The organism is Micromonospora sp. NPDC047527, from assembly GCF_040643015.1.
GTDB lineage: Bacteria > Actinomycetota > Actinomycetes > Mycobacteriales > Micromonosporaceae > Micromonospora.
In genome coordinates, this window is record NZ_JBEYTK010000001.1 from 1290913 (window position 1) to 1517813 (window position 226901).

General features: G+C 71.3%; 219 protein-coding genes and 6 pseudogenes (1 of these 225 running past the window's edge). 93 read left to right on the top strand and 132 right to left on the bottom strand.

All coding sequences use genetic code 11. From position 1 onward, the window contains the following. The 4 genes from ABZ808_RS05630 to ABZ808_RS05645 form a co-directional block, all read right to left on the bottom strand. Window positions 1-980: the 5' portion of a LutB/LldF family L-lactate oxidation iron-sulfur protein gene (locus ABZ808_RS05630; RefSeq protein ID WP_357001349.1), read on the bottom strand. 466 nt of this gene lie to the left of the window's left edge; only the first 980 of its 1446 coding nucleotides appear in the window; its start codon is at window positions 978-980; its stop codon lies beyond the left edge, outside the window. Beyond that, window positions 977-1750, bottom strand: a complete 774-nt coding sequence (locus ABZ808_RS05635) for a (Fe-S)-binding protein (RefSeq protein WP_357001351.1) — start codon at window positions 1748-1750, stop codon at window positions 977-979. Before ABZ808_RS05635 ends, ABZ808_RS05630 begins: the two co-directional genes overlap by 4 nt. A 67-nt stretch (window positions 1751-1817) precedes the next feature. Next, window positions 1818-2567 carry an SDR family oxidoreductase gene (locus ABZ808_RS05640; RefSeq protein WP_357001354.1) on the bottom strand — a complete coding sequence of 250 codons (750 nt, stop codon included), beginning with the start codon at window positions 2565-2567 and terminating at the stop codon, window positions 1818-1820. Next, window positions 2564-3415, bottom strand: coding sequence for a fumarylacetoacetate hydrolase family protein (locus ABZ808_RS05645; protein WP_357001357.1), 852 nt, complete (start codon window positions 3413-3415; stop codon window positions 2564-2566). Before ABZ808_RS05645 ends, ABZ808_RS05640 begins: the two co-directional genes overlap by 4 nt. 191 nt (window positions 3416-3606) lie before the next feature. On the opposite strand from ABZ808_RS05645, the gene ABZ808_RS05650 reads away from it, so the two are divergent. The 4 genes from ABZ808_RS05650 (at window position 3607) to ABZ808_RS05665 (ending at window position 7669) form a co-directional block, all read left to right on the top strand. Next, complete coding sequence (locus ABZ808_RS05650) at window positions 3607-4839, top strand: serine protease (RefSeq protein ID WP_357001359.1); 1233 nt, start codon at window positions 3607-3609, stop codon at window positions 4837-4839. A 186-nt stretch (window positions 4840-5025) separates the two neighbouring features. Next, window positions 5026-5862, top strand: coding sequence for a CPBP family intramembrane glutamic endopeptidase (locus tag ABZ808_RS05655; RefSeq protein WP_357001361.1), 837 nt, complete (start codon window positions 5026-5028; stop codon window positions 5860-5862). Then, complete coding sequence (locus ABZ808_RS05660) at window positions 5859-7013, top strand: histidine kinase (RefSeq protein WP_357001364.1); 1155 nt, start codon at window positions 5859-5861, stop codon at window positions 7011-7013. The genes ABZ808_RS05655 and ABZ808_RS05660 overlap by 4 nt, the downstream gene beginning before the upstream one ends. Beyond that, window positions 7010-7669: a response regulator transcription factor gene (locus tag ABZ808_RS05665; protein ID WP_357001366.1), complete on the top strand. Its 660-nt coding sequence runs from the start codon at window positions 7010-7012 to the stop codon at window positions 7667-7669. Before ABZ808_RS05660 ends, ABZ808_RS05665 begins: the two co-directional genes overlap by 4 nt. An 8-nt stretch (window positions 7670-7677) precedes the next feature. Here ABZ808_RS05665 and ABZ808_RS05670 read toward each other — a convergent pair whose 3' ends face one another. Then, the gene (locus ABZ808_RS05670) at window positions 7678-8559 is read right to left on the bottom strand and encodes an MHYT domain-containing protein (protein WP_357002772.1); all 882 of its coding nucleotides are present in this window, start codon (window positions 8557-8559) and stop codon (window positions 7678-7680) included. Between the two features lie 165 nt (window positions 8560-8724). Further along, window positions 8725-11526 (bottom strand): DEAD/DEAH box helicase, encoded by a 2802-nt coding sequence (locus ABZ808_RS05675; RefSeq protein ID WP_357001369.1) that lies wholly within the window; start codon window positions 11524-11526, stop codon window positions 8725-8727. A gap of 77 nt (window positions 11527-11603) precedes the next feature. Between ABZ808_RS05675 and ABZ808_RS05680 the strand changes: the two genes are divergently transcribed. Beyond that, window positions 11604-12383: an HAD-IA family hydrolase gene (locus ABZ808_RS05680; RefSeq protein ID WP_357002774.1), complete on the top strand. Its 780-nt coding sequence runs from the start codon at window positions 11604-11606 to the stop codon at window positions 12381-12383. Window positions 12384-12402: 19 nt separating this feature from the next. On the opposite strand, the gene ABZ808_RS05685 is transcribed toward ABZ808_RS05680, so the two are convergent. Then, window positions 12403-12801, bottom strand: coding sequence for a hypothetical protein (locus ABZ808_RS05685; protein WP_357001372.1), 399 nt, complete (start codon window positions 12799-12801; stop codon window positions 12403-12405). Then, window positions 12798-13094: a hypothetical protein gene (locus ABZ808_RS05690; RefSeq protein ID WP_357001374.1), complete on the bottom strand. Its 297-nt coding sequence runs from the start codon at window positions 13092-13094 to the stop codon at window positions 12798-12800. Before ABZ808_RS05690 ends, ABZ808_RS05685 begins: the two co-directional genes overlap by 4 nt. A gap of 118 nt (window positions 13095-13212) precedes the next feature. On the opposite strand from ABZ808_RS05690, the gene ABZ808_RS05695 reads away from it, so the two are divergent. Then, window positions 13213-14124 (top strand): EamA family transporter, encoded by a 912-nt coding sequence (locus ABZ808_RS05695; RefSeq protein WP_357001376.1) that lies wholly within the window; start codon window positions 13213-13215, stop codon window positions 14122-14124. On the opposite strand, the gene ABZ808_RS05700 is transcribed toward ABZ808_RS05695, so the two are convergent. The 6 genes from ABZ808_RS05700 to ABZ808_RS05725 all read right to left on the bottom strand — a co-directional run bounded on the left by ABZ808_RS05700 (window position 14087) and on the right by ABZ808_RS05725 (window position 19025). After that, a complete protein-coding gene (locus tag ABZ808_RS05700) occupies window positions 14087-15025 on the bottom strand; it encodes a diacylglycerol kinase family protein (RefSeq protein ID WP_357001379.1) in 939 nt (312 codons plus the stop codon). The genes ABZ808_RS05695 and ABZ808_RS05700 overlap by 38 nt on opposite strands. 186 nt (window positions 15026-15211) lie before the next feature. Further along, the gene (tatC, locus tag ABZ808_RS05705; protein WP_357001381.1) at window positions 15212-16165 is read right to left on the bottom strand and encodes a twin-arginine translocase subunit TatC; all 954 of its coding nucleotides are present in this window, start codon (window positions 16163-16165) and stop codon (window positions 15212-15214) included. Between the two features lie 18 nt (window positions 16166-16183). Further along, the gene (gene tatA / locus ABZ808_RS05710; protein ID WP_357001384.1) at window positions 16184-16495 is read right to left on the bottom strand and encodes a Sec-independent protein translocase subunit TatA; all 312 of its coding nucleotides are present in this window, start codon (window positions 16493-16495) and stop codon (window positions 16184-16186) included. A gap of 169 nt (window positions 16496-16664) precedes the next feature. Next, the gene (locus ABZ808_RS05715) at window positions 16665-16910 is read right to left on the bottom strand and encodes a hypothetical protein (RefSeq protein ID WP_357001387.1); all 246 of its coding nucleotides are present in this window, start codon (window positions 16908-16910) and stop codon (window positions 16665-16667) included. A 10-nt stretch (window positions 16911-16920) separates the two neighbouring features. After that, entirely contained in the window at window positions 16921-18030 is a 1110-nt protein-coding gene (locus ABZ808_RS05720; RefSeq protein ID WP_357001390.1) for a YafY family protein, read from the bottom strand. Then, a complete protein-coding gene (locus ABZ808_RS05725) occupies window positions 18027-19025 on the bottom strand; it encodes a WYL domain-containing protein (RefSeq protein ID WP_357001393.1) in 999 nt (332 codons plus the stop codon). The genes ABZ808_RS05720 and ABZ808_RS05725 overlap by 4 nt, the downstream gene beginning before the upstream one ends. A 129-nt stretch (window positions 19026-19154) precedes the next feature. On the opposite strand from ABZ808_RS05725, the gene ABZ808_RS05730 reads away from it, so the two are divergent. Next, a complete protein-coding gene (locus ABZ808_RS05730; RefSeq protein ID WP_357001396.1) occupies window positions 19155-20162 on the top strand; it encodes a cation diffusion facilitator family transporter in 1008 nt (335 codons plus the stop codon). 67 nt (window positions 20163-20229) lie between these two features. Beyond that, on the top strand, window positions 20230-21321 hold the full coding sequence (locus ABZ808_RS05735; RefSeq protein ID WP_357001398.1) for a DUF3866 family protein: 1092 nt from the start codon (window positions 20230-20232) through the stop codon (window positions 21319-21321). Window positions 21322-21482: 161 nt separating this feature from the next. On the opposite strand, the gene ABZ808_RS05740 is transcribed toward ABZ808_RS05735, so the two are convergent. The 4 genes from ABZ808_RS05740 to rfbA form a co-directional block, all read right to left on the bottom strand. Next, complete coding sequence (locus ABZ808_RS05740; RefSeq protein ID WP_357001400.1) at window positions 21483-21674, bottom strand: hypothetical protein; 192 nt, start codon at window positions 21672-21674, stop codon at window positions 21483-21485. Window positions 21675-21741: 67 nt separating this feature from the next. Next, entirely contained in the window at window positions 21742-23100 is a 1359-nt protein-coding gene (pafA, locus tag ABZ808_RS05745) for a Pup--protein ligase (RefSeq protein WP_357001402.1), read from the bottom strand. A gap of 68 nt (window positions 23101-23168) precedes the next feature. Beyond that, window positions 23169-23792, bottom strand: a complete 624-nt coding sequence (gene rfbC, locus ABZ808_RS05750) for a dTDP-4-dehydrorhamnose 3,5-epimerase (RefSeq protein WP_357001405.1) — start codon at window positions 23790-23792, stop codon at window positions 23169-23171. Continuing rightward, window positions 23789-24676 (bottom strand): glucose-1-phosphate thymidylyltransferase RfbA, encoded by an 888-nt coding sequence (rfbA, locus tag ABZ808_RS05755; RefSeq protein ID WP_357001407.1) that lies wholly within the window; start codon window positions 24674-24676, stop codon window positions 23789-23791. Before rfbA ends, rfbC begins: the two co-directional genes overlap by 4 nt. 87 nt (window positions 24677-24763) lie before the next feature. Between rfbA and rfbB the strand changes: the two genes are divergently transcribed. The 8 genes from rfbB to ABZ808_RS05795 all read left to right on the top strand — a co-directional run bounded on the left by rfbB (window position 24764) and on the right by ABZ808_RS05795 (window position 32179). Next, complete coding sequence (rfbB, locus tag ABZ808_RS05760; RefSeq protein ID WP_357001410.1) at window positions 24764-25765, top strand: dTDP-glucose 4,6-dehydratase; 1002 nt, start codon at window positions 24764-24766, stop codon at window positions 25763-25765. A gap of 259 nt (window positions 25766-26024) precedes the next feature. Next, entirely contained in the window at window positions 26025-26396 is a 372-nt protein-coding gene (locus ABZ808_RS05765; protein ID WP_357001412.1) for a DUF2304 domain-containing protein, read from the top strand. Continuing rightward, complete coding sequence (locus tag ABZ808_RS05770) at window positions 26389-27090, top strand: glycosyltransferase family 2 protein (protein WP_357001414.1); 702 nt, start codon at window positions 26389-26391, stop codon at window positions 27088-27090. Before ABZ808_RS05765 ends, ABZ808_RS05770 begins: the two co-directional genes overlap by 8 nt. Further along, window positions 27087-28394 (top strand): polysaccharide biosynthesis protein, encoded by a 1308-nt coding sequence (locus ABZ808_RS05775; protein WP_357001417.1) that lies wholly within the window; start codon window positions 27087-27089, stop codon window positions 28392-28394. The genes ABZ808_RS05770 and ABZ808_RS05775 overlap by 4 nt, the downstream gene beginning before the upstream one ends. 340 nt (window positions 28395-28734) lie before the next feature. Beyond that, a complete protein-coding gene (locus ABZ808_RS05780) occupies window positions 28735-29004 on the top strand; it encodes a metal-sensitive transcriptional regulator (protein WP_053661334.1) in 270 nt (89 codons plus the stop codon). 326 nt (window positions 29005-29330) lie between these two features. Beyond that, window positions 29331-30725, top strand: a complete 1395-nt coding sequence (locus ABZ808_RS05785; protein ID WP_357001419.1) for an MBL fold metallo-hydrolase — start codon at window positions 29331-29333, stop codon at window positions 30723-30725. A 20-nt stretch (window positions 30726-30745) separates the two neighbouring features. Beyond that, window positions 30746-31333: a rhodanese-like domain-containing protein gene (locus ABZ808_RS05790; RefSeq protein WP_357001422.1), complete on the top strand. Its 588-nt coding sequence runs from the start codon at window positions 30746-30748 to the stop codon at window positions 31331-31333. Between the two features lie 69 nt (window positions 31334-31402). Next, window positions 31403-32179, top strand: a complete 777-nt coding sequence (locus ABZ808_RS05795) for a sulfite exporter TauE/SafE family protein (protein ID WP_357001425.1) — start codon at window positions 31403-31405, stop codon at window positions 32177-32179. Between the two features lie 53 nt (window positions 32180-32232). Here ABZ808_RS05795 and prcA read toward each other — a convergent pair whose 3' ends face one another. The 7 genes from prcA to arc form a co-directional block, all read right to left on the bottom strand. After that, window positions 32233-33063: a proteasome subunit alpha gene (gene prcA, locus ABZ808_RS05800; RefSeq protein WP_357001428.1), complete on the bottom strand. Its 831-nt coding sequence runs from the start codon at window positions 33061-33063 to the stop codon at window positions 32233-32235. A gap of 61 nt (window positions 33064-33124) precedes the next feature. After that, a complete protein-coding gene (prcB, locus tag ABZ808_RS05805; protein WP_357001431.1) occupies window positions 33125-33964 on the bottom strand; it encodes a proteasome subunit beta in 840 nt (279 codons plus the stop codon). Continuing rightward, window positions 33883-34362: an endonuclease VII domain-containing protein gene (locus tag ABZ808_RS05810; RefSeq protein WP_357001433.1), complete on the bottom strand. Its 480-nt coding sequence runs from the start codon at window positions 34360-34362 to the stop codon at window positions 33883-33885. Before ABZ808_RS05810 ends, prcB begins: the two co-directional genes overlap by 82 nt. A 228-nt stretch (window positions 34363-34590) precedes the next feature. Next, window positions 34591-34806, bottom strand: coding sequence for a ubiquitin-like protein Pup (locus ABZ808_RS05815; RefSeq protein ID WP_088948111.1), 216 nt, complete (start codon window positions 34804-34806; stop codon window positions 34591-34593). A gap of 104 nt (window positions 34807-34910) precedes the next feature. Then, window positions 34911-36428 (bottom strand): depupylase/deamidase Dop, encoded by a 1518-nt coding sequence (dop, locus tag ABZ808_RS05820; RefSeq protein WP_357001435.1) that lies wholly within the window; start codon window positions 36426-36428, stop codon window positions 34911-34913. 108 nt (window positions 36429-36536) lie between these two features. After that, window positions 36537-38501, bottom strand: coding sequence for a hypothetical protein (locus ABZ808_RS05825; protein ID WP_357001438.1), 1965 nt, complete (start codon window positions 38499-38501; stop codon window positions 36537-36539). Between the two features lie 140 nt (window positions 38502-38641). Further along, window positions 38642-40426, bottom strand: coding sequence for a proteasome ATPase (gene arc, locus ABZ808_RS05830; protein WP_357001441.1), 1785 nt, complete (start codon window positions 40424-40426; stop codon window positions 38642-38644). Window positions 40427-40605: 179 nt separating this feature from the next. Here arc and ABZ808_RS05835 point away from each other — a divergent pair, with 179 nt between their 5' ends. Beyond that, entirely contained in the window at window positions 40606-40899 is a 294-nt protein-coding gene (locus ABZ808_RS05835) for a ferredoxin (RefSeq protein ID WP_053661350.1), read from the top strand. A 50-nt stretch (window positions 40900-40949) separates the two neighbouring features. Here ABZ808_RS05835 and ABZ808_RS05840 read toward each other — a convergent pair whose 3' ends face one another. From ABZ808_RS05840 to ABZ808_RS05850, 3 genes are read right to left on the bottom strand one after another with little or no spacing between them, the layout of a single operon-like run. Continuing rightward, window positions 40950-41522 (bottom strand): hypothetical protein, encoded by a 573-nt coding sequence (locus ABZ808_RS05840; protein WP_357001443.1) that lies wholly within the window; start codon window positions 41520-41522, stop codon window positions 40950-40952. A 40-nt stretch (window positions 41523-41562) separates the two neighbouring features. Continuing rightward, window positions 41563-42516, bottom strand: a complete 954-nt coding sequence (locus tag ABZ808_RS05845; protein WP_357002776.1) for a tRNA (adenine-N1)-methyltransferase — start codon at window positions 42514-42516, stop codon at window positions 41563-41565. 44 nt (window positions 42517-42560) lie between these two features. Further along, window positions 42561-43715 carry a site-2 protease family protein gene (locus tag ABZ808_RS05850; RefSeq protein ID WP_357001445.1) on the bottom strand — a complete coding sequence of 385 codons (1155 nt, stop codon included), beginning with the start codon at window positions 43713-43715 and terminating at the stop codon, window positions 42561-42563. Window positions 43716-43792: 77 nt separating this feature from the next. Between ABZ808_RS05850 and ABZ808_RS05855 the strand changes: the two genes are divergently transcribed. The 4 genes from ABZ808_RS05855 (at window position 43793) to ABZ808_RS05870 (ending at window position 49354) form a co-directional block, all read left to right on the top strand. Then, the gene (locus tag ABZ808_RS05855; RefSeq protein WP_357001447.1) at window positions 43793-44707 is read left to right on the top strand and encodes a RecB family exonuclease; all 915 of its coding nucleotides are present in this window, start codon (window positions 43793-43795) and stop codon (window positions 44705-44707) included. Window positions 44708-45001: 294 nt separating this feature from the next. Next, a complete protein-coding gene (locus tag ABZ808_RS05860) occupies window positions 45002-45688 on the top strand; it encodes a response regulator transcription factor (RefSeq protein WP_357001450.1) in 687 nt (228 codons plus the stop codon). A 343-nt stretch (window positions 45689-46031) separates the two neighbouring features. Beyond that, a complete protein-coding gene (locus ABZ808_RS05865; protein ID WP_357001454.1) occupies window positions 46032-46799 on the top strand; it encodes an ABC transporter ATP-binding protein in 768 nt (255 codons plus the stop codon). After that, complete coding sequence (locus ABZ808_RS05870; protein WP_357001457.1) at window positions 46799-49354, top strand: ABC transporter permease; 2556 nt, start codon at window positions 46799-46801, stop codon at window positions 49352-49354. The genes ABZ808_RS05865 and ABZ808_RS05870 overlap by 1 nt, the downstream gene beginning before the upstream one ends. Before the next feature lie 248 nt (window positions 49355-49602). Here ABZ808_RS05870 and ABZ808_RS05875 read toward each other — a convergent pair whose 3' ends face one another. The 3 genes and pseudogenes from ABZ808_RS05875 to ABZ808_RS05885 form a co-directional block, all read right to left on the bottom strand. Next, window positions 49603-50388 carry a hypothetical protein gene (locus tag ABZ808_RS05875; protein ID WP_357001460.1) on the bottom strand — a complete coding sequence of 262 codons (786 nt, stop codon included), beginning with the start codon at window positions 50386-50388 and terminating at the stop codon, window positions 49603-49605. A 545-nt stretch (window positions 50389-50933) separates the two neighbouring features. After that, window positions 50934-51596, bottom strand: a complete 663-nt coding sequence (locus tag ABZ808_RS05880) for an HAD family phosphatase (protein WP_357002778.1) — start codon at window positions 51594-51596, stop codon at window positions 50934-50936. 121 nt (window positions 51597-51717) lie between these two features. Then, window positions 51718-52482 (bottom strand): annotated as a pseudogene (locus tag ABZ808_RS05885) (neutral zinc metallopeptidase); the annotation flags it as partial. A 455-nt stretch (window positions 52483-52937) separates the two neighbouring features. Here ABZ808_RS05885 and ABZ808_RS05890 point away from each other — a divergent pair. Then, window positions 52938-53870 (top strand): annotated as a pseudogene (locus tag ABZ808_RS05890) (DUF6596 domain-containing protein); the annotation flags it as partial. Window positions 53871-53907: 37 nt separating this feature from the next. On the opposite strand, the gene ABZ808_RS05895 reads toward ABZ808_RS05890, so the two are convergent. After that, window positions 53908-55008: an ionic transporter y4hA gene (locus tag ABZ808_RS05895; RefSeq protein ID WP_357001463.1), complete on the bottom strand. Its 1101-nt coding sequence runs from the start codon at window positions 55006-55008 to the stop codon at window positions 53908-53910. Between the two features lie 114 nt (window positions 55009-55122). Here ABZ808_RS05895 and ABZ808_RS05900 point away from each other — a divergent pair, with 114 nt between their 5' ends. Both ABZ808_RS05900 and ABZ808_RS05905 read left to right on the top strand, forming a co-directional pair. Continuing rightward, window positions 55123-55485 carry a metalloregulator ArsR/SmtB family transcription factor gene (locus ABZ808_RS05900; RefSeq protein WP_357001466.1) on the top strand — a complete coding sequence of 121 codons (363 nt, stop codon included), beginning with the start codon at window positions 55123-55125 and terminating at the stop codon, window positions 55483-55485. Then, the gene (locus tag ABZ808_RS05905; RefSeq protein WP_357001468.1) at window positions 55482-55997 is read left to right on the top strand and encodes an SRPBCC family protein; all 516 of its coding nucleotides are present in this window, start codon (window positions 55482-55484) and stop codon (window positions 55995-55997) included. Before ABZ808_RS05900 ends, ABZ808_RS05905 begins: the two co-directional genes overlap by 4 nt. On the opposite strand, the gene mug is transcribed toward ABZ808_RS05905, so the two are convergent. Next, window positions 55994-56563 carry a G/U mismatch-specific DNA glycosylase gene (gene mug, locus ABZ808_RS05910; protein ID WP_357002780.1) on the bottom strand — a complete coding sequence of 190 codons (570 nt, stop codon included), beginning with the start codon at window positions 56561-56563 and terminating at the stop codon, window positions 55994-55996. The genes ABZ808_RS05905 and mug overlap by 4 nt on opposite strands. 107 nt (window positions 56564-56670) lie before the next feature. Between mug and ABZ808_RS05915 the strand changes: the two genes are divergently transcribed. The 4 genes from ABZ808_RS05915 (at window position 56671) to ABZ808_RS05930 (ending at window position 62650) form a co-directional block, all read left to right on the top strand. Then, window positions 56671-57414, top strand: coding sequence for a methyltransferase domain-containing protein (locus ABZ808_RS05915; RefSeq protein ID WP_357001470.1), 744 nt, complete (start codon window positions 56671-56673; stop codon window positions 57412-57414). A 37-nt stretch (window positions 57415-57451) separates the two neighbouring features. Beyond that, window positions 57452-58267, top strand: coding sequence for a type II CAAX endopeptidase family protein (locus ABZ808_RS05920; protein WP_357001472.1), 816 nt, complete (start codon window positions 57452-57454; stop codon window positions 58265-58267). 333 nt (window positions 58268-58600) lie between these two features. After that, complete coding sequence (locus tag ABZ808_RS05925) at window positions 58601-59731, top strand: ThuA domain-containing protein (protein WP_357002782.1); 1131 nt, start codon at window positions 58601-58603, stop codon at window positions 59729-59731. Window positions 59732-59818: 87 nt separating this feature from the next. After that, window positions 59819-62650 carry a PQQ-dependent sugar dehydrogenase gene (locus ABZ808_RS05930; protein WP_357001475.1) on the top strand — a complete coding sequence of 944 codons (2832 nt, stop codon included), beginning with the start codon at window positions 59819-59821 and terminating at the stop codon, window positions 62648-62650. Window positions 62651-62730: 80 nt separating this feature from the next. Here ABZ808_RS05930 and ABZ808_RS05935 read toward each other — a convergent pair whose 3' ends face one another. After that, window positions 62731-63675: an acyltransferase domain-containing protein gene (locus ABZ808_RS05935; protein ID WP_357001478.1), complete on the bottom strand. Its 945-nt coding sequence runs from the start codon at window positions 63673-63675 to the stop codon at window positions 62731-62733. Between the two features lie 180 nt (window positions 63676-63855). Here ABZ808_RS05935 and ABZ808_RS05940 point away from each other — a divergent pair, with 180 nt between their 5' ends. Continuing rightward, complete coding sequence (locus ABZ808_RS05940) at window positions 63856-64770, top strand: NAD-dependent epimerase/dehydratase family protein (RefSeq protein ID WP_357002784.1); 915 nt, start codon at window positions 63856-63858, stop codon at window positions 64768-64770. Between the two features lie 167 nt (window positions 64771-64937). Here ABZ808_RS05940 and ABZ808_RS05945 read toward each other — a convergent pair. Beyond that, window positions 64938-65141, bottom strand: a pseudogene (locus tag ABZ808_RS05945) (VOC family protein); the annotation flags it as partial. A 23-nt stretch (window positions 65142-65164) separates the two neighbouring features. Between ABZ808_RS05945 and ABZ808_RS05950 the strand changes: the two are divergent. Further along, window positions 65165-65773: a hypothetical protein gene (locus ABZ808_RS05950; RefSeq protein WP_357001481.1), complete on the top strand. Its 609-nt coding sequence runs from the start codon at window positions 65165-65167 to the stop codon at window positions 65771-65773. Between the two features lie 9 nt (window positions 65774-65782). Here the strand turns inward: ABZ808_RS05950 and ABZ808_RS05955 are convergent, their stop codons facing one another. Together ABZ808_RS05955 and ABZ808_RS05960 are read right to left on the bottom strand one after the other, a co-directional pair. Continuing rightward, window positions 65783-66184 (bottom strand): hypothetical protein, encoded by a 402-nt coding sequence (locus ABZ808_RS05955; protein ID WP_357001484.1) that lies wholly within the window; start codon window positions 66182-66184, stop codon window positions 65783-65785. An 82-nt stretch (window positions 66185-66266) separates the two neighbouring features. Then, the gene (locus ABZ808_RS05960; protein WP_357001487.1) at window positions 66267-66449 is read right to left on the bottom strand and encodes a hypothetical protein; all 183 of its coding nucleotides are present in this window, start codon (window positions 66447-66449) and stop codon (window positions 66267-66269) included. A 111-nt stretch (window positions 66450-66560) separates the two neighbouring features. Between ABZ808_RS05960 and ABZ808_RS05965 the strand changes: the two genes are divergently transcribed. Continuing rightward, window positions 66561-67484, top strand: a complete 924-nt coding sequence (locus ABZ808_RS05965; protein WP_357001490.1) for an NADP-dependent oxidoreductase — start codon at window positions 66561-66563, stop codon at window positions 67482-67484. A gap of 86 nt (window positions 67485-67570) precedes the next feature. On the opposite strand, the gene ABZ808_RS05970 is transcribed toward ABZ808_RS05965, so the two are convergent. After that, window positions 67571-68011: a VOC family protein gene (locus ABZ808_RS05970; RefSeq protein ID WP_357001493.1), complete on the bottom strand. Its 441-nt coding sequence runs from the start codon at window positions 68009-68011 to the stop codon at window positions 67571-67573. 24 nt (window positions 68012-68035) lie between these two features. On the opposite strand from ABZ808_RS05970, the gene ABZ808_RS05975 reads away from it, so the two are divergent. The 3 genes from ABZ808_RS05975 (at window position 68036) to ABZ808_RS05985 (ending at window position 70157) form a co-directional block, all read left to right on the top strand. Further along, complete coding sequence (locus tag ABZ808_RS05975; protein ID WP_357001497.1) at window positions 68036-68638, top strand: hypothetical protein; 603 nt, start codon at window positions 68036-68038, stop codon at window positions 68636-68638. Between the two features lie 280 nt (window positions 68639-68918). Next, on the top strand, window positions 68919-69374 hold the full coding sequence (locus tag ABZ808_RS05980) for a DUF4878 domain-containing protein (protein ID WP_357001500.1): 456 nt from the start codon (window positions 68919-68921) through the stop codon (window positions 69372-69374). A 177-nt stretch (window positions 69375-69551) separates the two neighbouring features. Further along, on the top strand, window positions 69552-70157 hold the full coding sequence (locus tag ABZ808_RS05985; protein ID WP_357001503.1) for a hypothetical protein: 606 nt from the start codon (window positions 69552-69554) through the stop codon (window positions 70155-70157). Window positions 70158-70310: 153 nt separating this feature from the next. On the opposite strand, the gene metH is transcribed toward ABZ808_RS05985, so the two are convergent. Beyond that, the gene (gene metH / locus ABZ808_RS05990) at window positions 70311-73826 is read right to left on the bottom strand and encodes a methionine synthase (protein WP_357001506.1); all 3516 of its coding nucleotides are present in this window, start codon (window positions 73824-73826) and stop codon (window positions 70311-70313) included. A 262-nt stretch (window positions 73827-74088) separates the two neighbouring features. Between metH and ABZ808_RS05995 the strand changes: the two genes are divergently transcribed. Both ABZ808_RS05995 and ABZ808_RS06000 read left to right on the top strand, forming a co-directional pair. Continuing rightward, complete coding sequence (locus ABZ808_RS05995) at window positions 74089-74958, top strand: PAC2 family protein (protein ID WP_053655841.1); 870 nt, start codon at window positions 74089-74091, stop codon at window positions 74956-74958. 184 nt (window positions 74959-75142) lie between these two features. Continuing rightward, window positions 75143-75934, top strand: a complete 792-nt coding sequence (locus ABZ808_RS06000) for a GntR family transcriptional regulator (protein WP_357002786.1) — start codon at window positions 75143-75145, stop codon at window positions 75932-75934. Between the two features lie 778 nt (window positions 75935-76712). On the opposite strand, the gene mshC is transcribed toward ABZ808_RS06000, so the two are convergent. The 16 genes and pseudogenes from mshC to ABZ808_RS06080 all read right to left on the bottom strand — a co-directional run bounded on the left by mshC (window position 76713) and on the right by ABZ808_RS06080 (window position 92382). Then, window positions 76713-77951: a cysteine--1-D-myo-inosityl 2-amino-2-deoxy-alpha-D-glucopyranoside ligase gene (gene mshC / locus ABZ808_RS06005; RefSeq protein ID WP_357001509.1), complete on the bottom strand. Its 1239-nt coding sequence runs from the start codon at window positions 77949-77951 to the stop codon at window positions 76713-76715. Window positions 77952-78017: 66 nt separating this feature from the next. Next, window positions 78018-78836 (bottom strand): SCO1664 family protein, encoded by an 819-nt coding sequence (locus ABZ808_RS06010; RefSeq protein ID WP_357001511.1) that lies wholly within the window; start codon window positions 78834-78836, stop codon window positions 78018-78020. Next, window positions 78833-79414 (bottom strand): DUF3090 domain-containing protein, encoded by a 582-nt coding sequence (locus tag ABZ808_RS06015; protein WP_357001514.1) that lies wholly within the window; start codon window positions 79412-79414, stop codon window positions 78833-78835. Before ABZ808_RS06015 ends, ABZ808_RS06010 begins: the two co-directional genes overlap by 4 nt. Window positions 79415-79672: 258 nt before the next feature. Beyond that, complete coding sequence (locus tag ABZ808_RS06020) at window positions 79673-80377, bottom strand: MSMEG_4193 family putative phosphomutase (protein ID WP_357001517.1); 705 nt, start codon at window positions 80375-80377, stop codon at window positions 79673-79675. Window positions 80378-80414: 37 nt separating this feature from the next. Next, complete coding sequence (locus ABZ808_RS06025) at window positions 80415-82091, bottom strand: ammonium transporter (protein WP_357001519.1); 1677 nt, start codon at window positions 82089-82091, stop codon at window positions 80415-80417. Window positions 82092-82117: 26 nt separating this feature from the next. Further along, the gene (yut, locus tag ABZ808_RS06030) at window positions 82118-83143 is read right to left on the bottom strand and encodes an urea transporter (RefSeq protein WP_357001522.1); all 1026 of its coding nucleotides are present in this window, start codon (window positions 83141-83143) and stop codon (window positions 82118-82120) included. 18 nt (window positions 83144-83161) lie between these two features. After that, complete coding sequence (locus ABZ808_RS06035; protein WP_357001525.1) at window positions 83162-84079, bottom strand: urease accessory protein UreD; 918 nt, start codon at window positions 84077-84079, stop codon at window positions 83162-83164. Then, window positions 84076-84705 carry an urease accessory protein UreG gene (ureG, locus tag ABZ808_RS06040; protein WP_357001528.1) on the bottom strand — a complete coding sequence of 210 codons (630 nt, stop codon included), beginning with the start codon at window positions 84703-84705 and terminating at the stop codon, window positions 84076-84078. The genes ABZ808_RS06035 and ureG overlap by 4 nt, the downstream gene beginning before the upstream one ends. A gap of 58 nt (window positions 84706-84763) precedes the next feature. After that, complete coding sequence (locus tag ABZ808_RS06045; RefSeq protein WP_357001531.1) at window positions 84764-85441, bottom strand: urease accessory protein UreF; 678 nt, start codon at window positions 85439-85441, stop codon at window positions 84764-84766. Between the two features lie 21 nt (window positions 85442-85462). Continuing rightward, window positions 85463-86026, bottom strand: a complete 564-nt coding sequence (gene ureE / locus ABZ808_RS06050; RefSeq protein ID WP_357001534.1) for an urease accessory protein UreE — start codon at window positions 86024-86026, stop codon at window positions 85463-85465. Window positions 86027-86089: 63 nt separating this feature from the next. Further along, the gene (locus ABZ808_RS06055) at window positions 86090-87808 is read right to left on the bottom strand and encodes an urease subunit alpha (protein WP_357001537.1); all 1719 of its coding nucleotides are present in this window, start codon (window positions 87806-87808) and stop codon (window positions 86090-86092) included. Window positions 87809-87983: 175 nt separating this feature from the next. Beyond that, a pseudogene (locus ABZ808_RS06060) lies at window positions 87984-88319 on the bottom strand (urease subunit beta); the annotation flags it as partial. Window positions 88320-88361: 42 nt separating this feature from the next. Beyond that, the gene (locus tag ABZ808_RS06065; protein ID WP_357001540.1) at window positions 88362-88664 is read right to left on the bottom strand and encodes an urease subunit gamma; all 303 of its coding nucleotides are present in this window, start codon (window positions 88662-88664) and stop codon (window positions 88362-88364) included. 206 nt (window positions 88665-88870) lie between these two features. After that, window positions 88871-90316 carry a sugar porter family MFS transporter gene (locus tag ABZ808_RS06070; protein WP_357001543.1) on the bottom strand — a complete coding sequence of 482 codons (1446 nt, stop codon included), beginning with the start codon at window positions 90314-90316 and terminating at the stop codon, window positions 88871-88873. 180 nt (window positions 90317-90496) lie between these two features. Beyond that, window positions 90497-91333 carry an undecaprenyl-diphosphate phosphatase gene (locus ABZ808_RS06075; RefSeq protein ID WP_357001545.1) on the bottom strand — a complete coding sequence of 279 codons (837 nt, stop codon included), beginning with the start codon at window positions 91331-91333 and terminating at the stop codon, window positions 90497-90499. Continuing rightward, window positions 91330-92382, bottom strand: a complete 1053-nt coding sequence (locus ABZ808_RS06080; RefSeq protein WP_357001548.1) for an LLM class F420-dependent oxidoreductase — start codon at window positions 92380-92382, stop codon at window positions 91330-91332. The genes ABZ808_RS06075 and ABZ808_RS06080 overlap by 4 nt, the downstream gene beginning before the upstream one ends. A 188-nt stretch (window positions 92383-92570) precedes the next feature. Here ABZ808_RS06080 and ABZ808_RS06085 point away from each other — a divergent pair, with 188 nt between their 5' ends. Continuing rightward, complete coding sequence (locus ABZ808_RS06085) at window positions 92571-93542, top strand: aldo/keto reductase (protein ID WP_357001550.1); 972 nt, start codon at window positions 92571-92573, stop codon at window positions 93540-93542. Window positions 93543-93630: 88 nt separating this feature from the next. Further along, entirely contained in the window at window positions 93631-93822 is a 192-nt protein-coding gene (locus ABZ808_RS06090; protein WP_053655860.1) for a DUF5703 family protein, read from the top strand. Window positions 93823-93890: 68 nt separating this feature from the next. On the opposite strand, the gene ABZ808_RS06095 is transcribed toward ABZ808_RS06090, so the two are convergent. After that, window positions 93891-94553: a hypothetical protein gene (locus ABZ808_RS06095; protein ID WP_357001552.1), complete on the bottom strand. Its 663-nt coding sequence runs from the start codon at window positions 94551-94553 to the stop codon at window positions 93891-93893. 58 nt (window positions 94554-94611) lie between these two features. Beyond that, window positions 94612-95940, bottom strand: a complete 1329-nt coding sequence (locus tag ABZ808_RS06100) for a M20/M25/M40 family metallo-hydrolase (RefSeq protein WP_357001555.1) — start codon at window positions 95938-95940, stop codon at window positions 94612-94614. A gap of 209 nt (window positions 95941-96149) precedes the next feature. Between ABZ808_RS06100 and ABZ808_RS06105 the strand changes: the two genes are divergently transcribed. The 3 genes from ABZ808_RS06105 (at window position 96150) to ABZ808_RS06115 (ending at window position 98119) form a co-directional block, all read left to right on the top strand. Continuing rightward, entirely contained in the window at window positions 96150-96758 is a 609-nt protein-coding gene (locus ABZ808_RS06105; protein WP_357001558.1) for a hemerythrin domain-containing protein, read from the top strand. Window positions 96759-96833: 75 nt separating this feature from the next. Continuing rightward, entirely contained in the window at window positions 96834-97805 is a 972-nt protein-coding gene (locus ABZ808_RS06110) for a LysR family transcriptional regulator (RefSeq protein WP_357001561.1), read from the top strand. A gap of 68 nt (window positions 97806-97873) precedes the next feature. Beyond that, complete coding sequence (locus ABZ808_RS06115; protein ID WP_357001564.1) at window positions 97874-98119, top strand: hypothetical protein; 246 nt, start codon at window positions 97874-97876, stop codon at window positions 98117-98119. Between the two features lie 55 nt (window positions 98120-98174). Here ABZ808_RS06115 and ABZ808_RS06120 read toward each other — a convergent pair whose 3' ends face one another. Genes ABZ808_RS06120 through ABZ808_RS06130 form a run of 3 tightly spaced genes read right to left on the bottom strand, consistent with a single transcriptional unit; the run spans window position 98175 to window position 101280 of the window. Continuing rightward, the gene (locus tag ABZ808_RS06120) at window positions 98175-98525 is read right to left on the bottom strand and encodes a DUF3140 domain-containing protein (protein ID WP_357001567.1); all 351 of its coding nucleotides are present in this window, start codon (window positions 98523-98525) and stop codon (window positions 98175-98177) included. After that, window positions 98525-98728, bottom strand: coding sequence for a hypothetical protein (locus ABZ808_RS06125; protein ID WP_357001569.1), 204 nt, complete (start codon window positions 98726-98728; stop codon window positions 98525-98527). The genes ABZ808_RS06120 and ABZ808_RS06125 overlap by 1 nt, the downstream gene beginning before the upstream one ends. Further along, complete coding sequence (locus ABZ808_RS06130) at window positions 98725-101280, bottom strand: ATP-dependent Clp protease ATP-binding subunit (RefSeq protein ID WP_357001571.1); 2556 nt, start codon at window positions 101278-101280, stop codon at window positions 98725-98727. Before ABZ808_RS06130 ends, ABZ808_RS06125 begins: the two co-directional genes overlap by 4 nt. 140 nt (window positions 101281-101420) lie before the next feature. Here ABZ808_RS06130 and ABZ808_RS06135 point away from each other — a divergent pair, with 140 nt between their 5' ends. From ABZ808_RS06135 to ABZ808_RS06165, 7 genes are all read left to right on the top strand, one after another. Next, on the top strand, window positions 101421-101813 hold the full coding sequence (locus ABZ808_RS06135; RefSeq protein WP_357001573.1) for a hypothetical protein: 393 nt from the start codon (window positions 101421-101423) through the stop codon (window positions 101811-101813). Window positions 101814-101965: 152 nt separating this feature from the next. Beyond that, window positions 101966-102226, top strand: coding sequence for a hypothetical protein (locus ABZ808_RS06140; RefSeq protein ID WP_130400840.1), 261 nt, complete (start codon window positions 101966-101968; stop codon window positions 102224-102226). 6 nt (window positions 102227-102232) lie between these two features. Continuing rightward, window positions 102233-103321 (top strand): hypothetical protein, encoded by a 1089-nt coding sequence (locus tag ABZ808_RS06145; RefSeq protein ID WP_357001575.1) that lies wholly within the window; start codon window positions 102233-102235, stop codon window positions 103319-103321. Beyond that, the gene (locus tag ABZ808_RS06150) at window positions 103314-105989 is read left to right on the top strand and encodes an FtsK/SpoIIIE domain-containing protein (protein WP_357001577.1); all 2676 of its coding nucleotides are present in this window, start codon (window positions 103314-103316) and stop codon (window positions 105987-105989) included. The genes ABZ808_RS06145 and ABZ808_RS06150 overlap by 8 nt, the downstream gene beginning before the upstream one ends. Beyond that, window positions 105986-106648 (top strand): hypothetical protein, encoded by a 663-nt coding sequence (locus tag ABZ808_RS06155; protein WP_357001579.1) that lies wholly within the window; start codon window positions 105986-105988, stop codon window positions 106646-106648. Before ABZ808_RS06150 ends, ABZ808_RS06155 begins: the two co-directional genes overlap by 4 nt. A 94-nt stretch (window positions 106649-106742) precedes the next feature. Further along, window positions 106743-109265 carry a CHAT domain-containing protein gene (locus ABZ808_RS06160; protein ID WP_357001581.1) on the top strand — a complete coding sequence of 841 codons (2523 nt, stop codon included), beginning with the start codon at window positions 106743-106745 and terminating at the stop codon, window positions 109263-109265. Window positions 109266-109305: 40 nt separating this feature from the next. Beyond that, window positions 109306-109815 (top strand): trypco2 family protein, encoded by a 510-nt coding sequence (locus tag ABZ808_RS06165; RefSeq protein ID WP_357001583.1) that lies wholly within the window; start codon window positions 109306-109308, stop codon window positions 109813-109815. Between the two features lie 19 nt (window positions 109816-109834). Here ABZ808_RS06165 and ABZ808_RS06170 read toward each other — a convergent pair whose 3' ends face one another. From ABZ808_RS06170 to ABZ808_RS06220, 11 genes are all read right to left on the bottom strand, one after another. Continuing rightward, window positions 109835-111109 carry a cupin domain-containing protein gene (locus ABZ808_RS06170; RefSeq protein ID WP_357001586.1) on the bottom strand — a complete coding sequence of 425 codons (1275 nt, stop codon included), beginning with the start codon at window positions 111107-111109 and terminating at the stop codon, window positions 109835-109837. A 10-nt stretch (window positions 111110-111119) separates the two neighbouring features. Further along, window positions 111120-111425, bottom strand: a complete 306-nt coding sequence (locus tag ABZ808_RS06175) for a hypothetical protein (RefSeq protein ID WP_357001589.1) — start codon at window positions 111423-111425, stop codon at window positions 111120-111122. Window positions 111426-111612: 187 nt separating this feature from the next. Then, complete coding sequence (locus ABZ808_RS06180) at window positions 111613-112041, bottom strand: DUF2267 domain-containing protein (RefSeq protein ID WP_357001592.1); 429 nt, start codon at window positions 112039-112041, stop codon at window positions 111613-111615. Between the two features lie 291 nt (window positions 112042-112332). Beyond that, window positions 112333-113205 carry a DUF72 domain-containing protein gene (locus ABZ808_RS06185; RefSeq protein ID WP_357001595.1) on the bottom strand — a complete coding sequence of 291 codons (873 nt, stop codon included), beginning with the start codon at window positions 113203-113205 and terminating at the stop codon, window positions 112333-112335. A 48-nt stretch (window positions 113206-113253) separates the two neighbouring features. After that, window positions 113254-113652 (bottom strand): TraR/DksA C4-type zinc finger protein, encoded by a 399-nt coding sequence (locus ABZ808_RS06190; RefSeq protein WP_357001598.1) that lies wholly within the window; start codon window positions 113650-113652, stop codon window positions 113254-113256. Between the two features lie 164 nt (window positions 113653-113816). Then, window positions 113817-114464, bottom strand: coding sequence for a uridine kinase (locus tag ABZ808_RS06195; protein ID WP_357001601.1), 648 nt, complete (start codon window positions 114462-114464; stop codon window positions 113817-113819). A 41-nt stretch (window positions 114465-114505) separates the two neighbouring features. Continuing rightward, window positions 114506-115111 carry a winged helix-turn-helix domain-containing protein gene (locus ABZ808_RS06200; RefSeq protein WP_357001603.1) on the bottom strand — a complete coding sequence of 202 codons (606 nt, stop codon included), beginning with the start codon at window positions 115109-115111 and terminating at the stop codon, window positions 114506-114508. Between the two features lie 260 nt (window positions 115112-115371). Further along, window positions 115372-115860: a winged helix-turn-helix domain-containing protein gene (locus ABZ808_RS06205; RefSeq protein WP_357002788.1), complete on the bottom strand. Its 489-nt coding sequence runs from the start codon at window positions 115858-115860 to the stop codon at window positions 115372-115374. A 123-nt stretch (window positions 115861-115983) separates the two neighbouring features. After that, window positions 115984-116472, bottom strand: coding sequence for a rhodanese-like domain-containing protein (locus ABZ808_RS06210; RefSeq protein ID WP_357001606.1), 489 nt, complete (start codon window positions 116470-116472; stop codon window positions 115984-115986). Between the two features lie 47 nt (window positions 116473-116519). Then, window positions 116520-116975: a cysteine dioxygenase family protein gene (locus ABZ808_RS06215; RefSeq protein ID WP_357001609.1), complete on the bottom strand. Its 456-nt coding sequence runs from the start codon at window positions 116973-116975 to the stop codon at window positions 116520-116522. Between the two features lie 113 nt (window positions 116976-117088). Beyond that, the gene (locus ABZ808_RS06220; protein ID WP_357001611.1) at window positions 117089-117466 is read right to left on the bottom strand and encodes a signal peptidase I; all 378 of its coding nucleotides are present in this window, start codon (window positions 117464-117466) and stop codon (window positions 117089-117091) included. A 62-nt stretch (window positions 117467-117528) separates the two neighbouring features. On the opposite strand from ABZ808_RS06220, the gene ABZ808_RS06225 reads away from it, so the two are divergent. Both ABZ808_RS06225 and ABZ808_RS06230 read left to right on the top strand, forming a co-directional pair. Continuing rightward, window positions 117529-117921 (top strand): ankyrin repeat domain-containing protein, encoded by a 393-nt coding sequence (locus tag ABZ808_RS06225; protein ID WP_357001614.1) that lies wholly within the window; start codon window positions 117529-117531, stop codon window positions 117919-117921. Between the two features lie 32 nt (window positions 117922-117953). Then, a complete protein-coding gene (locus tag ABZ808_RS06230; protein WP_357001616.1) occupies window positions 117954-118904 on the top strand; it encodes a DUF3500 domain-containing protein in 951 nt (316 codons plus the stop codon). A gap of 421 nt (window positions 118905-119325) precedes the next feature. Here ABZ808_RS06230 and ABZ808_RS06235 read toward each other — a convergent pair whose 3' ends face one another. The 7 genes from ABZ808_RS06235 to ABZ808_RS06265 form a co-directional block, all read right to left on the bottom strand. Then, a complete protein-coding gene (locus ABZ808_RS06235; protein ID WP_357001619.1) occupies window positions 119326-120084 on the bottom strand; it encodes a class I SAM-dependent methyltransferase in 759 nt (252 codons plus the stop codon). A 269-nt stretch (window positions 120085-120353) separates the two neighbouring features. Next, entirely contained in the window at window positions 120354-120845 is a 492-nt protein-coding gene (locus ABZ808_RS06240; protein WP_357001622.1) for a DUF2231 domain-containing protein, read from the bottom strand. A gap of 212 nt (window positions 120846-121057) precedes the next feature. Further along, entirely contained in the window at window positions 121058-121798 is a 741-nt protein-coding gene (locus ABZ808_RS06245; protein ID WP_357001624.1) for a GAF and ANTAR domain-containing protein, read from the bottom strand. Between the two features lie 208 nt (window positions 121799-122006). Next, window positions 122007-124298: an accessory Sec system translocase SecA2 gene (secA2, locus tag ABZ808_RS06250; protein WP_357001627.1), complete on the bottom strand. Its 2292-nt coding sequence runs from the start codon at window positions 124296-124298 to the stop codon at window positions 122007-122009. An 86-nt stretch (window positions 124299-124384) separates the two neighbouring features. After that, window positions 124385-126136, bottom strand: a complete 1752-nt coding sequence (locus ABZ808_RS06255) for an ABC transporter ATP-binding protein (RefSeq protein WP_357001630.1) — start codon at window positions 126134-126136, stop codon at window positions 124385-124387. A gap of 52 nt (window positions 126137-126188) precedes the next feature. Next, window positions 126189-127277: a zinc-binding alcohol dehydrogenase gene (locus ABZ808_RS06260; RefSeq protein ID WP_357001633.1), complete on the bottom strand. Its 1089-nt coding sequence runs from the start codon at window positions 127275-127277 to the stop codon at window positions 126189-126191. Beyond that, the gene (locus ABZ808_RS06265; protein ID WP_357001635.1) at window positions 127270-128280 is read right to left on the bottom strand and encodes a Gfo/Idh/MocA family oxidoreductase; all 1011 of its coding nucleotides are present in this window, start codon (window positions 128278-128280) and stop codon (window positions 127270-127272) included. The genes ABZ808_RS06260 and ABZ808_RS06265 overlap by 8 nt, the downstream gene beginning before the upstream one ends. 224 nt (window positions 128281-128504) lie before the next feature. Here ABZ808_RS06265 and ABZ808_RS06270 point away from each other — a divergent pair, with 224 nt between their 5' ends. The 5 genes from ABZ808_RS06270 to ctaD all read left to right on the top strand — a co-directional run bounded on the left by ABZ808_RS06270 (window position 128505) and on the right by ctaD (window position 134206). Then, window positions 128505-129488, top strand: coding sequence for a glucosyl-3-phosphoglycerate synthase (locus ABZ808_RS06270; protein WP_357002790.1), 984 nt, complete (start codon window positions 128505-128507; stop codon window positions 129486-129488). A 49-nt stretch (window positions 129489-129537) separates the two neighbouring features. Continuing rightward, a complete protein-coding gene (locus ABZ808_RS06275; RefSeq protein ID WP_357001638.1) occupies window positions 129538-130695 on the top strand; it encodes a glycosyltransferase in 1158 nt (385 codons plus the stop codon). A gap of 95 nt (window positions 130696-130790) precedes the next feature. Continuing rightward, the gene (locus ABZ808_RS06280) at window positions 130791-131237 is read left to right on the top strand and encodes a DUF4383 domain-containing protein (protein WP_357002792.1); all 447 of its coding nucleotides are present in this window, start codon (window positions 130791-130793) and stop codon (window positions 131235-131237) included. 122 nt (window positions 131238-131359) lie between these two features. Next, window positions 131360-132088, top strand: coding sequence for an ATP-binding protein (locus tag ABZ808_RS06285; RefSeq protein ID WP_357001641.1), 729 nt, complete (start codon window positions 131360-131362; stop codon window positions 132086-132088). A 126-nt stretch (window positions 132089-132214) separates the two neighbouring features. Then, window positions 132215-134206: a cytochrome c oxidase subunit I gene (gene ctaD, locus ABZ808_RS06290; protein ID WP_357001644.1), complete on the top strand. Its 1992-nt coding sequence runs from the start codon at window positions 132215-132217 to the stop codon at window positions 134204-134206. 140 nt (window positions 134207-134346) lie between these two features. Here ctaD and ABZ808_RS06295 read toward each other — a convergent pair whose 3' ends face one another. Both ABZ808_RS06295 and ABZ808_RS06300 read right to left on the bottom strand, forming a co-directional pair. Continuing rightward, entirely contained in the window at window positions 134347-135489 is a 1143-nt protein-coding gene (locus ABZ808_RS06295; RefSeq protein ID WP_357001646.1) for a SigB/SigF/SigG family RNA polymerase sigma factor, read from the bottom strand. A gap of 221 nt (window positions 135490-135710) precedes the next feature. Further along, window positions 135711-137114 carry a hypothetical protein gene (locus ABZ808_RS06300; protein ID WP_357002794.1) on the bottom strand — a complete coding sequence of 468 codons (1404 nt, stop codon included), beginning with the start codon at window positions 137112-137114 and terminating at the stop codon, window positions 135711-135713. Window positions 137115-137368: 254 nt separating this feature from the next. On the opposite strand from ABZ808_RS06300, the gene ABZ808_RS06305 reads away from it, so the two are divergent. Next, entirely contained in the window at window positions 137369-137599 is a 231-nt protein-coding gene (locus tag ABZ808_RS06305) for a CDGSH iron-sulfur domain-containing protein (protein WP_357001649.1), read from the top strand. A gap of 301 nt (window positions 137600-137900) precedes the next feature. Here the strand turns inward: ABZ808_RS06305 and ABZ808_RS06310 are convergent, their stop codons facing one another. The 3 genes from ABZ808_RS06310 to ABZ808_RS06320 are packed head-to-tail and all read right to left on the bottom strand — an operon-like array spanning window position 137901 to window position 142068. Then, the gene (locus ABZ808_RS06310) at window positions 137901-139145 is read right to left on the bottom strand and encodes an iron-containing redox enzyme family protein (RefSeq protein ID WP_357001652.1); all 1245 of its coding nucleotides are present in this window, start codon (window positions 139143-139145) and stop codon (window positions 137901-137903) included. 51 nt (window positions 139146-139196) lie between these two features. Then, entirely contained in the window at window positions 139197-140951 is a 1755-nt protein-coding gene (locus ABZ808_RS06315) for a thiamine pyrophosphate-binding protein (RefSeq protein WP_357001655.1), read from the bottom strand. Beyond that, on the bottom strand, window positions 140944-142068 hold the full coding sequence (locus tag ABZ808_RS06320; RefSeq protein ID WP_357001658.1) for a Vms1/Ankzf1 family peptidyl-tRNA hydrolase: 1125 nt from the start codon (window positions 142066-142068) through the stop codon (window positions 140944-140946). The genes ABZ808_RS06315 and ABZ808_RS06320 overlap by 8 nt, the downstream gene beginning before the upstream one ends. Before the next feature lie 142 nt (window positions 142069-142210). Between ABZ808_RS06320 and ABZ808_RS06325 the strand changes: the two genes are divergently transcribed. Next, complete coding sequence (locus ABZ808_RS06325; RefSeq protein WP_357002796.1) at window positions 142211-142759, top strand: hypothetical protein; 549 nt, start codon at window positions 142211-142213, stop codon at window positions 142757-142759. 52 nt (window positions 142760-142811) lie between these two features. Next, a complete protein-coding gene (locus ABZ808_RS06330) occupies window positions 142812-143672 on the top strand; it encodes an alpha/beta hydrolase (protein WP_357001660.1) in 861 nt (286 codons plus the stop codon). A 22-nt stretch (window positions 143673-143694) separates the two neighbouring features. Here the strand turns inward: ABZ808_RS06330 and ABZ808_RS06335 are convergent, their stop codons facing one another. After that, window positions 143695-144033: a DUF3817 domain-containing protein gene (locus ABZ808_RS06335; protein WP_357002798.1), complete on the bottom strand. Its 339-nt coding sequence runs from the start codon at window positions 144031-144033 to the stop codon at window positions 143695-143697. Window positions 144034-144215: 182 nt separating this feature from the next. On the opposite strand from ABZ808_RS06335, the gene ABZ808_RS06340 reads away from it, so the two are divergent. Continuing rightward, on the top strand, window positions 144216-145694 hold the full coding sequence (locus tag ABZ808_RS06340; protein ID WP_357001662.1) for a glutamate--cysteine ligase: 1479 nt from the start codon (window positions 144216-144218) through the stop codon (window positions 145692-145694). Window positions 145695-146601: 907 nt separating this feature from the next. Here ABZ808_RS06340 and ABZ808_RS06345 read toward each other — a convergent pair. Together ABZ808_RS06345 and ABZ808_RS06350 are read right to left on the bottom strand one after the other, a co-directional pair. Further along, window positions 146602-147774: a zinc-dependent alcohol dehydrogenase gene (locus tag ABZ808_RS06345; RefSeq protein ID WP_357001665.1), complete on the bottom strand. Its 1173-nt coding sequence runs from the start codon at window positions 147772-147774 to the stop codon at window positions 146602-146604. A 26-nt stretch (window positions 147775-147800) separates the two neighbouring features. Next, window positions 147801-148754, bottom strand: a complete 954-nt coding sequence (locus ABZ808_RS06350; RefSeq protein WP_357001668.1) for an SRPBCC family protein — start codon at window positions 148752-148754, stop codon at window positions 147801-147803. A gap of 266 nt (window positions 148755-149020) precedes the next feature. On the opposite strand from ABZ808_RS06350, the gene ABZ808_RS06355 reads away from it, so the two are divergent. The 5 genes from ABZ808_RS06355 to ABZ808_RS06375 all read left to right on the top strand — a co-directional run bounded on the left by ABZ808_RS06355 (window position 149021) and on the right by ABZ808_RS06375 (window position 153783). After that, on the top strand, window positions 149021-149200 hold the full coding sequence (locus tag ABZ808_RS06355; RefSeq protein WP_357001671.1) for a hypothetical protein: 180 nt from the start codon (window positions 149021-149023) through the stop codon (window positions 149198-149200). A gap of 285 nt (window positions 149201-149485) precedes the next feature. After that, window positions 149486-150031 carry a sigma-70 family RNA polymerase sigma factor gene (locus ABZ808_RS06360; protein ID WP_357001674.1) on the top strand — a complete coding sequence of 182 codons (546 nt, stop codon included), beginning with the start codon at window positions 149486-149488 and terminating at the stop codon, window positions 150029-150031. After that, on the top strand, window positions 150018-151226 hold the full coding sequence (locus ABZ808_RS06365; protein ID WP_357001676.1) for a hypothetical protein: 1209 nt from the start codon (window positions 150018-150020) through the stop codon (window positions 151224-151226). The genes ABZ808_RS06360 and ABZ808_RS06365 overlap by 14 nt, the downstream gene beginning before the upstream one ends. 137 nt (window positions 151227-151363) lie before the next feature. Continuing rightward, entirely contained in the window at window positions 151364-151726 is a 363-nt protein-coding gene (locus tag ABZ808_RS06370) for an SCP2 sterol-binding domain-containing protein (protein ID WP_357001678.1), read from the top strand. Continuing rightward, complete coding sequence (locus ABZ808_RS06375) at window positions 151723-153783, top strand: glycogen debranching N-terminal domain-containing protein (protein WP_357001680.1); 2061 nt, start codon at window positions 151723-151725, stop codon at window positions 153781-153783. Before ABZ808_RS06370 ends, ABZ808_RS06375 begins: the two co-directional genes overlap by 4 nt. Here ABZ808_RS06375 and ABZ808_RS06380 read toward each other — a convergent pair. Continuing rightward, window positions 153775-154725 (bottom strand): helix-turn-helix domain-containing protein, encoded by a 951-nt coding sequence (locus ABZ808_RS06380; RefSeq protein ID WP_357001682.1) that lies wholly within the window; start codon window positions 154723-154725, stop codon window positions 153775-153777. The genes ABZ808_RS06375 and ABZ808_RS06380 overlap by 9 nt on opposite strands. 95 nt (window positions 154726-154820) lie before the next feature. Here ABZ808_RS06380 and ABZ808_RS06385 point away from each other — a divergent pair, with 95 nt between their 5' ends. After that, window positions 154821-155873: a saccharopine dehydrogenase NADP-binding domain-containing protein gene (locus tag ABZ808_RS06385; RefSeq protein WP_357001684.1), complete on the top strand. Its 1053-nt coding sequence runs from the start codon at window positions 154821-154823 to the stop codon at window positions 155871-155873. 133 nt (window positions 155874-156006) lie between these two features. On the opposite strand, the gene ABZ808_RS06390 is transcribed toward ABZ808_RS06385, so the two are convergent. Further along, a complete protein-coding gene (locus ABZ808_RS06390; protein ID WP_357001687.1) occupies window positions 156007-156567 on the bottom strand; it encodes a TetR/AcrR family transcriptional regulator in 561 nt (186 codons plus the stop codon). 103 nt (window positions 156568-156670) lie between these two features. On the opposite strand from ABZ808_RS06390, the gene ABZ808_RS06395 reads away from it, so the two are divergent. After that, on the top strand, window positions 156671-157603 hold the full coding sequence (locus ABZ808_RS06395) for an NmrA family NAD(P)-binding protein (protein ID WP_357001689.1): 933 nt from the start codon (window positions 156671-156673) through the stop codon (window positions 157601-157603). Window positions 157604-158012: 409 nt separating this feature from the next. Here ABZ808_RS06395 and ABZ808_RS06400 read toward each other — a convergent pair whose 3' ends face one another. The 4 genes from ABZ808_RS06400 to ABZ808_RS06415 form a co-directional block, all read right to left on the bottom strand. Beyond that, complete coding sequence (locus tag ABZ808_RS06400) at window positions 158013-158336, bottom strand: hypothetical protein (RefSeq protein ID WP_357001691.1); 324 nt, start codon at window positions 158334-158336, stop codon at window positions 158013-158015. A gap of 384 nt (window positions 158337-158720) precedes the next feature. Continuing rightward, the gene (locus ABZ808_RS06405) at window positions 158721-159344 is read right to left on the bottom strand and encodes a DUF6518 family protein (protein WP_357001693.1); all 624 of its coding nucleotides are present in this window, start codon (window positions 159342-159344) and stop codon (window positions 158721-158723) included. A 77-nt stretch (window positions 159345-159421) separates the two neighbouring features. After that, entirely contained in the window at window positions 159422-160912 is a 1491-nt protein-coding gene (locus tag ABZ808_RS06410; protein WP_357001695.1) for a hypothetical protein, read from the bottom strand. A gap of 219 nt (window positions 160913-161131) precedes the next feature. Beyond that, window positions 161132-162130 carry an RNA polymerase subunit sigma-70 gene (locus tag ABZ808_RS06415; protein ID WP_357001697.1) on the bottom strand — a complete coding sequence of 333 codons (999 nt, stop codon included), beginning with the start codon at window positions 162128-162130 and terminating at the stop codon, window positions 161132-161134. 201 nt (window positions 162131-162331) lie between these two features. Between ABZ808_RS06415 and ABZ808_RS06420 the strand changes: the two genes are divergently transcribed. Beyond that, window positions 162332-163003 carry a hypothetical protein gene (locus tag ABZ808_RS06420; protein WP_357001699.1) on the top strand — a complete coding sequence of 224 codons (672 nt, stop codon included), beginning with the start codon at window positions 162332-162334 and terminating at the stop codon, window positions 163001-163003. A 106-nt stretch (window positions 163004-163109) separates the two neighbouring features. Beyond that, window positions 163110-164024, top strand: a complete 915-nt coding sequence (gene bla / locus ABZ808_RS06425) for a class A beta-lactamase (protein ID WP_357001702.1) — start codon at window positions 163110-163112, stop codon at window positions 164022-164024. 23 nt (window positions 164025-164047) lie between these two features. Here the strand turns inward: bla and ABZ808_RS06430 are convergent, their stop codons facing one another. Next, window positions 164048-164473 (bottom strand): helix-turn-helix domain-containing protein, encoded by a 426-nt coding sequence (locus ABZ808_RS06430; protein ID WP_357001704.1) that lies wholly within the window; start codon window positions 164471-164473, stop codon window positions 164048-164050. A 115-nt stretch (window positions 164474-164588) separates the two neighbouring features. Here ABZ808_RS06430 and ABZ808_RS06435 point away from each other — a divergent pair, with 115 nt between their 5' ends. Beyond that, window positions 164589-165308 carry a DsbA family oxidoreductase gene (locus ABZ808_RS06435; RefSeq protein WP_357001707.1) on the top strand — a complete coding sequence of 240 codons (720 nt, stop codon included), beginning with the start codon at window positions 164589-164591 and terminating at the stop codon, window positions 165306-165308. A 146-nt stretch (window positions 165309-165454) separates the two neighbouring features. On the opposite strand, the gene ABZ808_RS06440 is transcribed toward ABZ808_RS06435, so the two are convergent. Further along, window positions 165455-165712: a DUF6518 family protein gene (locus ABZ808_RS06440; RefSeq protein ID WP_357001709.1), complete on the bottom strand. Its 258-nt coding sequence runs from the start codon at window positions 165710-165712 to the stop codon at window positions 165455-165457. A 175-nt stretch (window positions 165713-165887) separates the two neighbouring features. Continuing rightward, window positions 165888-166541: a hypothetical protein gene (locus ABZ808_RS06445; protein ID WP_357001711.1), complete on the bottom strand. Its 654-nt coding sequence runs from the start codon at window positions 166539-166541 to the stop codon at window positions 165888-165890. A 524-nt stretch (window positions 166542-167065) separates the two neighbouring features. Here ABZ808_RS06445 and ABZ808_RS06450 point away from each other — a divergent pair. Further along, window positions 167066-167227 (top strand): annotated as a pseudogene (locus ABZ808_RS06450) (NADP-dependent oxidoreductase); the annotation flags it as partial. 165 nt (window positions 167228-167392) lie between these two features. On the opposite strand, the gene ABZ808_RS06455 reads toward ABZ808_RS06450, so the two are convergent. Further along, window positions 167393-167746 carry a hypothetical protein gene (locus tag ABZ808_RS06455; protein WP_357001713.1) on the bottom strand — a complete coding sequence of 118 codons (354 nt, stop codon included), beginning with the start codon at window positions 167744-167746 and terminating at the stop codon, window positions 167393-167395. 79 nt (window positions 167747-167825) lie between these two features. Between ABZ808_RS06455 and ABZ808_RS06460 the strand changes: the two genes are divergently transcribed. Further along, window positions 167826-168287, top strand: coding sequence for an aldo/keto reductase (locus tag ABZ808_RS06460; protein WP_357001715.1), 462 nt, complete (start codon window positions 167826-167828; stop codon window positions 168285-168287). Between the two features lie 72 nt (window positions 168288-168359). Here the strand turns inward: ABZ808_RS06460 and ABZ808_RS06465 are convergent, their stop codons facing one another. From ABZ808_RS06465 to ABZ808_RS06475, 3 genes are all read right to left on the bottom strand, one after another. Continuing rightward, window positions 168360-168497 (bottom strand): hypothetical protein, encoded by a 138-nt coding sequence (locus tag ABZ808_RS06465; RefSeq protein ID WP_357001718.1) that lies wholly within the window; start codon window positions 168495-168497, stop codon window positions 168360-168362. Window positions 168498-168512: 15 nt separating this feature from the next. Beyond that, the gene (locus tag ABZ808_RS06470) at window positions 168513-169250 is read right to left on the bottom strand and encodes an SMI1/KNR4 family protein (protein ID WP_357001721.1); all 738 of its coding nucleotides are present in this window, start codon (window positions 169248-169250) and stop codon (window positions 168513-168515) included. Between the two features lie 137 nt (window positions 169251-169387). Beyond that, window positions 169388-170026, bottom strand: a complete 639-nt coding sequence (locus ABZ808_RS06475; protein ID WP_357001724.1) for a hypothetical protein — start codon at window positions 170024-170026, stop codon at window positions 169388-169390. A gap of 504 nt (window positions 170027-170530) precedes the next feature. Here ABZ808_RS06475 and ABZ808_RS06480 point away from each other — a divergent pair. Continuing rightward, window positions 170531-171238, top strand: coding sequence for a DUF4386 domain-containing protein (locus tag ABZ808_RS06480; protein ID WP_357001727.1), 708 nt, complete (start codon window positions 170531-170533; stop codon window positions 171236-171238). Window positions 171239-171276: 38 nt separating this feature from the next. Beyond that, the gene (locus tag ABZ808_RS06485) at window positions 171277-171903 is read left to right on the top strand and encodes a VOC family protein (protein ID WP_357001729.1); all 627 of its coding nucleotides are present in this window, start codon (window positions 171277-171279) and stop codon (window positions 171901-171903) included. An 88-nt stretch (window positions 171904-171991) separates the two neighbouring features. Here the strand turns inward: ABZ808_RS06485 and ABZ808_RS06490 are convergent, their stop codons facing one another. From ABZ808_RS06490 to ABZ808_RS06500, 3 genes are all read right to left on the bottom strand, one after another. After that, window positions 171992-173254, bottom strand: a complete 1263-nt coding sequence (locus ABZ808_RS06490; protein ID WP_357001732.1) for a helix-turn-helix transcriptional regulator — start codon at window positions 173252-173254, stop codon at window positions 171992-171994. Beyond that, window positions 173241-173402 (bottom strand): hypothetical protein, encoded by a 162-nt coding sequence (locus ABZ808_RS06495; RefSeq protein WP_357001735.1) that lies wholly within the window; start codon window positions 173400-173402, stop codon window positions 173241-173243. The genes ABZ808_RS06490 and ABZ808_RS06495 overlap by 14 nt, the downstream gene beginning before the upstream one ends. Before the next feature lie 120 nt (window positions 173403-173522). Then, window positions 173523-174713 carry a helix-turn-helix transcriptional regulator gene (locus tag ABZ808_RS06500; RefSeq protein ID WP_357001738.1) on the bottom strand — a complete coding sequence of 397 codons (1191 nt, stop codon included), beginning with the start codon at window positions 174711-174713 and terminating at the stop codon, window positions 173523-173525. 563 nt (window positions 174714-175276) lie between these two features. Between ABZ808_RS06500 and ABZ808_RS06505 the strand changes: the two genes are divergently transcribed. Then, complete coding sequence (locus ABZ808_RS06505; RefSeq protein ID WP_357001741.1) at window positions 175277-177427, top strand: ATP-dependent endonuclease; 2151 nt, start codon at window positions 175277-175279, stop codon at window positions 177425-177427. Window positions 177428-177466: 39 nt separating this feature from the next. Beyond that, complete coding sequence (locus tag ABZ808_RS06510; RefSeq protein WP_357001743.1) at window positions 177467-179341, top strand: UvrD-helicase domain-containing protein; 1875 nt, start codon at window positions 177467-177469, stop codon at window positions 179339-179341. Window positions 179342-179537: 196 nt separating this feature from the next. On the opposite strand, the gene treZ is transcribed toward ABZ808_RS06510, so the two are convergent. Genes treZ through glgX form a run of 3 tightly spaced genes read right to left on the bottom strand, consistent with a single transcriptional unit; the run spans window position 179538 to window position 185675 of the window. After that, the gene (treZ, locus tag ABZ808_RS06515) at window positions 179538-181262 is read right to left on the bottom strand and encodes a malto-oligosyltrehalose trehalohydrolase (RefSeq protein WP_357001745.1); all 1725 of its coding nucleotides are present in this window, start codon (window positions 181260-181262) and stop codon (window positions 179538-179540) included. Further along, a complete protein-coding gene (gene treY / locus ABZ808_RS06520) occupies window positions 181259-183556 on the bottom strand; it encodes a malto-oligosyltrehalose synthase (RefSeq protein WP_357001748.1) in 2298 nt (765 codons plus the stop codon). Before treY ends, treZ begins: the two co-directional genes overlap by 4 nt. A gap of 1 nt (window position 183557) precedes the next feature. Continuing rightward, a complete protein-coding gene (gene glgX, locus ABZ808_RS06525; protein WP_357001752.1) occupies window positions 183558-185675 on the bottom strand; it encodes a glycogen debranching protein GlgX in 2118 nt (705 codons plus the stop codon). Window positions 185676-186012: 337 nt separating this feature from the next. Here glgX and ABZ808_RS06530 point away from each other — a divergent pair, with 337 nt between their 5' ends. The 4 genes from ABZ808_RS06530 (at window position 186013) to ABZ808_RS06545 (ending at window position 189416) form a co-directional block, all read left to right on the top strand. Continuing rightward, complete coding sequence (locus ABZ808_RS06530; protein WP_357001755.1) at window positions 186013-187494, top strand: glycosyltransferase family 4 protein; 1482 nt, start codon at window positions 186013-186015, stop codon at window positions 187492-187494. 635 nt (window positions 187495-188129) lie between these two features. After that, on the top strand, window positions 188130-188477 hold the full coding sequence (locus tag ABZ808_RS06535; RefSeq protein WP_357001758.1) for a metalloregulator ArsR/SmtB family transcription factor: 348 nt from the start codon (window positions 188130-188132) through the stop codon (window positions 188475-188477). Window positions 188478-188595: 118 nt separating this feature from the next. Next, window positions 188596-189063 (top strand): SRPBCC domain-containing protein, encoded by a 468-nt coding sequence (locus ABZ808_RS06540; protein WP_357001761.1) that lies wholly within the window; start codon window positions 188596-188598, stop codon window positions 189061-189063. Further along, window positions 189060-189416: a nuclear transport factor 2 family protein gene (locus tag ABZ808_RS06545; RefSeq protein ID WP_357001763.1), complete on the top strand. Its 357-nt coding sequence runs from the start codon at window positions 189060-189062 to the stop codon at window positions 189414-189416. The genes ABZ808_RS06540 and ABZ808_RS06545 overlap by 4 nt, the downstream gene beginning before the upstream one ends. Before the next feature lie 619 nt (window positions 189417-190035). On the opposite strand, the gene ABZ808_RS06550 is transcribed toward ABZ808_RS06545, so the two are convergent. From ABZ808_RS06550 to ABZ808_RS06590, 9 genes are all read right to left on the bottom strand, one after another. Then, window positions 190036-191319, bottom strand: coding sequence for a citrate synthase (locus ABZ808_RS06550; protein ID WP_357001766.1), 1284 nt, complete (start codon window positions 191317-191319; stop codon window positions 190036-190038). Between the two features lie 194 nt (window positions 191320-191513). Then, window positions 191514-193532, bottom strand: a complete 2019-nt coding sequence (locus ABZ808_RS06555; RefSeq protein WP_357002800.1) for a sulfatase-like hydrolase/transferase — start codon at window positions 193530-193532, stop codon at window positions 191514-191516. A gap of 139 nt (window positions 193533-193671) precedes the next feature. Beyond that, window positions 193672-195099 (bottom strand): methyltransferase, encoded by a 1428-nt coding sequence (locus tag ABZ808_RS06560; protein ID WP_357001769.1) that lies wholly within the window; start codon window positions 195097-195099, stop codon window positions 193672-193674. Between the two features lie 16 nt (window positions 195100-195115). Beyond that, window positions 195116-195265, bottom strand: coding sequence for a hypothetical protein (locus tag ABZ808_RS06565; protein ID WP_306271253.1), 150 nt, complete (start codon window positions 195263-195265; stop codon window positions 195116-195118). Window positions 195266-195431: 166 nt separating this feature from the next. Then, a complete protein-coding gene (locus tag ABZ808_RS06570) occupies window positions 195432-196661 on the bottom strand; it encodes a glycosyltransferase (protein ID WP_357001771.1) in 1230 nt (409 codons plus the stop codon). Beyond that, entirely contained in the window at window positions 196658-198946 is a 2289-nt protein-coding gene (locus ABZ808_RS06575; RefSeq protein WP_357001774.1) for a glycosyltransferase family 39 protein, read from the bottom strand. Before ABZ808_RS06575 ends, ABZ808_RS06570 begins: the two co-directional genes overlap by 4 nt. 45 nt (window positions 198947-198991) lie before the next feature. Continuing rightward, window positions 198992-200497, bottom strand: a complete 1506-nt coding sequence (locus ABZ808_RS06580) for a HAMP domain-containing sensor histidine kinase (protein WP_357001776.1) — start codon at window positions 200495-200497, stop codon at window positions 198992-198994. Then, window positions 200475-201221 (bottom strand): response regulator transcription factor, encoded by a 747-nt coding sequence (locus ABZ808_RS06585; RefSeq protein WP_357001778.1) that lies wholly within the window; start codon window positions 201219-201221, stop codon window positions 200475-200477. Before ABZ808_RS06585 ends, ABZ808_RS06580 begins: the two co-directional genes overlap by 23 nt. Window positions 201222-201324: 103 nt before the next feature. After that, entirely contained in the window at window positions 201325-201555 is a 231-nt protein-coding gene (locus tag ABZ808_RS06590; protein WP_357001780.1) for a hypothetical protein, read from the bottom strand. 191 nt (window positions 201556-201746) lie between these two features. Between ABZ808_RS06590 and ABZ808_RS06595 the strand changes: the two genes are divergently transcribed. From ABZ808_RS06595 to ABZ808_RS06605, 3 genes are all read left to right on the top strand, one after another. Beyond that, entirely contained in the window at window positions 201747-202685 is a 939-nt protein-coding gene (locus ABZ808_RS06595) for a serine/threonine-protein kinase (RefSeq protein ID WP_357001782.1), read from the top strand. Between the two features lie 70 nt (window positions 202686-202755). Next, a complete protein-coding gene (locus ABZ808_RS06600; RefSeq protein ID WP_357001784.1) occupies window positions 202756-203181 on the top strand; it encodes an OsmC family protein in 426 nt (141 codons plus the stop codon). 297 nt (window positions 203182-203478) lie between these two features. Beyond that, the gene (locus ABZ808_RS06605; RefSeq protein ID WP_357001787.1) at window positions 203479-204327 is read left to right on the top strand and encodes a hypothetical protein; all 849 of its coding nucleotides are present in this window, start codon (window positions 203479-203481) and stop codon (window positions 204325-204327) included. Between the two features lie 22 nt (window positions 204328-204349). Here the strand turns inward: ABZ808_RS06605 and ABZ808_RS06610 are convergent, their stop codons facing one another. The 6 genes and pseudogenes from ABZ808_RS06610 to ABZ808_RS06635 all read right to left on the bottom strand — a co-directional run bounded on the left by ABZ808_RS06610 (window position 204350) and on the right by ABZ808_RS06635 (window position 208989). Next, on the bottom strand, window positions 204350-204877 hold the full coding sequence (locus ABZ808_RS06610) for an ATPase (protein WP_357001789.1): 528 nt from the start codon (window positions 204875-204877) through the stop codon (window positions 204350-204352). A 265-nt stretch (window positions 204878-205142) separates the two neighbouring features. Beyond that, window positions 205143-205586 carry a response regulator gene (locus ABZ808_RS06615; protein WP_357001791.1) on the bottom strand — a complete coding sequence of 148 codons (444 nt, stop codon included), beginning with the start codon at window positions 205584-205586 and terminating at the stop codon, window positions 205143-205145. A gap of 69 nt (window positions 205587-205655) precedes the next feature. After that, a complete protein-coding gene (locus ABZ808_RS06620) occupies window positions 205656-206003 on the bottom strand; it encodes an STAS domain-containing protein (protein WP_357001793.1) in 348 nt (115 codons plus the stop codon). A 115-nt stretch (window positions 206004-206118) separates the two neighbouring features. Next, window positions 206119-206859, bottom strand: coding sequence for a cobalamin B12-binding domain-containing protein (locus ABZ808_RS06625; RefSeq protein ID WP_357001795.1), 741 nt, complete (start codon window positions 206857-206859; stop codon window positions 206119-206121). Window positions 206860-206977: 118 nt separating this feature from the next. Continuing rightward, a pseudogene (locus ABZ808_RS06630) lies at window positions 206978-207172 on the bottom strand (B12-binding domain-containing protein); the annotation flags it as partial. Further along, window positions 207169-208989, bottom strand: a complete 1821-nt coding sequence (locus ABZ808_RS06635) for a PP2C family protein-serine/threonine phosphatase (RefSeq protein WP_357001797.1) — start codon at window positions 208987-208989, stop codon at window positions 207169-207171. The pseudogene ABZ808_RS06630 and the gene ABZ808_RS06635, both read right to left, overlap by 4 nt. A gap of 253 nt (window positions 208990-209242) precedes the next feature. On the opposite strand from ABZ808_RS06635, the gene ABZ808_RS06640 reads away from it, so the two are divergent. Beyond that, window positions 209243-209605, top strand: coding sequence for an STAS domain-containing protein (locus ABZ808_RS06640; protein ID WP_357001800.1), 363 nt, complete (start codon window positions 209243-209245; stop codon window positions 209603-209605). 115 nt (window positions 209606-209720) lie between these two features. Next, the gene (locus ABZ808_RS06645; protein WP_357001802.1) at window positions 209721-210065 is read left to right on the top strand and encodes an STAS domain-containing protein; all 345 of its coding nucleotides are present in this window, start codon (window positions 209721-209723) and stop codon (window positions 210063-210065) included. 204 nt (window positions 210066-210269) lie between these two features. On the opposite strand, the gene ABZ808_RS06650 is transcribed toward ABZ808_RS06645, so the two are convergent. Continuing rightward, a complete protein-coding gene (locus ABZ808_RS06650; protein ID WP_357001805.1) occupies window positions 210270-210584 on the bottom strand; it encodes a hypothetical protein in 315 nt (104 codons plus the stop codon). A 199-nt stretch (window positions 210585-210783) separates the two neighbouring features. On the opposite strand from ABZ808_RS06650, the gene ABZ808_RS06655 reads away from it, so the two are divergent. The 3 genes from ABZ808_RS06655 (at window position 210784) to ABZ808_RS06665 (ending at window position 213955) form a co-directional block, all read left to right on the top strand. After that, a complete protein-coding gene (locus ABZ808_RS06655) occupies window positions 210784-211761 on the top strand; it encodes a DUF2267 domain-containing protein (protein WP_357001808.1) in 978 nt (325 codons plus the stop codon). A 99-nt stretch (window positions 211762-211860) separates the two neighbouring features. Next, window positions 211861-212646 carry a fused MFS/spermidine synthase gene (locus ABZ808_RS06660; RefSeq protein WP_357001811.1) on the top strand — a complete coding sequence of 262 codons (786 nt, stop codon included), beginning with the start codon at window positions 211861-211863 and terminating at the stop codon, window positions 212644-212646. Between the two features lie 169 nt (window positions 212647-212815). Beyond that, window positions 212816-213955, top strand: coding sequence for an AI-2E family transporter (locus ABZ808_RS06665; protein WP_357001814.1), 1140 nt, complete (start codon window positions 212816-212818; stop codon window positions 213953-213955). Window positions 213956-213980: 25 nt separating this feature from the next. Here the strand turns inward: ABZ808_RS06665 and ABZ808_RS06670 are convergent, their stop codons facing one another. Next, window positions 213981-215282: an NAD(P)/FAD-dependent oxidoreductase gene (locus tag ABZ808_RS06670; RefSeq protein WP_357001817.1), complete on the bottom strand. Its 1302-nt coding sequence runs from the start codon at window positions 215280-215282 to the stop codon at window positions 213981-213983. Between the two features lie 98 nt (window positions 215283-215380). Continuing rightward, a complete protein-coding gene (locus ABZ808_RS06675; RefSeq protein WP_357001820.1) occupies window positions 215381-215521 on the bottom strand; it encodes a hypothetical protein in 141 nt (46 codons plus the stop codon). A gap of 35 nt (window positions 215522-215556) precedes the next feature. Here ABZ808_RS06675 and ABZ808_RS06680 point away from each other — a divergent pair, with 35 nt between their 5' ends. Beyond that, window positions 215557-216714, top strand: coding sequence for a M1 family metallopeptidase (locus tag ABZ808_RS06680; protein WP_357001823.1), 1158 nt, complete (start codon window positions 215557-215559; stop codon window positions 216712-216714). 139 nt (window positions 216715-216853) lie between these two features. Here ABZ808_RS06680 and ABZ808_RS06685 read toward each other — a convergent pair whose 3' ends face one another. The 3 genes from ABZ808_RS06685 to ABZ808_RS06695 form a co-directional block, all read right to left on the bottom strand. Further along, window positions 216854-217381 carry a GNAT family protein gene (locus ABZ808_RS06685; protein WP_357001825.1) on the bottom strand — a complete coding sequence of 176 codons (528 nt, stop codon included), beginning with the start codon at window positions 217379-217381 and terminating at the stop codon, window positions 216854-216856. A 339-nt stretch (window positions 217382-217720) separates the two neighbouring features. After that, complete coding sequence (locus ABZ808_RS06690) at window positions 217721-218437, bottom strand: VOC family protein (protein ID WP_357001827.1); 717 nt, start codon at window positions 218435-218437, stop codon at window positions 217721-217723. Between the two features lie 216 nt (window positions 218438-218653). After that, window positions 218654-218980 (bottom strand): hypothetical protein, encoded by a 327-nt coding sequence (locus ABZ808_RS06695; protein WP_357001830.1) that lies wholly within the window; start codon window positions 218978-218980, stop codon window positions 218654-218656. A gap of 94 nt (window positions 218981-219074) precedes the next feature. Here ABZ808_RS06695 and ABZ808_RS06700 point away from each other — a divergent pair, with 94 nt between their 5' ends. The 3 genes from ABZ808_RS06700 (at window position 219075) to ABZ808_RS06710 (ending at window position 221303) form a co-directional block, all read left to right on the top strand. Beyond that, on the top strand, window positions 219075-219818 hold the full coding sequence (locus ABZ808_RS06700; protein ID WP_357001833.1) for a DinB family protein: 744 nt from the start codon (window positions 219075-219077) through the stop codon (window positions 219816-219818). Window positions 219819-219918: 100 nt separating this feature from the next. Further along, window positions 219919-220638, top strand: coding sequence for a VOC family protein (locus ABZ808_RS06705; RefSeq protein ID WP_357001836.1), 720 nt, complete (start codon window positions 219919-219921; stop codon window positions 220636-220638). A gap of 74 nt (window positions 220639-220712) precedes the next feature. Further along, complete coding sequence (locus ABZ808_RS06710) at window positions 220713-221303, top strand: carboxymuconolactone decarboxylase family protein (RefSeq protein WP_357001838.1); 591 nt, start codon at window positions 220713-220715, stop codon at window positions 221301-221303. Window positions 221304-221335: 32 nt separating this feature from the next. On the opposite strand, the gene ABZ808_RS06715 is transcribed toward ABZ808_RS06710, so the two are convergent. The 5 genes from ABZ808_RS06715 to ABZ808_RS06735 all read right to left on the bottom strand — a co-directional run bounded on the left by ABZ808_RS06715 (window position 221336) and on the right by ABZ808_RS06735 (window position 224765). Next, window positions 221336-221623 carry a DUF6510 family protein gene (locus tag ABZ808_RS06715; protein WP_357001840.1) on the bottom strand — a complete coding sequence of 96 codons (288 nt, stop codon included), beginning with the start codon at window positions 221621-221623 and terminating at the stop codon, window positions 221336-221338. Between the two features lie 41 nt (window positions 221624-221664). Beyond that, entirely contained in the window at window positions 221665-222444 is a 780-nt protein-coding gene (locus ABZ808_RS06720) for a ferredoxin reductase (protein ID WP_357001843.1), read from the bottom strand. Then, the gene (locus ABZ808_RS06725; RefSeq protein ID WP_357001845.1) at window positions 222437-223036 is read right to left on the bottom strand and encodes a sulfite oxidase-like oxidoreductase; all 600 of its coding nucleotides are present in this window, start codon (window positions 223034-223036) and stop codon (window positions 222437-222439) included. Before ABZ808_RS06725 ends, ABZ808_RS06720 begins: the two co-directional genes overlap by 8 nt. 76 nt (window positions 223037-223112) lie before the next feature. Next, on the bottom strand, window positions 223113-224135 hold the full coding sequence (locus ABZ808_RS06730; RefSeq protein ID WP_357001848.1) for a TerC/Alx family metal homeostasis membrane protein: 1023 nt from the start codon (window positions 224133-224135) through the stop codon (window positions 223113-223115). 219 nt (window positions 224136-224354) lie between these two features. Further along, window positions 224355-224765 (bottom strand): DUF2267 domain-containing protein, encoded by a 411-nt coding sequence (locus tag ABZ808_RS06735; protein ID WP_357001851.1) that lies wholly within the window; start codon window positions 224763-224765, stop codon window positions 224355-224357. A gap of 160 nt (window positions 224766-224925) precedes the next feature. Here ABZ808_RS06735 and ABZ808_RS06740 point away from each other — a divergent pair, with 160 nt between their 5' ends. Beyond that, a complete protein-coding gene (locus ABZ808_RS06740; RefSeq protein WP_357001853.1) occupies window positions 224926-225201 on the top strand; it encodes a DUF2795 domain-containing protein in 276 nt (91 codons plus the stop codon). A gap of 33 nt (window positions 225202-225234) precedes the next feature. Continuing rightward, entirely contained in the window at window positions 225235-225903 is a 669-nt protein-coding gene (locus ABZ808_RS06745) for a DUF1345 domain-containing protein (RefSeq protein WP_357001856.1), read from the top strand. A 254-nt stretch (window positions 225904-226157) separates the two neighbouring features. On the opposite strand, the gene ABZ808_RS06750 is transcribed toward ABZ808_RS06745, so the two are convergent. Next, window positions 226158-226826, bottom strand: coding sequence for a hypothetical protein (locus ABZ808_RS06750; RefSeq protein WP_357001859.1), 669 nt, complete (start codon window positions 226824-226826; stop codon window positions 226158-226160). Window positions 226827-226901 lie beyond the last annotated feature (75 nt).

Below are 226901 nucleotides of genomic sequence, written 5' to 3' on the forward strand. Positions count from 1 at the left end.
AGCGCCTGCCGGCCGACCTCGTCGGCGAGCACCGCGCTGCGCCCGTTGTCCAGCAACACGAGGTGGAACGCCTGCGGGCCGTCGCCGGGGGTGACTCCGGTCCACATCGACGTGTACGGGTTCATCCGCTCCCCGGTCGACGCCCGCGGCAGCAGTTGGAGGAACACCTCCAGGTCCCGCCAGGTCGGCACCACCTTCTCGACGCCCATCACGGTGATCAGCGTCTGCGGCAGGGTGAGGCACATCCGGCCGTTGCCCTCGGATTCGACCACGGCCAGCGCGCCGGTCTCGGCGACGGCGAAGTTCGCGCCGGACACCGCCACCGGCGTACTCAGGAAGGTCTGTCGCAAGAAGCGGCGGGCGGCGGCGGCGAGAGCCGTGGGGTCGTCGGTCAGCGTCGGGTCGACGCCGGGCATCTCGCGCAGGAAGATCTCCCGGATCTCCGCCCGGTTGCGGTGGATCGCGGGGACCAGGATGTGGCTGGGCCGGTCGTCGCCGAGCTGCACGATCAGCTCCGCGAGGTCGGTCTCGACGGGCGTGATCCCGGCGGCTTCGAGGGCCTCGTTGAGGCCGATCTCCTGGGTCGCCATCGACTTGACCTTGATGACCCGGTCGGCGCCGGCCGCCCGCACGAGGTCGGTGACGATGCGGTTGGCCTCCACCGCGTCCGCCGCCCAGTGCACGACGCCGCCGGCCTCGGTGACCCGCGCTTCGAGCTGTTCGAGCAGCTCGGGCAGGCGGGCCAGGGTGTCGGCCTTGATCGCCGCGCCGGCCGCCCGCAACTGCTCCCAGTCGGGCAGTTCGGCGATGACCGCGCCGGACTTCGCTCGGATCGTCGTCGTCGCGTGCCGGAGGTTGCGCCGCAGCTGTGGGTCGGCCAGGCTGCGCCGCGCGGCGGCCGGGAACGACTCCGTGCCGCGCAGGTGGCCCACCCCAGGTGGCGCGGTGGCCGGCATCCCGAGGAACGTCCTGCGCGTCATGGTCGCGCCGCCGACCGGCGGGGCGCGCCGGGTGTCGCGGTCCGCTCGGTCGAGGCCAGGATCTCGGCGAGGTGCACCGTGCCCACCCCGGCGCGCAGTCGCGACAACCCACCGCCGATGTGCAGGAGGCAGGAGGCGTCGCTGGCGGCGCACACGTCGGCGCCGGTGGCGAGCACGTGGCGCATCTTGTCGGCCAGCATCGCCGTGGAGGTCTCCGCGTTCTTCACCGCGAAGGTGCCGCCGAACCCGCAGCACTGGTCGGCGGCCGGCAACTCGACCAGGTCGAGGCCACGCACCTCGCGCAGCAGTCGTCGCGGACGGTCCCCCACCCGCAGCATCCGCGACGAGTGGCAGGTCGGGTGGTAGGTGACCCGGTGCGGGTAGTACGCGCCCACGTCGGTGACCCCGAGCACGTCGACCAGCAACTCCGACAGCTCGTACGTCCGCCCCGCCACCGACTCGGCCCGGCCGGCGAGCCGTTCGTCGCCCGCCCGCCGGGCCACCATGGCGTGCTGGTGTCGCACCGACCCGACGCAGGAGCCCGACGGCGCGACGATCACGTCGTACCTGTCGAAGACCTCCACGTGCCGGCGCACCAGCGGCACCGCGTCGCGCTGGTAGCCGGTGTTGACGTGCATCTGCCCGCAGCAGGTCTGGCCCGGCGGGAAGACGACCTCGTGCCCGAGCCGCTCCAACAACCGCACGGTCGCCGTGGCCGCCTGCGGGAACATGGTGTCGGCCAGGCAGGTCACGAACAGCGCGATCCGCACGGCCCACCTCCACCTGTCGGCCCATTCTGCGACACCGCCGCCGACGGCAGGGGGCAGGGTGCGCCAGTCATGGCCGGACGCGCAGGTGGGTGACACCGCCGTCGACGTCCAGCACGGTGCCGGTGGTGGATCCCGATCGGGGCGACGCCAGGTAGAGGATCGCGTTCGCGACCTCCTCGGGTGTCACCAGCCGTCCGATGGGTTGGCGTGCCCGCAGCGCCACCCGCTCGGCGGCCGGGTCGTCGGCCTCCTCCAACAGGCGCCCGACCCACGGTGTGTCGGCCGTGCCGGGGCACACGCAGTTGACCCGGATGCCCTCGCGGACGTGGTCGGTGGCCATGGCGAGGGTCAGTGACAGCACGGCGCCCTTGCTGGCCGAGTAGAGCGCCCGGTTCGGCAGGCCGTTGAGCGCGGCGATGGACGAGGTGTTGACGACCGACGCGTGGTCGGACCGGCGCAGCCACGGCAGGGCGGCGCTGACCACCCGGGCCATGCCGACCACGTTGACGTCGAGGACCCGGTGCCACTCGTCGTCGGTGTTGTCGGCGACGGTCCCGGTCGCCCCGACCCCGGCGTTGTTGACGACCACGTCGATGCTGCCGAGGGCGTCGGCAGCCGCGGACACCGCCTCGTGGACCGACGGGCGGCTGGCGACGTCGGCGGTGTAGCCGGCGATACCCTCGTCGAGGCCGCTCGGGTCGAGGTCCAGGACCGCCACGCGGGCACCCCTGGCCCACAGTTGCCGGGCGGTGGCGAGACCGATGCCGGACGCGCCACCGGTGACGATCGCGGTCAGCCCGGCGAACTCGGCGGTCATGCCGCCACCATCGTCTGCCGGGCACGGCCCAGGCCGGCGATCTCCAGCTCCACGACGTCACCGGGGCGCAGGTAGGGGTGGTCCGGAAGCCCGAGCGCCACCCCGGCCGGAGTCCCCGTGTTGATCACATCGCCGGGGTACAGGACCATGAACTGGCTGAGGTACCAGACGACGTGCGCGACCGGGAAGATCATGTCGCTGGTCGACCCGTCCTGGCGCAGGACCCCGTTGACCCACAGCCGCAGCGTGAGCGCCTGCGGGTCGTCGATCTCGTCGGCCGGGACGAGGCTCGGCCCCAGCGGGTTGAACGTCTCGCAGCTCTTGCCCTTGTCCCACTGGCCTCCCCGGTCGAGCTGGAACTCGCGCTCGGAGACGTCGTGTGACAGCGCGTACCCGGCGACGTGCCGCATGGCCTGCTCCGGCGAGTCGGCGTACCGGATGGTCGTGCCGACGACGACGGCGAGTTCGACCTCCCAGTCGGTGCGGGTGGAGCCCCGTGGGACGTACACGTCGTCGAACGGCCCGACCATGGTCATCGGGTCCTTCATGAAGACCACCGGCTCGGCGGGGAGCGCCGCACCGGTCTCCGCCGCGTGGTCGCGGTAGTTGAGCCCGATGCAGACGATCTTGTTGGGCCGGGCGAGGGGCGCGCCCACGCGCAACGCGGCGGCGTCAGGCAGCTCGGCCAGATCGCCGCGACCGAGCGCGGCACGGGTACGCGCGATCCCCTCCGACGCCCAGAACGCACCGTCCAGGTCGGCCGTGAGCGGCCGCAGGTCGAAGGTCCTGCCGTCGTGCTGGAGCACCGGGATCTCCCGGCCGGTCGGGCCGAGACGCTGGAAGTTCATCGCCATCTCCTCTGTGTCCGGGCTGCCGCGCGCTGGTCGCCCGAGGACCGTTCGCGATCATTCAACACCGATCGCCCGCGCGTCGCGCACCGATCACTACCCTTAAATATCGATGCTCTTGCATGTCTTGCGCCGCCTCGTGTAGGAAGACTGCAGCACCACCGGGTGCTGTTTCCTGGGGAGGAGCAACGATGAAACACGCTCTACGCCGCCTGCGAGCGGTCGCCGTCACAGTCGGCGCCTGCGCGCTCGGGTTCACCCTGCTGCCGCTACCCGCCGCCGCAGAGACGCCCGTCCGACCTCTCGCGCCACAATCCGAGCGGGCACCCGAGTCGAGCCAGTTCTCGGCCGAGGGTGTCACCACCGTCGGCGAACTCCGCATCGTCTCCGGCGCCCTCTCCGACGCACGCGACGACCGGACACAGGTCATCCGGCACCCCGGCGCGACGTACATCAAGGTGCACTTCAGCGCGCTGCGTCTGGGCCCCGGCGACTACGTCACCGTGTCCAGCCCGGACGGACGGGAGAGCTACCGGTACGACCGGAACCTGAGCACGTCGAGCGGGTCGCCCTACACCACTGACGGGCAGCCGGGATTCTGGGCGATGTCGGTGGACGGCGACACCGCGGTCGTGACGCTGCACCGCAACGGCCCCTCGCGCGGCACCGCGGCGACGATCGACCGGTTCTGGCGCGGCTACGACCCCACGGAGATCAGCCAGCACAACTTCTCCACCCAGTCGGTGTGCAGCACCGACGCCCGGCGCGACGCGGTCTGTTACCAGAGCAGCCACCCCACCGAGTTCGCCCGTGGCCGGGCGGTGGCACGCCTGCTGATCAGCGGCGGCGGGATGTGCACCACCTGGCGGGTCGGCAACACCAACCGGATGTTGACCAACAAGCACTGCTTCTCGACCCAGGCCGCCGTGAGCGGCAGCGAGATGCAGTTCAACTACCAGTGCGCCACCTGCGGCGGCGCGAACCCGGGCGCCGGCACCAAGGTCAGCGGCGCCACCCTCTACAAGGTGAGCAGCGGCGGCTCGAACCAGTTGGACTACGCCCTGTACTCGGTGAACAACTTCGCCAGCATCCAGACCTTCGGCACGCTCTACCTGGCGACGAGCGCCACCACCACCGGCACCCGGATGTACGTCCCCGGCCACGGCGACGGCAGCCCGAAACGACTGTCGATCTACGAGGACACCCAGGGCGGCGCGACGTGCACCGTCAAGAACGCCAACTACAACACCTGGAACATCAGCTACAGCTGTGACACCTCCGGCGGCAACTCGGGCTCGCCGGTGCTCAACGCCAGCCACCGGGTGATCGCCCTGCACCACCTCGGCGGCTGCCCGTCCAACCAGGGCGCGAAGGCACACCTCATCTACAACGAGATCGCCAGCCTGATCGACAACAACGGCTGACGACCGACGAGAACCGACGGGCCGTGGGGGTGCGCGCACGCGCCCCGGCGGCCCGCTCGGCACCTGGCTTGTCCCCCGTGCGAGCTACCGCAGGTGCGCTCCGAGCGGTGACGATTTCCGGCAGGCGAAAAAATAGCGTTCGACCCAAGCCGCTGCGCCCGTGCAACGGCCTTGGGAAGGACTCCAATGCGTTTCGTAAAGCAACTCGTGGCCGTCGCGGCGGTCGCCTTCGCCGGCGGCCAGGCCATCGTCGCCGTGCAGGGCAACGACTGGCTCACCCTGCCACTCGGTGTGTTGACGTCCGTGCTCTCCATCCTCGTCTACATCTGGGTCGTACGGCGTACCGAACGTCGCGCGGTCACCGAACTGGCGAGGGCCGGAGCCGTCTCGCAGACCGGCCTGGGAACGGTGCTCGGGGTCGGGATGTTCGTGGCCGTACTCGTCAACATCGCGCTCTTCGCCGAGTACCACATCAACGGCTTCGGTTCGGCGACGGGCGCGATGGGGCTGGTCGGGTTCATGGCCGCCGCCGCCGTGACCGAGGAGGTGCTCTTCCGCGGCGTCCTGTTCCGCATCATCGAGGAACGCGCCGGCACCTGGATCGCCCTGCTCCTCACCGGCGTGGCGTTCGGCATGATGCACCTGACCAACCCGGATGCCAGCCTGTGGGGCGCGACCGCGATCACGATCGAGGCCGGGTTCATGTTCGCCGCCGCCTACGCCGCCACCCGCAACCTGTGGCTGCCGATCGGCCTGCACTTCGGCTGGAACATCGCCGCGGGCGGCATTTTCAGCTCCGTGGTTTCGGGCAACGAGCAGTCGAAGGGCTTGCTGGAGACTGCGATGTCGGGCCCGGCGCTGCTCACCGGGGGTAACTTCGGCCCCGAGGCAAGCGTGTTCGCGGTCACGGCGGGCGTGCTGATGACCGCGGGGTTCATGTGGATGGCTCACCGCCGCGGCACCATCGTCCCGCGTCGCCGCCGCGCGGCCGTCGCCCCGGCGACGGTTACAGTCAGCGCATGATCGACCGTCGGACGTTCCTGGACCGGTGGCGGCAGTACGCCGTCACGGTCCGGGATCTCCCGGTGGCACTGCTGCTCGCCGCCGCGTCGGTGGTGCCGGCGTTGCAGGACCGCGGGACGCAGCTCGGCGACCTGCCGGCGCGTCCCTTCGACGCGCTGACCGCCGTGGCGATCCTCCTCCAGTGCCTGCCGCTCGCCGTCCGTCGACGCTGGCCGGCGCTCTGCCTCACCCTGGTGGCCCTCGGTTTCGCGCTCGACCAGCTCCGGGCCTACCACACGGTGGCGGGTGCCGGGCTGGCCATCGCGCTGGTGAGCGCGGCGGCCCACCTCGACCACCACAGGCGCACCGCCGTGGTCCTGGCCTCCGCCGCGTACCTGTCGCTGGCCGTCGCCCTGCACCGGCAGGGGGCGACCGAGGGCCTGCTCGGGTTCGGCACGTTCTACCTGATGCTGGCCTTCGCGTGGGGCGTCGGGGCGTGGCTGCGGCAGTCCCGGGCGGCCGAGGCCGAACGCCGTCACCACGTAGCCGTTTCCGCCCGCAACGCCGAACGCACCCTCATCGCCCGTGAACTGCACGACGTCGTGACCCACCACGTGACGGCGATGGTCGTGCAGGCGGAGGCGGCGCGCTACCTGACCGCCGCCCCCGAGCGCCTCGACACGACCCTGACCGCCATCACCGACACCGGCCGGCGGGCCATCACCGACCTGCGGCATCTGCTCGACCTGCTCAACCCCGACCACGGCACCGACCCTCGTACGCCGGCCGTCGGCGACCTGCGCGCCCTCGTGGAGCAGACCCGCCGGGCCGGGCAGCCGGTGGAGTTCACCGAGGAGGGCAGCCCCGCGGGGGTGACCGGCGGCGCCGAGGTCGTCGCCTACCGGGTCGTGCAGGAGGCGCTGACGAACGCCCTCAAACACGCCCAGGGCAGCCGCACCATCGTCCACGTACGGCACGGCGAAAGGGACACCTCGGTGAACGTCAGCACTGACGGATCGGGCTCGCCCGCCGCGACACCCGGTGGGAGCGGGCGCGGCCTCGCGGGGCTACGCGAACGGGTCGACGTGCTCGGTGGCGAGTTCAGCGCGGAACGGCAGGCGGGCGGCGGTTTCGTCGTGCGGGCCCGCATCCCCACCGGGAGCCCGTCGTGACCGCGTCTATCCGGGTGCTTGTCTGCGACGACCAGGAGCTGATCCGCACCGGCTTCGCCACGATCATCGACGCCCAGCCCGACATCGACGTGGTGGGCGAGTGCGGCAACGGGCGCGACGCTGTCGACCTCGCCCGCCGGCTGCGCCCGGACGTGGTCGTCATGGACGTACGGATGCCGATCCTCGACGGCATCGGGGCGACCCGGCTGCTGGCCGGCCCCGGGGTTGCCGATCCCGTCAAGGTGCTCGTGGTGACGACGTTCAACCTGGACGAGTACGTGTACGAGGCGCTGCGCGCCGGAGCGAGCGGCTTCCTGCTCAAGGACGCCCCTCCGGCGCAACTGCTGCACGGCATCCGCACCGTCGCGTCCGGCGCCTCGCTGCTGGCGCCCGAGGTGACCCGGCAACTCGTGGGCAGGTACGCGGAGCGGATCCGGCCGGCCGGGGGCGCCGTGGACGACGTCGGCCTGACCCCGCGTGAGCTGGAGGTGCTGCGCCTGGTCGCCACCGGCCTGTCCAACGGCGAGATCGCCGCCCGACTGGTGATCAGCCAGGAGACCGTGAAGACCCACGTGTCGCGCATCCTCACCAAGCTCGACCTGCGCGACCGGGTGCAGGCGGTCGTCTACGCCTACCGGACGGGCCTGGTGAGCTGACTGTCGAGTCAGCGGGGCGGGTTGTCCCGGCGCGACGGGAACGGGGTGCCGGGCTGGCCGAGGGTGGTGCGGGCGCGCAGCCCGACCGGGTCCGGCGCGGCCACCGGCGTCGCCAGCTGCTCCGGAATCCGGCGTGCCTCCAGGTACGCCGTTGCGGCCCGGTCGTCGTCGGTGGGCGCGGCCAGCAGGGCGTAGAGCAGACCGACCACTCCGAAGACCACCGCCAGGATGATCGGCACCAGCAGCGCGCTCACCCCGGTGCCGGCCACGCCGCCCTGGCGCTCGTGCAGGTGCACCGAGAGGGCACTCATGCCGGTGAAGTGCATCCCGTTCACGGCGATGCCCATGACCAGGGCGGAGGCGAAGATCACCAGGCCGCGCCGGACGGTCATGGCGAGCCAGAGCGCGACAGTGGCCGCGACGATCGCGATGACCACCGAGAGCACGACCCGGATGGCGTCGTAGCGCAGGCTGCCGTTGAGGTGCATGGCCGCCATGCCCATGTAGTGCATGGCCGCGACACCGGCGCCGGTGAAGACACCGCCGGCGATCAGCCGTGCCGGGTTCAGCCGGCCGGTGCCCACGATGGCCAGGCCGATGCCGACCGCCACCACGGCGACCGCGGTGCTGGCGGCGGTGAGGGGCACGTCGTACCGGATGCGGGTGCCTGCGACGGCGAAGCCGAGCATGGCCATGAAGTGCATCGCCCAGATCGCGGTGCCGCCGAGTGCCCAGGCGGCCAGAAGGCCCCACCAGGCGCGCTGCCCGCTGGTGCGGGCCGTACGGATGCGGCCGGCGCACACGAGTCCGAGGATCGACCCGAGGACGGACAGCGCGTAACTCAACGCGGGTGTGATCCACCCGTACTCAAAATGATTGATCTCCGCCATGGCGGTCTGCTCCCCACTCGTTACCAGCGCGTACGCACGGCGCTCGGGCAATGATCAGGTGTGCTGTGAGCAGGCGCAACAGCAGCCCCCGGGCGATCCGGGGGGTGCTGTTGTGGTGACCCTCCGCTGCGTCGATTCAGTAGCAGTGTTGACCGAAAGTGATCGTCAGGCTGAGGTGTGGTACGCCAGAACGCCCCGGTTGATGGCCGCTATCGCCTGCCGGGCGGTGGAGCGCAGCTCCGGCGCCGCGCCGCCAGAGTCGGCAAGTTGACCGAGCAGGTCGACGACCTGCCGCGCCCACCGGACGAAGTCGCCGGCCGGCATCTCACCGTCGATCTCGTGCCCGCTGCCGAGCACCTTGGCCAGCGCCTCGCCCCGCGCCCACCGGTAGACCGGCCAGGCGAAGCCGAGATCCGGCTCCCGGGTCGCGGTCAGACCGCGCGCCGCCTCGTCGGCCTCGATCTCGCCCCACAGCTTCAGCGTCTCGTCCACCGCGTCGGCCACCGGGCCGCGCGGCAGCGACGCCCGCTCGTCGACGTCGCGGCGCGCCTCGAAGACCACCACGGACACCGCGGCGGCCAACTCGGCCGGCGACAGCCCGTTCCACACGCCTCGGCGCAGGCACTCGGCGACCAGCAGGTCCGCCTCGGTCCAGATCCGGCCGAGCATCCGACCCGCGTCGGTGACCGCGCCGTCGCGGGCGAGGTAACCGCGCTCGGTCAGCAGCGCCACGATCCGGTCGAACGTCCGCGCGAGCGACCCGGTACGCCCGGACACCCGCTCGCGCAGCTCCTCGGTGTCGCGCTCCAGCCGTCGGCGGCGCTCCGCCCAGCGGGCGTGCTCCTCCCGCTCGGGGCAGGCGTGGCAGGGGTGGTTACGCAGCTCGGTGCGGAGCTGGCTGATCCGGTGGTCCTCGCCGGCCGCCTGCCGGGAGCGACCACCGCGTCGGCCGCCATGCCGGTCCAGCCCGGTGCCGCTGACCTCGGCGGCGAGGTCGCGTCGGGCTGCCGGTGACCGGTGGTTGAAGTGCTTGGGCACCCGGATGCGGGCCAGCACCTCGGCCGGGGTGGTGAAGTCGCCGGGGCTCACGCGCCCCGCCCAGCGATCCTGGGTGAGCACCAGCGGGCGCGGCTCGCCGAAACCGCCGGTCGCCGGGTCCAGCACCACGGCCAGGCCGGCCCGCCGGCCCGACGGCACCCGGATCACGTCGCCGACCCGCAGCCGCTCCAGCGAGGCCACGGCGGCGGCCTTGCGCTGGGTCTGCCCCTGCCGGGCGATGGCCTTCTCCCGGTCGGCGATCGCCACCCGCAATGCGAAGTACTCGTCGAAGTCGCCGTGGTGGCAGGCGGCCTCCGCGCCGTACGCCTCGATGCTCTCGGTGTTGCGCTGCACCTGCCGGGCCAGGCCGACCACCGACCGGTCCGCCTGGAACTGGGCGAACGACGACTCCAGCAGCGCCCGGGCCGGCTCCGCGCCGACGGTGCCGACCAGGTTCACCGCCATGTTGTACGAGGGCCGGAAGCTGGACCGCAGCGGATAGGTGCGGGTGGAGGCGAGCCCGGCCACGTGCCGCGGATCGGTCTCCGGGGACCACACCACGACGGCGTGCCCCTCGACGTCGATGCCACGCCGGCCGGCACGCCCGGTGAGCTGCGTGTACTCCCCCGGGGTCAGGTCGACGTGCGCCTCACCGTTGTACTTGACCAGCCGTTCCAGGACCACACAGCGGGCCGGCATGTTGATGCCCAGCGCGAGGGTCTCGGTGGCGAAGACCGCCTTGACCAGGCCACGGACGAACAGCTCCTCGACGATCTCCTTGAACACCGGCAGCATGCCGGCGTGGTGGGCCGCAAGGCCGCGCTCCAACCCGTCGAGCCACTCCCAGTAGCCCAGCACCGTCAGGTCCTCGCCGGGGATGGCGGTGACCCGGGACTCGACCACCCGGCGGATCTCCGCCCGCTCGTCGGGCGAGGTGAGCCGCAGCCCGGCGGCGAGGCACTGCTGCACCGCCGCCGCACAGCCGGCCCGGCTGAAGATGAACAGGATCGCCGGCAGCAGACCCTCGCGGTCCAGCCGGTCGACGATGTCCGGGCGCATCGGGCCGCGCCAACGCGGGCCACGCCGACCGGCGCCCGGCCCGGCGCTGCGCCCCTCCCCCAACTCCAGACGGCGCGTCTGGTCGCGGGTGTAGCGCAGCAACTCCGGGTGCACGTCGTGCTTGCGGGCCGCGTCGGCGTCGTGGAACAGGTCGAACATCCGCTTGCCGACCAGCATGTGCTGCCACAGCGGCACCGGCCGGTGCTCGCTGACCACCACGGCGGTCTCGCCACGCACGGTGACCAACCAGTCGGCGAACTCCTCGGCGTTGGACACCGTCGCCGACAGCGACACCAGGGTCACCGAGGCGGGCAGGTGGATGATCACCTCTTCCCACACGCCACCGCGGAACCGGTCGGCGAGGTAGTGCACCTCGTCCATCACCACGTAGGCCAGCCCCTGCAGGGTGCTGGAGCCCGCGTAGAGCATGTTGCGCAGCACCTCGGTGGTCATCACCACCACCGGCGCGTCGCCGTTGATCGCGTTGTCACCGGTGAGCAGGCCGACCTGTTCGGCGCCGTACCGGGCGACCAGGTCGTGGTACTTCTGGTTGGACAGCGCCTTGATCGGCGTCGTGTAGAAGCACTTGCGCCGCGTCGGTGGCGTCTCCGCGCCGTCGGCCGCCGCCGGGTCGTCGGGCCGCCCGCGCAACGCCAGGTGTACGGCGAACTCCCCGACCACCGTCTTGCCGGCGCCGGTGGGAGCGCAGACCAGCACTCCGCTGCCCCGCTCCAACGACTGACACGCCTCCCGCTGGAAGTCGTCGAGGTCGAACCCCAGGTCAAGGGCGAACTCGTCCAGCGCCGGGAACTGTGAGGCCTGCGCGGCCCGGTGGCGCGTCGCTGCGTAGCGCTCGGCGGGGCTCGACATGGCACCAAGATTAGTGCGTGCCGGGACACGACACCCGACAAGGCCGTCCGGAGGGGCCGTCGGCGGCGGTCGGTAGGGTGCACGGCGTGCCGGACCACGCCGAATCGCCCCAGACCAGTCCGCCGGGCAGTGTCGAGGACGCCGCCGCCCCCCGGGCGTCCCGACGGCCCGTCAAGGCGGTGCTCTTCGACTTCCACGGCACTCTCGCCCAGGTGGAGGAGCCCCGGCAGTGGGTGCTGGAGGCCGCGGCCGCGTGCGGGGTCACCCTGGACCGGGTTCGCGCCACCTCGCTGGCCGACCGGCTCCTGACCGCCGGGCGGGCCGGCGGGCCACTGCCGGCACGGGTGCCACCCCGGCTGGCCGAGTTGTGGGCCGACCGGGACCTCTACGCGCACGCCCACCGGGCCGCGTACACCGGGCTGGCCGAGACCGTCGACGCGGGCATCGACGGCTTCGCCGACGCGCTCTACGAGCGGCTGCTGATCGCCGAGGGCTGGCTGCCCTACCCGGACACCGCCCCCACGCTGGCCGCGCTGCGCGACGCCGGCGTGCGGGTGGCGGTGGTCAGCAACATCGGGTTCGACCTGCGGCCACACTTCGACGCCTGGGGGCTGACCGATCTCGTCGACGCGTTCGTGCTGTCGTACGAGGTGGGGCGCTGCAAGCCCGACCCGGCGATCTTCTGGCGGGCCTGCGGGATGCTCGGCGTCGACCCGGAGCAGACCCTGATGGTCGGCGACACACCGGCGGACGCGGGCGCGGTGGCCGCCGGCTGCGCGGTGCTGGTCCTGCCGGCCGCCGACCCGGGGCGGGAGAACGGGCTCGGCGCGGTGCTGGACCTGGCCCTGCCGGCCTGACCCGCGGGTTTCTGTGCCGTCAGCCGGGAATGTGGATCACTGGTAGCTCGCCGTCGCCGTACCGATCCTCGCCGGTCAGGATCGAGGCGTCGTGTTCGAGTACGGCCAGCGCGGTGGTCGCCAGATCGACGCGGCCGGTCACCGTGCGCCAGTAGCTGAGCTCGTGCCAGGAGTGCCCCTCGGTGGAGAGCACCGCGCAGGCGTCAAGGGTCAGCAGTCGGTGCAGGGTCGCCCGGTCTTTCGGGTCGCTGACGAGCGTCAGGGTCTCCGCCGCGGTCACGGCGGTGACGCCGAACCTGTTGCGGTCCTGGATGACCTCATGCAGCGGCTCCCCGACGTGCACCGACCCGGTCAGGTAGGCCAGCAACGCCGACCGGTCCAGCACCAGCCGGACGGGCCGGTCGTCCTCGTGGGTCACGCGGCGGGCTGCTCGGCGGTGTCCAGCAGGTGCTGGCGTGCCCGCTCCCGCAGAGCACTCCGGCGCTCCGGCGACCACTCGGCCTCCACGGCGGCACGACGGGCACGCGCCTCGGCCACGCCCTGCTCGGTGATCTGGATGCCCTGATGGGCCAGCTCCGCGTCCAGGGCGTCCAGACGCATCCGGTCCCGGACGGCCTGCGTGATGTAGGCGCTCGCGTTGGCCTCGCGCTCCAGGCGCTCGGCCACGTCGGGTGGCACGGAGATCGACAGTTTCCGCATCGCGCTGGTCATACCCGCGACGGTACGCCGGTAGCACCTGGTTGGCGACCACGTACGGCCCTGTTGGCGCGAGCGGCCAGCCTCGGGAGCCGCCCGAGAACGGCCGCCGCCGATCGCCTAGCGTCGTGCCGTGACGGACACCCTGCTGCCTGCGCCGAGCCCGGCCGCCGCGCCCCCCGAACGCCGCGGTGGCGTCGCTGCCGTGGGCCTGGTGCTCGGCGGGGCGTTGTCGGTGCAGTTCGGCTCCGCCGTGGCCGCGCTGCTCTTCCCCCGGACCGGGGTGGCCGGCGCGGTGACCCTGCGGCTGGCGATCTCGGCCGTGCTGCTGCTCATCGTGTGCCGGCCCCGACTGCGCGGGTACGACCGGTCGGCTTGGCTCGCGGTGGGTGGCTTCGGGCTGGCGCTGGCCGGCATGAACTCGCTGTTCTACCAGGCCATCGAACGGATCCCGCTCGGCCCGGCGGTGACCCTGGAGGTGCTCGGCCCGCTGGCGCTGTCGGTGTTCACCGCCCGCCGGCTGGCCAGTTGGTGCTGGGCGGGGCTGGCGCTGGCCGGGGTGGCACTGCTCGGGCAGGGCGGCTTCGACCGTCTCAACCCGGCCGGCGTGGCCTTCGCGTTCGGCTCGGGCGTCATGTGGGCCGCGTACATCGTGCTCAGCGCCCGGGTCGGCGGCCGGTTCCCGGGCGCGCAGGGCCTGGCGCTGGCGCTCACCCTCGCCGCGCTGGTCACCCTCCCCCTGGGGATCGTCGACGGCGGGGCCGCCCTGATCGACCCGACCGTGCTGGCGTTCGGCACGGCGCTGGCGGTGCTCGCCTCCGGGCTGCCCTACACGCTGGAACTGCTGGCGCTGCGCCGGATGCCCACCGCCACCTTCGCGGTGCTGATGAGCCTCGGCCCGGCCATCGCCACGCTCGCCGGCTGGCTGGTGCTGCGCCAGGAGCTGACCCTGCTGGAGTGCGCCGCCATCGTGCTGGTCATCGCGGCCAGCATCGGCGCGGTACGGGTCAGAGCAGCAGCCGCACGGCCCCCGGCACCGCTCTGATCGTCACCGGCAGGGCCAGCGACCGCTCCCCGTCGGCGTACCCGACGATGCCGTCGGCCGCCACCTCCACCGTGCGGGCCCGGTAGCTGGTCACCAGCGGGTGGTGGACGTGGGTGCCCTGGTAGATGCGCGGCTTGACCCGGACCAGGGTTCGCCGGTCGGCCCGGCCGGCCACCACCACGTCGAGCAGCCCGTCGGTCGGGTCGGCGTCCGGGCAGATCCGCATCCCACCGCCGTACGTCGGGCAGTTGCCGACCGCCACCAGCACCGCGTCCAGCTCGTGCGGCACCCCGTCGAGGCGCAGCGTGTAGCGGCGGGGTCGCAGCCGGGCCAACTCGACCAGGATCGCCAGGTCGTACCGGCGAGGGCCGCGCGGCCACCGCATCCGGTTGGCCCGCTCGTTGACGATCGCGTCGAACCCCGCCGCGAGGACCGCCCCGTACCAGCGCTCGGTGCCCTCGCCGTCGATCATCCGGGCCAGGTCGACGGCGTGGGTCCGCCCGGCGCGCAGCGCCTCGACCATCACCGCCACCGCCGCGAGGGGGTCGGCCGGGAACCCGGTGTCGACCGCGAAGTCGTTACCGGTGCCCGCCGGCACCGGGCCGAACGGCACACCGGTGCCGGCGACCGCCTGAAGCGCCTGGTGCACTGTGCCGTCCCCACCGATCGCGACCAGCGCGCCGGCCCCCTCCGCGATCGCGGCACGACACGCCGCCTCCGCCTCGCCCGGATCGGACGCCGACAGCAGCCGCACCGGCCGGCCGGCGGCGGCCAACCCGTCCAGCAGCCGGGGCAGCAGCGCGCGGTGCCGCCCCCGACCGGCCGTCGGGTTGGCGAGCACGGCGACGGGACCATCGGCGAGCGCGCCGGGCAGGTGATCGTCTGCGGTCACGGGCAGCACCGTACCGCCCGGACACCCGCCGGTCACCCCTGCGACGTCACGATCAATTCCGCCGCCAGCGCCGCGGTAGGCCCCGCGAGGGCCGGCCGGGCCGACCCCGTGGCCGGCGGTGGTGGGCGGCTGACGCGGCGACGCCGCCCCCGGCAGGCGGGGACGGCGTCGGCGAGACCAATCGGCGCGGGGCCGTCAGGTCATGTCGTCGTAGCGGCGCTCGATCGGCGCCGGCTTGGCGATCGGCTCGGGGACGCCGATCGGCGCGGTCGCGTCGACCCGCTGCCCGGCCACGACCGGATCCGCGTCGTGCTCCAACGGCGACACCTCGTCGTCGTCGAGGCCGGCGTAGACCTCCTTGCCACGCCCACGCCGCTTGTCGTTGATGAACGCCACCCCGACCGCCACGAAGTAGAGCAGTGACAGGGAGAGCGCCAGCAGGGTCATGCCGAACGGACCCGGATCCGGGGTCGCGATGGCGGCGAAAGCGAAGGAGATGAAGATGACCGCGCGCCACCAGCTCAGCAACCGACGGGCGCTGGCCACGCCGGTGAAGTTGAGCATCAGCAGGATGAGCGGGAACTCAAACGCCACCCCGAACAACAGGATCATGTTCGTGACGAACGAAATGTACCGAGTGACTTCCAGCTGGGTGGAGAGACCCGTGACGCCCGCCTCCAACAGGAAGGCGAGGCCCTTGTCGACCACGAGGTAGGCCAGGACGGCACCACCGGCGAACAGTGGCGCCGCGATCGAGACGAAGACGTACGCCCATTTACGCTCGTTTCGGTGCAGCCCGGGTGCGATGAACGCCCAGAGCTGGTACAGCCAGACGGGCGCCCCTGCGATCAGACCGATCCACAGCGCCAGCTTCAGCTTCAGGATGAAACCGTCCGCCGGTGACAGCTGAAGGAACTGATGACAGTTGCCGAGCGCATCCCGCGCGCCCGGCAGGCTGCAGTAGGGCTCCTTCAACAGGTCGAAGGCCGGCTGGGCCAGGAAGAAGCCAAGAATCAGGCCGGCGACGATCGCCAGCGAGGCGCGGAACAACCGATCGCGCAGCTCGCGGACGTGCTCGATGAGCGTCATCGAGCCGTCGGCGGCCCGCTCGAACGCCTTTGGGCCGCGCTTACGCAGTGCGAAGGCCACGGTGGTGGGGCCTCTCGGTCAGTTGTCGCGGACGCGGTGCACCGGGTCGGCGACCGGCTGCTGCGGCGCCTGCTGGTACGGCGCCTGCTGCGGCTGACCGGCGTACGGTGCCTGCTGACCGGCGTGCGGCGGCAGCGGCTGGTAGCTGGCCTGCGCGTCGGCCTTCTCGGCGAGGTCGCGGTCGTCGTCCTGCAGGCTCTTGGTCTCGGCCTTGATGATCCGCAGCGAGCGGCCCAGCGAGCGGGCCGCGTCGGGGAGCCGCTTCGCACCGAAGAGCAGGATCAGCACAACCACGAGAACCGCGATGTGCCACGGCTTGAGGGCACCCATGAGAAGCTCCAGTCGCTCTGTGTCCGGGGGTGGTACGCAGCCCATCGTACGTGCGGACGAGCCAATTGCCACCTGCCGGGCGGTGGTGGTCCTGGCCCGGTCGGTGAAGTCTTGACCAACCGGGATGATCCGTCAACCGTCGCCCCGACCTGGTGCTGACGCCCGTCGATCAGCCGCGCTTGGCCTTGATCAGGGCGAGGCGTTGCTGAGCGGTGTCGAGCTGCTGCTGGACCCCCTCGGCGCGCTGCTGCAACGCCTCGGCGGTCTCCCGCAGCATCTCGGCCTCGCCGGCCCGACGCTGCAGCGCCACCGAGGCGCGACGCAGCTGGGGCAGTCGGGTCAGCACCGGTCGTACGGCCAGCGCGAGCACCACGAGCGGGAGCAGCACCACCGCGAGCACGATCCACGTCAACACGCCGGTCAGCCTACTGGGTGCGGCCGGCCGTCGCCGGATCGGCCGACGGCACGCCGAGCGGGCCGGACGTCGCGGCGTCGGGGATCGCCGTACCGGCCTCGGGCGTGGCCAGGTCGGCCTCCGGCCGCCGTGGCGTGGTGGTGGTCACGGGCACGGCGTACGCGTCGAGCGCGGCGGCGGTGGTCGCCCGGACCTGCTCGGCCAGCTCGACCGGGGCGACCACCGTGGCGTCCGGGCCGAGACCGAGCACGAACCGGCGGGCCCAGCCCAGGTCGGTCACCCGCAGTGAGACGAGCCACTGGTCGCCGTCACCGGCCTCCACCTGTTCACACGGGTAGTACTCGGTGATCCACCGCTCGCCCCGCCCGATGCGCAGGGTGATCAGCGGCAGGTCGGGCGAGGGGTGGAAGACGCCCCCGCTGAGGTCGTGCGGGACAGCCTGCGGCGGGACGGCGGCCGGCTCGTCCAGCTCGACGATCGCGTCGATCCGGTCGGCGCGGAACAACCGGACCGCCTCGGCACGCCGGCACCACGCCTCCACGTACGCCCGGCCGCCGACCATCAGCATCCGCAACGGGTCGATGACGCGGTCGGTGGTCTCGTCCCGTGCGGCCGTGTAGTAGGTGATCCGCAGCGCGCGGCCGCCCTCCACGGCGGCACGCAGAGCCTCGACGCGCCGGGCGTCGCCGGGCAGCCGCACCGCCACCGGCGCGCCCACCAGGTCGCCCGCGGCGTCCTCGATCTTGGCGAGGGCCCGTTCGATGGCGTCCCGGTTGGCCACCCCGGGCGTCTCGGCGAGCATCCGCAGCGCCACCACGAGCGCGAGGGCCTCGTCGGGGGTGAGCCGCAGCGGCCGGTCGATGCCGGCGTCGTAGGTGATGGTCACCCGGTCACCGTCGAAGGCCATGTCGATCAGGTCACCGGGGCCGTAACCGGGCAGCCCGCACACCCAGAGCAGCTCCAGGTCCTCACGGAGCTGGCGTTCGGTGACACCCAGGTCACCGGCCGCCTCGGCGATCTCGATGCCGGGCCGGGCCAGCAGGTAGGGCACCAGGTTGAGCAGCCGGGCCAACCGGTCGGCGGAGGCCCGGGAGCCGCCACGGGCAGCCGGCCGGGTCACCGGGCACCCCCCGCGACAGCCAGCTCGTCGTGTCGGGCGGCGATCTCCTTGAGCCGCTGGATGACCGCCTCGCGGACCTCCGGCGGGTCGAGGACCCGCACGTCCGGGCCGTACCCGACGAGTTGGCCGGCCAGCCCGTCCGGGTCGGCGTACGGCAGGACCAGCCGGTCGCCGTCCGGACCGGCGGTCACCTCCACCGCCCAGCGACGCAGGCCGGCGGCCCGGCCCGGCGCGGCCAGCACTGTGGCACGGCCGGTGCGCTCCACCGGGCCCGACCAGCGCGCCACGTGGCTGATCAGGTCGACACCGGCCGGCGGCTCGTAGGCGCCGGGCGCGCCGGTCACCCGGACCGCGCCGACGACGCGGGACAGGCGGAAGCAGCGGGTGGCCTCGCGGTCCAGGTCGTGGCCGACCACATACCACCGGCCACGCCAGCAGACCACGCCCCAGGGCTGCAAGCGCCGACGGCTGGGCGCGTCCCGATCGGGTACGCGGTAGTCGAACCCGACCTCGCGGCGGTCCCGCGCGGCGGTGGTCAGCGGCGCGAAGGACGGGTCGACGGTGACCATCGGCTCCAGACCCAGGGTGGCCTGCGGATCGACGTCCACCCCGGCGGCGCGCAGCTTGGCCAGCCCGGACGACGCGGCGGCCGCCAGCCCGGCGTGCTGCCACAGGCGGGCGGCGATGCCCACGGCGGCGGCCTCGTCCGGCTCGAGGGGGATGTCGGGCAGCGCGTACTCGCGGTGGGCGATCCGGTAGCCGGGCTCGGCGTCGAAGACGCTGGCCGTGCCGGTCTCCAGCGGGACACCCAGCTCACGCAGCTCGGCCTTGTCCCGTTCGAATTTGCGCTGGAAGGCCTCGTGGTCACGCGCGTCGTCCGGATCGTGCTCGTAACCGGGCACGGTCGCGGCGATCTGCGCGGCGGTCAGGAACCGTCGTGTGGACAGCAGGCAGATCACCAGGTTGACCAGGCGTTCGGTGCGGGTCCGCGACACGGGTAGACGCTAGCAGCCGACACCACGCGGGCGTGCACCCGCGCGGGGCGTGCCGCACACTTGTTCGGATCGGTGGTGTCCCCTGCGTCTATCCGACGCGTCGCCGACGCCGGCCATAGTGTGGCCCTCATGGCGCAAGCGGAGATGAAGACCGAGAGCGAGAGCGTCGGCACGGTGGTCGTCGCCGGTGCCGCCAACCTCGCCATCGCCATCGCGAAGCTGGTCGCCGGGCTGATCTCCGGCTCGGCGGCGATGCTCTCCGAGGCGGCGCACTCGGTCGCCGACACCACCACGGAGGTGCTGCTCTTCCAGGCGCTGCGCCGGGGCGCCCGGCCGGCGGACCCCCGCCACCCCTTCGGGTACGGCAAGGAAAGTTACGTCTGGGCGTTCTTCGCCGCGATGTTCACCTTCGTGGCCGGCGCCGGTTTCGCCGTCACCCACGGCGTCACCACCATCCTCGTGCACGAGCACAGCGGCGACTACATGATCTCGTACGTCGTGCTGGCGGTATCGTTCGTCATCGAGTCGATCTCGCTGGCGCGGGCCGTGCGGCAGGTTCGCCGCGAGTCCCGGCGCTGGCGGACCACACCCCGGCGATTCCTGCGGCTGACCGCCGACACCACCGTCAAGGCGGTCTTCCTGGAGGACAGCGCGGCCCTGATCGGGCTGCTGCTGGCCGCGCTCGGGGTCGGCCTGTCCGAGGCCACCGGCGACGAGGTGTGGGACGGCATCGCCTCGATCCTGATCGGGGTGCTGCTGCTGGCCGTCGCCGGCATCCTGGCCAGCAACAACCTGTCGCTGCTTGTCGGCCGGGCGGTGCCGGAACGCCTGCGTCGCGAGATCGAGCACGACCTGGCCGGCCTGCCCGAGGTGGAGCGGATCGACACCCTGCTGACCATGCAGCTCGGCCCGGACGACGTCCTGGTCGCCGCGAAGGTCGACTTCCGCGACGATGCCACCGGCGCAGCCATCGAGGCCACCGCCGACGAGGCCGAGCGGCGGCTCACCGAGCGGTACCGGGAGATCCGCTACGTCTTCCTCGATCCCACCCGCTCGCTGCCCGGGGCCGCCGGGAAGGCCCGCCACACCCAGACCAGGCCGAGCGACGACGCCGGCGACGAACCCGACCCGACCTGAGCGACGCACCCAGCGGCGGGACCACCCGGACGCGGGGCGGCGGGCACGCGCCGCTAGCGTGCCCGTCATGGTGCGATGGCGGGCGGGGACGGTGGCGGGGCTGCGACGGCAGTGGACCGGGGCGGTGGAGCTCGACGTCGACCTGCCCGACGGCACCCGGATGCGGGCGCTGGCCTATCCCGAGCTGGTCGGCACGCCCGAGCCCGGCGACCGGGTGCTGCTCAACGCCGGTGCGCTGTTGATGGGGTTGGGCACCGGCGGGTACGCCCTGGTGGTGGCCCTGCCGGACCGGCTGCCGCCCGACCCGCCGCAGGCCCTCGACACCCGCGACGCCGGGCACCTCGTCAAGGCCCGCTACACGCCGCTGCAGCCGATCCTGCTCGGCGTCGACGAGGAGGCGTCGCCGCACCGCGACGTACTGGCCGACGCCGACGACCTGGCCGGGATGCCGGTCGTCACCGCCGATCTGCACTCGGCGTTGCCGGCGATCCTGGCCGGCATCCGGGCCGATGCCCCGCACGCCCGGGTGGCGTACCTGCTGACCGACGGCGGGGCGTTGCCGGCCTGGTTCTCCCGCACCCTGGCCGGGCTGCGCGCCGAACTGGCCGGCACGATCACCGTCGGGCAGTCGTTCGGCGGCGACCTGGAGGCCACCACCCTGCACGGCGGTCTGCTCGCCGCCCGCCACGTGCTCGACGCCGACGTGGCAATCGTGGCGCAGGGACCGGGCAACCTGGGCACCGGCACCCGGTGGGGTTTCTCCGGAGTGGCCGTTGGTGAGGCCGTCAACGCGATCGTCACGCTCGGCGGTCGGGCGGTCGGCTCACTACGGATCTCCGACGCCGACGCCCGCCCCCGGCACCGGGGCGTGTCGCACCACAGCCTCACCGCGTACGGCCGGGTGGCGCTCGCTCCTGCGGAGCTGGTCGTGCCCGAGGGACTGGCCCCGGCGCTGGCCGCCGAGGTCGACACGGCGCTGGCGCCGCTGGCGGCCCGGCACCGGATCGTGCGGGTGCCCACCGCCGGTCTCGACGCCGCGCTGCGGGCCAGCACCGTGCCGCTGTCCACGATGGGCCGTGGCCTCGACGCCGACCACGCCTACTTCCTCACAGCAGCAGCAGCCGGCCGCCACGCGACAACCCTGCTAACCCACCCCTGACACTCCCCGCGCTGCCCCGCCCCACCCCCGATCCGGTGGATCATGGAGTTATGGTGCCCGATTCCTGGCGCAATGCGGCTTTTCTCCCCCACCACAACTCCATGATCGACACGGGAGGGTGGGGCTGGAGAGGGGCAGGGGCGGGAGCGGAAGGGTGCGGGTCAGGCTAGGAAGATCAGGGCTAGCCAGCCGCCCACGATGAGGGCCAGGGCCAGGGCCAGCACCCACGTCGGCACGGTGTAGTCGCCGCGCCGGTTGCGGTCGATCTCGGCGCGGATCTTTTCGCGCCGGCGTTCGACCCAGTTCTGCCGCTCGGGGCGCCCAGTGGGGTCGGAAGGTCCAGAAGTCGTCATGGCGCGCCCAGCCTACCGGGCTGGCCGGCCCCGCCGGCGGTCACCACCGCCGGGGCCGGCACACCCGTCACATGCTGGCGATCAGCCGTTCCACCCGCTCGTCGTACGCGCGGAACGGGTCCTTGCAGAGCACGGTGCGCTGCGCCTGGTCGTTGAGCTTCAGGTGCACCCAGTCGACGGTGAAGTCCCGCCGCTTCTCCTGCGCGTGCCGGATGAACTCGCCGCGCAGCCGCGCCCGGGTCGTCTGCGGCGGGGTCTCCTTGGCCTCGAAGATCTCCGGGTCGGTGGCCACCCGGTCGACCTCGCCCCGGCGCTCCAGCAGCCCGTAGAGGCCGCGTCCGCGGCGTACGTCGTGGTAGGCCAGATCCAACTGCGCCACCCGGGGGTGCGACAGCGGCAGGTCGTGCTTGCGCTGGTAGCGCTCGATCAGCCGCAGCTTGCTGACCCAGTCGATCTCCCGGGAGACGGGCTCCAGGTCGCCGGTCTCCACCGCGTTCAGGACTCGACCCCACAGCTCGACGACCCGCTTGGCGGCCTGGTCGCCGCCCCTGCGCTCGACGAACTCGGTGGCCTTGGCCAGGTATTCCTGCTGGATGTCGAGCGCGCTGACCTCCTTGCCGGAGGCCAACCGCACCTTGCGCCGGCCGGTGATGTCGTGCGACACCTCGCGGATCGCCCGGATCGGGTTCTCCAGCGACAGGTCGCGCATCACCACCCCGGCCTCGATCATCCGCAGGACGATGTCGGCGGTGCCGACCTTGAGCAGCGTGGTGACCTCGTTCATGTTCGAGTCGCCGACGATGACGTGCAGCCGTCGGTACCGCTCGGCGTCGGCGTGCGGCTCGTCGCGGGTGTTGATGATCGGGCGGCTGCGGGTGGTGGCCGAGGAGACGCCCTCCCAGATGTGCTCGGCCCGCTGCGACAGGCAGTAGACCGCGCCGCGCGGGGTCTGCAGGACCTTGCCGGCCCCGCAGATCAACTGCCGGGTCACCAGGAACGGGATGAGCACGTCGGCGAGCCGACCGAACTCGCCGTGCCGGGAGACCAGGTAGTTCTCGTGGCAGCCGTACGAGTTGCCGGCCGAGTCGGTGTTGTTCTTGAACAGGTAGATCTCACCTGCGATGCCCTCGTCGTGCAGCCGCTTCTCCGCGTCGACGAGGAGCCCCTCCAGGATCCGCTCGCCGGCCCGGTCGTGGGCGACCAGGTCGGTCACCGAGTCGCACTCCGGTGTCGCGTACTCCGGGTGCGACCCGACGTCCAGGTAGAGACGGGCCCCGTTGCGCAGGAAGACGTTGCTCGACCGGCCCCAGGACACGACGCGTCGGAACAGATACCGCGCGACCTCGTCCGGGGACAGCCGCCGCTGCCCGCGATAGGTGCAGGTGACGCCGTACTCGGTCTCGAGGCCGAAGATTCGCCGCTCCATGGTGTGACATTAGCCGCCCGGAGGCCCCGTTCGTCACTGTCACACCACAGGTGGTACGTCGGGCGTGGTCACATACCGGTTGAGTGCGACATTCCGTCCGGCCCGAGGCTCGCCACGAACTGCCGGCAGTTGTCGTACTCCGGCAGCATGCCGCGCTCCCGGGCCTGGGCGAGGGTCGGCGCCGCGTCGTCGCGGGCGGACAGCAGCGGGACGTCCGCCGGCCAGTCGATGCCCAACTCCTCGTCCAGCGGGTGCACCCCGTGCTCGCCGGTCGGGTTGTACGTGGCCGAGCAGAGGTAGCTCAGCGTCGCGTCGTCGGTCAGCGCGCAGAAGCCGTGCCCGAGGCCCTCGCTGAGGTAGACCGCCCGCCGGTCGGTGTCGTCCAGCCGGACGCCCTCCCACTGGCCGAAGGTCGGCGAGCCCACCCGCAGGTCCACGATCACGTCGAGGACGGCGCCGCGCACGCAGGTGACGTACTTGGCCTGGCCGGGCGGCACGTCGGCGAAGTGGATGCCGCGCACCACGCCGCGCGCCGAGACCGACAGGTTGGCCTGGGCCAGGCGCAGCGGGTGGCCGACCGCCTCGGCGAGCTTGTCGAAGCGGTACCACTCCATGAACATGCCGCGCTGGTCGCCGTGCTGTTGGGGCGTGATCTCCCAGGCGCCCTCGATGCCCAGCTCACGGATCTTCATCGGCCCACCTGCCGGTCGTGCTTCTCGGCCAGCAGACCGATCAGGTAGTCGCCGTAGCCGCTCTTGGTCAGCGGCTCGGCCAGAGCACGCAGCTGGTCGTCGTCGATGAGGCCGGCCCGCCAGGCCACCTCCTCGATACAGCCGATCTTCAGGCCCTGCCGCTCCTCGATGACCCGGACGAACTCGCCGGCCTGCATCATCGAGTTGAACGTGCCGGTGTCCAGCCAGGCGGTGCCCCGGTCGAGCACGGTGACGGTCAGCTCGCCGTTCTCCCGGTACGTCTCGTTGATCGCGGTGATCTCCAGCTCGCCCCGGGCGCTGGGGGTGAGCTTGCTGGCGATCTCGACCACCCGGTTGTCGTAGAAGTACAGGCCGGGCACCGCGTAGCGGGACTTCGGCCGGGCCGGCTTCTCCTCGATCGAGAGCACCCGGCCGTCGGCGTCGAAGTCCACCACGCCGTACGCCTCGGGGTTGGCCACCGGGTACGCGAACACCCGACCGCCGACCAGGTCGCCGTGGGCGGCCAGCTGCCGGCCCAGGCCGACGCCGTGGAAGATGTTGTCGCCGAGGATCAGCGCGACCGAGTCGTCGCCGATGAAGTCGGCCCCCAGCACGAACGCCTGTGCGATGCCCTCCGGGCGGGCCTGCGTGACGTACTCCAGCCGCAGCCCGAACTGGCTGCCGTCGCCGAGCAGCCGGCGGAACTGGTCCTGGTCCTCCGGTGTGGTGATCACCAGGATCTCCCGAACCCCGGACATCACCAGGGTGGAGAGGGGATAGTAGATCATCGGCTTGTCGAAGACCGGCATCAGCTGCTTGGACACTGCCCGGGTGATCGGCCAGAGCCGGGAGCCGGTGCCGCCGGCGAGTAGGATTCCGCGCACCGGGGGAGCTTAGCCGCAATCGGCCGCCGGCATGTCGGTGGTCGCCGCCCCCGGCCGGCTCGCCGTTTCGCGTACACTCCTGGACCCGTGAGGATCCTCGTCACCGGCGGTGCCGGCTTCATCGGTTCGGAGTACGTCCGCATGCTGCTGGGCGTGCCTGGTGGCAGCGCCTCGGGCGTGCCCGCGGTCGATCCCGCCGCCGTGACAGTGCTCGACAAGCTGACCTACTCGGGCAACCTGGCGAACCTCGACCCGGTGCGCGACGACCCTCGGCTGCGCTTCGTGCAGGGCGACATCTGCGACCCGGCCACGGTCGACGAGGTGGTCGCGGGGCACGACGTGATCGTGCACTTCGCCGCCGAATCGCACGTCGACCGCTCGATCGCCGGCGCCGCGCCGTTCGTCACCACCAACGTGCTGGGCACCCAGACGCTGCTGGACGCCGCCCTGCGGCACGGCACCGCCCGTTTCGTGCACGTCTCCACCGACGAGGTGTACGGCTCGATCGACGAGGGCTCGTGGACCGAGACGTGGCCGCTCGCCCCGAACTCCCCGTACTCGGCCTCGAAGGCCGGCTCGGACCTGCTCGCCCTGGCCTACCACCGCACCCACGGCATGGACGTGGTGGTCACCCGCTGCTCCAACAACTACGGGCCGTACCAGTTCCCGGAGAAGGTCATCCCGCTGTTCGTCACCAACCTGCTCGACGGCGGCACCGTTCCGCTCTACGGCGACGGTGGCAACATCCGCGACTGGCTGCACGTGCACGACCACTGCCGGGGCATCGCGCTGGTCCAGCAGAAGGGCCGCGCCGGCGAGGTCTACAACATCGGCGGCGGCACCGAGCTGACCAACAAGGAGCTCACCGGTCTGCTCCTGGACGCCTGCGGCGCCGGCTGGGACCGGGTCGTCCCGGTCGCGGACCGCAAGGGCCACGACCGGCGCTACTCGCTGGCCATCACCAAGATCAATCAAGAGTTGGGGTACGCCCCGAGCATCGATCTCGCCGACGGCCTGGCGCAGACCGTGCAGTGGTACCGCGACAACCGCGCCTGGTGGGAGCCGTTGAAGGCGGCACCGACCGCATGACCCGACCGCTCGTCCCCGGCGTCGGCCGTACCATCTGGTCCGGCCCGGGCCGTTCGGTGTTCGCGCTGCGTGGCGGGGATTCCGACCGGTTCCGGCCAATCAGCGACGACCTGTCCCCCCGTTCCGCCCCCCGACGGGCGTACAGTCTGCTAGGGCACGGCCGTTGGGCCGCCGCGAGTGTGTCACCCCTCGAGGGCTGGCGCACCACCCTGGTCGCCGCGTTCGCCTCCGCCGCTCCACCCTCCTCGTGGAAGGTCGCATGAAGCTCACCCTCGTCACCGGCTTGACCGGCCTGATATTGCTGGCCACGATCGTCGAGCTGCTGCGCCGCCGGCAGCTCCGCGAGAAGTACGGCATGCTCTGGCTCGGCGTCCTGGTGATCATCATCCCGCTGTCGCTCTTCCCCCGACTGCTGGACAACGTCGCCGAGTTGCTCGGCGTCGCTTCCGGCGTGAGCCTGGTGCTCTTCCTCGGCATCGTCTTCCTGCTGCTGGTCTGCGTGCACCTCAGCTGGGAGGTCAGCGCCCTGGAGGAAGAGACCCGCACCCTGGCCGAAGACTTCGCTCTGCTCCGCGCCGAGATCGACGCGGACCGGGCGGCCCGAGACGAACTGGTGTCGCACGATGGTTAACGGCAAGCGGGTCCTGATCATCATCCCGGCGCTCAACGAGTCCGGCTCGATCGCCGACGTGGTCGGCGAGGTCCGTGGCGAGTTGCCGGGCGTCGACGTGCTCGTCGTCGATGACGGCTCCACCGACCGCACCGCCGACGTCGCCGCAGCGGCAGGCGCCCGGGTCGCCAAGCTCCCCTACAACCTGGGTGTCGGCGGCGCCATGCGGCTGGGCTACCGGTACGCCCGGGACCACGACTACGACGTGGCCATCCAGATCGACGCGGACGGCCAGCACGATCCCCGGTACGTGCCGAAGCTCGTCGACCTGCTCGACGAGACGGATCTGGTGATCGGCGCCCGGTTCGCCGGTGAGGGCGACTACAGCGTCCGCGGCCCCCGCCGCTGGGCCATGGTCATGCTCTCCGGCGTGCTGTCCCGCGTCGCCCGCACCAAGCTCACCGACACCACCTCCGGGTTCCGGGCCGCCAACCGTCGGGTGATCGACATGTTCGCCACCTGGTACCCGGTGGAGTACCTGGGCGACACCGTCGAGACGCTCGTGCACACCGCCCGGCGCGGCTACACCATCCGCCAGGTGCCGGTGGCCATGCGCAAGCGGATGGCCGGCACCCCCAGCCACTCCCCGGCCAAGGCGATGATCTACCTCGGCCGCGCGTTCGCCGTGCTCACGTTGGCGCTCATCCGCAGGTGATCCGGCGGCTCCTGAGTCTGGTCCCACCGGGCACCGTCGCCGTCGGCGCGGGCCTGGCCCTGCTGGGGCTCGCCTCCTACGTTCACCTGGCTGTCGCCGGGCACAGCCTCACCGTGGCGGACTACTCGTCGCTGTCGGTGCTCTGGACGATCGTCTTCACCCTCGGCATCGGCCTGTTCATGCCCGTCGAGCAGGAGGTCGCCCGGCTCGTGGCCGGGCGGCACAGCCAGGGCCTGCCGCCCGGGCCGGTTCTGGCCCGGGGTGCCGCCCTGGCCCTCGGCCTGCTCGTCGTCGTCGTCGCGCTGATCATCGCGGCCCGTGCGCCGCTCACCGACCGGCTCTTCGCCGGCGACAGCCGCATGGTCACCGTGCTGATCGGGTCGCTCGCCGCGCTCGCCGTCGCGCACACCACCCGGGGCGTGCTCTCCGGCCTGCAACTGTTCCCCTGGTACGGCACCCAACTCGGCGTCGACGGCGGTCTGCGCATCGTTCTCGTCGCCGTGCTCGGCCTGACCGGGGTCACCTCCCCCATCTGGTACGGCGCGGTGCTGATCGTCGCGCCACTGATCGGGGTGGCGCTCACCGCCCCGCCGGTGCTGCGGGCCCTCGGCGGTGGCGTCCCGGTGGCCTGGGCGCCGTTGCTGCGCGGCCTCGGCCTGCTCATCGTGTCCAGCCTGCTCTCCCAGGTCGTGGTCAACATCGGCGTGATCAACGTCCGGGTGCTGGACCCGTCCGACGTGGCCACCGCCGGCGCGCTGCTCTCCGCGCTGGTGCTGGTCCGGATCCCGCTGTTCGTCTTCGCCTCGTTGCAGGCCTCCCTGCTACCCGGCCTCGCCACCAGCGCCACCACCGGCGACCTCACCGGTTTCCACAGCCTTCTACGCCGGGCACTGGGGGTGGTCACCGCGCTCGGCCTCACCGGCGCCGTGGTCGCCGTGCTGCTCGGCCCGTGGCTGGTGCAGACCCTCTTCGACGCGCCGGACGTCCTCGGCCACGGCGACTTCGCCTGGCTCGCCGCGGCCACCCTCGCCTACCTGTGGGCGATGGTGCTCGGCCAGGGGTTGCTCGCCCTCGACCGGCACCGGGCGCAGGCAGCAGCGTGGGCCGTCGGCGTGGCGGCGCTGGTCGTCGCCACGCTCGCCCCGGTCTCCACCGCGCTGCGGGTCGAGCTCGGCTACACCATCGGCTCCGTCGTGGTCGCCGCCACCATGATCGTCCTGCTGCGCGCCCGCACCGCCGGCCCGGCCCCCACTCCGGCCCCTCCCCTGGAGGCTGTCACGCCGGGAGTGCCCGGAGGGGCATGACCCCGGTGCCATCCCGGCCTCAGACCGGGTGATCGACTCGCTTTCCTGGAAATCGGGGTGTCCCAGCGCGTCGGATGGCCCGATTTCCAGGAAAGCGAGTCGATCGTGGCCGGGCTGCGCCGAGTGTCGGCGCAGCGTGGGCGTTTTGTCTGGCTTTGGCGCGGGCTGAGCCTGCGCTTGAGGCCGCCGGAAGGTGGATCTGGGTGCGCCCGGGGACGGGGACCGGTGACGCAGCACCGCAGCGGCGGAAACAGATACCCCCTGGGGTATGTTGGATGGAGACAGTAGCGGGGCTTGTACATACCCCCCGGGGTATCATGGCGACGGAGGTGGGTGCGGCATGGAGATGGGTCCGATCATGCTGAAGGACGCGCTGACCCGACTGAAGCGGGCACAGGGGCAACTCGGCGCCGTGATCGCGATGATCGAGAACGGTGACGACTGCAAGCGGGTCCTCACCCAACTGGCGGCCGTGTCCAGCGCTGTCGACCGAGCGGGTTTCAAGATCATCGCCACCGGCATGCGAGAGTGCCAGGCTGCCCGCGGGCGCGGCGAGGAGCCGCCGATGAGCGAGGAAGAACTCGAGAAGCTGTTCCTGGCCCTCTCCTGACCTACGGAGACGGGGGGACGACCGGTGCATTCCAGGTCCCCCGGGGTATCCGCTGGCGAATGCCGCCCGCGCGACAGGGGTTGAAGGAGCCGCACCGGCACGGCGCGATGGGGGCACAACGCCCAACCGGCTCGCCGCTGGATCAAACGTGCCGGTCGACGCAGCCGCCGCCCCCGTGGGGACGCCCGCCCTGGCGACGGTGTGCCACTGCGGTGGGCTGGTCGCCGTACACCCGCTGGCTGACGACGGACACCAGCGCTGGCTGACCGATCGCCCCGAGACCGGCCGCTTACCTAATTACCGCAACCGAACGAGGAGGCAGCGCAGTGACTGACCTGAGCGTGGAGGTCGTGACGACCTCGTCCCTGGGCGACCGCAGCTACCTCGCCCACGACGGCCAGGTGGCGATCGTGGTCGATCCGCAGCGGGACATCGACCGCATCCTGACCCTGGCCGGCAGTCTCGGCGTACGCGTCACCCACGTCGCCGAGACGCACCTGCACAACGACTACGTCTCCGGAGGGCTCGCCCTCGCCCGGTTGACCGGCGCGACCTACCTGGTCGCGGCCGATGACCAGGTCGACTTCGAGCGGCGGCCCGTCACCGACGGCGACACGATCCAGGTCTCGGCGCGGATGAACCTGCGTGTCGTGGCCACCCCCGGGCACACCTTCCACCATCTGTCCTACGTCCTCGACGACGACAACGGGCCTGTCGGTGTGTTCACCGGCGGATCCCTGCTGTTCGGCACCACCGGGCGCACCGACCTGCTCGGCGAGCAGCACGCCCACACCCTCGCCGAACACCAGCACGCCTCCGCGCGCCGGCTGGCCGATCTGCTGCCCGACGGCGCCCACGTGTGGCCCACCCACGGCTTCGGCAGCTTCTGCTCCGCCACCCAGGCCGACGCCCCCGAGTCGACCATCGGCCGGGAACGCACCGCCAACCCGGCGCTGCGCCTGGAGACCGACGACTTCGTCCAGCAGACCCTCGCCGGGCTCGACGCGTACCCGGCCTACTACGCGCACATGGGTGCCCGCAACACCGCCGGCGCCGACCTGATCGACCTCACCCCGGTCGCCGTCGCCGACCCGGCCGCGCTGGCCCAGCGGATCGCCGACGGGGAGTGGGTGGTCGACCTGCGCTCGCGCAAGGCGTTCGCGCAGCGGCACCTCACCGGCACCCTGAGCTTCGGCCTCGACGGCCCGATGTCGACCTGGCTGGGCTGGATGGCCCCGTGGGGTGCGCCGATCACGCTGCTCGGCGACAGCGAACAGCAGGTCGCCGACGCGCAGCGGGAACTGGCCCGCATCGGCATCGACCGGCCCGCCGCCGCGGCCACAGGCAGCCCCGAGCAGTGGGCCGCGGGCGACGACACCCGGCTGACCGTTCTCACCACGGCGACCTTCGCCGATCTCGCCGCCGCCCGCGCCGAGACCCCGCCACACGGCCTGCCCGCCGTCGACGTGCTGCTCGACGTACGGATGACAAACGAATGGCGCACCGGGCACATCGACGGCGCGGTCCACATCCCGCTGCCCGACCTGCCGCACCGCCTCACCGACGTGCCAACCGGCACGGTGTGGGTGCACTGCGGCTCCGGCTACCGCGCCGCGGCCGCCACCAGCCTGCTACAACGCGCCGGCCGCCAGGTCGTGCACATCGATGACGCCTACACCGCCGCCGCCGACGCCGGCCTGCCCACCGTCCCCGGAAACTGAATCAGGAGCACCCGCACCACATGACCACGCCCACCCGCACCCCAGCCAGCCTCGACGTCCCCGCCCTGCAACACCTGATCGCCACCGGCAACGCGCCCCGACTGATCGACGTGCGCACCCCGGCCGAGTTCGAGAGCGCGCACATCCCCGGCTCCTACAACGTGCCCCTGGACCTGCTGCGCGAACACCGCGACGAACTCCGCGCCCACCTCGACGAGCAGGTCGTGCTCGTCTGCCGCTCCGGGCAGCGCGCCGCCCAGGCCGAACAGGCCCTCACCAGCGCGGGCCTGCCGCACCTGCGGGTGCTCACCGGCGGCATCACCGCCTGGCAGGCCGCTCGCGCTCCGGTCACCACCGGCACCCCTCGTTGGGACCTGGAGCGGCAGGTACGCCTCGTCGCCGGCAGCATCGTCCTGGCCGCCGTACTCGTCAGCACCCTGGTCGAGCCGGCCAAGTGGATCGCCGCGTTCGTCGGCGCCGGCCTCACCGTCGCCGCGCTCACCAACACCTGCGCCATGGGCATGCTGCTGGCGAAACTGCCGTACAACCGGGGCCCCCGCACCAACCTCGACCAGGTCGCCAGCACCCTCGCCGCGGACCAGCGGTAACTCGATGCGCTGCCGGTATGGCACACGCTTCCGGCCGGCCGGTACCGTCCGGCCGGAAGCAGGCGCCGCATGATCGCCGCGATCGGGTTCGGCGTCCTCATCGGCCTGCTGCTCGGCCTGCTCGGCGGCGGTGGCTCGATCCTGGCCGTCCCCGCCCTCGTCTACGGCGCCGGCCTCACCCTTGCCGCCGCCGTACCCACCTCACTGCTCGTGGTCGGCATCTCGTCCGCGACCGCCCTGCTCCCCCGGCTGCGCGCTGGCCTGGTGCGGTGGCGGCTGGCCGCCATCATCGGCGGCACCGGCGCCGCCGCCACCTTCGCTGGCGCCGCCGTCAACCGGCTCCTGGACCCCGGCGTCGTCCTCGCCGGCTTCGCCGTCCTCATGGTCATCGCCGGCGTACGGATGCTGCGCGACACCGTCGACTCCGGCGGCGACTGCGCGCTGCCCAACGGCGGCGTCAACTGGCGCGGCTGCCTCCCCAAAGCGGTCGGGGCCGGGCTCACCGTCGGCTTCCTGACCGGCCTGTTCGGTGTCGGCGGCGGCTTCCTCATCATCCCCGCCCTCGTCCTCATGCTGGGGCTGAGCATGCCGGCCGCCGTCGCCACCTCACTGGCCATCATCGTCGTCAACTCCGCCGCCGGGTTCGCCGCCCACGCCGGCGATGCCACCATCGACTACGGCATCACCACGGCCTTCACCGCCGCCGCCATCACCGGCTCACTGGCCGCTGGCCGGATCGCCACCCGGCTGCCCACCCACCGGCTGCAACGCGCCTTCGCCTGGCTCGTCTTCGCCGTCGCGGCGTTCGTCGCCACCCAGGCGATCGTCAACCCCGCTGCGGCCTGATCCACGGTTCGCCGGAGGTTCGGCGGCGGCGGTGTGTGCCGCACCGCCGGCCGCTACTTGCCGTCGGCCGGCTTGTCCTCCAGGTCAGCGGAGCCCGCCGACGTCGTCGGCTTGTGCGACTCCGTCGCCGGCACCGTCGGCGTGTCCGGGCCGCCCGCCTCGCCGGGCTGCTCGGCGGCGGCGACATCGCCATCCAGCAGCGCCGTCAGGGCCGCGCCGGTGATCCGCCGGAACGTACGGCCCACCCGCTGGCGGTCCAGCACCGCCACCTCGAGCTGGTTGGCGGCGATCGTCCGGGCCGCGCCACCCTCTCCGCCGACGGCGCTCAACGCCTGCACCGCCACGCGGGCCGCCTCGGCGAGGGACATGTCGGGGCGGTGCTGCGACTTCAGCACACCGGTGATGGCCTCGGCCTGGCCACCCATGGCCATCCGCCCCGGCTCGTCGTTGACCGAGCCGTCGTAGGTGAGCCGGTACAGCTCGTCCTCCTCGGCGGTGGCCCCGACCTCCGCCACGCAGATCTCCACCTCGAACGGCTTCGACTGCTCGGTGAAGATCGCACCGAGGGTCTGCGCGAAGGCGTTCGCCAGCGCGCGGCCGGTGACGTCACGCCGGTCGTAGCTGAGCCCGTTGAGGTCGGCCATCCGCACACCGGCCCGGCGCAGATTCTCGAACTCGTTGTAGCGGCCGACCGCGGCGAAGCCGATCCGGTCGTAGATCTCGCTGACCTTGTGCAGGGCACTGGAGAGGTTCTCCGCGACGAAGAGCACGCCGCCGGAGTAGCTGAGGACCACCGCGCTGCGGCCCCGAGCGATGCCCTTGCGGGCCAACTCGGAACGGTCGCGCATGATCTGTTCGGGCGAGGCGTAGAACTGCATGGCCACGGCGGCGGTTCTCCTTACGGCGCTGTGCTGACGACTGCTGACGGGTGGGGGTGGACGGGGCTCAACCGCCCGGGTTCTCCATCCGGCCACTGACCACACCTTCGGCGATCGCCGCCGTCTCGGGGTCGGTCAGCCGGCGGGTGCCCTCGGCGGTGGCGGTCATCACCACCGGATAGATCCGGCGGGTCAGGTCAGGTCCGCCGGTCGCGGTGTCGTCGTCGGCCGCGTCGTAGAGCGCCTCGACCGCGAGCCGGGTCGCGTCCTCGACGGACAGGCCAGCCCGGAAACGCTTCTTCAGGGCCGACTTCGCGAAGAGCGAACCGGAGCCGATCGCGTCGTAGCCGGTCTCCTCGTACGGGCCGCCGGTGACGTCGAAGCTGAAGATCCGCCCGGCCTTCGCCGGGTCGGCGGCGGCCAGGTCGAAGCCGGCGAACAGCGGCACCACCGCGAGGCCCTGCATGGCCGCGCCCAGGTTGCCCCGGATCATCGAGGCCAGCCGGTTGGCCTTGCCGTCGAGCGAGAGCATCGCGCCCTCGATCTTCTCGTAGTGCTCCAGCTCCACCTGGAACAGTCGCATCAGCTCGATGCCGATGCCCGCGGTGCCCGCGATGCCGACCAGCGAGTACGCGTCGGCGGGGTGCACCTTCTCGATGTCGCGCTGGGCGATCAGGTTGCCCATGGTGGCCCGACGGTCGCCGGCCATCACCACACCATCGGCGGCCGCGATGGCCACGATGGTTGTCGCGTGCGGCGCCAGGTCGGCGGCCATGCCCGGCGGCAGCGGTCGCCGACCGGGCAGCATCTCGGGGGCCACCCGGCTCAGAAACGTGGTGAAGGAGGACGTCCCCGCGTTGGTGAACACATCTGGTAGACGCCCGGATGGATCAAAGCCCGCTGCCACGTGGTTCCTCTCAGGTACGTGATCGCCCTGGCCAGCCTCATGGGACTGTCACGGAACTGGCCAAGACCACCGTTGCAGTTGAAGCAGAGTATCCCGCGCACCCATCCGGTGCGATGATCGTGGTCCAGATGTTCCGGATCGGGGTGCTGACAGATGGCGCAGACGCCGCCCTGCTCGGCCAGGAGCTCCTGAAACTCCTTCTCCCCCACGCCGTACCGCCGCCGCAGGTGGTACTCGCGATTGCCGCCGTACAGCCGCTCTTTGGTTTCCCTGGTCTTGGTGTTGTGGCAAGGCTTGCAGTAGGTGGCATAACCGGAGGCATCCGCCCGGTTGTGCGGGAAGGAATCGAACGGCTTGACCGCGTTGCAGGCCGGACAGAACTTGTGCCCCTCCGGCACGACACGACCTTCGCGCACTTCACGGTCGAACTTCGCCCTTACCCGACGCGCGTAGCTTGCCTTGGACCGCTCGTTGAAGCAGGGCTTGCAGTAGCTACCCCGCCCACCCGGTCTCTTGGAACTCGCACAGAACTCATCGAGCGCCTTCCACTCACTGCAATCTCGGCAGCGACGAAGCCCGTCTCGATCATCGCTCGCTTGACCCATGTCCGAATTGACCCTATATGCTCACTCACCTCCCTTTTGTACGTAACCTCGCACGAACTCCTCGGCGTTCTCTTCGAGGACAGAGTCGATCTCGTCCAGGAGGTCGTCGACATCCTCGGTGATCTCGGCGTGCCGCTCGGCCACCTCGGGGTTGGCCTCGGTGGTGACGTCCTCGATCTCCTCGCCCTGGCGGGACTTGCCGGACTGCGACTGGCCGCCGCTGTCATGAGTGGCCATTGCTGCCTCCTCCACGATCGTCTGCGATGAACTTACCTCGCTGGGGGGACGAAAAGCCCGCCGCGCGCCGGGTTACGGCACACGACGGGCATCCGGACGCGGGTTCAGCCCCCGGTCAGCGTCTCCAGCAGGTCCTTGGCGCTGGCGCACCTGTCGAACAGCGCCCCGACGTGCGCGCGGGTGCCCCGCTCCGGCTCCATCATCGGCACCCGGACCAGCGACTCCCGGCCCACGTCGAAGATCACTGAATCCCAGCTGGCGGCGACCACCTCGGAGGCGTACTGGGCGAGGCAGCGGCCACGGAAGTAGGCCCGGGTGTCCTCCGGAGGCTCGGTCATCGCGCTGCGGGTCTCGTCGTCGGTGAGCAGCGTCTTCATCGCCCCCCGCGAGACCAGCCGGTGGTAGAGGCCCTTCTCCGGCCGTACGTCGGAGTACTGCAGGTCGACGAGCTGGAGCTTGTGCGAGCCCCAGCCGAGCTTCTCCCGCTCGCGGTAACCCTCCAGCAGCCGCAGCTTGGCCACCCAGTCCAGCTCGTCGGCGCAGAGCATCGGGTCCCGGCCGAGCCGGTCCAGGACGCCCTCCCAGCGGTCGAGCACGTCGGCGGTCTGCTCGTCGACGTCGGTGCCGTAGCGGTCGTCGACAAAGGACCGCACCCGCTCCAGGTACGCCCACTGCAGGTCGAGGGCGGTGAGCCGGCGACCGTCGCGCAGTCGCATCCGGTGCGTCAGGGAGGGATCGTGGCTGACCGCGCGCAGCTCGCTGACCGGGTCGGCGATGCCGAGGTCGGCGGGGAGCGCCTTCTCCTCGATCATGGTGAGGATCAGCGCGGTGGTGCCGACCTTGAGGTACGTGGAGATCTCGGAGAGGTTGGCGTCGCCGATGATGACGTGCAGCCGACGGTACTTGTCGGCGTCGGCGTGCGGCTCGTCGCGGGTGTTGATGATCGGCCGCTTGAGCGTGGTCTCCAGACCCACCTCGACCTCGAAGAAGTCGGCGCGCTGGGAGATCTGGAAGCCGCTCTGCCCGCCGTCCTGCCCGATGCCGACGCGGCCGGCGCCGCAGACGATCTGCCGGGTGACGAAGAACGGCGTCAGGTACGCCACGATGTCGGCGAACGGCGTCTGCCGGCGCATCAGGTAGTTCTCGTGGGCGCCGTAGCTGGCGCCCTTGTTGTCGGTGTTGTTCTTATAGAGGTGGATCGGCTGGGTACCGGGGATGGTGGCGGCCCGGCGGGACGCCTCGGCCATCACTCGCTCGCCGGCCTTGTCCCAGCGCACGATGTCCCGGGGGGTGGTGACCTCGGGGGTGGAGTATTCGGGGTGGGCGTGGTCCACGTAGAGCCGGGCGCCGTTGGTGAGTATCACGTTGGCCAGGCCGAGGTCCTCGTCCGCGAGGGCCTCGGCGGGGTCGTAGGCGGCCCCGGAGTAGGTGAAGCCGCGGGCGTCGCGCAGCGGCGACTCCTCCTCGTAGTCCCAGCGGGCGCGCCCGCCCCGGTTGAGCTCGGGCCGGGCCCCGTAGGCGTTGACCACCTGGGACGAGGTGACCATCGGGTTGGCTCCGGCCTGGCCGGGCACGGAGATGCCGTACTCGACCTCGGTGCCCATGATCCGTCTTACGCTCATCGACCTACCCGCTTCGCTCGCCCGACCAGTCCCCCGTCACGTCGAGCGTAGTCCGACAGTTCGGGGACGGGGGCGCGCCGGTGCAGCGGGTTTCCCGGTGTCGCCGCGTCAGTGCTTGATGATCATGGGTACGGTGCTGACCCGGGCGCGGAGTTCGGGGTGTGTGGTCAGCAGTTGGTCGACGCGTCGCTGCGCGGCCGGATCGCTGATCAGCAGCCGGATCGGGCCCCTCGTCCCGCGCAGGATCTCGCTTGTGCGCTCGGGTTCCTCGAACATCGGCAGGTAGACAGCCGGTTCGGTCTGCGCGGTCGTGTCCTGCAGGGCGGAGAGGCAGATCGTCTCGGCGTAGCCGCGGTAGCCGGTGCGATCCAGGATCACGGTCACGGTGCCCGGTTCGGCCGGGTGGCGGCGGTACGCGGCGGCGCAGACCTTGCCCACTCTCGACGGTTTGTCGACGCCGTACCCGACCCAGAGTTGGGTCCAGCTCTGCTTGTCGACCACGAGCAGGCTGGCGCTCCAGCCGGTGAGCCCGCAGAGGGTCACGACGGTGAGCACGGCCAGGGCTGCGGCGAGCGCCGGAATCGCGGCGGCCCGGACCGGTGCCGACCGGACGGCACCGGACGGGACGGGCAGCAGTCGGACCAGGGCGGCGCTGCCGACGATCAGCAGCACGGTGGCGAGGTGGACGCCCTTCATGAAGTAGTACGCGGGCTCGACGCCGGTGAGGACGTTGACCAGGGCGATGGAGAGCGCGAACCCGACGGCCACCAGCACGGCGGCGAGGTGCCGGCGCCAGGCCCGGTCGGCGCGGCGGGCCTGGATCGCCAGGGCGATCAGCACGATCGGGGTGAGGCCGAGCAGAGCCCGCCACGCCTCGGCGAGCTCCCGGCCGGCCTTCGCGTCGAGCGCCTCGGTCTGACCCGCGCCGAGCACTCCGACCAGCAGGGGCAGGGGCGCGAGCAGGGCGGTCACCAGGCCAACGGTGAGCAGCGTCCGGCGGACCCGGGGCAACTCCCGGCGGTGCCCGATCAACCAGCCGAGCACCAGCAGCCCGGCCGGCGGAAGGTACAGGTAGTAGGTGAAGCCGATCCCGGTGAGCAGGGCGCCGAGCAGGACGAGTTGTTCACGGTTGCCGGCCAGCGGGCGTACGACCAGGGCGGCCAGCGCCACCGCGAGGGCGAGCCCGAGCACCTCACTGGGGTAGCCGGCGATCAGCAGCCGGGGCATCTGGCTGCCGAGGAACAGCGCGGCGACCACAACCGTCAGAACGACCCGGTGCAGGGGGTGCGACGGGCCGGGCAGCCGTTGGGCGGCCCAGAGCAGGGTGAACACGAGCAGGCCGACGGTGGCCAGGCACCACCACCCGTAGTGGGTGAGGCTGCTGACCCCGCTGGGCGTGCCGGCGGCCGAGCGCAGGTTCGCGTCGAGCAGCGCGGTGGTCAGGTGCCAGCCCTGCGGGTAGCGGGTGAGCAGGGAGACGATGTCCTCGCGGGCGGCGGCCGGGTCGAGGAAGACGTACCCGCCGAGCCGGCCGACGGCGTCGACGAGGGCCGCGTGGCGGAAGTTGTCCTCGCCGAGGCCGAGCAGGCTGAGGTGCCCGGCGAGGGTGCGGGCACGCAGCCAGGGCAGGGCGAGGTAGCCGACGACGGCGATGGAACCGACGATCGGCAGCAGGTCGGTCCAGCCGGGGCGGGGCAGGGTGGGGCGTCGGCCGGTGGCCGCCGCGGTGAGGGTGAGGACGGTGAGCGCCGTGCCGCCGACCGCGACCGGGTGCAGCCCCCAGGGCCAGACCGTGAAGAGCAGGCCGGCGGCGGTGCTGGCGCCGACGAGCAGCAGCACGGCGAGCATCAGCCGGTCGAGCAGGGTGCGGCCGCCGCGCAGCAGACTGGCCGTGGCCAGCAGCACCAGCGGGGGCAGCAGCCAGGCCAGGTGCAGGGGGTACGTCGCCGCAGGCACCAACCAGGCCGCCGCCAGTGCGACGAGGAGCCGGCGGTACGGGCGGGCGGGCGACGGGTTGCCCGGGTCGACCGCCGGACGTGCGGACGGGTCGGTGACGGTGAGCTCGGACGGCACGCGGATCCTCGACGATTCGGAGAGTGGGAACACCACAGCGTATCGGTCATATGGGTACGCGTGGGGGCCGGCGCGTCGAGGGGCGACCGGTGAGGCCCGGGACGCGTCGCGTCCCGGGCCTCGGTGGTGTTACCGCTGGCTCAGAGGTACTGGCCGGTGTTGCTGGCGGTCTCGATCGACCGGCCGGCCTCGGCGCCCTTGCCGCCGGAGACGAGCGTGCGGATGTAGACGATCCGCTCGCCCTTCTTGCCGGAGATGCGGGCCCAGTCGTCGGGGTTGGTGGTGTTGGGCAGGTCCTCGTTCTCGCGGAACTCGTCGACGCAGGCGTCGAGCAGGTGCTGCAGGCGCAGCCCCTTGCGACCGGAGGTGAGGAACTCCTTGATGGCCATCTTCTTGCTCCGGTCGACGATGTTCTGGATCATCGCGCCGGAGTTGAAGTCCTTGAAGTAGAGGACTTCCTTGTCACCGTTGGCGTAGGTGACCTCGAGGAAGCGGTTCTCCTCGGTTTCGGAGTACATCCGCAGCACCACGGCGTCGATCATCGCCGCGACGGTGGCCTGGGGGTCGGCTCCGTGCTCGGCGAGGTCGTCCGGGTGCAGCGGCAGCCCGGAGAGGATGTACTTGGAGAAGATGTCCTTCGCCGCCTCGGCGTCCGGCCGCTCGATCTTGATCTTCACGTCGAGCCGACCGGGGCGCAGGATCGCCGGGTCGATCATGTCTTCCCGGTTGGAGGCGCCGATGACGATGACGTTCTCCAGCCCCTCCACGCCGTCGATCTCGCTGAGCAACTGAGGGACGATGGTGTTCTCCACGTCGGAGGAGACACCGGAGCCACGGGTCCGGAAGATCGAGTCCATCTCGTCGAAGAACACGATCACCGGGGTGCCCTCGCCGGCCTTCTCCCGAGCCCGCTGGAAGATCAGCCGGATGTGCCGCTCGGTCTCGCCGACGTACTTGTTGAGCAGCTCCGGGCCCTTGATGTTGAGGAAGAAGCTGGTGTGCTTCTCCTTGCCCTGCCGCTCGGCGATCTTCTTGGCCAACGAGTTGGCCACCGCCTTGGCGATCAGCGTCTTGCCGCAGCCGGGCGGGCCGTAGAGCAGGATGCCCTTGGGCGGACGGAGCTGGTGCTCGCGGAACAGGTCCGCATGCAGGAAGGGCAGCTCCACCGCGTCGCGGATCTGCTCGATCTGCGACTGGAGGCCACCGATGTCGCCGTAGTCGACGTCGGGCACCTCCTCCAGGACCAGCTCCTCGACCTCGCTCTTCGGGATCCGCTCGTACGCGTACGCCGAGCGGGGCTCGATCATGAGCGAGTCGCCGGCCCGGATCGCCGAGCCGATGAGCGTCTCGGCGAGGTGCACGATGCGCTCCTCGTCCGAGTGGGAGACCACCAGCGCCCGGTCACCCGGCCCGCCGTTCGGTCCCTCCAGGATCTCCTTGAGCATCACCACCTCGCCGACCCGCTCGTACCCGAACGCGTCGACGATGTTGAGCGCGTCGTTGAGCAGGACCTCCTGGCCACGACGCAGCTCGGCCACGTCCAACGAGGGCGAGACGGCGACCCGCAGCTTGCGGCCGCCGGTGAAGACGTCCACCGTCCCGTCGTCGTGCTTGGCCAGGAAGACGCCGTAGCCACTCGGCGGTTGCGCGAGGCGGTCGATCTCCTCCTTGAGCGTAACGATCTGCGTGCGAGCCTCCTTGAGGGTGCTCACCAGCCGGTCGTTGTTCTCGGTCAGCCGCGCCAACTGTGCCTGGGTGGCCGCCAGCCGCTCTTCGAGCTGCCGGACGTGTCGGGGGCTTTCGGTCAACTTACGCCGCACCAGAGCGAGTTCCTCCTGAAGGAACGCGACCTGCGTGGAGAGATCGTGGGCTTCCTTCTCCCACCGTGCGGCGCGCGAGTCCGCGTCGTCGCTGCGTGCTGCCACGTCCCACCTCCCCGGGGGGCTTGAACGTTCTGAGCTAACACTAGCCGCTATGAGCCCGATTCGGTCCCACGCAACACCCTCGTCACTGAACCTTGATCGCCAAGGGGTGGTCTGCGGGGTCGGTACCGGCGTTCGGGTACCGTCGGGTGGTGGCACGGGAGAACATGGGGGGTGCACCAATGGCCGAGGTCGCGACCGATCAGTTGCAGGTCTGGGTGGACCAGGATCTCTGCACGGGCGACGGGCTCTGTGTGCAGTACGCGCCGGAGGTCTTCGAGTTCGACATCGACGGTCTGGCCTACGTCAAGGGCGCCGACGGTGAGCTTCGGATGGCGCCGGGCAGCCGGGTCGACGTGCCCGAGCACCTGCGACTCGAAGTGATCGACTCCGCGAAGGAGTGCCCAGGCGACTGCATCCACGTGGTCCGCGGCGACGGCGTCGAGGTCGCCGGCCCGGACGCCGAGGACGACTGAGCCAGGCCGGCCGGGCCGCGTGGCCCGGCCGGACCCGAAAGGGGTACGCCTCAGAGCATGGGGCGGCCGACCACCGAGGCGACCAGCCGGGCGAACTCTTCCAACCGGGCGATCTGCCCGGCCCCGCCGTCGTCGAGGGTCTTGCCGAAGCGCAGCGCGTCGTGTCGCGGCGTGCCGGTCATGTCCTCGCTCGGCGGCGCCTCGTCCAGCGAGGTGAGCAGCAGGTACACATCGATGCTGTCGACCCGGATCTCGCCGCTGTCGAGGCGGTTGAGCCGCCGCCGACAGCCGACCTCGGTCACGGTGGAGACCGGCACGACCCGCAGCGACGAGGTCATCGACCCCGGTGGCCCCTCCCCCGGCGGCACGTCCTCGCCGTGCCAGAGGATCAGCCGGCTGCCGTCGCAGACGACGACCTCCTGCCACACGCCGTTGACCTCGTTGACGAAGCGTTCCAGGGTGAAGCCGAGCACCGACGCGCCCCGCAGCACCCCGCCCAGCGCCTCCAGGGCGACGTCCGGGTCGCGCAGGTAGGCCCGCGCCGCCGACTCCAGGTCCTGGTAGGGAGACCAGTCCGGAAACACCGCGGGGAGGTCACCGCCGCCGTAGCCCGGTCGGCTCATGCCGCCGCCTCCCCCCGGTCACCGGCGCCCTGCTCGATGGTCACGGCCTGTCCATCTCCCCCGGCGCGTCGGGCTGCACACCTGCCGCCTGGGCGGCGGCAGCCTGTCGGGCCGCCTCCGCCTCGCGCAGGTCCTGGCGGCGCTGCGCGTACGCCTCGGTGCCCTTGCTGGGCTTGCGCCGACGCGGCGGCGCGGTGACACCCGGGGCGAGCTTGCGCGCGGAGACCAGGAACGCGGTGTGCGCGATCATCCGGTGGTCCGGACGGACGGCGAGGCCCTCGGCGTGCCAGTCGCGCACCAGCGACTCCCAGGCGCGCGGCTCGGTCCAGCCGCCGCGCTCACGCAGCGCCTCGACCAACTCGGAGAGCTGGGGCGTGGTGGCCACGTAGCCGATGAACACGCCGCCGGGCACCAGCGCCCGCTCGACCATGTCGAGGGTCTCCCAGGGGGTGAGCATGTCCAGGATGATCCGGTCGAAGCCGGTCTCCTGGCACTGTGCGACGTCGCCGACGTGCAGCTGCCACGCCGGGTGCGGCCCGTTGAAGAAGGCCTCGACGTTGCGCTTGGCGATCTGGGCGAAGTCGTCGCGCAGCTCGAACGAGTGCAGCTCGCCCTCGCTGCCGACGGCCCGCAGCAGGGAGCAGCTGAGCGCGCCCGAGCCGGCGCCGGCTTCCAGGACCTTCGCGCCGGGAAAGATGTCGCCCATCGCGACGATCTGCGCCGAGTCCTTCGGGTAGATCACCTGAGCGCCGCGCGGCATGGACAGTACGTAGTCCGAGAGCAACGGTCGCAGCGCGAGGAAGGCCGTGCCGCCGCCGGTGGTGGTCACCACACTGCCGTCGGGCAGCCCGATCAGCGCGTCGTGCGCCAGGATGCCGCGATGGGTGTGGAACTCCTTGCCGGGCTCCAGCGTCACGGTGTGCATCCGCCCCTTCGGGTCGGTCAACTGCACCCGGTCGCCGGGCCGGAACGGGCCACGGTGCACGGGTGTCAGCGCCGGGGTGGCGGCGTCGGCTCCGACGGTGGAGGGAGTTGCGGTCACGATGTCATCTTCCGGTTGGGTTCGAGGAGCTGCGCCAGATCGGCGATGTGCAGAATGCCGACGACATCTTCGCCTGCCGTCACCACGTACTGCGCGGCCGGGTGGGTCTGCACGGCCTCCATCACCCGCTCCCCGTCGAGCCCGACCGGCAGGGTCGGGAGCGTGCCCAGTGACCGGGCGACGGCGTCCACCGCCAGCCACGGGCGACGCTCGGCGGGCACGGCCGCGGCGGCGGCCGGGTCGACCAGCGCGACCGGGCGGCCGGTGGAGTCGGTGACCAGCAGCGCGGCGGCGGGTTGCCCGCCCTCGTCGCGGCGCCGCTGGGCCTCGGACAGCGGTGTGCCGGAGGCCACCGGCCAAGCCGGCCGCGCCAGCCGGGACAGGTCGATCAGCGGGAACCGGCGGCTGACCCGGGCTGCCCTGATCGACTGCCCGGCGCCCCGCCAGAGGGTGACGGCGACGAGCAGCATCAGCGGCAGCGCCAACGGCGCCAGATAGTCGGCCAGGGTGAGCAGCAGGACCAGGGCGGCGGTGCCGACGGCGACCACGCGACCCGCCCAGCCGGCGACCTCGGTGCCGCGGTGCCGGTCGCTGGTCAGGCCCCACACGGCGGCGCGCAGCGCCCGGCCGCCGTCCAGCGGCAGCCCGGGCAGGATGTTGAAGAGCGCGACGATGACGTTGCTCAGCGCGAGTTGGAAGGCGAGTTGGTGCGCCACCGTGCCCTGCGGCAGGGCGAGGGTGGCGGCCACCGCGAGGACGGCGAGCACCGCGGAGACCGCCGGACCGGCCAGCGAGACCAGCAGGTCGACCCGGGGTGTCGGGGCGTCCCGGTCCATCTCGGTGTACCCGCCGAGCAGTTCCAGGGTGATCCCGCGCACACCGATGCCGTAGCGTCGGGCGGTGAGCGCGTGGCCCAGCTCGTGCAGCAGCACCGAGCCGAGCAGCGACACCACGAACCCGAAGCCGATCAGATAGCCGCTGATCTGCGGCAGAGCCAGCTGCCGGCGGGCGAACTCGGCGTAGAGCACGGCGACCAGCACGGCGAGCAGGACCATCGAGGCGTTGAGGTGCAGCGGCACCCCGAACACCCGCCCCACGCTCAGGCCGGGACGCCGGTCGGGTCGGCGCGGCGGCCGGGATGTCTGCTCCATCGCAACGATGCTACGGACCGGCGGCGGGCGGGGCGGGCGGCGGTCGGTGTCATACCGGTGCCCTACCCTTTGCGAATATGACGGCGGAACCGGTCACCACCCCCAAGCCCCCCTTCCCGGCACAGACGCCGCCGACGGTGCGGGCGTCGCTGTCCCCGTCGCGGGCGGCGGATTTCAAGACGTGTCCGCTGCTCTACCGGTTCCGCAGCATCGACCGGCTGCCCGAGCGGACGACCGTCGAGCAGGCCCGGGGCACCCTGGTGCACGCCGTGCTGGAGCGGCTGTTCGACCTGCCCGCGCAGGGCCGCACGCCGACCGCGGCCGGTGACCTGGTGGCCCCTCAGTGGGACCGGCTGGTCACCGAGCAACCGGAGCTGGCCGGGATCTTCGACGGTGCCGAGCCGGCCGGTCCGGTGGAGTTCCTGCGCTCGGCGGCGGGGCTGCTGGAGGGTTACTTCGCGGTGGAGGATCCGACCCGACTGGAGCCGGCCGAGCGAGAGAGCCTGATCTCCGCGGTGGTCGACGACGAGCTGCTGATCCGGGGCTACCTCGACCGCCTGGACGTCGCTCCGGACGGCGCGCTGCGGGTGGTCGACTACAAGACCGGTGGCGCCCCGCGCGAGGCGTTCGAGGCGCGGGCGCTGTTCCAGCTGAAGTTCTACGCCCTGGTGCTGTGGCGTACCCGGGGGGTCGTGCCCAAGGTGCTGCGGCTTCTCTACCTGCGCGACGCCGAGGTGTTGGATTACACGCCCGACGCCGACGAGCTGGTTCGCTTCGAGCGCACGGTGGTGGCGTTGTGGCGGGCGATCGAGCAGGCCACCGCCCGGCAGGATTTCCGGCCCCGGCCGAGTCGGCTCTGCGACTGGTGCAGCCACCAGGCGCTGTGCCCCAGCTTCGGGGGCACTCCGCCGCCGTTCCCGGTGGCGCTGGCCGCCCCCGATCCGCTGCGGGACGCCCGGTCCGCGCCGGTGACGCCCGGCGCCGACGAGTGACAGCCGGACGCGGCGCTCCGACCCCGACGCGGTAATCCCGGCGCGCTGATCCCGATGCGGTAATCCCGACGCGGTGACCCCGGCGCGGTGACCCCGGGCGGCCCCCAGCCCTCTCGCCCACCCCCGGGCGGGCGCCTCAGCATGCGCCGAGGCCGGCGGGCCCGACCGGAGCTGCGCCGCGCCGGTCGGGACGCCGGCGGCGGCTGGCCTCTACCGTGGTCCGCGACGCACTGGTACGCGTACGCGACGATGACCGGTGCGGCACCTGGCGTCGGCGCGGAAACGGGAGACGAGATGACCGATCGGGTGGCTCCGGTGCGGCCGGTGCGAATCCTGCTCGCCGATGACCAGCCGCTGTTGCGCACCGGGTTCCGCATGGTGCTGGGCGCCGAGCACGACCTGGACGTGGTCGCGGAGGCCGGCGACGGCCTGGAGGCGGTGGAGCTGTCCCGCCGGCTCCTGCCCGACGTGGTGCTGATGGACATCCGGATGCCCCGGATGGACGGGATCGCCGCGACCCGGGCCATCGTCGACTCCCGGCTGCCGGTTCGGGTGCTGGTGCTCACCACCTTCGACCTGGACGAGTACGTGGTGGGCGCGGTGCGCGCCGGCGCCAGCGGGTTCCTGGCCAAGGACGTGCCCGCCGAGGAGTTGATCGCGGCGATCCGCACGGTCGCCGGCGGGGACGCGGTGGTGGCGCCCCGGATCCTGCGGCGGCTGCTGGAACGCTTCGCCGACCTGCTGCCCGACCCGGCGGCGACACCATCGGCGGCGTTCGACGCGCTCACCGACCGGGAACGCGAGGTGCTGGTGCAGGTGGCGCGCGGGTTGTCCAACACCGAGATCGCGGCGGTGCTGTCGGTCAGCGAGACGACCATCAAGACCCATGTCGGGCACGTGCTGACCAAGCTGCGGCTGCGCGACCGGGTGCAGGCGGTGGTGTTGGCGTACGAGTCGGGTTTGGTGCGACCCAGGTCGTAGCCGCCGCTCGGCGGCTACCCCGTTCGGCGTACCAGAGGATCCCTCCGTGGGGGGACGGCCCTGTTGCCGCGGTCACCTACCGTGACCGGAGACGGCCCGGAGCGGTTGACCCTCCTGTGACGTGAGGCGGAAATCTCGTCTCCGGTAGCTGAGAAACGGCTCGACCGGCCGTCATGTCAGGGGCAACCCTGACCCACCATGGGGGTGCACCCGCAGCGGGAAATCCGCTCCGCGTCCGCCCGTGGGCGGACGGGGGCGGCGCGAACAGCGCCGAGAATGGATCTGTCACGCCGGACCATCGGGGGGTGGCGTGGGGTTTGAACAGACGGAAGAGGTAGATGACGTGACCGCGACGGTAGGCCAGCAGGCGCAGGCCGCGGCCCGGGCGAACGACGTGTGGAAGGTGTACGGCAGCGGCGAGGCGCAGGTCCTCGCGCTGCGGGGGGTCAGCGCGGAGTTCGAACGGGGCCAGTTCACCGCGATCATGGGTCCGTCGGGTTCCGGCAAGTCGACGCTGATGCACTGCCTAGCCGGCCTGGACTCGGTGACCCGGGGCACGGTGGCGATCGGCGAGACCACCGTCACCGGTCTGGGCGACGCGGGGCTGACGAAGCTGCGCCGGGACAAGGTGGGGTTCATCTTCCAGCAGTTCAACCTGCTGCCCACCCTCACCGCCAAGGAGAACATCCTGCTGCCGCTGTCGATCGCCGGGCGGAAGCCCGACCCGGCCTGGTACGACACCGTGATCGACACCGTCGGTCTGCGCGACCGGCTGGACCACCGGCCGGCGCAGCTCTCCGGCGGCCAGCAGCAGCGGGTGGCGTGCGCGCGGGCGCTGGTCTCCCGCCCTGAGGTGATCTTCGCCGATGAGCCGACCGGCAACCTGGACTCCCGCTCCGGCGCGGAGGTGCTGGCCTTCCTGCGCAACTCCGTCCGCGAGCACGGGCAGACCATCGTGATGGTCACCCACGACCCGACCGCCGCCGCATACGCCGACCGGGTGGTCTTCCTCGCCGACGGGCAGATCGTCTCGGAGCTGATCGAGCCGACGGCCGAGACGGTGTTGGACACCATGAAGAAGCTGGACACTCCCGCCGAGGTGGGCAACTGATGTTCCGGGCGACACTGAAGAGTCTGCTGGCCCGCAAGGTTCGGCTGATCCTGTCCGGGCTGGCGGTGGTGCTCGGGGTCATGTTCGTCTCGGGTGCCTTCGTGCTCACCGACACGCTGGGCCGCTCCTTCGACTCGATCTTCGCCGACGCTTATTCCGAGACCGACGTGAACGTCGCGGCGAAGCCGAAGGTGGAGGTCGACGAGGTCGAGGGTGAGCAGACCGCCAACCCGCTGCCGGCCGCCGTGGTGGACCGGGTCAAGCAGGTGCCGGGGGTGGCGTCGGCGACCGGTGTCGTCGCCGCCGACGGCGCCCGGATCATCGGCAGCAACGGCAAGGTGGTGACCTCGTTCGGGCCGCCGCAGTTGGGCGAGAACTGGATCGGCGAGGGTGAGCTGCTCCAGTTGCGCGAGGGGCGCGCCCCGCAGGCCGACGACGAGATCGTCATCAACAAGGCGCTGGCCACCGCGGCGAAGGTGCAGGTCGGCCAGAAGGTCGGCGTGCTCACCGCGTTCGAGTCGAAGAAGCGGGACTTCACCCTGGTCGGCGTCTTCGGTTACAGCGGTGACCGGGACTCGATCGGTGGTGCCAACGAGGTCTTCTTCACCACGCCGGTGGCGCAGCGGCTGATGCTCGGCGAGCCGGACGTGTTCAGCAACATCACCGTGCGCGCGGCCGGTGGCGTCTCCGACGAGACGCTGCGCGACGACGTGGCCCGCGCCCTTGGCGCCGACTACGAGGTGAAGACCGGCGAGCAGTTGGCCGCGGACGCCGCCGGTGGCCTGAAGGAGGGCCTGTCCTTCTTCAACAAGATCCTGCTCGGCTTCGCCGCGGTGGCGCTGCTGGTCGGCACCTTCCTGATCCTCAACACCTTCTCGATCATCGTCGCGCAGCGGACCCGGGAGTTGGCGCTGATGCGCGCCATCGGGGCCAGCGGCCGGCAGATCATCGGATCGGTGGTGCTGGAGGCGATCGCCGTGGGGCTGATCGCGTCGGTTCTCGGCCTGGCCGCCGGCATCGGGATCGGGGCGCTGCTGGCGTTCGTCTTCGGCAAGCTGGCCGGCGGTCTCACACTCGCCGGGATCGGTGTGCCGGCGGCGGCGGTGATCGGCTCCTTCGCCGTCGGGCTGGTGATCACCGTCGTGGCGGCGCTCCTGCCGGCGCTGCGGGCGTCCCGGATCCCGCCGATCGCGGCGATGCAGGACGTGGCCACCCCGGACCGGCCGTTGACCAAGGTCACCGTGGCCGGGTCGGTGGTCACCGGTATCGGCGCGGTGCTGCTCTTCCTCGGGCTCAGCGGCAACGCGGGCGGCCAGACCCTGGCCACCATCCTGGGCGGTGTGCTGTTCGCCTTCATCGGGGTGGCGCTGCTGACGCCGTTGCTCAGCCGGCCGGTGGTGAGCCTGCTCGGCGGGATCTTCTCCTGGTCGGTGCCGGGCAAGCTGGGGCGGCTCAACTCCGGGCGCAACCCACGCCGCACCGCGATCACGGCCGCCGCGCTGATGGTCGGCATCGCGCTCGTCACCGGCGTCACGGTGATCCTCGACTCGGCCAAGGGCAGCCTCGGCGCGCTCGCCCAGGACACCATCAAGGCCGAGCTGGTGATCGCCGGCAGCCAGGGCGGGCCCCGCCCGCCGAGCTTCGACCCGGCGGTGCTCGACCAGGCCAAGGCGCTGCCCGGTGTGCAGATGGTCGACGGCGAGTACGGCGACATGGCGCAGCTCGACGGTAAGCGCACCTGGGTCGGGGCGAGCAGCGACATCGCGTCGCTGCGGCAGATCTTCGGTGCCAAGCCCACCGCCGGTGACATCGACCGGCTCTCACCGACGCAGATGCTGGCCAGCTCGGACACCGCCACCTCGCGTGGCTGGTCGGTGGGCTCGACGGTGAACGTGCAGTTGACCCGGGGCGAAGCGCGGCCGTACACGGTCAGCGGGATCTACGAGTCCGGGCAACTGCTGAACCTGGTGGTGCTGCCGGTGACGGCGGCGAAGGACTTCGCGATCCCGCAACCCTTTCAGGGGTACATCCAGTTGGCGCCCGGCACTCGGGTGACCGACGTGCAGCCGCAGGTGGAGTCGCTGCTCGCGGACAGCCCCGAGGTGTCGGTGGCCGACCGGGACGCGTTCATCGAGCAGCAGACCAGTCAACTCGACGGGCTGCTCACGATGATTCAGATCCTGCTGGCGTTGGCCATCGTGATCGCCGTACTGGGCATCATCAACACCCTGGCGCTGTCGGTGCTGGAGCGGACCCGCGAGCTGGGCCTGCTGCGGGCGATCGGCCTGCGACGTGGGCAGACCATGGCCATGATCACGGTCGAGGCGGTGGTGATCTCCGTGTTCGGCGCGCTGCTGGGCGTGGTGGTCGGCACCGGTCTCGGCGCCGCCGTGGTCGAGGCGCTCAAGGACGAGGGGATCACCGACCTGATCCTGCCCTGGGGGCAGATGGGTCTCTTCCTCGGTCTCGCCGCGATCATCGGGGTGGTGGCCGCGGTGCTCCCGGCCATCCGTGCGGCCCGGATCAACGTCCTGGGCGCCATCGCCCACGACTGACGTTCGGAAAGACGGGGTTCCTGCTGCCGCGCACGGCGGCAGGAGCCCCGTCCTAAGGGACGCCTCGTAACTCGGCCGTGCGTCCATGGTGGATCGCCATCGACGCCCACACCCCGTACCGCAAGCCCACCGACGGCAGCGAACTGCCCGCGTGGAAGGCAGACCTGAACAGGCAACGCCGCACCAGTCCGACGCCGGTCAGCCCGGGGCAGACCAGGATGTCCGGTCGATACGGGCTTCGGAGTTTGTCAGCGGCGCTGTCGGCCGCGGCCGTTGTTCTGTTCCCGCCCGCCGTTCCTCGGTCGCTCAGCAGGTTGAGGCGCTTGCGCGGGCAAGCTCGAGCTTGATGTCAAGCTGGCGACCTGGGCTCGGCTCTGTTGCTCGAGACGCGTGTGCCGGCTGTGCTGCCTATCGAGTTCTCTCACCCACGGAGTTTCCCGGTCGATCGGCCGGCGGCTGGTCATCCGTACGCTTCTTCTCCTTGCGGTCTGCGCCGCAGCGGAAACACTGCGCGTGTTGTCGTTCAAAGCGTGGATAACGTTTTCCTTGTGGTGGTTCTGTGTTACGTCCCGATCACCTTCGAGCAGGCGTCGGCTGGTGGCGAGATAATCGCTAGTCCTCATTGATTGAGAGGTGCCTTCGACTTGCCGAAGATACAGGTAGGTCTCACTGCCCTGCCCGCCGACGCTCCTGAGGAACGCTAGCGCCTCTCCGCTTCCTTCGGCGCTCAAAGTATCCACGGTAAGGCGCTCGATCGTGGAGCGCTCAGGTTGAACCTGCGCGTAAAGCCATTGCGCCGGACTGGCGTTGACCTGGAGAGTTGGGGCCGTCACCGGTGTCGGGAACCGTGTGCCGATGTTCTCGTTGGCGGTGGTGAGCTGAAAGAAGAGTTGACGGTCCCTACTCAAAACCGTGTCGAAATGCTGCGGCGAATAGGGCATTGGAGTTTCAACGGAAGAATTTTCGTACCATTCAGCGTACTCCTCGACAGAGTTGCCTATGTCCTGATGCTGGAGATTTTGCTCTTCGGACACGATTCTCCTGCCTAACAACATAGGTGATAGAAAATGAGCTGTCCCCAGTCTCGCAATCTGAGAACAAGTGGCCACGACACCCAGGCTGGCGCCTCAACCGACATGACCACCACCCCTACGCAAGCGACCGCTTACCGGTTCACCTCTGAGTCGATCAAGGTGTGCCCGTCGGGTCCGGCGCAGGCCAGGTACACCCCGATCTGACTGTTTCGATCCGCCCGGGCCGTGCCACAGGTCGCCACGGACGGCGTTGGCGTCCCACACCGCCCGGTACACCAGCCGCTGCATCGCATCGGGTCGGGCGTGGCCCGCCTGCTCGGCCAACTACCAGCACGTCCTGGCGTGAAGCTCGGACAGCAGCCCGGTCACGAACGCCGCTGCGCACCGGCGCGTCTCCACCCGCAGGAACCGGCCCGCGGTCGAGCCGAGCACTCCGGCCGGGATGTCGTGCGGGATACGCCGGACCCACAGTGCTCGGCGGTGGCCGCGCGACAATCGCCGAATCGGCGTTGCCGTGCCAGTTCAGGTCTCCGGCAGCGTCCGCCCTAACGCTCCGGACGCGCGCCGGCCCGGTCGACCAGCAGATCCGCGAGGACCTCCAGGTCCACGCCGGTCAGGCTCTCCACCTGGTGTACGCCGGCAGTGCTCGGCAGCGGCGCCTCCGCGGGTACGGCCAGCACGGCCGCGCCGGAGGCGAGCGCACTGGCCACCCCCGTCGCGGAGTCCTCGATCGCCACGCACCGCTCGATCGGCACGTCGAGCAGCCGGGCTGCGGTCAGGTACGGCTCCGGGTGCGGCTTGGCGGCGACCACCTCGTCGCCACAGACCACCGCGTCGAAGTTGTCCCGGCCCAGGGTGTCCAGGGCGACCTCGACCAGCGCCCGGCCGCTGGAGGTGACCAGCGCGGTGGGGATGCCCGCCGCGCGGACCGCGCCCAGCAGGGCGAACGCGCCCGGTTGCCAGCGCAGCCCGGTGCGGAACAACTCCAGGATCCGGGCGTTGATCCACGCCGCGCTGATCTCCGGGTCCCGTTCGGGTTGCCCCAGGTCGTCGTGCAGGATCCGCATGGACTCGGCCATGCTGGTGCCGATGATCGACTGTCGGGCGTGAGCGGACAGCTCACCGCCGTACTCCCGGGCCAGTTCCTGCAGCGCGACGTCCCACAGCTTCTCGCTGTCGACAAGCGTGCCATCCATGTCGAAGAGCACGGCGGCGGGGTGATGGCTGCTCAGCGGATCCTCCAGGGTCGTGGTCGGCACCGACGATCCTGCCAGGGCCGGTCGCTGTCGGCGCCGCCGACGGGCGCCCGGGTGATCCGGGCAACGCCGCTCAGCCCAGGCCGCAGGCCTCCAGCGAACGCTCGTAGCCGCGGAAGAACGAGTCGGTGCGTTGCTCCGCGGTGCCGTGCGAGCCCTCCGCGAACCATGGCTGGTCCGGGTCGTCGCCGACCGCCGCCACCCCCTCGCGGAACTCCTCCAGGTCGCCCTCGGCCAGGGTCAGGGCACCGGAACGCACCGAGTCGCCCAGGTACGCCCCGGCCATGCAGTCGGCCTGCAACTCCTGCTGGATGGTGAAGCTGTAGTTGATGCCGAGTCGCACCTGGATGCCGTGGGCGTACTCGTGGCCGAGCAGGTAGAACACGAACGCGTCACCGACCTGGCGGAACGCCGCCACCGACCAGTTGACGTCGTACGCGATGAAGTCGCCCCGCGAGCAGTAGACCGCGTTGTTGCGGGGCAAGGGCTGGCCGCCGCAGGACACCTCGCCCTCCCGCTGGTACGGGATGATCCGCTGGATGGGCTGGAACCGCTGCCCGGACGCCTTGAACTGGGCGGCCCAGTACCGCTCGGCGACCGACTGCGCGTCGGCGACGTCCTGCTCGAACTCGGCGACGCTGGTGGTGCCGTCGGCTCGCGTCGTCTCCGTCCCCGGCGACGCCTGCGACTGGCCCGGTGCCGGGCGCTCCCCCTGCGGCTCGGCCAGCCCACCGCCGGCGCAGGCGAGTGACACCAGCGCGGCGACCAGCAGACCCGCCAACGGACCTCGGGCGTCGCGTCCTGACCGTGCCCCCACTGCGCCTCCCCAGACATCGGTGCGTGCGCTGGAAGTACCCCGCCGATACGACCGTCACGCCCGTCACCAGCTACACGCGCGGCAGGGCCAGGCGGTTCACGACCCTGTGTGCGATGCACCGCGCGGACGCCCAACGGCCACAATGGACCAGGGGTTCAGCCGCTGGAATCCCGGCCGCGCTGCCAGGTGTCGCCCTGGTTGCCGTGTCGCTCGGCCTCGTACCGCTGCTGCCGATCACGGGCGTCCCGCCCAGCCGCACGATCGTCGTCCCCCGCGATCCCCCCGGCGTTCCGCCCCCGCCAGACCACGGCCCCGTAAGCCGCCCCAGCCACCACCGCAAAAACCCCGACCACCACCCAAACGGTCTCCACCCCGCCAACCTAATCCCCCCACCCCCACCACCCCTCCAGCCCTCGTGATCATGAAGTTGTTGTCACGACACGCCGAGCCGGGTGACGCTAACTTCATGATCACCGCTGATCCTGCTGTTCCTGTGCTGCCATCCGGCGCTCACGCCGGCCTCGCAGATCGCGCTCACACTGCGCGCGGTGGGCGGGTTGAGCACCGCGGAGGTGGCCCGCGCGTTCCTGGTGCCGGAGGCGACGATGACCCGGCGGATCAGCCGGGGCAAACAGCGGATCCGCGACAGTGGGCTGCGGTTCGCCCCACCGACCGGCGCGGAGCGCGCCGACCGGCTCGCCGCCGTGCTGCACGTCCTCTATCTGATCTTCACCGAGGGGTACGCGCGGACCACCGGCCCGGGATTGCTGCGCGCCGATCTGACCGCCGAGGCGATCCGGCTGGCCCGCCTGGTGCACCGGCTGCTGCCCGACGACCCCGAGGTCGGCGGCCTGCTCGCGTTGATGCTGCTCACCGACGCCCGCGCACCGGCGCGGGTCGGCCCGCACGGCGAGCTGGTGCCGATGGCTGAGCAGGACCGCAGCCGGTGGCGGGCCGACCAGATCGCCGAGGGGGTCGACCTGATCACCGAGGCGCTGCCGCGCGGGGTCGTCGGGCCGTACCAGCTCCAGGCGGCCATCGCGGCCGTGCACGACGAGGCTCCCAGCGCTGCGGCCACCGACTGGGCGCAGATCACCGCCCTGTACGAGGTGCTGCTCGGCATCGCCGACAACCCGGTCGTGGCGCTCAATCACGCGGTGGCGGTGGCGATGAGTCGGGGCGCGCGGGCCGGGTTGGCCCTGCTCGACGATCTGGCCGGCGACGCCCGGTTGGCCGACGATCCGCGGCTGCCGGCCGCCCGCGCCCACCTGTGGGAGCGGGAGGGTGAACGGGTCGCGGCGCGGGAGGCGTACCGGCTGGCGGCGGCGCGGTCGACGAACCTGGCCCAGCAGCGCTACCTGAACGCCCGCGCCGACCGCCTGTCGAACGACCTGCCGACCGCCCGCTGAGGCAGGCGGTCGGCGGCGCGGAGGGCGCGGACGGCGGTCAGGGGCTGGCGGCCAGGAAGACGAAGGCGGCCAGCAGCACCAGGTGGACGCCGCCCTGCAGCACGTTGGCCCGCCCCGGCACCACGGTCAGGACCGAGGTCACGGCGGTGAGCGCGAGCAGCACGAGCTGGGTGCCGCCGAGGCCGAGCAGCAGCGGGCCGTCCAACCAGATCGAGGCGATCGCGATAGCCGGGATGGTCAGACCGATGCTGGCCATCGCGGAGCCGAGCGCGAGATTGAGGCTGATCTGGACGCGGTCCCGGCGGGCGGCACGGCCAGCGGCGAGGGTCTCCGGCAGCAGCACCAGCAGGGCGATGATCACGCCGACGAACGCCGGCGGCAGGTTCGCCCCCGCCACCGCGGCCTCGATGGTCGGGGAGACGGTCTTGGCGTCGCCGACCACCGCGATCAGTGCCACCACCAACAGGCCCAGGCTGATCAGCGCCGCGCGGTTGGTGGGCGGCTTGGCGTGCTCCTCGGTCTCGATGACCTTGCCCCGGCTGTCGACCGGCAGGAAGTAGTCCCGGTGCCGGCCGGTCTGCACGAGCACGAACAGTCCGTACAGGGCCAGCGACGCGACAGCGGCGAAGGCGAGCTGGGCCGGGCTGAACTCCGGACCGGGCCGGGCCGTGGTGAAGGTCGGGATGACCAGGCTCAGCGTGGCCAGGGTGATCACGGTGGCCAGCGCCCCGCCGGTGCCCTCCGGATTGAAGACGGCCACCCGTCGGCGCAGCGCTCCGAGCAGCAGGGACAGACCGAGTATGCCGTTACAGGTGATCATCACGGCGGCGAAGACGGTGTCGCGGGCAAGCGACTGGGTCTTCTCCGGCCCGCTGATCATCAGCGTGACGATCAGTGCGACTTCGATGACGGTGACCGCGACGGCGAGCACCAGCGAGCCGTACGGCTCACCCACCCGGTGGGCGACCACCTCGGCGTGGTGCACGGCCGCGAGCACCGCGCCACCCAGCAGTACCGCGACCACCGCCATGATAGAGCCGGGAAGTTCTCGTCCCCATGTCACGATCAGCATCAGCACCGCGAGCACGGGTACGACAACAGTCCAGTCGGACAGGCGGAATCGAAGCAGGGCTGGCATGTCGTCAAGAGTGCCAGGTCACGTGATCATGTCGCCACCATCGACCATATCGGCAGGGGTGTCAGGAAAATCTCCACAGCCATAATCTGTAACCTCTGGGTTACGCTTTCCGGCGTGGACGAGGTGGCCTCCGCGATCGCGGATCCGGTGCGGCGGCGCATCCTGACCCTGCTGCACGGCACGCCGCTCTCCGCGGGCGAGATCGCCCAGCGGTTCGCGATCAGCCGACCCGCGATCAGCCGCCACCTGCGGGTGTTGCGCGAGAGCGGGCTGGTCCGCGACGACCTGGTCGGCCGCAAGAGGATCTACCGGCTCGAACCCGGCCCGCTCGCCGCACTGGTCGACTGGCTCACCGAACTCGTCTCACCGGCCCCGTGGGAACGGCACCTCGACGCGTTGGAGACCGAGGTCTATCGCACCCGCCGAGAGAGCCGCACCCGCGGCCCGGCGGAGCACCGAAGGGAGCACACGGCATGACCCGCACACCCGCCGGACGCCTGTTTCGCACGGCCACCGGCCACGATCTCATCCTCACCCGCACGTTCCGCGCCCCGGCGGCGGACGTGTGGGCCAGCCTGACCGAGCCGGAACGCACCGCCCGCTGGTTCGGCCCCTGGGAGGGCGACGCCGCGCCCGGCCGAACCATCCGGGTCCAGATGGCGTACGAGGAGCAGCAGCCCTGGTGCGAGGTCCGGATCGAGGAGTGCGAGCCTCGGCAGCGCCTCGCCGTGTCGATGGTCGACAGCTACGGAACCTGGCTGCTGGAGATGGCGCTGACCGAGACCGACGGCACCACCGAGTTGCGGTTCGCCCAGCACCTCACCAACCTCGATGGCATCGCCGAGGTGGGCGCCGGCTGGGAGTACTACCTGGACATGCTTGTCGCCTCCCGGGACGGCTCGCCTCGGCCGGAGTTCGACGACTATCACCCGGCGATGCAGCCCTACTACCAGGCGCTGGCCGCCGACGCCGCCGCACCACACGCCTAGCGGCCAACCTCCCGCCGCAGCGCCGCGAACTCCGTCGTCAGCGCCGGCAGCGGGAAGTGCGCGTTCAGGCCACTCGGGTTGGGCAGCACCCAGACCCGGGCCGGGCCTAGCTGATCCGGCTGCGGACCCAACCCGGCCCGGGGCCGGGCAAAGGCGATCCGGTACGCGGTCACGCCGAGAATCGCCACCCACGCGGGCCGGTGCCGTTCGGCCTTCACCGCCAGCCTCGTCACCCCGGCCACCAGTTCGGTCGAGGTCAGCTCGTCGGCACGCGCCGTGGCCCGGTTGCTGAGGCTGGTCAACCCCAGGCCCTGCCGCAGCATCTCGTCGCGCTCCTGCGGGCGCAGCTCCCGGTCGGTGAACCCGGAACGGTGCAGCGCCGGCCAGAACCGGCTGCCCCGCCGGGCGAAGTGCTCCCCCACGGCGGCGGAGTACAGGCCCGGATTGAAGCCGCAGAAGAGCACGCGCAGGCCCGGGCCGATCACATCCACCAGACCGCGCCCGGCCGCCGCCGCGACCTCCTGCGGGGTCGGCCTCCACCACCGTCCCGACGCGTCCACGTCCACCCCACCGATCCTGCCGTACGCCGCGCCGCCCGGCCGCGCCTTGCTGGCCGTACGCGGCACAGCGGACCCGGTGCGCGCCCACGATCACGCCTTGACACCCTGAACGGATGCGATCCACCGACCACCTCGCCACCAGCCGCTACGCGCGGATGCGGTGGAACACGCCGCTGTCGGAGGAGCACGCCGCGCTGCTGCTGCGGCGACTCGACGTCCGCCCCGGCGCACGCGTGCTCGACCTGGGGTGTGGCTGGGGCGAGCTGCTGCTCAGGGCCGTCGCTGCCGGTGGCGTGGCCGGCCCGGTCGCGACGCGGGGCGTCGGCGTCGACACCGACGAGACCGCCCTGGCCCGAGGGCGGGCACTCGCCGCCAGCCGGTCGCTGAACCGACACGTCGCCTTCGTGATGGGGGAAGCGGCGGCCTGGCAGGAGCCGGCCGACCGGGTCCTGTGCATCGGCGCGGCGCACGCCTTCGGCGGCACCGGCGCGGCCCTCGACGCGCTCGCCTCGGTGGTCCGGCCCGGCGGTCGACTGCTGTTCGGCACGGCGTACTGGCAGCGCCAGCCCACGGCCGAGGCCGAGCAGATCTTCGGCACCGAGGTCACGGACCTCGCGGGCCTCGTCGAGGCTGCCCGAGAGCGGGGCTGGCGGCTGCTGCACGTGAGCACCGCCGATCAGCGGGAGTGGGACGACTTCGAGTCCACCTGGCTCGCGGGCCGGCAGGAGTGGCTGCTGACGTACCCGCAGGATCCCCGCGCGGCGCAGGTCCGCGCCGAACTCGACGACCGGCTACGCCAGTACGTCGGCTGCTACCGCGACGTCGTCGGCCTCGCCTACCTGGTCCTGGGGCACTGACCGCTCGCCATTGATCTCGATGGCTACGCTGCGCGTGGTGAGCAGTGAACCTCGCCTCGCCCTGCCCTGGCGGATCGTTGTCGTGTTCGCCGGCACCGTGCTGGTGTGGCTGTTCCTCTATCACGATGCCCTGCTCGGTCGTGACTACGACCGAGTGACCCACGTCGCCCGGGCCGTCCTCACGACGGCGCTCGTCGTACCCCTGGTGGTGCTCGCCCGGCGTCTGCTCGACCGGCGCCCGTGGGCCGGGATCGGGCTGCCCTCCCTGCGGGCCGGCTGGCGGCGCCTGCTGCTCGGCATGGTCTGCTGGCTCGTTCCGGCCGCGATCGGGTTCGCTCTCTGCCTCGGTCTGGGCTGGGTCCAGATCAGCGTGCGGACGTCGGTCGGGGACGCCCTGCGGGTGGCGGCGCTGCTGGTCGTGCTCGTCTTCCTCTACGAGGCGCTGCCCGAGGAGCTCGTCTTCCGCGGCTATCTGCAACGCAACCTCGCCACCCGACTACCGGTCTGGCAGGCGGTCGTCGGGCAGGCGGTGCTGTTCACCCTGTTCGGGTTCCTCCTCGGGGCCGCCCGCTCCCCCGATCGGCTCGCGCTGTTCTTCGTCTTCGCGCTGCTGCTCGGTGGCTTCCGGGCCGCCACGGGTGACATCTGGGCGGGCATCGGTTTCCACGTCGCCTTCCAGACGGTCGCCCAACTGTTCGGCGATGTCGGCGGCGTCTTCGACGTGCGGGGCGCCGACGTCCTGGGCGGCGTCGCGATGGGGGCCATACCGTTCGCGGTCGGCTGGACCGTCGTGCGACACCTCTACCGGGACCGCTTGGCCTGGCGGGCCGTCCGCCCGGAGACCGTTTCCTGAGGCGTCCCGGCGACGACCGGATTCCAACCCGCGGACGCAGCCGGGCGCACCGCTTGACGACGCTCATACATCAGAGGTTTACTGCGTCAGCGATGGCAATCGATATAGTGTGAGCGCTCACACTTGTCGCTCGGAGTCGTCGGCTGGCTCCACGCACCATCCGGACACGACCACCACACCACCTCGGCCGAGCATCGGCGGCTTGGCTTCCGCACCACCGCCACCCTGGCCCTGGCGTGCCCGCGGGCACATCCCGGGGTCCCCGCTCAGCAGAGGAGCACAAGCATGCGTTCCCGTCCCCGTGTGTTGGCACTCGTCACCGGCCTGGCCGTGATGCTGGCCAGCCTCGTCGCCCTACCGGCCCCGGCCTCGGCCGCCCCCCTGACCAAGGTCCTGGTGTTCAGCAAGACCGCCGGGTTCCGCCACTCGTCCATCCCCACCGGCATCGCGGCCATCCAGCAGCTCGGCTCCAGCAACGGGTTCACCGTCACCTCGACCGAGGACGCCGCCCAGTTCACCACCGCCAACCTGGCCCAATACCAGGCAGTGGTCTTCCTGTCGACGACCGGCGACGTTCTCAACGCCACCCAGCAGTCGGCCTTCGAGGCGTACATCGCCGCCGGTGGCGGGTACGTCGGCGTGCACGCCGCCGCCGACACCGAGTACAGCTGGCCCTGGTACGGCGGGCTGGTCGGGGCGTACTTCGACTCGCACCCGGCGATCCAGACCGCGACCGTACGGATCGAGGACCGGACGAACCCGTCGACCGCCCACCTCGGCGACACCTGGGTCCGCTCCGACGAGTGGTACAACTACCGCACCAACCCCCGGTCGAGCGTGCGGGTCCTGGCCAGCCTCGACGAGTCGTCGTACAGCGGCGGCAACATGGGCGGCGACCACCCGATCACCTGGTGCAAGGCGTACGGCGGCGGGCGGGCCTGGTACACGGGTCTCGGGCACACCGAGGCGTCGTACAGCGATCCGAACTTTACCCAGATGCTGCTCGGCGGCCTCCGCGTCGCCGCGGGCGCTGTCACGGCGGACTGCTCGCCGCGCACCACGACCCCGCCGCCCAGCGGATCGAGCCTGCGCGCCCGGGCCAACAACCAGTACGTCAGCGCGCCGAACTCCACCACCGCGCTGATCGCCAACCGCAGCGCCATCGGCACCAGCGAGCGGTTCGACCTGGTCGACCTCGGCAACGGCAACGTCGCGCTGCGCGCCAAGAGCAACGGGCAGTACGTCGCGGCCGAGAACGCCGGCGCCGCCGCGCTGATCGCCAACCGGGCCAGCGCCGGCGCGTGGGAGACGTTCCAGCTCGTGCGCAACTCCGACGGCACGGTGAGCCTGCGGGCCACGGTGAACAACCGCTACGTCGCCGCCGAGAACGCGGGCGCGTCCGCGCTGATCGCCAACCGGACCTCCATCGGCCAGTGGGAGAAGTTCGACCTCGTCACCGGCTGACCCCACCCCCGGCGCGCCTCTCACCACCCCCACCCGGCCGTGGTGCGCCCCCGCACGCCCGGCCCTGGTCGTCGAGGAAGGACGATCATGCCCTCGTACCCCCGGCGCTGGCCCCGGGTCCTCGTCGCGGCGCTCACCGCCGCCGCGGGCGTGCTCCTGGCCGTTGCCGCGCCATCCACCGCCCAGGCGGTGGTGATCCCCGCATCCGACTACCAGCAGGTCAAACTCGCCACCGGCTCGGCGGAGCTCGGTGAGGCCATGTCCATGGCCGTCCTGCCCAACCGCTCGGTGCTGCACACCGCCCGCAACGGCGTCCTGCGGGTGACCGACGTGGCCGGCAACACAAAGGTCTCCGGCACCCTGTCGGTCTACACTCACGACGAGGAGGGGTTGCAGGGCGTCGCCGTCGACCCCAACTTCGCCACCAACCGGTGGATCTACCTCTACTACTCCCCCACGTTGAGCACCCCGTCCGGCGACGCCCCCACCACCGGCTCTCAGTCGGACTGGGACCGGTGGAAGGGGCACCTGCGGTTGTCCCGGTTCACCCTCAACACCGACGACACGCTCAACCTGGGCAGCGAGAAGATCGTGCTCCAGGTCGCCAACGACCGTGGGCAGTGCTGCCACGTCGGCGGTGACCTGGACTTCGACGCCGCCGGCAACCTGTATCTGACCACCGGCGACGACACCAACCCGTTCGAGTCGTCCGGCTACGCGCCGCTGGACGAACGGACCAACCGCAACCCGCAGTTCGACGCCCAGCGCACGGCGGCCAACACCAACGACCTGCGGGGCAAGCTGCTGCGGATCAAGCCGCAGGCCGACGGCACGTACACGATCCCGTCGGGCAACCTGTTCGCGCCCGGCACTGCCAACACCCGCCCCGAGATCTACGCGATGGGTCTGCGCAACCCGTTCCGGATGGGCGTCGACAAGGCGACAGGCGTCGTCTACCTCGGCGACTACGGGCCGGACGCCGGCACCACCAACTCCAGCCGGGGCCCGTCGGGTCAGGTCGAGTTCAACCGCATCGCCGCGCCCGGCAACTACGGCTGGCCGTACTGCACGGGCACCAACACGAGCACGGAAACATACAATGAATACACGTTCCCGTCCGGGCCGTCGCAGTCCAAGTACAACTGCACGGGCGGGCCGACCAACAACTCGTTCCGCAACACCGGTCTCACCACGCTGCCCGCGGCGAAGCCGGCCTGGATCAAGTACGCCGGCGACTCCGGGTCGCCGTCGGAGTTCGGCAGCGGCTCGGAGTCCCCGATGGGCGGGCCGGTCTACCGGTACGACGCGTCGCTCAACTCCAGCATCAAGTTCCCCGCCTCGCTGAACGGGCAGTTCTTCGCCGGCGAGTACGGCCGCCGCTGGATCAAGGCCATCGCCGTCAACTCCGACGGCTCCCGTGGCGAGATCTCCAACTTCCCGTGGAGCGGCACGCAGGTCATGGACATGGCCTTCGGCCCGGACGGCGCCCTGTACGTGCTGGACTACGGCACCGGCTCCAACAACCAGGCGCTGTTCAGGATCGAGTACATCGGCGGCGGCAACCGCAACCCGATCGCTGTCGCCTCGGCGAACCCCACGTCGGGGGCCAACCCGTTGACGGTCAACTTCTCGTCGGCCGGCAGCTCCGATCCCGAGGGTGGGGCGCTGAGCTACCTGTGGACCTTCGGCGACGGCACCACGTCGACGGCGGCGAACCCCACGAAGACGTACACCACGAACGGCACGTACAGCCCCACCTTGAAGGTCACCGACCCGACCGGTCTGACCGGCACGGCGAGCCTGGTCGTCACCGTGGGCAACACCGCGCCGACGGTGACGCTCACCCTGCCCACCGACGGGCAGCTCTTCAGCTTTGGTGACACGGTGCCGTACCAGATCTCGGTGAGCGACCCGCAGGACGGCACGATCGACTGTGCCCGGGTGAGCCTCACCTACGCGCTGGGCCACGACAGCCACGCCCACCAGATCACCTCGAAGAACGGGTGCAGCGGCACGATCACCGTGCCCACCGACGGTGAGCACGACGCGGCGGCCAACATCTACGGTGTCTTCGACGCCGCCTACACCGACAACGGCGCGCTCACCACGCACAGCATCAGGACCCTGCAACCGAAACACCGCCAGGGTGAGCACTTCGGCGCCCAGTCGGGTGTCCAGGTCACCGAGCACACCAGTGCCGAAGGTGGCCGCACCGCCGGGTTCATCGAGAACAACGACTGGATCTCGTACCAGCCGTACAACCTGTCCAATGCGACGCGCTTCACCGTGCGGGCGTCGTCGGCGGGCGCAGGCGGCACCGTCGAGGTCCGGGCCGGGTCGGCGACCGGCACACTGCTGGGCACCGTCACGGTGCCGGTGACCGGCAGCTGGGAGACCTTCACCGAGGTGTCCGGCGCCATCACCAACCCGCCCGCCTCGACGACCACGCTGTACCTGGTCTTCAAGGGCGGGTCCGGCTACCTGTTCGACGTCGACGCGTTCACCGTCACCACCGGCACCAGCGGCGGCACCGCCGGGATCAGCCTGCGGGCGCAGGTCAACAACCAGTACGTGTCGGCGGTGGGCACCACAGCGCTGATCGCCAACAAGGCCACCGTCGGGTCGACCGAGCAGTTCGACCGGGTGGACGCCGGCAACGGCACCATCGCCCTGCGGTCCCGCGCCAGCGGCCTGTACGTCTGCGCCGAGAACGCGGGCGCAGAACCGTTGGTGGCGAACCGCACGACGATCGGCGCGTGGGAGACGTTCCAGCTCATCACCAACACCGACGGGACGGTCAGCCTCCGCGCCACGGTCAACAACCAGATCGTGGCCGCCGAGAACGCCGGGGCGGGAACACTGATCGCCAACCGCAGGACGGTCGGGTCCTGGGAGAGGTTCGTCCTGACCACCGGCTGACGGGTGGCGGGCCCGGCCTGGTCGGTGGCCAGGCCGGGCCCGCTGACACCGTGGGCTGAGCCGGTGGACGTGGGGTGTGGCTAGATCGGGAAGCGGCCCTGGCGCCACTGCCAGTGGCGGCCGGCCTTGAGGTGGTCGACGACCGCGCGCTGAAGGGCGGTGCCGCGCGGCAGCTGGTCGAGCGGCGTGGTCAGGGAGCGGAAGACGAACCGCAGCACCTCCACGTCAGCGTCCAGCCCTTCCGGCTCCTCGTAGGGCTCCAGCTCGAACCTCCGCTGGAACCGCACGATGTTGGAGGCCTCCGGCAGGTACTCCCGCAACTGCGGGTCGAGCAGCCACGAGCCGCAGGAGAACGCCGTGTAGTGCTCGTCGGGAAAGTGGCGCGGGAAGAACACGCGAGCCTCGTCGAGCGAGGCCGCGACCGCCTGCGGGGTCAACGGCCCCGAATCGGGGATGTGCAGACCGATGGCGCCGTCGCCACGGTGGTGCTGTAGCCGGCCCAGCTCGTAGACCGCGCCACGGGCGTGCAGCGTCAGCCAGGCCTGCATGACCGGCCAGCCCTCGCCGCGCATCCGCCGGTCGATCGCGAGGTTGCGGCCCAGGTCCGCCAGGGTCACCCACGACACGGCGTCGGCGATGCCGTGGTCGCGGTGGTAACCCCGAACGACCTCGACCAGAGCCAGGTACGCGTACACGTGGAGATGCCGCCAGGCGGGACCCCTGTCACGCGGCAACTCCGGACCGGGCACCAGCCAGCCGTAACCCCCGAGATCGGCGCGGACCAGTGCGATCGTACGGTCGAGCAGCCAGCGCAGCTCCGGAGTCCACAGCGGTGAGTCGGGGTCGGGCCAGCCCGCCATGATCTCGGCGGCGTCGTCCGGCGGCACCGCGAGCCGGTCGAGGATCGCGGGCGCGTCGACCTTGGCGGGCAGCGGAGCCGACGGCCGGTCACCGGCGAGTTGATGCACGCGCTCGACGTCCTCGACGGGCACCCCGAGCCGGGCGGCGGCCTCGTCCAGATCCACGCCGCCAACCCTACCGGCCACGGGGTCTCCGGTGGGGCCGGGATGTGCGCCCAAGCCCGCGGGCACCCCGGCTTCGCGCTGACGTCCGGGTGCCATTCTGGCCGTGCCACACCGTCATCGCACCCGTAGCGACGGTGATGGTCCTTGACAAGCAGCCGGGTCCAGAGTGGACGATTGAGTGTGCGAATTCTTGTGGTGGGCGGCAGTGGTCTGATCGGCGCTCATGTCGTGGACGTGCTGCGCGAGCACGGCCATGCGGCGACCACGGTGGCGCGGACCGCCCGGCCGGGTGTCGATCACCTGGCGGATGTCGACTCCGCCTCGGTCGACGACCTGCGGGCGTTGCTCGCCGGCCACGACGGCGTCGTGTACGCCACCCGCACCGACGAACAACGCCCGCTGCCCAAACCGATCTACCCGCAGTTTCGCCGGGACAACGTCGAGCCGGTGGTACGCCTGTTCACCGCCGCCCGCCAGGAGGGTCTCACCCGCGGTGTCGTGATGGGCTCGTACTACACCTACTTCGACCGCCTGCACCCGCAGTGGCAACTCGCCGCCCGCCACACCTACATCCGGTGCCGGGTCGAGCAGGCGCGGGAGGGACGGGCTGCGGCCGGCGAGGGCCTGCCGATCGCCGTACTCGAACTGCCCTTCGTCTTCGGCCGGGCCGGCGAGCGGCTGCCGAACTGGGCCGGGCCGCTGGACCGGTGGGCGCGGTCCCGTACACCTCTGGTCGCGCCGACCGGCGGAAGCGCCGCGGCCTCGGCGCGCAGCGTGGCCGAGATCGCGGTGGACGCTCTGGAGCAGGCCCGTGGTGACGACATACCGGTCGCCGACGAGAACCTCACCTGGGACGACATGATCGGGCGCATCGCCGAGGCGGTCGGCCGGCCCCGCCGGGTCACCCGACTGCCGTCCGGCGCGGCGAGGGCCGCCCTGCGACTGGGCGGCGCGCTCCAGGCCCTCAGCGGCAAGGAGTCCGGCGTCAACCCGACCCACCTCGCCGACCTCCTGCTCGCCGACCTGTTCATCAAGCCAACAACCGGCCGCCCCCTGAACCCAGCCCTAAAAGAAACCTTCCCCAACCCCGTGTAGCCGCCCGACCCCCGGCCCCGCCCAACCCGCGCGCCCGCCCCACCCACGCGTCGATCATGGAGTTGTGGTGCCCGGGAGATGGCGGGAGGGTGCTTTTGTCCCCCACCACAACTCCATGATCGACGCGGGCGGGCCGCACCGGGCCACCCCTACGGTCCTCGGGCGGGTCAGTTGAGCTGTTCGGCTAGCCCGACGATGATGCCCTCGGGGCCACGGACGTAGCAGAGCCGATAGACGTCCTCGTAGTGCGCCAGCTCTCCGACGAGTTCGGCACCATGCCGACGCAGGCGGGCAACGACGTCCTCGATGTCGTCGACGGCGAACATGATGCGACGGATGCCAGCGTGTTCGCCGGTGCGCCCTTCGGTTCGGCGCGGATCGCCGTCGGTGCGTCGTGGACGTGCTGCGCGAGCGCGGCCATTCCGCGACCACGGTGGCGCGTACCGCCCAGCCGGGTGTCGACCACCTGCTCGATGTGGAGTCCGCCCCGGTCGACGAGCTGCGGGCGCTGCTCGCCGGTCAGGACGGCGTTGTCTACGCCACCCGCACCGACGAGCAGCGGCCGCTGCCCAAGCCGATCTATCCCGAGTTCCGCCGGGCCAACGTCGAGCCGGTCGTACGCCTGTTCACCGCCGCGCGCCTGGAAGGGCTGACCCGTGGGGTCGTCATGGGCTCGTACTACACCCATTTCGACCGGCTGCACCCGCAGTGGCGGCTCGCAGAGCGGCACACGGACATCCATTGCCGGGTGGAGCAGGCCCGGGAGGGACGGGAGGCCGCCGGCCCGGGTCTGCCGATCGCCGTCCTGGAGCTGCCGTTCGTCTTCGGTCGGGCCGGCGACCGGCTGCCCAACTGGGCCGGGCCGCTGGACCGGTGGGCGCGCTCGCGTACACCCTTGGGCGCGCCGACCGGCGGGAGCGCCGCCACGTCCGCCCGCAGCGTCGCCGAGGTCGCGGCCGATGCCCTGGAGCAGGCGACCGGCGGACATCCCGGTCGCCGATGAGAACCTGACCTAGCACGACATGATCGGACGCATCGCCGAGGCGGTCGGTCGACCCCGACGGTCGGTCGGCTCCCGGGCGACGCGGCGAAGGCGGCCCTGCGACTCGGCGGCGCGGTGCAGGCCCTCGGCCGCAAGGAGTCGGGCATGAATCCGAGCCACCTTGACGACGACGTTCTCGATGACGGCATACGGCGACGCCGACCGGGTGAGGTTCGGGATCAGGTTGAGGTACGTAGTAGCGACGACGATACCGTCAACCTCAAGGACGAACAGGTGCAGCGCCGGAGAGGCCAGGATCTGCTGGAAGGCCGCGGCATCGGATCCGTCTTCGAGCACCGGGTCGTCGGGGTTCAGCTGCCGGTAGAGGTGGAGGACCTGCGCGAAATCTTCTGGCCGGGCCGCACGGAACATGACCGACCCTAACGAACGCTTGCCGGCCTGTGCGCCCGTCAGGCGTCGGAACTCGGCTCCAGGTGTTGGTACGCGGTGCGGATCACCGAGTCCAGCCGGTCGCGGGCCTCGGCGAGGTCGCGCAGTTGGCGGTCGATGCGGTCACGCTCGCCGTGAGCCTGGTGATCATGTCGGGGGTGGCGCTGCCGGTGTAGACGCACGGGAGCAGTTCGAGGATGTCCCGGCTCGACAGGCCGGCGGCGTAGAGCTGCCGGATGAGGTCCACCCGCTCGCACAATCACCGAGCCAGTGTGACCCCGGCCACTGATAGTTGCCTCTGACGTCAACGTCAGCAATTAGCGTCGCCAGTCGTCAGCACACATGGAGGAGATCGACGATGAGCCGCGCATTTGGATACCACGCATTCGGTGGCCCCGAGGTCCAGCAGTACTTCGATCGACCCGACCCGCAACCCGGCGACGGCGAGATCCTCATCCGGGTCCGGGTCGCCGGGGTGGCACGCCTGGACCACCTGCTCCGCTCCGGCGTCGTCCCGGACCTCAACGGGCACGTGCCATTCCCGCAGGTGATGGGGATGGAGGCCGCCGGCGACGTACTCGCGCTCGGGGCCGGCGTCACCGGCCTCCAGGTGGGCGACGCGGTGTTCGGGTTCGCGCTCAACGGCGCCGGCACGTACGCCGAGACCACCGTCCTGCCCGCCGAGAACGCGGCCCGCAAGCCGGAGGCACTGCCCTATGAGTGGGCGGCGACCGTACCGGTGTCCGGCACGACCGCTCTCGACGGGATCGACCGGCTCGACCTGCCGGCCGGCTCGACGCTGCTGATCAACGGTGTCGGCGGCAGCACCGGCCTCGCCACCGCGCAGCTCGCCCGAGCGCGCGGGCTGACGGTCATCGGCACAGGCAGCGGCAGCAAGCGGGCGGTGGCCGAGACGCTCGGCGTCACCTTCGTCGACTACACCGCCGGCGACGTGGCCGCGCAGGTGCGTGAGTTCGCCCCGTCCGGCGTCGACGGCCTGTTCGACCTCGTCGGCGGCGAGTCGCTGCGCTCGGTCGCCGAGCTGGTGAAGGACGTCAAGCAGCTGCTGTCGGCCGCCGACTACACCGTGAGCGAGTTGGGTGGCGAGTTCGTGGTCCGCCGGCTCGGCAGACCGTCACTTGAGGCTGTCGCCGCGCTGATGGTGGACGGGACGATCGATCCGCACATCACGCGCACGTTCACCTTCGACCAGAGCGCGGAGGCGGTGGCGGCCGTGGAGACCGGCCACACCACCGGCAAGCTGGTCATCGCCCTCGGGTGAGACTCCCTACCGGCCGCAGGCGGGGTGGCGCAGACGACGTGCGCCACCCCGCCCTCTCGTCGTCGCCGCTCTGGTCGCCGGCGACATCACCGGAGCTGTTGGGCCAACCCGACGATGATGTCCTCTGGGCCTCGGACATAGCAGAGCCGATAGACGTCCTCGTACTGCTCCAACTCCCCGACGAGTTCGGCACCGTGGGTGCGCAGACGGGCAACGACGTCCTCGATGTCGTCGACGGCGAACATGATGCGACGGATGCCCAACGTGTTCGCCGGTGCGTGCTTCGGCTCGCTGCTGATCGCCTTGGGCGTGTGGAACATCGCCAGCTCCACCTTGCCGTGGCCGTCGGGGGTGCGCAGCATCGCCACGTCCTGCCGGACGCCATCGATCCCGATGACGCGCTCCACCCAACGACCCTCGACCGGCCCCTTGCCTTCCAACTCCATGCCGAGTTCGACGAAGAACGAGATGACGGCGTCGAGGTCTTCGACAACGATGAGGACGTTGTCCATCCGCTGGATCGCCATGCCGGATCTTCCCCCTTGGATTCCATGCGGCCACCGTTGCCGCATCCACCCCGGAGACGGAGCCGCCCTCCCGTTCTCGACACCATCGTCTCGGGTGGCTACGCCGCTCGCCACCGCTTCCTGGAATCCGTCGCGGTCGTCGTACACACCATCGGCTTACCGGTCTTCGTCACCCCACGCGCGCCCTGGGTGGAGCAGAACGCCCCCGGGTGCACCGTTACCGGCGGGGGTTTCGGCTTCGCGGTCGTGGGCTTCGGCTTCGGCGCCGCCGTCGTGGGCTTCGGCTTCGGCTTACTGGTTGTCGGTTTGACCGCCGGCCGAGACGTCGGTGCACTGCTGGTGCGCTGCGGTCCCGGCGTCGGGTTCACCGACGGCGGTGGGCTCACCGCTGCCGCAACGTCCGGTGTGCTGCCCGCGGCGTCCGCCTCGGGGCTGGTGGCGGCAGTCGGGCTCTCCGCGATGCGATCGCTGACCGTCGCCGGCGCCGTCGCCACGGCATTCGGCTTCTTGTCGGAGTCGTCGCCGATGAGCGCCCCGGCGGTACCGATGCCACAGCAGAGCAGAACCGTCACGGCGGCAGCTATTCCGACGACGCCGAGATTGCTGATCTTCTTTTTGGATGGGTAAGTCGTCACTCCCGGGAGTGTGCTGGGCATCGATGGGATGACGGCACCACTGATCGGTGACAGTTGAACTCCAACGACCCCAGCCGGACCACAGCAGGTTCACAGCAGAGGGGCCGGTCGTCGATATCTACCGGCTGCCCGTCCACGTCGGAACATCGATGTGGGTGGCCGCCGATGGACGTACCGATGCGCGCCCGACCGGACGAACGGGCGAACCGCCACGGCAAGATCAACCATTCGGGGGGATCGAAGGTTTCTCGCATCCTCTACCGTCGCTACCTATGACCTACCCGTACCAGGCGCCCCCACCACCCAAGCGGCGGACGCTGCGGACCGTGCTGATCGTCGTAGGCGTGGTCGTCGTGCTGTGCTGTGCCGGTGCCGGCACCGGCGGCTTCTTCCTGTTCAAGGGCATCAAAGCCGCAACCGATCCGGCCCGACAGGCCGCCGAGTCGTTCGTGAGCGACCTGGAGGCCGGCGACGCGGCGGCGGCGTACGAACTGCTGTGCACCGACACGCGCGGAAATTTCACGAAGGACGCATTCGTCCAGGGCGTCGCCAGGCAGCCACAGATCCAAAGCCACAAGGTCAACGGCGTCAACGTGTCGACCGTCAACGGGCGCACTTCAGGGACCGTGAACATGGCCCTGAAGCTGGACAGCGGCTTCACCGACCGGCGCGCGATCCCGCTGGTGAAGGAGGACGGCGCCTGGAAGGTGTGCGGCCAACCCTACTGAGACTCCCCCGCTCGGGAGGATCAGCAGGTGAGTGGCTGCCAACTCACCTTTGTCACCACCATGGGCACGTACAGGATCAGGACGCATTGCGGCGACGAGCGTCCCATGACGGTCGGGAAGCGACCGCCGCGAGCAGGTAGCACGGCGGGAATCATCGGGAGTGGACGGAGCGCGGACATGAACGACGGCGGATTGCTGGGGTCGCTAGATCAGTGGGTGCGGCAGGGGTGGGGTCGGTTTCTGCTGCTGGTGGTCGCGCTGACGGTCGCGGGGACGGCCGTCGTCGTGATCCTGACCGCCGTGCTCGCCGAGTCCGGCTTTTCCTCCGGAGACTCGCGATTCTGGCACGGTGTCAGGCCGGACTGGGCGGGCGTCGTCGGCTTCCTCCTCTGCGTCGCCGGGGTGGCCTGCTTGGGAGGCGGCGCCTGGTGGCTAATGCGCAATGGTTACTACCGGCGCAACGCTCGCGCCCGGGTATTGGGGGCGGAGAGCTGGTCTCGTCGCCGGCAACTGGCCCAGCAGGTACGCGGCACCGCCTCGCGCCGTGACGAGGATCGGCCGCTGCTGCCCGTGGTCGCGAGGCATCTGATCGACCAGCCGAAATTCCTGCCGCCACTCTGCGGCTTGGCGCTGTTTGAGGTCGGGCAGGCGTTCCTCCAGTGGGCACCGTTCTTCGTCCTCATCGCCGCGTTCATCGTCGGACTGCTCGCCGTCATGGCCATCCTGTCGTTCCGGGGCGCGCGCCAGGCGAGAGCGTTTCTCACCGAACACGCGGACGGCTAGACCTTCACCGAAGCACGGGACGACCGCCTGCGGCCACGCCCTGGCCGCAGGCGGCGGGCGGGCAAGTCGCAGCACCACGTCGGTTCAGCCTGGGCAAGGAGGCAGAACTCGTCGCCTTCCGGGTCGGCGAGGACGGTCCACGGGACGCGCCAGTTACTTGGCGTTGAAGTAGCTGGCCTCCGGGTGGTGGACCACGATCGCGTCGGTGGCCTGCTCGGGCATCAACTGGAACTCCTCGGACAGCTCCACACCGATCCGCTCCGACCCGAGCAGGTCCACGATCTTCGCCCGGTCCTCCAGGTCGGGGCAGGCCGGGTAGCCGAACGCGTACCGGCAGCCCCGGTAGTCGTTGCGCAGGATACCGGCCAGGTCCGTCGGGTCGTCGTGGCCCAGCGGACGGCCATCCGGCAGGGTCATCTCAGTGCGGATGCGCCGGTGCCAGTACTCGGCGAGCGCCTCGGTGAGCTGCACGGACAGCCCGTGCACCTCCAGGTAGTCGCGGTACTCGTTGCGGGCGAACAGCTTCGCCGCGTACTCGCTGACCGGCTGGCCGACGGTGACCAGTTGCAACGCGACCACATCGAGCTGGTCGCCCTTGGGCCTGAAGAAGTCGGCCAGGCAGAGCCGCCGCTCCTGGCGCTGCCGGGGGAACGAGAACCGGGCGCGCTCCGCGTGCCCGTTCTCGTCGAGTACCACCAGGTCGTTGCCCTCGGAGTACGCCGGGAAGTAGCCGTACACGACGGCGGCCTCCAGCACCTGGTCGGCGATCAGCCGGTCCAGCCAGTAGCGCAGCCGGGGCCGGCCCTCGGTCTCGACCAGCTCGTCGTAGGAGGGGCCGTTGCCGCCCCGGGCGCCGTTGAGCCCCCACTGCCCGCGGAAGGTGGCCCGCTCGTCGAGCAACGCCGCGTAGTCGGCCATCGGCACGCCCTTGACCACGCGGGTGCCCAGGAACGGCGGGGTGGGCACCGGCACGTCGGCGGCCACGTCGGAGCGGACCGAGGAGTCGTGCAGCTCCGGCAGTGACTCGGAGACGACCGAGCGCTGCCGCTCCCGGCGCGCCCGCCGGGTCGCCAGGGCCGCCTCCCGCTCCGGGTCGATGACCGGGGCGCCGCCGCGCTTGGCGGTCATCACCTTGTCCATGAGGGACAGCCCCTCGAACGCGTCCCGCGCGTAGTGCACCTGCCCGGGGAACATCGACCGCAGGTCGTCCTCGACGTACGACCGGGTCAGTGCCGCCCCACCCAGCAGGACGGGCCAACGCTCGGCGACCCCGCGCGTGGCCATCTCGGCCAGGTTCTCCTTCATGATGACCGTGCTCTTGACCAGCAGCCCCGACATGCCGATCGCGTCGGCGCGGTGCTGCTCGGCGGCGTCCAGGATGGCGCTGATCGGCTGCTTGATGCCGATGTTCACGACCTCGTAGCCGTTGTTGGACAGGATGATGTCGACCAGGTTCTTGCCGATGTCGTGGACGTCGCCGCGCACGGTGGCCAGCACGATGCGGCCCTTGCCGCCGTCCTCGGTGGCCTCCATGTGCGGCTCCAGGTACGCCACCGCGGTCTTCATCACCTCGGCGGACTGCAGCACGAACGGCAGCTGCATCTGCCCGGAGCCGAACAACTCGCCGACCACCTTCATCCCGTCGAGCAGGATGTCGTTGATGATCGACAGCGGGGGCCGGCCGCCGGCCATCGCCGCGTCCAGGTCGGCCTCCAGGCCGTTGCGCTCACCGTCGATGATCCGCCGCTTGAGCCGCTCGTCCAGCGGCAGCGCCGCCAACTCCTGCGCCCGGCTGGCCCGCGCGCTCGTCACGTCGACGCCCTCGAACAGCTCAAGGAAGCGCTGCACCGGGTCGTACCCCTCGCGGCGCCGGTCGTAGACCAGGTCCAGCGCGACCTCGCGCTGCTCGTCGGGGATCTTCGACATCGGCAGAATCTTGCTGGCGTGCACGATCGCCGAGGTCAGCCCGGCCTGCACGCACTCGTGCAGGAACACCGAGTTGAGCACCTGGCGGGCCGCCGGGTTGAGCCCGAACGAGATGTTCGAGATGCCGAGGGTGAAGTTGACCCCCGGGTAACGGCGGGCGATCTCCCGGATCGCCTCGATCGTCTCGATGCCGTCGCGGCGGGTCTCCTCCTGCCCGGTGGCGATCGGGAACGTCAACGCGTCGATGAGGATGTCGGACCGGTCCATGCCCCACCGGCCGGTCAGGTCGTCGATGAGCCGGCCCGCGACCCGGACCTTCCATTCCTGGGTACGCGCCTGCCCCTCCTCGTCGATGAGCAGCGCCACCACGGCCGCGCCGTGCTCGCGCACGACCGGCATCACCCGCGCGTACCGGGAGTCGGGGCCGTCGCCGTCCTCGAAGTTCACCGAGTTGACCACACATCGGCCGCCGAGCATCTCCAAACCGGCCTCGACGACGGCCGGCTCGGTGGAGTCCAGCATGATCGGCAAGGTGGACGCGGTGGCGAACCGGCCGGCCAGCTCCCGCATGTCCTGCGTGCCGTCGCGGCCGACGTAGTCCACGCACAGGTCCAGCAGGTGTGAGCCGTCGCGCGCCTGACTGCGGGCGATCTCCACGCAGGCCCGCCAGTCGGCGGCCAGCATCGCCTCCCGGAACGCCTTGGAACCGTTGGCGTTGGTGCGCTCCCCCACCATCAGCACCGAGGCGTCCTGCGCGAACGGCACCGGGTGGTAGACCGACGAGACACCCGCCTCGTGCTGCGGCTCGCGGGCCGGGGCGGTGACGCCGTGCAGCCGCTCGGCCAGCACCCGGATGTGCTCCGGGGTGGTGCCGCAGCAGCCGCCGATCAGCCCCACGCCGTACTCGGTGACGAACCGCTCCAGGGCGTCGGCCAGCTCCACGGGAGTCAGCGGGAAGTACGCGCCGTCGGCGGTCAGGACCGGCAGGCCGGCGTTCGGCATCACCGACAGCGGGATCCGGGAGTGCTGCGACAAATACCGCAGGTGCTCGCTCATCTCCGCCGGCCCGGTGGAGCAGTTGAGCCCGATCAGGTCCACGCCGAGCGGCTCGATGGCCGCGAGGGCCGCGCCGATCTCGCTGCCCACCAGCATCGTGCCGGTCGTCTCCACGGCCACGTGACAGATGATCGGCACCGACTGGCCCAGCTCGGCCATCGCCCGCTTCGACCCGACCACCGCCGCCTTGACCTGGAGCAGATCCTGGCAGGTTTCGATGATCAGCGCGTCCGAGCCGCCGACGATCAGACCGGCGGCATTTTCCTGGTACGCGTCGCGCAGCGTCGCGTAGTCGGCGTGCCCGAGGGTGGGCAGCTTGGTGCCCGGCCCGATCGCGCCCAGCACGTACCGGGGTCGCTGCGGGGTGCTCGCCGCGTCGGCGGCCTCCCGGGCGATCCGGGCGCCCGCCTCGGACAGCTCCCGGATGCGGTGCGGGATGTCGTACTCGGCGAGGTTGGCCAGGTTGGCGCCGAACGTGTTCGTCTCCACGCAGTCCGCGCCGACGGCCAGGTAGGCGTCGTGCACCCCCCGCACCACGTCCGGCCGGGTGACGTTGAGGATCTCGTTGCACCCCTCCAGCCCGTCGAAGTCGTCGAGCGTGAGGTCCGCGGCCTGCAGCATCGTGCCCATCGCCCCATCGGCGATGAGGATCCGATCGGCCAGCACATCCATCAACGAAGTCCGCACTCGTTCAGGTTAGTGCGGCCCAGGCCTTACACGACTGCCCTCGGAGCCCGATCCCATATTGTGTCAGCCGAATCACGCTGCCCGGTTCGCCACCGTATGACTGACCCCCGGCTGGGCCGGACCGGCGCGGCCGACGGGCCGCATCCCTGACCGGCACGTAGGCTGGCGGACGTGAGGACAACAGTGACGCCGCCGTGCACCACGGCCCAACGACCGGGCGCGGTCCCGGTGTCGGCCGCGACGAGCAGGGTGAGGTGACGGCGTGACCGAGTTCGACGGACTGCCGGTGCTGCGGTCCCCGGTGGCGATTGCCGCGTTCGAGGGCTGGAACGACGCCGCCGACGCGTCCACCGCGGCTGTCGAGCACCTGGAACAGGTCTGGAACGCGCGGCAGCTCGCCGAGCTGGACCCGGAGGACTTCTACGACTTCCAGGTCAGCCGGCCCACCATCACGATGGCCGACGGGGAGACCCGCCGGGTGGAGTGGCCGACGACCCGGTTCATGGTGGCCAGCCCCGAGGGCACCGACCGTGACGTGGTGCTGATCCGGGGCATCGAGCCGAGCATGCGCTGGCGGACGTTCTGCGAGCAGGTGCTGGAGATCTGCCACAGCCTCGAGGTGGAGCGGGTGGTGCTGCTCGGCGCGTTGTTGGCCGACGTGCCGTACACCCGGCCGTTGCCGATCAGCGGCAGCGCCTCCGACGCCCAGGCCGCCGAGCGCTACCAGCTCACGCCCACCCGCTACGACGGGCCGACCGGCATCGTCGGGGTGCTGCACGACGCGTGCACCCGCGCCGAGGTCGACGCCGTCTCGTTCTGGGTGCACGTGCCGCACTACGCCAACAACCCGCCCTGTCCCAAGGCCACCCTCGCCCTGCTGCACCGCGTCGAGGAGGTCGTCGACCTGCCGGTGCCGATGGCCGACCTGGCCGAGGAGTCCGCCGAGTGGGAGCAGCGGGTGCGCAGCGCCGCCGAGCAGGATGCCGAGCTCGGCGAGTACGTCCGCGAGCTGGAGGAACGGGTCGGCGACGAGGGCATCACCCCGTTGACCGGTGACGAGATCGCCCAGGAGTTCGAGAAGTACCTGCGGCGCCGAGGCGGCTCGGCCGGCCCGACCGCCGGCTCCTGGTAACGCCTCCCTCCCGTCGAGTACGGGCCTCGGACCTTGAGTCCGGGGCCCGTACCCGTTCTTGGCGGTCCCGTTCTTGCGTCGTGGTCCTGTTTTCGCTTCGTGGTCTTGTTTTGGCGTGTCTGGGGTGGCGGCGTCACGCCCGCTGAGGCATCCTAGGAACCTAGCTGTGATCAAGGAGGCGGATGTGCAGATCAACCCCGGGGCCGCCGAGTTCCCGCACCGGCAGATCGCCGCGCAGCTCAAGGCCCAGGTCCGCCGCGGCGACTGGGCGCCGGGCGAGCGGCTGCCGTCCATCCCGGCCATCGCCGAGATGTTCGGCGTCGCCAAGCAGACCGTGCAGCGCGCCGTCGACCAGCTGCGGGTCGAGGGCATCCTGATCACCAAACCCGGCTCCGGTACGTACGTCCGGGGCACCCGACGCCGACTCAACCGGCTCTCCCGAGGCCGGTACGGCGGCTTCCGCGGCTACCACACCGACCTGGCCGCCCGGTACCGTCAGCAACTCGTCTCGGTCAGCCGCGCCCCCGCCCCCGCCGAGGTAGCCGACGCGTTCGGGGTGCCCGACGGCACCGATCTGCTCTGCCGCCGCCACCTCGTACGCACCGACGACTCCCCCGTCGAGGTAGGCGCCTCCTGGTTCCTGCCCACCGACACCGCCGGCACCTCGCTGGAGCGCGCCGAGGCGTTCGGACGGCCGCTCTATCAGGAAGCCGAGGAAGCCACCGGGCGGCGGTACGTCTCGGCCGCCGACACGATCAGCGCCCGCCAGCCGAGCCGGGAGGAGGCCGAGACCCTCCAGATCCGGCCCGACACCCCGGTGCTGCACCTGCTGCACGTCGCGTACGACGCCCACCGCAAGCCGATCGAGGTCGCCCAGGCCACCTGGCCCGGCCCCATGACCACCCTGACCGAGGAGTACAAGATCCCCGCCCCAACCTCGGACCCCGACCCCAACCCAGGCTTGGTCCTAGGCTGATTTCCCGCGTCCTGCCCCGCACTCCGCGCCCCCGTGCGCCCCGCCCCGTGCGCCAGCACTCCGAGTGCCCCGCGCCCCTGCCCACCAGCACTTCGCACCCCCACACGCCCCGCGCACCAGCGCTCCGGGCGCCCTGCACCCCTGCACCCCCAGCATTCAGGGTGCCCCGCGCCCCTGCACCCCGGCGCCACCAGCACTCCGCACCCGGGGCGCCCTGCGCACCTCGTAGGAGTTCGAGGGCGAGCGGCACCGGGCACCGGGCACCGGGCACCGGGCACCGGGCACCGGGCACCGGGCACCGGGCACCGGTCGATCATGGAGTAGTGGTGGCCGTTGTGTGGTGTTCTGCACCTTTCGTCGGGCACCACAACTCCATGATCGACGGGGCTCCGGGTCTTGACGCACCCGCACTCCCGCGATCTTGCAGTTTCTGTCCTGACAAAAGGTGCGGAGCGGCCCATACCGCCGACCGAAAGTGCAAGGTCGACGGGGCGAGGTGCGGGCGAGGCACGCGGGACGCTGCTCGACCGGCTCTGTCTTGCTCGCCCCGCGCACCTAGCACTGCGCCGCCTGCGCCGGGCACGGGGGCGAGCAGGGCACGGGGCGAGCAGGGCCGAGCGAGCAGGGCCGAGCGAGCAGGGCGGGGCGAGCAGGGCCGAGCGAGCAGGGCGGGGCGAGCAGGGCGGGGCGGGGCCGAGCAGGGCCGGGTGGGGTGGGGCGGAGCGAGGAGAGCGGCAGCGGCGGGGCCGAGCAGCGTGGGCGCGCAGGGCGGGACGGATTAGAGGCGGATGCCTAGGAGGGCGTCCACCGTGTTCGCGAAGAGGGCCGGGGCGGCCGGGTCATCCGTTGCGCCGGCGAGGGTCGCGTCGGCCCAGCGGTCGGCCACCGCCAGGGCACCGGGAGTGTCCAGGTCGTCGGCGAGGCGCTCGCGTACCCCGGCCAGCAGTTCGGCCCCGGACGGCCCGGCGGGCGCGGCGGCGGCCTGCCGCCAACGGGCCAGGCGTTCCTGCGCGACGGTCAGCACGTCGTTGGTCCAGGTGCGGTCGCTGCGGTAGTGCCCGGAGATCAGCGCCAACCGGACCGCCATCGGGTCGACCTTGTCGGCGCGCAACCGGGACACGAAGACCAGGTTGCCGCGGGACTTCGACATCTTCTCGCCGTCCAGGCCGATCATGCCGGCGTGCACGTAGTGCTGAGCGAACGGCGCCTGGCCGGTGAGCCGCTCGGCGTGCGCGGCGGACGCCTCGTGGTGCGGGAACAGCAGGTCGTTGCCGCCGCCCTGCACGTCGATGCGGTCGCCGAGCAGGTTCAACGCGATGACCGCGCACTCGATGTGCCAGCCCGGGCGGCCCGGCCCCAGCTCGCCGCCGGGCCAGGACGGCTCACCCTCGCGGGCTCCACGCCACAGCAGCGGGTCCAGCGGGTCGCGCTTGCCGGCCCGGTCCGGGTCGCCGCCGTTGATCGGGAAGATCTCCAGCATCTGCTCCCGGGTCAGGTTCGACTCATAGCCGAACCGGCCGGTGGCGGAGATGTCGAAGTAGATGTCGCCGGTGCCGTCGTCGAGCCGGTACCCGGCCCCGTCCTTGACCAGCACCTCGACCTTGTCGGCGATGTCCGGGATCGACTCGACGGCGCCCACGTAGTGGTCCGGCGGGATGATCCGCAACGCCTCCATGTCCTCCCGGAACAGCGCCGTCTCGCGCATCGCCAGGACCACCCAGTCCTCGCCGTCGCGGTCGGCCCGCTCCAGCAGCGGATCGTCGATGTCGGTGACGTTCTGTACATAGCGCACCGGACGGCCGGCGTCGCGCCACATCCGCTGCACGAGGTCGAACGTGATCATGGTGGCGGCGTGGCCGAGGTGGGTGGCGTCGTACGGGGTGATGCCGCAGACGTACATGCTGCCCGCGTCGACCGGATCGCTCGGGTGGATACCCTGCCGTGCCGAGTCGTACAACGCCAGCGGCTCGCCCCTGCCCGGCAGCCGTGGCACCTCGTGTCCCGCCCAAGACTCCATGGCCTCAGCCTAGCCAGCCAGTCGGCGCCCTCGGGCCGCCCTACCGGTGATCAAGATGACAGTGACTCACATGGGTGGCCAGGGCACGGCCGGCCAATCCTCGGGCGGCTGCGGGAACCGCCCGGTCTCGCGCAGACCGTCGATGCGGGCGGCCAACTCGGCGATCTCGCTGATCGTCAGGTGGTCGGCCAGCTCCGCGCCGAGCGCGCCGGCGACCTGCCCGGCCAGCCCGTCCAGCATCTCCACGGCGTCCGGCGGCAGCTGCCGGCCGGCCCAGCCCCACAGCACCGTGCGCAGCTTGGCCTCGACATGGAAGCTCACCCCGTGGTCCACGCCGTAGATCCGGTCGTCCGCGCCGACCAGCACGTGACCGCCCTTACGGTCCGCATTGTTGATCACCGCGTCGAGCACCGCCAGGCGGGCCAGTCGCGGGTCGTCGGCGTGAGCGAGGGCGTACGCGGCGCCGTCGTCGTCGCGGGCCGCCGCGATCGGGAACCAGCGCGGCGGCAACTCCTCGGCGGGCACGAAACCGACAAGCGGCGCGGCGTCCTCCGGCTCGTCGATCCAGAGCTGGCAGGAGCCCGGCCCGAACGGGCCGTCCCGCAGCACGGTGGGCGGCACCAGGCCCCAGCCGGTGGCCCGGGAGACCAGGTACGCCGAGACCTCCCGGCCAGCCAGGGTGCCGTCGGGGAAGTCCCACAGCGGGCGCTCGCCGCGAATCGGCTTGTAGACGCAGCGGGCCGTGGCGCCGTCGAGGGTCAGGATGCCGCGCAGGGTCGTGTTCGACGCGTCGACGAGCCGCCCCTCCAGGTCGAGCGTGCCGTCGCGCAACAACCGCAGCGCGGCGTCGCCGTCCTGGCGGGGCTGCAGGCCGGACGAGGTCACCGGTGGTAACCGTTGTGCCGCGGGCACAGGTGCCCGGCGGGATCCAACGGTTGGCCGCACAGCGGGCACGGCGGCCGGCCCGCGTTCACCACGCGCCGAGCCCGCTCGATGAACTGGCGGGTGGCCTGCGGGGTGAGCCGGACCCGGAGCCGGTCCAGGTCCTCGTCCGGCTCGTCGTCGTCATCGTCGTCGGAGTCGTCGTCCTCGTCGTCCAACTCGACCTCGGGCTCCACCTCGCCGGCGGCGATCGCCTCGATCACCACGGTCGCGGTGTCCACGTCGAAGGCCAGGCCGAGTGTCCCGACCCGGAACTCCTCGTCGACCGGCGTGTCCAGTGGCTCGTTGTCGCCCACCACCGGCGCCAGCTCGGGCAGGTCCACCCCGAAGCGACGCTGCGCCTCGGTGAGCAGCTCTTCCAGCTTCTCGGCGAGCAGGGTCACCTGGACCTTCTCCAGCGCGACGCTGACCAGCCTGCCGCCGCCACGGGCCTGCAGGAAGAACGTGCGCTCCCCCGGCGGCCCGACAGTCCCGGCGACGAACCGCTCCGGCGGTTCGAAGGCGTGCACCTGGTGGGTCATACCCACGACCCTATCCGGCCCGTCATCGCGTTGCGCACCCCACCGACCCGAATCGCCGCACGGGCGGCGCGCCCGGCGTACCAGGGGTTGCAGCCGGGCGTGGCGGGCACGCGGACGCCCGCCGGCCCGCCGAACCGGGCGGTCGCGGCCCCCGGCCCAGCACAGAATGCTGCCCCCGGCCCCGAGCTGTGCCGGGGCCTCCGCCCGGCAGGGTGCGCGGCTCCTGCCCGGGGCGGTGACGCGGTCTCGTGACGCGGCTCACGGGGTCGCGCCGGCCCCGCCGCCGACGGCGGCGTCGGAGTCGGCCGCGCGGGTCGCCCGCCGGCGCCGCTTGCGCGGCGGCGGCACCAGCGCGGCCAGGTCGCCGCCGGTGTCGTTGAGCCGCACCAGGAACGGCCGCAGCGGCGTGAACCGGATCGCGGTCACCGACGCCGGGTCGGCCACGATCCGCTGAAAAAGATCCAGGTGTACGCCGAGCGCGTCCGCCACGATCGCCTTGATCACGTCACCGTGGCTGCACGCCAGCCAGACCGCCTCGGGCCCGTGCTCGGCGCTGACCCGGGCGTCCCACGAGCGCACCGCCGCCACGGCACGCGCTGCCATCGCCGCCATCGCCTCGCCGTCGGGGAAGACCGCCGCGCTCGGGCGCTGCTGGACCACCGGCCAGAGCGGCTCCTTGGCGAGCTTCTTGAGCGGCTGCCCCTCCCAGCTGCCGTAGTCGCACTCGATCAACCCCTGCTCCACTGTCGGGGTGGCCTGCGGCAGCGCCAACTCCAGGGTCTGCCGGCAGCGGATCAACGGGCTGGTCACCACCGCCGCGAGCGGCACCGCCCGCAGCCGTTCGCCGACGGCGGTCGCCTGGGCCCGGCCCGTGTCGTCCAACTCGACGGGCTGGTGGCCGGCCAGCCCGCCGTCCGCGTTCGCGGTGGTCCGGCCGTGTCGCAGAAGCAGAAGGGTCGCCACGGGATCACCCTATGACCTGCCCTCGGCCGGGGTCGGGTCAGCGTAGGTCCGTCGCGGGCTGGACGTCCTGCACGAAGCTGTCCGACCGGTCGGCGCCGTACTGGCCGAGCACGTCCAGCACGGCCGGCACCGCCGCGTACGCCGCCACGACCTCGACCCGGGCGCGGTCCAGGAGGTCCTGGTCCAGCCAGTACCCACGGGGCAGCGCGCGGGCGGCGGGCTGGGCGGTGGAGACGGTGGCGTCGAAGACGACGATGGAGGTGGCGCCCGCGGCGAGCAGGGCTTCCCGGAGTTCCCGGGTGGTCGGCAGCCGCGCCGGATCCACCGTCGCGCTGACGAGTCGGACCCGCTGCGGCGACTGACCGGGTTGGGTGGGTCGGGCTGGCGGGGCGGCGGGGCGGTCGTGTCCCGTCCTGCGGCGCTCGGGCGCGCCCGAGCCGTTGAGGCCGGCGACGCCGCCCAGGTGGTACGCGTCGGCGCCCTGCTGGGCGTGGTCGAGGTTGTCCTGCGTGTCGGCCGGGGCACGGAGGCCGATGACCGACTGCACGCCGGCGGCGATCAGCCACGTGACCACGAAGGAGAAGATCACCACGCAGACCACGCCGGCGAACTGGTGCCAGAGCAGGGATCCGCCTCCGCCGAAGAAGAGGCCGTCCTTGCCGAGCGGGTTGGTGCCACTGTTGCCGAAGAAGCCGACCAGCAGCGAGCCGAGCATGCCGCCGACGAAGTGGACCGCGAGGACGTCCAGCGCGTCGTCGAGGCGCAGCAGGTACTTCAACCGCAGCGCGGTGTGGCAGACGATGCCGGCGATCGCGCCGATGGCGATGGCGGAGAGCGTGTTGACGTACCCGGCGGCGGGGGTGATCGTCGCGAGGCCCGCGACGGCGCCGGAGACGCCGCCCACGACGGTGCTGTGGCCGTCCTTGGCCCGTTCGGCCACCAGCCAGACGAGCATGCCGGCGGCCGCCGCGAGGTGGGTGTTGATCACCGCTTGGGCGGCGATCCCGTTGGCCTGGAGGCCGTCGCCGCCGTTGAAGCCGAACCACCCGAACCAGAGGATGCCGGCGCCGAGGATGGTCAGCGGGATCGAGTTGGGCGGGGCGGCGGTATTCGGCCAGCCACGGCGACGGCCGACCACCAGCAGGGTGGCCAGGACGGCGGCGCCCGCCGAGGCGTGCACCACCATCCCGCCGGCCCAGTCCTGGGTGCCGAACCGGGCCAGCCAGCCGTCGGGGTGCCAGAGCCAGTGCGCGATCGGCGCGTAGACCACGATGGACCAGATCGCCAGGAACACGACCCACCCGAGGAACTTCAGCCGGCCGGCCGTGGCGCCGGTGATCAACGCGGGGGTGATCACCGCGAACATCATCTGGTACGCGACGAACGCCAGGGTGGGAATGGTCACCTGCCCGGCGACGACGTGCAGGTGGGGTGCGGGTGGCACCCGGAGGTCGGTGAGCCCGAACAGCTCGAAGTTGCCGAGCAGGCCGCTGCCGGCGTCGTCGCCGAACGCGATGGTGTATCCCACCAGCACCCAGGTCAGGCTGACGACGCCCAGCGCGATCATGTTCTGCTGCAACATGGCGAGCACGTTGCGGGTGCGGACCATCCCGCCGTAGAAGACGGCCAGGCCGGGCGTCATGAACAACACCAGGCCGGTGCAGACGAGCACCCAGGCGGTGTCGCCCGAGTTCACCGCTTCCTGAGCGAGCATGGGAGCTCACCTCTCCTCTCGGTACGTCAGACGGTGTGCCGCACCGCGGAGACGACGGACTCCTTGACGCGTTCGTGGTTGGGCACCGGCGCGAAGTGCCGTTTGGGCAGCAGCAGCAACCAGGTGGCGATGTTGAACGGCCCGGTCAGCACGGGGATGCCCAGCGGGGTGAGGACGGTCGCCAGGGCCATCTGGACGAAGAGCGTCAACGCGATTCCGAAGAGCGTGTAGACGGTCACCAGCGCGCCGGGGCGGTGCAGCACCGCGCCCACGGCGATCGCCGTCAACACCGCGTTGAAGCCGAAGAGGCCCTTGTCCAGGGAGGACGCGTCCGCGCCGAACCAGAGCGCCAGCAGGGTCGCGCCGACGGCGCCGATCACCGCGAAGAGCGCCGACCAGCGGGAGTTGACCAGCAGCGCGAGCAGGATGATCAACCCGGTGACCCAGCTGTCGATCAGGAAGACCTGGGACACCCCGCGCAGGAAGGTGGGGATCAGGTCCCAGTCGAAGCGGCCACCGGTCACCTGCCCCTCGCCGGGGAACATCGGCTTCAGCTTGGTGAGCACGGTGAACCGGTCGAACTGGTAGGCGGCCATCAGCAGCACCCAGGTGGTCAGCACGAACGGCATGGTGAACGCGGTCAGGCCCCAGGTCTTGAAGATCGCGTTCAGGGCCAGGGTGACCACCGTCGTGGCGATCGCGCCGAGCACCAGGTAGAGCCACATCAGTGGCCGGTCGTCGAGGAACGTCGGGACGGCGATGCCGGTCAGGAACGGGCTGAAGCCGAACAGTCCCTTGCGCAACGAGGCGTCGTCGACCCGGAGGACGACGGCCGTGGCGGTGCCGACGACCAGACCGAGGACCGCTCCCCCGAAGATCCGTGGTTGGCCGTTCTCGAACGCCCCCCAGGCGACCGCGATGAGAACGAGCAGGCCGGTGAGCGGGTTGTTCTGTAGGACGACCTGCGCGGGCCCGCGCAGGCAGGCGTCGACGAACGCGATCAACGGGTTGCGGTCACTCAGCCTGTCCCATTGGCGCACCGCTGCGGTCACGGCCGTCTCCTCGCTATCTCATCGCCAGCTGAAGGCCGGCGGGAAGGTCCGGCCGGTCACCTCTTCGCGGGCGGCCACGCAGAAGGCGCGGACCGCGGCGCGGACCGGCTCGGTCTCCTGACCCAGGACCTTGAAGATGAGCCCCGCGTCGTTCGGCAGCCGACTGACGGCGCTGGCAAGGGGGGTCTGCTCGTCCCAGACCGGTGTCGACGTCCGGTCGAAGACCCGTGCCGCCCGGTCGGGGTCGGTGAGCAGCACGACGTTGCCGAAGATGTGGAAGCGGTCCATGACACCGACCCGCGCCACGTCGAACTGCCCCGGGGCCGCCACGAATTTCTCCACGAACAGTTGCCGACCGTCGGGGCGCTCGCCGCGCAGTGAGGAGGAGTAGAGGTCGTAGGCGAAGAGTTCGCCGTCGCGGTAGTACTTGCGGCCGGGTTGCAGGACCTCGGCGTAGAGCATGGTGGCGCTCTCCGCGAGCCGCACCCGGGTGTCGGTGACGAACCGGCTGGCCCGGTACGGGATCACCGGCTCCGGGAGGTATTCGAGGTAGGTCTCCTCGGCCAGGGTGAACGTCTGGATCTGCGAGCCGTAGTTCGCGTCCATCTCCTGGATCTTGGTGGCGGACTGGGTCACCAGGTGCGCCTGGCTGCCGGGGGCCAGGGAGACGTCCATCCGCAGGCGGTCGCCCTGGAGCACACCGCCGGAGGTGGTGAGGATCATGACGCAGGGCAGCTCGGGCATCTCCTCGTCCCAGTAGAGCGCCCGTTGGACCAGCAGCGGTGACTGCCGGTAGAGATCGCGCAGGATCGTCCGGTCCCCACGCCGCTCGAACCCGAGGCGCAGGATGCCGACCTTGCCGTTGGACGCGGCGGGCAGCTGGGCCGGTTGGTCCTGGTACGGCTCCAGCTCCCGCGCACTGTCCAGTGTGATCATGCGACCACTTCGGCGTCGAAGAGCGCGTTGCGGCGGATCAGCGAGACGAGCTCGTCGATGCCCTCGCCGGTCTTGCAGTTGGTGAACACGACCGGCTTGCCGTTGCGCATCATGTCCGCGTCGCGCGCCATGACACCGAGGTCGGCGTCCACGTACGGCGCCAGATCGGTCTTGTTGATCACGAGGATGTCGGACTTGGAGATCCCCGGGCCGTTCTTGCGCGGGATCTTGTCTCCGGCGGCGACGTCGATGACGTAGATGAAGTAGTCGACCAGGGCGGGGCTGAACGTCAGGGTGAGGTTGTCGCCGCCGCTCTCGATGAGGACCACGTCGGTGTCCGGGAACCGGGACTCCATGTCCTCCACCGCGGCCAGGTTCATGCTCGGGTCCTCGCGTACGGCCGTGTGCGGGCAGGCCCCGGTCTCCACACCGAGGATCCGTTCCTCGACCAGGACGCCGGTCAGGGCGCGTCGGACGTGCTTGGCGTCCTCCGTGGTGACGACGTCGTTGGTGATCACCAGGACCCGCAGTCCGTTGTCCACGAAACGGGGCACGACAGCCTCGATGATCGCGGTCTTGCCGCTGCCCACCGGGCCGCCGACGCCGATACGACTTGCCGACTTCATGCTGTGACCAGTCCTTCTGGGAGACGTTTCAGGTGCGAAAGATGTGGATGTTCGGCGCTCAGCTCATGAACATCCGCACGTGGACGTGCTGGTGCGCGGCGGACAGGACGTCGAGGTGCGGCCCGAAGGTCTGCATGTCCTCCAGGTCCGCCGTGCGGATGTCCTGGTAGTCGTCGGTGACCTTCTCGTTGACCGCGAAGAGGATCGACTGTGCGTCGAGGTGGTCGACCCGCATCAGCCGGATCGCGGCGCTGAGCACCGTCGACGCCGCGCCGTACTGGTGGGCCGCGAAGGCGTCCTCCTCGGGCACCCCGAGGTCGGCGAAGACCACCCCGAGCGCGACCGGATAGGTGACCGGCGCGCCGGCCACGGACTCGCTGAGCCGCTTCTTGAGCAGCGTCTCACCGACGATCCGGGTCGCGGCTTCGGCCAGCTTGCGCCCCATCCGTACGGACATGATCCGCATCTCTTCGTTGATCTTGCGCTGGTGGACGGCCTCGTCCGCACACCGGATCCGGTCCAGGTCACCGGCGGTGGCGGCACGGTGCCCGACGAGCAGGGCGACACCGTCCCCGGTGGCGGCGAGCCGGGTGACCGTCCGGACGTAGTCCTGAAGGGTCGTCCGGTCGTGGACGACGCCGTGCTCGACGGCCATCTCCAGGCCGCTGGAGAAGGAGAAGGCACCGACCGGGAAGACCGAGTCGCCGAACTGCAACAGCTTCAGGGTTTCGGGCATGGTACGCACTCCGGCCCCCGCTCAGTTGAGGTCGGCGGGCAGATGGGAGTGCGGCGTCGAGTCGGCGCCACCGAACAACCGCCGCGACTCGTGCGGCGCGAGATACGCGATGATCTCGGTGCCGGGGACGAACTCGTGGGTGATCCCGGTGAACGCGTGCGTCCGCATCACCGAGTCCATGACCTTGCGGTCCACGGTCAGCGGGACGTACATCTTGGTGCCCTTGACCACGGCCGGCCAGTGCTGGTTGCCGATGGCGTGACCGAGTTCGACGGCCGAGCGGATCAGCAGTTCGGCCGACTCGCCGCGCAACTGGTCGAGGTGGACCACCATCACCTCGCCCAACTGCACCCGGGCCACCACCGCCGTGGCGGTCAGGTCGTCCCAGGCGAGGACGTCACCGTCGCGCAGCCGGACGCCACGCGCGAGCGCGACCGACAGCTCCGCGCCGTTACTGGTCATCTTGCGGATGCGGCTCTTCTGGGCGTCCCACTGGTCGAGGACCAGGTCGTCGATGCGCGCTTCCTTCAGCCGGAGCGTCCAGTCCGGCTCGTTCATGTTGCCCAGCACCGTCTCGACGAGCACGGGCCTCTCCTATCGGTCGGTGTGTGCCGGGGACCGGGCAGGTGCGCCACGGTCCCGGCGGTGTCAGCTGAAGAAGTAGAGCTGGCCCAGGGGCAGGTTCCGGGCCGGCGGCACGGTCGCGTGGACGCCGTCCATCGTCACGGCGAAGGTCTCCGGGTCGACCTCGAGCTTGGGGGTCCGGTCGTTGCGGACCATGTCGCGCTTGGTGAGACTCCGGGTCCGGTACACCGGCATGACCTGCCGTTGCAGGCCCAACTGCTCGGCGATGCCCGCCTCGTGCGCGGCGCGGGACACGAAGGTCACGCAGTTGCGGGCGAGCTGGCTGCCCATCGCGCCGAAGGACGGCCGGTAGTAGACCGGCTGCGGTGTCGGCAGCGAGGCGTTCGGGTCGCCCATGATCGACCAGGCGATCATGCCGCCCTTGAGGACCAGCTTCGGCTTAGTACCGAAGAAGGCCGGCTCCCAGAGCACCAGGTCGGCCATCTTGCCCGGTGTCACCGACCCCAGCACGTGCGAGATCCCCTGGGTGATCGCCGGGTTGATGGTCATCTTGGCGACGTATCGCAGCACCCGGAAGTTGTCGTTGGCGCTGGAGTCCTCGGCGAGCTTGCCGCGCACGATCTTCATCTGCCCGGCGAGCTGGATGGTCCGCAGCCACGTCTCGCCGACGCGTCCCATCGCCTGCGAGTCGCTCTGCATCATCGAGATGACGCCCTCGTCGAGCAGGACGTCCTCGGCCGCGATCGTCTCGGTCCGGATCCGGCTCTCGACGAAGGCCACGTCGGAGGGGACCTTGGGGTTGAAGTTGTGGCAAACCATGATCATGTCGTACAGCTCGGACTGGCTGTTGATGCCGTACGGCACCGTCGGCGTGGTCGAGCTCGGCAGCACGTTCATCTGGCTGGCGACCTTGATGACGTCCGGCGCGTGCCCACCGCCGGCACCCTCCGTGTGGAAGGTGTGGATCGTCCGGCCCTCGAACGCCGCGACGGAGTCCTCCAGGTAGCCGCTCTCGTTAAGGGTGTCCGTGTGGATGCTGACCTGCACGTCGAACTCGTCGGCGACGTCCAGGCAGGCGCGGATCACCGCGGGCGGCGAACCCCAGTCCTCATGGATCTTGAAGCTCGGCGCGCCGGCCATGATCTGCTCGACCAGGGGGGCGCGACCGGTGCTGTTGCCCTTCGCCATCAGTCCGATGTTGATCGGGATGCTCTCGAAGGCCCGCATCATCGCCTGGATGTTCCACGGGCCGGGGGTGATGGTGACGCCGTTTGTGCTGTCCGTCGGGCCGGTGCCGCCACCCCAGAGGGTGGTCACGCCGTTGCTCAGGGCCGCCTGCGCCTGGAACGGCGTCACCAGGTGCACGTGCGTGTCGATGCCGCCGGCGGTCAGGATGAGGTGCTCACCGGAGATGGCCTCGGTGCCCGGCCCGGTGATCAACTCGGGGGTGACCCCGTCCATGATGTTCGGGTTGCCGGCCTTGCCGATGCCGGCGATCTTGCCGTTCTTGACCCCGACGTCGGCCTTGACCACACCGAGGATCGCGTCGACGACGGTCACGTTCGTGATGACCAGGTCCAGGCCACCCTCGGCGTTGGTGTACTGGTTGTGCACGCCCATGCCGTCGCGCAGCGTCTTGCCACCGCCGTACATGACCTCGTCGCCGAGGACGCGCAGGTCCTTCTCGATCTCGATGTAGAGGTCGGTGTCACCCAACCGGATCTGGTCGCCCGTCGTGGGGCCGTACATTCCGGCATACTCTTGCCGCGAAATCTGGCTCATCGAATCATCTCTCCTGCCCGAGGCTGGCAGCCCTTCGGGAATAGTCGATCTACTGCTTCTTGCCCTTGGGGTTGTCCTGCTGCTCCGGGTCGAACTTGAAGCCGCGGGTCTTGGCGTTGTGGATCGCCTCGGTCCGGTCCGGCCGGTAGCTCGGCGCCGACTGGCTGCCGGTCCACCCCTGCACCAGTCCGTTGAACCCGTACACGCGTTGCAGCCCGCCGAAGGGGACGAGCTGCACCGTCTTCTTGTCGCCCGGCTCGAAGCGGATGGAGGTCGTCGCCGGGATGTTCAACCGCTTACCGAAGGCCGCCTCACGATCGAAGGCGAGCATTCGGTTGGTCTCGAAGAAGTGGAAGTGTGAGCCGACCTGGATCGGCCGGTCACCGGTGTTCTGGACGACGATCTCCGTCACCGGTCGACCCTCGTTCAACTCCAGCGGCTGGTCGCTGAGGATGTAGCCGCCGATGGGTCGGAGGTGCTTGGAGTTGGGTCCGGGATGCTGCTTGGTCATTTCTGCTCCGCCTTCCTGGAGACCGCGAATGCGCTGGTACGCCTACTGGATCGGTGAGTGCACGGTGACCAGTCGCGAGCCGTCGGTGAACACCGCCTCGACCTGGAGCATCGGCAGCATGTCCGGCACGCCTGGCATCACGTCGTCGACGCCCAGGACGCTGCGGGAGTCGTTCATGACCTCTTCGACGGTCTTGCCCTCCCGGGCCCCCTCCAGGGCCGCGGCACAGATCACCGCGACAGCCTCGGGGTGGTTCAGCTTGATCCCCCGGGCCTTGCGGGCGTTGGCGACCATGGCCATCGAGAGGATCGTCAGCTTGTCGAATTCCTTCGGTGTCAGATGCACTGTCCTGGTCCTTCATGACTGTCGTTGGGGAGCCGCCAGCCGGGGGGCTCGCCGTGGGAGCGCGGCCAGAACGCGGCTAAAAGCGGGCGATCCGGCTACATGCCTTAATCGGTATGTTTCACGGCAAACCGTACGCTTTTGACCTGCGCCCCGAGTCAGATTTCGGGAAGTGACGGCAACGATCGGACCGCCGCGGCGGCCATCGCTCACCGGGAGCCGCCGCCCGCGCGGTGCGGGTGCTGGGCGCGGCTGTCGGTCTGCCACATCTGCTGGATCTGTTCGAGGGTCTTGCCCTTGGTCTCCGGCAGGTACCGCCAGACGAACAGGAACCCGAGCACGCAGGTGCCGGCGAACAGCGCGAACACGCCGGAGCGCCCCAGGGTGCTGAGCATGGTCAGGAAGAACTGCGTGACGAGGTACTCGGTGCCCCAGTGGGTGGCCGAGGCGATCGCCACGCACCGACCCCGGATGCGACCCGGGAAGATCTCGTTGATGACGGTCCAGGCGGTCGGGCCGATCGACATCGCGTAGAACGCCACGAACATGACCACACCGATCAGCAGGAAGATGCCCGCGTCGCTGGGGTGGTGCCCCGTCGCCCCGGCCGACCCGGCTCCCGGAGGCATCTTCGCGAAGCTGACGCTGACCACCACGAGCGAGACCGCCATGCCGAGCAGCCCCACCAGCAGCAGCGGACGGCGGCCGAGCCGATCCAGGAAGGCGACCGCGACCAGCGTGAACAGCGAGTCGACCCCGCCGATCGCCCAGGTGGTCGCGGCCAACTGCTCACCCGGGGTGTGGAAGCCCGCGGCCGAGAAGATCTCATCGGCGTAGTAGATGATCCCGTTGATGCCGGTCAACTGCTGGAACAGGGCCAGACCCACCCCGAGCACCAGCGGACGTCGCCACTCGTGCGAGAGCACCTCCCGCCAGCCCGCCTTCCCGGCCGAGAGGCTCTGGTCGATGGCGTCCATCCGGTGGGAGACCTTCTGCTCCGGCACGGTCGCCCGCAGCGACGCCTCGGCCCGGCGCTTGTCCCCCCGCCCGAAATACCAGACGGCCGAGTCGGGGATCACGGTGGTGACCAGGGCGAGGGCCAATCCCAGCAGCGCGGCCGCCGCCAGCAGGTAACGCCACGAGGTGCCCGCCTCGAACAGTTCGTCGGCGAGATAGCCGACGAAGATCGCTAACGTGGTGGAGAACTGGTAGATCGCCAGAAGGCTGCCCCGGATCCGTTCCGGCGCGGCCTCCGCCGCGTACATCGGGCCGGCTACCGAGGCCACCCCGATGCCCAGCCCCAGGATCAACCGGGCACCGAACATGACCCCGATCACCGGCGCGAACGCCTGCACGATCGTGCCCACCGCGAACGTGACGGCGGCGACCCGCAGCGCCCCCCGGCGCCCGATCCGGTCCGCGAGGTGACCGCCGAGCAGCGCACCCACCAGCGCGCCCGGGGTCACCCAGCTCGCCGCGATCTCGACGGCGAACGTGTCCGCGTGGAAGGTCTGGCGGATGTCGCGCAGCGCCCCGCTGATGACGCCCTGGTCGTAGCCGAAGAACGCGCCGGAGAGCACGACGATCGAGACGACCGCGACGAGGTTGCGTCTCGGCGGCCTCCCCCGCCCGCGCTTCGCGCCGCTGGCGGTCACGGCCGGCCCCTTTCCCCGCGCGCTGTAGGCGGATCTCGTGCGAGATGCCAACCCGACAGGAAGAGACTAGGGGCGCAATGTCTGCATTGTAGGGAATGCTCCGAATGCGATGTGCCGGTACGTGAACCGGCCCCCGACACCCACAGCGCGGGGGTCGAGGGCCGGCGAGGCGCGGACGGATCAGGTGGCGCTGATCGTGCCGGTCAGCAGCAGCGCGAGGACCAGAGTGCCCAGCGCGACCCGGTACAGCACGAAGACGTACAGGGTGTGGTGGGCGACGTAGCGCAGCAGCCAGGCGATGGCCGCGTAGCCAATGCCGAAGGCGAGCACCGTCGCCACGATCATCTGCGCCACCGAGGGCGCCGACGTGCCCGGGGCGGACGGCTCGAAGACGTCCCCGAGGCTGAACACACCGGACATCACCACCGCCGGGATGGCCAGCAGGAACGAGTACCGCGCCGCCGCCTCTCGGGTCAGGTTGAGCAACAGACCGGCGGTGAGCGTGCCGCCGGAGCGGGACACCCCCGGGATCAGCGCCATGGCCTGGGCGAGACCCATCACCACGCCGTCCTTCATCCGGAAGTTCACCAACGTCCGGGTCTGCCGCCCCCAGTACTCGGCGAACGCCAGCACGAACGCGAACACGATCAGGGTGGTCGCCACCACCCACAGGTTGCGCCCGACCGTCTTGATCTGGTCCTTGAAGAGGAAACCGAACAGCCCGATCGGGATCGAGCCGACGATCACGTACCAGCCCATCCGGTAGTCGAGGCTGGAACGGACCGAGGAGTCCCTGATGCCGACCAGCCACGTCCGGGTGATCCGCCAGATGTCCTTGGCGAAATAGATCAGCACGGCCGCCTCGGTGCCGAGCTGGGTGACCGCGGTGAACGACGCCCCGGCGTCACGGTCGAAGAAGATCGCCGAGGTGATCCGCAGATGCCCCGACGAACTGACCGGCAGGAACTCGGTCAGCCCCTGGACGATGCCCAGGACGATGGCCTCGACCCAGGTCACTCGCCGACTCCCGAGAGGTCCAGTGCCTCGGCGACGGTCCGCAGGGTCTGCACGCCGCTGTCCCGGTCGGCCACGAACAGGGTCACCGACAGCGTGGTGACACCGGCCGCGGCGTAGTCGCGCATCCGCTCGGCGATGCGCTCCTTGGGGCCGAGCAGCGAGGTGCGGTCGATGAACTCCATCGGCACCGCGGCGGCCGCGTCCCGCTGTCGCTTGGCCAGGTACAGGTCCTGCACCTCGCGGGCGGCGTCGCCGTAGCCCATCCGGGTCGCGAGCTGGTTGTAGAAGTTCTGCTGGCGGCTGCCCATCCCGCCGACGTAGAGCGCGGCGTACCAGCGCACCAGCTCGGCGCAGGAGGCCACGTCGTCGCCGACCACCACCGGCACCGAGGGCACCACGTCGAAGCCGGCCAGCTCCTTGCCGACCTTGGCCCGCCCGGCGGCGACCGCGGTGAGGTGCTCGTCGGCGTACTCCGGGGCGTAGAACACGGCCAGCCAGCCGTCGGCGATCTCGCCGGCCAGCTCCAGGTTCTTCGGGCCGACCGCGGCCAGATAGATCGGGATGTGCTCGCGGGGCGGGTGGAAGCCCAGCCGCAACGCCTTGCCGGGGCCGTCGGGCAGCGGCAGCGTGTAGTGCTCGCCGTCGTATGCCACCTCCTTGCGGGCGATGGCCAGCTTGACGATGTCGACGAACTCGCGGGTCCGGCCCAGGGGCTTGGCGAAGCGCACGCCGTGCCAGCCCTCGGAGACCTGTGGGCCGGACACGCCGAGGCCGAGCCGGAACCGGCCGCCGGAGAGCGCGTCGATCGTGGCGGCGGTCATCGCGGTGGCCGCCGGCGTACGGGCCGGGATCTGCATCACCGCGGCGCCCACGTCGATCCGTTCGGTCTGACCGGCCATCCAGGCGAGCATGCTGGGCGAGTCGGAGCCGTAGGCCTCCGCCGCCCACACCACCGAGTAGCCGAGCCGGTCCGCTTCCTGGGCCAGTGCCAGGTGATCGGCCGGTGTGCTCCACGCTGTCTGGTATCCGAGGCTTAGCCCGAGTCGCACTGGTCCTCCCCCATCCGTGGCACAGGTCGCACCAGGTTACGCAATGCCGCTTACGGACCCGATCACCGGCTCACCGCCAAATGATCCCCCGCCGGTGGAGGCACCCGACGCAGGCGGAACCGACAGAACCGGCAGAGTTGACGGGAGCGAGGATATCCGTGGCGGCAGGTTCGAAATAAGGTTCACCCATGCAACAGAGACCGCTCGGCCGAAGCGGGCTGGCGGTTTCGCGGCTCGCGCTCGGCACCATGACCTGGGGTCGGGACACCGACGCCGACGATGCGGCCGCCCAACTGAAGAGTTACCTCGACGCGGGCGGCAACCTGATCGACACCGCCGACGTGTACGGCGACGGCGACGCCGAGTCGGTGATCGGGTCGCTGCTGGGCACCCTCGTGCCCCGCGACGATTTGTTGATCGCCACCAAGGCCGGGTTGCGCCCGGGCAGCGGGCGCCGCCGCGACGGCTCCCGAGGCCACCTGCTGCGCACCCTGGACGCGTCGCTGCGCCGGCTCGGCACCGACCACGTCGACCTGTTCCAGGTGCACGGGTACGACCCGGACACCCCCCTCGAGGAGACCCTGGCCGCGCTGGACCACGCGGTGGCCAGTGGCAAGGTCCGCTACGTCGGGGTGTCGAACTTCGCCGGCTGGCAGACCGCGCGGGCCGCCGCCTGGCAGACCGCCTGGCCGGGCCGCGCGCCGGTGGTCGCCGCCCAGGTGGAATATTCGCTGCTGGAGCGGGGCGTGGAGCGGGAGGTGCTGCCCGCGTGCGGCGCGCTCGGCCTCGGCGTCCTGCCCTGGTCACCGCTGGGTCGAGGGGTGCTCACCGGCAAGTACCGGCACGGCCGGCCGGCCGACTCCCGGGCCGCCTCGCCGCACTTCGAGCGGTTCGTCGCGACGTACCTGGAGCCGCGGTGCTCCAGCATCGTGGAGGCGGTGGCGACCGCGGCGGGCGGCCTGGGCGTGTCGCCGCTGGAGGTGGCGCTGGCCTGGATCCGGGACCGCCCCGGGGTGACCGCGCCGATCCTCGGCGCCCGGACGGTCGGGCAACTGCTGGGTGCCCTCCAGGTGGAGCGGATCACCCTTCCCGAGGAGATCACCACGGCGCTCGACGACGTCTCCGCCGTGCCGGTGGGCTACCCGGAGCGCGACGGCTGACCGGTCGAGCGCCGACGGGCCCGGGCAGCGGCGTCGGTCACCCCCGAGGGGGTGGCGAACAGCCGCTGGGCTGGGCAGCATGGGTGGCATGGACTACGAATACGCGCCGCTGCGGCTGCCGCCGAACGTCGACCGGTTGACCGCCGCGGCGCAGTTGGCGATCCAGGCGGAGTTCTCCGGATGGGAGTTGGCCCGGGTGCGGTTGTTCCGCGACGGGACGCGGCAGGTGGTGCTCCGCCGTCGGCGGGTCAACCAGCCGCAGCCCGGCCTGTCGTACTGACGCGGCCGGACGGGGCGACGGGGCACCGGGGTCCCACCGTGAGCGGTGAGACCCCGGGCAAGCGCGGTCTAGTGCTGGTGGCCGGCGTGGTCGTGGTCGTCGTCGAGCTCCAGGAACGGGTGCTCGTCGAGCCGGCCGACCAGCCGGTCGTCGGCGGCCGGCTGGAACGGGCCGATCGCGTCGTCGTCGTCGAACGACTCCAGGTCGACGGGGGTGCCCACCTCGCTGACCATGACCACCCCGTCGAGGGGCTCCAGCTCGGGCACGTCCAGCGCGCCGAGCGAGCCGTCGCCGCTCTGCAGCAGCTCCAGCACCGCCTCGCCGACACCCTCCACCGGCGCCGGCTCGTCGTCCTCCGGGGTGCCCTCGCGGCGGGCCGCCTCGGCAGCCCGCAGCAGCGCCGAGACGCTCGGCACCCGGTAGTCGCGGCGCTGGCGTACCGAGATCACCCGGGGGTGCGGGTCGCTGGCCTCGGCGCCCTCGCCGCCGCCGAAGCGCTCGTCGGCCTCGTCCGGGTCGATCGAGTCGACGTCCCACGGCGTCACCTCGCCGAACGCGTCGAGCAGCTGCTCGTCGTAGGCGAAGGACGCGTTGTTCAACGCCACGTACGCCTGCCAGACGTCGTCGTCGTCGACGCGGCCCTGCGCGGCGCGTACGGCGGCCAGGTGATGACGGGCCGCTTCGATCACCCGCTCGAGAGCGGCGTCCAGCTCACCGTGCTGGTCGGTCATGTGGGGCAGTCCCTTCACGATGGGGAGGTAACGCGCGGGGTGCGGTTACCGGACACGGCTAGCAGGTGCGCAGGAACCGGTCGAGAACCCGCACGCCGAACTGTAGTCCGTCGACCGGAACGCGCTCGTCGATGCCATGGAACAACGCGGAGAAGTTCAGGTCGGCGGGCAGCCGCAGCGGGGCGAACCCGAAGCAGCGGATGCCGAGCTGGGCGAACGCCTTGGCATCGGTGCCACCCGAGAGCATGTACGGCACCGGCCGGGCGCCCGGGTCCTCGGCGCGCAGCGCCGCCGACATGGCCTCGACCAGGTCGCCGTCGAAGGTGGTCTCCAACGCCGGCTGCCGCTGGATGTACTCGATCGCGATGTCCGGGCCGACCAACTCGCGCAGCTGCCGCTCCAGCAGCTCGGACTGGCCCGGCAGGCTGCGGCAGTCGATGGTGGCGGTGGCCCGGCCGGGGATGACGTTGTCCTTGTAGCCGGCGTCCAGCCGCGTCGGGTTCGCCGTGTTGCGGATGGTCGCGCCGATGATGTTGGCGATCGGGCCGAGCTTGGCGATGGCCGTCTCCGGGTCCTCCGGGTCCAGTTCGACGCCGAGCAGGTCGGAGACCTCCTCCAGGAACGCCCGCACGGTGTCGGTGACCACCACCGGGAAGCGGTGCTGGCCGATCCGGGCCACCGCCTCGGCCAGGGCGGTGACCGCGTTGTCGTCGTGCATCATCGAGCCGTGCCCGGGGCGGCCCTTGGCGTGCAGCCGCAGCCAGTCGATGCCCTTCTCGGCGGTCTCGATGAGGTAGAGCCGCTGGCTGTCGTTGACCGAGTAGGAGAAGCCGCCGACCTCGCCGATCGCCTCGGTGCAGCCGTCGAAGAGGCCCCGGTGGTTGTCCACCAGAAAGCGTGCGCCGTAGTCGCTGCCCGCCTCCTCGTCGGCCGTGTACGCCAGCACGATGTCGCGCGGGGGGCGTACGCCGGTGCGCTGCCAGTGCCGCACCACGGCGAGCACCATCGCGTCGAAGTCCTTCATGTCGATCGCGCCCCGGCCCCACAGGTAGCCGTCGCGCAGCTCACCGGAGAACGGGTCCACCGACCACTCGTCGGCGTCGGCGGGCACCACGTCCAGGTGGCCGTGCACCAGCAGCGCGCCCCGGCTCGGGTCGGTGCCGGGGATGCGGGCCACCACGTTGGCCCGGCCCGGAGCGGCCTCGTGCAGGACCGACTCGACGCCCACCTCGGCGAGCTTCTCCGCCACGTACTCGGCCGCGCGGCGCTCGCCGACGCTGGTGTCGTTGTCCCCCGTGTTGGTGGTGTCGATGCGCAGCAGGTCGCGGCAGAGGTCCACGACCTCTGCGGTGGGGTCCGGTCGTGCGGGGGCGGCGTCGCTCGTCATCGCCCCTTCATACCAGCCCGGGGCGGTCGGCGGGTCGGCGCACCGGCGCGGTGTGGCCCGGCATCCGGGCCGGCGCGGGGACGCGGTGGGGGCGGACATTCAGGTGGGCGGATCCGCGCGACGGTTTCGCGGCGCCCGCGTACGGGTACCGCCGCCCACGACCGCACATCCCCTGTCGGAGCTTCCGCCCGCCAGTCGAGGAGGGCACCATGTCCGCCGTCCCTCTCCCACCGTTGCCGCCCGCGCCCGCACCCGACGAGGGTTACCGGCCCGGTGGCCGCAGCATCGCCGACATCGTGGACCACGAGCACCGGCAACTGCTGGCGCTGCTGGACCAGCTGACCGGTCCCGACGTCACGCCGCAGGACGGGCTGGCGGTGCTCACCGCCGCGCTGTCACGGCACCTGTCGGCCGAGGAGCAGTACCTGCTGCCGGCGGTGCGGGCGGCGCTGCCGGCGCGGGCCGGGCGGGTGGACGCCGAGATCGACGGCGACGCCGGGCTGCTGGCCGCCCTCAAGGGCGTGACCGGCGAGACGCTGCCCGACATCGCCGAGCGGGTCCGCCGGCACGTCGACGGGGTGGGCGCACTCGTCACCGACCTGCGCGCGGTGGCCACCCCGGAGGAGCTGATCCGGCTGGGCAACCGGCTGGAGATCGCCGAGGAGGCGGCGCCGACCCGGCCGCACCCCGGCACCCCGGCCACGCCGCCGTGGAACCGCATCGTCGAGCCGGCGGTGGGCGTGGTGGACAAGGTCCGCGACGCGGTGACCCGCCGACCGACGTACCTGGCGGACCTGCCGGAGCCGCCGCGCGACTGACGTCGGTAGTGCATTCAATCTCACCGATTCGCCTGGACTCTTCCGCAGGCTGCGGCGTGGTCCTACCGTCACCGTATGAACCTGGAGTTGCGCCACCTGCGGGTGGTCTGCGCGATCGCGGAGACAGGGAGCGTGACCAAGGCGGCGTCGGCGCTGGGGCTCGCCCAGCCAGCGCTCACCGCCCAGCTCCAGCGGATCGAACGGACACTGGGCGGGCCGTTGTTCGACCGGGACCGGCGCGGCGCCCGACCCACCGCGCTCGGTGAGCTGGTGCTCGCCCGTGCCCGGGTGCTGCTGCCGGCGATGAAGGGCCTGCAGGACGAGGCGGCCCGCCTGGCCGGTGCCGGCGAGGCGCCACGCGGCTACCGGCTGGGTGGGGTGAACAGCCCGATCCTGGGCCGGTTGGTGCACCGGCTGGCCGCCGAGCAGCCGCCGGCCCAGATCACCACGTACGCGTCCTGGTCGGTGGACGAGCTGGCGCAGCTGGTGGCCGGTGGGCGGCTGGACTTCGCGCTCACCGGGGTGTGCGGTGACGCCACCCCGTCGGCCGAGTTCGGTTTGAGCTGGCGGGAGGTGGCCGTCGACCCGGTGCTGGTGCTGCTGCCCGAAACCCACCCGCTCGCCGAGCGCGACGAGGTGCGCCTGGCGGACCTGCGCCACGAGCAGTGGGTGGCCGCCCCCGGTGACGGCTGTTTCGCCGACTGCTTCGCGACGGCCTGCGCCCGCGCCGGCTTCACCCCCCGCAAGGTGTACGAGACCGACATCCGCGGCTGTGTCGACCTGGTGGACGCCGGTGTGGCGGTGGCCCTGTGTCAGGCGACGTTCCGTCCGGTGGCCGGTCTGGTGACCCGGCGGCTGGCCGGGGTTCCGCTGCGGTGGCGGCTGCTGCTGGGGTGGCACCCCGACTCGCTGGCCGCGCGGGACGCCGCGCTGCTGTTGGCGACGGCCAAGGCGGCGTACACCGACTCGCTGGCGTCGCACCCCACCTACCTGGACTGGCTGGTGCGCAATCCCGGGTTCGGTGTCCGGCAGCCCAGCGGGGTCTGATCCCCACCGGCCGGGTACTTGCTGGTCGGTGGCGGTGCGAACCGCCGCTGTCCGGGTATCTGGCGGGCATGACCGATCTCTACCCGCCCGCCGACGACCGGGAACTGCTCCGTCAGGCGGCCGCCGCGCACACCGCCGCCACCCGAGCGGTGGAGGCGTTCCTGCGCCGGTTGCCGGAGGTGCCCGACCCGGCCGACGTCACCGAGTACGCCAACCTGCTCACCCGGGAGGACCAGACCCGTGGCGAGCGGGACGCCGCCGCCGACGCGGCCGGTCTGACCATCGGCAGCCTGGAGTCCGACCAGGGTCAGTAGCTGGACGCGACGGTGCCGTCCCGGCTCGGGACGGCACCGTCGCGCGTGGCGTCGCTCAGCGTTCGACGAGCGGATCGTGGCCCAGGTCGAGCAGCGAGTGCCGCCACTCGTCGTCGGCGTTGCCGCGCTTGGGCTTGGCGTCCATCAGCTCGCGGATCCGCTCGACCGCCTCCCGCATCACCTCGATGTCCTCCGGGGTGAGGTCGACCTTGCGCTTGTTGAGCACCTTGAGGATCTCCCGGCCGGGTTGGGGCAGGTCTAGGGCCGGATTCGGCCCGAACGACTCCTCTCCGGACCCCCGGGTGAGCAGCCAGGTGCGCAGCTGCTCCGACGGGACGTTGACCTCGGCGTGGAAGTCCTCCCAGAGCACTTCCACCTCGGGGTCGAGCCGCGTGTCGCGTACCATCAGGTCTCCTCTCCGGGCGGCGGCCCGGACGTCTCCGGGTCGTCCTGGTCGGTCTTCGGGTGCAGACCCTCCGCCGGCACCCGCGTTCGGCGGGGGTTCGCGGTCGGCGACGCCAGGATCGGGTCGGGATGTTCCTCGTCGTCCGGAGACTCGGTGGGCGCGTGCGGCTCCTCGGGCTCCGGTCGTCGTTCCGCCGGGCTCATCGTGGATGGGAGGTCGTGGCGGCGGTGTAACCCCGCTCCCCCGCGCCCACGTCGAAGGTGAGCTGCCCGTCGCGGGCGTCCACGACGACCTTCTGGCCGGGCGAGATCGCCGACTCCAGCAGCATCCGGGACAGGTGGTTGTCGACCTCCCGCTGGATCACCCGGCGCAGCGGGCGGGCGCCGAACTCCGGCTGGTAGCCGTGCTCGGCGAGCCAGTCGATGCCGGCCGTGGCGAACTCCACCTGGATGTCCTGGGCGTGCAGCCGGCGGCGAGTGTCCTCCAGCAGCAGCCCGGTGATCTGGCGTAGCTGCTCGGCCTCCAGCCGGCGGAAGATGATGACCTCGTCGATGCGGTTGAGGAACTCCGGTCGGAAGTTCTCCTGGAGGCGGCGCATCAGCCGCTCCCGCAGCTCGTCGCTCTCCTGCTCGCTGCCGGGCGCGCCGGTGCCGAAGCCGACACTGCGCTGGCTGCCCGTGATCAGCTCGGATCCGAGGTTGCTGGTCATGATCAGTACGGTGTTCTTGAAGTTCACCGTCCGGCCCTGACTGTCGGTCAGCCGCCCGTCGTCGAGCACCTGGAGCAGGATGTTGAACACGTCCGGGTGGGCCTTCTCGATCTCGTCGAGCAGCACCACCGCGTACGGTCGGCGGCGCACCGCCTCGGTGAGCTGGCCGGCCTCCTCGTAGCCGACGTACCCGGGTGGGGCGCCGACGAGCCGGCTGACGGTGTGCCGCTCCTGGAACTCACTCATGTCCACCCGGACCATCCGGTCCGCCTCACCGAACAACGCCTCGGCCAGCGCGCGGGCCAGCTCGGTCTTGCCGACGCCGGTGGGGCCGAGGAACAGGAAACTGCCCATCGGCCGGTCCGGGTCGGCCAGCCCGGCGCGGGAGCGGCGAACCGCCTCGGCGACGGCCGTGACCGCGTCGTCCTGGCCGACCACCTTCTCGTGCAGGTGCCCCTCCAGGCGCAGCAGCCGGTCCCGCTCCTCCTCGGTGAGCTGGCTGACCGGGATGCCGGTGGCCCGGGAGACCACCTCGGCGATCTCCTGCGGCCCCACCTCGGGCACCTGCGACGAGATGCCGTCGTCGCCGTTGGCGCGGCGCATCTCCTGCTCCAGCTCGGCGATCCGGTCGCGCAACGACGAGGCCCGTTCGTACTGCTCGTCGGTGACGGCCTGTTCCTTGTCCCGGCGCACCTCGTCGAGTTCCCGTTCCAGCTCCCGCACGTCCGAGGCGGGGGTACGGGTGCGCAGCCGGACCCGGGCGCCGGCCTGGTCGATCAGGTCGATGGCCTTGTCCGGCAGGAACCGGTCGGTGACGTACCGGTCGGACAGTTCGGCGGCGGCGACGAGCGCCTCGTCGGTGAACCGCACCTGGTGGTGCGCCTCGTACCTGTCGCGCAGGCCGCGCAGGATGGCGATGGTGTCGTCCACGCCGGGTTCGGGCACCAGCACCGGCTGGAACCGGCGGGCCAGCGCGGCGTCCTTCTCGATGCTCTTGCGGTACTCGTCGAGGGTGGTCGCGCCGATCACCCGCAGCTCGCCACGGGCCAGCGCGGGCTTGAGCATGTTGGACGCGTCCATCCCGCCCTCGCTGCCGGCGCCGCCGGCCCCGACCAGGGTGTGGATCTCGTCCAGGAAGACGATCAGCTCGTCGCGGTGCGCCCGGATCTCGTCGATCACCTTCTTCAGGCGTTCCTCGAAGTCGCCCCGGTAGCGGGTGCCGGCCACGAGGCCGGCCAGGTCGAGCTGGACCACCCGCTTGCCGAGCAGGGTCTGCGGCACGTCGCCGTCGCAGATCCGCTCGGCCAGGCCCTCGACGATCGCGGTCTTGCCCACCCCGGCCTCGCCGATCAGGACGGGGTTGTTCTTGGTGCGCCGGGACAGGATCTCCACGGCCTGCTCGATCTCGTCGGCCCGCCCGATCACCGGGTCGATCTGGTCGGCGCGGGCCAGGTCGGTGAGATCCTGCCCGTACTGGTCCAGGGTGGGCGTGCCGCGATCCGGTTTCGGGCCGCTCATCGGCCCGCGCTCGGCGTTGGCGGCCTGCAACGACTCGGGCTGGATGCGACCGGCGGCCAGCATCCGCCCGGCTGGCGACTCCGGGTTGAGCGGCAGCGCCATCAGGATGTGCTCGGGGCCGATGTAGTTGGCGCCCATCGCCCGCGACAACTGGTGGGCGTCGAGCAGCGCCCGCTTGGCGGCTGGGGTCAACGACAGGTTGGGCGGCACCTCGCCGCGCGGCGCGCCGTCGCCCTTGCCACCGAGCGCGTTGAGCAGGGTGTCCGGGTCGGCGCCGGCGCGGCTCACCAGGTCCCGCAGGGGTTCGCGTTGCAGCGCCGCCCAGAGCAGGTGGTCGGTGTCCAGGTCGTTGCTCTGCCGTTGCGCGGCCCGCCGGGCCGCGTCGGCCAGCATCTCCCGCGCGTCGGCGGTCATCAGTCGGGTGATGTCGACCCGGTGCGGCGGCCGGCGCCCTCCCTCACCCCGGCCGAAGTACCGGGCCAGGAATTCGTCCCACGGGTCGGAGCCAGCGTCACCGGGTCCCATCATGTCTGTCCTCCGCAGTCGGGCGCGGCATGGTCGGCAGGGGCTACCCGGCACCCGGCCCGACAAACGCCCTCCGGCGGCGGCGCACCGGTGTTGTGGAGTGGCGTCGGTCCGACACCGGCCGGTGGTGGCAGGCTGGCGGCATGAATGAGAACCCGCTACTGATCGTGGACGGCGCCAACGTGGTGGGCTCCCGGCCGAACGGGTGGTGGCGGGACCGGGCCGGGGCCGCCGCCCGGCTGCGGGACTCGCTGGCACCGGTGGCCGCGACCGGCCTGCCCGCCCGGCTGACCGCACCGGTCGAGGTGGTGCTCGTGGTCGAGGGCGCCGCGCGGGACGTGCCCGGCATCGACGACGTCCGGGTGGTCTCGGCCCCGGGTTCGGGCGACGACGCCGTGGTCGAGCTGGTGCAGGCCGCGCCGCAGCGCCGCCGGCTGGTGGTCACCGCCGATCGGGAGCTGCGCGAGCGCGTCACCGCGCTGGGCGCCGAGGTGTACGGCCCACGGTGGCTGCGCGACGCCCCCGCCAACAGTTGAGAAATTCTCGCACTGGGACTCCCACAGAACGGACTCCCGGCACTTCAGGGCGGCAACCGGACAGCCGGGTAGGAACACCACCAGGGCGGAGGTTTTCCCACGATCGCCGATAGGCTCTAATGGAGACCTCCCCGCCCCCAGGAGGTTCCACCGTGGCGAGCGTCGCCGAGCTGAAGGCTGCCATCGATGTCGCCCTCCAACAGATCGGTGACGGGCAGACAGCCGTGCAGGCCGCCGGCGAGAAGCTGTCCGAGGCCCAGCAGACCCTCGCTGGCGCGCTGGAGGGCAGCGGGCACGAGACGGTGGAGGCCGCCCAGGCGTCGCTGACCCAGGCCAGCCAGGAGCTGGAGGAGTGTCTCGCCGCGACACTGGTCGCGGTGGAGCAGGCGCAGCTCTACGTCGCCACCCTGTAGGCCGCCATGTCCATCATCGAGGACGTCGGCGGGCAGGTCCGCGCCGCCAGCGAGGAGTTCCCGGTGGGGCTGCTCGGGCAGGCGCTGGAGAAGTTCGGCCTGGCCGCCGAGCGGCTGCGCTGGGTGCGTCAGGAGTCGGCCAACCCGATGGGAGTCCCCGAACTGTCCGCCGCCACCGAGCACGCCGAGAGCGCCAACTACGCGCTACGGGTGGCACAGGAGCAGCTCTCGGCGTACCTGGCCGCGATCGGGCTGGCCGCCGACGGCGCGCCGCCACCCCGCCCGGAGCAGCGCGCTCCGCGACACGACACGCCGCCGGAGGCCGGGCCGACCACTGTGGCGCCGGAGGCGGCCGAGCAGGTCCGGATGCGCCGCTGGTGGTCGGTGCGGGTGGCGGAGCTGACCGGCGGGCGCGACGGCGGGTCCGACGAGCCCGACGAACGACTGGACGACACCCAGGAGCTGCTGCGTCGGGTGGCGCGCGGCGTCCGCGCCGGTGACCGGGACCGGCTGCGCACCGAGCTGCGCCGGGCGCCCGCCGACGTGGGCCTGGGGATGGCCGCGCTGGCCCCGCCGCTGCTGCGCGAGCTGGCCGGTGAGCTGCTGGGGCATCCGCCGCGCGCCACCGACCTCGCGCGGCTGCGCGGTGAGCTGGACGGGCGCGTTCGCGACCTGCTTCCCGGGCTGCCACCGCCGGTGCTGGAGACACTGCTGACCCGGGTGTGCCGGATGCCTCCGCCGCGGTCGTCCGGGGAGCCCCCGCACGCCGCCGACTCCGCGGTGACCGCTGGTGTGGCCACCGGGCTGCTGCTCGCGCGGCTCGGCCGGGACCTGCCCGCCGGCCCGAAGCCGGCCACCGACGGCCCGCAGCGCGCCGCCGACCCGCAGCCCTACACCGATGGCAAGCAGCCCTACACCGCCGGCAGGCAGGCCGCCGCCGATCCACGGCCAGCGGGTGGCCACCGTCCGGGCGGTGCGCGGCAGGGTCCGGGCGCCTCCGCCGGCAGCGGAGGGCGCCAGCACGCCGCCGGGATGCCGCCGCGGGTCGGCAGCCCCTGGCGGGACGCGCCGGCCCGCCGGGGCTCCGATGGCTGACCGGCGCAGCCAGCTCGCCACCCGGGTCCGGGACACGCTGGCCGAGGCGCTGGGCGCCACCCGTACCCGGCTGTCCGCCGCGCAGGCCGACCTGACCGCCGGGCGGGAGCGGTTGGTCCGGGTCCGCCGGGCGGCCGCCGCCGTGCCGGAGCGGGTGGGCGGTCAGCGGGACCGCCGCCTCGCCGAGATCGACACCCGGTACGCCTCCCGGATCGCCGAGTTGGCCCGCCATGCCGACGACGCCGCCCGGCGGGAGGCCCCCGGCTGCGCGGGCGCCGACTGGCCGGGCTGGCAACCCACTCCCACCCGACGGGCCGAGGCGCCCGGTTCGCTGCGGATCGGCACCGTGCGGATCGACGACGTCGACCCGGTGCCGGCGCTGGTGCCGCTGCTCGACGCCGGGCACGTGCACCTCACCGGGGACGACCGCGCCGGCTGCGACGCGGTCGTGTCCGCGCTGCTGCTGCGGGCTGCCGGCCGCGCCGAGCCGGGCGCGGTCCGGCTGATCGGGTACGACCCGGAGCACCTCGGCGGTGGCCTGGCCGGGTTCGCACCCCTGGGCACGGCGGGGCTGCTCACCTTCGTCGGCCCCGGCGGGCTGGGCTCGCTGCTGGACGACCTGGTCGAGCAGATCCGCCGGATCAACGAGACGGTGCTGGCCGGTGAGCACGGCTCGCTGCGGGAGTTGGCCGCCGCGACCGGCCGCCGGCCCGAGCCGTGGCGGGTGGCGGTGCTGCTCGGCGGCGACGAGCTGAACCGGCACGAGCGCGGGCAACTCGACCGGGTGGTCCGCACCGGGGCCGCCTGCGGGGTGCACCTCGTGGTCCGCGGCGTGCCGCTGGCGGACGACCCGACGGTGAGCCGGGTGGTGGCCGACACGTCGGGCACCCGGATCGGTGGGTCGTCCGGCCTGCCGGTGCGGCTGGACCCGCCGCCACCGGCGGCGCTGGTCACCGAGACCTGCCGGGCGATCGCCGCCCAGGTCAACGCCGGGCCGCCGCCGGCCCCGTTCGACGACCTGCTGCCGCCGCCGGAGCTGATGTGGCGGGAGGACTCGGCGGGCGGCCTCACCGCGCCGATTGGTGCGGGGCCGCAGGGCCGGGCGGTCCGGCTGACGCTGGGTGACTATCCGCCGCACGCCCTCATCGGTGGGCCGTCCGGCACCGGCAAGACCAACCTGATCTTCGCGTGGATCGGCGCCCTCGCCGCCCGCTACTCCCCCGCCGAGCTGGAGTTCTATCTGCTGGACTTCAAGGAGGGGGTGTCCTTCGCCCGGTTCGCGCAGGGCCGGCGGGACCCGAGCTGGCTGCCGCACATGCGGCTGGTCGGGATCAACGTCAACACCGACCGGGAGTTCGGGCTGGCGCTGCTGCGCTTCCTCGCCGAGGAGCTGCGCCGGCGGGCCGACGCGGCCAAGAAGCACGAGGTCACCAAGCTGGCCGAGCTGCGCGAGGTCGACCCGACGGGGCACTGGCCCCGGATCGTCGCGGTGGTCGACGAGTTCCAGATGCTGCTGGCCGGCCGGGACGTGGTCGCCCGGGAGGCGGCCGACCTGCTGGAGGACCTGGCCCGGCGGGGCCGCTCCCAGGGCATCCACCTGGTGCTCGCTTCGCAGGACGTCCGGGGCATCGAGGCGCTGTGGGGCCGTCCGGCGCTGGTCGCCCAGTTCGCGCTGCGCATCGCGCTGCCCAAGGCGTTGCGGATCCTCGCCGAACGCAACGACGCGGCGCAGTCGCTGCCGCGCTGGCACGCCGTGGTCAACGCCGAGTCGGGCATGGTGGAGGGCAACGAGGTCGCCCGGATTCCGGCGGCCAGCGACTGGGACACGTGGAGCGCCCTGCAGCACCGCCTGTGGCGGATGCGCCCACCCGACGCGGCGCCGGCTCGGCTCTTCGACGGCGACGCGATCCCCCGGCTGGCCGAGGCCCCGGATTTCCGGGCGCTCGCCGGGTCACCGGACGGGGGCACGCCCCGCAACCCGGTGGCCCTGCTCGGCGAGATCATCGACGTGCAGGCCCGCTCGGCGGCGCTGCGGCTGCCACGCGCGCCGGGCCGCAACCTCGCGGTGCTGGGCACGCGGGTGGACGAGGCGTGCGCGGTGCTGGACGCGGCGGCCCGGTCACTGGCCCGCCAGCACCCGCCCGGCACCGCCCGGTTCTCCATCGCCTGCCTCGACCCGGACGCCGACCCCGTCGCCCGCGCGCTCTACGACGACCTGGCCGACGACGCCGCCTGGTACGACGAGGAGACCATCGGCGAGCTGATGGCCGAGACGGCCGACGGGCTCACCGGCCCCGGCAGCCCGCACTACCTGCTGCTGTTCGCGGTCGACGCGGCGGCCGGCGCGCTGGCGGCGCGGGCCGGTCGGCGCACCGGCCTGGAGCAGTTGCGCCGGATCCTGCACGACGGGCCGGAGCGGCGGACCCACGTGCTGGCCTGGTGGCGGGGAGTGGCCCGGATGCGCGTCGACCTGGGCGGCCCCGCGGCCCGCACCGACCAGATCGGCGCCTGGGTGGCGCTCGACGCGCACGGCGGCGAGTTGGGGTCGTCGCTCTATCCGGGCACCGGCGGCCCGGACTGGTATCCCCGCCCGTGGCGCGGCCTCTTCTTCGACCGGGCGGTGCACCGCACCGGACAGGTGATCATCCCTTATGGTCCGTCCCGATGAACCAACCGGTGACCAGTGAGACGTACGCGGCGCAGCTACGGCGGTTGGCGGAGCTGACCGCACGGGTACGCGAACAGCGCGCCGAGGCGCACACCTGGTACGAGCGGCAGTGCGCGGCGGCCGAACGCGCCGTCGCCGACGCCGAGGAGCAGGTGCGCCGCGCCGAGGAGGAGCTGGTCGCCGCCCGCGAGGAGCAGGAACGCGTCGACGCCGAGGTGGCGCACCTGTGGCAGCAGGTGCGGGTCCGGCTGGGCGCCCGCCGGCACGCCGGACCACCCGCGCCGGCCAACGGCAGCGGGGCCACCGACCCGGTGCTGCTGCTCCGCCGCGCCCGGGACCTGCTGGACCGGGCGGGTCAGCCGGGTGAGCTTCCCGGTTCGGTCAACCCGCTGCTGGCCCTCTGCGGCGTGGCCGGCGCCGTGCTGGCGTACGCGCTGGGCGCTGGCGCGCGGGCGCTCGGCGTCGGGTACGGCGGTGATCTGGCGGTCGGAATGCCGGTGTTGGCGCTGGTGGTGACCCTGTGCGGGCCGCTGATCGGCCTGGTGCCGGCGCGGGTGCTGGCCGATCGCCGGCACGCGGTGCTCGGGCCCCGCCCGATCATCGTGGTGCTCGGCGCCGGCCTGCTCACCACTGCGGTGCTGCTGGTGCTCGGCCGCTGACGACGATTCAGGCCGAGATCGTCCACATCGGGGTGTCGAATAGCCGACCGCCGCGAAGGCCAGCCGGGACCGGAACTCCGATACGGTACGGGCGATGGTCGGCTTCTTCCTCAGCTGTCACCGCGACGACGACAGCTTCGTGGCGCGGTTGATCGACGACGCGCTGACCGCCCGATTCGGCAGCGCGAGCGTCTTTCACCCCGAGGCCGAGGCCGAGGCCGACGCCGGCCGCTTGCGCCGCCTGGCGAAGTCCACGGCGATGATCGCCGTGATCGGATCGCGGTGGCGTGCCAGCGTGGACGGGCCGGCGGGTGATCCCTCGGACGCCGTCGGCCAGGAGGTGGAGACCGCCTTCGCGCTGGACGTCCCGGTCGTTGGCGTGCTGGTGGACGACGCGGAGCAGCCGACCGAGGCAGACCTGCCCCCCGCCCTGCGGCCACTCGGCGACGCGCGGTTCTGGCGGGTCCGCCTGCCGAGCGCCTATTCGGACAACCGTCGGCTCGTCGACGACCTCGCCACCATCTTGGTGACGGACACCGCCGCCGCCGGCCGGTCGGTGCCGGTGCTGCTCGACGATGCGCCGGTGCGGCTGGCCATGCCGCCGCCCGCACCCGGGGCGGCAGTCGTCTACTCGACCCGTACGGGCGATTTGGAGGTCGCCGAGGCTGCCACGCCGAGGCTGTGGTCACCCGGCGACGTCGCCAGGTATTCGACGCGGTACGAGGTGGACACCGACGAACACCGCGTCGTTCTCCACGTCCCGCTGCCGTCGAGGGACTTCGGGCGCCACTTCCGGGCGTCGATCGCCGCCGTGTTCCGGGTGACCGACCCGGCGCAGGTCGTCCGGCGTGCGGTGTCGGACGCGGTGCCCCCGGTCCGCGCCTTCCTGCTGGACACCTGCCGACCGATCACCCGGCAGTTCGGCGTCAGCGAGATCGGCGACGCCGCAGCCGCCGTCCGGGAACTGCTCGACTCCGACCTGCTCGCACCTGGCGGAATCACTCTCCGATCGGCGCGCACGCGGCTGGAGCCCGGCACCGGGGACACGGACAGGGGGGCCCGGTGGGAGCGAGCGAGTGTGGGCGCGTTCAGCCGGAGGGTGCATCGCTATCGCGGGCCGGGAGCCGGCCGGAGGCCCTCGACGGGCGCCTGGTCACGACCTGGGTCGGGTGTGGGCGTTCGGCCGCAGCCCACGCGGCTGCTGGTGGCACGCGCACCCAGTCAGGTGCCAGTGGGCCAGGACCTGAGTGTCGACGTCCGGCTCGTCACCAAGGGCCGGCGGGTGGGCCCGGGCGCCGTGACCGCCCAACTGACGAACCTCGTCGTCGCGGACGCCGGCACGCCGGTCACCGTGACCGTGCACGCGCCCGCCGGCCTGCACGCCGAAGGGCCGCTGCAACAGACCGTGCTGGTGCGGCCGGGCGAGGACCCGGCGCCGGTCCGGTTCGGCTTCGGCGCGCGTACCCCCGGGTTGCATCGCGTCGACGTGACGGCCTGGGCCGGCGGCACCTTCCTCGCCGAGGTGTCCGTCGAGGTCTCGGTAGCGACCGGCGGGCCGTTCCGGGACGGGCTGCCGAGGCGGGCGTCGTTGCCGGCCCCGCGGGCGCGGCCGGGCGAGGTCACCATGGAGGTACGGTTCGACGGCACCCGGTACACGTTCCAGCTGCGGTCCGACGCGGGGGCGCTGTTCGCCCCGGTCGTCGAGTCGGTCACGAACACGCCGAACGCGGCGGTGGAGAACGCCATCCGGGAGTTGCAGCAACTGGCCCGGGGTGGCTCCCGCTACAGCGCGGCGATGACCCGCCAGCTCATCCGGTCCGCCGGCATCCAACTGTGGTCGGAGCTGGTGCCCGGCGAGATCCAGGACCAGTTCTGGCAGGTCGGCGGCACCATGAGCGCCTTCACGATCGCCACCGATTACGACGTGGTGCCGTGGGAGTTGCTCTATCCGCTCAGCGCCGAACGGGACGCCGGTTTCCTCGTCGAGCAGGTCCCGGTGGTACGCCGCACCTATGGGCAGCACGCGACCTCGAAGATCGGCCTGGGCAACCCACGCTTCGTGGTCCCGGCGAAGGCGCCCACCGGGGCGCACGAGGAGGTCGCTGCCATCCGGGCGATCCTCGGCGCGGCCGACGGCGACCCGATCACCAGGGCGGACGAGCTGCTCGACCTGATCAATTCCGGGTCGCTGGGGGCGACCCACTTCGCCTGCCACAACACGTTCTCCGCGGACGGCTCGTTCATCGACCTGGACGGCGGGCCGTTCCGGCCGGCCCTGCTCGCCGAGGCGAGCATCCGCAAACCGCTGCGGGGCGCCGTTCCGCTGGTCTTCATCAACGCGTGCCGCAGTGCGGGCGTGGCACCGACGTACACCCGGATGCTCGGCTGGGCGCAGCAGTTCATGGCCTCCGGTGCCGGCGCGTTCGTCGGCACGCTCTGGGCGGTGCGCTCGGAGAGCTCGGCCCGCTTCGCGACCGCGTTCTACCAGTCCCTCGCCGAGGGCGCGACGCTCGGCGCGGCGGCCCTCGCCGCGCGGACCGAGCAGCAGGACGACCCCCTCGACCCGACGTGGCTGGCCTACGCCGTCTACGGCGACCCGTTCGCCACCGCCGCCTGACCGGCCGGCGACCCCACTCACGCAACAGGCAGGTGCGGTAATGGACGTGATCGACTACAGCGTGCCCGTCGAGGAACTGGTGTCGGCGGTGAAGAACGCGGTGAAACAGGCCGGCATCTCCACCACCGACGCGGACCGGGACCTGCGGGTCGCGTCGGTCCAGTTGGTCCTGAGCGCCGTCGCCACCACGAAGCTGGGCGGTGGCCTGGACTTCCGCGTGCCGGTCATCGGCTGGAAGGTCAAGGTCGGCGGCAGCCGCTCCCGGCAGAGGACTCACACGATCGACATCACCCTCGTCGCCGAGGACCTCCACGGCCGGCACGAGCTGCGTGACACCACCGTCGAAGAGACCCTCGTCGAGGCGATCACCACGGTCCGTGCGGCGGTCACCGCCGGCACCGATGGTGACGACCCGCTGGTGCTCAAGGCCGGCACGGTGGAACTCGTCTTCGGCGTCACCGACCAGGGCACGATCTCGGTCGGCGCGGAGGGCGAACTGACCGACGAGGTCACCAACACGCTGCGGATCGAGCTCGTCCCGGGGTCCTGACGCCGACGACTCCGCGTGCTCAGGCCGGGACCAGGACCGCCTCGCGGAGCAGGCGGCGCGCCAGGGTGACCCGGTCGGCGTCATCGGGCAGCCCCGGCAGGTCACCGACCCGGGTGACCGTTGCGGTGAGCAGGGCCCGTGCCGCCGGCTCGCAGTCGACGGGCAGCGTGATGGTGCGGTCGAACAGGCGCAGCGCCACGGTGTCCTGCCCGTGCGGCACGAGCTGCCAGCGCAGACCCGGGCGCGGGACGAGCCGGGAGTCGGCGTCCAGCGCGTCCAGCGCGGCGGCCTGAGCGAGCGGGCGGATCGGCGCCGGCCGGGCGGCCGGCCAGGCGCGCTGGCGGAGCCGCGCCGCGACGGCCCCGGGGTCCGCGCGTAGCAGCCAGTCGCGCAGCGCCTCCACCGTCTCGGTCAGCTCCGGCTCGATGGCTTCCGGGTCGGCGACGTCGGTGCCGAACGGCAGGCTGGCCCGCAGCCGCTGGTCCTCGGCGGCCAGCGTGAGCAGCTCCTCGACCAGGGCGTAACGGGTGAGCGCGCGGACGCCCACGGTCAGGTGCAGCGAGCTGGCCTCCTGCGCCTGGGCGCTGTGCAGCCACCCGCGCGGCAGATAGAGGGCGTCGCCGGGGGCGAGCACCACGTCCAGCGCGGCGGCGCCCTGCGCGGTGGCGCCGACCTCGTCGGCACGGCCACCCCAGGGCTGCTTCTCCAGCGGGTCGGTCAGCACCGGGGGGTGGATCCGCCAGTGCTTGCGGCCGTCGACCTGGAGCACGAACACGTCATGGGTGTCGTAGTGGGTGGCGAAACCCTGGCTGCCCGCCGGCGTGAGGTAGGCGTTGATCTGTAGCGGCTGGTTCAGCGCGAGGCCCAGATCACGGGCGAAGTCGACGAGCGGCGGCCAGATCCGGTGCAGACCCTGCAACACCAGGGTGGCGCCGGAGGCGTACTGCTCAAGGACCCGCTCATCGAGCACCTGGTCGCCGATCTCGGCGCCCGCGCCGCCGCCGCCGGTGAAGCGGGCCGCCGCGACGAGCTGGCCGTCCTTGGCGACGCGCAGGAAAGGGGTACGCAGACCGCGCCGGCTGAGCAGCTCGTCGGCGTCGGCGGGGCTGAGCAGGTCGGTGAAGCCCGCCGGGTCGGGCAGCTCGGCGGCGCGGGACAGCAGCGGAGTGTGGCCCCAGTGGGCGGCGGCGAACTTCGCCGGCTCCACCGAGACGCAACGCGCCAGCGCCGCGGCGGCGCTGGCGGACGAAACCGCCGGGCGGCTGTGGCCGCCCGGCGGGTCGAGGTGTGTCACGACGGCACCGTTACCGGGCGCTGCCGTCAGCGCCACCGTCCTGCTGGCCAGGGGTCGCGCCACCGTCAGCGGGGCCCTCGGCGCTGCCGTCGGCGCCACCGTCGTGCTGACCGGGCGTCGCGCCACCATCGGCCGGGCCTTCCGCGCTGCCGTCGGCGCCACCATCGTGCTGACCGGGCGTCGCGCCACCGTCAGCGGGGCCCTCGGCGCTGCCGTCGGCGCCACCGTCGTGCTGACCGGGCGTCGCGCCACCGTCGGCCGGGCCCTCCGCGCCGCCGCCACCGGTGGTCTGCATGTCGTCATCGTTGAGTGCCATGGGAACTCCCTCGGATGTGCCGCCCCGCCATACGCCGGGGTTCGTCGTGCAGCGGGTGGTACCCCACACGCGATCTTCTCTAACCCACACCGTAGACGCCGAACCGGCACGACACGGGCGGTTCGGCGACGGTGGGGAGGCGGACACGGCTGAGTCCGCCCGACGGTCGTCGGGCGGACTCCCGGTGTCACGGCAGCATCATCGCGAGGTCCTTGGGCATGGTGTCCTTCACGTCCTGCCATTCGCCCTGGGTGACGTGCCGGCGCAGGGTGTCCAGCACCACCTGCGTCACCCGCTCGGCGCCGCCCTGGACGTCGTACGGGAAGCCCTGGCGGACCTCGTAGAGGAAGTCGTCCCGGTTGAGCTTGATCGGGACGTCCGACGGGTTCCAGCCGTCGAAGTAGATGCCCCGCACCAGCACCGGCAACTGCTGGGCGAACTCGACGCTCTCGTTCACCGGCAGCCGGTCCCGCAGCAGGTGCAGCACCGTGCGCAGCGCCGCGTACGACTGGTTGCGCCGCTCCTTGGGCCACCCGTAGGCGGACTCGATGTCCTTGAGGATCAGGTTCGTCTTGTCCAGCGAGGACTCGAACGCCGAGATCATCGTGTCAGCCATCGGTCGTCCCCCGTTCCGTAATGTCCCACCGTCGGTCGTCGGCGCGGCGCGGCGGCCCCGCCGGGCCACGGCGGGCCCGCACCGGGCTGCCCTGCGGGGCGCGCCGGGGTTTGTCGGCCGTGCCGACCACGTGCAGGACGGCGCCACGCCGTCGATCCGTCACCACTCGAACCGTCATCCCGTCACCTCCGTGTCGTCCGGCGTCGGCCGCCACCGGCGACCCCACGCACGCGTCCACCGTGCCGGTCGAGCGGGTGAGCCCGCCCCACCCGGATCGGGTGAGTTGGGCGCTCAGGCGGTGTCGAGGAGCCCGGCGAGGGTCTTCGCGTTGGTCTGCGCGTAGTCGCGGTAGCAGTTATTGAGGAGCACGTGGGTCTGCCCGGCCTCGTCGGCCAACTCCCGCAGCTTCGGCGCCCAGTCGGCCAACTCCCGTTTCGAGTAGTGGTAGCCGAACTTCTCGTGGATGTCCTTGCTGGTCCACTTGTCGCTGTGGCCGTGAAAGCGCATCACCGCGAGGTCACCGGTCACCGCCAGCACCGGGGGCACCGACGACCGGTGGCCCTGCGGCATGTCCACGCACACGTACGGCAGTCGGTGCTCACGCAGGAAGGCCAGCGTCTCGTCGGCGTTGTCGCCGTCGAACCAGGAGGCGTGCCGGAACTCGTAGACCGGCCGCAGCGGCGCGCAGCGCCTCGCCACCTCCAGCAGGTACTGCTTGTTGGCCCGCTTGATGGTGAACCAGGGCGGGAACTGGAACAGCAGCGCGCCCAGTTTGGCCGCCTCGACCAGCGGGTCCAGCGCGGACAGAAAGCGCGTCCACACCTCCTCGTACGACTGCGCGGGCAGGTCGTCGGGGTAGACGTTGCGCTTGTCGGTGTCCGGCCGCAGGTCCTTGTAGAGCGCGCTGACCCGGGTGGGGTGCCCGGTGAGCAGGCTGAACGCCTTGATGTTGAACGTGAAGCCGGCCGGGGTGCGCTCGGCCCACAGCCGCGCGGTCGCCTCGGCGGGCGGCGAGTAGTAGGTGGCGTCCACTTCGACCAGCGGGAACTGCCGGGCGTAGTAGACCAGCCGCTTCTCCGGGGTGTCCGCGGTCTGCGGGTACCAGCCGGAGTCCAGCAGGGTGCGGTCGGTCCAGGACGCGGTGCCCACGAGGATGTCACCCATGGGTTGAGTCCACCGCGTCGCGGACCGACCGGCAACCGCTGGCGTCGCTCAGGCCGCCCTCCGCTCGCGGGTCTGCTTGCACGTCACGCAGGTGGTGGCGGACGGGAAGATCTCCAGCCGTTCCACCGGGATCGCCGCCGAGCAGCCCTCACACCAGCCGTACGTGCCCTCGGCGAGTCGACCGAGCGCGTGCTCGTACTGGGCACGTCGGTCCAGGATGGTCCGCAGCAAGGACTGGGCGGTGTCCCGCTCGGCCGTCTTGGTGCCGCTGTCGGCCTGGTCGTCGCCAGCGGTGTCACCGACCTCCACCAGCCGCAGCACCTGACTCTGGAGCACGGCCTGCTCGTACTCCGCGGTCAGTTCGTCGTGGCGTGCCTGCAGGGAGAGCCGGATCTGGTCGATCTCCGTCTGGGAACGGCCCGTACCGACCGTGTCGTGGACGAGCATCGCTGCCTGCCTTTCCTGGGCCTGGTGGCTCAAGGTGAACCGGGTGCCGGCGGCGTCGGGCCCCGGTTACGGTCGCATCTGGTGCGCGGGTGGTCACCCGCGCGCTGTGAGCCGGGCGAGTACCCGCCTGACGTGTCGCGCAAACCGGCGAATTCGCGCCCTGTTCAGCCGTCGGTGCCGGAATCCACGAGGGCGGGGTGCCGGGGGTCGTCGGCCCGTACCACCACGTCGGCGAAGCTGGCGGGGACAACCTCCTCGGCGTACCGGTCGAAGGCCGGCAGGGTCCACTCCTGGGCCTGTTCGGTGCGTCGGCGCAGCGCCGCCGGCGACAGCTGAAGGTGGACGGTCACGTCGAAGGGCAGGCCACCACCGAGCAGCAGCGCGCCGCTGACCAGGACCACCCCGCCGGGCGGCAGGTCGACGTAGTGGGCGCGGCTGGCCCGGTCGGCGTCGGCGTCCCACAGCGACGGGAGCAGCCGACCGTCGCCGCCGGGGCCGGCCGGGTCGAGCACTTCCCGGCGCAGACCCGCCTCGTCGACCCAGCCTTCGTAGTAGGCGTCCGGGTTGGTCCGGCCGAGTTCGAATCGCAGCGAGGCAGGCCGGAGGAAGTCGGTGGCGCGGACGCGCAGCACCGGGCGACCCCGGGCGCGCAGCGGGTCCACGAGAGCGGCGGCCAGCTCGTCCGGCCCGGCGGCGGGTGCGCCGTCGACCGCCACGCGCAGCCGGGCGGGCTCGACGGCGGTCGCGGCGTCGGCGAGGCGGTCGGTCAGCTCGGTGACGAGCAGGTCGGGCGAGATGGGGCGGATGCGCACCGGACCATCCTGCCCCGCGCGGCGGGGGCGGGTGGCGGCGGTCAGCCGGCGCGGTCGATGGTGACCCGGGCGTCGTCGGCCAGCCGGTAGCCCACGCCGTAGACGGTGGTGACCAGGGGGACGTCCACGCCGACCTTGCCGCGCAGCCGGCGAACGTGCACGTCGACGGTGCGGACGCCGGCGTGCTCGTAGCCCCAGACGGCGTTGAGCAGTTGCAGCCGGGTGAAGACCCGCCGGGGGTGGGCGACCAGGTGCAGCAGGAGGTCGAACTCGAGCCGGGTCAGCGGCAGTGGTTCGTCATCGCGCAGCACCGAGCGGGACGAGGCGAGGATGTGCAGGGCGGGCATGGTCGGGGTGAGCGCTCGGGCCGGCGCCCGGTTGGCGGGCACCGCGTCGGCGCGGCGCTCCGCCGGGACGGCGCCGATGATCACGCCCTCGCCCTGCTCCAGCATCTCGCGGGCCGCCTCGAGCAGTCGCCGGGCCGGTGGTGTCAGCGACTCCTCGCTGGCCAGCGGGATGGACAGCGTCACGGTGAGCATGGGCACGGCGGTGTTCGCCGGGCGGCGCTGGCCGCCGGGGGGTCGACCGGGCACCGCGGGTTGGGACGTATGCCATCCGGCGCGCGACGAGGCGGGGCTGACCGACATGGTCCTCCTTGGGCTGGTCCGGGTATCTCCCCACGGCCCGGGACGCCGCTTCATCGATGCTTCCCGGCGCCTGGGCGAGGGTCAAGAGGCGGCTGCGTTGCAGGAATGTGACAATTGACGAACACATCGCAGCCAGACGCTCGCTCTGCGTGCGAAGCACGATGATTACAGCAGAGCCACCGAGATGCCCCGATACGGGGGTCCCCGTCCTGTTCAGCGGGCCCTGTCAGCCGCCGTCCGGGAGACCGTCCGACCGCTGGTCAACGGCTGTGGTCCACGCTGATCCGCGCCTCGTCGGTCAGCCGGTAGCCCACCCCGTAGACGGTGGTGACCACCTCCGAGCCGTCCAGCTTGGCGCGCAGGCGGCGCACGTGCACGTCCACCGTCCGGACGACCGCGTGCTCGTAACCCCAGACGTTCGACAGCAACTGCAGGCGGGTGAAGACCCGGCGCGGGTGTTCGGCCAGGAACAGCAGCAGGTCGTACTCGATGCGGGTCAGCGCGACCATCCGGTCGCCGCGGCGGACCGCCCGCGAGCCGGCCAGGATGTACACGTGGTCCGCGTCGGTGGCAGCAGCGGCGGGCGGCTCGGCGACCGCGGGTCGCGGCCCCGGCACGACGACGGCCGCGGCGTCGTCGGCGGCGCTCAGCTGCCCCTCGCCGGACTCGGCCAGCTCACCGAGCAACTGCACCAGCCGGGCCAGCCGGGGGCTCAGCGGCCCGGGGGCGAGGTCGAGGGTGATGGTCAGGGTCGGGCCGGTGCGCTGGCGGCTCGGGCGGGCCACCGGGTGGGGACGCGTGGGGATGGCGACGACGGACATGGTGCCTCCTGAGATGGCGGTACGCCCGCCACGCCCGGTGCGGCGTGACGGTCAGCGGCGCGCCCAACCGGCGGTGACCGGGGACGCGAGGGGGGATGCGCGGTGCAGCGGGGTCGGGCCGAGGGCCGGCAGGCCGGCGATCCGCCAGGCGGCGAAGCCACCGTCGACGTCGGTGGCGCGGTGCAGGCCGATGTCCTGCAACGCGGCGGCGGCCAGCGACGAGGTGTAGCCCTCCTGACAGATGATCACCACGGGCACGTCGTAGTCGACGGCCTCGGGCAGTCGGGCCGGGCAGCGCGGGTCGAAGCGCCACTCCAGCACGTTGCGTTCAACCACGAGCGAGCCCGGCACGACGCCGTGCGCGGCCCGCTGGGCGGCCGGCCGGATGTCGACCAGCAGCGCGCCGGCCCGGTACGCCAGGTGCGCCCGCTCCGGGTCGAGCCGGTCGAGCCGGGCTCGCGCGGCGGCCAGGATCTCGTCGATGCCTCGGGAGCCCGCGGGCGGCACGGGTGCCGGACAGTGCTCGGCGATGACCTGCATTATCGGTTCCTTTCCGGTGACAGGGGTGATTCGCTGCGGACGGTCGCTCACCAGGACCGGCCGGCCTCGGCGACCTCGGCGGCCCGCAGGCGCCCGTCGCGGAGGTCGTAGCGGGTCATCCGGCGCAGCGCCGGCCGGTAGACGTGCACGCTGACCGCCGGCGTGGCACCCCGGTTGGTGACGACGTGCACGTGCCGGGGGCCGAAGCGGCGACCGGAGCCGGCGGGCAGCAGGCGGGGGCGCAGACGACCCCCGCTGACCGTCTCCTCGGTGAGCGCTCCGGCGACCACTCGGAACGCGCCCGCCGAGCCGCCGTGGTCGTGCAGGTCGGTGCCCTGGCCGGGCAGCCAGCTCAGCGCCCACACCTCGTGGTCGGCGCCGGTGGCCAGCCGGGCGTACCACCGCTCGGCGGCGTCGAACCGCAGTGCGACAGGCCAACTGGTCGGGTCGGCCCAGCCTGCGGCGACGGCGAGCAGGTCATTGTGCGTACGGTCGTGGATCATCGGTGTTTCCTCGCGGGTCGTTCGGCGGGGTGCCTCCGTACTCTAGCCGTCAAACCCTATAGGTTTAGTAGGTAATTCCAGATGCCGGGACGACCTCCCCGTTGGTCGACCGATCAGCGCAGGACCGGCGGGTCCACCCGGTAGCCGGGCACCGACGGCCACCGCACGGTCAGCACCGTCGAGGCCCGCTCGGCGTACCAGGAATGATCCACTCCCCGGCCCCACACCACGTAGTCACCCGGCGCGGCCAACCGCACCGTCCGGTCCGGCAACTCCACCCGAAAACACCCCTGCACGAGTACGAGCAGCGTGGTCCGGCGCTCGCCGGTCGCCCACCGCGAGCGGGCCTCCCCCGGCCGGTGCACGCCCCACTTCACCTCGACGTCGGTGCTGTGCCGGACCTCCCCCGGCGGCGCGAAGTGCCCCAGCAGCCAGCCCGCGTTGCCGGCGCCGTCGACACCCGCGTTGCCCACGTAGACCGTCTCACCCATCGGACCCTCCCCAGCGTGCCGGCCGAGCAACCTATCAGGACGCCGACGGATAGCCTGGACCGGTGACCGACGACCTTGACGCCGAGACGCTCGCGTTCGCGCACCGCATGTTCGACCTGGCCCGGGCCGGCTCCACCGACGAGCTGGCCGCCCAGGTCGACGCCGGCCTGCCGGTCAACCTGACCAACGACAAGGGCGACACCCTGCTGATCCTGGCCGCCTACCACGCCCACCCGGACACGGTGGCCGCCCTGCTGGCCCGGGGCGCGGACCACACCCGCACCAACGACCGGGGGCAGACCGCGCTGGCCGCCGCGGTCTTCCGCAGCAGCGCCGACGCGGTCCGCGCGCTGCTCGCCGCCGGGGCCGACCCGGCGCACGGCAACCCGTCGGCGGCCGAGACCGCACAGTTCTTCGACCTGCCGGAGATGGTGGAGCTGCTGCGAGCGGGCTGACGCCGACCCCGGTGGGCCGGTATACAAAAGCGGTGGAAGGACCCCTGCCCGAACAGATGCGCGCCGCCGGCACCTCGTTGCTGGCCGCGCTCGATCCCCCGGCCCGCGCCGCCGCCAGCTACCCGTTCGACGACGAGGATGCCCGTCGCTGGCTGGAGTACCGGCCACGCCCCCGCCCCGGCGTCAGCCTCGCCGACCTGGACATCGCCGGGCGCAAGGCCGCGCACCGGCTGCTGGCCACCGCGCTCAGCCCCTCGGCGTACGCGCAGGCGATGGCGATCATCGCGCTGGAGGAGGTCCTCGACCGGGCCGAAGGGTGGCGGCGCGGGCGGCACAGCGGCGACTACTGGGTGGCCGTCTTCGGTGATCCGGCCCGCGACGACCGGTGGGCGTGGCGACTGGAGGGGCACCACCTGTCGGTGACCATGACCCTCGTGGACGACCAGGTCTCCCCCGCCCCGATCTTCTTCGGCGCCAACCCGGCCACGGTCCGCTACGCCGGGCACCCCGTCTCCCGGCCGCTCGGCGTCGAGGAGGACCTGGCCCGCGCCCTGCTCGACGCGCTCGGGCCGGCCGGTCGGGCCGCCGCGATCATCGCCGACGAGGCTCCGGCCGACATCATCAGCGCCACCCGCGCCCGGGTCGACAGCCCGATCGAGCCACTCGGCGTACCGGCCGACCGGCTCGGCCCGACCGGCCGCGCGCTGCTCGACCAGGTGGTCGCCCTCTACCTGGACCGGCTGCCGCCCGAGCTGGCCGTCCAGGAGGCGGCCCGCCTCGACACCGGCCAACTGCACTTCGCCTGGGCCGGCCCGACCCGGCCGGGCCAGCGACACTACTACCGGGTGCAGGGCGACGACCTGCTGATCGAGTACGACAACACCAGCGACGACGGCAACCACGCGCACACCGTGCTCCGTCGCCCGGCCAGCGACTTCGGCACCGACGTCCTAGCCACCCACCACCAAACCCACCACCACTAACGCCCTCCCCACCCCGCCCCACCCCCACCCCGCCCCGCCCCGCCCCGCCGCGTCGATCATGGGGTTATGGTGGGCGAACTATCCCTGTACGCGACCTTTGCGGGGCACCACAACTCCATGATCGACGAACGCGCTGCCATGATCGACTCCGTCGCGTGGCGCTTTCCCGGCACTCGGTTGCGGCCTCTCACGTATCGGGACGGGAGTGACGATCGACTCGACATCGCCGATGTGGGGGTGTCCTGGTTGCGGGATACCACGACATCGCCGATCTCGTGTTGATCTCGGCTCGCCGGTGCTGCCGCTCGCTCCGGTGGCACCCCCATGAGGCGCTGTTCCGCCCCAGTTACCGGGCCGCGCCATGACTTCGGCGTCGGGGCGCCGTGGGCACCCGCAGCGGCGGTGTCTCCGCGCTCGGGAGTCAGGGGCGGGTGGCCTCGATGAGGAAGCGTTCGGCGTGGGCCACGAAGGGGCCCTCGGTGGTGATGCGGCGGTGCAGGGCCAGCAAATCGGGGCGGTAGCCCTCGACGGTGAAGTTGGGCACCGTCCAGATCACCTTGCGCAGGAACCAGACCACCGCACCGATGTCGGAGAAGACCGCGCGCAGCGTGGCCCGGCGCAGGTCGACCACCCGCAGCCCGGCTGCCTGGGCGCCGGCTACCGCCTGCTCGGGATGCCGCCACTTCGGCGGCGGCAGCGGCCCGAGGATCGCCTCGCTCAGCTCCCGCATCGTGCCCGGCCCGATCTGCTGGGACAGGTACGTCCCGCCCGGGCGCAGCACCCGGGCCGTCTCCGCCCAGTCCGTACGCACCGGGTGCCGGCTCACCACCAGGTCGAAGGATCCGTCGCGGAACGGCAGGGCCGACTCCGGGGCGACCGCCACCACCGTCGCGCCGACCCGGCGCAGGACCCGCCGGGCGACCTCGACATTCGGCGGCCAGCCCTCGGTGGCCACCAGCACCTTCGGCGGGTGCGGAACCTCGGCGAGCACCTCGCCGCCGCCGGTGTCCACGTCCAGCGCGGCGTCGGCGCGGGCCATCAGGTCGGCGACCAGCCGCGCATACCCCCAGGGTGGACGCTCCTCAGTAGCCCGGCCGGCGAGCCAGTCGAAACCCCAGCCGTCGACCGGCACGGCGGCCGCCTCGGCGATCAGCTCGTCGACGTCGCGTTCAGCGTTCATGACGGTCAGCGTCGCCGGCAGCCGCATCGCCCGCAAGCCATTTGCCGCCGACCCGGCGGCCTTGACGCGGCCGGGTCGGGGCCGCTGGCCCGGCCTTGCGCCGCCCTCGTCGGGCGGCCAGTCGGGCGGGCCACCCGTCGAACGAGTCGGGCGGCCAGTCGGGCGGGCCACCCGTCGAACGAGTCGGGCGGCCAGTCGGGCGGGCCACCCGTCGACCGGGTCGGGCCGACCGTCTGACCCGCGCGGGGAGCTTGTTCGCGGTGATCTGGTCAGGGGCGGGGGCGGACGATCTCGACGGTGGAGCCGGCGAGCGCGTCGAAGGTGCCGGCTTCGGCCCGGCCGGCCTCGAACTGCCGCATGAGTCGTGCGCCCAGGTGCACGCCGACCCCGCCGATGGCCAGCGCGACCAGTTCGGCGATCAGGATCGGGACGGACGCGCCGCGCTGTGGGGACTGCGCCCGGACCAGGCAGGCGACCAGGAACATGCCGGCCATCGCCGCGTTCGTCAGGTTGAAGGCGATCGCGGTCCGGCGGGTACGGTCACCCGGCACGTCCCACAGGTCGACCATGCCGGCCACCACGGTCAGCGCGGCGGCGAACAGGGCGGCGACGCCCGTCCAGTAGCCGACCTCGCCGAGGAACGCCGGCCCTCCGAGGACGTCGGTGAGGTCGAAGACGGTGGCGCTGACGAAGAGCCCCAGCGGGAACGTCACCAGCATCGGTTGGATGGGGTGCCCCTGCACCCGCAGCCGGCTCTGCATCGGTCCTCCCCAGGTTGGTGCAGCTCACGAGTTCAGAGTGCTACCCGGGTCCGCTCGGGGTGAAACGATTCCGCCCGACTCGCCGCCGACGGGGAGAACAGGCACGCCTGCCGACCGTCCAGAACGGACCGACTCGACTTCCTGGAAACCGGCGTGTCCGGGTGGCCCGGACACCCCGACGTCACGGAAGCCGAGTCGATCAAACGCGACGGTCAGCTCTCGCGGGGGCGGGAAACCGTCCGGACGAGACGTTCCGCCACCTGGCGCAGCGGGATGTCCAGCGACGAGGCGGCGGCGCGCAGCACGCCGAGCGCCTCGGCCGGCGGACAGCCGCGCTGCGTCATGATCACGCCGACGGCCTGCCCCACGACCCCGTCGACCAGGAGCGTGGCATCGCGCTCGTCGGCGAGCACCTGCCGCCGGCCCCGGTCGCGTACGGCGGCCAGCAGCAGGCCGGCGTGTTCGGCGAGCAGCATCGCGGTCAGTTGGTGCTGCGGGGTGAGCACGTCCGGCGTGCCCGCGTACAGGTTGATCGCCCCGATCACCTGCTCGTCGATGTCGACCGGCGCGGAGATCACGCCACGGACCCCGAGGTCGCGGGCACGCGCCGTCCAGACCGGCCAGCGTGGCTCGCCGGCCAGGTCGACGGCGAGGATCATCTCGCGGCGCTGGATGGCGCTCATCGCCGGCGAGTCGGGCCCGTGCCGCAGGTCGTCGAGGCCGGCCAGCCGTTCGTCGGAGGCGGCCACCCCGGCCGGTTCGCCCGCGCGCAGCGCGGTGAAACCACACCAGCGGACCCCGGACACCGCGTCCCGGGTGATCCGGACCAGCGCCAGCAACGCCTCATCGAAATCGGTCAGCGCGATCAGGCCGGCGGTCAACTCCCGCAGCAGTGCGGCAGTCTCCAACACACCGAGCCGTTCGACGACCGGTTCCCGCGTGTCCAGGTTCACCGGCGCGCTGCCCTCGTGCGCCCTCGCATGCGTCCCGCCGACGTCGTCACGTGTGCCATCGTCTGCTCTCTTCCGAGTTGACCGACCCGCCCTACTACCCTCGCAAACCGGGATCGAAACGGCGAACCGGGGGTCTCCGCGACACGCGAGCGCGTGGCGGAGGCCCCCGGAGGCCGTTGTCAGGGCGTGGCAGGGACCGACCGGCGCCTCAGCGAGAGGCGCCGCTGAGCCGCCGGCCGACCGAGGCGATCAGCCGGTCCAGCTCGGAGCCGAACGGGTTGTCGTGCACCAGGTACGTCCAGGTGGCGGTCGGCCGGACCAGGGTGCTCTCCTCGGGCTCCCAATCCTCGTCGAATTCGGTCTCGTCGAAGGTGGCGAGGGTGCGGGCCTCGATCTCCGGGACGAGGTTGTTGAACGCCGGCACCGCCGCCCGGTGGAACTCGTCGAGCGGGTCGAGCCGGCCCAGCGCACGCAGGTGCACGCCCTCGCGGACCTCGGACAGCTCGGCCAGGTGCTCGGCCCAGAGCCGGTCCAGGTGGTAGAGGGCGATCGACCGGGCCGCCCGGGCGAGCAGGTCCTCGTCCATCTCGCCGGCCTTCTCGGGCATCTTGTCTAGCAGCATCAGCGCGGCGACGTCGCTGGTGAGCAGCCGCTCCCGGCGCTCGGCGAGGGCAGTGCGCTGCTGCTCGATGACCACGCTGTAGCGCCAGGTGTTGCGGTGGATCTCGTGGTTGACGCCCTCGGCGACCCGCTGGGCGTGCTCGACTGCGTACTCCACCTGATCGTCGGTGACCAGGCCGTCCGCGTTCATGCGCGGCGACGCCGGCACCGAGTCGGCGGCGTGCCGGACGACCAGGTCGTCCTCCAGGCTCACGAAGAAGACCGAGCCGCCCGGGTCGCCCTGGCGGCCGGCGCGGCCACGCAGCTGGTCGTCGACGCGGCGGCTGTCGTGCCGGCCGCTGCCGATCACGTAGAGCCCGCCCAGCTCGGCCACCCGATCCTGGTCGGCCTGGTCGCTGCCGCCGAGCCGGATGTCGACGCCCCGGCCGGCCATCTGGGTCGAGACGGTCACCGCGCCGTACGCGCCGGCCTCGGCGATGATCGTCGCTTCCTCGTCGTCGTTCTTGGCGTTCAGCACCACGCAGGGCACCCCGGCCGCGTTGAGCCCGGCGGCCAGGCCCTCGGACTCCTTGACGTCCAGCGTGCCGACCAGCACCGGCCGCCCCTTGGCGTGCCAGCGCTGAATCTCGTCGATCAGCGCCTCGTCCTTCTCGGCCCGGGTGGCGTAGATCCGGTCCGGCTCGTCCTCCCGAACGCACGGGGTGTTCGACGGGATGACCGCGACCTCCAGGCCGAAGAACTCCCGCAGCTGGTCGCCGACCAGGACCGCGGTGGCGGTCATGCCGCACACCTTGGGGTAGAGCGCGATGTACGCCTGCACGGCGATCGTGCCGAGCACCTCGCCCTCGGCGGTGGCGTCCAGGCCCTCCTTGGCCTCGACCGCCGCCTGGAGCCCGTCGGGCCAGCGGCGGCGCTGGGCCACCCGGCCGCGCATCTCGTCGATCAGCTCGACCGAGCCGTCCCGGACGATGTAGTCCACGTCCCGGTGCAGCAGGGCGTACGCGTGCAGCGCCACGTTGACCGCGGAGAGCTGCGCGACGTGCTCCTCGTCGTACAGGTCGATGCCGAGCTTGGCCTCGACGGCGGCCAGGCCGGCGGTGGTGAACGCCACGCTGCGCCCGTCCTCGGCGACCGTGTAGTGCCGGTCCCTGCGCAGGCCACGCACCAGCGCGGCGGCGGCGTGCACCGGGTCCTGTTCGCCCGGCACCGCGCCGGCGAGGACCATCGGCACCCGGGCCTCGTCGATCAGGATCGAGTCGGCCTCGTCCACGATCGCGGTGGTCAGCTTCGGCTGCACCCGGTCGGCCACGTCGGTGACCAGCTGGTCGCGCAGGTAGTCGAAGCCGGCCTCGCTGACCGAGACGTAGGTGACGTCGCAGGAGTAGGCGTCGCGCCGCTCCTGCGGGGTGGACGCCTCGTTGACCCAGCCGACCGTCAGGCCGAGCAGGGTGTAGACGGGCTCCATCCACTGGGCGTCGCGGCGGGCCAGGTAGTCGTTGACGGTGAGCACGTGCACCGGCCCGTTGCCGAGCCGAACGTGCCCGTACGCGGCGATCGCGGCGGTCAGGGTCTTGCCCTCACCGGTGGCCATCTCGGCGACCTTGCCGGACAGCAGCGCCATCGCGCCGAGCAGCTGCACGTCGTACGGCCGCTGGTCGAGGCCCCGGCGGGCGGCCTCGCGGCCGACGGCGCAGATCTCCTCGTACCCGGCGGCGGCGCCGGCGGCCTCGGTCAGCTCGGCGTCGTCCAGCGCGGCGAGGTCGTCCTCGCGCGCTGTGATCGCCGGCAGCAGCTTCTCCAGCGGAGCAAGATCCACGGTGTGGCCGGGGCGCTGAAGGAACCGCCGGAACTTGCTCTTGAACCGTTGCGACACACCCATGAGCGGCAACGGTACGCGATTCGCGTCGCCTTCTGCGCCCGGCCGGTCGGACATCTGCCGGCATGTCGATCGGAACCGCCGGTGGATCAGCCGACCAGCAGCTGGTGGGCGGCCAACTCCCGGTAGAGCGGGTCGGTGGCGGTCAGTTCGGCGTGGGTGCCCACGGCGACCACCCGGCCGCCGTCGAGGACGACGATCTGGTCGGCGTCGACCACGGTGGCGAGCCGGTGCGCCACGATCAACAGGGTCCGGCGGACGGCCACCGCGTCGATGGCGCGGCGCAGCGCTGCCTCGTTGCGCGCGTCGAGGTTGCTGGTCGGCTCGTCGAGCAGCAACACCGGCGGGCTGGCCAGCAGCGCCCGACCGATGGCCAGCCGCTGCCGCTCGCCCCCGGAGAGCAGCACCCCGCCCTCGCCCACCTGCACGTCCAGGCCCTGCGGCGTGCGGTGGGCCAGGTGGCTCAGGTTGACCTCGTCGAGGACCTGGTGCAGCCGGTCGTCGGTGGCGTCCGGTGTGGTGATCAGCAGGTTCTCCCGGAGCGTGCCGGCGAGCACCGGGGCCTCCTGCTCGACGTAGCCGAGCCGGGCCCGCAGCACGTCGCGCGGCAGCTCCCGCACGTCGGTGCCGTCGATCCGGACGGCCCCGGCGCTCACCTCGTAGAAGCGCTCGACCAGGGCGAGCAGCGTCGACTTGCCGGCGCCGGAGGGGCCGACCAGGGCGGTGCGGGTGCCGGCGGGCACCGCGAAGCTGACGTCGTGCAGCACCGCCTCGCCGCCCGGGTAGCCGAACCCCACCCGGTCGAACTCGATCATCGCAGCGGGTCGGCGCGGGGTCGCCGTGGCGCCTCCGGCCGCCGGCCGGTCCGCCGCGCCCTCCGCGGGCACGGCCAGGATCTCCTCGATCCGTTGCAGCGCGCCGAGGCCGCTCTGCAACTGGGTGTACGCGTTCAACACCTGGGCCAGTGGCAGGGCCAGGAAGAACAGGTACATGACGAAGGCGACCAGGTCCCCCACGGTGATCGCCCCGGCGGCCACCCGCGCCCCGCCGATGCCGAGCACCAGCAGGAACGCGCCCTGCACGGTGACGGTGCCGATCGGCCCGACCACCGCCTGCACCCGGGCCACCCGCAGCCCCGCCCCGTACGCCGCCCGGGCGCTGCCGGCGACGGTCTCCGTCTCCCGGGTCTCGGCCCGGCTGGCCCGGATCGTCCGGGCCGCCGAGATGGCCCGCTCCACCGCCGAGGTCATCTCACCGACCCGTTCCTGGGCGGCACGGGCCAGCACCCGCACCCGGCGGGCGAAGGTGGCCGCGAAGCCCAGCCCCAGCCCCACCCCGAGCAGGGTGACGCCGAACAGCAGCGGGTCGAGCAGCACCATCGCGGTGCCGGCGCCGAGTACCATCACCGCCCCGGTGACCGTCTCGAACAGCCCGGAGGTGACCACCGCCCGCAACAGGGTGGTGTCCGAGCCGATCCGGGAGAGCAGGTCGCCGGTGCGCCGGCTGTCGTACTCGGTGATGGGCAGCCGCAGCAGATGCCCGGCCATCCGTCGGCGGGTGCTCAGCACCAGCCCTTCGGCGGTGCGTTGCAGGAGGTAGTTGCGCAGCCCGCCGATCGCCGCGCTGAGCACCACCAGCACCACCAGCACCGCGACCAGCCGGGACACCCCCAGGCCGTCGGTGACCCGATCGAGCACCGACCGGGTGAGCAGCGGCTGGGCCAGTGACGCCGCCGCGCCGGCCAGCGACAGCGCGCCCACCACGACGAGGGTGCCGCGGTGTTCCCGCAGGTACGGCAGGAGGGCGGTCAGACCGACGGGCCGCTCCTTCGGGGTGCTCATGTCGGGAACGGTAGCCGGCCCGATCACCCGTTGAACGCGCTCCGGCGTCAGGTCACGCGGCCAGCACCACCTGTAGCTCCTGGCGGCGGCGCTCGGCCAGGTCGGTGAGCAGGGTGGGCGCCTCGTCGAACGGCACCACCGCCGAGACGAGGTGCTTACCGATCGCGTCCCCGTACGCCCGCAGCAGGTCGATGGTCTCGGCCGACAGCCGCTCCCGGTCCCAGGTGGGCGCGAGCCCGCGCGGGACCCGACCGATCTGGGCGCAGCGCAGCGCCAGCCCGTTGTGGTGGAACTCCTCGCCGAGCCGGACCGCGTCCGCGCCGCCCTGGTAGAAGGCGAGGTCGATCACGGTGCCCTGCGGGCGCAGCAGCCGCAGGGCGAGTTGCAACGCCCACGCCTGCCCCCGGCACTGGAACACCACGTCGGCGCCCCGGTCACCGGCGGTGTGCGCCCAGCGGGTCTTGAGCACCACCGCCGGGTCGTCCGCCTCCGGGTCGAGGGTTTCCAGGCCGAGCGCGTCGGCGACCTGGCGGCGCTGCCCGGTGGGGTCGAGCACCACCACCGAGGCGGCGCCGTGCCGCCGGGCCAGCAGGGCGGTGAGCAGGCCCACCACGCCGGCGCCGACCACGGCGACCCGCCGGCCGCGTACGCCGTCGCCGAGCGACCGGACGTCCGGGCCGTGCAGGTCGGCGGCGGCGTGCAGGAGGCCGTTGGCGCAGATCGGGCCCATGTGCGCGGCGTAGACGCCGAGCAGCGGGTCCAGGTCGTCGGGCAGCGCCACGAACCGCTCGGCGACCGGGTCGGCGAGCCAGCCGGTGCGGTGCCCGTACGTCATGGCACCGACCCGGCCCACCGCGACCGCCGGGGTGGCGGTCTCCACCACCCGGCCCACCTGCATGTAACCGAGCCGGGTCACCGGGTACGGGGTGCTCGCCTCGCCCGCCTGGAAGAGACCGAGGTCGGCGTTCCAGGTGACGTTGAGGTACGGGTTGGTGCCCTTGACGTAGCTCAACTCGGTGCCGGCGGAGACGCCGCTGAACAGCGTCTGGACGCGGAACGTGCCCGGGCGCAGCGGCGGCGCCTCCTGCTCGACGATCTCCACCCGGCCGGGCGCGGTGACCGTGACGACCCGCTCACGCATCGACGGTCACCCCGCTGGTGAGCAGCGCCGGCGCGTCGGGCGCGGTGAGCCGCACCGTCGTGCCGGTACGCGCCGAGTCGGCCACCGCGAGGGCCAGCCGCTGGGTGCCCAGCGCCTCGGCGTACGGGACGCGGACGTCGTCGCCGACGCCGCGCACCGCGTCCACGAAGGCGCGGTCCACCGCCACCCGGGCGGCCTCCGGGTCGGCGGGCACGTGCCGCTCGCCGTCGGCGTCCCGGATCGTCAGGCCGTCCTCGGTGAGCGAGAGGGCCAGCCCGTCGGCGAGGATCTCCAGCCCGGCCCGGTGCTTCCACCCCAGCACACAGGCGGCGCTGAGGGTGCCGACCGCGCCGTCGGCGAAGCGCAGCGCCGCGGTGGTCACCGAGTCGATGTCGGCGCCGTCGACCGGCGGCGGCGTGCCGTTGCCGTACGCGGTGACCTCGGTGACCTCGCCGGCCAGCACCCGGATCAGGTCCAGCACGTGCGCGGCCTGCTCGACGACCGGGCCCCCGGAGCGGTCCCGCACCGGCCACCAGGACACCGGCGGGACCTTGTCCAGCCAGACGCCGCTGACCATCCGCACCGGGCGGCCGGCGAGCAGCTCGCGGGCCTGGTCGAGCACGCCCAGGTAGCGCCAGTGGTGCCCGACGGCCGTGCGCAGCCCCCGCCGGGCGACGAGGGCCGCGATGCGCTCGGCGGTGACCAGGTCGACGGCGACGGGCTTCTCCACGAACATCGGCACCCCGGCGTCGATCACCGCCTCCTCGGCGGGGCCGTGCGCGAACGGTGGCACGCAGACGTACACCGCGTCGGGGTCGGCGGCCAGCAGCGCGGCGACGTCGGCGTGGACCCGCCCGCCGTACCGCGCGACCAGCGCCGAGGCGGCCTCCGGCGCCACGTCGGTCACCCCGACCAACTCGACGTCGTCGAACCCGGACAGCACCCGGGCATGGCGCTGTGCCACTCCCCCAGCGCCGATCAGACCCACCCGGCATTTCCGCATTCGACAAACCTCTTTCGAGAACGTTTCTCCTTCGATGGGAGCAGTCCCCTGGGGTGTGCGCAATCAAACGTTCATGCCCCGGGAACGCGACAATGTCACCGCTGTGATCAAGCTGTTGCTCCGGAAACGGTTAGCGCGTGGTGGCGAGTGGGAAGAAGCACTGTCGCTATTTCCACGCACGAACAGAGGGGGTGCCCGTGCGGGATACGACCGTGTCACCGGTGGTGGAGGCGTGGGCCACGTACCGGACCAGTTCGGCGGCGGACTGGCCGGCGCGCCGCCTGCTGCGCGCCAAGGGGGCGAGCCGGGTCAGTGTGGTGCTGCCGGCGCGCAACGAGGAGGCCACGGTCGGAGCGATCGTCTCGACCATCCGCGAGCACCTGATGGACCGGGTCGCCCTGGTCGACGAACTGATCGTGGTGGATTCGCGGTCGACCGACCGCACCGCGCAGGTGGCTCGGGCCGCCGGCGCGGAGGTCGTCAGTCAGGACGCGATGACCCGAGGGCTGCCCCGGCTCACCGGCAAGGGTGACGCGCTCTGGGCAGGGCTCGCCGCCGCCGAGGGGGACGTGGTGGCATTCGTCGACGCCGACCTGCGGGAGTTCCGGCCGCACTTCGTGAGCGGACTGCTCGGCCCGCTGCTCACCGACCCGTCGGTCGACTTCGTCAAGGGCTTCTACCACCGGCCGCTGGTGGGCACCGCGAGCATCGAGCCCGACGGCGGTGGCCGGGTGACCGAGCTGATGGCCCGCCCGCTGCTCAACCTCTTCTGGCCCGAGCTGGCCGGCTTCGTGCAGCCGCTCGCCGGCGAGTACGCGGGCCGCCGCGAGGTGCTGGCCCAGGTGCCCTTCGTCTCCGGGTACGGGGTGGAGACGGCCATGCTGATCGACCTGCTGGACATGGTCGGCCTGGACGCGTTGGCGCAGGTCGACCTGGGCGAGCGCAAGCACCGCCACCAGGACACGGCGGCCCTCGGCCGGATGTCCGCCCAGATCATGCTGACCGCCTGGTCCCGGTTGCAGCGGCGCGGCTGGGCGGCGCCCGGCACGTCGCCGGAGGCCCTGCTGACCCAGTTCCGGCGCGGCGGATCGGACACGCTGCCGAACCTCGACCGGGAGATCGTGGTCAGCGACGTGTCCATCGAGGAGCGTCCGCCGCTGGCCGAGCTGCGCCACCGGGTGCCCCGCCGACGGGTGGCCGCCGCGTGAGCGCCACCGCGCGTCGTTCACGCGTCGCCATACCGAAGGGCGGAAACCGATGAGCCTCACCGTGCTGATGAACGCCGGCCCGTGGCTGTCGGTGCCCCCACCGGGCTACGGCGGCATCGAGAACGTGATCGCCACGCTGGTGCCCGAGCTGCGACGACTCGGCGTACGGGTGGTGCTCGCCTCGGTGCGGACCAGCACCCTGCCGGTGGACGAGCAGGTGTCGGTCTTCGACGACGGGCAGTTCGCGGCGCTGCAACGGCCGTACAACCAGGTCTGCGGGATCGCCCAGGCGCACCTGGCGGGGGTGGTCCGGGAGCTGCACTCCCGCGACGACATCGACCTGGTGCACGACCACGTGGAGGCGGTCGGGCTGGCCACGCTCGCCGCGATGGGGCCGTCCGGGCCGCCGACCCTGCACACCCTGCACTGGGACCTGGCCAAGCACCCCGACCTCTACGGGAGCCTGGATGGCGGTGACCGGCTCCGGGTCAACGGCGTCTCCGCCTCCCAGCTGGCCCGTGCCCCCCGGGCGCTGCGCGAGCACTCGGTGGGTCACGTGCACCTGTCCACCCCGCTCGCCGTGGACGCCGACCGCCGGCCCCGCCCCGTCAAGGGCGAGCACCTGCTCATCCTGGGCCGGATCAACCCGGGCAAGGGGCAGGACGTGGGCGCCCGGCTCGCGCAGCGGGTCGGCCTTCCGCTGGTGCTGGCGGGGCCGGTCGGCCCGTACCATCGCCCGGCCGACCTGGCCGCGGCCGGCGACGAGGCCCGGCAGAACCCGGACGTGCGGTTCTTCCTCGACGAGGTGGCGCCCCACGTCGACGGCGACCTGGTCCGCTGGGTCGGCACGGTGGCCGGTCAGGAGCGCGACGACCTGCTCGCCAGCGCCCGCGCCTCGCTGTTCCCGCTGCGCTGGGAGGAGCCGGGCGGCACGGCCGTGGTCGAGTCGCTCGCCCTGGGTACGCCGGTGGTGGCGACCTCCCGGGGCTGCCTGCCGGAGCTGATCGAGCACGGCCGCACCGGGCTGCTCACCGCCGACGAGGAGGAGCTGGGTGACCTCGTCCTGGCCGCCGAACTGCTCGACCCGGACGAGTGCCGCCGGGTGGCCGCGCAGCGGTTCACGCCGACGGTGATGGCCCAGCGCTACGTCGAGCTGTACCAGCGGGTCCGCGAGCTGGCCAGCGCGCCGCGGTTGCAGCCCGTCTGAGCACCTCGCACCCGGCGCGTTTGCCGTGCGCGCCACCGGGTAGCCGGCAGCGCTCACGCCCGCCGCGCAGCGAGGAGCCGGTGATGGTCGGACCGATGGCGCACTCCCGGGCCCGGGCCAACCCGGCCGACGGCAAACCGCCGGTACGCCGCGCGGCCGGCACCGTGGCGGTGCTGTTCCTGCTGATCGCCGTGCTCGGTTTCGTCCCGGGGATCACCAGCGGCACCGCCGACCTGCGGTTCGCCGGGCACGGCTCGGACGCGTACCTGTTCGGCGTCTTCCAGGTGTCGGTACTGCACAACCTGGTGCACCTGCTGTTCGGGCTGGCCGGCCTGACCCTGGCCCGCACGATCATCGGCGCGCGGGCGTTCCTCGTCGGCGGCGGCGCCGTCTACCTGGTGCTCTGGCTGTACGGGCTGGCGGTGGACCACGACACCGGCGCGAACGTGCTGCCGGTGAACGACGCCGACGACTGGCTGCACCTGGGTCTCGGCGTCGGCATGCTCGCACTGGGTGTGCTGGCCGGTCGCGCCCGGCGATGACCCCGGGCGAGCTGCCCGGCCGATGTCGCCGTCCTCTGGTCGCGTACCCGTCGGCGCGGTTTGGTCCGGCTCGACGTCGGGTAGTTCGCAGATCCCGACACACCAGCCGAAGCGAGGGCCCCATGTCCGACCGGATCACCTGCGAGGTGCGCGAGGCGGCACCGGTGGCGGTGGTCCGGCTCAGCGGCGCGCTGGATCTCGGCACCATGCGTACGGTGCACCAGGCGCTGGACGGCGCCCTGGCCGCCCAGCCGGACGCGCTGGTGATCGACCTCACCGACGTCGCCGTACGGGACAGGCTGGCGCTGTCGGTCTTCGCGGCGACGGCCCGGCGGGCCGAGGAGTGGCCGGCCGTGCCGGTGGTGCTCTGTGCCCCGCCACCGGTCGCCGCCCGCTGGCTGGCGGAGTCGACGACGTGCCGGGTGGTGCCGGTGTCCACGGACTGCGAGGAGGCCACCCGGTTCGCCGGCGCTGCCACGTCGTTGCGGGTCCGGGCCCGGTTCGAGCCGGTGGCCGAGGCCTGCCGACGGGCGAGGGAACTGGTCGTTGACGCGTGCGCGCGGTGGAACCTGCCCGACGCGGCCGGCCCCGCCGCCCTCGTGCTCAGCGAACTGGTCGGCAACGTCGTGCGGCACGCCGGCACGCCCATGCAGGTGACGGTGACCCTGCGCCGGCCGTACCTGCACCTGGCCGTGGTGGACGGCAGCGAGGCTCCCGCCCAGCCCGCCGGGGTCGACCTGCGGGCCGAGGGTGGTCGCGGGCTGATGCTGGTCCGGGAGCTGGCGCAGCGGTGGGGCAGCGTGCCGGCCGGGCAGGGCAAGGCCGTCTGGGCGATGCTGCCCGCGACCTGAGGGTTCGGGGCACTTCCCACCGGTACCAGCGATCTGACCGAAATTACCGCTCTCGCCTGGTTACATGGTGCGAGGGTCGGGTAGGTACGCCCGTCCCTTCTGCCGTCACGACGGGGTGAGAAAGCCATGCCCAAGCGGGTAACCACGGAACCCGGTCGCGATCGGGGTCCGGCGATCCTGGCACCGGCCCGCTTCGGGGGCTTCCCCGGAGCGGTGCGCGCACCGGTCCCCGGCAACTCCCTGATCAGGTTCCTCGCCACCACCGACCACAAGCAGATCGGCCTGCTGTACCTGCTGACCTCCTTCGGGTTCTTCCTGGTGGCCGGGCTGGAGGCGATGCTGATCCGGGCCGAGCTGGCCCGCCCGGGGATGCAGATCCTCTCCTCCGAGCAGTACAACCAGCTCTTCACCTCGCACGGTGCGGTGATGCTGCTGCTGTTCGCCACTCCGGCGGCCTTCGGGTTCGCCAACTACATCGTGCCGATCCAGATCGGCGCGCCCGATGTGTCGTTCCCCCGGCTCAACGCGCTGGCCTACTGGCTGTACCTGTTCGGCGGGCTGATGGTGATCGGCGGCTTCCTCACGCCGCAGGGCACGGCGGACTTCGGCTGGACGGCGTACACCCCACTCAGCGACGCCTCGAACAGCCCCGGCGTGGGCGCGAACATGTGGGTCCTCGGCCTGGTCGTCTCCGGCCTGGGCACCATCCTCGGCGCGGTCAACCTGATCACCACGATCCTTACCCTGCGCGCACCCGGGATGACGATGTTCCGGATGCCGATCTTCACCTGGAACATGCTGTTCACCAGCCTGCTGGTGATCCTGGTCTTCCCCCTGCTGGCCGCCGCGCTGCTGGCGCTCTCGGCCGACCGGCTGCTCAACGCGCACGTCTACGACGCGGCCACCGGCGGCCCGATGCTCTGGCAACACCTGTTCTGGTTCTTCGGCCATCCCGAGGTCTACATCATCGCGCTGCCGTTCTTCGGCATCATCACCGAGATCATCCCGGTGTTCTCGCGCAAGCCGATCTTCGGCTACACCGGGCTGGTGCTGGCGACCGCCGCGATCACCGTGCTGTCCATGACGGTGTGGGCGCACCACATGTTCGCCACCGGCCAGGTGCTGCTGCCGTTCTTCAGCATCCTCAGCTATCTGATCGCGGTGCCCACCGGCGTGAAGTTCTTCAACTGGATCGGCACCATGTGGAAGGGCCAGCTCACCTTCGAGACACCGATGCTGTTCGCCGTCGGCTTCCTGGTCACGTTCCTGCTCGGCGGGCTCACCGGGGTGCTGCTGGCCAGTCCGCCGGCCGACTGGCACACCCACGACAGCTACTTCGTGGTGGCGCACTTCCACTACGTGCTCTTCGGCACCGTGGTCTTCGCGCTGTTCGGCGGCTACTACTTCTGGTGGCCGAAGATGACCGGGCGGCTGCTCGACGATCGACTCGGCAAGGCGCACTTCTGGACCATGTTCATCGGCTTCCACGGCACCTTCCTGGTGCAGCACTGGCTGGGCAACGAGGGGATGCCCCGCCGCTACGCCGACTACCTGCCCACCGACGGCTTCACCACGCTCAACACGATCTCCAGCATCTTCGCCTTCATCCTCGGCCTGTCCACCCTGTTCTTCATCTACAACGCGTGGAAGTCCTGGCGCTACGGGGCGATCGTGACGGTGGACGACCCGTGGGGGTTCGGCAACTCCCTGGAGTGGGCCACCACCTGCCCGCCGCCGCTGCGCAACTTCGACCGGATGCCCCGGATCCGCTCCGAGCGTCCGGCGTTCGACCTGAAGTACGGCCCACTCGTCGCCGACCTGGGCCGCGACCTGCCCCAGCGCACCACCAAGCCGCCGCAGGACTTCGCCGACGAGTTGCGCATGGAGCACCACGTCCCGGAGTCGCCCGCCGCCGAAGGCGCGCACGGTGCCACCGACGCAGCCGAGTACCAGCCCGCGCCGGAGTCCGGTGCCCGGCCGGTGGATGTGCCGGAGCCCGAGGACGTCCGCCGCCCGAGCTTCGAGCAGAGCGACGCGCCGCAGGACGCCGACGAGGCGCCGAAGCCGCACGAGCGGTGGCGGCACCCGCACAGCGACGGCAAGACCGACGAACGCTGACCATCGGGAGTACGCGTCAGAGGGCCGACACCACCTGCGGTGTCGGCCCTCAACGTGTGCGTACGCGCTGCCGGTCAGTCCCGGACGGGCACCCCGCCGCCTGCCGGTCAGTCCCGGGCGGGCGCCATACCGGCGGCCAGTCAGTCCCGGACGGGCGCCATGCCGGCGGCGGTGAGCGAGCGGCGTACCGCCGGCTGCACCCGGGTCAGTCGCAGCGGCACACCGGTGCGCTCCGCCGCGTCCCGACCGGCCATCAGCGCGGCGATCCCGCCGGCGTCGAACCCACCCGCGCCGACCAGGTCGACGACGACCTCGCTCGGCTGGCCGGTGACCGCCTCCAGCATCGCCCGGCGCAGCTTGTCGGCGCCGTCCCGGTCGACCTCGCCGCCGACCTCGACGACCACCCGGTCGCCGTTCTGCTTCACCGAGATGCGGGTCTTGCCCGGGTCCGGCTCGGCGGCGCCGTTCTGCCACGGCGGCGGGGAGTCGGCGAGCATCGCCTGCCGAAGCCAGGTCAACGCCCGCGACAGCAGCCGGGAGACGTGCATCTGCGAGATGCCGAACCGGGCGGCGATCTCAGCCTGGGTCTGGTTGCCGTAGAAGCGCATCGCCAGGATGCGGCGCTCCCGCCAGGGCAGCCGGTGCAGCAGACCACTGACGGTCACCCGGTCGTCGACCGATTCCAGCGCGTTGTCCGACTCGCCGACCAGGTCACCGAACTCCGCGGAGCTCTCCCCGCCCACCGGCGCGTTGAGCGACGCCGGGCTGTAGCCGGCCGCGGACTCCAGCGCGGCGAGGATCTCCGCCTCCGGCGTCTCCAACCGGGCCGACAGTTCGGCCACCGACGGCGCCCGGGACAGTTCACTGGTCAGGGCGGCGGTGGCCTGCCCCACCTCCAGGATCAGGTCGCGCAACCGGCGGGGCACGTGCACGCCCCAGGTGCGGTCCCGGAAGTGCCGTTTGATCTCGCCGACGATGGTGATCGCCGCGTACGCGGTGAACGAGCCCCGTTCCGGGTCATACCGGTCGACGGCGTTGACCAGCCCCAGGCGGGCCACCTGCTCCAGGTCCTCCAGCGGCTCTCCCCGTCCCCGGTAGCGGCGGGCCAGCCGACCGGCGAACGGCAGCGCGAAGCGGACCAGGTCGTCCCGTGCCTCCTGCCGCCGCTCCGGCGGCAGCCCCTCGATCCGGGCCGCGTACGCCAGTGCCGCCGCGTCGAGATCCTCCAGACCACGCTCGGTGGGTGGTGGTGTGGTCGTGGTCGTGCTCGTCTGTCCGAACATCCGCGCCTCCCTCAGGAAGGTCCCCCGCCCGGATCGGGAAACCGGTCGTGCGCGTGGTCGAGCCACGCACCGGGCCGGAAAGTGGGTCAGTGACTGGGATGCCAGCGGGCGACAACGCCTCTGCACAGCGCAATCAGGCCGTCGCAGTCAGCGATGTTCCCGCTCCGTAGGTACTCAATCACGGGACCCCGGGTTCGCGAGGAAGTTTCGGCGTGCTCGCCTCAGGAGACGAGTAACCCCTGGTGACCCCCGCTGTCGCGGAGCACGGCGAGGGCCTCAGCGGCCCCCAGCGGGGGCGGAACGGGCAGGTCGTACGGCTGGGCGCGCAGGACCTCGGTCGCCCGGCGGGTGGGCACCGAGGTCACCGGGTACCCCCGGGCGGAGGTCCGGTCCAGCGCACGACGCCGCCGGCCGAAGCCGGCCACCGCCAGCCACTGCGGCAGCCCGGCCAGGGCGGGCGAGCGGACCCCGGGCGGCTCGGGCAGCACGTCCACCGAGCTGAACGCCTCGCTGCCGGCCAACCACCACTCGGCCTCGTCGACGGCGCGCCGGGTGGCGTTCTCGCACCAGTACGGCACCAGCCCCGCCCGCACCACCTGCCACGGATCGAGCAACCGGCCGCACTCCACCACCAGCCGGTCACCGGTCTTGCCGGCGCCGCGCAGCCACCGCCGGTACAGGTCGGCCACCGCCGCGCTGAGCGCTGCTGGCCGTGGCACCAGCACCCGGTGCAGCGGGTGCTGGCGGCGGGCGGCCCAGTCCCGGGCGGCCAGCTCGAAGCCCGAGTCCATGCCGTGCTCGGCGTCGCCGGACGGTACGGACACCTGCGGCGGCTCCCACCGGGCGGCATCGCCGCCCGCGGAGCGCAACACCTGCCGCAGGGCGTGACTGTCCGGGTGGAAGTCCACCGGGTCCAGGCCGCTGGCCGGGCAACCGACCTGGAAGCTGTGGCCGGGGCCGCGCTCCAGCACCGGCCAGCTCCGCGCGTCGCGCACCAGCAGCACCGGGGCTCCCGCGCTCAACCGGTCCGTCAGGAACTGCGCGTACGCCGCCGGCAGCGCCCGCCACCGTGCCGCCAGCGACACCGACACCCCGGTCAGCGACCCCCGGCTGGCTGGGCAGTGCACCTGGCGCAGGTGCAGGTCCGGGTTGCCGGCGACCAGCCGGGCGGCGAGCGCACCGCCGTGCTCCAGGGCCTCCCCCGGGCGGTCCACGGCGCCGTCGTTCCACTGCGCGGTCATCTCGAAGCCGGCTGGCAACCACGGCACACCGAGGGCCACCGCGAGGTGCGCCGCCGCGCCGTGTGGCGCGCCGATGAGCACCCCGGGGTACTGCCGCCGGGGGTACTGGTCGACGAACCAGCGCGCCACCCGCCCCCCGTCGACCTCGTCGACCTGGCCGGCGGTGAGCACGACCCGCCCGGCGGCCCGGTTGACCGCCGCGCGGCGTACCGGCTCGGGGGCGCCGGGGAATCGCGACATCGGCCCGGTGTGCCCGAGGTCGGCGCAGTCCACGCCGCGCAGCGCCCGGGCGGTGGCGGCGACCAGCACCCGGGCGGCGCTGCCCAGGGCCACGATCCGGTCGCCGGCCAGACCGGCGCCATCAGCCGTGAGCCCCTTGCGCACCTTGTGCACCGGCTCCACCTTGCCTCGTTCGCTCACCACGCAGCCCGGCTTCCCGTCCCGATGGGGTTCAAACGGCACATCCCTCACCCGGCGGCACCAATCCGCAGGTCGCCGGGGTGCGCCACTCATCTGCGGCGTTCGGCGACGATCACCCCTGCCCGGCGGGAGCGGGCCGGCGGGGTCCATCGGGCCCGAGGCGTCCGGTGGACGGCCGCACGGGTTTCGGCGCGGCCGGGGCGGGCACTTCCGGGCCCATGGGCACCGACGACGCCAACGAACCACCAGCCGCCACGATCACCCCGTACCAGGATGGACCGCTGCTGGTCCGCGGCGACTTCGCCCTGGTCACCCCGGACGGCGAGCGGATCGACGCGCGCCGGGGCACGGTGGCGCTGTGCCGGTGCGGCAATTCGGCGCTCAAGCCGTTCTGCGACGGCACCCACAAGATGATCAACTTCCGGGCGGGCACCGACCGGGAACACTGACCGTCCAACCGGCTCACCGTGGTGATCCACTCCAGATCACCGATATGGCGGTATCCGGCCCGGCAGGACCCCCCGACATCGCCGACCTTGCGTTGACCATGCCGGGCCCGAGTGCCGATCAAGCCCTCTCGCCGCCGACCACCGGGGCAACCTGCGCGTCCTTTGCTCTGCTTACACCCACGCAACACTCTCGCCCCCGCCCTGGTGCGTGGGTGTAAGCAGAGCAAAGGACGTTAAGGGGTGCGGCCGGCGACCCGCGACACGCCGTGCGCGACGCGAGCGGTGGGCACGATTCGACCTGTCAGGCGGCGGCGGGCTCGGCGGGCAGTGCCAGCGGGGCGACGTCCGCCGCGGCCAGCGGGATGGACGTCGGCGCGTCCGGCGCGGCCGGCGCGGTGGATGCCGGCGCGGCCAAAGCGCCCGGCGTCGGCGCGGCCAGCCCGCCGAGCGTCGGCGCGGCCAGCCCGCCGAGCGTCGGCGCGGCCAGCCCGCCGAGCGTCGGCGCGGCCAGCGCGGCGGGCGTCGGCGCGGGTGAGCGCAGCGAACTGCGGCCGGCGGCCCAACTGTCCAGCAGGTGCGCCGCGAACAGCCGGTCCACGGCGAGCGCCGCCGCAGCGCCGAAGAGCACATCGGGGGCCAGCGCCGGTTCGACCCGGACCAGACCGCCGCACAGGTCGTGCGCGGCGATCTGCTCGTGCACCGCGTCGGCCTCCACGTGTTCGTCGTAGAAGCGGGTGGCCACCTCGTCCAGGCCGAGGCGGCGCAGCCCGTTGCCGTACCGGCGGTTCGGCAGCGACGACGTCATCTCGAAAGCCGCCAGGTGCCCGAGCAGCGCGCCGCGCAGCCGTCGGTGCAGCCCGAACAGCGACATCAGGTTGTTCGTCGCCAGGGTCACGGCGGGCACCGCGTCCAGGTGCGCGCCGTAGCCGGTGTCCATGCCCAACCGGTCGAGGGTGCGCCGGAACAGCTCGGCGTGCATCCGGTCCAGCCGGCCGTTGCCGTACTCGTCGGTCTGGATCTCAACGAGTGCGGCCTTGGCCGGCCCGCCCAGGCGGGGCAGCGCCCAACTGTGCGGGTCCGCCTCGCGCAGGTGGTACACGGAGCGGTGGGCGGCGAACTCGCGGAACTGGGCCAGATCGGCGCGCCGCTGGAGGGTACGGGCCAACGGTGGTCCGTCGTCGGCCTCGACGATCTCGGCGAGCCCGGAGGCCACCCCGTCGGGCGGCACCGGCGGGGAACCGGCCAGCCGCCGCAGCGCCGCCTCGAAGGGACGCTCGGCCCGGGCCCGCAGAGCCAGCAGAGTCGGCTGCCACTCCCAGCCCTCGTCCACCCCACGCCAGCCCCGGTAATGCAGCTCGTAGCAGAGGAACAGGGTCAGTTGCAGGTCCTCGTCGGTCAGCGCGTCGACCGGGTCGAGGTCGTCACCGAGGCCGGGCGGCAGGTCGTGCGGCGGGCGCCGCAGCGCGGTGGTCACCGCGACGGAGAGCGGACCGCGCGGCTGCGGCAGGGGCGCGGGACCGTAGCGGCGGTCGACGGGCTCCGACATGGGGGCCTCCAACATCATCAGGACCGCTACTGATGCCCTGCCGGGGTGCGCCTAAACGACATCCTGCACGGCCACGGCCTGCTCCACCTGCTCCCGGATCCGCCGGGCCGGCTCCCCCTCGGCGTACAGGCCACGCAGGTCGGCGAAGGCCGGCTCCGGCGGAGCCAGCGACACGGTGGCGTCGACCACCGCCTCCAGCACGCAGGGGCGGTCCGCGGCCAGCGCCTCGTCCCAGGCCGCACCGACCAACTCCGGCCGGTCCACCCGGACACCGTGCAACCCCAACAACCGGGCCCAGCCGGCGTACGGCACGTCGGGGCGGCGGTCGGTCGGGTCGGGTGCCACCGGCCGACCGCCGCCCATGCCGGACTGGTCACGGTTGTTGAGCACCAGCACCACGAGCCGTGGGTCGGCCCACTTCTGCCAGTGGTGCGACACCGTGATCAGCTCGGCGAGGCCGTTGAGCTGCATGGCACCGTCGCCGACCAGCGCGATCACCGGCTGGTCCGGCGCGGCGAGTTTGGCGGCCACCGCGTACGGCAGGGCGCAGCCCATCGAGCCGAGCGTGCCACAGAGCTGCGCGTTCACCCCGGGCGGCAGGACGAGGTGCCGGGCGTACCAGAAGAGAACCGAGCCGACGTCGACCGCGACCGAACCGTCCTGCGGGAGCCGGGCAGACAGCTCCTGGAGCACCAACTGCGGGTTGATCGGTTCGGCGGGCGCGGCGGCCCGGTCGGCCGCGTCGGCCCGCCAGCGGTCGACCGCGCCCTCCACCGTCGCCCGCCACTGCTGGTTGGGCCGGGCCCGCACCCGGGCCAGCAACGCCCGCAACGTCTCGGCGGCGTCGCCGACCAGCGGCACGTCCGCCGGGTACCGGCTGCCGATCCGGGTGCCGTCGATGTCGATCTGCACCGCGCGGACCTGGTCGGGCATCGGGAAGTAGTCGGTCCACGGGTCGTTCGTCCCGACCAGCAGCAGCGTGTCGCAGCCACCCATCAGCTCCGCCGCGGCCGGGGTGCCGACCTCACCGAGCACCCCGGTGTGGAAGGGCAGCCGCTCGTCGAGGACCGGCTTTCCCAGCAGCGACGTGGCCACCCCGGCGCCCAGCCGGTCGGCCAGCTCGATGATCTCCTCGGCCGCACCCCGGCCGCCCTGACCCACCAGAATGGCGGTGCGCTGACCGTTGCCGAGCAGCTGCGCGGCGGCGTCGAGGTCCACCTCGTGCGGCAGCACCCGGGCCAGTGGCTCACCCGGCGTGGCGGTGATCACCCCTGCCGCGTGCGACTGCAGGTGGGGCACCACGGCCTCCTGCAGATGCCGGGGCAGCACCACACAGGTCGGGCTGCGGGTCGCCGCCGCCGTGCGGAACGCCTGGTCCAGCAGGGCCGCCACCGATTCCGGAGAGCGACCATACTGGACGAACTGGTTGCACACGTCACCGAAGAGCCGACTCAACCCGATCTGCTGGTGGGCGCCGCCCAGCGGTCCGGTGATGTCCTCGCCGACGATCGCCACGACCGGCTTGCTGTCCAGTTTGGCGTCGTAGAGGCCGTTGAGCAGCTGCACCGCGCTCGGCCCCTGGGTGGCCAGGCAGACCCCGATGCCGCCGGTGAACTTGGCGTGCCCGGTCGCCATGAACGAGGCCGTCTCCTCGTGTCGCGCCGGAATGAACGCCGGGTCGCCCCGAGCGCCGTCCAGCGCGTCGAGCAGCGGGGCGATCGCCGCACCGGGGTAGCCGAAGACACGCGGCACCCGCCAGGCGCGAAGGCGCTCCACCACGAGGTCGGCGACCCGACGCTCAGCCATTGCCACGCCCCGGCGTGCTCGCGTCGACGTAGCGCAACACCGCGCCGACACCGTCGGTGAGGTCGGGCGCCTCGTCCGGGCCGAGCACGGTCAGCGCCGCGTCGGTGCCGACCAGTGCCCGCACCAGCGCCGCGTCGGCGCGTACCCGTTGCGGGTCGTCCACCGACATGGCGGCGAGCTGGCCCGGGTCGACGGCGATCTCGGTCGGCTCCTGGCCGATCCACAGCTCACCGTTGGCCGACGGGTCGTCCACGATCAGCATCATGTCGACCTGGTTGCGTTGCAGCGCCGAGACGACCGCGTCGAGGCCAGCGCCCACATCCTCCTGGACGCCGAACTTGTCCAGCGCGGCGGTGATCCGCTGGTCGGCGACCTCCGCGATGGTCTGCACCGTGAGGTCGTCCAGCAGGGTCTGGTCCGCCCCGCCGGCCCGCGAGCCCGCGTCGGTACGCACCATGAGGTCCTGCCAGCGCTCGGGCATCTGGGCGGCGATCATCCCGGTTGCCCGGATGTCACCGGCGACGACCACCACCTCCGCGCCGACCTTCTCGGCGAGTTCCACGGTCGCCGCCGTGACGTCGCCCGCGTTGTGGTGCCACGCCTCCATGGCGGCCCGCTGGTAGTGCGACTGGGACCAACCACCCGGGTGCACCCGACGCAGCGGGAAGGAATCCCGCCCGGCGATCTGTGCCCGCCGGGGTACCCCGCCGGCGCTGATCGCGATCGCGTCCGCGCCGGTACGGTCGGCCAGCACCCGTACCCAGGCCACCTGTTCGCCCCGCTGGGCGAGCAGTGGCATCACGTGCGGCAACGGCCCGAAACTGGCCAGGTCGCGCAGCGGTGGCGCGGAGAGGTACTCGGAGAGCACCACCCGACCGTGGCTGGCGAAGACCGCCAGGCCGTAGTCCCCGGCCAGCGGGTCGTGACCCCGGATCACCCGGTCCAACGCGGCGATGCTCGCCTCGTCCGCCCCCTGTTCGGCCAGGCGGCTCTGCAGGGCACGCCAGCGCAGGTCCAGCGCCGGGTGGGCGTCCTCCGTGTCCGCGGAGGCGTCCAGGTACACCGAGCACCACGGCCCGGGTCGGTCGTAGAGCGGGCGCAGGAAGGACAGCTGCATGCTCGACCCCTTTCCAGCTCGACCCCCCGCTTACCCGGGTCGCCCGGGATGTCACCTCGCAGCCGTGAGCCCGTGACCAGGTTTCATTCACGTCGTTCAACCGAGGATGTCGATACGATCAGTGAACACACGCGGACTCTCGGTGGTGGAAATGGACAGCGGCCTCGATACCCGTCGGATCGTGCACCCAACGGAGCGAATCGTCACCGGGCGGTTGGTCCGCCTCCTCGACGGCTACACCCGTGAGGTACGCATCGGTCAACCGGTGCTGGTCGCGGTGCTCACGGCGGCGGCGTTCGCCCGGCTTCCCGCCCTGCTGCTGCGCTCGCTCTTCTCCTTCGGCGGTGGCGGCACCCGTCGCCGCTGGAAGCAGCTGAAGCAGGGCCCGGAATACCTGGTCACCCCGGTACGGCTACGCAACACCGCGGGCCAGCTCTGCGAGGTGGAGCTGCACGGGCACCTGCCGCAGAGCGCCCTGCACCCGGCCGACCAGGTCCAGCTCACCCTGCGCCCGCAACGCGACCCCGAGCTGCCACCCCGCATCGAGCGGATCGTGAACCTCACCACCGGGCAGTTGCTCACCCCACGTACCGCGACGCTCTGGTCGCACCTGGGCCCGCCGCTGCTGTTGCAGGCCGTGGTGGGCACGCTGCTGCTCGCCGGCGTGGTGGCCTGCTCCGCCCTGACCTGACCGACCAACCCCGACGGTTTCCGGAGAGGGCGCGGCGGGCACCGACGTCGGCATGTTTCCCGGATTCACCCTCGACGAGATCGACGTCGGCCCGGTACGCCTGCGGGTGCGCCACGGCGGCTCCGGCTCGCCCGTGGTGCTGTTGCACGGGCACCCCCGTACCCATGCGACCTGGCACCGGGTGGCACCACTGCTCGCCGAGCGGCACACGGTGATCTGCCCGGACCTGCGGGGCTACGGCGGTTCGACGAAGCCGGCCAAGACCTCCGACCACGCCGCGTACTCCAAGAGGGCGATGGCCCGCGACGTGGTCGCGCTGCTCGACGCGCTCGGCCACGAGCGCGCCGCCGTGGTCGGCCACGACCGCGGCTCGTACGCGGCCATGCGCACCGCCCTGGACCACCCGGACCGGGTCAGTCGCCTCGGCGTGCTGGACGGGGTGCCGATCGGCGAAGCTCTGCGCACCTGCGATGCCCGGTTCGCCGCCCGCTGGTGGCACTGGTTCTTCCTCGCCCAGACCGACAAGCCGGCGGAACGGGTGATTAACGCCGACCCGGACGCCTGGTACGGGGGTTCCCCCGCCGAGATGGGCGAGGAGGCGTACGCGGACTATCACCGGGCGATCCACGACCCGGCGACCGTGCACGCGATGTGCGAGGACTACCGGGCGGGCCTCGGGCCGGACCGCGCCGCCGACGACGCGGACCGGGCCGCCGGACGAAGGATCGGCTGCCCCGTGCTGTTCGTGTGGTCCGAGCGCGACGACATGGTGGAGTTGCACGGCGACCCGGCGGCGATCTGGCGGGAGTGGGCCGACGACGTGCGGGTCGCGTCGGTCGACTCGGGCCACCACATGGCCGAGGAGGCGCCGGAGGCCCTCGCCGCCCTGCTCGTCGACTTCCTGACGGACTGAGCGGCCGGCGGGTCGGCCCGGCTCAGCCGACCGGGGCGGGCTCGCGGGTCGGCCGGCTGGCGGTGTCGAGCATGCCCCGGCGGCGTGCCCACCGCTCGAAGATCAGGGTGGCGAACGGCGGCACCGCGCAGGCCAACGCGACGACGGTGGACAGCAGGCTCCAGCGGTGCAGGCGGGCCACGACGAGCACCAGCAGCCCGTACGCGACGAACAGGCCGCCATGCAGCGGGCCGAAGATCTTGACGCCCAGCTCGTTGTCCGGCGGACCGTACTTGACGGCCATCCCGATCAGCAGAGCCAACCAGGAACACGCCTCGGCGATCGCCGCCGCGACGAACAACCGGGTCACCTTTTCGCGCATCCCCACGCCACCACCTCTCGGGCGGCAATGCTAGCGGTGCGGGTTGGTCACTCCCTCACGGACCACGCGGACGCGACAGGGATCACCCGGCCCGCCACTGGGTACGAAAGGTGTGTCGGGTCTTCCCCCGCCCGCCGTAGCCGTGCGAGGTTAGGGGAACCAGCGGTGACAGGGTGGTGACCATGGGCGAAGATGTCGGCGTACGGACCTTCAGTCGTGAGGACCGGGCCCGCTATCGCGAAAAGGTCCGCAACTGCCTGGACGTGTTCGCCGAGATGCTGCGCGAGTCGCGGTTCGACATCGACCGGCCGATGACCGGGCTGGAGATCGAGCTGAACCTCGTCGACCAGGATTCGAACCCGGCGATGCGCAACGCCGACGTGCTGGCGGCCATCGCCGACCCGCACTTCCAGACGGAGCTGGGCCAGTTCAACATCGAGATCAACGTGCCGCCGCGCCGGCTCACCGGCACCGGCACCGCCGATTTCGAGGAGCACGTGCGGGCCAGCCTCAACGCCGCGGAGGAGAAGGCGCGGGCGATCGGCGCGCACATGGTCATGATCGGCATTCTGCCGACGTTGCGGCCCGAGCACCTGACCGCCGAGACGCTCTCGGCCAACCCCCGCTACAAGCTGCTCAACGAGCAGATCTTCGCCGCCCGGGGCGAGGACCTGCCGATCGCCATCAGCGGGGTGGAGCGGCTGGCGGTCACCGCCGACACGATCACCCCGGAGGCGGCCTGCACCAGCACCCAGTTCCACCTCCAGGTCAGCCCGGCGCAGTTCGCCGACTACTGGAACGCCGCGCAGGCCGTCGCCGGCATCCAGGTGGCGCTCGGCGCGAACGCGCCGCTGCTCTTCGGCCGGGAGCTGTGGCGCGAGACCCGCATCCCCCTGTTCCAGCAGGCCACCGACACCCGGCCGGAAGAGATCAAAGCCCAGGGGGTACGACCCCGAGTCTGGTTCGGCGAACGTTGGATCACCAACGTGTTCGACCTGTTCGAGGAGAACGTGCGCTACTTCCCGGCGCTGCTGCCGGTCTGCGACCCACAGGACCCGGCGCAGACCCTCGCTGCCGGCGAGGTGCCCAACCTCGCCGAGCTGCGGCTGCACAACGGCACGGTCTACCGGTGGAACCGCCCGGTGTACGACGTGTCGCGCGGCCGACCGCACCTGCGGGTGGAAAACCGGGTCCTGCCCGCCGGGCCGACCGTCCTCGACACCATCGCCAACGGCGCCTTCTACTTCGGGCTGGTCCGAGCCCTGGCCGAATCGGACCGGCCGCTGTGGTCACAGATGTCGTTCAGCGCCGCCGAGGAGAACTTCACCAGCTGCGCCCGGTACGGCATCGACGCGCAGGTCTTCTGGCCGGGTCTGGGCTACCTTCCGGTCACCGAGCTGGTGCTGCGCCGACTGCTGCCGATGGCGCACCACGGCCTGGACCGCTGGGGGCTCGACCCGGTCGAGCGCGACCGACTGCTGGGCATCATCGAGCAGCGCTGCCTGACCGGTCGCAACGGAGCGAGCTGGCAGGTGGAGACACTGCACCGGCTGGAGTCCGCCGACCACCTGGACCGACCCGAGGCGCTGCGCGAGGTGGTCCGGCACTACGTGACGCTGATGCACAGCAACCGCCCGGTCCACGAGTGGCCGATCCCCTAACCCGGCATCACTCCCCCGACAGCCCCAGGCGAGCCCGGCCCAGCACGCGCAAGCCCGGCGCAGCACGCGCAAGCCCGGCGCAGCACGCGCAAGCCCGGCGCAGCACGCGCAAGCCCGGCGCAGCACGCGCGAGCCCGGCGCAGCACGCGCGAGGGTCGCGCAGGCCCGGGCGAGGGTCGCGCAGGCCCGGGCGAGGGTCGCGCAGGCCCGGGCGACGCGCGGCCCGGGCAACGCGCGGCACAGACGACGCGCGGCACGGACGACGCACGGCACGCTGCGCCGGCGCGGGCGAGGCGCGGCGGGTGTGGGCTGCTCGGCCCCTTTGGAGCTGAATCGTTTGCGTCATCAGCACCCGGCGGCGGGCACACGTGGATGCGAGCAGCGGATGGGCGCCGCAACCTCCACTGCGCGGCTCCCGGCGGCGCTGGCCAGACCGGACCCCGGCCGGAGCGGACCCCGGCCGGAGCGGACCCCGGCCGAGGCGGGCGCTGGATGGTCTGTGCGACCACGGAACGACAGTCAGACAGCCGGGCTGAATCGCTGACGACATCAGCTCCAAAGGCAGCGCACCACACCTCCCCACCCCGCAGACCCGCCGACCCAGACGGCCCGCCACACCTCCCTACGCGGCAAACCCGCGGGCTCCAGCAAGCGCACCAGCCCTGCCCCCGCGACTGCCCGCCCGCCGGCTCCAGCCAACGCGCCACCCCTGCCCACGCGACTGACCCGACCGTCCGCGAACCCAGCACGGGCGACCCGCCGCCCGCCAGCTGAGATCCACACGGGATCGGCGATATCGCGGTGTCCCATCGACCCGGATACCGCGATGTCGCCGACATGGAGTCGATCATCGCTGGCGTCCCGACAGGCGGGAAGAATTGTCCGGATGCTGGGGGGCTGCACGCACTCAGACCTTGAGCAGCACCTTCGTACAGTCGTCCTGCTTCTTCTGGAAGATCTTGTAGCCCTTCGGGGCATCGCGCAGCGGCATCCGGTGGCTGACGACGAAACTCGGGTCGATCTCGCCGCGCCGGATGCGCTCCAGCAGGGGCCGGGTGTAGCGCTGGACGTGACACTGGCCCGTACGCATGGTCAGCGACCGGTTCATGAACGCGCCCATCGGGAACTTGTCGACGACGCCCCCGTACGCGCCGATGACCGACACCACCCCGCCGGAGCGGCAGGCGAGGATCGCCTCGCGCAGCGCGAACGGCCGTTCCGTCTCGGTCCGGGTGGCCTGCTTCGCCCGGTCGTACGCGTAGATGGCGGCGTTTCCGTGGTGGCCCTCCAGGCCGACGGCGTCGATGCACGCGTCGGGCCCTCGACCGGCGGTCATCTCGTTGAGGGTGTCCAGCACGTCGGCGTTCTCGTAGTTGATCGTCTCGGCGCCGGCGTGCTGCTCGGCGAGCCGCAGCCGGTACGGGAGCCGGTCGATGACGATCACCTGTTCGGCGCCGAGCAGCCGGGCGCTGGCCGCCGCGAGCAGCCCGACCGGCCCCGCGCCCCAGACCGCGATGACCTGCCCGGGTTTGATGTCGCACATCTCGGCGCCCATGTAGCCGGTCGGGAACACGTCGGCGAGCATGACCGCCTGGTCGTCGGGGACCTCGTCGGGCACCTTGAGTGGGCCGACGTCGGCGAACGGCACGCGGGCGTACTCGGCCTGGCCTCCCGCGTACCCGCCGAGTAGGTGGGAGTAGCCGAAGATGCCGGCCGGCGAGTGGCCCATGACCTTTTCGGCGACGCCGGCGTTGGGGTTGGAGTTCTCGCAGACCGAGTAGAGGCCGCGCTGGCAGGAGGAGCAGTGGCCGCAGGCGATCGGGAAGGGCACCACCACCCGGTCGCCGGGGACGAGGTTGCGAACCTGCGGACCGACCTCGACGACCTCGCCCATGAACTCGTGGCCGAGGATGTCGCCCTTGCGCATCGCGGGTATGTAGCCGTGGTAGAGGTGCAGGTCGGAGCCGCAGATCGCGGTGGTGCTGATCTTCACGATCGCGTCCCGCGCGTTCATGATCTTCGGTTCGGGTACGTCGACGACCTTGACGCGGTCGGTGCCCATCCAGGCGGTGGCCTTCATGCGGAGTCCTCTGTGGTGGGTCGCGATCAGCGGCGGGTGTCGGGCAGCGGTTGGGCCGGGCGCTGCATGACCTGCTGGCGCACGGAGATGCCGTTGGGGCTGCCATCGGAGCGGACCACCTCGCCCGCCTCCAGCATCTGCTTGAACCGGCGCAGGTCGTCGCGGACCTGCTGCTCGGGTTCCTCGCCGAAGAGCTTGGCCACGGCGCGGCCGAGCGATCCGGCGGGCGGCGCGTAGCCGAGCTGGACGCGTACCTCGGTGCCCCGGTCGCCCGGCGCGGGCAGGAAGCGGACGCGACCGGCGTTGGGCACTCGGGCGCCGGGCAGCGACCGCCAGGCGATGGACCGGTTCGGCTGGTCGTCGACGATCTCGGCGTCCCACTCGATGTGCCGGCCGGCGGGGCCGCGGGCGATCCAGTGCGAGCGGCGCAGGTCGTCGGCGCGCACCGACTCCAGGTGCGCCATGAACCGGGGCAGATTCTCCAGATCCCGCCAGAACCGGTACGCCTCGGCGGGCGAGCGGTTGACGGTGACGCCGAGACTGATCCGGATCATGCGGTCGCGGGCTCGGCGGGCGCGGGTCGCGGCGATGGCGACGGCCAGGTCGACGGCGGTGATGCCGGCGATCACGGCGGTGGTCAGCGCGAGCCGTCGGCGGCGCTCACCGCGCCGGTCTGCCAGTGCCCGACCGAGCAGCGTCAGGTCCATGGCGTCGCCGGCCACCCGGGTCCACACCCAGCCGCCGGGGTGACGGCCGGCGAGCAGGGCGGCGCCGTGCGACAGTTCCCGCGCGCCGACGCCCCGGACGACCGCCACCGCCGTTGGGGAGTCGTCGACCCCGATGAGCCGGGCCACCGGCGCGGGCTCGACCAGCGCGCCGACGCCGAGCGCGAGGCTCAGCCCGCCCAGCGCCCGCGGCAGCGCCTTACCCGGCTCCGCCCTCTCCAGTTCCGGCAGGCGCACCCCGTCGACACGGTCCATGTCCGGTCCCTTCCGCTCGGCGGACCGCCGTCGTCGCGGCGGCTCGGGCGGTGGATCCGCCACCGTGACGCTATGCCGTAGTCCCGCCTCCGGTGTCCGTTTCTGCCCAGAACGTCTCTCGGCCCTGGCGCGGAGACGCTCTGGGCACAAACGCGGCGCACGCCTCTCGACATCACCTTGGCGACACGATCCGCACCGATCGTGTTCGGGGCGCTACGGTCGGGCTGCCGCCCCGGGCCTGTGCCGCACTCGTTCCCGTCGACCGGGTGGCGCTGACCTCGGTCCTGCTCGGCGAGGAGCAGTCCGGTCGCCATGCCGGCTGCACCGACGAGCAGGGCAGCCTGAGCGTCAACGGGGTGACGCCCGGCCGCTACCGCCTCCTGGTCCGGCCGTCCGACACTGGCCACCTACGCCCAGGTGGTGGCCTTCAACACGGTCACCGGTGACCTGGTCGGCGTGGCGGACGCTGACGCGTACACGCTGCGTCTGCTTCCGGGGCAGCGGGTGAGCTGCGGTGCGACTGCTCGTACCGGCTGCCGGAGTGGCACCGCGACACCGCCAGCTTCGACGCCGCGACCCCCGTGCCTGTCGGACGGGCCCCCGTCGTGGTCGACTTCGACCTGGGCTGATCGGAAAGATCCGGCGGCCGAGCGCGCGTCGTCATATCCTGACCGGCCACTGGAACCTTCTTCCCAGCCCGTTGGTGGGAGTGGTGGAGAAGGGAGGTGACGGTGTCGGACGGCGATCTGATCTCCGAGCTTTACGCCGGCTGTTTCCGACGGCTGGTGGTCCAGTTGTACGCGGTGACCGGTGACCTGAACGAGGCGCAGGAGGCGGTCCAGGAAGCGTTCACCCGGGCACTGGTGTCGCCACGGCGGTTCGCCGGGCTGGAGAACCCGGAGGCGTGGCTGCGCAGGGTCGCGGTGAACTGGGCCCGCAGCCGGTACCGCCGCCGCCGCGTACTCGACGGCCTGCTGCGCCGCATTGGCCCGCCGCCGGCCGTCGCCGACCACTCCCCGGACCACCTCGCCCTGCTCGCCGCCCTGCGCGTACTGCCCGAGGGGCAGCGGCACGCCCTGGCGCTGCATTACCTGGTCGACCTGCCGGTGGACGAGGTCGCCGCCACGTTGGGCGTCTCGTCCGGAACGGTGAAGTCCCGGCTGTCCCGGGGACGGAACGCCCTGGCGGCGCTGCTCGCCGAACCCGAGAGAGCCGAACCCGAGAAAACTGCCGACACCGACACCACGGAAACCGGGAGGATCGATGTCCGGTCGTGAGTTCTCCGGATTCGACGTGGACGTTGTCGCCGAGGCCGTCCGGCAGCCGCCCGTCGAAGAGCTGCGATCCGCGGCCCGGTCCCGCCGACACCGGTCGATCGCGATGGTAGCGGTCGCCCTTGTCGCGCTGTCCGGTCTCGCTGTCGTACCGCTGGTGGGCGAGCCAGACCGGGCCGCCCCAGTCGACCCGGCGAAACCGTCGCCCGCGCAGTTCAGGGAACTCACACTGACCGGGCCCGATTCCGGGGTCGACGTGCGGCAGGACGGTTGCGTCCTGCACTTCACGTACACCGGCGACGCCGGCCGGAGCTGGTCGGACTGGGACGCGGCGCGCTTCGAGGGCACGAGATGTACGGCCGGTTCCACCACCCTGACGCCGGGCAGCAGCGTTGACTTCTCCGTACTCGGTGAGCGGTCCTACCTGGTCACGGACTCAGGGCTGCCCCGCCTCTCCACCGACTACGGCCGTACCTGGCGGGACGGAAACTCCGCGATCGTCGCCGTACCCGCGTTCCCGGCGACGGCCCGACCCGTCCTCTGCGGGTTCGACTGTGGACCGTTGGCGCAGCCGCTGGCGGTGGACCCGTCGAGTGGAACGGTGTATCGGCTCACCGCCAAGGCGCCCTCCTGGCGTCCACTGTTCAGCCTCTACCCGGCAGCGGACGGCAGCATCTGGGCGATCTACCGAATGGGAGGCGCCTCGGGATCGACGGTGGCCCGCAGCGTCGACCGGGGCGCTACCTGGACCACCTGGGAGGTGGGAGACGACGCGAGCGCTGTGTCGGTGGTCGGGCTCAATGACCGGGAGGGGTACCTGCTGGTCGCCCCGCGGGAGACGACCGGTGGGGTGAAGCTCCTGAGGACCACGGACGGTGCGAAGACGTGGACGGACACCGGCGCCGACCTGCCGGCGGAGACATACTACGACCTCACTGTCGGGTCGGACGGATCCCTACTGGTGCTCACCCCGGGCGGGGGTACCGAGCCTGAACGGCGCGCGAAGCTCCTGGTCAGCCGGGACAGCGGGCGGCATTTCACGGTCGCGCGGGAGTACGGCCGGTTCGTCGGCTCGGTCAGCGTCGCGCCCGGCTACGCCTGGCTTTTCGGGCGCGACGACGGGTCGACTGGAGAGCCTGACCACGCCCTGGTCACCACCGACGGGATCACTTGGTCGCGCGTCACGCTCGCGCCGTGAGCCGTGGGCGATGCGGCCACCGCCTCGACCTGGGTCACGGACACGGCCGGCGGAGTCTTCGTCGTGAATACCCCAGGTTAGCGGCCACGCACAGCGGGTAGCCGATCTGCTCTCCTACCAGCGCCTGCGGAGGTCGGATGACGGCGACCAGTGCCTTCTTCGAGCGGTTGACGGCGGGCGGCCCCGATCCTCGATTCAACAAGGTTCGGGGCAGTGTCCGGTTCGACATCCGGGATGGTGATCGGGTGGAGCAGTGGCTGCTGACCATCGACCACGGCGATCTGCGCGTGCGGCGGGCCGCCGATCCCGCCGGAACGGTCATCCGGGTGTCCGCGCAGGTCGCCGACGGTATGGCGCGGGGTGAGGTGAACGGTCTGGCGGCGATCACCCGCGGCGAGATCCTGGTCGACGGTGACCTCGCCCTGGCGTTGCGGGTCGGCCGGCTGTTCCCGTCGGCGTCCGACCCGGGTGGCCCGCCGACGACGAAGAACACCTCGTGAGAGACGTCCCGGGCACCGTGTCGTGCCTCGACGGCAACACCTTCATCGTGTCGGACGCCAGCGGTGACGTGGAGTCGTCGAGCAGCGCGCCGGTGGGGCTGTTCGCCGCCGACACACGTTTTCTGTCCCGCTGGGTGCTCACCATCAACGGGGAACGGTTGACCGCGCTGTCGGTGGACGACAGCAAGTACTACGAGGTCACGTTCTTCGTCGTGCCGGGCGGGGCGGTCGACTACGTGCAGGCCGACGTGTCGGCGATCCGGCGGCGACGGATCGGCCCGGACCTCACCGAGTCGCTGACGATCTTCAATTACGGTGACAAGGACCTCGACCTTGATGTACGGCTTGAGGTGGCAGCCGACTTCGCCGACATCTTCGAGATCAAGTTCGACCTCCACGACAAGGTCGGCTGTCACTACACCGAGATCGAGCCGACCGAGTTGCGCCTGGGCTACCGCCGCGGCACGTTCCGCCGCGAGGTTTCCGTGACGGCGAGTGAGCCGGCCACCTTCGGCCCGCAGGGCCTGCGGTTCGCGTTGCGGCTGCGGCCCGGGGAGCAGTGGTCGACTCGGTTGCACGTGGTCATGCGGGCACTGCGCCCGGACGATGTCGATCTCCGGTTGGCCCTGCGGGCGCAGCGGCCGAGCGACTCCACCCTGCCCGAGAGCGTGCGGGAGTGGGTCGCGCAGGCCCCGGAACTGGACACCGACAGCGTCCCGCTCCAGCAGGTGTACGAGCGCAGCCTGGTGGACCTGGCGGCGCTACGTTTCGCTCCGCTCTCGCTCGGCGGCGCCACCGTACCCGCGGCCGGGCTGCCCTGGTTCATGACCCTGTTCGGCCGCGACAGCCTGCTGACCTGCCTACAGACCCTGGCCGTCACACCGTCGCTGACCCCGCCGACGCTGCGGATCCTCGCCTCGCTCCAGGGCGCCCGCAGAGACGACGTGCTGGAGGAGGATCCCGGTCGGATCCTGCACGAGCTGCGCTACGGGGAGTCGGCGGCGTTCGAGGAGCAGCCACACTCCCCCTATTACGGCACGGTGGACGCCTCACCGCTGTTCGTGGTGCTGCTCGACGAGTACGAGCGGTGGAGCGGCGACACGGCGCTGGTGGTCGAGTTGGAGCAGGAGGCCCGCGCGGCCCTGGAGTGGATCGACAGGTACGCGGACCTGACGGGGACCGGCTACATCTGGTACGAGCGGCGCAACCGCGCCACCGGCCTGGAGAACCAGTGCTGGAAGGACTCCTGGGACAGCATCTCGTACGCCGACGGGAGGCTTCCGGGCTTCCCGAGGGCCACCTGCGAAACCCAGGGGTACGCCTACGACGCCAAGATCCGAGGAGCGCGCCTCGCCCGTACCGTCTGGGGTGACCCCGACTACGCCGACCGGTTGGAACGCGAGGCGGCGGCCCTGTACGACCGCTTCAACCGGGATTTCTGGCTCGACGACCGGGGCTACTACGCACTGGCGCTCGACGGCGACGGGACTCCCGTGGACAGCCTGTCCTCGAACATCGGGCACCTCCTGTGGAGTGGCATCGTGCCGCCGGAGCGAGCACCGAGGGTCGTCGAGCACCTGATGGGTCCGGCGCTGTTCTCCGGCTGGGGGGTACGCACCCTCGCCGAGAGGCAGGGCCGCTACAACCCGCTCGGCTACCACAACGGCACGGTGTGGCCGTTCGACAACTCGTTCATCGCGTGGGGCCTGCGCCGGTACGGGTTCAGCGCCGAGGCGGGTCGCATCGCGGAGGGGATCTTCTCCGCCGCCACCTACTTTCAGGGGCGGCTGCCGGAGGCGTTCGGTGGGTACGACCGCCACACCACCCGGTACCCGGTGCGGTACCCGACGGCGGGCAGCCCGCAGGCCTGGTCCAGTGGCGCGTCCATGCTGCTCATCCGCACGATGCTCGGCATCTCGCCGCACGAGGACCACCTCGCCGTGGATCCGGCGTTGCCGTCCGCCTTCGGTCGGATCGCGCTGCTGGACATCCCGGGCCGCTGGGGGCGGGTGGACGCCTTCGCCCGCCAGCGCCCCGACACTCAACGGTCAGGCTGAGGGCCCGGCGCTGCGGAAGGTGCGGCGGTAGGCGTCCGGGGGCACGCCGACGGTGCGGTGGAAGTGTCGGCGCAGCGTGGTGGCGGTGCCCATCCCGGCCGCCTCGGCGATGACGTCGATGCTGTCGTCGGTCATCTCCAGCAACTCCTGGGCGCGGCGGATCCGCTGCGTCGACAACCACCGCAACGGGGTGGTGCCGGTGGCCGACCTGAAGTGGCGGGCCAGGTTGCGGGAGCTCATGTTTGCCTCGCGGGCCAGGTCCTCGACGGTCAACGGCCGGTTCAGGCGTCGCATCACCCAGGGCAGCAGGTCGCCGAGCGGGTGGTCGTCGCGGGCGGGCACCGGGGTGGTGACGTACTGGGCCTGGCCGCCGGCACGGTGCGGAGGCACGACCAGGCGGCGGGCGACCGCGTTGGCGACGGTCGAGCCGTGGTCGCGACGGATCAGGTGCAGACACAGGTCGATCGCGGCGGCTTTGCCTGCGGAGGCGAGCACGGTGCCGTTGTCGACGTAGAGCACGTCCGGGTCGACCCGCACGCGAGGGTAGCGGGCGGCCAGCGCGTCGGTGTGGGCCCAGTGGGTGGTGGCGCGCAGCCCGTCGAGCACCCCGGCGGCGGCCAGCACGAACGCGCCGGTGCACAGCGAGACCATCCGGGCGCCGGCCTGGTGGGCCGCGCGGACGGCGTCGAGCAGGTCGGGTGGCACGTCCGCGTCGATGTCCTCCACGGCAGGGATGATCACGGTGTCGGCGCGGGCGAGCTGGTCCAGGCCGCCGTCCGGCTCCATCTGAAACCGGCCGACCCGCACTGTGCTCGGGCCGCAGACCGCGAGGTCGTACCACGGGTCGGCCAGGCCGGTCGGGTCGTGGACGAAGACCTCGCAGACCATGGCCAGCTCGAAGTGCAGCATCCCGTCGGTGGCGACGAGCGCGACAGTGGTCATGTCCGAAACTGTACGGGACATGGCGTTCCCGACACTGGTTGCTGCCGGCCGCTGTTGCGAGGCTTTCCGTAGTCGATCTGTCGAGGGAGCTTCAGATGAGTCAGAACGTGGCGGTGTTCGGGGCGTACGGGCACACCGGACGGTTCGTGGTGACGGAGTTGCGCGAACGCGGGTTCACGCCGCTGCTGCTCGGCCGTGACGAGGGCAAGCTCCAGGCGCTGGCGGCGTCGGGGTTCGACCATCGGGTGGCGTCGGTCGACGATCCGACCTCGCTCGACCGGGCGTTGACGGGCGCGGCGGCGGTCATCAACTGCGCCGGCCCGTTCGCCTTCACCGCAGCCCCGCTGATCGAGGCCGCCCTGCGCGCCGGAATCCCGTACGTGGATGTGGCGGCCGAGATCGAGGCCGTCGTCGACACGTACACCAGATTCAGTGCCCGCGCGCGGACCGCGGGCGTCGCGGTGGTCCCGGCGATGGCGTTCTTCGGCGGGTTCGGCGACCTTCTGGTCACCACGGCGATGGGCGACTGGACGCGGGCCGACGAGGCGCACGTCGCGTACGGCTTGAGCAGCTGGCACCCCACGGCCGGGACCGTCGCCTCCGGGGTGGTCTCCCGCGATCGGCGCGACGGCCGCCGGGTCCGCTTCACCGGCGGCCGGCTGGAGTACCACGTCGCCGACCGTGAACTGCCGAGGATCGACTGGGACTTTCCCGCTCCTCTGGGCCGCCGCAGCGTCCTCGACGGGTTCAGCATGGCGGATGTCGTCACCGTCCCCAGTCACCTGAGCATCCCCGAGGTCCGCAGCTACATGACCACCGACGCGGCCACCGACCTGGCCGCCGCGGGCACACCGGCACCGGTCGCGGTCGACGTGCTCGGCCGGTCCGCGCAGAGGTTCGTCGTCGACGCCGTCGTCTGCTCCGGCGACAGGCGACGACGCGTCGTCGTCAGCGGCCAGGACATCTACGCGATCAGCGCACCGTTGGCCGTCGAGGCGGTCCGGCGGATTCTTGCCGGTGAGACGAGGACGAGCGGCGTCGCCTCCGCCGGCGCGATCTTCGACGCGCCGGACTTCCTCGACGCGCTGTCCGCACACATCGTGGTCGAAGCGTGCCCCACCGAGCGGATGATCAGTGGGGCACCCTGACGACGCGGGGAGCATCTGCTCGGCCCACCCCCAGCGGTGAGCCGGCTCCAAGGTTGGCCCATCGGAGAACCAGCCGGAGATCAGCGTCAGAAGTCCGTCCCCGACCCGCGAACTATGGCTGGGTTCAGGCTGATCACTCCCGCAGAGGGCTGACTCCCGCTACCGCCAGGTCGAGGAGCCGGTTCGCGTCGGCGGCGGGGTCCGGGTGGTGCTCCGTGGCCAGGGCGATGCCGGTGACCAGCGCGAGCAGGTCGGTGACGGTGACACCTGGTGCCACGGCACCGGCCCGCACGGCCCGACGTACCAGTGGATCGCCAGCCTCGGTGAGCTGCGTCGAGGCACAGTGCTCGTGCGCCTCGACGACGCAGTCGCGGGTCAGCGCGATGGCCAGTCCCTTGATGGTGGTGACGTACCCGTTGACGGCGGTCAGCCACTCCAGCAGCGCGGCCCGCGCGTCGGCCGCGTCGGACAGGTCGCGGGCACGGGCGCACAGCGTCTCGATGACTCCGCGGAAGACCGCGTCCAGCAGGGCGTGGCGGCTGGGAAAGTGCCGGCGCACGGTGGCCGAGCCGACTCCCGCGATGCGGGCGATCTGCTCCAGGGACGCGTCGGCGCCGTGTGCGGCGATCTCCTGCTCGGCCACGGCGAGCAGTCGCGCGTAGTTGCGCCGGGCGTCCGCTCGCTGGGTGGACATGGCGGCACCTCTCGGTTGCTAAGTGGCGGGGTCCGCCGTATCTTATCGGAAGCAGAAACGGCGGGCCCCGCCGTTTAATGCTGCTCGCGACAGGAGACTCCTCATGCCCACCGATTCCGCACCCGTCCTGGTCACCGGCGCCACCGGAAACCAGGGTGGTGCCACCGTCCGCGCCCTGCTCGCGGCCGGCGTACCCGTGCGGGCACTGGTCCGCGACCCGGCAACCGACCGGGCGCGGGCAGTCGAGGCGCTCGGCGCCGAGCTGGTCACCGGCGACCTCAATGATCGCGACTCGCTGGTCACTGCCGCGCGAGGAGCCCGCGCCGTCTTCTCGGTGCAGATGCCCGCGATGAACGGAAACACGATCGACTTCGACGGCGAGTTGGCCCAGGCCGTCAACCTGATCGAGGGTGCGCTGGCCGCGCAGGTGCCGCAGTTCGTTCACACATCCGTCACCGGCGCTGGGCAGCACACCGAAACCCCCGGCTGGGCCGAGGGCCGCTGGGCAGCTCTGGAGCCCTACTACCGCACCAAGGCCGGGATCCAGGATCGGGTACGCGAGGCGGGCTTCACGCACTGGACGCTCATCAAGCCGGGCACTTTCATGGAGAACTTCCTGCCGTCGGCGGCGTACCTCATCCCTCGTGGTGTTGCCAACGGCCTGGCGACTGTCCTGAAGCCCCAGACGTCGCTCTCCCTCGTCGCGGTCGACGACATCGGCCGGGCAGCCGCCGCGGCCATCGCCGAACCCGCTCGGTTCCACGGGGTCGAGCTGGAGTTGGCGAGCGACTACCTGACGATGGCGGAGATCGCCAAGGTCCTCTCCGACGCGCTCGGCACCGAACTGATGGCCCCTGACATGACCGAGCAGGAGGCGATCGCGGCGGGAATGCCGGCGTATGCCGGCACCGCGCACGCGCACATGGACGTGGCCGGGCAACCTGCCCGCCCGGAGTACGCGCGAGCCCTCGGCATTCCCCTCACGACGTTCGAGGACTGGGCGCGCGACGCTCTGCGCTCCCCGTCGCGGCGTTGAGCCTCTCGGCGCCCACGGGTCCACTCTCCCGACCGGGGCGACGGCGATCCGGGTCCACGCGGCGCCGAGCGGTGGGTGGTGGGTGGGTAGTGGTGGGTGGGGTGGTGTGCCGGTCGCTGCCTTTGGAGCTGAATCGTTTGCGACATCACCGCTCGGGCGAGGACGGTGCGCCTCGCGGACCGGAAACCCCGCCAGCGCGGCTGAATCGTCTACGACATCAACTCCAAAGGACGCTAACCCCTCAGTCCCCCGCCCCGCGCGCCAGGCTGCGTCGGCGTCAGACCATCGGTCCCTGGCCGAGGCGGCACCGTGAAAGAGCGGCACCGTGAAAGACGGGACCAGCAACGACTGACGCCGGCCGGCGTGGCCAGGTGCGCCACGACGGCCGGCGTCAGTTGAGCCACGATGGTCAGAGAATCACGCTGACCCCGGCGGCCTTGCACGCGTCGGTGATGCCCTTTCCGGCCTTCTCGAAGGCCGGGTTGTCGGCAGCTTCCGCCGGGTCCGCCGCCGCTGCGGCCTTGGACGCCTCGGCGCCGAACTGCCGCAGGGCAGCGGCCAGCTTGCTGTCACCGCCGGCCGTGGCAACCGTGGTCACCTTCTGCTCCAACTCCAGGAGGATCTTCTTGAAATCGGCCGCCGACGGCTCACCAGCCGTGGCGACCTTCACCAGCTCCGCCTTCATCTCGTCGCTGGCCTTCTTCGCCGACTCGCAGAGGTCCTTGTCGCTCATGGAGGCGGCCGCGGGCGACGAAGCCGGCGCGGAGACGGCTGCCGAGGATGGCGCGGCGGACGTGGGGGCAGGTGTCGTGGAACCGGCGGTCGACGCCGCATCTCCGTCACCACAGGCGGCGAGAGCCGTCGCGACGGCAAGAATCAACAGGGCAGAGGCAAAACGAGTCGACTTCACGGACGCGCACGTTAGCCGATGTCCCGGAGGTGATCAATTCGTCTTCCGGGGCCTGGCCAGATGACTATTCGTTCCCGGGTCGAGCGCGGGTCGCGAGGCTCCGGCCGCACTCGCGCGCCTGGCCCTCGGCGTCGGCCCTGATGCGCTCGGCCAGGTCGGTGAACTGGTCGAGGGCGGGGTTGACGCCAACGAGGGTGAGGCACTGGTCTACGAGAGGGTCGCGCCGGCCACCGCGAAGCTCACCAGGATCGCGCCGGCCAGCGGCACGGCCACCGCGACGGCGAGCGCCCGTTGACGGTGTGACCTACCTGTCAGCAGCACGATCAGCAGACCCAGCGCGAGGTCGATGGCGACGTTCCACCACGCGCCGGAGGAGTAGTTGGGGTCGTTCGCCTTGCCGGCGAACCGGGCCGCCTCCTCGAAGAACACGGCTGCCGGCAGCGCGACCCCGACGACCTGCCGCCACCCGGTGCCCCGCGCCCAGGTCCCCGCGGTGCCGAAGACCACCCCGGCGAGCACCCCGAAGACCATCCAGACCAGCGACGTCGGCGACCAGAGCACCGCGAGGTCGTCGCCCTGCAGGAGGGCCGCCGCGAGGTAGTAGCTGGGCACCGCGACAACGAGCAGGACGGTGGCACCGAGTGCGGCGCGTACCCACCCGGAGCGCACCCACCAGCCGAAGAAGAAGGCGGCAACCGCCCAGGTCGCGGTGGAGTTGCCGAGTTCGGCGACGGGGAACGGCAGCCACTTGATCCAGCAGAAGTCGAGGAAGCCGAGCAGGAAGCCGCCCACCACGGAGGCGAGCGTCACCGTCCGATCACCAGGTCGCATGACGGCAGAGCATACCGAGTATGCCCAAGTCCACCAGGGACGGCCCTCATCGCCCGGCATGTCGCTGACAGGGTTGGCTACGCAGCCTTCAGTGCCGCGGCGAGCGCGGCGCTGAGGATCTGCTCCACTCCGTCGGGAGACTCCGTGGTTGGCTTCCCCCTGAGGTGCCCCGGCCAGCCGTAGACCGTCATCGAGCCGCCGGCGATCCCCGGCAAGTCGTGGTCGATGCCGCCGGCATACGTCGACGGTTTGCGGAGCACCTCGTCGGTGGGCACGTACGCGGGCACCTCGTTGGCGTAGCCGGCGAACAGCAACTGGCTCGACGTGCCGTATCGCTCCCGGAAGTCGACGGCGTAGCCGGACACGATCTCGCCGCCGGCCAGCAGCACCCGGAGGTCGGGGCTGCCGGTGAATCTCCAGGACTGAACGGGCAGGGGGATCGACGTCGCGAACGTGCCGGTCTCTGCCTGGGTCATCATCTGTTGCGCGTGCCGACGGTAATTGCCACGTAGGCCAGCGTTGGTCAAGCGCGTGGTGTGGGCCACCGACATCTGCCGAAGGTTGTCCTCGGTCAGCGTCACGTCCAGCGGCAGGTCCACCTCGCGGTAGTGGGTCGCCGTCGGACCGACGACCGACCGGCCCGGTCGCGTCATCGCGTCCGTGACGGCCTGTGCGATTTCACCGCCCCGCCGGCTCCGCTGGTCCCAGCTCCGCGCGCCGATGGGGTCCTGGTCGCCGGCCGGCCCGAGGAGGAACTGGGCGAACGCGCCGGTTGTCTCCTCGATCCGGGAGACCGCGTAGCCCGGGTAGTCCGGATCGAACATGGTCTGGGGCCCGGCCGTCACCGGATGGCAGCCGTAGCCGAACAGCACGGCCAGGGGCTCGCCGCCCGGAGTGCGGGCGGTCAGGATGGGGACGTCCGACTCCACGTGCGACAGCCCTTCCCGGTTGTAGGAGAAGTGCTGGGCGACGACCTGGTAGTCGAGGGTGCAGGTCACCTGCGGGCCACGGAGCGTGTCGCGGACCAGTCGCACGATCTGGGCGGCCAACCGGTCGCTGTAGGCATGCACCTGTGCCTGCTGGTCGGCGTCCATCCCGTAGGCGATGAACGGATCCGGCTTGTCGCTGAGCACGGGGCCGTTGTGCGTGTGGGTGGCGGTCAGCGCGAAGTTCTCCGAGGTCAGGCCGAGGCCGACCACCTGGCTGCGGATCGACCTGTGCAGGCCGCGCGCGAAGCCGAGGACGTCGGCGCTGACGAGGACATGCGGCTCTCCCGCGTACCACCAGATGGTGCACCGCGCGAACAGCGCGGCGGCGGCCCCGGCCGACCGGCGTGGCGCGTCCGCGACGTAACCGGCCAGGTAGGTGCCGGCCGCCGGGGTGATGTCGACCTTCCCGACCGACAGTTCGGTGCCCGCCGCCGCCGGTGCGGAGCTGCTGACGAGGCCCTGGCCCAGCAGCGACGCGGCGACGAGGGAACCGCCGGTGAGGAGGCGACGACGACTGACGGCCGGTCGCCGACCTTTCGCATCACCCGGGTTGCCGGTGGGGACATGATCATTCGGCAACGCTTCTCCCCCGTGAGGCGCCGACGCGCGACCGTCTACCGGACGTCAGCCAGTATGCCTGAGCGGTGGCCTCCTGCCGCGTCCGCTCGGTGGCGACGAGCGGACGCCGCCCGCCAGCTCAACGTGCCGGATTCGTCGGTGAGGGTCCGCGACGACCCCGGTGTCATTGGTGCTGCTCATGTCGTTCCTCCATCGTCGAGTGATTGGCGTGCACCGGGGCTACTCCGTGCCGTCCGCCGGCAGGCGCTCCGGGAGCCCGAGCCGCGCGAACTGGTCGTCGTGGAAGGTGGTGATCTCGGTGATCGCCCCGCCGGTGACGCGCAGGACGTCGATCGTCAGCGGCAGGTACGCGCCCTCCCCCTCCCGCCAGTGGTAGAAGGCGACGGCGGGCTGCCGGTTCACGGCGGTGGGGACACCGCGCAGGCCCGTCATGCCCTCGAAACCGCCCTCGATCCAGTCGTTCACGACCGTGTCACGCCCGACGTACACCCCGGGGGTGGGCGGCATCGAGGACCGGACGTCCTCGCGCAGCATCGCGGCGAGCGCCGGGACGTTCGTGGCCACGCTGGCCTCGGTGTAGCGGCGTACCAGCTCGCGTGTCCTGGTGTCCTCCTCGCCGCCGGTCCAGTCCTGCCGCTCGGCGGGCAGGTGCTCCCGCATGCCGGCGCGGGCCCGCTGCAACGCGCTGTTCACCGAGTTGACGGAGTCCCCCAGCAGCTCCGCGACGTCCTTCGCCGGCCAGCCGAGCACGTCCCGCAGGATCAGCACGGCCCGGGGGCGCGGCGCGAGGTGTTGGACGGCGACCAGGTACGCCAGCTCGATCGTCTCCCGCGCGACGGCGACGGCCTCCGGCTCGTCCGCGTCGCCCGCCGGCAGTTCGTCGAGCAGCCGGTCCGGGTAGGGCTGCAACCACCGCACCTCGCCGCCGGTCGCGGGCTTCGGGCGGCGCTTGGCGAGCAGGTCCAGGCAGGCGTTGGTGGCGATCCGGTACAGCCAGGCCCGGAACGTCGACCGCCCCTCGAAGGTCTCGCGCCGCCGCCAGGCCCGCAGGAACGTCTCCTGCACGGTGTCCTCGGCGTCCTCGAAGGACCCGAGCATCCGGTAGCAGTGCACGTGCAGCTCCCGCCGGTGCCGATTCGCCAGCCCTGTGAACGCCGGCTCGTCGACCTCGCCCAGATCACTCACGCCCAGTTCCGTCAGCCGTGTGTCCGCACTCATCACGTCATCCTTCCGCCTCGTCGTGTCCTGTCGGAGGTGTGACGGGTGTGGGCGCGACAACTCATCACCACGCGACCCTGCCGCGCCCCCCTGCTGTCAGCGGGTACTGGGGTGTGCATGTCGGCAATCCGTCGTTGTCCGGGCGTCGGGCTACTCCGTAGCGTCGCGGCTACCTAGCGATGCCCAGCGGAAGGAGCCCTCGTGACCGAACTCGTCGCTCCGCAGCTCGTCGTGAACAGCAGAATGCTCTACTTCGGTTGGCTGCCGGCCGACCCCGACGCGGTGGCCGCCCTGGTGCCCGACGGGCTCACGCCGGCACCGAACCACCAGGTCTTCGTGAACCAGTACGTCGTCGACGACGCCGGGCAGACCTCCGGCTTCGGCGCGTACTCCCTGACGTACATCGGGCCGGACCTCTCCGGGGTCGACGCTCCCGACGGTGTCACGCCCGGTCGTTGGTGGACCCATTACTTCAATTCCAGTCCGGTCGTCCGGGCGTATGCCACCGCCCGGGGCGTGCCGGCGACCCCGGGAAGGACCACCATCGAGGTACGCGGGCGTCGGCTGATCGCGACCACCGAGGCGGACGGCGTACCCGTGATCAGGACGACGGCCCGCGTCGGGCGCACCGGCGACGCCGTCAACCAGGGCCAACTGCGCTACCTCACCCGGCTGGACGGCAGGCTGCACAGCGGCAACTACCCGTTCGTGGCGGAGCCGGTCGACCCGTTCGAGGTCGAGTCGCTGGAATTCCTCGAACCTGACCACCCGGTGCACGCCCTGCGTCCGGCCGATCCACTGAACATCGTCTGGGGCTTCTACTCACCGCGTGCGTCGTTCGCCTACCCGGGCGGCGAGTCGGTGCTCGACTGAGCCCATTACCCGCGAACGGCCCGCCCTGGTCCACAGGTCCGGGGTCAGGGCGGTCCCATCGGCGGGTCGGGTTACGGTGCGGGTCACGCCGACGAGGGGAAGACAGATGACTGTTTCCGCACGACGTCTGCTGACCGCGGTGGCCGCGACCTCGGCCCTGGTCTCGTTGGGAGCCTGCAGCGCCGGTGACACAGCCCGGGTGCCGACGACGCCGAGCCCGCAGGTCTCCCCCACCCCGTCGCCGGCCGACCCGCGGGAGTTGCAACGGCTGGAGGAGACGTTCGACGCGCGACTGGGAATCTATGCCGTCGACACGGGCACTGGCCGCACCGTGGAGCACCGGGCCGACGAGCGGTTCGCGTACGCCTCGACCTGGAAGGCGTTGGGTGCCGCCGAGGTGCTGGACGACACCACGGATGCCGAACTGGATCGTGTGGTGCGGTATTCGACGGACGACCTGGTGACGCACTCGCCGATCACCGAGAAGCACGTCACCGAGGGCATGAGCCTGCGTGCCCTCGCCGACGCCGCCGTGCGCTACAGCGACAACACGGCCGGCAACCTGCTGCTGAAGCACCTCGGAGGGCCGCAGGGGTTCGAGAAGCAGTTGCGGGAGATCGGTGACACGGTCACCGACTCCTCCCGTTACGAGACCGACCTCAACGAGGCGAAACCGGGCGACAGGCGGGACACCAGCAGCGCGCGGGCCCTGGCGGAGGACCTCAGGGCGTACACCGTGGGGGATGCTCTGGACCCGGCGGACCGTGACGTCCTGCGCGGCTGGCTGCGGGGCAACACCACCGGTGGGGCGCTGATCCGCGCCGGGGTGCCCGACGGCTGGGTCGTCGGGGACAAGACCGGAACCGGAGGGTACGGCACCCGCAACGACATCGCCGTGATCTGGCCGCCCGATCGTGCTCCGATCATCCTCGCCGTGCTGTCCAGCCGCGACGAGAAGGACGCCACCCACGACGACGCCTTCATCGCCCAGGCCACCAGGGTTGTCGTCGCCCAACTGTGAACGGAGCGGACGGCGACGCGAGCCTAGGTGGCGTTGTCGTACTCCGTCTGATGGCGGCGGATCTCGGCGTGGTGGTCGGCCGACCAGGCGGCCAGGGCCAGGACCGTGGAGAGCAGTGACGTGCCCAGGTCGGTGAGGGCGTACTCGACGCGGGGCGGGACCTCGGGGTAGGAGGTCCGGGTGACGAGGCCGGTGCGCCGCAGGTGCTTCAGGGTCAGCGTGAGCATGCGCTGAGAGATGCCGGGGATCGCGTCGCCCAGGTTCGAGTAGCGGACGGGGCCGTCGGCGAGCGTACCGATGATCAACACGCTCCACTTGTCGCCGACGAGGTCCAGGACCTCGCGGATGAAGTCGGCGTCCTCGTCGTTCCAGTGCGCGCAGGGGCCTGGCGCGGCCCGGACGTTCGCCCGGACGTTGGTCCGCCTCCGCCGAAGATCCTCTGCACTCATCCCGGCCCCCTCTCCGCCAGCCCTCCGCTACGCACATGAATGTACCTTTTGTGGCCCTCCAATTCTCATGCATGATGTTGCTACGAACAAGTAGTGAGAATCAAGGAGAGGTGCCATGAAGATCGAGTTTTGGTCGGACATCGTCTGCCCGTACTGCGGGCTGATGGATCACCGGCTCCACCAGGCCCTGGATCGACTCCCGTACGGCGACCAGGTGCGGGTGATCCACCGGTCGTTCCAGCTACACCCCGACCTGCCGCGCGAGGGTGTCAGTCAACGGGACTTGATCAAAATGGCCGGGGCTCCCGCGACGACCGTGGATCGGGTCCTGCGGCCGATCGAGCGGGCCGCCGAGGCGGAGGGCCTGACGCCCTACCGCGCGGTCGACCGCACCCTCGGCCCGACGGATTTCGCCCACGAACTACTCGCCTACGCGACCGACCAGGGCCGCGGCAACGAGATCTGGTCGGCGATGTTCCGCGCGCACTTCGGGCAGGCCCGCAAGCTCTGGACTGCCGGGGAGGTCCTCGACTTCGCCGCCGAGGTGGGCCTGGACCGCGCTGGCGCCGCCGAGGCTCTGCGTACCCGCCGCTACCGTGCCCGCGTAGCGGCTGACCAGCGCGAGGCACAGCGCCTCGGGGCACGCGGCGCGCCGTTCCTCGTGTTCGACGGCCGCGTCGCCGTACCCGGGGCGATCGGCCTCGACGACCTGCTCGCCGTCATCACCAAGGCCTGGGACGAGAGCCATCCCACGCCGCAGCCGCTGCCGGTGATCGCCGACGCCGAGGGCGTGTGCGCTCCGGACGGGTGCGCCGTACCCGACCGCACCACGTGAGTCGCCCAGAGCCCTTGCGGGTCGATCATGGAGTTGTGGTGGTGCACAAAAGCCGCGCCTCATCTCCTAGCGGGCACCATAACTCCATGATCGACGCGGGTCATCGGGTGCGGCCCTGACGTAAGCCAGCGGGGTCGGCGTCCTGGTTAGCTGGCTGACGAGAACAGTCCGCCGGCCAGCGGCACGGCCACCGCAACGGCGAGCGCCCGTTGACGGTGTGACCTACCGGTCAGCACCACGATCAGCAGGCCCAGCGCGAGGTCGATGGCGACGTTCCACCACGCTCCGGAGGAGTAGGTGGAGTCGGTCGCCTTGCCGGCGAACCGGGCCGCCTCCTCGAAGAACACGGCTGCCGGCAGCGCAACCACGGAGGCGAACGCCACCGTCCGATCACCAGGTCGCATGGCGGCACAGCCCACCGAGCCGGCCTGGGTCGGCCTGACCATCGACCAGCGTCGCCAGCCACCCCACGCAGACCGGCGCCGGGTGGCCCCTGGCAACTTCAGCGATCACGGTACGCGCCGGAGGCCGGCACTGAACCTCAGCCGGCGCGACAATGACGGAAGGCGTCGCCCGTCATCACCGCCGATTTCGACGCCTATGGTGGTTCGCCGACCTGGAGTTACCGTTTCCCGACGAAGACCCCTGCGACGGCGTCACGTTCGTCTGGCTCGACCCGGCAACAGGCGCCGAAAGAGCTGCGGCGTTGGCTACGGTGACAGGCGGATGGACGGCGTCATACTCCTGGCCATAGACGTGAGGGTAATTTACCGTTCGGGTTCCGGCGTAAACGCCGGGGCGGACATGATTGTAAGCTCGGTCAAGAAAATCCCCGGGGGTGATCTGCCCGCTCGGGAGCGTGTTGCGGAATTCGGTAAGGCCGTATGGCTCCATGATCGCAGGACTGTTCGCGTACATCGACGTCCGGTGGATCAGGTAGGAGCCGGCAATTACCCTCGACTCCTCCTCAAGCATCGCAATGACGAAATCCTCTCTCGGCAAATTATAGTCACGCCCCTGTTGCCCCGTCGCCACAAGCTGGAGATGACCGATCTCGTGGGCGACGTTTCCGAAATTATCCTCCAAATCCTCCGTTCGCGGCAGTCGGATGATGTTGCTGTTAGCTTCAAGGTGAGGCCCACGATCGGTGTAACCGAAGTAGATCTGTGAGCCATTCTGGCGGATCGAGTCGACCATCTCGTCTCCGACACGGGAGCTTCGCAGATATTCCATGAACAAATTTTGATCCTCGTACGAAACCAGGTCGTATTCCGACCTGTAAACCTCGTAGGCAGCCGCTTGAGGATCAACCGCTTGAGCAGCAGCGTCAGGTGACGTCATGACGATTCGGGTTACCTTTCTCGAAACGCTGGCATCTTCTTGACCGACAGACACATCGAGGCGGCAGCCGGCACGGCGGTCGCGGTTTGAGGTCTTATTGGTCGGCTGAGGTGGACGGACGGCAACCGGGCACCGGGCGATCGCCGCACCGCCTCACGTTGCGGGAGCCCGCCTACGCCAAAATCCATCCCGGCCATTGTAGACAGACGTCCGGAAGACGATGACCGTGTGTCACAGCGCAGCCACTACTCCGGTTGGAGGCTCGCCTGAGGGTTTGCTGTCAGGGCGAGAATCGGCTGGTCGCGTGCCGCAAGGAGCCGCCTGACCGGCAGCCCCGCGTGAGCAGTTTCGGCGAGGTGGATGGTCGCCCGGTCAGCGGGTGAGGCCGACGCGCGTCGCCAGTCACGCCACGCCACGCCGGCCGGCGTCGGGTGGCCCTGGGCAAGGTCAGCGCGGATGTGGAGTCAGGGGTTCTGACACTCCGCGTCGCAGCCACCTTTGCCCCCGAGGAAGTCGCGCAGGCACATGCATTCATCGAGGCGGGAGGAGTCCGGGGCCGCCCCGTCACCGTCTTCTGACCGAGCATTCCGACTATTTCTGCCTTCTTGATTGGCGTGGCGGGCATGGCCGATTCGGCGCGGATAACGAAGCACAATGGTTGCCCGCGACCATCCGAATCAGTCACGCCCGCCGCCAACACCTCAAGTAATACGATTCACGAGCGGCTCTGCCGGGTCCTGAGGTCAGACGACCTTGAAACTGTGCAGGGGCGACTGGACGTTGTGGAGATCGCCGGTCGGGACGAGGTAGGAGACGCCCGTGCAGCCGGCGCCCGAGAACACCTTCAGGGTGTCGTCGGTGAGGTTCACCCAGCCCAGGAAGCCGATTGGGGTGGTGACGCACTCGGTGCTGAGCGGCACCGTGTATTCCATCGTGGCGTCGTTGAACCACTTCGACACGTGCAGACACACGGTGCCGTCGGCGTAGGTGCAACTGTCGTTGGGCTCGGCCGCGACCGCGGGCGTGGCGGTCACCGCGAGTGCCGCGGCGCTGATGGTCGCGAGCACCGCGGCTCGGGCGGACGTTGATGGGCGCATGCAATCCTCCTGTGGATACAGGTGCCGGTAAGTTGGCGCTGAAGGAACTGTCGCCCCTCACAGCCAACTGACTAAACATTTGACGCCTCAACGAAGTGAATGTCAATGCGGCCGCCGCGATCATCGCCGATATGCCGCCGCCGGCATTTTCGGCCCCTATTACAAACGCACCCCGGCCCCGATCAGTTCACGTGAACTGAATCTTTTCGTCCATCAGCGCACCGCCGTCGTCGACGCCGTACTGGCGATTGCCGAGGACCTCGGTGTGAGCGCGGCCCAGGTCTCCCTGGCCTGGCTGCGTCACCGGGCCGCACTGGCCACCACGGCCCTGATCCCGATCGTCGGCCCGCGCACCCTGACCCAGTTGGACGAATACCTGAAGTCTCTCGACCTCGACCTCAGCGACCAGCACTACCAGCGCTTGGACGAGGTCAGCGCCCTCCGGCCCGGAGCCCCGCACGAGGACGTCGCGGCCGCGCTGGATCAGGGCACCGACGGTGACCGCACCCTGCTCGACCTGCCCCCCGTTCCCGCCATCTGAAGACGCCGCCGGGAGTTCGCCGCGACGCTCCGCCGCGGCGAACTCCATGCCGCCTGCCGGCATAGCGTGTGGTCAGCGGGTCAGGCCGACCAGCGTCGCCAGTTGCGCCACCCCGGCCGGCACCGGCTGCGCGCGGGCAACGTCGGCGATGACGGTACGCGCCAACGGCCAGCACCGAACCTCACCCGGCGCGACATTGTCCGCGTCCACGCAGGGGTGCCGTCATCACGGGTATGGACTGCGAGCTTGAACGTTCTGCAGCCATGCCGGACGCACCCCCCAAGAGTCCGACGGCGTGCTGCCCCATTCGCACGCTGGCCCCGCGAAGTGATCGATCTCTAGAGGAGAGTTGTCAGGATCAGCGGCGAACAGTTCCAGATCCTCGGCGTAGCGGACAAGCAGCTGCGTCCAGGACGGAGCCAGCACGTCCCACGTGGCGCATTCGACATCAACCCGAACCACCTGTCCGGGCGTTCCCCCCGGTGCCGGATCAAAGTCGAGCAGCCACTGCACGTCGCCATTCATGTCGCCCACGACCACTGCGCCCGGCGAACCGATGATCGGTCGCACCGGTCCGTTCAGGCAGAGATGTTCGCCTTGGTCGACCAGGTATGCCCAGACCTGAGGATCGTCCCATTCCGGCTCCGGATGATAGTTGTCGCGCCACATCCGGGTCATCTCGATGATCTCGTTGGTGTCGTAGAGGTAATCCAGCGGTACCGGGCTGGGCTGGAGCTGACCCGAGTCGTACCCCCACTTGGTTCCGTTGTGGATGCGCAGGCTGGCGCGGAAATCCCGCGGCAGTGGCACGGCCAACGCGGCCTCCAACGCATCGACTGCCTGTACCGGGGCCGGTGCCTTGAGCTGCCGTACGGAAGCCGGCAGGACGCTACTCAGGCCAGCCTCGATCCGCGTCCACGCCTCGGTAACGCCCTTGTCGACGCCGGCTCCAGTGTCTGTCACGACGCAGACTCTAGACATCGCCACCGCAGGCGCACCTACCTCATCTGCCGCAGGCCGTGCATCGTGAGCGCAGCCGACTGGCGAGTGGCGACGCGCGCACGTGCCGACGAGCGTGCGCAAAGGGGACCGGAGGGTCTTCAAGCCGGATTGTCATTGCGGGACGCGTCGACGACTGATGGCGGTAGCCCGTAGATGCCGGTTGCGGTCACGGTGGCGTCGTCGATCGCGCTCGGGTCGACGCTCCAGCGACCGGCCATCGCCATCACATCGGACTCCGACGGCGTCGTGTCGTACCAGGCTGTCCACTCAGCGTCGGACCAGTGTTCGCACCCGGGCTCCGCACCGCGGAGACCGACGCCCAGAGCGATTTCGTCGGCTGTCGGGGCACCGACGAACAGAGGCACCTCGCCTCGCTCGCCGTTGAAGCAGTAGGCGCGCAGTAGCTCACCGTCCAGGGCCCGAGCCCAGGCATGATAATCCGGGACCCGTTCGTTGGCGAAGAACTGCGCTTCACCCAGCTGCTGACTCAGCAACCTGAGCCAATCGGGAAAGGGCGGCTCGGTCGCGTCGAAACCCGGCGGCATATGCAGCCGGCCGTGGGCGAAGGTCCAGCCTGGCACCGGCGCAGTCACGTACACGCCGTGCTGGTAGGCCCGGTCGGTGCCGGTGGCCCAGTCGAGGACTTCCCGGTCGCATAGGCCAAGGGCATCGGCCACCTCGTCTGGGGTCCGGTTTGGGACAGCCAGCCACGACGTCTTGTAACTGAATCCGGCCACGCCTCGCATGATCCCAGGAGCCTTGTCGTAGCTGCCCAGAGGCATCCGGATCTGCCGCATTGCGCACGCCGGTGGTCAGGCCGGTCCAGGTTAAAGATTGTTGACATCGTGTCAGGACTTCTTTACCTTCGGTATGTCAAGTTTTTCGTACATGGGGGCGGGACATGTCCTCCGAGGAGAAGCACACCTGGATCTCCGCCCTGGTCGGCGTCGCCGTCCCGGTCGCCTACCTGGCGGCCGTCCTGTCCAAGGTGCCGGGTACGGACGTGGCGAGGAGCGCCTACGTGGGGCCGATGCTCATCCGGACAGGACCGACGAGCGCGATCGCGGGTATTCCGGGTGCCGCTCGACGACGTCTTCGCCTACCCCGACACCCACGAGTAGACCCCACAACGTGACACGGCGCGCGAGGCAACCGCCTCGCGGCCCGGTTCCACGCACCCGAAATCAAGGAGAGATCATGCAAACCCCTCAACGCCTCACCCGGATCGAGAAGGAGCCACGATGCACGCGCTGACACGTACCGCCCGCGTCACCGGGCTGTTCTACCTCGGCAATGTCATCACCGCCGTACCCGGGCTCCTTATTGTCCGCCCGCAGCTCTTCGCAGCCGACGATCCCAATGCGACGCTGGCCAACCTGGTTACGCACGAGTCGCTCGCCCGCGCTGGCGTTGCCTTGGCGCTGGGTATGGTCGTCACCCAGACCCTTGCCGCCGCCTGGTTCTATCGCCTGTTCCGCACCGTAGACTCCTTTGCCGCGAGCGGGATCGCCGCCTTCGGCCTGGTCAGCGCGATCGTGGGCCTCGTGAGCGCGGCAATGTTGGCCACGGCGGTCGAGGTATCGGTCGACCCGGTCGGCGACGCGGCGGCCAACGTCCAGGTTCTGTACCTGGTCAGCGACGACCTGTGGGGCGTGGGAGCACTGTTCTTCGGCCTGTGGCTTATCCCCATGGGCTGGTGCGTGCTGCGCTCGGGCTGGATGCCCCGCGTCCTGGGCTGGATCCTCGTCGGCGGCGGTGTCGCGTACGTGCTCAGCGCGTTCATCAGATACCTCGCCCCCGACGCACAAGTCGTGGCCGAGGCACTTACGTATCCCGCGTCCGTAGGCGAGCTCTGGATGGTCGGCTACCTGCTCGTCCGCGGCGTGCGCCGGCAGGCACTGGACGAAGCGCCGCCAACCGTTCCCACGCCGACGCGGGTGGCGAGCTGAAGCGCATGGGCACCGTTGTCGATGTTAGGTTCGCCGGCATGACAGTGCAGATCACCGCTGGGCGTTTCCATGCGGCTGACGGTGTCGAGGACTGGCGTTGTCTCTACCACCTAGTCTCGGCTTATTTCCCGACCGGCTCGCTGTCAGCGGGCATCGCACTCGTCGATGAGATGGGCCGGCTCGCCGTCGGCAACGAACGCGAGTATCTCAACGTGGACCTGCGCCATGCCGGCGTGACCGTGTCGTTGTCCCGGCGCGACATATCACTGGCCCGACGGATTTCAGCCGCTGCCCGGGCGCTTGGCATCCCCGCCGACCCCACGGCCGTACAGCTCATCAACATCACCCTGGACGCCCTGAGCACCGACGTGCTGCCTTTCTGGCAGGCACTGCTCGGCTATCAACTGATCGGTGACGACTATCTGGCCGACCCGGCGCGACGCGGCCCCGGGTTCGGGTTGCAATCCATGGAGGCGGCGCGACCACAACGCAATCGTATGCACCTTGATATCGCCGTCCCGCACGATCAGGCCGAGGACCGCATCGCAGCCGCCCTGGCCGCTGGGGGACGTGTCATTTCCGACGCGCACGCGCCGATGTGGTGGGTTCTCGCCGACGCCGAGGGCAACGAGGCATGCATCGCCACCTGGCTCGGGCGCGAGTAGCGGCCCCGCTCACAACGCGCCTGCATACCTCGGCCGACATCGCCGTGCGGGCCCTAGCGCTGCACCCCTGACCCCGCCGCAGCGCCGGTCAGCGGGTCAGGCCGACCAGCGTCGCCAGTCGCGCCACACCGGCCGGCGCCGGCTGCGCGCGGGCAACGTCGGCGATGACGGTACGCGCCAACGGCCGGCACCGAACCTCACCCGGCGCGACACTGTCCGCGTCCACCAGCGCCCGCGCCGCCCCGCGCAGGTCACCCACCTGGAGGTACGCCCGCGCGACATCGATCAGGTACGCACCCCGATACTCGGCCGGCAACCGCCGCCACCCCTCCCGCCGCACCACGATCGCGTGCCGGCGTACCGCCTCGGCGGCATCACCCCGCGAGGCAACCACCAGCACCCGAGCCAGCTCGACGGCGATCGGCCCGAAGCTGGTGCGGTGCGTGTCGTCGTACCCCCGAAGGTTTGCGGCGACGCCCGCGGCCCGGTCGGTCAGCTCGTCGGCGCGGCGGTGCTCGCCGCAGCCGGCGGCTGCGAGGGCGGCCTGAACCAGCAACGTCCCGCCCACCGCCCTCCCCCGGTGCTCGCCCTGACCTTCGTGATCGCCCTCGCTTCCGTGATCGCCCTCGCCCTCGTGATCAAGAGGTTTGCGGGCGGTTTGATCTCCAAAAGCGCCGCAAACCTCTTGATCACCGGAGTGGGTTGGGGGTCGGAGGACGCGGTTGGCGGCGGGGAGCAGCGCGGCCAGGGCCAGGCGGTCGCGGTTTTGCGCGCGGAGGGCCTGGCCTACCGAGATGGTCGCTGTCGCCGCGAGCAGCGGATCGTCGCCGGCGGCGGACATCGCGCGGTCGGCGGCCAGCCAGGCGAGGTCGGCCTCCCCGAGCTTGACCAGCAGGGACGAGGTGATCCGGTACGCCTGCACCAGCAGCTCCGCCGACCGAGCGCCCTGGGCGGCGTCGAGCAGACCCGGCAGCAGCCGCACCAACTGCCCGTAGTGCGCGTGCTGATAGGTCAACCACGCGTGCCCGACCTGCCGTCTCAGCTCGTCCGTCCGCGTTGGAGCCTGCGGGGTGTCGTAGCGGGCGAGAGCAGCCCGAATGTCGTCCACCCCGTCCGGCGTGCTGGCCGGGGTGCCCTGCGGCTGGCCGAGCAGCACCTCCGGGTCGACCCGCAGGACGTGGGCCAGCTCTTGGATCACCGAGTACCGGTCCAGGGTGCGGGCACCCCGCTCGATCTTGTCCACCCAGCTCTTCGACCTCCGCAGCCGGTCGGCAAGCATCTGCTGCGTCATCTGCCGCCGCACCCGCCAGCGGGCGACGCGGCGGCCGATGGGGAGGTCATCGCTGGTCACGCTTCCACCGCCGGTCCGGGACCGCGCGGGTCGTGTCCTCCACGGGTACGCGGTCTGCCTCGGCCTGCGCGAGGAGGCGCTGTTTGGCGGCCTCCCGCTCGGCCGCCTCACTCTTGTCCCCCGGACTGCGGTCGTCCTGACTGCCCATGCCGCCTCCTCCGGTTAGCCACGCAGCGATGCTCGGGGCCGACCGTGCCTGGTCAACGGGACGCGCACACGTCCCAAACCGGACAGTAGGGTGGATTGGTGATGCCGTGATTACTGCTAGTTATGCGGCCAGGTTGATGCCGATACGGCCGGCGAGCAGGCGCAACTCGTCGGGAACGGCTCGGCGCTGGGCACGCTGGGCCAGGGCCACCACGGCATCGCGGGCAAGAGGGTTGATGGCGAAGGGGATCGGCGCTGCCCGCTCGGCCTGCACGAATGCGGCGAGGGCTTCGGCGTCGCGACGACCGCCGTCCGCCAAGGCACGCCCAAGGTCGAGCCAGTAGGACTGCTGGCGAATGGAGGCTGCAAGCACCTGCGGGCGAACGGTCCTGGACAGCTCAATGACACGGCCGGACTCGCCCTGCTCGGCGGCGATGGACATCTCCCACAGCCCCACGTTGGTCGGTCCGAACCCACAGCCGTTGAAGCCAGCCCCGTCGACCGGGTCCCCCAGAGTTGCCGCCTCGCGGGCCGCCTCTGAGAGGTGGTCTCGCGCAACATCCAGGCGCCCACCGACCGTCGAGGTCAGCGCAGCGGAGAGGTGGAGCTGTCCGAGCATCTGTCGGACTCGTTCGTCGGCGGCGTCAGCTTGCAGCTCGGTCAGTGACCGTTCGGCGGCACGGGCCGCGACCGGTGCAGACTCAATCGGCAAGCTCTGCGCATAGGCGAAACGGGTGGCCGCGATCCATGCCGGGTCTTCAGTGCCTTCGGCGACCGCCCCAGCGAGCCGGGCGGCGTTGAGGGCCAGATGGCGGTAGCCGAGGTTCCGCAGGCAGGTGGCGGCTTGGTAGGCGACCTGGACGAGCACGCTGCCGCCTACGGCGGCGGCTTCAAGCAGGAGATTGGGCAACATGCGAGCCATCGCCGGGTAGTTGCACGAGGTGCGAAGCTGCTCGGCGCGGGCGATCTCGGCCGCCAGGCGATCCGTTGTGTAGGTCGACGGGCGACGCTCGCCGTCCTCGATCTCGATCAGGGCCGACCAGATCGCCGGCACGCACTCGGCGGCGCTCTCGCGGGCCGGATCACCGGACTCGGTGCCCTGGCCGAGCAGGTCAGCCACCGTGACCTGGAGTGCGGCGGCGACAGCGACCAGAGTGGAGCGACGGTCGATGGTCTTCCGGCCCGACTCGACTTGCGACACGTAGGACTGGGTGACGCCAGCGAGCCCAGCGAGGACGGCCTGAGTCATGCCGCCACGGCGCATCCGCCAGTACCGGATCCTGGCCCCGATGCTGTCCGGCCTCGTCGCCATGTCTCACCCACTCCTAGATCGAGGACCGGGACGGCGGCCATGCCCTGCTATGCCCGCACGTTTGGACGGTACACCCGGCATCGGCTCTCTCGCGGACTACGAACGGGTACGGGACGACCAACGGATGTGTGACATCCAGAGGTGACCCTGCTCGTCAAAGCGTGTTGAGACGGGTGTGCAGCGGGGCGACGACCACGATTCCGTGCTCGTCAACGTATGCCAACGAGGAAGCCCCCTTGAAGCCTCCGCATGCTCCCAGACGTTGGTGGCCAAAAACCGATGCCTGTTGAGCTACTAGTCATACCCATTCAGACATCAAGAGGGACCGCATCAGCCAGATGCGCCGCCACTCCGCCAGCCTCTCCAAGCCGCAAGTGCCGGCATCGAAGCGTTTATTGGTCGCAAGCCGCACGTTTGCGAGTCGTCTTCGCAAGCCGTTCCGCTGTAGGCGCTCAACATGGATCGCTCGAACATGTGTTCGCTTTCCGGGTTGCGCGCAGACCCTTATCCTGTGCGGAGTCGCCGGCTCCCGCCAATCCACGGCCTGAAGGCTTGAGGACACCATGCATCTAAGCTCCTTTTACGTGAGAAACTTTCGTCGCCTAAAGGCCGTGAAGATCGACCTCTCTCAGGACAGCACGATTTTCGTGGGAGCCAATAACACAGGGAAGACTTCGGCAACCCACATCTTCCAACTTTTCTTCAATCCTAGTGCCAAATTTTCAATACATGATTTTAGTGCTGATTGCTGGAGTGTAATTAACAGCTTCGACCCAGCGAAAAGCGACAACACTTTCGACTTGCCTAGCATATCGCTAGATCTTTGGTTCACCGTGGACGAAGAAAATCTCCACCGCGTAATCGATCTATTGCCAGATCTAGACTGGCAAGACACGCTAGTCGGTATCCGTATTGCCTTCGAGCCAATAGACCCCCTGGCTTTGTACGAGAACTTCCGCAAAGCCCATGAGTCGGCGAAATATCCGCCCAATGAATCGGAAGGCAGTTACAGGGCATGGCCATGCACCATGCACGATTACCTTTCGAAAAAATTAACCCAGGAGTATCGGACCACGTACCATAAGCTTGACCCTAGCGGGCTCGACAAATCAGATTTGGAGTTAGCAGGTTCAACACCTCTTGACAATGGCTCCCGAATACTCGCGTCTATCATGCGGGTGGATTTCCTCGACGCTCAACGATATCTAGCCGATGTCGAAGCAAGAGGCAGGGCCGAGGATCTGTCCAAGCGGATGAGCAGATTCTATCAGCGAAACCTTAAAAAACATGATCCGGACATCGATGCCTTACGTGCGATTGCCGAATCTGAGGAACGGTTAAACGCACACTTCGCGCAGGTCTTTGAGCCAACACTTGGAAGCCTCCGAAGGCTAGGTTATCCCGGCCTGACGAACCCGGAGCTAGTGATCAAGACGGAGCTAAGGGCGGATACTCTTTTGAGTGGCAGCGCCCAGGTGCATTACGTCGTTCCCGGAATTCAGCCTGTTCCAGCCGGCGGAGCAGACATCACCTTGCCCGACAGATATAACGGATTAGGTTTCAAAAACCTGATCTACATGGTGGTCGAGATCCTGGACCACCACCACTCGTGGTTGGACGAAAGTGAATCCCGACCGCCAATCCATCTTGTTATCGTCGAAGAGCCAGAAGCGCACTTGCATGCCCAGCTTCAGCAAGTTTTTATACGCCAGATAAGACAGATCGTGGGTGGTTGGCACGATGGGGTGGGCACGCAGTTTGTGATAACTACGCATTCCTCTCACATCATTTATGAAGACTTCCGTTCGATCCGCTATTTCCGTAGGTTCGATAATGAGAACGGACTCCACTTCACAGAAGTTCGAAACCTCTCGACCTTCTACAATAAAGAAGAACCGGCCACCCGTGAATTCCTATTAAAATACCTTAAACTAACGCATTGCGACCTATTCTTCGCCGATGCCGCGATACTTGTCGAGGGCAATGTGGAGCGGCTTCTCCTGCCGCTAATAATTGCGAAGTCCTGCAACGAGTTAGAGGCCTGCCATCTAACCATTCTGGAAGTGGGAGGAGCATTCGCCCACAAGTTCCGTGAGCTGATCGACTTCTTAGGTATTACTACTTTGATCATAACTGATCTAGACAGCATGGCTGCCGAATCCGGTGAGGCAAGAAACGGCGAAGGTGTCGTGGAGGCAGTCGTCGGACATGCCCCGAAACGCAAACCCCGACCTAAGGCATGCTTGGCAAGCACTCCCGGCGCGGTAACTTCGAATCCGATTCTTAAGGAGTGGCTACCGGGTCTCGCAAGCATCGAAGATCTACTCGATGTCGGTTCTGAAAAGAAAGTAGCGGAGTTTGGCCAATCGCCGAAGTCGGCCGTTAGAGTCGCCTACCAAACTTTAATCGCGGTTACTTGGCGAGACACAACGACGCATGTAGCCGGCCGAACGTTCGAAGAGTCCTTCGCGTTTGAGAACCTTGATTGGTGCCAGGACGCAAGCAATGGCTCACTTGATTTAATCATAGACCCTGATATTACAAACCAGGGCCTCGAAGCCATGCTTGCGGCGGTTTTTGAACGAGTAAGGACAATCGACAAGACCCAGTTCGCGCTGGCGCTTATGAATTTCGATAGAGATGCTTGGGTCACGCCCACATATATTGCTGAGGGGCTCGGCTGGCTGGCTGAGCAGCTCAATGTTCGTAGGTAACTCACATTATCATTACCCCAGATTGAAGGACGATACGACGTGAGCTTCCGGATTCAACGCCCCGATACTGCAGCTGACCTTTTACTGCGCAAGATTTTGAACGACAATGAGGCGACTGGATTCACAATGATAGCCGGGGCTGGATCGGGGAAGACCACTTCTTTGGTCAAAGCCATTGCTCACGTTGTTGATATTCGAGGCAAGGAACTCCTCGCCAACGGACAACAGGTGGCTTGTATAACTTATACCGAAGTGGCCACTCGCGAAGTGGAGGACGATCTCGCGGGGAATCAGGCGGTCCATGTCTCAACTATTCACAGTTTCTTATGGCGGATCGTCAGCCATTTTCAGCAAGACATTCGGCGCTGGGTCGAGGAACAGGTAGAGATTCGACTCGCTAAGGCGACCGCGGAGCAAGCTGGCTTCAGCAAACGCGTGCGACAACCGCGGCGTGACGCCACCTTTAGTAGAATCCGGAGACTCACCGAGGCGAAGTCCTCCCTGAATCGTGTATCACGATTCACTTACGGCGTCGCGAGCGACTTCAGGAAAGGCACCCTTGGGCATGAGGATATCACCACCATGGTGCCTACTCTGATAATTGCTAGACCCCTTCTCGCTAAGGTGGTTGCACGTCGATACCCCGTTATCCTGGTGGACGAGAGCCAGGATACCCTGCCGAACGTTGTTGACTGCCTCCGTCATATTGCTCAGCAGCAGTCGCAGAGATTCTGCCTTGGATTCTTCGGCGATCCTATGCAAAAGATTTACGTTCGAGGTGTTGGAGACATACCTTTAAGTGATCAGTGGCTCAAGATTGAGAAGCCGGAGAATTTTCGATCGCCAACAAAGGTGCTGCAAGTAATTAACGCAATCCGTGAAGATGGCGACGGACTTAGGCAGGTTTCCGGATTACCTGAGGTACTACAGGTTGAAGGTGAGGTTACCTTCTTCGTCCTTCCGAGAGACCGCAACCGTAAGGAAACGATCACTGGCGTGCGAGCCTGGCTGGCCCAACAGTCGGCCATTGGGGCTTGGATTGACGGCAGCGAGCGCGACAGCACCAAGATCCTGGTCGTCGCACATCGCATGGCTGCGCGAAGGCTTGGATTCGAAGCACTCTATGAGGTGTTCCACGGAAGTCGACTTCAAGATGCCTTTGATGAAGGGCGGGCCTGGCCGATAGCTCCGTTCCTCGGCACGCTTATGCCGCTCTATCAAGCGGCTAGGCACAGCCGCTCGGAACTCGTCCCAATTCTTAGACGCAGCAGCCCGCTGCTGCAAGCAGGAGATTTGGTGGGCGGCGAAGTTCGTGCCAGATTGCGTGAGCTCTCTCGCGGGGTGGATGAATTGGTACGTGTGATCGATACGGGTGGTGCGGGTTCGGTCGGACGTGCGCTACGTGTGGCCGAGAAATACAAGCTAGTGAGCTTGGAGCCACGCCTGTCCAGGTTCCTCTTGCCAGCCTCAGAATCTGAGGAATCTGAGGCCCCTGATGAGCTGACGGACGTTGTGCCTGCATTCCTCGAAACGAACATAAGCGAACTGGCAGGGTATTTTGCGTACATCGATCGAGAATCCCCGTACTCCACTCATCAAGGGGTGAAGGGTGCCGAATATCCCGACGTTCTAGTGATCTTAGATGATGAAGAAGGGCGCCACAATCAGTTTTCATATGACAAACTATTCGGGGTGAAGGGCTTGTCTCAGACAGATCGTAACCATCAAGTGGAGGGCAAAGAAACAATCATCGATAGAACGAGGCGCCTGCTCTATGTGTGCGCGTCGCGTGCCACTCGAGCGCTTGCGATCGTCTTCTACGCGGACGATGTCGATGTCGCCTTCGAAGCAATTAGCAAGTCAGGACTGCCTGGGACGGAATCTACGAAGAGATTGGTTGATATACTCGCGTAATTGACCGCAGCGATGATGTGGCGGCGAGTTATGTTCGATCTAGGTGGGTTGAGCAAGCGATCGAAGGAGCACCGCAACTTGGTGATGCTTACCGACTGACCTGCGCGTCGATCTATTCCACGTTGAACGCCTGGATCCGTGGTCAGCATTCTCCCGGTCAAGCCCGACCCCACATTCGTGCAAGGTCACGTACTCTTCAGAGCGCCACGATCGCCGCAGTCTCCGCAGGCAACTCGATCCGGTCACGCATCACCGTGACCCCCTCCCCCGTAGCCAACAACACCCGCCGCGCTACCCCCGGCAACGACACCCCCTGCCCCCGCCCAGCCAGGTTGGCGACAACCAGCGTCTCCCCCCGCCGCATCAGCAGGAACTGGTCCCCATGCTGCACAGACACCGCGTGCATCCGAGGATCCGACAGGTCAGGCACCGACCGCCGCAACCCAATCAACCGCTGGTAAAAAGCCAACATCGAGGCATGCTCGGGCTTGTCCAGCTCCGCCCAGTCCAACCGCGACCGCACGAACGTCTCCGGGTCCTGCGGATCGGGCACGTCCCCCTCAGGCCACCCGTGCGACGCGAACTCCCGCCGCCGCCCCAGCGCCACCGCCGTAGCCAGTTCAGGCTCCGGATGCGAGGTGAAGAACTGCCACGGCGTGGAAGCAGCCCACTCCTCCCCCATGAACAGCATCGGAGTAAAGGGCGCAGTCAGCAGCAAGAGAGCGCCAACCCGCAGCAGCGAAGGCGACAGCGACGCCGAGATCCGATCCCCGGTAGCCCGGTTCCCAATCTGGTCGTGGTTCTGCAAGTAAGCGACCAACCGATGCCCAGGAACACGGGAATCCAGAGGCCGCCCGTGGTGACGGTTGCGGAAGCTCGACCAGGTGCCCGCGTGGAAGAACCCACCGGTCAGCACGTCCGACAGCGTCTCCAGCGAGCCGAAGTCCCCGTAGTACCCCTGCCGCTCCCCCGTCAGCAACGTGTGCAGCGCGTGGTGGGCGTCGTCGTTCCACTGGGCGTGCAGGCCGAACCCACCCGCCTCCCGGGGCGTGATGAGCCGTGGATCGTTGAGGTCCGATTCGGCGATCAGGGACAGCGGCCGACCCAGGTGCGTCGACAGCGACTCGACGGAGACGGCCAGCTCCTCCAAGAGCGGCACAGCCCGCGAGTCGGGCAGGGCGTGCACGGCGTCGAGGCGTAGGCCGTCGACGTGGTAGTCGCGCAGCCACATGAGCACGCTGTCGATGATGTAGCGGCGTACCTCGTCGGAGTGCGGGCCGTCCAGGTTGATCGAGCGGCCCCAACTGTTGCTCTGCTCGGCGAGGTAGGGCCCGAACCGCGGCGCGTAGGCCCCGGAGGGCCCGAAATGGTTGTAGACGACGTCGAGGATCACCCCCAACCCGCGAGCGTGGGCGGCATCGACGAACCGTTTCAGGCCGTCGGGGCCGCCGTAGGGCTCGTGGGGGGCATACCAGCAGACGCCGTCGTACCCCCAGTTGTGTTCGCCGTTGAAGGCGTTGACCGGGAGCAGTTCGATCAGGTCGACACCGAGGTTCACCAGGTGGTCGAGGCGGTCGATGGCCGCGTCGAAGGTGCCCTCCGGGGTGAAGGTGCCGATGTGCAGCTCGTAGAGGATGCTGCCGGGCAGTTGGCGGCCCGTCCACGAGCCGTCGGACCACTCGAACGCGGAGTGGTCGTAGCGGCGGCTCGGCCCGTGCACACCCTCAGGCTGCCACGGGGAGCGGGGGTCGGGCAGTGGGGTTTCGTCGTCGTTCAGCAGAAAGGAGTAGTCGAGGCCGGCGTCGGGCACCTCGACCCGCCACCAGCCGTCGGCGGCGGCGCGCATCTCGCGGTCGGCGGCGCCGGGCAGGCGCAGCCGGACCCGGCTGGCGTCCGGTGCCCAGACGGAGAATTCGGTCATGAAGCAGCCTCCACGGAAGCGGTGGGAGGAGCCAGCAGTGCGACGGGATAGTCGGCCAGGAGGTTGTCCAGCGGAGTCTCTCCGCCACTGTAGACCCGCCCGGTGAACAGGTCCTTCACCTCGTTAACACCAAGCGACAGGGCTGTGTCACACCACCCACCGGCACGCGCCAGGCCGAGCGGCAGCCGGGTTGCCACGGCGATCACGCCGCCCCGGTCGAAGGCCACCACGTGCCGGCCCACCGGCCCGTGCGCCGGCACCGGCCGGTAGCCGGTGAACAGCTCCGGGTGCGCCCGCCGCAACCGCAGGGTCCGCGACACTACGAGCAGCTTCGCCGCGCCGTCGGTGTCGACCGGGGGACGCCAGCCGCCGTCGAGGCGCGCCAGCATCTCTCGGCGTACGTCGAAGTCGACCGGCCGGCGATTGTCCGGGTCGACGAGGGAGTTGTCCCACAGCTCGGTGCCCTGGTAGGTGTCGGGGATGCCGGGCATGGTGAGCTGGATCAGCTTCTGCCCGAGCGAGTTGCACCACCCGGCCGGGGCGATGGCCGCGGCGAACTCGGTCAGCTCGTCGTGCAGGCTTGGGTCGTCGTACATCATGTCGATCACCGCGTGCATGGCCTGCTCGAACACCGGGTCGGGGTCCGCCCACCGGGTCGAGGCCGCGGCCTCCCGGGCGGCCTTCTCGGCGTACGCGTGCAGGCGCTCCCGCTCGATCGGCCACGCGCCGACGGCGGTCTGCCACAGCAGGTGGGCGAAGGCCGGGTCGGGCAGCGGGGCGTACTCCATCCAGGCACTGACCTGCTCGGCCCAGCGGCCCGGCAGCTCGCTGAGCACGGCGAGGCGGGCGCGGACGTCCTCGCCGCGTTTGGTGTCGTGGGTGGAGACGGTCGTCATGCTGGCTGGCCAGCGGACCTGGCGGGCGGCGGCGAAGCGGTGGAACTCCGCCGGCGGCACCCCGAAGTGGGCGGGGCTGCCGCCGACCTCGTTGAGCGCCACGAACCGGGTCCAGCGGTAGAACGCGGTGTCCTCCACGCCCTTGGCCATCACCGCGCCGGTGAACTGCGGGAACCGGCGGGCCAGCTCGTCGTCGGGGTCGCGCAGTCGGCGGGTGACCGCGTCCAGGGCGCCGGCCAGGTCGGGGCGACGGCGGCCGGCCTCGGAGCGGGCGGCGGCGAGGTGCCGGGCGCCGTGCGGCGGGTAGCCCCGGTAGACCGCGAACGCGGCGGCCAGCTCGGCGAGCGCCGCGCGTGCCTGCTCGGCCGGCACGTCGGGGGCGAGCGCGGCCAGCCGGGTCAACTCGGCGGCGAGCAGCCGGGTGGCGGCGGCGAGCTTCGTGTCGTGGGTCAGGTCCTCCCACGAGGTGTGGTGCCCGGTCAGTCGGGTGTCCAGCGCCGTGAAGTCACCCTCGGTGTCCGTGTCGACGAACAGGCCGTTGACGGCGGCAAGCGCGTCGTAGCCGGTGGTGCCGTCCACCGGCCAGTCCGGCAGCTCCTCCCCGTACTCCAGGATCTTCTCCACCACGAGCCAGGCGTCCGGCGCGGCCTCCCGCAGCCGGGTCAGGTAGCCGGCCGGGTCACGCAGGCCGTCGGGGTGGTCGACGCGGATGCCGTCGACCTCGCCCGCCGCCGCCCAGCGCAGGATCAGCTCGTGGGTGGCGGCGAACACCGCCGGGTCCTCCACCCGCAGACCGGCCAGGCCCGAAACGGCGAAGAACCGGCGGTACGTCAGCTCGGCGTCGCCGCGACGCCAGGACACCAGCTCGTAGTGCTGCCGGTCGTGCACCTCCCGCGCGCTGCCGTCGCCGGTGCCGTCGGCCACTGGGAAGCGGTGCTCGTGGTAGCGCAACTCCCCCTCGACCAGCTTGAGATCGTCCAGGGCTCCCGGGTCGTCGGCCAGCACCGGCAGCAGCAGCCGGCCCCTGTCCCAGTCGATGTCGAACCAGTCGGCGTACGCCGAGGCGCGCCCCCGGCGCAGCACGTCCCACCAGGCCGGATTGGCCGGCGGCACTGCCACCCCTGCGTGGTTGGGCACGATGTCGACGACCAGGCCCAGATTGGCGTCGCGCAGTGCGCGCAGCAGCCGCTGCCGAGCGGCCTCACCGCCCAGCTCCGGGTTGACCGCCCGATGGTCGACCACGTCGTAGCCGTGCGCCGAACCGGGGGTGGCGGCCAGCAGCGGGGCGCTGTAGAGGTGGCTGACGCCCAGGTCGGCGAGGTAGTCGAGGATCTCGGCGGTGGCGTCCAGGTCGAAGCCGGGACGGACCTGGATTCGGTACGTGGACTGCACGGCCATGTCAGATCGTCCTCTCCAACACCACCAGAGAGCGGTCCGGCACCCGGATGGTGCCGCCCGCGCTGATCACCGTGACGTCGCCGGGCTCGGGGTCGGCGGTGCTGATGACCCGTTCCCACTTCTGCCCGTACTCGCTGCCCGGCAGGGTGAAGTCCAGCGGCGCGTCGTGGGCGTTGAAGCAGAGCAGGAACGAGGCGTCGTGGTGGCGCTGGCCGTACTGGCCGCGCTCCCGGATGCCCTCCCCGTTGACGAACAGCGCCACCGAGCGACCGAAGTCGTTGCCCCAGTCCTCGCCGGTCATCTCCCGCCCGTCCGGCGTGTACCAGGCCAGGTCGGGCAGCGGCTCGTCGCTGCCGCGCCCGCCCACCGGCAGGCCGGTGAAGAACCGGCGGCGGCGGAACACCTGGTGCCGTTTGCGGAAGTCGGTGAGCGTACGGACGAACTCCAGCAACTGCTCGTCGGCGTTGTCCCAGTCGACCCAGGCCACCTCGCTGTCCTGGCAGTACGCGTTGTTGTTGCCCCGCTGGGTGCGACCCAACTCGTCGCCGTGGCCGATCATCGGCACGCCCTGCGACAGCATCAGCGTGGCCAGGAAGTTGCGCCGCTGCTTGGCCCGCAGGGCGAGCACGCCCTCGTCGTCGGTGTCGCCCTCCACACCGCAGTTCCAGGAGCGGTTGTGGCTCTCGCCGTCCCGGTTCTCCTCGCCGTTGGCCTCGTTGTGCTTGTCGTTGTACGACACCAGGTCGTTGAGGGTGAACCCGTCGTGGACGGTGACGAAGTTGATGCTGTGGAACGGCCGCCGCCCGTCGTCCTGGTAGAGGTCGGCGGAGCCGGAGATCCGCGACGCGAACTCGGCGAGGGTGGCCGGCTCGCCGCGCCAGAAGTCCCGCACGGTGTCGCGGTACTTGCCGTTCCACTCCGTCCACAACGGCGGGAAGTTGCCCACCTGGTAGCCGCCGGGGCCGACGTCCCACGGTTCGGCGATCAGCTTGACCTGGCTGACCACCGGGTCCTGCTGCACCACCTCGAAGAAGGTGGAGAGCCGGTCCACCTCGTAGAACTCCCGGGCCAGCGTGGCCGCCAGGTCGAAGCGGAAACCGTCGACGTGCATCTCGGTCACCCAGTAGCGCAGCGAATCCATGATCAGTTGCAGGGAGTGCGGGCTGCGCACGTTGAGGCTGTTGCCGGTGCCCGTGTAGTCGACGAAGTACCGGCGGTCCTCCTCACTGAGCCGGTAGTAGCTGGGCGCGTCCACGCCCTTGAAGCTCAGCGTCGGCCCGAGGTGGTTGCCCTCGGCCGTGTGGTTGTAGACCACGTCGAGGATGACCTCGATGCCGGCCGCGTGCAGCGCCTTGACCATGCCCCGGAACTCCTGCACCTGCTGACCGGTCCGGCCCAGCGCCGAATAGCCGTGGTGTGGGGCGAAGAAGCCGATCGTGTTGTAACCCCAGTAGTTGCGCAGCCCCAGGTCGTTCAGGCGGTGGTCGTGGATGAACTGGTGCACCGGCATCAACTCGATCGCCGTCACCCCGAGCCGGGTCAGATAGTCGATCATCGGCGGGGAGGCGATGCCCGCGTACGTGCCGCGCAACTCCTCCGGGATGTCCGGGTGGCGCATGGTCAACCCACGTACGTGCGCCTCGTAGATCACCGAGTGGTGGTAAGGGGTGCGCGGCGGCTTGTCGTTGCCCCAGTCGAAGTACGGGTTGACCACCACCGACTTCGGCATGAACGGCGCCGAGTCCGTCTCGTTCATCCGCTCCGGCTCCGCCATGTCGTAGTCGTAGACCGCCGGGTCCCACGTCACGTCACCGTCGATGGCTTTGGCGTACGGGTCGAGCAGCAGCTTGTGCGGGTTGCAGCGCAGCCCGTTCGCGGGGTCGTACGGGCCGTACACCCGATAGCCGTAACGCTGCCCCGGCTCGATGCCCGGCAGGTACGCGTGCCAGACGTAGGCGTCCACCTCGCGCAGCTCGACCCGGCGCTCGGCGCCGGTGTCCCACTCGTCGAAGAGGCACAGCTCGATCCGCTCGGCCACCTCGGAGAAGATGGCGAAGTTGGTGCCCATCCCGTCGTAGGTGGCGCCCAGGGGATACCGCTCGCCCGGCCAGACCTGCATGTCGCTCCTTCACCCCATGGTCGTGTGCGCGCCGCGCCACGAGCGCGCCAGCGGAGACCCCGCCCGCGCGCACGCGGTAAGTGCCCCCCGCCCTGGCGCGCCAATCCATCCTTGCAGCCGGTGACCGGAAAGCGCCTGTCTGATGCGCGCTACACCCTCGGGTGTCCTCCATCACCATCACGCCTTTGAAGGTGCGGTATCGCGCTCGATGCCCTTTGCTTGTCCGGGGACATACGCCCGCGCGTACCCCCACTCGGCCCTACGCCACCCCTTACACCCTCTCGCTCCGCCGCCACTGACGCCGGCGCGCACCACCATGCATGGACGGAGATTGACTGTGACGACCCTGCGGGTCGACGAGCAGCTCGCTACCACCGTGGACCGGACCCACCGGCCCACCCTGACCTTCCGGCCCCAGCTCCCGACCCAGCCCGGTCTTCCCCCGCAGCCCGGCCCTCCCGCGCAGGCTGGCCCTCCCGCGCAGCCCGGCGCGACCGTGCCGACGCAGCGCGGCTCGGGAGTGCCCCCGCAGACCCGCCGCATCCTGATGCTGTCCTGGGAGTACCCGCCGGTGCTCGTCGGCGGCCTCGGCCGCCACGTCCACGCCCTGTCGGTGGCACTGGCCGCCGCCGGCCACGACGTCACAGTCGTCACCCGCCACACCGAAGGCGCACCCCTTGAGGAGTACGCCGACGGCGTCCGCATCCTGCGCGCCCCCGAGGACCCGGTGACCTTCCCCCTGGCCACCGACTCCCTGCTGGCCTGGACGATGGCGTTCAACCACACCCTCACCCGCACCGCCCTGCGCGCCACCGAGGCTGGCACCTACGACGTCATCCACGCCCACGACTGGCTCGTCGCCCACACCGCGATGACGTTGCGCGACCACCTGGACATCCCGCTGGTCACCACCATCCACGCCACCGAAGCCGGTCGGCACCAGGGTTGGCTGCCCGACGAGATGAACCGCACCATCCACGGTGTCGAGCAGTGGCTCAGCAGCGAGTCCGGCCGGGTGATCGTCTGCTCCGCGTACATGCGGGACGAGGTGAACGCGCTCTTCGGCGTACCGGCCGGACGGGTCGACGTGGTCGCCAACGGCGTGGAGCCGCACCGCTGGAAGGTGCCGGCGCGCGCGGTGGCCGCCGCACGCGCCCGGTTCGCCGGGGACGGCCCGCTGGTCACCTTCGCCGGCCGACTCGTGTACGAGAAGGGCGTACAGCACCTGATCGCCGCGCTGCCCCGGCTGCGGGACCGCCACCCCGGGCTGCGAGCCGTGATCGCCGGCGACGGCCCGTACCGCGCCGAACTGGAGGCCGAGGTGCACCGCCGCGGCCTCGGTGGCATGGTCACGATGCCGGGCTTCCTCGGCGGCACCGACCTGCCGGCCCTGATGGCCGCGTCCGACTGCTTCGCGGTGCCCAGCATCTACGAGCCGTTCGGCATGGTGGCCCTGGAGGGCGCCGCCGCAGGAGCACCCCTGGCCGTCGCCGCCACCGGGGGCCTCGCCGAAATCGTCGAGCCGGGGGTGACCGGGATGACCTTCCGCCCGCACGACCCGGACGGCCTCGCCGACGCCGTGGACGCCCTGCTGTCGGACCGCGACCGTGCCCGCGCCATGGCCCGACGCGCCCGTCGGATGGTCCACGACCAGTACGGCTGGTCCGCCATCGCCCAGCGCACCGCCGCCAGCTACGCCGCCGCCATCGCCACCGACGCCGCGTGCACCGCCCAGCGCGCCGAGCAGCGCATGTCCCAGGGCCGCGCGCTCCCGGCGCTGCCCGAGGGCAACCTGCTCGCCGCCGCCGGACTGCGGTAACCCCAGCCCCGCAGCCGGCTCCCCTCGCAGTCCACCTCCACCGCACACCGCTGACCCAGGCCCCGCCCCGCCGCTGACCCGGGTCCGCCGCCTCGCACGCTGACCCGGGCTCCGTCGCGCCGCTGGCCCGGGTCCGTCGCGCCGCGCGTTGACCGGGTCCATCGCGCCGCGCGTTGACCGACTCCATATCGCCGACATGGCGGTGTCCCCGCGCCGGGATACCGCCATGTCGGCGACATTGCGTCGCACGCTGACCCAGGCTCCCTCGCACCGCGCCGCTGACCCCGTCCGTCGCACCGCGCCGCTGACCCCGGGTCCGTCGCGCCGCACCGCTGACCCCGGGTGCGCCGCGCCGCGCCGCTGATCGACTCCATATCGCCGACATGGCGGTATCCCCGCGCCGCGATACCGCCATATCGGCGACATCGCGCCACGCGCTGGCCCAGGCCCGTCACGCCGCTGAGCCGGTCCGTCGCACCGGGCACTGACCCGGGGTCCGTCGCGCCGCGCTGATCGACTCCAGGTCGCCGATATGGCGGTGTCCCCGCGCCGGGATACCGCCATATCGGCGTCATTGCGCCACGCCTTTGCAAACAGTGGCTTGCACAAAGGGTTGTTTGCATTAGGGTGGGGCCATGTCCACCTCACTCGCGGCACCCGGCCCCGATCTCGACTCGGCCTTCGCTGCCCTCGGCGACCCCGTCCGTCGCGCTCTGGTGACGCGTCTCGCCCGGGGCGACGCCACGGTGGGCGAGCTTGCCGAACCGTTCGACCTCACTCCACAGGCGATCTCCCACCACGTCGGAGTCCTCCGCCGGTGTGGCCTGGTCGAGCAGCGACGCGAGGGCACCAGACGCCCCTGCCGACTGAGGGCCGACCAACTGTCGCTGCTCGGCGGGTGGATCGACGAGCAGCGCCGCGCATGGGACGACCGACTCGATGCCCTTGAGCGGCACCTCGGCGACGAGGGAGCGGTCCGTTGACCGCCGCGCGGAGCTGCCGGGCCACGGAGCAGTCAGCGGCCGTCCGGGCTCACGTCGAAGGCGCCCAGCGAGAAGAGGTTGACCACCGGGCAGTGCTGCCAAGCGACGGGGTGGCCCGTTGACCGCCCGCGCGGAACTCCGGGACGACGAACTGATCGCCCGGCGTCATCTCCGGGCGGCGCCCGACCGTGTCTGGACCGCGTTCACCTCACCGGGCGGCATCGCCGCGTTCTGGGGCGGCTCGCACGCCACGGTGCCCCCGGAGTCCGTGACCGTGGACCTGCGCCCCGGCGGCGAGTTCGCGCTCGACACCCGTGCGCCCAACGGTGCGTCCCGCCGGCTCCGGTTCGTCTACGTGAGCATCACCGCCCCGCACGAGCTGGTGTTCGACGAGCCGGTCACCGGCCTCCGCACGACCGTCACCGTCCAGCCCGCCGCTGACGGCACCGATCTCACCGTCCACCAGCGACGGCTTCCCCCCGAGCTGCGCAGCACCCAGGCCGCCAACGGGCTCGCCTCGATCCTCGACGCCCTCGCCACTCACCTCGAGCACGACGAGCCCACACCAGGACGGAGCACGACATGACACAGACGACCCAACGTGACCTCGTCGCGGAATACTTCGCCGGCTTTCGGACCAGCGACCACCCGCGCATCCTCGCGACCCTCACCGACGACGTCGAGTGGGTCATCCACGGTCACCGCACCACCTGCGGCAAGGCGGAGTTCGACGGCGAGATCGAGAACCCGGGGTTCACCGGCAGCCCTCAGTTGGACGTTCATCGGGTCCACGAGGACGGCCCGGTCGTCGTCACCACCGGCGAGGGTCGCGGCGTCAGCGTGGACCACGGCGCGTTCCGGTTCGCCTTCAATGACCTTTTCACGTTCCGCGACGGGCTGATCGCCCGCGTCGACTCGTACGTCGTCCCGCTGCCCTGAGAAGTCGGCGGCCGGCCTGCTCCGTCGGGCCGGCGTCGACCGGATCCCCGCGGGGTAGGGCGCGAGGCCCGCACGGACTGCCGCGCCTGCCCGGATGTGCGGATGCGTCGCAACCCGGCACGGCCCGCACCGCTTGATCGACTCCATGTCGCCGACATCGCGGTATCCCCGCCAAGGGACACCCCCACATCGGCGACATGGAGTCGATCATCGCGGAACCCGCCTCCAGACGCGGGCAGGCGCTCGGACCGGAGCAGCCGCACGCACACAGACCGGGAAAGCCACAGGCACGCGGGCCGGGAAAGCCGCACGCGCGCGGGGCCAGACAGGCCGCAGGCAACACGGGCCGGAAAGACCGCCGCACGCGGACCGGACAGGCCACAGGCTCGCGGACCGGACCGGACCGGACCGGACCGGCCACAGGCTCGCAGGCCGGGAAGACCGCCGCTCGCGGACCGGACAGGCCACAGGCTCGCGGGCCAGACAGACCGCAGGCCCCCGGACCAGACAGGCCTCAGGCTCACGGACCGGACAGGCCGCAGGCCGCCGACCCGGATGGGGTCGACGGCCTGCCGATGGTGCAAAAAGTGGTGCAACAAGTGGTGCGAGAGGCGGAGGGTCAGCGCTCGGCGAAGGGTACGTAGTTCCGCTCGGGGGCGCCCACGTAGACCTGCCGCGGACGGCCGATCTTGGTCTCCGGGTCGTTGATCATCTCGCGCCACTGGGCGATCCAGCCGGGGAGCCGGCCGAGCGCGAAGAGCACCGTGAACATCTTGGTCGGGAAGCCCATGGCCTTGTAGATCAGGCCGGTGTAGAAGTCCACGTTCGGGTAGAGCCGACGGGAGACGAAGAAGTCGTCGTCGAGCGCGATCTCCTCCAGCTCCATGGCGATGTCCAGCAGCGGGTCCGGCTTGGCCATCCGGCCCAGCACGTCCTGCGCGGCCTTCTTGACGATCGCCGCCCGCGGGTCGTAGTTCTTGTAGACCCGGTGGCCGAAGCCCATCAGCTTGACGCCGTCCTCCTTGTCCTTGACCTTGCGGACGAAGGAACGGACGTCGCCACCATCAGCGTTGATCTTCTGGAGCATCTCCAGCACCGCCTGGTTGGCGCCGCCGTGCAGCGGGCCGAACAGCGCGTTCACGCCGGCCGAGACCGAGGCGAACAGGTTGGCGTTGCTGGAGCCGACCAGCCGAACGGTCGACGTGGAGCAGTTCTGCTCGTGGTCGGCGTGCAGGACGAAGAGCATGTCCAGCACCTTGGACATCACCGGGTCGACCTCGTACGGCTCCGCCGGCACGCCGAACGTCATCCGCAGCAGGTTGTCGACGTACCCCAGCGAGTTGTCCGGGTAGAGCAGCGGCTGCCCGATGGACTTCTTGTAGGCGTACGAGGCGATGGTGGGCACCTTCGCCATCAGCCGGACCGTCGAGATCTCCACGTGCTCGGAGTCGAACGGGTCCAGGCTGTCCTGGTAGAAGGTCGACAGGGCGCTCACCGCGGACGAGAGCACTGCCATCGGGTGGGCGTCCCGGGGGAAGCCGTCGAAGAAGCGGCGCATCTCCTCGTGCAGCAGCGAGTGCCGCCGAATCCACTCGGTGAACTCGGTCAGCTGCTGCTCGGTCGGCAGCTCGCCGTAGATGAGCAGGTACGAGACCTCCAGGAAGGAGGACTTCTCGGCCAGCTGCTCGATCGGGTATCCCCGGTAACGCAGGATGCCCGCGTCGCCGTCGATGTAGGTGATCGCGGATGAGGCAGCGGCGGTGTTCACGAAACCGGGGTCGTACGTTGTCATCCCGGTTTCTTTCAAAAGCTTGCTCACCCCGACACCGGCGGGGCCCTCGACCGCAGGGTGTACCGGCATCGACAGCTGCCCACCGGGGTGATCGAGCTTGACTTCCGTCATGTGGTTCCTCGCTTCGCCGGCAGATCTACGTTGAATTGCCTTCGCTTCTACCGTAATTGCGGTCGGGGTGACACTGCCCGCCGTGGTTCGGCGGTGAGGTATGCGTCACCCGATTCCCGACCCGTCAGCCGGGAAACCCGCCATCCCGCTGTCCGGGACGCCCAGGAACGACCCGAACTGGCCGTCGACCGGTGCTAGGACAGCGCGAGGCGTCGCAGCGTACCGTCCGCCGCGACCTGGTAGACGTCGAGCTGGTTCGCCCCGGCCCGGAACAGCCGGTCGTCGGTGAGCAGCGCGGCGAATCGGCGCCCGCCGGGGTCGGCCGGCACCACCGGGACCACCGCCCCGACGCGGCCGTTGACCGCGACCGCGAGCTGCGTGCCGTCGGGGATCGCGTCCGGTACGTCACCCCAGACCAGCGCCGGTAGGGCGCCGGTGTCCGGATCGGTGGCCCGGAACGCGGCCAGGTCGGCCACCCGGGCTCTGCCTCCGGTCGGGCCGGCCCGGACCTCGGTGCCCACCAGCGGGTGCGGTGTCGGCAGCGGCGGCGGGGCGGGCACCCCACCGGGGAAGGTGATCGGTTCACCGGGGCGGTCGTAGAAGTGTTTCGTGGCGTCCGGGCGCGGTGCCTGCCGGGCGGAGCGCCCGTCGACGCGTCCGGGCAGTCGGATGCCGGCCTCGTCGGCGACGGTGGGCAGCAGGTCGACGTGCTCCCAGTTGCGGTCGTCCACGCGGCCGGTCTGCTGCCGGGGTTCCTTCAGGAACATCGGCACCCAGGCGACCTCGCCGGCGGCGGCCTTGATGGCGTCCATGCCGCGGCCCTGCGCGCCCGGGCGGAAGCTCACCCCGTGGTCGGCGGTGACCACGACGAGGGCCTGGTCGTAGAGGCCGCTGGCGCGCAGCGTCCGCAGTGTCTCGCCGATCAGCCGGTCAGTGTAGCCGAGCTGGGCGAGGTGCCGCTGCCGGGCCAGGTCGACCCAGCCCGCGCCGTCGTTGGGCAGGTCCTCCGGGGCGTCGTAACGGGCGCCGGACGGCAGGTACGCCCACGGTGAGTGCGGCATCAGCAGGTGCAGGAAGTGCAGGGTGGGCCGGGGCTCGGGTTTCAGCCCGGCGAGGAAGCTGGTGAACCGGGCCGGCTGGTTGTCGTCGAGGCTGTCCCAGCGGAACTTCGGGTCGTCCGGCACCGGCTCGGCGGCGTCCAGGCCGGCCTCGGCCCGGGTCTGCTCCCGGTAGGAGTCCTCCGGGTCGACCCGGGCGGGCGTCGGCCCGGCGATCTGGCGAAGCAGCGTGCCGGTCTCGCGGACCAGCACGCCCAACCCCTGTTCGGGGGTGACCGACTGTTCGCAGCGGCTGGGTGGGCAGAGCCGGGTGATGCTCTCCTGGGCCTGGACGTCGTAGAGGCCGCCGAAGGCGGTGAAGATGTTGTCGGGGTACTGCGTGTAGTGCGGCGCGACGGCCCGCTCCGGGTAGCGGCCGGTCAGCATGGCGGGCAGCGCGTTGGGGGTCCAGCCGCTGACCCCGGTGGCGTTGCGGTACCAGGTCGAGTCGTCGGCCAACTCGGCGAAGTGCGGGAACCGCTGCGCGTCGATCCGGCCGTCGGCGCCGAGCAGGCTGACCAGCGGCAGCTCGTCGAGGATCAGCATGACCACCGGCGGGTGCACGGCCGCGCCCTGCGCCGTGCCGGCCGCGCCGCCGTCGCCGCGCGGCAGCACCACCGCCGAGGTGGGTGAGACGAGCAGGAACAGCACCACGAAGGCCACCGGCCCGGCGGCGGCCAGTCGCAGCACCCGGCCCGGCGCCCGCCACCGTCGGTGCGCGGCCGCGCCGGCAGCGCCGGCCAGAGCGGCGACCAGCAGCAGGGGTACGCCCCGAAGCGGCGTCGTGTGCCGGCCCACCTGCACGGCGAGGGCGGCGAGCAGCAGCCCCACCAGCACGGTGTGGGTGAGCGCGCGGGCGGTGCGGCCGGCGAGTCGACTGAGCACGCCGAGCGCCGCCACGGGCACGGTGGGCACGACCGCCACCAGGGCGACCAGCAGCATGATCTGGCCGGGGTCGGCGCGGTGGAAGAGGAAGAAGTCGGGGCTGCGGCCGAGCACGTCCAGCAGCGGCTGGGTGACGACCAGCCCGACCAGCGCGACCACCTCCAGCAGTCGGCCCAGCTCGCCGCGCCAGCCCCGGTCCCACCGTCCCAGCGCCGACGTCTGCGCGTCCAGGTCCGGCGGCTGCGCGTCCGACTGCAGCGGCTGCGCGTCCGGGTCCGGCGGCTGCCCGTCCGAGGCCGGTAGCTGCCCGTCCGAGACCGGTAGCTGCCCGTCGGGGGCCGGCTCCGCCGGTGGGGTGGCGGCGGCCGGGTCAGCCACCCATCACCGTCCGGTAGAGCGTGCGGGTGCCCGAGGGCAGTTCCAGCCGTTCGGTGATGCGGCCCCGGGCGGCGAGGAGCCGTTCGAAGGTGTCGCGCCGGTAGTCCGGAAACAGGCCCTCGGGCTTGTTGGCCAGCAGTCGGCGGGCCATCGGGTCCTCCGGGTGGACGAACTCGACCACCACCGCGCCCCCGGGTGCCGTCAGCCCGGCCAGCCAGTCGACGACCTCGGGCAGCGGCACGTTGCGCCCGATCGCCAGGTGGTGCACCAGGGCCAGGGCGAGGACGACACCCGCCGACGCCCGGTCGGCGAAACCGGCGCGCTCGACGCCCCGCCAGCCGCCGCCGGGCGACGGGTCGGCCAGGTCCACCACCAGCGGCAGGATCCGGCGTTGCCCCTCGGAGCGCAGCGCCCGGTACAACTCGTCGACCACGGCCGGGTCCTGCTCCACGGCGACCACGTAGTCGGCGTGCCCGGCGGCCAACCGGGAGTACCGGCCGTCGTTGGCGCCCAGGTCGAGCACGAGGCGCGGGCGGGTGGCGGCCACCGCGGCGACCACGAACTGTTCCTTGGCGACTCGATCGGACGCGGAGTAGCCGCAGGTGCTCCGGTAGTCCGTCCAGTGGCTGCCCGACGGGCGGTGCTCCAGCCGGCGCACGAGCTTCTCGATGCCGCGTACGGTGGCCGCCTGGAGTTCCCGGGAGTAGCCGGCGGCCCGCAGTTGGGCGCGGACGTCGCTGGTGCTGGCGGCGGCGTTGCGCTGCTGCATGGCACCGTGCAGGTGCACGTGGGTCAGGACGCCGGGGCGCAGCCGACGGGCCCCGCCGAAGAGCGGGCGGAGCTGGTCGGCCTCGATGCCGTCGACCTGGGCGCGCAGCCAGGGTTGGAAGTCCACGCCGAGGTGGGCGGTGAGCAGCAGCGGATAGAGCGCGGTCTGGCAGAACTGCCGGTAGCCGGCCCACGGTTCGCCGTCGCGGACCGGCTCGAAGGAGCCGATGTCGATGAAGACCGGCTTCGCGCCACGCCACTGGAGGTTGTACGCCGAGCCGTCCTTGGTGGTGAAGCCGTCGGCGAGGGCGGTGCGCAGGATCTCCAGGTGCAGCAGCGCGGCGTCGCGCAGCATGCCGAAGGACCACTCGTACGGGTGGGAGACGAACGGGATGCGCTCGTGGCGCAGCACCGCCGCCCACGGTTTCCCGGCCGCGGCGGGCACGAGGCTCGGCGGGGCGTTCTCGGTGGCGCAGAGCTTGCCGGCGGCGACCAGGGAGGGGAAGAACGGGCTGGCCGCCAGGGTCCGCCAGTGCTCGGCGGCCTGTGCGTCCAGCCCGCGCAGCACCTCGTCTCCGACGTGGAAGACCCGGTTGGCGGGGTCGCGGAAGGAGGCCGGTTCGGGGCGTACCCCGATGGGTGAGGTCGTCATCGTCTCCCCGACCGGTTCAGCGCTGGTCGGTGGGCTGCCGGCGGAACCGGCCGACCAGCCGCCGCCAGTAGAGCTTGGCGGCGACCGCGACGCCGGCCACCCCGCCCACGACGGCCTGCACGATCAGGCTGCCGGATCCCGCGTCCAGGTAGGCCAGATGGTTCACCGACCGCTCCTTCCCCTCGCCCGTCTCGACACCGGCGTCCCGGGCGTGCAGCGGCGAGGCTTTTTCACCCAGAAAGCCGGACTTGTCTGCCACCGTACGCCGCTCATCACCGTCGTATCGGCCACATCCAGCTACTCTCAGCCTCTCCACAGGATGAGATCGGGGATCAGGTCCGCCGGTGGTGCATGCCGAGACGCAGCAGCACGAAGCGCAACACGGTGGCGGCCAGGTTCGCGGCCACCAGCACGGCCAGCTCCACCGACCGGGCGGGCACGGCCACGGCCGTGTGCAGCACCGCCAGCGCGCCGCTGGTCAGCGCCAGGCCGAGCGCGAACGCCAGCAGCCCCTGCGCGTGGTGCCGGCCGGCGTGCCGCGTGCCGGTGATGCCGAACGTCAGCCGCCGGTTCGCGGCCGTGTTCGCCACCGCGGTCACCAGCAACGCCAGCAGGTTCGCCGGCTGCGCGCCGAGCGCGCCCCGGCTGGCGACGAACAGCAGCAGGTACGCCAGCGTGCTGGCCACTCCGACGGCGGCGAACCGGACCAACTGGCGGGGCAGCCCGACCGGCACCCGCGCTGGCGGCGCGGCCAGCGGAGCCCGACCGAGCTGCGCGCGTAGCTCGGCCAGCGGCAGCGCGCCGGTCAGCAGCGCCCGCCCCAGCCGACCAATCCCCCGCAGGTCGGCCATGGCGGTGGTGACGATGTCGACGCGGCTGTCCGGGTCGTCGACCCAGTCCACCGGCACCTCGTGGATGCGCAGCCCGGCCCGCTGGGCGAGCACCAGCAACTCGGTGTCGAAGAACCACCCGGTGTCGCGCACCAGCGGGAGCAGCTCGGCGGCCACATCCGCGCGGATCGCCTTGAACCCGCACTGCGCGTCGGAGAACCGCGCGAACAGCGCCCCGCGCAGCAGCAGGTTGTAGGCCCGCGAGATGATCTCCCGCTTGGCGCCACGCACCACCCGGGAGGTCCGCGCCAGCCGCGTGCCGATGGCCAGGTCCGAGTGGCCGGAGATGAGCGGCGCGACAAGCGGCAACAGCGCCGCCAGGTCGGTGGACAGGTCCACATCCATGTACGCCAGCACCGGCGCGGACGACGCCGACCAGGCGGCGGAGAGCGCCCGGCCCCGCCCCTTGGCGTCCAGGTGCAGCACCTCGACGCCGGGCAGCTCACCGGCGAGACCGTGAGCGACCTTCAGGGTGTCGTCCACACTGGCGTTGTCGGCGATGGTGATCTGGAACGGGTACGGGAAGTGCTCGCTCAGGTGCGCGTGCAACCTCCGTACGCACGGTCCGAGGTCGGTCTCCTCGTTGTAGACCGGGATCACCACGTCCAACACCGCCGCGCTGGTGCTCGACCGCGTCCGGACGGCGGCACGGGGGCCGCCGAGCGCGCTCACGACGCCGCCTTACCGCTGCTCAGGTCGTAGACGGTGACCCCGTCCACGGTCTGCGCCGAGAAGCTCTCCGCGACCCATGCGGCGATCTCCTGTGAGGCGGAGCTGCCGCCGTTGGCCCGGAAGCCACCGCCACCCACGAAGTAGTGGATCTTTCCGTCGGCGACGTACCGCTGGAACTGCGCCAGCGTCGGCGACGGGTCACTGCCGTTGAACCCGCCGATCGCCATCACCGGGTCGCCGGTGGCCAACTGGTAGCCGGAGGCGTTGTTGGAGCCGATGGTGGCCGCCACCCAGGTGTACGACGCGCTGTCGCGCTCCAGCAGCTCGCGCAACGCGGCGCTGGGCTCGCGGGAGTCGAGCAGCCCGCCCATCCCGCCGCCGTCCCCGCGACCCTGCCCACCACCGGGCATCTGACCACCGTTGCGCCCACCGCCCGGGAAACCGGGGGCCTGACCACCGGGGGCCTGACCACCGGGGGCCTGACCACCGGGGGCCTGACCACCGGGGGCCTGACCGCCGGGCGCACCGCCACCGGGGAAGCTCGGCACCTGGCCGCCGTTCTGGTTTTGACCGCCGGGCATCTGACCGCCGTCGGGGCGCTGCATACCGCCCGGCGGTTGCCCGCCGGGGAAGCCGCCGCGACCGAAGCCGCCCGCCACGGACGGGCCGGCGCTCGGGATCGAGCCGGTGTGCGGGGTCGCGGCGGTCTGCGCCGCGTACGCCGCCGGGCCCGCCAGAGCCGCCGCCGCGCCGACGCCCAGCACCACCGGCACCAGCCAGCGGGGCAGCCGGGCGGCCAGCAGGATTCCGGCCGCGCCGGCCAGTCCGGCGACCAGCAGGGCGGTACGCAGCCACGGGTACCAGTCGGGGCTGCGGCCGAGCAGCACCCACGCCCACCAGACGGTGACCGCGAGGGTGCCGGCGAGCGTGACCGTGGCGGCCAGGGGACGCCACCGCTGCCACCTCGCCCCGGCCGCCGGTTCGTCGTCGGGCGCGGACAGCGAGCCGGACGACGGCTGCCCGGTCGGGCCCGGCCGATCGCTGCCCGGCGCGGGCAACGGGTGGCGCTGCCGCCAGAGCACTGTGACGCCGATGCCGACCAGCGCGCCGACGGCCGGGGCGAGCGCCACGGTGTAGTACGCGTGGAAGATCCCGGACATGAAGCTGAAGATCAGGCCGGTGACCAGCAGCCACCCGCCCCAGAGCAGCAGCCCGGCCCGGGTGCGGTCGGTCCGCCCCGCCCGCCCGGCGACCAGCAGCCCGGCGACCAGCAGAATCAGCGCGGCCGGCAGCAGCCAGGAGATCTGACCGCCGATCTCGCTGTCGAACATCCGCAGCAGGCCGGTCTGACCCGAGAACGGGCCACCACCGCCGCCGCCCATCCGGCCGCCGCCGACGCTGCCCACCTCGTCGCCGGTGATCCGGCCGAGGCCGTTGTAGCCGAGGGTCAGCTCCAGGATGCTGTTGTTCTGCGACCCGCCTATGTAGGGCCGGGCGCTGGCCGGGGTCAGCTCGACGATCGCCACCCACCAGCCGGCGGAGACCACCACCGCGAGGCCGGCCAGCAGCAGTTGCCGGACCCGCCGCCACAGCCCGGTCGGCGCGGCCAGCAGGTACACCCCGGCGAAGACCGGCACGACCAGGAACGCCTGGAGCATCTTGGTCAGGAATCCGAAACCGACCAGCGCGCCGGCCAGCATGATCCACCGGGTGCTGGCCGTCTCCAGCGCGCGGACGGTGGCGTACGCGCCGCCGACCAGCAGCAGGACGAGCAGCGCGTCGGGGTTGTTGAACCGGAACATCAGCGCCGCCACCGGAGTGAGCGCGAGGACGGTGCCGGCGATCAGGCCGGCGACCGGCCCGTACCAGCGCTTCACTGTCGCGTGGAGCACGCCGACGGAGGCGACCCCGCAGAGCGCCTGCGGGATGAGCATCGCCCAACTGTTCAGCCCGAAGACCCGTACCGACAGGGCCATCAGCCACAGCGACGCGGGCGTCTTGTCCACGGTGATCGAATTGGCCGCGTCCGAGGAGCCGTAGAAGAACGCCTTCCAGCTCACCGAGCCGGCCTGCACGGCCGCCGCGTAGAACGAGTTGGCCCAGCCGGAGGCGCCCAGACCCCAGACGTAGAGCAGGCCGGTGGCCAGGAGCAGGATCACCAGCGCGGGCCGCGTCCAGGCCGCGGGACGGCCCTCCCGCGGCGGCGGGGCCTCGTCGGCGCGGGTGGCCGTCGGCGGCAGGCCCGGCTCGGCGGGCGTGGTCGGCATGGTGTCGGATCTGTCCATGCCCACCAGCGTTGAGCGCTGGCCTGGCGTGACCCCGTGCGCCGCCTATGCGCCGGCTGTGGGATTCGGCAGGCGGACGGTGAACACGGTCCGGCCGGGTCGGCTCTCGACCGATACGGCGCCGCGGTGGGCCTCCACCACGGCCGCCACGATCGCCAGGCCGAGTCCGGTGCTGCCGTGCTCGCGGGACCGGGAGCTGTCGCCACGGGCGAACCGTTCGAACATCTCCGGTCGCAGCTCCGCCGGCACCCCCGGCCCGTCGTCGGCGACGGTGAGCACGGCGCTGTCCCCCTCGACGGTCAGCGTGGTGGTGACCGTCGTGCCGGGCGGGGTGTGCACGCGGGCGTTGGCCAGCAGGTTCGCCACCACCTGGTGCAGGCGGGCGGCGTCGCCGGGGACGGTGATCTCCACCTCCGGCAGGTCGAGCTGCCAGCGGTGCTCCGGACCGGCCACGTGCGCGTCGCTGACGGCGTCGACCACCAGGACGGACAGGTCGACCGGCTCGACCGCGAGCGGTCGACCGGTGTCGAGTCGGGCCAGCAGCAGCAGGTCGTCGACGAGGGTGGTCATCCGGGTGCTCTCCGACTCGACGCGGCGCAGGGCGTGCGCCACGTCGGCGGGGACCTGGTCGCGGCCACGCCGAGCCACCTCGGCGTACCCCCGGATCGCCGCGAGGGGGGTGCGCAGCTCGTGGCTGGCGTCGGCGACGAACTGGCGTACCCGGGTCTCGCTGGCCTGTCGGGCGGCCAGCGCGTCGGCGACGTGGCCGAGCATCCGGTTGAGCGCCGCGCCGACCTGGCCGACCTCGGTCCTCGGGTCGGTGTCGCCGGCCGGGACCCGGACGGCGAGCGCGACCTCGCCGCGGTCCAGCGGCAGCTCGGTGACCCGGGTGGCCGTGGCGGCCACCCGGTTCAGCGGTCGCAGCGCGGCCCGCACGATCAACGCGCCGGCGGCACCGGCGATGAGCAGCCCGACGGCGGCTACTCCGGCCTGCGCGGCGACCATCCACCAGACGGTCTCCTGGACGCCGGAGAGCGGGATGGCGACGACGCGTACCCGGCCGTCGCGGAACTGCCGGGCCACGGCCCGGTAGTCGCCCCGCTCGCCGAGGTCGACGGTGCGCGGCGCGGCGCCGACCGGCAGGTCGGCCAGCACGGCGACCTGGTCGACCGCGACGGCCTGCTCGTTGGGAAAGGGCTGCTCGGTGGAGGGGCTGTTGGTCAGGGCCGACGCGCCCGTCACCCGACCGTCGCTGATCTCGGCGACCACCGAGCCGGGCGGCGAGCCGGGCGGGACGGCCGGTCCTCGCCCCGGGAAGGTGGGGCGGCCGGGGTGGTCGTCCCGCATGGCCGTGGCGGGGACCAGTTGGGCGTCGAGCCGCTCGATCAGGAAGTGCCGCAGCGCGATCGTGGTCAGGCCGCCGATGGCGACGCTGACCAGGGCGAAGAGCGCGAGCAGGGCGAGGACCAGCCGGGTCCGCAGCGACCGGCCGGCCAGCCAGCGGCGGACGGCCCGCAGGGGCCGGCGGTCACTCGGCGGGTTTGAGGACATAGCCCGCGCCGCGCAAGGTGTGGATCATCGGCGGACGCCCGGCGTCGATCTTCTTGCGCAGGTACGAGATGTACAGCTCCACCACGTTGGCCTGACCGCCGAAGTCGTAGTTCCACACCCGGTCGAGGATCTGCGCCTTGCTGAGCACCCGACGCGGGTTGCGCATCAGATAGCGCAGCAGCTCGAACTCGGTGGCGGTGAGGGTGATCAACTGGCCGTCGCGACGGACCTCGTGGCTGTCCTCGTCGAGGCTGAGGTCGCCGACGGTCAGCACCGCCTCCTCCCGGGCGGCGACCGCGAAGCCGGAGCGGCGCAGCAGCGCACGCAGCCGGGCGATCACCTCCTCCAGGCTGAACGGCTTGGTGACGTAGTCGTCGCCGCCCACAGTCAACCCGGCGATGCGTTCCTCGACCGCGTCACGGGCGGTCAGGAAGAGCACCGGGACGGTGGGGGCGTGCTCCCGTAGCCGGCGCAGCACCTGGAAGCCGTCCAGGTCGGGCAGCATCACGTCGAGCACCACGGCGTCCGGCTGGAACTGCCGCGCCGCGCTCAGCGCCGCCATGCCGTTGCCGGCCGTACGCACCTGCCAGCCCTCGTACCGCAGCGCCATCGACAGCAGATCCGTCAGCGTCGCCTCATCGTCGACCACCAACACCCGCACCGGTTCGCCGTCGGGGCGGCGCAACTCGATCCGGGTCGGCGCGACCTGCCCGTCCATGACCATGCCCCCCATCGTGGGCATGTCGCCTGTGGCACGCCCATGCCTCAGCTGTGCGCCAGCTGTGCGGCCGTACCGAGGGTGGGCCGATACCGTCACCGGCGCGTGGTCACTCGGACACCCCGAACGCGTCGGTGCGCACGTACCGCATGCTCCAGCCGCCCAGGCCGTCCGGCCGGTCGCGCTCGTAGAGGTGGTCGGGGCCGGGCTGCGTCGGGCCGGTGCCGTCCGGGTGCCGCATGATCCACCGCTGCGGCGGAGCGCCGCCCGGATCGGCGGGCAACTGCCGGACCAAGCCGTCCCCGGGCCCGCCGACGAAGCGTACGGTGACCTCACCCATCACGCCGCCCCTCGGTGACCATGCCGGCACGCTCAGTGACGCCGGCCCCTGGCTCGCAAGCTACCGCACCCACCCACGGCCCAGGGCGGGATCGGGCACCCGCGACGTCGGCGACGGTTTGCCCAGCTCGGACCCCGGGTACCGCAACCGGAGGCACCCGCCGCCGGCGGGACGAGGGTGAGGAGTGGTCGATGCGCACGCTGGACGGGCGGTACCAGCTCGAACAGCGCATCGGGGTGGGCGGGATGTCCGAGGTGTGGCGTGCCCACGACCGCGTGCTGGACCGGCCGGTGGCGGTGAAGCTGATCTCCCCTGGGCCGGACGGCCAGCACGACACGGTGGACCGGATCCGCACCGAGGCCCGCAACGCGGCCCGACTGGTGCACCCGAACGTGGCGAGCGTGCACGACTTCGGCACCTGCTCGACGCTGCCCGGTCACCGGCTGCCCTACATCGTGATGGAGCTGGCCGAGGGCGAGACGCTCGCCGTGCACCTACGGTCCGGCCCGCTGGACTGGCGCATCTCGGTACGCGTCTGCGCGGAGGTCGCCGCCGCACTGGCCGCGGCCCACACCAGCGGCATCGTGCACCGCGACGTGAAGCCAGCCAACGTCATGCTCACCCCGGCCGGCGTGAAGGTGCTCGACTTCGGCATCGCCACACCGACCGGCGCGCGGGATCCGATGCCGGACGGGATGGTGGTGGGCACCCCGGCATACCTGGCACCGGAGCAGCTCGACGGTGCGCCGGCCACCCCCGCCGCCGACATGTACGCCCTCGGCGTGCTGCTCTACTACTGCCTCACCAGTCGGCTGCCGTACCGGGCAGGCAGCCCCGTCGAGCTGCTGGGCGCGCGTCGGTCCCGGCCACCGGAGCCGCTGCCCGAGATCGACGGGCTCCCGCCGGAGGTGGCCGAGTTGTGCCGCTCCTGCCTGGCCGACGACCCGGCACGCCGCCCGACCAGCCTGGTCGCCGCGCTGCTGCTGGCCGAGGCCGTGGACGCCCGGGTGTACGTGCCGATGGCGCTGCCCACGCCACGCCGACCCGCTCCGACGTCACCGTGGACCGAGCGGGCCGCCACGGACGCCACCGAGGCGATGTCGCTGGTCGACGGGCCGGGCGGGGGCTGACGGCGGGGGGCCACGGCGTTTCGCCGACCCACGGCCGGGTAGCCGGGCGGTGAGCAACGGGAGGAACGCCATGCCGGATCCGAGTTCCTGGCTGCATGAGGCCACCGCGACCGCCGAGGGCGGCCACGTACGCACCGACGATGGCGGGCTCTCCACCGCGCTGGCGTCGCCACTGGCGGCGCACTGCACCGGGCTGCGGCCGGAGCAGTTGTTGGCCGCCGCCTTCGCGTCCTGCCTGCACCACGCGGCGGTGGAGGCGGCCGGGGAGATCACCGACGAGGCGCACACGGTCCAGGTGCGGGCGGAGGCGAAGCTGGGGCGCGACGACGACGGCCGCTACCGGGCCGACGTGCACGCCTCGATCTCGTCCGCCGGCCTGAGCCGGGCGCAACTGGCCGACCTGGTCGAGTACGCCGACCGGCTCTGGCCCTTCTCCAGCGGCGACAACAGTCGGCACCGGCTGACCGTCACCCCGGCGGAGAACGGCCGGCACTGACCGTTCGGCGTCGCGGCGGGCCGTTCCGCCGAACGGTCGGCGTCTCCGCCGCCCGTTCGGGCCGCCTGGCACCCGGCTAACGGGTGACCAGAACCGGTGGATTCGCGCCGGTACGCCGACGCGCAGCCGTGACCAGCTCGTCCCGGCGAATCGGGAATACCGTTCTCGTCTGATCGGCGAGGTTACGCCGCTTAAGTGGCTTGCCACCCGCTCTGCCCCACGAGATCGGGGCAAATTGTGGCGCATGCCACCGTAGGGGCCGATCGCATCGCGCCGCCGACTCTCTAGCCTCGGCAGGTGCATCCCGACGACCCCTCCGACCAGAAGCTGACCGTCGCGCGCCCGACCACCCGCTCAGGCGACGTCACCTCAACCGAACGGACGATCGGCCGTCACCGGGCCCCCGACCCGCCCCGCCGCGCCCTGCTCGGCTCCACCCCGATCCGGGTCGCCCTGGCCACCGGCGTCACCTGCTGCCTCGGACTCGCCGCCGTCGCCACCGCCCGCGGCGTCGAGGACACCCCCCGCCCCGTGGAGCCCCTGGCCGAGGCGGTCGCCGACCGCGCCGCCATCGCCGACGGACGCGCCTCCCGGTCGCTGGACCGCGACGTCGCCCCGGCGCGGGTCGTCCCCACCCCGACGGCGTCGCCGACGCCCACCCCCACCGCCACCCGCAAGGCGCCCAAGAAGCCCGTCAAGCCCCGCCGACCCCGACCGGTCGCCGGGCTCGACCAGGCGCAGATGGACAACGCGAAAATCATCGTGGACGTCGGGCTGGAGCTGAAGATGCCGCGCCGCGCCCTGGTCGTGGCGCTGGCGACCGCCATGCAGGAGAGCAACCTCTACAACCTGGCCAGCGACGTGCTGCCGGAATCCACGCGCTATCCGCACCAGGGCAGCGGCTCCGACCACGACTCGGTCGGCCTCTTCCAGCAGCGGCCCAGCAGCGGCTGGGGCACGGTGGCCGAGCTGATGCGCCCGTCGTACGCCGCTCGGGCCTTCTACACCGCGCTCAACGAGATCCCGGGCTGGCAGGACATGAGCGTCACCAGCGCTGCCCAGGCCGTGCAGATCTCCGCCTACCCCGACGCGTACGCCCAGCACGAGGACCGCGCCAGCGTCGTCGCGGCGGCACTCACCGCCTGAGCACCGACACGCACGCCTGCTCTCACCGGGTCGCGCGGCCGGTCGGTGGCCCCGCGTCCCGGCCGCCGGCCGCCGCCCGGGTCGCCGGTACGCCCGTGCCCGCCGCAGCGGTCGCGGTGTCGGCGGGCACCGGCTCGACGGTCACCCCGCTGAGGACCTCGTCCACCAGCGCCTCGCGTCGCCGGCGCGCGTACAGGGCCGCCTCGAAGTCGCGCCGGGCCTGCACGGCGTCCGCGTACGCCTGCTCGCGTACCCGTCGAGCCTCCTCGCGGGCCTCGTCCAGCTCGAAACGGGCCTGGGCCAGGATCTCGGCCGCCTCCCGCCGCACGGCGTCACCAGCCCGGCGAGTGGTGCCGGCGTCGTCGAGGTCCAGCCGCTGGAGCAGGCCGCTGAGCCAGGCGGCCTCCTGGCGGATCTCGTCCCACTCCCGGGTCGCGCCGGCGGCACCCTCCGCGCGGGCCGCGAGCCGGGACAACCGGATCCCCAGCTCATCCAGGCAGGAATCCACCTGCCGCTGGTCGTAACCGGTCTTCACGACGGTGAACCTCATGCTGTCGCCCCCCCAGGCAGCTGCTGTCACTTCCCCCACCTGGATCCTCGACCGCGAGGGCAGCGGCCGAGGGGGTTCGGGAAAATTGTTCAGCATGCGAGCGGCGGGGGTGGGTTGATCCACTCCACATCGCCGATCTGGGGGTATCCCGGTGCCGTGGATACCCCCACGTCGACGATGTGGAGTGGATCATCACCTAAGCGTCCGGTCCGACCCGGCCGAGGCATGTCGATCTGGGCGACATGCCGGCGGTTGACCGGGCGAGTCAGCCGCGCTTGGGCAGCACGACGACCCGGCCGAAGAACTCGTCGATGCGGCGCACCACGTCGTTGAAGTCGTCCAGGTCGATGGGCTTGGTGACGTACGCGTTGGCCTGCAACGTGTAGCTGCCGACGATGTCGGTGTCCGCGTTGGAGGTGGTCAGCACAACGACCGGGATCGTCCGCAGATCCTCGTCCTGCTTGACCGCGCCGAGCACCTGACGCCCGTCCATCCGGGGCATGTTCAGATCCAGCAGGATGACGTCCGGTCGGCGGGCGTCGCTGTGCCGGCCCTCGGCCCGGAGGAACTCCATCGCCTCCTCGCCGTCGCTGACCACGTCGATGACCTTGTCAACGTCGGAGTCGGCCAACGCTTCCTCGATCATCAGCACGTCACCCGGGTCGTCGTCGACGACCAGGATGCGTACCGGCTTCGGGCTGTCGCCCATCACTACCTGCCTCGGGTCGGGCGGAACGGGACCGAAACGTTCAACACGTCGGCGGGGAAATCTAGCCCATCAGGACGCGCTGCGGGAGGCCGGGTCGATGCTGTCGGGCTGGTACCGCAGCACCTCGGCCAGACCCGTGACCCGCAGCACCCGGTCGACCCGGCCGACGGCGCCGGTGAGGCGCAGCCACCCCCCGTCCGCCGCGGCCCGGTTGTCACCTCGGACGAACACGGCCATCCCGGTGGAGTCGCAGAAGGTCAGGTCGGAGAGGTCGAGCACCATCCGGCGCTCACCGGCTGCGGTCAGCCGATCGATCGCCGCGGTCAACTCGGGGGCGGTGCTCATGTCCAGCTCACCGGCGAGCCGCAGGCAGACGCTACCGCCGTCACGCCCGGCGTAGCTGACGCTGAACGTCACCGTGCTCCCCCTCGCTCCACCGCTGGTGGGACGTTTGCAGTGCGGCAAGTATACGCAGAGGAGGGCAGCCCGCCGGACGGCGCGGTGATCAACCGGATTGCCGTCGGACGGGCGGTCAACACGCGGCTCCGGGGCCGGCGCTGGGCAACCCGGCGCGGCTCAGGGCCAACGTGTGCGCCGCCCGGGGAAAGTCGCGCAGCACGGTGGCGTAGTGCCCCAGGGTCAGGCCCACCGCGCTGGCGGGCACTCCCCGACTGGCCAGGATCCCCACCAGCCACTGGACGAACTCGGTGAACAGCGAGGCGTCGTCGACGTACAGCGCGGCGGCCAGGGAGTCCACGATGTGCCCCAGGTCGCTCACCGTCGCGTCGAGCTGGGCGGCCGTGTACGACCGTGCCGCCGGCACCCGCTCGCGCAGGTCGGTGAGCGCGCTGTCGATCAGTTCCCCCCGGCGGCGGACCAGGCTCGCGTACTCGTCGTCGGCCAGGTGCGCCAACTGTGCCGCCGGGACCCGCCGCAGCGCCCGCTCGTCGCCGATCAACTCGGACGCCGAGGGCGCGTCGGGCGCCCAGGCCGCACCGAGCCGAGCCGCCCACCGGCCGTCCACGCCGAACCCTCGCCCACCGACCACCACCGGCACGTCCGACCGCCGACACGCCTCGATCATCCGGTGCGCGTGCGGCAGCCGCATCGGCAGCGCGCAGGCCAGCGCCACCGCCTGCGCGTCGTGCCGGTGCAGATACGACACCAGGTGCGCCGCCGGCACGCTGGCACCCAGGAACGTCACCTGCCAGCCGCGCAGCCGCAGCACCTCGGCCACCAGCCGGGGCGGCAACGCGTGCCACTCGCCGTCCATGCAGGCCGGCCACCACGACCCGGCCGCCGGTCGGACGGGCGTTGGCGTGCGCGGCCACCGCCGCCACGACCCGCTCGCTGATGTGGGTCGCCGCGTGCTCCTGGGCCACGCTCCACTCGTTGCGCGCCCACCGCTCACCCACCTCGGACTGAGCCGGCGCCACCAGATCGAGCAGCACCCGCTCGGGCGGCAGACCCGCGTCGAGCAGGCCGAGCGCCACGTCGATCGCGGCGTGCTCGTCGGCGTCGGCGAGGCAGCCCAGATAGCCCGGGTAGGCGTCGGTCGGGTCGGTGGTGGCGGCGGGGGCGGTCACGCAGGGCTCTCCCTCTGCTCGTCGGGCCCGGCGGGCTGCTCCTCGGCACCGGCGGGCTGCTCGTCAGCACCGGCGGGCTGCTCATCGGGCGTCGGCACCGAGTGCAGGTGCCGTGCGGCGCGCGAACTCGGGCCGACCGCGCGCAGCGCCAGGACCGCGATGTCGTCGTGGTCGCCGTGCGCCAACCAGTCACAGGTGACCTGCTCGACGCGCTCGGCCAGGGCGGGCGCCGGCATTCGCTGGCACCCGGTCACGGCGGCGGTCAGCCGCTCCGTGCCGAACTGCTCGTCGCCTCGCCGGCCACCACGGGCCTCGGTCACCCCGTCGCTGTAGAGCAGGCACGTCTCGCCCGGCGCCAGCCGGACGGTCACCTCACCGACACGGGGATCGGGCACCACCCCGATCAACATGCCGCGCAGCGGCACCGACTCGACCTCGCCGGAGGCGCGCAGCACCAGCGGCGGCAGGTGCCCACCCCCCGCCATGGTGAGGGTGATGCTCCCGTCGCGCTGCGGACGCGCCACCCCCAGCACGATGGTGGCGAAACGGCCCTGGCCGTGGGCCTGGGTCGTCTCCAGCAGCGCGTCGTTGAGCAGCCGCAACAGCCGCCCCGGATGCGACTCCACCCGGTGCAACGCCTGCAGGCACTGACGAAGCTGACCGGTGAAGACGGCCGCCTCGACACCCTTGCCGGACACGTCGCCGAGGAAGAACACCGAACCGCCGTCGGCGAGCCGGTGCGAACCATAAAAGTCACCGCCGATGCGCAGCCCCGCCTGCGCCGGCCGGTAGGCGGTGCCCCACTGCACGCCGGCCGTCTCGGCTGGCTCCACGGGCAGCAGGCTGGCCTGCAGGGTGTCGGCCACCTCCGCCTGGTCGCGGTAGAGCAGCGCGGTGGTCAACGCCGCGCCGGAACGGGCCGCGAACGCGCGCAGCAGGTGGACGTCGTCCTCGTCATACCAACGGCTGGCCCGGCGGGCGACCAGCAGCACCCCCGCCGGGGCGTCCCGGCCGGGCACCGGAACGACCCGGGCAGCGCTGGCCACACCCGCCAGACCGGGCAGCCATCCGGCGTCGACGGCCTGCTCCACCAACCAGTCGACGGCGTGCGGCTCGACCCCGGTCAACCCGTCGGCGATGGCGGTCGGCAGGTCGCTCTCGGCCAACACACCGCTGTCGACCATCGGCGCCTCGTCGTCGGCCCGGGAGGCCCGCCACCAGCGGGCTCGCCCGGCGCGCGGCGCCAACACCAGCACGGACACCTCGGCCAGGGTCGGCACGGCGAGCCGTACGACCGCGGCGGCGGCCCGATCGGGGTGCAGCGGATTGCCCAGTTTGTCGCCCACCACCGCCAGGAAGGCAGAGCGGGCACGCTCGGCGAGCAGGGCGTCGGCGCGGCTGACGCTCTCGGTGACGTCTTCGACGTACCAGCAGCACCGGCCGGCGGACAGTGGCACCTGTCGGGCGCTGAGCCGGCGACCGCGATGGTGGAAGCCGCCCGCGCCCTGCTCACCCAGACCGGGTATGGCGGCCGAGGCGAGCGGCTCGCCGGGCGTCACCTCGGGCAGCAGTCGTTCGGCGACCGGGCTGACATGACGCACGACACCATCGGCGTCGCAGACCACCAGGCCCTCGCGGAAGTGCTCGACGACCTCGGACCAGGCCGGTGTGCCCTGATCGCGGTCGGGGGCCAGCGCCGGCAGCGCGGCGGTGGACCAGGACTGGGCGTCGGCGGACCACGCCTGCGGCCGTGTGGTGCTCGGCGTGGAGATCCGTCCGTCGCCCGGGTCCCAGTCCCTGACGTCGGATGCAGTCACCAGCTGAGCCTCACTCCTTGTCGTCCACCCGAACCCGTCCCGGAACCGGCGTCTGTGGTCAAATCTGTTCGGCCAACCCTACGCCGATCCGCCACCTGCGGCACCTCACGGCAGCTCGCGGGCCTCCGGTCGCGTACCGGGCGGGGCCGGTCGACCGTTGTTACGATCCCCTTCAACCGGCCGGGCCGGAGGCATCCGGAAGGGCGTGATCGTGCTATCCCCAGGGCTGCGACCCGACGCGACACCACTGCGCGTGTCCGTCGACCAGAGCGACCCCGACGTTTCCCTGATCCAGGTCGGCGGTGAGTTGGCGTACGCGACCGCCGCGCCGCTGCGCGTCGAGGTCGACCGGGTGCTCGCCGACGCGCCGCACACCGTCGTACTGGACTTCGCCGACCTGCACTTCATCGACAGCACCGGGCTCGCCGTGATCGTGCACGCCTGGCGGGCGGGGCAGCAGGCCGGCACGACGCTGCGACTGCGGGCGGTCCCCCGCTTCCTGGCGGTCATCCTGGACATCACCGGCGTGGCCGGGCTGCTCGGTCGGCCCCTGCGGGCGACCCCCCGGACCGTCACCGGGCTCGACCACCACGAGCGACCCGCCGCCACCGCGTGAGGTCGGGGTCGACGAGCCCGTCGGGGAGGGACCGTCCCCGCCCACGGCGACCGCGCGCCGGGCAGGGTCGCCGCCCCGGGTTGGCGTTCCGCACAAGGGCTGGGACCATGGTGGAATGTCCCACCAGCTGTTGACCATTGAGGTGACCCGGCTCGACGGCGGGCACATCCGGTTGCGGCTGAGTGGCGAGCTCGACTACGACACCGCTCCCGAGCTGGTCACCGCGGTGGCCGAGCTGCCGGGCGAGGGCCACCAGCAGTTGACCATCGACCTGACCGGGGTCAGCCTCTGCGACTCCTCCGGGCTCAGTGCCCTGCTGATGGCACACCGCGCCGCCGGGTCGGTACGACTGACCGGGGTCAGTGCGCAGGTCCAGCAGATGCTTGACCGCACCGGTCTCGCCGAGCTGCTGGCCGTGCAGAGCGCCGCCGACGGGGACAACCTCCGCGCCATCGGCTGACAGCCACGCGTCAAGGGCTATGCGGCCACGCCGCGCCCGCGACAACGCGACGCGCGGGATCGCGACGCGCGACGACCACCACGCCACGCGCGTGACTGCCGCGCGTGGCACTGCCGCGTCACGTCGCTCCGGCTGGCGACGACGAGCGGGAAAAGGGGGGTGGCCCCCGACCCTGGGACCTGGGGTCGGGGGCCGGAGGAAGGTCTAGGGCGCGGTCACCGGCTGGAGCCGGGGGCCGCTGTCGCGAAGCTCGCCGGTGGGCGGGGGTTCGACGTCCTCGGGTTGTCCCGAATCGGGCGTGTGATACAGATAGCGGACGAACTCCCCACCCATCTCGTTGTCGTCCCCACCGGGCCACTGGCCGATGCAGTCCATGCCGACCACTTCCCGGCCGGTGCCGTCGGCCTCCTCCAGCAGCGCCCACAGGCTCACCGGATAGCAGCGGGTGGCGTCGGGCGTGAGCTGCCAGCGGGCGTACCAGCCGGGTCGGGCGGGGACGATCTCGACGATCCGTTTCATGACGACCTTCCTTCCGCGTGCCTCGGAAGAACTGCGGTCCTGAGCCGATCCTGGCGGACGCGTGGGTGAGCACCCCTCACCCGCGCCGGATGAAGCCCGGCCGCGCCCGGTCCTACCCGGCCGGCGGCGTCCGTTTCGGCTCCCGGGACGGCGGGAAGGCGACGGGCGCAGGATCGATCCCCAGCGGAAGGGGTGTCACATGCGCAAGCAGATGGAGGGCGACAACCAACGCCGCCGGGCACTGGCCCGGCAGGCCCGCGAGCAGGGCAGCCAGCCCAGTCAGTTCGGCGCCAGCCTGAGCGCCTCCAAGCAGCTCACCAGCCTTGACCAGGGTAAGCGAGCCGGCCCACAGCCGGCCGGACGGCACAAGTCGGACAGCACGCGCGGTGGACCGGCTCCGCCGCCCGTCGGTACCCCGGACAATCCACGTCCGCAACCGCCCCCAGGGTCCGGTGCGGCCGAGGTGACCAGTCTGGGCTACCACGACCTGGTCGACGACGTCCGGCGTCGGGCCGGCGTCGACTTCAAGACGGCCAAGGTGGGTGCCGAGGCGACCGTCCTGGTCCTGGCCTTCGCCCTGGGCGCCGCCGAACGGCAGCGGCTGCTCGCGGCGGTGCCGAACTCACTGCACGACGTCGTACCCGTCGACGGCATCGAGCGGCACCAGGACCTGCCCGGCTTCCTGGCCGAGGTGGGCCGGATCAGCGGGCGTACGCCCGAGCAGGCCCGCTATCAGGCGGAGGCGACGCTCGCCGCGCTCGCCGACCACGACGGCGACCTGGTCGAGTCGCTGCACGTACCCGATGGCCTGCGGGAACTGCTGAACGCGCCGGCTGCCGGCGGCGGCATCGTCGGCGCCTCCACGACCACGCCCACGCTGGACGACGCCCAACTGCGGGCGGCGCTGGACAACCTGCCCTACTGGGCGGGCGACAGCGACGGCCTGTACCGCGTGGTCGCGCTGCCGCCGGACAACCTGGACCGGGTGCTCGACCGGCTCGACCGACTGCGCCGGGAGACCGGGCGCGGCCCGAGCATCGGACGCCCCGGCGGCACGGCAGCCGTGCTGACCGTGCGTACCACCCAGGCCGGCGGGGTGACCGCCCTCGACGTGGACCTCGCCCACTCGATCGACGACGCGATCGACGAGGTGGGCGCCGGGATGGCCGGCGGTTGACCGGTAGCACCGGCGCACGCGGGCCGGCGGACGCGGGGTACGCCCCGCGCCGCCGGCCCGTCGGCCGTGTCCGGGGGTGGCTCGGTTAGCGTGCCGGACATGAATCGCGCTGCCGACCGGTTGGAGTTGGTCGCCGATCCGGTCCGCCGGACCGGACGTACGCTGCTCTCCGCCGGTGTCGAGCAGTCGTACGTGGACGTCGAGGATCCACTGCACCTGCATTTCGAGTACGTCCGGCGGATCGCCTCGGCGGTGGAGCTGGCCGCCCCGGCGGGCGTCCCGCTGGACGTGCTGCACCTCGGCGGCGGGGCGTTGACCCTGCCACGCTGGCTGGCCGCCACCCGGCCGGGCTCCCGACAGCGGGTCGTCGAACGCGACCGGGCGGTCGTCGACCTGGTCGCCCGGGAGCTGCCACCGCTGCCCGAGGAGGTGCGGGTGGAGGTCGCCGACGCCCGGGACGCGCTCACCGACACCCCGGCCGGCAGCTGCGACCTGGTGATCGCCGACATCTACCGGGCGGCTCAGATGCCCCGACACGTACGCACCGTGGAGTTCGCGGCCAAGGTGGCCCGGACCCTGCGCCCCGACGGCCTGTACCTGGTCAACGTCACCGACCTGCCGCCGCTGGTCGGCACCCGGGTCCAGGTGGCGACGCTGCGGGCGGTCTTCGGGGACGTCTGCGTGTTCGGCGACCGGCGGATGCTGCGCGGGCGGCGCTACGGCAACCTGGTGCTCGCCGCGACGGCCCGACCAGGCGGGTTACCGGTCGGCCGGCTGGCCGTCGCCGCCCTGCGCGACCCGGTGCCCGGTGGGCTGCTGCACGCCGCCGCGCTCGACACGTTCGTCGCCGGCGCCCAGCCCCGCACCGACGACACCGCCGGCTGACCGCCGCACGCCACCCCGGCGCAGACAGGCGCCCGTGACCCGCCGCACGCCACCCCGGCGCCGACGCAACCGCCACCCGGCACCGGGCGAAGCGGCAGCTCGACCCGGAAGGGCCGGTCCCGGCCGGGATGCCGGGTTTCCGACGCCGAGCGCGGGGAAGGCGCGACGGGTGAGCAACGCCGACGATCGGGCGACCGCCCGCCGCGCCCTGATCGTGATCGGCCTGGTGCTGGCGACCGCACTCGCGCTGGCCTTCGTGTACGCGACCCACCGGGTGCTGATCTGGATCGTGGTGGCCGCCTTCTTCGCGATCGCGCTCAAACCGGCCGTGGACCGGCTGCAGAGCCGCTTCGTCCGGCGGCGAGCGGTCGCCACGCTGCTGGTGTTCCTCGCCGCGTTCGTGGTCCTGGCCGTCGTGGCCACGGTCATCCTGGTGCCGCTGCTGGACGACCTGGCCCGGTTCGCCGATCGGGCGCCGGAGATGCTGCGCGACGCCCGCGCCGGGCGCGGCCCACTGGGGCACCTGCTGGAACGCACCGGCGCCCGACGCTTCCTCGCCGACCACTCCGGGGAGCTGCGTGACGTCGGCACCGGGCTGCGGCAACCGGCTGTGGTCGTGCTGCGCGGCATCGTGGAGACGGTCGCGGGGCTGGTCACGGTCGTCGTGTTGGCGTACCTCATGGTGTTGGAAGCGCCACGGATCACCGCCAGCGTGCTCGCGGCGGCCGGGGACGGTCAGCGTGCGCGGTTACGCCGCGTGGGCCGGCAGGTGTCGCGGACCGTTACCGGTTACCTCACCGGCAACCTGTTGATCAGTGTGATCTGTGGGGCGTTGACCTTCGTGGTGCTGACCCTCACCGGGGTGCCGTTCGCCGGTGTCATCGCCCTGCTGGTGGCGGTGACCGACCTGATACCGCTGGTCGGCGCGACGCTCGGCGCGGTGATCGCCATCGGTGCCGGTTTCCTGCACTCCCCCACCGCCGGGGTGATCGTGATCGTCTTCTTCGTCGTCTACCAGCAGGTGGAGAACCATCTGCTCCAGCCGCTCATCCTGTCCCGCGCGGTCCGGCTCAACCCGCTGACCGTGCTGGTCAGCGTGCTGCTCGCGGTGCAGTTGGCCGGGCTGCTCGGCGCGTTGCTGGCCATCCCGGCGGCCGGCATCGTGCAGACCCTGCTGCGCGAGTACGGCCCGAGCCGGTTCCGCCCCGCTCCCCCCGCCGATCCGGCCGAGCCCAGCGAGCCGGCTGATTCCGCCGAGCCCTCCAAGGAGCCACGACGCGGACCGGCCGGTCCGGCCCCGCAGGGCTGAGACCGGCCGGGTCGTCGAGTCCGGCTCAGCGGCTGCGGGCCGCGACCTCGGGCGAGGTGCTCTCCAACGGCACCGCGTTCGCCGGGACCAGACCCAGCTGGACCGCCGGCCGGGTCAACGCGGCGTCCAACGCCCAGTCGGCCCCGACGCGCGTGCGGTTTCCCGGCATCGCCATCAGGTGGTACGCCCGGGTGACCGCCTTCGCCGGCAACCCCGCCAACGGCACCTGCAACGGGTTCGCCGCCGCGTCCTTGCCACCCAGGTCGACCACCCAACCCAGGTCGTGGTGCTTGTACGGCTTACGCCGGCCGAAGCCGTACGACGCGGCAATGTTGTGCGCCGCGAGCTTGCCCTGCCGCTGGGCGTGCTGGGCGGTCATCGTGCAGATCTCCCCCGGCCGGGCCAGGTCGGGCACGGCGGAGGCGTCGCCGCAGGCGTACACCTCGGGGTAGCCGGGGACGTTGAGGAACTCGTCGACCACCAGCCGGCCCCTCTCGGTGCGCAGGCCCAGCTCGCTGACGAACGGGTCGGGGCGCACCCCCACACACCAGACCAACGAGCAGGTGGGCACGTACTCGCCGTCGGTGAGCTTCACCCCGTCGGCGGTCGCCTCGGCCACCGAGGTGCCCATCCGGACGTCCACGCCACGCCGGTCGAGCACCCGGTGGGCGGTCTGCGACATCCGCTTGTCCAACTCGGGCAGCACCCGGGGCGCGACGTCGAGCAGCATCCACCGGGGGCGGACGGTGAGCCGGGGTCGCTGGGCGTGCAGCCGGTCGGTGAACAACTGCCCGTGCGCGGCGACCTCGGTGCCGGTGTAACCCGCGCCGACCACCACGAAGGTGGCCCTGGCCTGCTGCTCTGCCGGGTCCTCGGCCTGCTCGGCCAGCTCGATCTGTCGGACGACGTGATCGTGCAGGTACACGGCCTCGGGCAGGCCGCGGAAGCCGTGCGCGTACTCGGTGACACCCGGGATGGGCAGCAGCTTGTTGACGCTGCCCACGGCGAGAACCAGGCGGTCGTACGCCAGCCGGTTCTTGTCGCCCTCGGCCTGGGTGAAGCCGACCCAGCGGTTCTGCAGGTCGACGTGGTCCGCCTCGCCGATGACCACCCGGACGCCCTTGAGCGTCCCGGTCAGCGGCACCGCGATCCGCTTGGGCTCGACCACCCCGGCGGCCACCTCCGGCAGCAGCGGCAGGTAGAGGAAGTAGTCGGTGGAGTTCAGCACCACGATCTCGGCCCGGTCCCGGGCGATCCGGCTCAACGTCTTCGCCGCGTGGTAACCGGCGAACCCGGCCCCCACGATCACCACACGAGGTTTCGTCATTGCGGGCCGTTTCCCGTCGGAGCCCCGGACAAACGTGCAACCCGCACCCTGGAGGCGGGTGGGGTCGATGGGACGCGGGCGGGTGGAGTTCAGGGAATTCACAAGATCACCGTGCTCGCCGGTTGCACGGCCGGCCCACCGGCGGCGTCAGCGCCCTCGTCGGCCAGCCCTTCCGCGTCCACTCCCGCTGTCCCCACGCTGTCCGGCCAGTACGCGACGTGGAAGGCGGGACTCTCCACGCCGGTACCTGCGGCCCACCCGGGACGCGCCCTCGGTGAGCCTGGACTTCAAGCCGTACACCATCGACACGGTGACCGTCGACGGCCGGAAGGCCAAAGGCGCGGTGACCCGCGAGAAGCTGGTGGTAGACACCCCGGTCCGCGCGGACGTCCCGATCACGCTGGTCGTCGCCTACCACGGCAAGCCGTCGACGACCCCGATGCCGTCCAAGCGGGGTGACGCCCACCCGCTCGGGCTGACCGTGGACAGCGCCGGCGGCGTCTGGACGATGCAGGAGCCGTTCGGGGCCTTCACCTGGTACCCGGCCAACGACCACCCCTCCGACGAGGCCCTCTACGACATCGCCGTGACGGCGCCGAAGGGCTGGACGGGCGTCGCCAGCGGCACCCCGGTCGGGCAGAGCGGCAACACGTTCCGCTACCGCAGCACCGCGCCCGTGGCGTCGTACGCGACGACGCTCGCCGTCGGCAGGTACAAGAAGCTGACCGCCACCGGGCCGGGCGGTGTCCCGGTCACCACCTGGTACCGGGCCGAGGACGCGCGGTACCTGTCGACGCTCAAGCGGTCACCGCAGCTCCTGAGGTGGCTCGAGGAGCGGTTCGGCACGTACCCGTTCGACTCCGCCGGCCTCGTCATGGTCGAGTCGGGCTCGGCGATGGAGACCCAGCAGATGGTCACCCTCGGTGAGGCCCACCTGATGCGCGGCGACCAGATGTTCGACCTCACCACCCTGCACGAGTACGCCCACCAGTGGTTCGGCGACGCCGTCACGCTCACCGACTGGCGCGACATGTGGCTCAACGAAGGCTGGGCGCTGTACGCGCAGAAGCTCTACGAGAAGGACAAGTACGGGCTCAACACCGCCGAACTGATCCAGTCCAATCGGCAACGCGACGGGGGACTGCGCAAGGAGTACGGCCCGCCGAGCAAGCCGGACGCCGCCGAGTTCGGTGCCACGAACGTCTACACCTGCGCCGCCGGGATGCTCCGCCAACTGCACCAGGCCCTGGGCGACAAGCGCTTCTTCGACCTGGCGCGCGGTTGGGCGAAGGAGAACACGCACACCCAGCAGACCCGGGCGTCGTTCACCGCGTACGTCAACGCCAAGACCGGCCACGACTTCACCGCGCTGATCGACGCGTGGCTGGACTCGCCCACCACGCCCCCGGAGACCGGCCCGCTCCCCCAGTGATCCCGTAGCACCGGCTGCCAAGATCCGCGCAACGTCGGGGAAAGTGCTGCCTCACCCGCTCGTGAGGCAGCACTTTCCCCGATCTTGCGCGGATCTTGGGGGGCGTTACGCCTTGGGGGCGGCGCGGGCGGGCCGACGATCAGGCGGGGGTCGGCGCGGTGATCGCCCACCGCTCGTGGTCGCGCCACGCGCCGTCGATGAACAGGTAGTCCGGGGAGAAACCCTCCAGCCGGAAACCCAGCTTGCGGGCCACCCGCCGCGACGGCTCGTTGTCCGGCTGGATATTGGCCTCCAACCGGTGCAACCCGCCCGCGGTGAACGCGTGGTCGATCACCAGCGCGACGCCCGCCGAGGCGTGCCCGGTCCCGCTGTACGGCTGGAACGCCGCGTACCCCAGGTAGCCGCCGCGCAGCGCGCCCAGCACGATGCCGCTGATGGTGGCGTAGCCCGCGATGTCGCCATTGGCCCGGTCACAGATCAGGTAACCGGAGCCGTCCCGGCGGCGGATCTTGCGTAGGTACCGGTCGTACTCCTCGGGGCTGCTCGGCGCGACAAGCCACGGGTGGTGCAGGTCCCGACTACGCCGCGCGGCCGCCACGAACTCGTCGACGTCGGTGGGCCGGGGCCGCCGGATCGCGACAGGACCACCGGTACGCAGGTATCTCACGGCGGACCACTCTGACCGACCAGCACGCCCGTTGTCCAACCGCCCTCGGCGCACCCGGTCACGATCGCGTCGACCCGCCACCTGTTCGCAACCGCGTGCTCGATCGCGACCGCCTGCTTGCATGATCCCGCTCGTCTGCATCCTTGATCGTGCTCGATCAAGGATGCAGTGGTATCCGGCTGCTTGGGTGACCACTACATCCTTGATCGAGCACGATCATGCGGGGCGCGGGCGCGATCATGCGGGCACGGCGCACAGGCACGCGCGCACGGGCATGGGGCGCACGGCGCGGGCGTGGCACACGGCGCGTGGGCGTCGCGTGCGGGGCTGGCTGGCGTGTTACCGGGGTGTCAGCACGCAGAACTCGGTGCCGTCGGGGTCGGCCATCGTCACCCGGCCGGCCGCATCCTGGCTCGTGCTGATTCGCGTTGCGCCGAGGGACAGCAGGCGGTCGATCTCCGCCTGCTGATCACCGTCGGGGGTGAGGTCGTAACGCACCCGGTCCCGGCCGCCGTTCGGCGCCAGCGGTGGACCACCCCAGGTGATCTTCGGGCCACCGCGCGACGACTGGATCGCGGTCTCCTGGTCCTGGTCCCAGACCAAGGGCCACCCGAGCGCCTCGCTCCAGAAGTACCCGACGGCCTGTGTCCCATCGCAGGACACCGCGCCGACGAACCCGCAACCGGCGAGGAAGTTGTTGCCCGCCTCGACGACGCAGAACTCGTTGCCCTCGGGGTCGGCGAGCACCACATGGCCCTCTTCCGGGCGCTGGCCGACGTCGATGTGTCGCGCGCCGAGTTCCAACGCTCTGGCCACCGTCTGCTGCTGGGCTTCAGCGGATGCGCTCGTCAGATCGAAATGCATCCGATTCTGGACGACCTTCGGCTCGGACGTCGGAGCAAATCGGAGTCGGAACCCGATGTCGTCATCGGGCAGGACCAGGACGCCGTCACGTGGATCGTCGACCATCTCCCGACCGAGGAGCGCGGACCAGAACTGTGCGACCCGAACGGGTTGGCTCGCGTCGAAGCACACCGCGAAGAATTGGCTGGTCATCGCACTACCCATCTCCGATCCGCTGACCGAGGGACTCCACCCCGAGGCGCCCGGTCTGCTCTTGGAGCGAAAGCCTAGGGGTGAGACGCATCGCCCGCAGCCGAGTATTCGGCGGCGGGCCGCCGGCTAGGAGGACTGGCCGACGGCCCGGCCAGGCGAGCTGCCGGCCCAGCAGGCGGGGGCCACCAGCCAGGCAGGGCCACCGCGGCCGTACGGTCATGACACCGGCAAGGCGACTCTTCGTCCCATGCCGAACTCTGGTGCCGCCTCGTCGGTGACCATGGCGAACGCGCCGGTCGGCACCCCGTCGAGAGTCGCGACCCGGGACGCGGCGGCCAGCAGGCCGGCCTCGTCCGCACCGCTGATGAAGAAGATGTACGCGTCACCGTGTTCCTCGCCGTCGTCGTACACCTCGACCGCCCCCTCGTCCTCCAACTCGACGAGGAAATCCTCAACCCGGCCGATCCAGGGGTACGCGTAGGCGCCTGGCGCACCGTCCGGAGCCGCTGTCAGTGGAATGTGGATCTCGACGATGCCGGTCATGCCGCCATGATCTGCCAAACCCGCTGACGGCGTTGCCCTCGGACTGTCGGTCCGGGCCCCTAGCATCGGCCTGACAGTCAACGGGGAGGGCACGATGGCCGAGGACGACTACGCGACGTTCGTCGACAGGGACCTACGGGGTGCGAGATTCAACAGGTCGACGTTGGCCGGGGCGGTGATGCGCGGCGTCGACGTACGAGGGCTCGACATCGACGCACCGTGGCTGGCTGACGGCGCACTACTGGTCAACGGTGTCGATGTCGTGCCCCTCGTGGAGGCTGAGCTGAACCGGCGGTTCCCGGGGCGCGAGTTGAAGCAGGCGACGCAACCAGCCGCCCTACGCACGGCGTGGGCGGCGATCGAGCAGGCCTGGGCGGCGGCGACCGACCGGGTCACGTCCATGCCCGAGAGCGCTGTCCACGTGTCGATCGACGGCGAGTGGTCGTTCGCGCAGACGCTGCGGCACCTCGCCTTCGCCACCGACGCCTGGCTGGGCAGGGCGATCCTGCGCCTGCCGCAGCCGTTCCACCCGCTCGGCCAGCCACACGTCGAGTACGAAACCGACGGCTTCGACACGTCGGTGTTCGTCGCCGAGCAGCCAGCCTTCGCCGAGGTCCTCCAGTTGCGCGGCGAGCGGCAGGCCATGGTGCGGGACTTCCTCGCCACCGTCACGCCCGACCTGCTCGCCGAGCCTCGGCCCACCCCATGGTCACCCGACCATCAGGAACCGGTCCTGCACTGCCTTCACGTGATCTTCGACGAGGAGTGGGAGCATCTCCGCTTCGCGGTGCGTGACATCGACAAGCAGAGCGACGAGCCGATCTCCGCCCATCCGTGATCGACAGTGACGGCAACCGATCGGCCGATCGGATGGCCGGGGAGGGCTGATCGGCTGTTTCCATGTGCGGTGGGCGCTGCGCGACGCCTACAACTGAGGCATGGCCAACGAGGTGACCGTCCCCCTGCTCCCGTGCGCGTCCATCGACGACATCGTGTCGTTCTACGAGGTTCTCGGCTTCGGCACGACGTACAAGCAGCGCAAACCCAACCCGTATGTGGCATTGCAGCGAGAGGACCTGAATCTGCACTTCTTCGAGATCGCCGGGTTCGACCCGGAGCAGTCCTACGGCTCGTGCCTCGTCCTCACCTCGGACCTCGAGGGACTGCACCGGTCGTTCGCCGCCGGCATGCGCGCCGCCTACGGCAAGGTGCTGATCTCCGGTACGCCTCGGATGACCCGGCCCCGGGCTCGCAAGAACCAGGACGGGTTGGGTGGGTTCAGCGTCATCGACCCGGGCGGCAACTGGATCCGCGTCGTTCACAACGCCGCCGCCGCTCCCCTGCCAGCGACGGCGCCTGCCGGCCGACTGGCCAAGGCCCTGTCGAACGCGGTCGTGCAGGCCGATTCCAGGGGTGACATCCGACAGGCCGTGCGGATCCTCGACAGCGCATTGGCCCGCCCGGAGGCCGACGACGACCCGGTGGCGCAGGTGGAGGCCCTGGCCTACCGCGCCGAGTTGGCGATGGTGCTGCACGACCAGGAGACCGCAGCCGAGATGCTGGCCCGCGTCGACCGTGTCGTGCTGACCGGGGATGAGGCCGAGCGGGCGGCACCCGCGTTCGAGAACGCCGCCGACATCGCCGCCGCGCTGCGATGACCCCCAGCCGCCGCGCTGTCACAGGTCGACCCCCGCCGGTGTCTCAATGCCGAGACCACCGACGAGGAGGAGCCATGACCGGCGACACCAGGATTCCCCCGGCCGAGATCACCGGCCTCTACGGCGCCGTCCTGAAGAGGTTCAGCAGGAAGATGCTCGGCCGGGTGCCGGACGGGCTCGGCGTGATGTGGCACAACCGGCCGGTACTGAAGTTCAACCTCGACCTCGGTCGCCGAGCCAGCAAGTGGAACGAGTGCGACAAGAACCTGAAGTCGTACGCCCACATGGCGGTGGCATCGCTGATCGGCTGTTCGTTCTGCCTGGACCTGGGCTACTTCCAGGCGCACAACGAGGGCCTCAACATCACCAAGGCCCGCGAGGTGCCACGCTGGCGCGAGTCGGACGTCTTCACGCCGCTGGAGCGCGACGTCCTGGAGTACGCCGAGGCGATGACGCAGACGCCGCCGACCGTCACCGACGAGTTGTCCGCCCGGTTACTCACGCAGCTCGGGGCGCCGGCGCTGGTGGAGCTGACCGCGTGGGTGGCGCTGACCAACCAGTTCGCGCGATTCAACGTCGCGTTCGGCATTGAGGCCGAAGGGCTCGCCGCGTCGTGTGGTCTGGCGCCGCTGGCGCAGCCGAGCGGCACAGCCGCGCGGGCGTAGCCGACGGACGCTTCGCCCGCACCGCTCGACGTTCACGCCGGGCGCGGCTGCTCCATCGGCATCGGGACCTGGAGGAAGGTGGTGCCGCGCATGTCCAGCCAGGCCCGGTCGGGCCCTCGGACCAGCCGCAGCATCACCTCCTCGCAGGACGGGCAGCGGGCGACCAGGCCCGGGGCGTTGGAGAAGACGTGCAGGCTGGCCATCGAGCCGGTCATCCCGCAGTTCTCGCAGCGGCCCGTCGTGGTGCTCAGGTCGACGGTGAACAGCTCGCGCAGCGGGCCGTCGAGCATGTTGCCGTCCAGGTACGACATCTCGGTCATCGGGTCTCCTCGACGATGCGGCGGGGCGGGAAAAGGGGCGGTCAACCGGTCGGGCCGAAGCGTTCGGTCTTGACCCGCCGCGCCGGGTGGCCCAACCCCACCAGCAGGTCGGCCACGGTCTCCACGAACCCGGTCGGGCCGCAGACGTAGGTGAGCGGTTCCAGATCCGGCGGCCAGCCGTGGGTGTTGACGTCGGCCAACCCGATCCGGTGTGGTTCGCCGCGCCATCCCTCGGGCGCTTCGCGGGTGTAGACGTACGCCACGTCGAGCCCGAAGTCGTCGCGGGCCCGGCGGCGCAGTTCGTCGCCGTAGATCAGATCCCCGGGTGTACGCACCGAGTACAGCAGCCGGAACGGCACCTTGCTGCCCGCCGCCCGCCGGGCGCGGATCATCGCCATCAACGGCACCACACCGGAGCCGCCGCCGAGCAACTGCACCGGCGCGGTCTCCTCCGGCCGCCAGATGAACCAGCCGCCGAGCGGTCCGCGCACCTCCACCGGGTCGCCCGTCCCAAAGACATCGATGAGGTACGGCGACACCTCGCCGTCGGGCACCCGCTGCACAGTCACCTCGATGCGCGGCCCGCCGGGGCCGTCCACCGGCGGCCCGGCGATCGAGTACGACCGGGCGGCCTGGTAGCCGTCCGGCGCGGTCAGCCGCAGGTCGACGTGCTGCCCGGGCAGGTGCCCCGGCCAGTCCGGCACCTCCAGCACCAGGGTCTGCGCGGTCCGCGTCTCCACCCGGCGCTCCACCAGCCGGCCGACCTGCCACCGGTTCGGCGCCGGGCGTTCGGTGCCCGTCGCGACCGCGCGCTCAGTCACCCTGGTACCGCTGTTCGCGCCAGGGGTCGCCGTAGTCGTGGTAGCCGGCGGTCTCCCAGAAGCCCGGCTGGTCCATGGTCTTGAGTCGGATGCCGCGCACCCACTTGGCGGACTTCCAGAAGTACAGGTGTGGCACCAGCAGCCGCGCCGGCCCGCCGTGCTCGGGTGGCAGCGGCGCGCCGTCGAAGGTGTGCGCCACCCAGGCCCGGCCGCCGCGCAGGTCGTCCAGCGGCAGGTTGGTGGTGTAGCCGCCGTACGAGTGTGCCAGCGCGAAGTGCGCGCCAGTGTCCACACCGTCGAGCAGGGTGTCCAGTGAGACGCCCTGCCAGGTGGTGCCGAGCTTCGACCAGCGGGTGACGCAGTGGATGTCCACCGTCGGCGTCTCCTGCGGCAGCGCCATCAACTCCTGCCACGACCACCGGCGCTCGGTGCCGTTCTCGGCGGAGATGACGAACTCCCAGGTGTCCAGTGACACCCGGGGCGTCGGGCCGGCGGAGAGCACCGGGAAGTCCTCGGTCAGGTACTGCCCAGGTGGCAGGGTCGGCTCCTGTGATCGGGGCCGACCCTGGAAGCCCGGTGAGACGATTCCCATTGCACAGTCGTACCACCCGCGTTGGCCGGGGCGGGAGCTTTCCCGCGTACCCCCTCGTCGCCCCGGCGTGCCGGGGTCAGTGCCGCTCGGAGACGACCTCGCGCCGGTCGGGTTGTTGGCCCCGGGTGGCGCGCAGGCTGGTCAGGGTGACCACCACCAACACACCGATGATCACGCCGAGCGAGGCCAGGGTGGGGATCTCCGGAACGCCGTCCCAGATGCCGTGCGCCCAGTGCAGGCCCAGCTTGAGACCGATGAACGCCAGGATGATCGCCAGGCCGTAGCTGAGGTGGACGAGCCGGCTCAACGCGGCGTGCAGGACGAAGTAGAGCGCCCGCAGGCCGAGCAGGGCGAAGGCGTTGGTGGCGAAGACCAGGTACGGGTCCTCGGTGATGCCGTAGACCGCCGGCACCGAGTCGACTGCGAAGACGATGTCGGTGGCCAGCACCGCCACCACCACCAGGGCGAATGGGGTGAGGGCCCGCCGCGCGCCCTGCCGGACGGTCATCTTGGTGCCGTGGTACTCCTTGACCACCGGCATGATCTTGCGCAGCAGCCTCACCGAGCGCATCTTGTTGATGTCGACTTCCTGCTGGTGCCCGGAGAGGGCGTCACGCAGCAGCTTCGCGGCGGTGGCGATGAGGATGATCGCGAAGAGCAGGAACGCGAAGTCGAGGGTCTGCAGCGCCGCCGCGCCCAGGGCGATGAAGACACCCCGCAGGACCAGCGCACCGGCGATGCCGTAGAGCAGCACCCGCTGGGCGAGCACGGACGGCACCGCGAACGCGGCCAGCAGCAACATGAAGACGAAGAGGTTGTCGACCGAGAGGGACTTCTCGACCAGGTAACCGGTCAGGTACTCCACGCCCTGCTGGGAGCCGTAGCGGGCCCAGACCCAGCCGCCGAACGCGAGCGGCAGCGCGATGTAGAACGCCGACCAGCCGATCGCCTCCCGCATGGACACCTCGTGCGGGCGGCGGGTCACCAGGAAGTCCAGGACGAGCAGCACCAGTACGCCGACGATCGTCACCGCCCAGAGGGTGGGCGTGCCCACCGACGACAGCGAACTCGCGGCGGACAGGGGTGACAATTCGGTCATGAGGTCTCCTCGAACACCGTGTCATGTTCGAGGTCTCCTTCACCCATCGGAGATGGGCAACCACCCGAGGCACGCCGGGCGCGCCGTACTGACCGGTATGGTTCGTAGGAAGTACTCCCCTCGCGCCACCAGGTTAGGCCAGCCTGAATCGTCGCGCCAAGCGGGACACCGATGGTTGCCCTGACCAACCGCTGTACATACATGGTCGCGGGGTCATTCTCAGGCGCGGCGCAACGTCGCGCCCGGGGCCATCGCCTGCTCAACGAGGTCGCGATAGTCACGGGGAAGCTGCGTCGCCACGTCGTCGAACTCTCCTCCGGTGATCGCCTCGCGCAGCGTGGTGAAAACCGCCCGGACGGCATCGCGGGCGGCTGGCTCCCGCACATCCGCACGCAACGCCACCCGGGCGACGAACTCGGCCGCCCCGAACCGGTCAGCCTGCTCGGTGTTCGGGCTCGGCTTCACCACCACCTGCAACGGCTTCGGCAACTGCGCGGCCAGATCCAGCACCTCGCCGCCGGTCAGCCGCTCGGCGAACGTCTCCAGCACCGCACGGGTCAGCTCGACCGCCTGCTCGGACGACGTCCGGGTGCGCTGGGAAACCTGGTCGATGAAGGTGTCGTAGTTCATCGCGTACCCCCTCGGGCTTGTCGACGGCGCGCCTGCGGGTACCCGCGGCGGCGCGATGGAAACGGCACCGGATTTTCCTTCGCCGACCCGGCGTGAGCGGGTGTCGGGCGGGTAACCGCCGCCGGTCGTGACCACATCGATGCCCCGAGGAGCCGCTGCCATGGCGAGCTACGCCGACGTCCTGCAGTACCTGTCGAGCCTGGACTACCCGGCCGAGAAGGACGACGTGGTCCGCGAGGCCGAGCGGGAGGGCGCACCGCCAGACGTGTTGAAGGCGCTGCGCGCCCTACCGCCGGCGGTGGACTACGCCAACGGCAACGAGGTGGCCCGTTCGGCCGGCATCGACGCCGCACCCGAGGTGGGCCCGGCACAGCGGGCCGCACAGGCCCGGGACAAGACGCACAACCGGGTGTCGCAACATCTGCGCGGCATCTGACCCGGCGGTGACAGATCCGGCCGGGCCGCGCGGATGACCGGCAGACATCCGCTGTCCCGCAGCCCGGACGGACACACCCCGGCCTCGGTGCAGCTCGTCGTGGTGGCCGTCGTCGGGATCGTCGCCGGCGGCGTCTTCGCCGTCGCGCTGTCGCCGTCGCTCGCCCCGCTGGCCGGCTGGGATGCCGCCGCGCTCAGCTGGTTGGTGGTGGTGTGGCGCAAGATCTGGCCGCTGGACGCCACCCGGACCGCCCGGCTCGCCGTCTACGAGGATCCCAACCGGGCCATCCGCGACGTGGTCCTGCTGATCGCCTGCCTGGCCAGTCTGCTCGCCGTGGGACTGGTCGTGGCCAGCGCGCACGCGGCGCCACCCGGCCTGGTCCGCGACCTGTACGGCGGGTTGGGCGTGCTCAGCGTGCTGCTCTCTTGGCTGGTCGTGCACACCGTGTTCGCCGCCCGCTACGCCCGGATCTACTACACCGGCCCGGACGGCGGGGTGAACTTCAACCAGGCCGAACCGCCCCGCTACTCGGACTTCGCGTACGTGGCGTTCACCATTGGGACGACGTTCCAGGTCTCCGACACCAACCTCACCAGCAACGAGATGCGTCGGACCGTGCTGCGGCACTCGATGCTGTCGTACCTGTTCGGCGCGTTCATCATCGCCGTCACGGTTAACCTGCTGGCCGGCCTGGCCCGGTGAGGATGCGGGGCGCTCGACCGAGCCCGCGTCACCGCGGGTCGGGAGCGCCGGGACAGGCGGGCGCCCCGAGGCCACGAACCGCGACCAGGGGCGCCACGCAAACCTGCCCAGGCGGTGAATCGCGCCCGAACCGGTTCGCGTCCACCCGGCGGTGGAGGCCTGCTCGAACCGAGCGGCCAGCACTGCCGGGTCCAACCATACGACAGACCATCCTCCGTACGGTCAGTTTTCGCCGAACTGTGGGCCAACGCACGTCAGGGACGGCCGGTCACCTCCGCGTACCGGTGCTCCAGATCAACCCGGGCCAGCGCCCCCACCAGCCACGCGAGCCGCTCCGACTCGCCGCTCGCCAGGCCGGCCAGGTCGTCCGTCGACCGGCCCAACCCGAGCCGGCGGGCCGCCGCCAAGGCCCGTCGGTCGGCCACCGGAGCCACCTCCCGCCACAACGCCTGCGCCTCGCGCAGAAACAAGTCGACCACCTGGTCGTCCACGCCGGGCAACTCCGCCAGGAGACGCCGCTCCCGGGTCGGGTCGTGGTGCGCGAGAGCACGCAACCGGCGCAGGTCACCCCTGTACCGGTCGACGACCGTGCGGGCCAGGTCACCGAGCACGTCGGCCAGCGCGTCGACGTCGCCACGCTGACCGCTGTCGCGCAGCACCCGCACCCGGTCCTCGTGCAGTGAACGGGCCAGCCGGGCCGCGCTGTCCCACCCCTCGTCGCGCAACGCCCGCGCGCCGTCCACCGCCCGACGGAAGTCACCACGCCGGGCCAGCAGCACCGCCAGGTAGAGCACCTGGAACAGGCTCGCCGGGTTGTTGGTGACCCGGAAGCCGTACTGCTCGGCGAAGCCCCGCCCACTGCCGGCGAGCCGGCGGGCCAGGCGCTTCCGGTCCTCCACGGGTGTGATCAGAGTGGTCGCCATGCCGGCGACTACCCGCGCCGTCGTCGGTCACACGCCGCGCCGCGGGCGCACGCCGTCGTCAGTCGCGCGCCGTCG

Bases quoted from the DNA above. Each gene is read 5' to 3' on its own strand.
- ABZ808_RS06055 (WP_357001537.1), bottom strand. From the start codon at position 87,808: ATGAGCCAGATTTCGCGGCAAGAGTATGCCGGAATGTACGGCCCCACG.
- ABZ808_RS05965 (WP_357001490.1), top strand. From the start codon at position 66,561: ATGAGCCGCGCATTTGGATACCACGCATTCGGTGGCCCCGAGGTCCAG.
- ABZ808_RS06095 (WP_357001552.1), bottom strand. From the start codon at position 94,553: ATGACCGACCAGCACGGTGAGCTGGACGCCGCTCTCGAGCGGGTGATC.
- ABZ808_RS06220 (WP_357001611.1), bottom strand. From the start codon at position 117,466: ATGGGTGAGACGGTCTACGTGGGCAACGCGGGTGTCGACGGCGCCGGC.
- ABZ808_RS06700 (WP_357001833.1), top strand. From the start codon at position 219,075: ATGGCCGAGGACGACTACGCGACGTTCGTCGACAGGGACCTACGGGGT.
- ABZ808_RS05925 (WP_357002782.1), top strand. From the start codon at position 58,601: ATGCTGGCCAGCCTCGTCGCCCTACCGGCCCCGGCCTCGGCCGCCCCC.
- ABZ808_RS06560 (WP_357001769.1), bottom strand. From the start codon at position 195,099: ATGACGACCTCACCCATCGGGGTACGCCCCGAACCGGCCTCCTTCCGC.
- ABZ808_RS06660 (WP_357001811.1), top strand. From the start codon at position 211,861: ATGAATCGCGCTGCCGACCGGTTGGAGTTGGTCGCCGATCCGGTCCGC.
- ABZ808_RS06550 (WP_357001766.1), bottom strand. From the start codon at position 191,319: ATGACGGAAGTCAAGCTCGATCACCCCGGTGGGCAGCTGTCGATGCCG.
- ABZ808_RS06200 (WP_357001603.1), bottom strand. From the start codon at position 115,111: ATGTCGGTCAGCCCCGCCTCGTCGCGCGCCGGATGGCATACGTCCCAA.
- ABZ808_RS06295 (WP_357001646.1), bottom strand. From the start codon at position 135,489: ATGTTCGGACAGACGAGCACGACCACGACCACACCACCACCCACCGAG.
- ABZ808_RS06750 (WP_357001859.1), bottom strand. From the start codon at position 226,826: ATGGCGACCACTCTGATCACACCCGTGGAGGACCGGAAGCGCCTGGCC.
- ABZ808_RS06090 (WP_053655860.1), top strand. From the start codon at position 93,631: ATGGACTACGAATACGCGCCGCTGCGGCTGCCGCCGAACGTCGACCGG.
- ABZ808_RS06455 (WP_357001713.1), bottom strand. From the start codon at position 167,746: ATGCGCCCATCAACGTCCGCCCGAGCCGCGGTGCTCGCGACCATCAGC.
- ABZ808_RS06440 (WP_357001709.1), bottom strand. From the start codon at position 165,712: ATGCGACCTGGTGATCGGACGGTGGCGTTCGCCTCCGTGGTTGCGCTG.
- ABZ808_RS06725 (WP_357001845.1), bottom strand. From the start codon at position 223,036: ATGGGAATCGTCTCACCGGGCTTCCAGGGTCGGCCCCGATCACAGGAG.
- ABZ808_RS06125 (WP_357001569.1), bottom strand. From the start codon at position 98,728: ATGAGCCCGGCGGAACGACGACCGGAGCCCGAGGAGCCGCACGCGCCC.
- ABZ808_RS06745 (WP_357001856.1), top strand. From the start codon at position 225,235: ATGACCGGCAGACATCCGCTGTCCCGCAGCCCGGACGGACACACCCCG.
- ABZ808_RS05730 (WP_357001396.1), top strand. From the start codon at position 19,155: ATGGCGCAAGCGGAGATGAAGACCGAGAGCGAGAGCGTCGGCACGGTG.
- ABZ808_RS06735 (WP_357001851.1), bottom strand. From the start codon at position 224,765: ATGAACTACGACACCTTCATCGACCAGGTTTCCCAGCGCACCCGGACG.
- ABZ808_RS06385 (WP_357001684.1), top strand. From the start codon at position 154,821: ATGAGTCAGAACGTGGCGGTGTTCGGGGCGTACGGGCACACCGGACGG.
- ABZ808_RS06695 (WP_357001830.1), bottom strand. From the start codon at position 218,980: ATGACCGGCATCGTCGAGATCCACATTCCACTGACAGCGGCTCCGGAC.
- ABZ808_RS06625 (WP_357001795.1), bottom strand. From the start codon at position 206,859: ATGGACGGCGAGTGGCACGCGTTGCCGCCCCGGCTGGTGGCCGAGGTG.
- ABZ808_RS06255 (WP_357001630.1), bottom strand. From the start codon at position 126,136: ATGAGCACCCCGAAGGAGCGGCCCGTCGGTCTGACCGCCCTCCTGCCG.
- ABZ808_RS06400 (WP_357001691.1), bottom strand. From the start codon at position 158,336: ATGAGCGACAAGGACCTCTGCGAGTCGGCGAAGAAGGCCAGCGACGAG.
- ABZ808_RS06155 (WP_357001579.1), top strand. From the start codon at position 105,986: ATGAACCAACCGGTGACCAGTGAGACGTACGCGGCGCAGCTACGGCGG.
- ABZ808_RS06365 (WP_357001676.1), top strand. From the start codon at position 150,018: ATGTCCGGTCGTGAGTTCTCCGGATTCGACGTGGACGTTGTCGCCGAG.
- ABZ808_RS06415 (WP_357001697.1), bottom strand. From the start codon at position 162,130: ATGAGTGCGGACACACGGCTGACGGAACTGGGCGTGAGTGATCTGGGC.
- ABZ808_RS06275 (WP_357001638.1), top strand. From the start codon at position 129,538: ATGAGCCTCACCGTGCTGATGAACGCCGGCCCGTGGCTGTCGGTGCCC.
- glgX (WP_357001752.1), bottom strand. From the start codon at position 185,675: ATGCAGGTCTGGCCGGGCGAGCGGTATCCCCTGGGCGCCACCTACGAC.
- ABZ808_RS05980 (WP_357001500.1), top strand. From the start codon at position 68,919: ATGACCTACCCGTACCAGGCGCCCCCACCACCCAAGCGGCGGACGCTG.
- ABZ808_RS06585 (WP_357001778.1), bottom strand. From the start codon at position 201,221: ATGGTCATGGACGGGCAGGTCGCGCCGACCCGGATCGAGTTGCGCCGC.
- ABZ808_RS06120 (WP_357001567.1), bottom strand. From the start codon at position 98,525: ATGGTACGCGACACGCGGCTCGACCCCGAGGTGGAAGTGCTCTGGGAG.
- ABZ808_RS06215 (WP_357001609.1), bottom strand. From the start codon at position 116,975: ATGATCCACGACCGTACGCACAATGACCTGCTCGCCGTCGCCGCAGGC.
- ABZ808_RS06435 (WP_357001707.1), top strand. From the start codon at position 164,589: ATGAAGATCGAGTTTTGGTCGGACATCGTCTGCCCGTACTGCGGGCTG.
- ABZ808_RS05640 (WP_357001354.1), bottom strand. From the start codon at position 2,567: ATGACCGCCGAGTTCGCCGGGCTGACCGCGATCGTCACCGGTGGCGCG.
- ABZ808_RS06340 (WP_357001662.1), top strand. From the start codon at position 144,216: ATGGGCGAAGATGTCGGCGTACGGACCTTCAGTCGTGAGGACCGGGCC.
- ABZ808_RS06575 (WP_357001774.1), bottom strand. From the start codon at position 198,946: ATGGACAGATCCGACACCATGCCGACCACGCCCGCCGAGCCGGGCCTG.
- ABZ808_RS06370 (WP_357001678.1), top strand. From the start codon at position 151,364: ATGACGGCGACCAGTGCCTTCTTCGAGCGGTTGACGGCGGGCGGCCCC.
- ABZ808_RS05740 (WP_357001400.1), bottom strand. From the start codon at position 21,674: ATGACGACTTCTGGACCTTCCGACCCCACTGGGCGCCCCGAGCGGCAG.
- ABZ808_RS06350 (WP_357001668.1), bottom strand. From the start codon at position 148,754: ATGGACCGTGTCGACGGGGTGCGCCTGCCGGAACTGGAGAGGGCGGAG.
- ABZ808_RS06025 (WP_357001519.1), bottom strand. From the start codon at position 82,091: ATGCTCGCTCAGGAAGCGGTGAACTCGGGCGACACCGCCTGGGTGCTC.
- ABZ808_RS06615 (WP_357001791.1), bottom strand. From the start codon at position 205,586: ATGGGCGACAGCCCGAAGCCGGTACGCATCCTGGTCGTCGACGACGAC.
- ABZ808_RS06395 (WP_357001689.1), top strand. From the start codon at position 156,671: ATGCCCACCGATTCCGCACCCGTCCTGGTCACCGGCGCCACCGGAAAC.
- tatA (WP_357001384.1), bottom strand. From the start codon at position 16,495: ATGGGTGCCCTCAAGCCGTGGCACATCGCGGTTCTCGTGGTTGTGCTG.
- ABZ808_RS06705 (WP_357001836.1), top strand. From the start codon at position 219,919: ATGGCCAACGAGGTGACCGTCCCCCTGCTCCCGTGCGCGTCCATCGAC.
- ABZ808_RS05815 (WP_088948111.1), bottom strand. From the start codon at position 34,806: ATGGCCACTCATGACAGCGGCGGCCAGTCGCAGTCCGGCAAGTCCCGC.
- ABZ808_RS06710 (WP_357001838.1), top strand. From the start codon at position 220,713: ATGACCGGCGACACCAGGATTCCCCCGGCCGAGATCACCGGCCTCTAC.
- ABZ808_RS05855 (WP_357001447.1), top strand. From the start codon at position 43,793: ATGACGGCGGAACCGGTCACCACCCCCAAGCCCCCCTTCCCGGCACAG.
- ureG (WP_357001528.1), bottom strand. From the start codon at position 84,705: ATGAAGTCGGCAAGTCGTATCGGCGTCGGCGGCCCGGTGGGCAGCGGC.
- ABZ808_RS05895 (WP_357001463.1), bottom strand. From the start codon at position 55,008: ATGCCAGCCCTGCTTCGATTCCGCCTGTCCGACTGGACTGTTGTCGTA.
- ABZ808_RS06280 (WP_357002792.1), top strand. From the start codon at position 130,791: ATGGCGCACTCCCGGGCCCGGGCCAACCCGGCCGACGGCAAACCGCCG.
- ABZ808_RS06100 (WP_357001555.1), bottom strand. From the start codon at position 95,940: ATGACGAGCGACGCCGCCCCCGCACGACCGGACCCCACCGCAGAGGTC.
- ABZ808_RS05670 (WP_357002772.1), bottom strand. From the start codon at position 8,559: ATGGCGGAGATCAATCATTTTGAGTACGGGTGGATCACACCCGCGTTG.
- ABZ808_RS05690 (WP_357001374.1), bottom strand. From the start codon at position 13,094: ATGACCAGCGCGATGCGGAAACTGTCGATCTCCGTGCCACCCGACGTG.
- ABZ808_RS05955 (WP_357001484.1), bottom strand. From the start codon at position 66,184: ATGTTCCGTGCGGCCCGGCCAGAAGATTTCGCGCAGGTCCTCCACCTC.
- ABZ808_RS06600 (WP_357001784.1), top strand. From the start codon at position 202,756: ATGCCGGATCCGAGTTCCTGGCTGCATGAGGCCACCGCGACCGCCGAG.
- ABZ808_RS05790 (WP_357001422.1), top strand. From the start codon at position 30,746: ATGACCACGCCCACCCGCACCCCAGCCAGCCTCGACGTCCCCGCCCTG.
- ABZ808_RS06190 (WP_357001598.1), bottom strand. From the start codon at position 113,652: ATGCTCGTCCACGACACGGTCGGTACGGGCCGTTCCCAGACGGAGATC.
- ABZ808_RS06285 (WP_357001641.1), top strand. From the start codon at position 131,360: ATGTCCGACCGGATCACCTGCGAGGTGCGCGAGGCGGCACCGGTGGCG.
- ABZ808_RS06175 (WP_357001589.1), bottom strand. From the start codon at position 111,425: ATGGCACTCAACGATGACGACATGCAGACCACCGGTGGCGGCGGCGCG.
- ABZ808_RS06035 (WP_357001525.1), bottom strand. From the start codon at position 84,079: ATGATCACACTGGACAGTGCGCGGGAGCTGGAGCCGTACCAGGACCAA.
- ABZ808_RS06505 (WP_357001741.1), top strand. From the start codon at position 175,277: ATGCATCTAAGCTCCTTTTACGTGAGAAACTTTCGTCGCCTAAAGGCC.
- dop (WP_357001435.1), bottom strand. From the start codon at position 36,428: ATGAGCGTAAGACGGATCATGGGCACCGAGGTCGAGTACGGCATCTCC.
- ABZ808_RS06115 (WP_357001564.1), top strand. From the start codon at position 97,874: ATGACCGATCTCTACCCGCCCGCCGACGACCGGGAACTGCTCCGTCAG.
- ABZ808_RS05650 (WP_357001359.1), top strand. From the start codon at position 3,607: ATGAAACACGCTCTACGCCGCCTGCGAGCGGTCGCCGTCACAGTCGGC.
- ABZ808_RS06610 (WP_357001789.1), bottom strand. From the start codon at position 204,877: ATGAGGTTCACCGTCGTGAAGACCGGTTACGACCAGCGGCAGGTGGAT.
- ABZ808_RS06310 (WP_357001652.1), bottom strand. From the start codon at position 139,145: ATGTCGGAGCCCGTCGACCGCCGCTACGGTCCCGCGCCCCTGCCGCAG.
- ABZ808_RS06320 (WP_357001658.1), bottom strand. From the start codon at position 142,068: ATGCAGCTGTCCTTCCTGCGCCCGCTCTACGACCGACCCGGGCCGTGG.
- ABZ808_RS06015 (WP_357001514.1), bottom strand. From the start codon at position 79,414: ATGACCCACCAGGTGCACGCCTTCGAACCGCCGGAGCGGTTCGTCGCC.
- ABZ808_RS05795 (WP_357001425.1), top strand. From the start codon at position 31,403: ATGATCGCCGCGATCGGGTTCGGCGTCCTCATCGGCCTGCTGCTCGGC.
- pafA (WP_357001402.1), bottom strand. From the start codon at position 23,100: ATGGAGCGGCGAATCTTCGGCCTCGAGACCGAGTACGGCGTCACCTGC.
- ABZ808_RS05780 (WP_053661334.1), top strand. From the start codon at position 28,735: ATGGAGATGGGTCCGATCATGCTGAAGGACGCGCTGACCCGACTGAAG.
- ABZ808_RS06260 (WP_357001633.1), bottom strand. From the start codon at position 127,277: ATGCGTGAGCGGGTCGTCACGGTCACCGCGCCCGGCCGGGTGGAGATC.
- ABZ808_RS05930 (WP_357001475.1), top strand. From the start codon at position 59,819: ATGCCCTCGTACCCCCGGCGCTGGCCCCGGGTCCTCGTCGCGGCGCTC.
- ABZ808_RS05985 (WP_357001503.1), top strand. From the start codon at position 69,552: ATGAACGACGGCGGATTGCTGGGGTCGCTAGATCAGTGGGTGCGGCAG.
- ABZ808_RS06405 (WP_357001693.1), bottom strand. From the start codon at position 159,344: ATGCGACCTGGTGATCGGACGGTGACGCTCGCCTCCGTGGTGGGCGGC.
- ABZ808_RS05850 (WP_357001445.1), bottom strand. From the start codon at position 43,715: ATGGAGCAGACATCCCGGCCGCCGCGCCGACCCGACCGGCGTCCCGGC.
- ABZ808_RS05655 (WP_357001361.1), top strand. From the start codon at position 5,026: ATGCGTTTCGTAAAGCAACTCGTGGCCGTCGCGGCGGTCGCCTTCGCC.
- ABZ808_RS05835 (WP_053661350.1), top strand. From the start codon at position 40,606: ATGGCCGAGGTCGCGACCGATCAGTTGCAGGTCTGGGTGGACCAGGAT.
- ABZ808_RS06085 (WP_357001550.1), top strand. From the start codon at position 92,571: ATGCAACAGAGACCGCTCGGCCGAAGCGGGCTGGCGGTTTCGCGGCTC.
- ABZ808_RS05870 (WP_357001457.1), top strand. From the start codon at position 46,799: ATGTTCCGGGCGACACTGAAGAGTCTGCTGGCCCGCAAGGTTCGGCTG.
- ABZ808_RS06595 (WP_357001782.1), top strand. From the start codon at position 201,747: ATGCGCACGCTGGACGGGCGGTACCAGCTCGAACAGCGCATCGGGGTG.
- ABZ808_RS06590 (WP_357001780.1), bottom strand. From the start codon at position 201,555: ATGGGTGAGGTCACCGTACGCTTCGTCGGCGGGCCCGGGGACGGCTTG.
- ABZ808_RS05970 (WP_357001493.1), bottom strand. From the start codon at position 68,011: ATGGCGATCCAGCGGATGGACAACGTCCTCATCGTTGTCGAAGACCTC.
- ABZ808_RS05915 (WP_357001470.1), top strand. From the start codon at position 56,671: ATGCGATCCACCGACCACCTCGCCACCAGCCGCTACGCGCGGATGCGG.
- ABZ808_RS05660 (WP_357001364.1), top strand. From the start codon at position 5,859: ATGATCGACCGTCGGACGTTCCTGGACCGGTGGCGGCAGTACGCCGTC.
- mshC (WP_357001509.1), bottom strand. From the start codon at position 77,951: ATGGAGTCTTGGGCGGGACACGAGGTGCCACGGCTGCCGGGCAGGGGC.
- ABZ808_RS05905 (WP_357001468.1), top strand. From the start codon at position 55,482: ATGACCCGCACACCCGCCGGACGCCTGTTTCGCACGGCCACCGGCCAC.
- ABZ808_RS06730 (WP_357001848.1), bottom strand. From the start codon at position 224,135: ATGACCGAATTGTCACCCCTGTCCGCCGCGAGTTCGCTGTCGTCGGTG.
- ABZ808_RS06545 (WP_357001763.1), top strand. From the start codon at position 189,060: ATGACACAGACGACCCAACGTGACCTCGTCGCGGAATACTTCGCCGGC.
- ABZ808_RS06445 (WP_357001711.1), bottom strand. From the start codon at position 166,541: ATGGAATATCTGCGAAGCTCCCGTGTCGGAGACGAGATGGTCGACTCG.
- ABZ808_RS05860 (WP_357001450.1), top strand. From the start codon at position 45,002: ATGACCGATCGGGTGGCTCCGGTGCGGCCGGTGCGAATCCTGCTCGCC.
- ABZ808_RS06650 (WP_357001805.1), bottom strand. From the start codon at position 210,584: ATGAAACGGATCGTCGAGATCGTCCCCGCCCGACCCGGCTGGTACGCC.
- secA2 (WP_357001627.1), bottom strand. From the start codon at position 124,298: ATGGGTGTGTCGCAACGGTTCAAGAGCAAGTTCCGGCGGTTCCTTCAG.
- ABZ808_RS06390 (WP_357001687.1), bottom strand. From the start codon at position 156,567: ATGTCCACCCAGCGAGCGGACGCCCGGCGCAACTACGCGCGACTGCTC.
- ABZ808_RS06105 (WP_357001558.1), top strand. From the start codon at position 96,150: ATGTCCGCCGTCCCTCTCCCACCGTTGCCGCCCGCGCCCGCACCCGAC.
- ABZ808_RS05675 (WP_357001369.1), bottom strand. From the start codon at position 11,526: ATGTCGAGCCCCGCCGAGCGCTACGCAGCGACGCGCCACCGGGCCGCG.
- ABZ808_RS06150 (WP_357001577.1), top strand. From the start codon at position 103,314: ATGGCTGACCGGCGCAGCCAGCTCGCCACCCGGGTCCGGGACACGCTG.
- ABZ808_RS06265 (WP_357001635.1), bottom strand. From the start codon at position 128,280: ATGCGGAAATGCCGGGTGGGTCTGATCGGCGCTGGGGGAGTGGCACAG.
- ABZ808_RS06130 (WP_357001571.1), bottom strand. From the start codon at position 101,280: ATGATGGGACCCGGTGACGCTGGCTCCGACCCGTGGGACGAATTCCTG.
- ABZ808_RS06670 (WP_357001817.1), bottom strand. From the start codon at position 215,282: ATGACGAAACCTCGTGTGGTGATCGTGGGGGCCGGGTTCGCCGGTTAC.
- ABZ808_RS06145 (WP_357001575.1), top strand. From the start codon at position 102,233: ATGTCCATCATCGAGGACGTCGGCGGGCAGGTCCGCGCCGCCAGCGAG.
- ABZ808_RS06645 (WP_357001802.1), top strand. From the start codon at position 209,721: ATGTCCCACCAGCTGTTGACCATTGAGGTGACCCGGCTCGACGGCGGG.
- ABZ808_RS06430 (WP_357001704.1), bottom strand. From the start codon at position 164,473: ATGAGTGCAGAGGATCTTCGGCGGAGGCGGACCAACGTCCGGGCGAAC.
- ABZ808_RS06485 (WP_357001729.1), top strand. From the start codon at position 171,277: ATGACAGTGCAGATCACCGCTGGGCGTTTCCATGCGGCTGACGGTGTC.
- ABZ808_RS06305 (WP_357001649.1), top strand. From the start codon at position 137,369: ATGGGCACCGACGACGCCAACGAACCACCAGCCGCCACGATCACCCCG.
- ABZ808_RS06715 (WP_357001840.1), bottom strand. From the start codon at position 221,623: ATGACCGAGATGTCGTACCTGGACGGCAACATGCTCGACGGCCCGCTG.
- ABZ808_RS06500 (WP_357001738.1), bottom strand. From the start codon at position 174,713: ATGGCGACGAGGCCGGACAGCATCGGGGCCAGGATCCGGTACTGGCGG.
- ABZ808_RS06655 (WP_357001808.1), top strand. From the start codon at position 210,784: ATGCGCAAGCAGATGGAGGGCGACAACCAACGCCGCCGGGCACTGGCC.
- ABZ808_RS05770 (WP_357001414.1), top strand. From the start codon at position 26,389: ATGGTTAACGGCAAGCGGGTCCTGATCATCATCCCGGCGCTCAACGAG.
- ABZ808_RS06315 (WP_357001655.1), bottom strand. From the start codon at position 140,951: ATGGCTGAGCGTCGGGTCGCCGACCTCGTGGTGGAGCGCCTTCGCGCC.
- ABZ808_RS06480 (WP_357001727.1), top strand. From the start codon at position 170,531: ATGCACGCGCTGACACGTACCGCCCGCGTCACCGGGCTGTTCTACCTC.
- rfbC (WP_357001405.1), bottom strand. From the start codon at position 23,792: ATGAAGATCCGTGAGCTGGGCATCGAGGGCGCCTGGGAGATCACGCCC.
- ABZ808_RS06345 (WP_357001665.1), bottom strand. From the start codon at position 147,774: ATGAAGGCCACCGCCTGGATGGGCACCGACCGCGTCAAGGTCGTCGAC.
- treZ (WP_357001745.1), bottom strand. From the start codon at position 181,262: ATGACCGAATTCTCCGTCTGGGCACCGGACGCCAGCCGGGTCCGGCTG.
- ABZ808_RS06330 (WP_357001660.1), top strand. From the start codon at position 142,812: ATGTTTCCCGGATTCACCCTCGACGAGATCGACGTCGGCCCGGTACGC.
- ABZ808_RS06210 (WP_357001606.1), bottom strand. From the start codon at position 116,472: ATGCAGGTCATCGCCGAGCACTGTCCGGCACCCGTGCCGCCCGCGGGC.
- ABZ808_RS06045 (WP_357001531.1), bottom strand. From the start codon at position 85,441: ATGCCCGAAACCCTGAAGCTGTTGCAGTTCGGCGACTCGGTCTTCCCG.
- bla (WP_357001702.1), top strand. From the start codon at position 163,110: ATGACTGTTTCCGCACGACGTCTGCTGACCGCGGTGGCCGCGACCTCG.
- ABZ808_RS06135 (WP_357001573.1), top strand. From the start codon at position 101,421: ATGAATGAGAACCCGCTACTGATCGTGGACGGCGCCAACGTGGTGGGC.
- ABZ808_RS06110 (WP_357001561.1), top strand. From the start codon at position 96,834: ATGAACCTGGAGTTGCGCCACCTGCGGGTGGTCTGCGCGATCGCGGAG.
- ABZ808_RS06185 (WP_357001595.1), bottom strand. From the start codon at position 113,205: ATGGGTGACATCCTCGTGGGCACCGCGTCCTGGACCGACCGCACCCTG.
- ABZ808_RS06495 (WP_357001735.1), bottom strand. From the start codon at position 173,402: ATGGGCAGTCAGGACGACCGCAGTCCGGGGGACAAGAGTGAGGCGGCC.
- ABZ808_RS05735 (WP_357001398.1), top strand. From the start codon at position 20,230: ATGGTGCGATGGCGGGCGGGGACGGTGGCGGGGCTGCGACGGCAGTGG.
- ABZ808_RS05840 (WP_357001443.1), bottom strand. From the start codon at position 41,522: ATGAGCCGACCGGGCTACGGCGGCGGTGACCTCCCCGCGGTGTTTCCG.
- ABZ808_RS05765 (WP_357001412.1), top strand. From the start codon at position 26,025: ATGAAGCTCACCCTCGTCACCGGCTTGACCGGCCTGATATTGCTGGCC.
- ABZ808_RS06580 (WP_357001776.1), bottom strand. From the start codon at position 200,497: ATGTCCTCAAACCCGCCGAGTGACCGCCGGCCCCTGCGGGCCGTCCGC.
- ABZ808_RS06335 (WP_357002798.1), bottom strand. From the start codon at position 144,033: ATGCGCGAAAAGGTGACCCGGTTGTTCGTCGCGGCGGCGATCGCCGAG.
- ctaD (WP_357001644.1), top strand. From the start codon at position 132,215: ATGCCCAAGCGGGTAACCACGGAACCCGGTCGCGATCGGGGTCCGGCG.
- ABZ808_RS05975 (WP_357001497.1), top strand. From the start codon at position 68,036: ATGCGGCCACCGTTGCCGCATCCACCCCGGAGACGGAGCCGCCCTCCC.
- ABZ808_RS06240 (WP_357001622.1), bottom strand. From the start codon at position 120,845: ATGCAGAGCCGGCTGCGGGTGCAGGGGCACCCCATCCAACCGATGCTG.
- ABZ808_RS06535 (WP_357001758.1), top strand. From the start codon at position 188,130: ATGTCCACCTCACTCGCGGCACCCGGCCCCGATCTCGACTCGGCCTTC.
- ABZ808_RS06740 (WP_357001853.1), top strand. From the start codon at position 224,926: ATGGCGAGCTACGCCGACGTCCTGCAGTACCTGTCGAGCCTGGACTAC.
- ABZ808_RS05645 (WP_357001357.1), bottom strand. From the start codon at position 3,415: ATGAACTTCCAGCGTCTCGGCCCGACCGGCCGGGAGATCCCGGTGCTC.
- ABZ808_RS06690 (WP_357001827.1), bottom strand. From the start codon at position 218,437: ATGACCAGCCAATTCTTCGCGGTGTGCTTCGACGCGAGCCAACCCGTT.
- ABZ808_RS06180 (WP_357001592.1), bottom strand. From the start codon at position 112,041: ATGGCTGACACGATGATCTCGGCGTTCGAGTCCTCGCTGGACAAGACG.
- treY (WP_357001748.1), bottom strand. From the start codon at position 183,556: ATGGCCGTGCAGTCCACGTACCGAATCCAGGTCCGTCCCGGCTTCGAC.
- ABZ808_RS06165 (WP_357001583.1), top strand. From the start codon at position 109,306: ATGGACGTGATCGACTACAGCGTGCCCGTCGAGGAACTGGTGTCGGCG.
- ABZ808_RS06380 (WP_357001682.1), bottom strand. From the start codon at position 154,725: ATGACCACTGTCGCGCTCGTCGCCACCGACGGGATGCTGCACTTCGAG.
- ABZ808_RS06160 (WP_357001581.1), top strand. From the start codon at position 106,743: ATGGTCGGCTTCTTCCTCAGCTGTCACCGCGACGACGACAGCTTCGTG.
- ABZ808_RS06235 (WP_357001619.1), bottom strand. From the start codon at position 120,084: ATGAACGCTGAACGCGACGTCGACGAGCTGATCGCCGAGGCGGCCGCC.